Consider the following 224973-nt stretch of genomic DNA (forward strand, 5'->3'; position numbering starts at 1 on the left):
TGAGCGAGACGCTGGGTCTGCCAATCTCCCCCCTGAGGGGGAGATGTCCGGCAGGACAGAGGGGGGCGCGAAGGATCACTCCGGTCAAAATCACTGTGCCGCGGAACTCGCTTCCGGGGGGACGCGCAGCCACAGCGCTTTTTCGCCGAGGCTGCCAACCATGCCTGCGTGTGCTGCGCGCTCGGCATCGGTCAGGCGCGACGGCAAGGCGATCGGCCGCACACCGATCGAAATATCGATGTCGTCGACATTCTGCCTGCCGCCCGCCGGAGTCAGGATGCTGTCGAGGATAAGGCTTGCCTGCTTGCCGCCGATGAGCTCGATATAGACCTCGGCCAGCAATTCCGAATCGAGCAGCGCGCCGTGCTTGGTGCGGCGGCCGTTGTCGATGCCGTAGCGGCGGCAGAGCGCGTCGAGCGAATTGGGGCCCATCGGATGCTTGCGGCGCGCCAGCGCCAGCGTGTCGACGATCCGTCCCGGATCGATGGCCGGATGGCCAAGCCGGCCGAATTCGAGATTGAGGAAGCCGATGTCGAAGCCGGCATTGTGCGCGACCAGTTTGGCGCCGTCGATGAAGGCCAGAAACTCCTCGGCGATCTCCATGAAAGTCGGCTTGCCCTGAAGATCGGCGGCGCTGATGCCGTGCACGGCCTGCGCCTCGTGATGGATCTGGCGGCCTTGCGGGTTGATGTATTTGTGGAAGGTTCGGCCGGTCGGGAAGCGGTTGACCAGCTCGACGCCGCCAAGCTCGATGACGCGGTCCTCGCGCGTGTCGAGGCCGGTGGTTTCCGTATCGAAGATGATCTCACGCATCGAATCAGTCCACTGGTGCCGGCATCATTCTAACCGAATCACACCAGGAACAAAATGGCAACAAATAATGTGGGTCTGCAAGCCTCTTAACCAGGCCTGGCTGCCTTATCCACGACTAGTTCGGCGATGATGGCCTTGACGGCCGCGCGAGTGGCGTCAAAGCCCTGACCGGTGTTGATGACAAAGTCGGCGCGCCGGCGCTTTTCGGTGTCGGGAACCTGCCTGGCCAGGATCGACGCCAGTTTCTCCTCGTTCATGCCCGGCCGCGCCAGCACGCGGGCGCGCTGGACTTCGGGCGGCGCGGTGACGACCACGACCTTGTCGACGCGGTTGCGGCCGCCGGTCTCGAACAGCAGCGGTATATCGAGCACGGCAAGCGGCGCGCCGGCGGCACGATGTTCAGCCAGGAAGGCATCGGCGTCGGCACGGACCAGCGGATGGATGATCGCTTCCAGCCGTTTCAGCGCGGCGGCGTCGCCGAGCACCCGCTCCGCCAGTGCCGCGCGGTCGACCGCACCGGATCGGGTGGTGCCGGGAAAGGCCGCCTCGACCAAGGGCGCGGCCTTGCCGGCATAAAGGCGATGCACAGCCTCGTCGGAATCATGGACCGGCACGCCGGCCTCGGCGAACATCTTGGCCGCGGTCGATTTGCCCATGCCGATCGATCCGGTGAGGCCGAGCACGATCATTTTATCGCGCCGATATCGGCAATAATTATTTGCCGCAGTTCGGCGGTGACTTCTGGCCTGATGCCGAACCACCGCTCGAAGCCGGGCACCGCCTGGTGCAGCAGCATGCCGAGCCCATCGACGGTTCTCAGGCCGCGCGCTTTGGCAGTAGCAAGCAGCGGCGTCTCCAGCGGCACGTAGACGATGTCGGTGACGATGGCGCGGTCCGGCAGTCTGCCTGGATCCGCGGACAGGCCTTCATTGCCATGCATGCCGAGCGCTGTCGTGTTGACCAGCAGGCCGGCATCTTCGAGCAATTCGCCGGTCGCCGCGAGGTTGTGGGCGGAAACGCCAGCACCGAAGCGGTCGCGCAGCTCCTGCGCCCTCGCAAGCGTCCGGTTGACGATGCGGATGTCGCTGACGCCGCGCTGCTTCAGCGCATGGATGACCGCGCGAGCGGCGCCGCCGGCACCGAGCACCACGGCGGGGCCGTTGGCCGCCCAGCCCGGTGCATATTCGTCCAGATTGGCGGCAAAGCCATGGGCATCGGTGTTGCCACCGCACAATTCGCCATTCTCGAACCACAGCGTATTGACCGCACCGATCTGTTCGGCGTCGGCGTCGCGTCGCGCCGCCAGTGCGAAGGCGGCTTCCTTGTGCGGGATGGTGACGTTGCCGCCGCGATAGCCTTGTGCCTGCAGCGCCTGCAGGAATTCGGCAAAGGCCTCCGGTGCAACGTCGATGGCCTCGTAGACGCCGTCGATGCCGTATTTCGCCAGCCAGTGGCCGTGGATCTTCGGAGACCTGGAATGCGCGATCGGGTGGCCGGTGACGAAGGCTTTTTTTGGGGCCTCAGCCATCGATCGCCCTGAACTCACGCAGCTTGGCCAGCACCGGCAAAAGTGGCAAGCCGACAATAGTAAAATAGTCGCCTTCGATTTTTTCGAACAGCTGGATGCCTTCGCCTTCGATCTGGTAAGCGCCGACGCTGGACAACGCCTTGGCGCCGACGCGCGCCAGATGGCGGCCGATGAAGGCCGGATCGAGCTTGCGCATGGTCAGGCTGGCGATGCCGACATGCCGCCACAGAACCTGGCCGTCACGGCCGAGCACGACGGCGCTGTTGAGATGATGCGTCTTGCCCGACAGCGCCAGCAGATGACGGCGCGCTCCTTCCATGTCGGCCGGCTTGTGGAACAGCTCGTCGCCGAGCGACAGCGTCTGGTCGCAGCCGAGCACCAGGGCGCCGGGCTTGCGCTCACTGACGTCGGTGGCCTTGGCTTCGGCGAGCACCAGGGCGACGTCCTCCGGCGACACGCCAGTGTTCTGCAGCGGCGCCTCGAGCGCGCGCTCATCGACAGAAGCCGGAACCGCTTCGACAGTGACGCCGGCATTGACGAGCAGCGCTTTGCGGAACGGGCTGCCCGAGGCAAGGATGATTTTTTCGGCCATTTTTTTCGCCCGTTTGCTGGCGTCACTAGGGTGCGTCGAGATTCAGGTCAGGCCGCGCCGAAAATGGTGGCTTCCGAGAACCGGAGCGGAGCGTACATTTCGTACGTGAGCACCGGAAGCGCAGGAAACCGCCGTTTGCAGGCCGGCATCACCTGAATATCACACGCCCTAGCGCGTCTTGCCGCGCAGGGCAACGATGGCCGCCGCCGTCTCCTCGATCGAACGGCGGCTGACGTCGATCATCGGCCAGCCGTGCCGCGTGCATATCTGGCGGGCATAGGCGAGCTCTTCGGCGATCGCGGCGCGGTCGACATAGTCGGTCGGTTCGTAGGCGCTGGTGCCGAGAATGCGGTTCTGCCGGACCTGCGAGATCCGTTCGGCGGTGGCGACCAGGCCGACGATCAGCGGCCTCGTGGCATTGACCAGGCTTTCGGGCACCGGAACGCCGAGCACGATCGGGATGTTGGCGGTCTTGATGCCGCGATTGGCGAGATAGATGCTGGTCGGCGTCTTCGAGGTGCGGGAGATGCCGACGAGCACGATGTCGGCATCATCCATATTGGCCGGCAGCTGGCCATCGTCATGCTCCATGGTGAAGTTGAGCGCGTCGATGCGGCGGAAATATTCGGCGTCCAGCACATGCTGGGCACCGACGCGGCGGCCGGCCGGCGTGCCGAGATAGGACTGGAACACCGTCAGCACCGGTTCCAGCACCGAGACGCAAGGCAGGCCCATGGCCGCGCAGCGTTCGTCGATGCCGCGGGCAAGCTTCTGGTCGACCACCGTATAGAGGATGATGCCCGGCTCCTCCTCGATATCCTCGAACACCTTCGTCACCTGCTTTTCGGTGCGGATGAGCGGGTAGATATGTTCGATGGCGCGCGCGTCCTTGTATTGCGCGGAAGCCGCGCGGCCGGCGGCCAGCAGCGTTTCGCCGGTGGCGTCGGAAATCAGGTGAAGGTGAAAGAAGCTCTGCGGTTTGTTCACAGGATACATTCCAGGCTGTGGGCCGATGTGGATAAGCCGGGCGGGAAACTCGGCCACCGCAAAGCGACTGTATCAGATGGCGGTTTGTCCACAATTCGATGTGCTGTCGGCTTCTCCGGGCGGTTGGGGACAAGTCCGGGGACGGAGCTTTTTGCCTTCGCTTCATCCACAGGGGCAATTTCCCTGGCCTGGCGGCAACGCATTGACTCCAGTCGTAAATTCCCGACTTTCCACAAAGTCCTGCAATCCCGTTGGAGAAGCGCGCGACAATATGCTGGCTGGTCTTTTCGAGGGCAAAGCGGGACAGGAGACAACCACCACAACCAACAGACTCTTAGAATCATAAGATTCCTAAAAATAGAATATTTAATTATAGGGAAGCCTGGAAAGGCGAGCGCTCAATGCCTCAAGACCGGATCGTGCTGGACGTGTTGAGAGGCAAGGCGGCGTTTCCGCCGCCGCTCTGGATGATGCGCCAGGCCGGCCGCTATCTGCCGGAATACCGGGAGACGAGGAGACGGGCCGGATCCTTCCTCGATCTTTGCTACGACCCGGATCTCGCCGTCGAAGTGACGCTGCAGCCGATCGAACGCTTCGGCTTCGATGCATCGATCCTGTTTTCCGATATTCTTGTCGTGCCGCATGCGCTCGGCCGCGACGTGCGCTTCGAGGAAGGACGCGGCCCGCTGCTGACGCCGATCACGGCTGCGGAAATTGCGGCTCTCGACGGCGAAACGTTTCACGTGAATCTCGAGCCGGTCTACGAGACGGTGCGGCGGTTGCGCGCCAGACTGCCTGATGAAACGACGCTGATCGGCTTCTGCGGTGCGCCGTGGACGGTGGCGACCTACATGATTGCCGGCCACGGTACGCCCGACCAGGCGCCGGCCAGGCTGTTCGCCTATCGCGAGCCGACGGCGTTTCTTAGGCTACTGAAGGTGCTGGCCGATCATTCGGCTGCCTATCTGATCCGCCAGATCGAGGCCGGCGCCGACGTGGTGCAGATCTTCGATTCGTGGTCAGGCGTGCTCGACGAAGCGTCTTTCGAATTGTTCTGCGTCGAGCCGGTGGCCTCGATCGTCCGGCAAGTGAAGGCTGCCCATCCCAATGTTCCGATCATCGGCTTTCCCAAGGGCGCGGGAGATCACTATCGAAGCTATCGCCAGAAGACCGGCGTGACCGGGCTGGGCCTCGACTGGACCGTGCCATTGTCGAGCGCGAAGGAATTGCAGCGTGACGGAGCCGTGCAGGGCAATCTCGATCCGCTGCGGCTTGTAGCCGGCGACAAGGCGCTTGACGACGGCGTGGGGGCGATCCTGAAGGCGCTGGGCGACGGGCCGCTGATCTTCAATCTCGGCCACGGCATCACGCCCGAGACGCCGCTCGCTCATGTCGAGCGGATGGTCAAGCTGGTGCGGAGCGCATCGTGACGATGATGGGCGCGGACAATGCGAACGGCACCAACACCGGTAAGGGCGCGATGCGCCGCGCGGCAATCGCGATCGCCATCTTCCTGGTGCTGGCCGGGCTGCTGTTTTTCTTCGGGCCCGATGATTTCTATCCTTGGGCGAAGGCGATCCATGTGATTGCCGTCATCTCCTGGATGGCTGGCATGCTCTATCTGCCGCGCTTGCTGGTCTATCATGCCGATGCCGAAAAAGGCTCCGTCCAGTCGGAGACTTTCAAGGTGATGGAGCGCCGCCTGCTGCGCGGCATCATCAATCCGGCAATGGTGATCACCTGGGCATTCGGCCTGTGGCTCGCCTGGAAAGGCTTTGGTTTTCAAGGCGGCTGGCTGCATGCCAAGATCGCTGCGGTGGTGGGCCTGTCGGCCGTGCATGGCTATCTCGCCGGCGCCGTCCGCAAATTTGCCGAAGACCGCAATGAAAAATCGGCAAGGCACTGGCGGATCGTCAATGAGATCCCTACATTGCTGATGATCGTCATCGTCGTCCTGGTAATCGTGAAACCGTTCTGACGTCTTCGGTTGCCCGCAAAAGGCGGCTTGCTCTTTCAACCGACCGACGATAAAAGACGGGTCTTCCTTCCCGTCATGCGCCGCCCATTTGTCGCTTCGGCCGCGCCCGGCATTTGTCGCATCCCGCCGATATTTTTCCCAAAGCTTACTCAGAGTCCGTCTAATGATGCAAGAAATGAAGCTCACAGAGTTCAAGAACAAGAAACCGCCAGAGCTGATCGCTTATGCGGAATCGCTCGAAGTCGAGAATGCCAGCGTCATGCGCAAGCAGGAGCTGATGTTCGCGATCCTGAAGAGGCTGGCGACCCAGGATATCGAGATCATCGGCGACGGCGTCGTCGAAGTGCTGCAGGACGGCTTTGGCTTCCTGCGCTCCGCCAATGCCAACTATCTGCCGGGTCCCGACGACATCTATATTTCACCGTCGCAGATCCGGCGGTTCTCGCTGAAGACCGGCGATACGGTCGAAGGGCCGATCCGCAGCCCGAAAGAGGGCGAGCGCTATTTCGCGCTGCTCAAGGTCAACACGATCAATTTCGACGACCCGGAAAAAATCCGCCACAAGATCCATTTCGACAATCTGACGCCGCTTTATCCGACCTCGCGGCTGAAGATGGAGATGGAGGTTCCGACCTCGAAGGACATTTCGGCGCGCGTCATCGACCTGGTGGCGCCGCTCGGCAAGGGCCAGCGCGCCCTGATCGTGGCGCAGCCGCGCACCGGCAAGACGGTGCTGCTGCAGAACATCGCCCATTCGATCACCACCAACCATCCGGAATGCTATTTGATCGTGCTTCTGATCGACGAGCGGCCGGAGGAAGTCACCGACATGCAGCGCTCGGTGAAGGGCGAGGTGGTGTCCTCGACCTTCGACGAGCCGGCGGTGCGCCACGTCCAGGTTGCCGAAATGGTCATCGAGAAGGCCAAGCGCCTGGTCGAGCACGGCCGTGACGTCGTCATCCTGCTGGATTCGATCACCCGCCTCGGCCGCGCCTACAACACCGTCGTGCCGTCATCCGGCAAGGTGCTGACCGGTGGTGTCGACGCCAACGCGCTGCAGCGGCCGAAGCGCTTCTTCGGTGCTGCCCGCAACATCGAGGAAGGCGGCTCGCTGACCATCATCGCCACGGCGTTGATCGATACCGGCAGCCGCATGGACGAGGTCATCTTCGAAGAGTTCAAGGGCACCGGCAATTCGGAAATCGTGCTCGACCGCAAGGTGGCGGACAAGCGCATCTATCCGGCCATGGACATCCTCAAATCCGGCACCCGCAAGGAGGACCTGCTGGTTCCGCGCCAGGACCTGCAGAAGATCTTCGTGCTGCGCCGCATCCTGGCGCCGATGGGAACGACCGACGCCATCGAGTTCCTGATCGACAAGCTCAAGCAGACCAAGACCAACGCGGATTTCTTCGATTCGATGAATACGTAAAGGGGGCAAAGGCGCTGTCCCGCCGGCGTTCCGGTTCTGTGCACCTCGACCTATCGACGGCTTAACTGCCGCTCGAGTTCCTCAGCGTCGGTTATCACCGGCAGGCAGACCTGCCCCGTGCAGAGCCAGGCGCCGGGCTCGGCCGTTGGCGGCAGGACGCCGCCTGGCAAGGCCGGCAGATTTGTCACCGAGCCAACAGGCACGACGATGTCCACCCGGCGCGGGTCTGGATTTCGATTCGCAACCGGAACAAGCCTTGGAGTCTCCGGTCTATCCACGATCACCAGCTTCAGCGGTTCAAGCGCCAAGGCGCAGGCATTGACTATACCCGCCTGGCCATAGCCCTGGTGCTCCGCCCGCCCGCCCGCGTGCTCTGCGACTGTCCAGGCTTTGTCCCAGAGATCGACATCGCCCGAAAGCGACGACAATCGGACCAGAGCCTCGATGATCTGGCCGGTAGCGGAAGGAATGGCTTCGTCGACATCGCCGCGGATGCGGATCGGCACATCCGCGCTGTCGGACGCGGTCAGATAATAGCCGGTCTTGTCGCTGTCCCGGTGCCAAAGATCGAGTTGCTCAATGAAGTTCCCGGCGTGATCGATGTAGCCGGGATTGCCGGTCGCCTCGAACAGTGAGATGGCGGCGTTGGCCATGGCGGCATAGTCGCTCGACAGAGCCGGAAACAGCTTCTTTGCGCCGAGCATCGAATGCGGCAGGCGGCCGTCACGTCCGGCAGCCGCAATCGCGGCAAAGGCCGTTGCCGCCGCTTCGATCCAGTCGGATCGGCCAAGCGACCGTCCGGCCTCGGCAAGGGCTGCGATCATCAAGCCGTTCCAGTCGGTCAGGGCCTTGCCGTCACGCCCGGGCCGCACGCGCTGTTCCCTCGCTGCCAGCAGCCTTTGCTTGAGCGGAACCAGAAGGTCACGATCGATGACGCTCTGCGCCTGTTGAGCATCAGTCTGGCAAATGATCGGCTTGCCTTCCCAACCATGCGGGTCGGCAAGCGTGAAGTATTTGAAAAACAATGCTGAATCGTCGCCAAGGGCTGCTTCTAGCTCATCCCTGCTCCAGGTGTAGAACAACCCCTCCTCGCCCTCGCTATCGGCATCAAGGCTGGCGGCGAAGGCATCGCCCTCGACTCGCATTTCGCGCAACAGCCAGGCAATGGTCTCTTCGATTCGCAGCCGGAACAATTCCTCGCCGGTTGACGCATAGGCCCAATTGCACAAGCGGATGAGCTGGGCATTGTCGTAGAGCATTTTTTCGAAATGCGGGACCAGCCATTCGGCGTCGGTCGAGTAGCGGCTGAGTCCGCCGCCAATATGGTCATAGATGCCGCCGGCCAGCATCTTTTCGAGGCTGAGGAGAACGGCGTCGCGGTGGGATGCGGTGCCGTCGCGCAGCCAGGACAGCCAGAGGCTCTGCATGAACGGCGCGTTGGGGAATTTCGGCGCGCCGCGCAGACCGCCCAAATCGCGGTCGATCATGCCGTCAATGCCATTGGCGAGGTTCGCCAGCATGCCGCGGTCGAGCACGGCCTTGCCATGGCTGCCCGCCAGCCGCGTCTCGACATGCGTGGTCAGGCCGTCGGCACTCTGGTTAACGCTTTCTTTCTTCTCCCGCCAAGCCTTGTCAACCGCCTCCAGCACCTGGACGAAACCCGGCCGGCCGTAGCGGGCTTCGCGCGGAAAGTAAGTGCCGCCCCAGAACGGCTTGCCCTCCGGCGTCAGGAACATGGTCAGCGGCCAGCCGCCCTGCTCGCCCATCGAGGACAGCGCCGCCATGTAGATCTGGTCGATGTCGGGGCGCTCCTCGCGGTCGACCTTGATATTGACGAAGAGACGGTTCATGACGGCGGCGACGTCGTCGTTCTCGAAGCTCTCATGCGCCATGACGTGGCACCAATGGCACGCGGCGTAGCCGACAGAGAGCAGGATCGGACGCTGCAGCACCTTTGCTTCGGCCAGAGCGGCGGGCGACCATGGCCGCCAGTGCACGGGATTGCCGCTGTGCTGCTGCAGATAGGGGCTGGCCTCTTCGGCAAGCAGGTTTTGTGCAGGCAATGTCACGGCACTACTCGATGCGGATTGAACAGGCATAGCTAGGGCGCTTCGGCAGAGCGGGCAAATGATTTCAAAAGACTCCATCGTGGCGCTGTCGAGCGGGCGCCTGCCGGCCGGCATTGCGGTGATCCGGATTTCCGGGCCGCAGAGTCGATTCGCTGTCGAAACGATTGCTGGATCGAAGGTGCCAAACCGCGTTGCCACCTATCGCAAGTTCCGGGCGCCCGACGGATCGGTGCTGGACAGCGGCCTGGTCGTCTTCTTTGCCGGCCCCGACAGTTTTACCGGCGAGGACGTTGCAGAGTTCCATGTGCATGGCGGGCGCGCCGTTGTGGCGAGGATGCTGGAAACGATCGCCTCCTGCGACGGCGTCAGGCATGCCGAGCCTGGCGAATTCACCCGCCGCGCCTTTCTCAACGGCAAGCTCGATCTGGTCGAAACCGAGGCGCTGGCCGATCTCATCAACGCTGAAACCGAGGCGCAGCGGCGCTTTGCCGTTCACAACGCCCAAGGGGTGCAGAGCGAACTCTATCTGGGCTGGCGCCGACGGCTGATCCACGCCCGCGCGATGATCGAGGCCGAGATCGATTTTGCCGACGAGGACGACGTGCCGGGCTCGGTCGCCGACACAGTCTGGTCGGATGTTCAGGCCGTGATCGACGAAATCGAGCGCCATGTCGCCGGCTTCCGGGCTGCCGAGATCATCCGCGACGGGTTCGAAGTCGTCATCCTCGGCGCACCGAATGCCGGCAAATCCAGTCTGTTCAACGCCCTGGCGCGGCGCGAAGCGGCCATCGTCACCGACGAGCCGGGCACGACCCGCGACCTGCTCGAGGTGGTACTGGACCTGCAAGGGGTGCGGGTCAGGGTAACCGACACCGCCGGTCTGCGGGAGGCGCCCGGCAAGATCGAGGCGATCGGCATCGAGAAGGCCAGGACCAAGGCGCACAGCGCTGATCTGCTGTTGCTGCTGGAGGATCTGGCGGAACCAATCGCGATCGGTATGCTGCCGGGCGACATTCAGGCGCTGAGGGTCGGTACAAAAATTGACCTGCTGGGGGGCAAATCGCCCTCGCCTGCGGCGCACTATGATTTCGCTATCTCGACGCGGGACGGCACGGGTCTGACCGAATTGCTGGACGAGATCGGGCGTCGTGCCGCAGTCCAGATCGGCAAGGCCGGCGATGTCCTGCCGTCGCGGCTGCGGCACGTCGAGCTGCTCAACGAGACGAAACGCTTCCTGCTCGCAGCAGTGGTCAGTGGTGATCGCGGGCAGGAGCTACGGGCCGAGGAACTGCGCCTGGCGGCGGATCGGCTTGGACGCATCGTCGGGGCGGTCGATGTCGAGGATATGCTGGACGTTATCTTTTCGCAGTTCTGTATCGGCAAATGACTCACGTGAAACATTGCCAAGTACCGAGATGCGGGCGTGTCGCTAGCTTGCTCGCTTAGTGGGGGAAGCCGGTGATGATTCACGTGAAACACGTAGCGATGAACGCAGACGGAATTGTTTCACGTGAAACGACTAGTGGGTGTCCTTGACAGTGCAGGCTCACGGGCACATGTGTCGGCGGATTTGAATCGGAATATACAAATGACCAATCACTATGATGTGGTGGTGGTGGGCGGCGGCCATGCTGGTTGCGAGGCGGCTAGTGCGGCCGCGCGGGCTGGCGCCAGGACGGCGCTGGTGACGCTGCGTTTCGACACGATCGGCGTGATGTCTTGCAATCCGGCGATCGGCGGTCTCGGCAAGGGCCATCTGGTTCGCGAGATCGACGCCATGGACGGGCTGATGGGGCGCGTCGCCGATGCCGCCGGCATCCAGTTCCGCCTGCTCAACCGCCGCAAGGGGCCAGCGGTGCGTGGTCCGCGAACGCAGGCCGACCGAAAACTGTATCGGCTCGCCATGCAGGCGGCAATCCGCCAGCAGGCTGGCCTCGATGTCATCGAAGGCGAGGTGCTGGATTTCGAAATCAACGACGGGGAAATCGACGACGGACGCATCGCGGCGGTGCTGCTGGCGGATGGAAGCCGGCTCGCCTGCGGCGCCGTGGTGCTGACGACCGGCACTTTTCTGCGCGGGCTGATCCATATCGGCGAGAAGAAGATCGTCGCCGGCCGCATGAACGAGCAGGCGAGCATCGGCCTGTCGGCGACGATGAGCCGCGCCGGCTTCAAGCTCGGGCGGCTGAAGACCGGCACGCCGCCGCGGCTGGACGGCAGGACGATCGATTGGGCGTCACTGGAGAGCCAGGCTGCGGACGAAGATCCCGTGCCGTTCTCGCTGCTGACCGAGCGCATCGAAAATCCGCAGATCCATTGCGGCATCACCCGAACGACCAATGCAACGCACGAGCTGATTCGCGCCAATCTCGGCCGCTCGGCCATGTATTCGGGGTCAATCGAAGGCGTCGGGCCGCGTTATTGCCCGTCGATCGAAGACAAGATCGTCAAGTTCGGCGACCGCGAAGGCCACCAGATCTTTCTGGAGCCCGAAGGGCTGGACGACGACACGGTGTACCCGAACGGCATTTCGACCTCGCTGCCCGAGGACGTGCAGCTCGACATCCTGAAGACCATTCCGGGGCTGGAGCGGGCAGCGATGCTGCAGCCGGGCTATGCCATCGAGTATGATCATGTCGATCCACGCGAGCTCAAGCCGACGCTGGAAACCAAGCGGATCGCCGGCTTGTTCCTCGCCGGACAGATCAACGGCACCACCGGCTACGAGGAGGCCGGCGCGCAAGGGCTGCTTGCCGGCTTGAATGCAGCGCGCAAGGCGTCGGCGAGCGAGGAAATCGTGCTCAGCCGCACCGAAGCCTATATCGGCGTGATGGTCGACGATTTGACCAGCCGCGGCATTGCCGAACCCTACCGCATGTTCACCTCGCGGGCCGAGTTCCGGCTATCGCTGCGAGCCGACAACGCCGATGAGCGGCTGACGCCACTGGCGATAAGGCTGGGGATTGCCTCGCCGGAGCGGATGCAGCGGTTCAACAATAGTATGCAAGACCTTGAGAAGGCGCGACAGCTCGCCCTCGGCACCACCATGACCCCCAATGAGGCAGCGCGCCATGGGCTCGAAATCAACCGGGACGGCGTCCGCCGCTCGGCCTATGAGTTGCTGGCCTATCCCGGCGTCGACATAGCCTGGCTGGGGCGGGTCGAGCCGGCTTTCGCGGCGATCGACAGCAAAACGGCCGAACGTCTTGAAACGGAAGCCAAATATTCTGTCTATCTCGACCGCCAGCAGGCCGATGTTTCGCAGATCAGGCATGAGGAGAGCAGGCTTATTCCCGAGTCGCTCGACTTTGCTTCTGTTCCCGGCCTGTCGAACGAGTTGAAGCAGAAGATGCTGGCACGCCAGCCGCGCTCGATTGCCGATGCGCAACGCATGGAAGGCATGACGCCGGCGGCGCTGGCGATTATTGTCGCCCATGTCCGCAATGCCGAGGCGGCCGCGCGAAAGCAGGTCGCGTGAGCGCTGCGTCCTGGGCAAACCTGCAGGCGGCAGCGGGCCCGGTTTCACGTGAAACATTCGATCGCCTGGTCGAGTTCGAGGCCGTTTTCCGGAAATGGAACCGCCGGATCAATCTGGCCGCGCAATCGACGCAGGACGATGTCTGGCGCCGCCACATCCTCGACAGCGCGCAGCTGGCGCGAATCAAACCAGAGGCGAAGCGCTGGGTCGATCTCGGCTCCGGCGGTGGGTTTCCCGGCCTTGTGCTGGCCTTTTTGCTTGCCGAGCGGGACGGCGCCGGTATCGACCTGGTTGAAAGCAGCCGGAAAAAAGCATCGTTCCTGCAAGCGGTCATCGGACAGTTCAGCCTGCCCGCCAAGGTTATCGCGCGCCGCATCGACGACAGCTATCCCCTTGTTCCTGCACCGCAAATCGTCACAGCCAGGGCACTCGCCTCGCTGCCCGACCTGCTCGACCTGGCGGCACCGTGGCTGACCAAGGGTTCGCGCGGCCTGTTTCACAAAGGCCGGGATTACCGCGCCGAAGTGGCAGAAAGCGCTCAACGATGGTCTTTCGATCTGGTAGAACATGCCAGTGCAACCGACGCACAGGGCGTCATTCTCGAAGTATCCGACTTGCGACAGCACCCTGGCTTGTGACCGGCGACCCAAATGAATTTCTGGCATAGACCCATGATGAAGAACGGCCCCCGAATCATCACCGTCGCCAACCAGAAGGGCGGCGTCGGCAAGACGACGACCGCCATCAATCTGGCCACCGCGCTGGCGGCCATAGGCGAACAGGTGCTGATCGTCGATCTCGACCCGCAGGGCAACGCCAGCACCGGGCTTGGCATCGACCGGCGCGACCGCACCGTCTCGTCCTATGATGTGCTGACCGGCGAGCTGGATCTCGAAGCGGCGGCGATCCCGACGGCGGTGCCTGGCCTGTCGATCGTACCGTCGACGCTCGACCTGCTCGGCATCGAGATGGAAATCGCCTCGGCGCCGGATCGGGTGCTGCGGCTGCGCAACGCGCTGCGGGCTTCGGCTGAGCGCTCGGCCAATTTCGGCTATGTGCTGATCGACTGCCCGCCGTCGCTCAACCTGCTGACACTGAATTCGATGGCTGCGGCCGATTCGGTGCTGGTGCCGCTGCAGTGCGAGTTTTTCGCGCTGGAGGGCCTGAGCCAGCTTTTGGAGACGGTCGAGCAGGTGCGCCGCTCGATCAACCCCGACCTGACGATCCAGGGCATCGTGCTGACCATGTTCGACGGGCGCAACAATCTCGCCAACCAGGTGGTGCAGGATGTGCGGGCGCATATGGGCGACAAGGTCTATGAAACCGTCATCCCGCGCAATGTCCGCGTTTCCGAGGCGCCGTCCTACGGCAAACCGGCGATTCTCTACGACCTCAAATGTTCGGGCAGCCAGGCCTATCTGCAGCTTGCTTCGGAAGTCATCCGCCGCGAGCGCAAATTGCGTGCCGCTTAACCGGTTGTAAATAATAAACCCGATTCGATACCGAAACGATCTGGACGGACGATGAACGAAGACCCTTCGAGGAAAAGACTGGGACGGGGACTGGCGGCCCTGATCGGCGAAATCGATCGCCCAGCGGCACCGGAAAAGCCCGGGTTGGCGGGCGACGGCAAGGTGCCGATCGAGTTCCTCAGCCCCAATCCGAAAAACCCGCGCCGGCATTTTGGCGACGCCGACCTGACCGACCTCGCCCAGTCGATCCGCGAACATGGCGTGGTGCAGCCGGTGGTGGCGCGGCCGTCGAAAACCCAGCCGGGCCGCTACGAGATCATCGCCGGCGAGCGACGCTGGCGCGCGGCGCAACGCGCCGGGCTGACCGAAATCCCGATTATCGTGCGCGACGTCAACGATCGCACGGCGCTCGAACTGGCGATCATCGAAAACGTCCAGCGCACCGACCTCAACCCGGTCGAGGAGGCGCTCGGCTACGAGCAGCTGATCGACGACCATGGCTATACCCAGGCCGATCTCGGCCAGGTGATCGGCAAGAGCCGCAGCCATGTCGCCAACACGCTGAGACTGCTCAAGCTGCCCGACGTCATCCGCGACATGCTGGTCGACGGGGCGCTCTCTGCCGGCCACGCCCGTACCCTGGTGACGGCCAACGACCCGGCCGGGCTTGCCAAGCGGATCATCGATGAGGGGCTTTCGGTGCGCCAGGCCGAGGCCTTGGCGCAGCTGCCGGTCGGCGCGCCGTCGGCAAAACGCCAGCCCGCCGCACCGCCGCAAAAGGATGCCGACACGCTGGCGCTGGAGCGGCTGATGACCAGCACGATCGGCATGATCGTCACGATCGAGCACAACCAGCGCGGCGGCGTGATCAGCGTCGCCTACCGGACGCTGGAGCAGCTTGACGAGCTTTGCCGAAGGCTGAAGCGGGAGTAGGTAGGTTGCTAAAATTAGCCGGCAAATAAGATTTTTGCTGCCGCGCGGTGATTGGCGAAATCGTCGAAGTAGTTAATTTCCCCCCTTGAGGGCAAGGCTATCGCAGATGGAAAGCCGAGACTTTCGCTCTACGACGTACCCCCACCCCTAGCCCCTCCCCACAAGGGGGAGGGAGACTTTCGTTGGCGCTGACCTCGGCAAATTGCCCGCCTTTCGGCGCCAAAAGGGGAAGTAAGGGCGCGCGGCAGCGTTCCCTCCCCCTTGTGGGGAGGGTTAGGGTGGGGGTCCATCTTCGTAAGAATCCAAATGCGATTGCCCTGCCCTTGAGGGGGAGATGGCCGGCAGGCCAGAAGGGGTCGTCAAATTTCAAGCGCCACCTCCTCTGTCGTCGCGGAAGGGGCTGGTGTTCTACGCGCTGTGACCCCCTCTGTCGCCTTTGGCGACATCTCCCCCTCAAGGGGGGAGATCAGGTGCGCTGCGCCAGCCTGGCGCTCTCCACGGCGATGCCGAGCAGGGCCTGGCGTGCCAGCGCGATCGACAGATCCGGCCGCCGGCGTGTCTGCAGCACCGCCGTCTGCAGGCGGTTGAGGGCGCGGCCGAGCGCCTCGCTGCTCCAGCGTTCGAGGGCTTTCTCGACCAGCTTGCGCCGGGAGAAAAACACCGGCGGGCGCGCCGCGGCTACGACCGAAGCGGCATTGCGGCCGCCGGCGTCCATCAGGCCGCGCATCGCCTGAATCGCCTGCAACTGCCGCATCGCCGATGAAAGTACCAGAAAGGGCTGGCCGCCGGACTGGCAATGGCGGGTGAAGGCGGTGTCGAAGTCGGCGATCCTGCCTTCGAGCAGGGCGTCGACCGCCGCGTCGAAGGAGAGGCCCGAGACATCGCCAGACGTCGCCTTGACGTCGTCGAGGCCGATTTCGGCCTGGCCATGCGCGTAAAGCACCAGCTTTTCGATCTCGCCGCGCGAGGCCAGCCGGTCGCCGCCGAGATTGCGGCGCAGCGCCTGCCGCGCCTCCAGTGTCATCGACATGCCGGCCTTGCGCAGTTCGTCTTCGATGACCGTATCGATATCCCTGGCCTCATCGGCATAGCAAGGCAATGCCATGGCATTGTCCGCCGCCTCCACCACGGCGCGCAGGCCGACGCCCTTCTTCAGGTCGCCGGCCTCGATGAGGATGATGGCGTCCCGCGCGGGCTCCGACGTCAGCGCCTTGACGTCATCGGCAAGCGCCTTCTGAGCGCCGGCATTGCGCACCCATAGCAGGCGCCGCTCCGAAAACATCGGCACGGTGCGGGCCTCGTCGAGCAGACGGCCCTCGTCGCGATCGACTTCCGATCCGTCCAGCCTGACTACCGAGAACGGATCGTCGAGCGGCAGGCCGGTCTTGCCGGCAAAGGCCTTTGCCCGCTCGGCAACCAGCCCGCGATCGGGACCGTAAAGCAGCACGATCGAGACGCGCGGATCCGGCTTCGCGAGCCATGCATCGACCTCGTATGCTTTCTTTTGTGCCATGGGCGCTGATTAGCATGACGCGGGCGCGGGGTGAACGGCGGTCGGGGGTATTGTATCGAGACGCTCGAGGGGCAGAGGGGCGCGAAGGAAGACCAGCCTCTCAAGACGTGGGTTCCTCTCCGCCGCAAAGCGGGGGAGAGGTGGCCGCGAAGCGGTCGGAGAGGGGGCTTTCGTAGAGCGCGGCTCCCCCTCTCCGTCTCGGCTTCGCCGAGCCACCTCCCCCCACTTCCGTGGGGGGAGGAACCCGAGCTTGGATGATGCCGCGATCCTCCGGCAGGACAGAGGGGGCGCGAAGGAACTCGACCGAGCGATCTTCCCGCAGGAAGTTCCTGCTCTTGCGCCAGACCAGGCCGGGCATTCGCCAAATTGCGCGCCGGCGCGGAAGATCGACAAGAAATTTCGCCGACATATCTCCATCCTGTCGGCCGCGGGCAGCAGCCAGCGGCAGCGAAGCCTCGCCCGACGAATTGGCACTGGTCTGGCGGTGTGCAAATATCCTGGCCGGGCAACAGTGGAGGACCGAGATCATGGCCGATGCCGGAATGCTGCGCTTCCATGTTCCGGAACCGGAAGTGCGGCCGGGCGGGACGCCGGATTTCTCCAATGTGAGCATTCCAAAGGCTGGCTCGGTGCCGCGCCCGAAGATCGACGTCGACCCGCGCGACATCCGCGATCTGGCCTTCTCGATCATCCGCGTGCTCAACCGCGCCGGCGAGGCGGTCGGGCCGTGGGCAGGGCTGCTTTCGGACGAGGAGTTGCTGGAGGGGCTGCGTCATATGATGACGCTGCGCAGCTTCGATGCGCGCATGCAGATGGCGCAGCGCCAGGGCAAGACCTCTTTCTACATGCAGCATCTCGGCGAAGAGGCAGTGAGCTGCGCCTTCCGCAAGGCGCTGTCGCGCGGCGACATGAATTTTCCGACCTATCGGCAGGCCGGCCTGCTCATCGCCGACGGCTACCCGATGGTCACGATGATGAACCAGATCTATTCGAACGAGGCCGATCCGCTGAAAGGGCGGCAATTGCCGATCATGTATTCATCGAAGGAGCACGGCTTCTTCTCGATCTCCGGCAATCTGGCGACGCAGTACATCCAGGCGGTCGGCTGGGCGATGGCCTCGGCAATCAGCAACGATTCAAAGATCGCCGCCGCCTGGATCGGCGACGGTTCGACCGCCGAGTCCGACTTCCATTCGGCGCTGGTGTTCGCCTCGACCTACAAGGCGCCGGTCGTGCTCAACGTCGTCAACAACCAGTGGGCGATCTCGACCTTCCAGGGCATCGCCCGCGGCGGCTCCGGTACTTTTGCCGCCCGTGGGCTCGGCTTCGGCATTCCGTCACTGCGCGTCGACGGCAACGACTATCTCGCCGTCCATGCGGTGGCCAAATGGGCGGCGGAACGGGCGCGCAGCAATCTCGGGCCGACGCTGGTCGAATACGTCACTTACCGCGTCGGCGCCCATTCGAGCTCCGACGACCCGTCGGCCTACCGGCCGAAGGCCGAGTCCGATGCCTGGCCGCTCGGCGACCCGATCGTCAGGCTGAAGAACCATCTCATCCAGCGCGGCGTCTGGTCGGACGAACGCCACGCCCAGGCCGAGGCGGAAATCCTCGACACGGTGATTTCGGCGCAGCGGGAGGCCGAGCGCCATGGCACGCTGCATGCCGGCGGCAAGCCCTCGACGCGGGATATGTTCGAGGGCGTCTATGCCGAGATGCCGCCGCATCTCAGGCGCCAGCGCCAACAGGCAGGGGTCTGACCATGCCGCGGCGGACCATGATCGAGGCGATCCGCGACGCCATGGACGTGTCGATGGCGCGCGACAGCCAAGTCATCGTGTTCGGCGAGGATGTCGGCTTCTTCGGCGGCGTCTTCCGCTGCACGCAAGGCCTGCAGGCGAAATACGGCAAGGGCCGCTGCTTCGATGCGCCGATCAGCGAATCCGGCATTGTCGGCGCGGCCATCGGCATGGCCGCCTACGGGCTGAAGCCTTGTGTCGAGGTGCAGTTTGCCGACTATGTTTATCCAGCCTACGACCAGATTGTCTCGGAAGCGGCGCGGCTGCGCTACCGGTCGAACGGCGATTTCACCTGCCCGATCGTCGTGAGAATGCCGACCGGCGGCGGCATTTTCGGCGGCCAGACCCACAGCCAGAGCCCGGAGGCGCTGTTCACCCACGTCTCCGGCCTGAAAGTCGTGGTGCCCTCGAACCCGCATGACGCCAAGGGCTTGCTGATCGCGGCGATCGAGGATCCGGACCCGGTGATCTTCCTGGAGCCGAAGCGGCTTTATAACGGCCCGTTCGACGGTCATCATGAGCGGCCGGTAACGCCATGGTCGAAACATGAGCTCGGCGAGGTTGCCGACGGCCATTACACGGTGCCGCTCGGCAAGGCGGTGATCCGACGGCCGGGTGCGGCAGTCACCGTGCTTGCCTATGGCACGATGGTCTATGTCGCCCAGGCGGCAGCCGAGGAGACCGGCATCGATGCCGAGATCATAGATCTGAGGACACTGCTGCCGCTCGATCTCGAGACGATCGTCGCATCGGTCAACAAGACCGGGCGCTGCGTCATCGTGCACGAGGCGACGCTGACATCGGGGTTCGGCGCCGAACTTTCGGCGCTGGTTCAGGAGAGCTGCTTCTACCATCTGGAAGCGCCGGTGGCGCGGGTCACCGGCTGGGACACGCCCTATCCGCATGCGCAGGAGTGGGACTATTTTCCCGGTCCCGCCCGGCTAGGCCGCGCGCTGGTCGAAACGATGGAAGCCTGAAGAGGGAACGATGGGCGAATATGTCATCAAGCTGCCCGATGTCGGCGAAGGCGTTGCCGAGGCCGAGCTCGTCGAATGGCAGGTCAAGGTCGGCGACCTCGTGCGCGAGGACGCCGTGCTTGCCGCTGTCATGACCGACAAGGCGACGGTCGAAATTCCGTCGCCCGTCGATGGCGAGATCGTCTGGTTGGGCGCCGAGATCGGCGACACGGTGGCGATCGGCTCGCCGATTGTCAGGTTGAAGGTGGCGGGCGAGGGCAATGTCAGGGATGCTGCGTCGCAGGCCACTGAGGCGGGCGCCAAAAATACCCCCACCCCTAACCCCTCCCCACAAGGGGGAGGGGGACGTGCCGCAACCTCCAAGGCCGAACCCGAGACCGCTCCACGATCATCTGGAAAAACACCACCGCATAAGGGACTAAGTGCGGCGGGTGGCGAATCCCCCTCCCCCTTGTGGGGAGGGGTTAGGGGTGGGGGTACTGCGCCGGCTTTCGGGGGTATAGCGCCGGTCGGTGCGCCGCGTCCGGAGGGAGAAAAGCCACTGGCCTCGCCGGCCGTCCGCCTCAGGGCGAAAGAGGCCGGCATCGACCTTCGGCAGGTCCCGGGAACCGGCGCGGCCGGGCGCATCCGGCACGAGGATATCGAGGCTTTCCTGGCGCGCGGACCCCGGCTCGCCAAGGCCCCTGGCCTCGCCCGCAACGAGGCGGTCGAGGACATCAAGATAGTCGGGCTCAGGCGAAAGATCGCCGAGAAGATGACGCTGGCCAAGTCGCGCATCCCGCATATCACCTATGTCGAGGAGATCGACGTCACCGCGCTCGAGGATTTGCGCGCCGCGCTCAACAAGGAGAAGCGGCCGGGCGGGGACAGGCCGAAGCTGACGCTGCTGCCGTTCTTGATGCGGGCGATGGTCAAGGCAATCGCCGACCAGCCCAATGTCAACGCACTGTTCGACGACGAAGCCGGCATCGTCCACCAGCATGGCGGCGTCCACATCGGCATCGCCGCGCAGACGGCTTCCGGGCTGATGGTGCCGGTGGTCAAGCACGCCGAGGCGCGCGACATCTGGGACTGTGCAGCCGAGGTTGTCAGGCTGGCCGAGGCGGCAAAATCCGGCACGGCGACGCGCGACGAACTCTCGGGATCGACCATCACCATCACTTCGCTGGGCGCCATGGGCGGCGTGGCGACGACGCCGGTGATCAATCATCCGGAAGTGGCGATCGTCGGCGTCAACAAGATGATGGTGCGGCCGGTATGGGACGGCAGCCAGTTCATCCCGCGCAAGATGATGAACCTGTCCTCCAGCTTCGACCACCGCGTCATCGACGGCTGGGATGCGGCGGTATTTATCCAGCGGATAAAGACGCTGCTGGAGACGCCGGCGCTGATTTTTGTGGACTGAGGAGATGAGAACGGTCGCAAAGGCCCCCTCGCCCGGCAGCATGGGGCGCCGGGACGCTGGCTCCCCCTTCTCCCCTTGTGGGAGAAGGTGTCGCCGAAGGCGACGGATGAGGGGTGCTCCAGCTTGGCACCTACCGCACTCCGTCCAACACCCCTCATCCGTCTCGGCGCTACGCGCCGATCCACCTTCTCCCACAGGGGGAGAAGGAAAGGCGCGCAGCGGCCGGATGGTGGGGCATTTATCCCCGAAAGGACGCAGCTGACATGAAGGAAATCTCCTGCAAGCTGCTGGTCATCGGCGCCGGTCCGGGCGGCTATGTCTGTGCCATCCGCGCCGGGCAGCTGGGCATCGACACAGTGATCGTCGAGGCAGGCAGACCGGGCGGCACTTGCCTCAATGTCGGCTGCATCCCGTCAAAGGCGCTGATCCATGCAGCCGAAGAGTTCGAAAAGCTCTCGCACATGGCCGGCGGCAAAAGCCCACTCGGCATAACGGTCGCGGCACCGTCGCTTGATCTCGCCGCCACCATTGCCTGGAAAGACGGCATCGTTAGCCGGCTGAACAACGGCGTCGCCGGCCTGCTGAAGAAAGCTGGCGTGAAGACGGTGCATGGCTGGGCGACATTTCGCGACGGCAAGACCGTTGCCGTCGAGACCGAGATCGGCATGCAGGTGATCCGCGCCGAAACGGTGGTGATAGCGACCGGCTCGGCGCCGGTCGAGCTGCCATCGCTGCCGTTCGGCGGTCCGGTCATTTCGTCGACCGAGGCGCTGGCGCTGAGCGAAGTTCCGGAGAGGCTGGCGGTGGTCGGCGGCGGCTATATCGGGCTGGAACTCGGCATCGCCTTTGCCAAGCTGGGCGCCAAGGTGACCGTGGTCGAGGCGTTGCCGCGCGTGCTGGCGCAATATGATGCGGAACTGACCCGGCCGGTGGTGAAGCGGCTGGCCGAACTCGGCATCGAGGTGCTCGTGAACGCCAAGGCCAAGGGGCTGTCCACTAAGCGCGACGCGCTGCTGGTCGAGACGAATGGCGGCAAGAACGGCAAGATCGCTGCCGACAAGGTGCTGGTCACGGTCGGTCGCAAGCCGGTAACCGAAGGCTGGGGGTTGGAGCAGATCGACCTCGACATGGCCGGACCCTTCATCCGCATCGACGACCAGTGCCGCAGCTCGATGCGCGGCCTCTTTGCCATTGGCGACGTCACCGGCGAGCCGATGCTGGCGCATCGGGCCATGGCGCAAGGCGAAATGGTCGCCGAGATCGTCGCCGGCCACAAGCGCAGCTGGGACAGACGAGCGATCCCGGCTGTCTGTTTCACCGATCCGGAGCTGGTCACCGCAGGCCTGTCGCCGGAGGAGGCCAAGACCCGTGGCGAGATCAAGGTCGGACTGTTTCCCTTCACCGCCAATGGCCGGGCGATGACGAAGTTGGGCGAGGACGGATTCGTCCGGGTAGTGGCGCGGGCGGACAACCATCTGGTGCTTGGCATCCAGGCCGTCGGCCAGGGCGTGTCGGAACTGTCGACGGCGTTTGGGCTGGCGCTGGAGATGGGCGCGACGCTGGAGGACATCGCCGGGACGATCCATGCCCATCCGACACAGGGCGAGGGTTTTCCGGAGGCGGCGCTGAAGGCGCTGGGGCACGCACTGCATGTCTGATGGCTCGCGCTCTCCCCCCTTGAGGGGGAGATGGCCGGCAGGCCAGAGGGGGTCGGTTCGACTGGATGCGACCTCCCTTGCGACAGATGGAGGTTGGCGCTCTACGCGAGGCGACCCCCTCTGTCGGCGACATCTCCCCCTCGAGGGGGGAGATTACGCAGCTCACCCTGCAAGCCGGCTAACCATTTCGTGCTGCGCATAGGCGCGGCCGAAGCGGTTGGCCAGGAAGGCGTCGAGGGCGATGTCCTCCTGCTTGATGAAGCCCCTGGCCGGCAAGGTGCCGTCGGCGAGCATGTCGAGCACCGCGCAGATGGCGGAGGCGGTGGTGATCTGGATGGCGCTGCGCACCGTTTCGCCGTCGCGCCTGGCGTAGATCTTGTTGGCGTAGGTCTCCTGCAGCAGACGGCCGTTCTTGCGGCCGCTGACGGTGACGAAGACGATAACCACGTCCTGCAGCGTTGCCGGCAGGGCGCTTTCGAAAATGTCCTTCAGCACGTCGCGGCGGTGGCGCAGGCCGAGGTCGTTGAGCAGCGCCTTCATGATCGCGGCATGGCCGGGATAGCGGATGGTGCGATAGTTCAGCGTGCGCACCTTGCCTTTCAGCGTTTCGGCCAGCGTGCCCAGCCCGCCCGAGGTGTTGAACGCCTCGTAGGTGACGCCGTCGAGCGAGAATTCTTCACGCTCCTCCAGCGGCGGCACTTCGATCAGCTCGCCTTCGACGATCGCCTCGCAAGGCTCGCAATATTCGTTGATGACGCCGTCGGTGCTCCAGGTCAGATTGTAGTTCAGCGCATTCGACGGGTACTGCGGTAGCGCGCCGACCCGCATGCGCACGCTTTCCAGCGTGTCGAAGCGGCCGGCGAGATCGTTGGCAACGATCGAGATGAAGCCGGGCGCCAGACCGCATTGCGGGATGAAGGCGCTGTTGCCGGAGCGCGCCAGTTCCTTGACCCGCCTGGTGCTGACGACGTCCTCGGTCAGATCGAGATAGTGCACGCCGGCGCTGGCCGCCGCCTCGGCGATGCGCGTGGTCAGATGGAAGGGCGCGGCGCTGAGCACCGCGAATTTGCCGGCCAGGGCCGCTTCGAGGGTGCCGGCGGCCTCGATGTCGAGTTCCAGCGTCTCGACCGTTTCAGGCAGTTCGGCCGCGCCGAACTGCGCCGCCGAGCGGTCGACGAGCGTGACCTGGTAGTCGCCCGTGGAAGCCAGCATCTCGGCAATGGTCGAGCCGATCTTGCCGGCGCCGACGACGATGATTTCCTTCATGACCGGTCCCTCGCACCAATGCTAAATTCACGGTTAGAATCGCAGCTTGCCTGTCGAAAGGAAGCGTGAGATTGTACGAAACGCAGCCTCTCTTTGGGCAATGTGCCGGTAGGGTTCGTCGAAATGCTCAGCGATGCCGACCAAGCTCTGCTTTCTCTGCTGCGCACCAATGCGCGCGCCTCGACCGCCGAACTGGCGCGGCGGCTCGGCGTCTCACGAACGACGGTGCAAAGCCGGATCGAGCGGCTGGAACAGCGCGGCATCATCGCCGGCTACGGGGTCAGGCTGTCGCCGGATTACGAGCAGGGGCTGGTCAGGGCGCATGTCCTGCTCACCGTCACCCCCAAGCTTGCCGACAAGGTGGTGCGCAGCCTGCAGGCGCTGGCACCGGTTCGCACGCTGCACTCGGTCAGCGGCAATTTCGACATGATCGTCATCGTCGAGGCGCCGTCGATCAGGGATCTCGACACGCTTCTCGACCAGATCGGCGCCATGGACGGAGTCGAGCGCACGTCGTCGTCGATCATCCTGTCGACGCGGATCGACCGCTGAGCGGGCTGGTGTCGCGGGTCCAGACGCTGGCGCGAAGGATCACCGAGCGCAGTGATCGTTCTGGCGCTCTCGCGGCAAAGCGATATAGGCTTCGAAGATGTTGGATGAGACTCGCAGAGGGGCCGCGTCCTCTCGCGCCAAGCTGACAAGTCGCGCGGTCACGCAACGATTTCCAGAGGAGACCTCCTTGCCCAAGCAGTGTTTTGGAAAATCCCATGTGCCGTTGTCGCCGGCAGTCAGGGCCGGCGATTTCGTCTATGTCTCAGGCCAGGTGCCGGTCGGCACAGACGGGCTGGTGGTCAAGGGCGGCATCGCCGAACAGACCGAGCAGGTGCTGTCGAACGTCAAGGCGGCACTGGCGCTGGCCGGCTGTACCCTGGACGACGTAGTCAAGACGACGGTCTGGCTCGAAGACGCCCGCGATTTCGGCATTTTCAACACCGTCTATGCCAGGCATTTCCCGAAAGACCCGCCGGCGCGCACGACAGTGGAGTCGCGGCTGATGATCGACATCAAGATCGAGGTCGAGGCCGTTGCCTACAGGCCGGCCTGACGGGAAAATGGAGACAGGCGCGATGCAATTCGATCTCCTGATAAAAGGCGGCCGCCTCATCGATCCGGCCTCCGGCCTCGACGCGCAGCGCGATCTGGCGATTGCCGACGGCCGTATCGCCGCGATCGACACCGAAATCCCATTCGAACGTGCCGCCCGCGTCATCGATGCCACGGGCTCGATCGTCGCGCCGGGCCTGATCGACCTGCACAGCCATGTCTATTGGGGCGGCACGTCGCTCGGCGTCGATGCCGACCGGCTCGCCGCAAAGAGCGGCACCACCACCTTCATCGATGCCGGAAGCGCCGGCGCCGGCAATTTCCTCGGCTTTCGCCGCCACGTCATCGAGCGCTCGAAAGTCCGCATCCTGGCCTATGTCAACATTTCCTTTGCCGGCATATTCGGCTTCTCGCAGACCGTGGCGGTCGGCGAGTGCAGCGACCTCCGGCTCTGCGAACCGCGCGAGACGGTAGCGGCGGCTCGCGAGCACGCGGACGTGGTTGTCGGCATCAAGGTCCGCTCGGGTCGCCATGCCGGCGGCGCCAGCGGCATCGCGCCGGTCGATCTCGCGCTCGAAGCCGCCGACAAAGCCGGCCTGCCGCTGATGGCGCACATAGACGAGCCGCCGCCGGGCCGCTCGGAAGTGCTGCCGCGGCTGCGCAAGGGCGACATTCTCACCCACTGCTTCCGGCCGTTTCCCAACGCGCCGGTCTTCGCCTCGGGGGCGGTGCGGCCAGATATGCGGCTGGCGCGCGAGCGCGGCGTCATCTTCGATATCGGCCACGGCATGGGCTCGTTCGATTTCGAAGTGGCCAAGGCGATGCTCGGCGAGGGGCTGGCGCCGGACGTGATCAGCAGCGACGTGCATCTCTACTGCGTCGACGGGCCGGCCTTCGACATTCTGGTGTGCATGTCGAAGCTGCTGGCGCTCGGCATGCCGCTGGTCGAGGTGCTGCGCGCCGCGACACAGCGGCCGGCCGAAGCGATCGCCAGGCCCGATCTCGGCAGGCTGGCGGTGGGTGCGGTCGGCGACATCGCGGTGCTGCGGCTGCGTCCCGGCCGCTTCACCTTTGTCGATTCGGTCGGCGCCTCGCTGGTCGCCGAGCAACGGCTGGTCTCGGACGGAATCGTGGTCGGCGGCAGCTGGTGGCCGAACGAGGCGGTGGACGATCTCGGCGAAACCGAGCGCTTCGAAGCGCATGCGCACGACACGCATGTCGAGGTGGCGAGCCGGCATTTCGGGCGTGGGTGATCTCCCCCCTTGAGGGGGAGATGTCGCCGAAGGCGACAGAGGGGGTCGGTTGGACTGGGCTCGCTTCCTGCAACGGACGGAGGTTGGCGCTCGACGCGCCGCGACCCCCTCTGGCCTGCCGGCCATCTCCCCCTCGAGGGGGGAGATCACAGCTTCACCGCCCCGCCGCTCCATAAACCGGCGTCGCAATGCCTTCCATCCTCGCCTTGATCTGCAGCGCGACGTACTTCGAATAGAAGCGCGACAGCGCCAGATTGCCGCCGTGGAACCACAGCGCTTCCTGTGCCGTCGGCTTCCACATGTTGCGCAATTCGCCTTGCCACGGACCCGGGTCGCCTTTCACGCCCGAGCCAATCCCCCAGCACGGGCCGACTTTGTCGGCGACTTCGCGCGAGACGATCGCCGCCACCGTTTCGTTCATCGAGAGATAGCCGGTGCAGGCGATGATTGCGTCGGCCGCCAGTTCGGTGCCGTCGTCGAAGAGGATGCCTGTCGGCGTCAGCGACTTGATCCCGACGCAACTGCGGATGCCGATCTCGCGGTCGATGATCAGGTCGCAAGCGCCGACATCGATGTAGAAGCCCGAGCCGGTGCGGTAGGCCTTCATCAGGAGCCCGGTCTCGTCGTCGCCGAAATCGATGGCGAAGCCGGCGCCGCGCAAGCGATCGTAGAAGGCCGCGTCGCGCGCCTTGATGATGTCGTAAAGCGCCCGCTGGCCTTGCGGCAGCAGCGCGAACGGCGTCGAGGCGACGATCATGTCGGCCTTCTCGGTGGTGATGCCGCGGGCCAGCGCCTTTTCCGAAAAGATCTCGAAACCGATCTCCATCAGCGTGTCCGACTTGACCACCGTCGTCGGCGAGCGCTGGACCATGGTCACCTCGGCGCCGCTCTCCCAAAGATCGACGCTGACGTCATGGCCGGAACTTGCGGCGCCGATGACGGCGACCTTTTTGCCGCGGAATTTCTCGCCGCTGGAATACTGGCTGGAATGCAGGATCTCGCCCTGAAAGACCTCGGCACCCGGCAAGTCGATGCGCCTGGGCGGGCCATAAGCACCGGTTGCAAAGACGATGTGCCTGGGTTTCAGCATGATGCGCTCGCCGGCGCGGTCGAGCTCGACAGTCCAGACCTTTTCGGTCTCGTCATAGGACGCGCTCACGCATGTCGTGGAGGTCCAGTAGTTGAGCTCCATGACGCGCGTATACATCTCCAGCCAGTCGCCCATCTTGTCCTTGGGCGTGAACACGGGCCAGTTCTCGGGAAACGGGATGTAGGGCAGATGGTCGTACCAGACCGGGTCGTGCAGCACGAGCGAGCGGTAGCGATTGCGCCAGGAATCGCCGGCCTGGGCGTTCTTCTCGATGACTATGGCCGGCACGCCCAATTGCCTGAGCCGGGCGCCCAGCATGATGCCGCCCTGGCCGCCGCCGATGACCAGGCAATAAGGCTGCTGGCCGGCGCCGAGTTCACGTGTCTCGCGCGCCCTCGCCTCCAGCCAGGTCTCGCGCTCCGGATCGGCCTTGTGGCGGACGCCCAGCGGCCGCGCCGGGCCCTTGCGCTCCTCAAACCCCTTGAGATCGCTCATCGCGGTAAACAGTGTCCGGCATTTGCCGTCCCTGAGGCGCATGATGCCTTGGCCCCACGCCGATGACGTCTCGAAAGAAAACCAGGCTTCGATCGTGCCTTCGTCCGAAGTCGCTTCGCCGCTGAGCTGCCACCGGGCAGGTTTTGTCGTTGCCAGCGTCGCCGCCAGCATGTCGCGGATCGCGACGCGGCCCTCCATCGTCCTGACGTTCCAGGTGAAGGTCAAGAGGTCGCGCCAGTAGCAGTCCTCGACGAACAAATTGGTTGCCGCCTCGACGTCGCCGGCCTCGAGCGCCCGGGCAAAGGAATCGAGCCAGGTGGCAGCCTGTTTCGTCGGTGCGATGTCGAGCATCTGTCTTGCCTAACTTCCAGTGGCCTTTGCGCTGACCTCATTCTTACCCTTTCCCGGTTCTTTGCGGGAGAGGGTAAGGGCCGTGCAAACAGTCCGGAAGCTAAGGGCGCAGCGTAGGCCGAAGCGACTGCCGCTGCCGTCAGGCCCGCGCGCGGGCCTGATCCGAACCGCTATCCAGCCATGCGAGATCGTCCGGCGAAAGTGAGATGTCGAGCGCCTGGAGGCTGTCTTCCAACTCGTCGAGCGTGCGCGGCCCGATCAGCGGGACGGACGGAAACGGCTGCGCCAGCACATAGGCGAGCGCGACGTGGATCGGGCTTTTGCCCAGCCGTTTGGCGAGCTCGATGGCGCGGTCGCGACGGCCGAAATTCCTCTCCGAATACCAGACCCGGACCAGCTCCTCATTATCGCGCCGGTCGCGCCCGGCGCGGTCGGTGAAGAAGCCGCGGCCCTGGCTCGACCAGGCGAAATTCGGCATCTGCCGGGCGGCGAGCCAGGCCTTCCATTCGTCGCTGGAGGAGGTGACGCAGCCTGCCCAGATCGGCTCCAGCATCTCGGCCAGCGAGAAATTGTTGGAAAGCGCGCCGGGCTTCTGCTTGCCGGTGCGCTCGGCATAGGCAATCGCCTTGTCCATGCGGTCCATCGTCCAGTTCGAGCCGCCGAACGGACCGCGAATGCGGCCGGCCTTGACCTCGCGGTCCATCGCATCGACGAACTCGTCGACCGGCACGTCCGGATTGTCGCGGTGCATGAAATAGACGTCGATATGGTCGGTCTGCAGCCGTTCGAGCGACTGGGTGAGCTGCTTGCCGATGACGTCGGGATAGCAGAGCGGCGAGTGCGCGCCCTTGCCGATGACCACCGACTGCTCGCGCACGCCGCGGTTCTTCAGCCACTGGCCGAGCAGCGTCTCGGTATAGCCGGAGCCGTAGACGAAGGCGGTGTCGAACAGATTGCCGCCGGCCTCGAAATAGGCATCGAGCAGGATGGCGCCCGACGAAAAGGTGCGGAAATCCTCGAAGCCGAGCGCCAGGCACGAGGCCGGCCGCGGCAGGCCCGGAATGCTGCGCTTGGGGATGGCGGTTCCGCCGGAGCGCAGCTTCCGTCCGGGGATCGTGTTGACGCGCTTTGCCGGTTTCTCGATGTCGTATTCGAGCCCGATTGCGGCCCGCCATTTGTCGAGCACGCGCAGATTGCCGAGACTGTCGGCCCAGCCCATGCCGGGCCAGGCGAACTCCTGCTTTCCGCCGAGAATGGCCTCGCCGGCGGCGTCGACCTCAAATGCGTACAGCCAGCCGTCCTCCGTGACCTCGACCACCTCGGTGTCACCCGGACGGATGATGCGGATTTCGCCGGTGCCGCCTTGCTGGCCGCCGGCATACCAGAAATCCGCCACCTCGATGCGGCCTTTGCTGCCGAGAATACGCAAGACATTGTCCTGAGCGAGCGAGATGCTGCAGGACACTTCCGCGACGATGCCGCCCGGAAAATGCAACAGCGCCGACGCCCATTCGTCGACGCCGGATTGGCCGAGATGCGCAGCGCCGACGACTTTGTCCGGCTCGGCGAAGGGCTTTCCCACTGCTGCGCCGGCAATCAGCCGCGCCATCGAGACGGGATAACCGCCGACATCGAGAATGCCGCCGCCGGTGAGATCCTTGGCGTAAAGCCGGTGCTCCGGCATGAAGCCCGGCATGGCGAAGCCGAAGCTGGATTTGATCATCTTGATGTCGCCGATCGCGCCGGTCCTGATCACCTCGACCAGCTTGGCCGTCTGCGGATGCAGCCGGTACATGAAGGCTTCGCCGAGAAAGGTGCCGGCCTTGCGCGCGGCATGGATCATGGCGTCGGCTTCGAATGCGGTCAGGCCAAGCGGCTTTTCGCAAAGCACGTGCTTTCCGGCCTCGGCCGCCTTGATCGCCCATTCGGCATGGCTCGGATGCGGCGTCGAAATATAGATCGCGTCGACATCCGGATCGCCAACCAAAGCCTCGTAGCCGTCCAGGATGCGGGCGCCGGGGAAAGCCTCGGTGAGCCCCGCCTTGCCGGGATTGCGCGCCCCTAAGGCGACCAATGTGCCGGTGCGCGAATGGGCGACGCCCCCGGCAAAAGCCTTGGCGATGTTGCCGGGCCCGAGAATGCCCCAACGAACTTTTTCTGGTTTGGACGTCATGTCAAATCTCCGTGGGGTGGCCGCGAGCAATCGCGATCGGACAAAAGAAAGATGGGTTAGCGAATGCGTGCGCCGGTGGCGTCGAAGAGAAGCGAGCGGTCGGCTTTGATCGACACCACCAGGTCGTCGCCGTTCGCGCGATGCCGCGAGGCCTCGCGCTCGATGATCAGTTCCTCGCGTCCGCCCCCGGTACCGGAATTGGCATAGACATAGCTCACCGATCCCAAGTGCTCGGCGACGTCGGCCTTGAGGGTAAGGTCGCAATCGCCCTGGCCGGCGTCGAAGAAATGCTCCGGCCGCACGCCAAGCACAACATCGCCGCCTGTTGCAGGCAAGGCATCCGAAAGCGGCTTGCGCAGTCGCGCGCCGCGATGATTGACCAGTTCGACGACCGCCGCACCGTTGTCGGCCCCGACCATTTTTGCCGCCAGGAAGTTCATTTTCGGCGAGCCGACGAAGCCGGCAACGAAGCGGTTGGCGGGGTCGTCGTAGAGATCGAGCGGCGCGCCGATCTGCTCGATATTGCCGGCGTTGAGCACGACGATCCTGTCGGCCAGCGTCATTGCCTCGGTCTGGTCGTGCGTCACATAGACCATGGTAACGCCGAGCTCCTTATGAAGGCGCGATATCTCGACGCGCATCTGCACCCGGAGCTCGGCATCGAGATTGCTGAGCGGTTCGTCGAACAGGAACACTTGCGGCTCACGCACGATGGCGCGGCCGATGGCGACGCGCTGGCGCTGGCCGCCCGACAATTGCCGCGGCCGCCGCTTCATCAGCTCGGCGATACGCAGGATTTCGGAAGCCCGCTTCACCCGCCGCTCGGTATCTGCCTTGGGGTTGCCGGTCATTCTCAGGCCGAAGCTCAGATTCTGCTCGACCGTCATGTGCGGATAGAGCGCGTAGGACTGGAACACCATGGCGATGCCGCGATCGGCCGCCTCGACGTCGTTCACCACCTTGCCGCCAATGGCGATCTCGCCGTCGCTGATGTCCTCGAGTCCGGCGATCATCCGAAGCAGCGTGGACTTGCCGCAGCCGGAAGGGCCGACGAAGACGACGAATTCGCCGTCATCGATGTCGATATTGGCACCGTGGACGATCTCGAAGACGCCGAAGCGCTTGATGACGTTTTTGAGTGTGACTGCCGCCATGCTGATCCTTACTTGATGGCGCCGGCGGCGATGCCGGCAACGAAATGGCGCTGCAGAAGCACGAACACGACGAGCATTGGCGCCGTCAGCATCACCGCGCCCGCCATGATGCCGCCCCAGGACACCTTGGTGAGACCGATCAGCGTGCCGAGCGCCACGGGCGCGGTCATCGCGCCCGGCTTGGAATTGATCAGCAGCGGCCAGAGGTAGTTGTTCCAGGAGGCAAGGAAGAGGATGATGGCGAGCGCCGCCAGCATCGGCCGCGCCAGAGGCAGTGCGACGAACAGGAATATCCGCCATTCCTTGACGCCCTCGACCTTGGCGGCGTCGAACAGCTCGTGCGGCATCATCGAAAAACTCTGCCGCATGAAGAGCACGCCCAGCGAATTGAACAGCGGCGGCACGATCAGCGCCACCCAGGTGTTGGCGAGCTTGAAGTCGCGCGCCACCATGATGAATTGCGGGATCAGCACGACCGCATAGGGCAGCGTGATGGTGCCGAAGATGATGGCGACGACCATGCCCTTGCCGAAGAAGTTGTAACGCGCCAGCGCCCAGCCGGCCATCGAGGTCAGCATCACCGACAGGAAGGTATAGGTCACCGCCACCGAGACGGAGATGCCGATGGCGCCGATGAAATTGGTGCCGCGCTGCAGATTGCTGACATTGTCGAGGAAATTGCCATGCGGCAAAAGCTCGATATCGGGGCTGAAGATGCCGTTGTCGGGCATCGTCGAAAAAACCACCATCATCCACAGCGGAAACAGCCAGACCAGTGCCAGCGGCGTCAGGAACAGATGCAGCGCGATGCTGCGTCCCAATCTGGCCTGGGAGCGGCTGACTCTTGAGTGCGAGGTCATTTCGGTTCCCTCGTCAGCCATATCTGCACCAGCGAAATGGCAATCGCCAGCCCGGCCATGGTGTAGGCGACGGCCGAAGCGTAGCCGAAATTGAGCGACCGGAAGCCCTGGCGGTAAAGCAGCAGCCCGAGCGTTTCGGTGCCGCCGCCCGGCCCGCCGCGCTCGGTGATCAGGAAGGGCTCGGTGAACAGCTGCATGGTGCCAATGATCGACAGCACGGCGCAGAACACGATGATCGGCTTGAGCAGCGGCAGCGTGATGTAGAAGAACTGTTTGACCTTGCTGACCCGGTCCAGGGTCGCCGCCTCGTAGACATCCTCGGGAATCGACTGCAGGCCGGCGAGCAGGATGATGGCGTTGTAGCCGGCCCAGCGCCACGTCACCGCCATCATGATCACCGCCATCGCCGGGGTGACATTGGTAAACCAGTCGACACTGGGCAGGCCGATGCTGTTCAGCAATTTGTTGATGATGCCGTAGTCGAGATTGAACATCAGCCGGAAAACCGCCGAATAGGCGACCTCGCCGACCACGACCGGCGCGAAGAAGGCAAAGCGGAACAGGCCACGGGCCTTGAGCAGTGGCGAATTCAAAAGCACCGCCATCACAATCGCCAGCGAAATCATCACCGGCACCTGGATGACAAGGATCAGCAATGTGTTCTTCAAGGCATTGAAGAAGGCCGGATCGCCGATCAGCCGGCCCCAGTTGAAGGTCGGCGCGAAGCGCCACGGCACGGTGCGCGTCGCCTGGAACGAGATCAGGAAGGAATCGATGATTGGCCACAGCCAGAAGATCGAAAAAATCAGCAGATACGGCGCGAGAAAGCGATACGCCGTGGCGTTCTGGTAGCGCATCGTTTTCCTCCTTTCTGCTTTCAAGTTCTTGCCTTCTCCCCTTGTGGGAGAAGGTGGATCGGCGCGTAGCGCAGAGACGGTTGAGGGGTGATGGCCGGAGTGCCGCCGGCGCCAAGCTGGAGCACCCCTCATCCGTCGCCTTCGGCGATACCTTCTCCCACAAGGGGAGAAGGGGAGCCGCGCGCTCGGAGCCGCCTCGTCTAGATCACGACTTGACCGGCAGGCCGGTCGCCGCGGCGATCTGGCTTGCGGCATCGTCGAGCGCTGCCTTGGCGTCGGGATAGCCGCCGGCCAGATATTTGGTCTGCACCGCGCGGATGATGATTTCGGCGTCGCTCTGGAACGGCGTGCCGCGGCTGGGGACGACCTTGGGCAAGGTGCCGAGGATGTCCTTCCACACGGCTTGGCCACCCCAATAGGGCAGGCCTTCGGAGACATAAGGGTCGTTGAGCGCCGAGATCAGCGACGGCACCAGGCCGAAGCCTTTCAGCATGGTGATCTGGCCCTCATTCGTCGCAAGCGTGTATTTCAGATAGGCGTAGGCGGCTTCCTTGTTCTTCGACACCGAGGTGATGGCGAGCGAGGAGCCGCCGAGATTGGCGGCGCGCGGACCGTCGGCGGTCAGGCTCGGCATCAGATAGACGCCCCATTTGCCTGCCCCATCGGGCGATTCGGTGCGCACGGTGCCTTCATACCAGCCGCCATACATCTGCGTGGCGACCTTGCCGGCGGTGTTGTTGGTGATCTTGGTGCTCCAGTCGGCAGAGGAAATGATGCCGGCATCCTTCATCTCCTTGATCTTGGTCATGGCATCGACGCATTTGGGCTGGTTGACCGTGATCGATTGCCCGTCGGCGGAGAAGTAGGCGCAACCCTGCTCGTTGGAGATCATGCGGAAGAATTCGGAATCGCCGTTGAAATCGGCGTTGGTCATCGTGACGCCGGGATTGGCGGCCTGGATTTTCTTGGCGGCGGCGATGAAGTCGTCCCAGGTCTTGATCGAGGACGGATCGACGCCAGCCTTCTCGTAGAAGTCGCGGCGGTAGAACATCGCCACTGGACCGGAATCCCAGGGCATCGCATAGGCCTTGTCGTCAACCTCGAGCTCGGTACGCTTGAAGTCGGGGAATTTTGCCTGGTCTTCCGCGGTGTAGCCGAGCGTATGCAGGTCGACGAAGCAATCCGGGAACTGGCTCCAGTAGTTTTCGGCTTCGCCGTTCTCGATCGTAACGATGTCAGGCAGCCCCTCGCCGCCGGCGGCACAGCCGGCGATTGATTTGTCGTAGGTCGGCTGGTTGCCAAGGTCCTCGACCGTCACCTTGATGTCGGGATACTGCTTGTTGAAGCCCGCTATGGTGGCCTTCAGCGACGAAGCGGCGATATTCCAGCTCCAGATCGTGATTTCACCGGACTGCGCAAAGGCCGGGCTGGAGCCCAAGGCAAGCGCGAGCGCGGCGCAGGTCAATTTTATGCGCATTGAAATCCTCCCATTTCAGTTGCTCTCTGTTTGCGAGCGTGGCTAGACTAGGCCTCGGGAAAGCCTTGTCCGCGACAAAGGGAATAAGAAATGAGCGGAAAGTAAGATGCCGGAAAGGCCGTTTTACCAGCCTGGCGCCAGCAGCGTGGAGGGCCTGCCGCTGCTGCTGCAGATGTTCCACACCCAGCCCCTGGTGATGCTAAAGCCGCATTGGCACGCCCAGGTCGAGGTGAATTTCATCGTGCGCGGCGCCGTGCATTACCGCATGGACGGGCACGGGCTTTCGCTTTCTGCGGGTGACATGTGCCTGTTCTGGGGCGGCCTGCCGCACCAGATGGACGAAGCGTCCGACGATGCCATCTATGCCGGCGCGCATTTGCCGCTGGTGCATTTCTTCCGGCTGCATTTGCCCGTCGATGTCCGCAACAGGCTGATGACCGGCGCGACGCTGGTGACCGACGCCACCGACCGGTCGGACGACCACAATTTCGAGCGCTGGAATCGCTATGCCCGCTCCGGCGACCCGGTCAAGGCCGAGCATGCCGTCAACGAGCTTTTGCTGCGGCTGGAGCGGGTGCGCTTCGAGCCTTACCGGCTGGTGCCCGAAACCCCGGTCGAACAGGAGATAGGCAGTCCCTTCGATCAGCAATCGCTGCGCAATGTCGGGCGCATGTGCGACTTCATCGCCGAGAATTTCCTCTACGAGATCGATTGCGTCGACATCGCCGCGGCGGCCGATATCCATCCCAAATACGCCATGAGCATATTCAAGAAATCGACCGGCATGACGCTCAATGAATATGTGAACTTGCTGCGCCTCAGCTACGCGCAGGCGCTGCTGATGCATCAGGATGCCAATGTGCTGCGCGTCGCCATGGAATCGGGCTTTGGCTCGCTCAGTGCCTTCAACAAGTCGTTCCGCAAGCTTTCCGGCATGTCGCCGTCGGATTTCCGCAGGGGCGTGGCCAGCGCCAGATAACGGCTGGATTCAAGCGATAATATCCAGGCGCCTCGGCAGGCGGTTCATCGGCGACGGCCCGTTGGCGGTGATCAGGAACTGGTCCTCGAGATTGAAGCTGGCGAGACCGTCGATGTAGAGCGGGATTTCGAATGCCAGCACCATGCCGGCCTCGATCACGACATTGCTGTCGGCCGAGATGAACGGCCATTGCTCGGAAAAAACGGAATTGCCGACGCCGTGGCCGAAATGGCCGCGGCGATAGGAACGCAGGCCCTGGCGCGCCAGGCTTTCGCTGGCGGCGCGATGCACGGCGGCTAACGGCTTTCCGGGCATAAGCGCGGCAAGCCCGTCGGCGAAGGCGCGTTCGGCTATCGCATGCAATTCGGCCTGTTCGGGCGACGGCGGCCCGAAGGTGAAATTCCGCGACATATCCGAGGCATAGCCGTTCACGCTGCACACCATGTCGGCCTTCAGCGGATCGCCGGCGGCGGCGACGGCGTCGGCGCCTTTTGGGCGAGCGCCCAGCGTGACGTATTCCGCCGTCGAGATTTGCTGCGACGACCCGGCGGCTGCATCCGCGACGCCTTGCCGGTAAAGCGCGACCAGCTCAGACTGACGCATGCCGGTCGTCGCATGCTGCTGCAGCCGCGACAGGCCGGCTTCCGACAGGGCGATGCCTCGCTGCAGAAGGTCGATCTCGCTCTGCGATTTGATTGCCCGCAGCCTGTCGAGAACCGGCGAGCCGTTGACCAGGGCAGTGCCCGGCAACATTGCCTGCATCGCGGAAAAATCGCTGGCCGAGACGAAATCCAGCTCGATGCCGAGCGTCGCACGCTCCAGCCCGAATTCTGCGAGGATCGTTTTCAGCTCGCGGACGGAGCGGGCAAGCTCGAAGGTCGCCGGACGTGAAAAACCGGGGGCGCGGCCAACCAGGCCGGCCTCGATGCGCTGCGCAACAGGCCGGTCGGCCGTCGCCGGCTCGAGCGACGCCGATTCGATCCAGATCGCATGCGTGCGCAGCACGGCGCCGGCCATCGCCGCCCGGAGCCGGGCAGCCTGGAAATCCGCCACCACGACGCCGAGCGGCAGGTCGCCTCGCTTGGGAATAACGACGAAACCGGCACCGGCCCGCCGGAACAGGCCGGCCGGGCCGATCCAGGCACCGGTGGCATATTGGAACGCCTCGGGCTCGCAAAGCACCAGCGCCTCGATGCCGGCGCGCTGCATCAGGTCAGTTGCGCGCTCGCGGTCGACAAAGCCGGCCATGGGATCTCCTCGAATGCACTCGAATCCGACGCCGATGCGGCGTCGTTTGGCCTTAGCGTAGCTTCAGTGCCGCCGTGGAGCAGCTTTTTTCTGGAAGCGCTGTTCACCTTGAGAGTTCGTCGTCGGGAAACGAAAAAGCCGCGGCGAACCACGGCTTTCAACGCGACAAGTGGTCTGTTTGGAATGCTTACTCGGTTTCGTCAGAGGTGTCGTCGGCAGTGTCTGCCGCGTCTTTCGCGGCCTTCCTGTCCAGCGCTGCCTGCAAGGCCAGCGTAGCCTGCGGTGAGGCCGGTGTCGTGGCAACGACCGCCATTGCATGAGCAACGCCGGTCGTCGACTTGTCCTTGGCCGCGGCGGAAGTGGCGGCTCCGTGTCCCTGCGAGCCGGCCCCGGCCGAGTTTCCGCCGTTACCGTTGCTGCCGCCATTGCCGTTGCCATTGCCATTGCCCCCGGGAGCAGCGAGTACCGGAGATGCGACAAGGGTGAGAGCGGCTACAGTCGCGAATAGACAGGTGCGCGTTTTCATAGTTCCTCCTTCGAGTCGCCCTCCCGCCAGGATGGGTTTCAGATGAAAAACGTCAGGACTTTCGAATCCGAAAGTCGGCTGTTACCTAGCTTTGTTCAAATACAGTATTCTACAAGACGGACCTTGGTCCGAAATCGATACGCAAAAGTCCTGGATTTTATCGACAGCGTACTTCGGACGACCGCAGCGGCGGGATTTTTGCTGCCGGCAGATCCGGCGCCGCTACAGCGCAGTGTGCGTCGGCTGACATCAGGCTAGGGTCGAGGAAACCTAGTTGCTCGACCATCGGTGAGATCATTCAAGGCGATTGAGAAACATTCCACATCTCCTGAAGTTGGGAGCGCAGGTGCGCTTTTGAGGTGCCAAAATGTTTGATGCCGGCGGGCTTTTGGGAGGAAGCCATGATCCGCGTCACGCCTGCATTTCGTGTTTCGCGCCGCCGCGCGTTGCAGTTTGGCCTGGGAGCAACGCTCGCTTCGGCCACCGGCCTTGCCCCGGTTTCCCGGGCCTATGCGCAGGATGAGGTCAAAGACGAAGACATTTTTTTCCGGTTCGCCCTCAATCTCGAATATATGCGGAAGCCGAATATTACCTGCGCGGTACAACCGGAAAAGGGATCGAAGACTCGGATACTGGCCCGAAGGCCGGCGCTGTCGTTGGCGGCAAACAGGTCAGCTTTGACACGCCTGCAATCGGCGAGTTCATGTGCCCATGGCGTCCAAAAAGCTAGTGAGTTCAATTGGCTCGCCCGAAAAGAGTCGAACTCCTGACCCTTAGATTCTGGTCTGAGAAGTCAAGATCTAGGCGGTTCGAACGTGTCCCCTACTCCGTCAACGCTCCGGCTTCCCACCGCCAAGGCACATCATGGTTTAGGAGCTTGGCTTAGACGCTCGAAGTGAAGTACCCAGCCCATACCTTATTCCATTCTGGAGTTTCCACGTTTTTCGCAGCGGTCAAGGCCGCCGAGAATCCGAGATGGTCAATACCAGTGAAATGATGCAGGTTCTTCTGGACCACGTGGCAAGCAGGCCGCTGAGCAGACGTAGCTTCCTGGTTTCAGCATATGGACCCTCTTTGTAATACGAATTGAAAATTGCGCCCTCATGTTTCAGAACAGGTCGGTAGACCCGCGAGGATGATTTCGAATCCTGCGGGTCGCTCACGGTCCTCAAGGCGAGAATTCTAAGAGACGTTCAACAATGACCCAGCACGCAGAAAACGCTCGAATTCTCATGTACAGCCACGACACGTTCGGGCTCGGCCATTTGCAGCGCTGCCGGACTATCGCGCATTCGCTGGTCGAGGATTTCCGCGGACTTCAGGTGCTCATCATTTCGGGTGCGACTATCGCTGGCGCCTTCGATTACCGCGCCCGTGTCGACTTCGTGAAGATCCCCAGCGTCATCAAGCTGCGCAACGGCGAATACACGTCGCTGGAAAAGGACATCGATCTGCATGAGACGCTAAGGATGCGCCAGTCGATCATCCGCCATACAGCTGAGACCTTCCGGCCCGATATCTTCATCGTCGACAAGGAACCGCTCGGCCTGCGCGGTGAGATTGAGGACACGCTGTCCTACCTCAAGACGCGGGGCACCACGCTGGTGCTTGGCCTGCGCGAGGTGATGGATGCGCCGCATCTGCTCGAAGCAGAGTGGGCACGCAGAGACGTGATGCGCAAGATAGGCGTCTTCTATGACAAGGTCTGGGCCTATGGTCCGCCGGATTTCTACGATCCGTTGACGGGCTTGGATGTGCCCCCGGCTGTCAGGGCAAAGATGAGGTTCGTCGGGTTCCTGCAACGGAGCCTGCAGCGGAACGAGTTGCCCGGCCACCGGCCCGAGGGCGACTATATCCTCGTTACTACCGGTGGCGGCGGTGACGGCGCCGATCTGATCCACGACGTCATCGATGCCTATCAGCAGGATCCGCAATTGCAGCATAGAGCCCTGATCGTGCTTGGGCCCTACATGCCGGCGCGCAAGCGCAACAAGCTGCTCAAGAAGGGGTCCAAGATCCCTTACATCAAGATCATCGAGTTCGACAACCGCATGGAAGACCTGATTGCCGGCGCCAAGGCGGTAGTGGCGATGGGCGGCTACAACACCTATTGCGAGATACTGTCTTTCGACAAGCCGGCGCTGATCGTGCCGCGCGTCGAGCCCCGCCGGGAACAACTGATCCGCGCACGGCGCGCAGCCGAACTCGGCCTCATCGAGATGCTTTTGCCGGAAGAAGCCGAGGATTCCCGGCGGTTTGCCGATGCACTGAAGGTGCTGCCGGACCGGCCCCGCCCATCGCAGAGCAATCCGCATCTGACGCTGGAAGGGCTGCCTCATATTTCCGAAATCGTCGCGGAACTGCTCGACCGGCGGGCCGGCCATCACCTTTCGGTCATTGAAGGAATGACCTGAGTTGCAACACCGCAAGATCGTCGTGGTTCTGAAGGGTTATCCGCGGCTGTCCGAAACCTTCATCGCGCAGGAACTGCTCGGTCTTGAGCGTGCGGGGTTCGACCTGATACTCGTCGCGCTCAGGCGGCCGACCGACGAAAAACGCCACCCCGTGCATGACGAGATCAAAGCGCCCATCCATTATCTGCCGGAATATCTGCATGAAGAGCCGCTGCGCGTGCTTCGCTCGCTGTTTGCCTATCTGCTGCGTCCGGGCTTCTGGCGCGCGCTCGGATCGCTGGCTGCCGATATGCCCCGCGACTTTACGCGCAATCGCGCACGGCGCTTCGGGCAAGCGCTCGTGCTGGCGGCCGAATGGCCGGAAAACGCAGGCTGGCTGCATGCACATTTCGCGCACACGCCTGCATCGGTGACGCGCTATGCCAGCCAGCTTCGTGGCCAGCCCTGGACCTGCTCTGCCCATGCCAAGGACATCTGGACTTCGGCGGACTGGGATCTGGCCGGCAAGCTTTCCTCGGCGCGCTGGACGGTCACCTGCACGAAAACCGGCTTCGACCGTCTGAAAAAACTCGCGAACGGCAACTCGTCCGTGCATCTGAGCTATCATGGGCTCGACCTTGATCGCTTCGGCAGTTTCGGCGAGGCGCGAAAGCAGCATGACGGCTCGGCTCCGGACGAACCGGTTGTCGTTCTGAGTGTCGGGCGCGCCGTTGAAAAGAAAGGTTACGATACGTTGCTGGAGGCCCTTGCCCTGCTGCCCGGCGATTTGGCGTGGCGTTTCGAGCATATCGGCGGCGGCGAAGAACTGGAACGGTTCAAGGCGCTGGCGCAAAAGCTCGGCCTGGATGGTCGCGTCTCTTGGAAAGGCGCGCTTGCGCAGGAGGAGGTGCTTGAGCACTACCGCCGCGCCGACATCTTCGCCCTGGCCTGCAGGATCACCGCAAATGGCGACCGCGACGGTCTGCCGAATGTTCTGGTGGAGGCGGCTAGCCAGCGGCTTGCCTGCGTGTCGACCGATATTTCCGGCGTGCCGGAGCTTTTATCGCCGGATGAAACCGGGTTGCTGGTTCCGACGGAAAACCCGCTTGCCCTGGCACGGGCGCTGGAGCGCCTGATCCGAGATCCCGTGCTCCGCGACCGCCTCGGCGACGCCGCAGAGCGGCGCGTGCGCGCCAATTTCGATCACATGGCAAGCATTGGACAGCTCAAGGAACTGTTCGAGCGGGAGTGGCGGGCCGCCGAATGAAGCGGCTGCGCGCTTTCTTCTATGTCCAGCACCTGCTCGGCATCGGCCATCTCGCGCGCGCCAGCCGCATTGCGGCGGCTCTGGTCGATGACGGGTTTGACGTTACCGTCGTGACCGGCGGAGCGCCGATCGCCGGGTTTCCGGGACTGGGTGTACAATCTGTAACCCTGCCACCTGTCACCTCCGGTGATGAAGGATTTTCGGGACTTGTCGACCTGCAAGGCAACCCGATCGACGATGATTTCAAGAAATGGCGTTCAGAGATGCTGCTGCAGGCATTCCGGGATTGCAGGCCTGATATCGTCATTGTCGAGGCGTTTCCATTTGGACGCCGGCAGATGCGTTTCGAACTCTTGCCGCTGATCGAGGCGATCGACGCGACGTCGCCCAGACCGCTGCTGGCGACGTCCGTCCGTGATATCCTCCAGGAGCGCGTCAAGCTGGGCCGAAACCAGGAAACGGTCGATCTCATCAACAGGCATTTCGATCTTGTTATGGTCCACGGCGATCCGGCTTTCGCAACCATCGACAAGACATTTCCACTGGCTGGAGCGATCAGGGCCGAGGTCGCCTACACGGGGCTCGTTGCCGCGCCGCCATCGCCCGCGGCCTCCGAGCGCTTCGACGTTCTGGTGTCGGTTGGCGGCGGGGCTGCCGGAAAGAGCCTTGTCAGATCCACCATCGCAGCGGCGCGGAATGCCAACAACGCTTGGAAATGGTGCTTGATCACCGGCCCAAACCTGCCGAAAGACGAGTTTGACGCGATCGCACGCGATGCCACGCCGGGCCTGTCCATCTTCCGGTTCCGCGAGGATTTCGCCAGCCTGCTGACCGGCGCCCGCCTGTCAGTCTCGCAGGCGGGTTACAACACGGTCTGCGATGTCCTGCGCGCGGGTTGTCGCTCCCTGCTCGTCCCATTTGCAGCCGGCGGGGAAACCGAACAGACGGTTCGCGCCCTGATGCTCGAAGAACTCGGTCTTGCAACGGTGCTGATGGAAGAGGACCTGACGCCTGAAGGTTTGGCGCAAGCGATCGAACAAGCGCTTGTGGAACCGACGCCATCCGCGCATCGTCTCGATCTGGAAGGCGCGCGTCGCTCCGCGCAAATCCTGCGTGAGCGGCATCGAACATGGTCCCTAAATGTGGGGCCCGGTTTCGGAAAAGTTCATGATTGAACAGACGATAGATCCTAGAGCGGTTCATCGTTTCACGCAGAACCGCTCTGTCTCTTTGTTTTGACGCAATTCCGGACGGAATTCGTGCGACGCGCTTCATGTCCTGTTTTTATGCGTGTCGTTGTCCCAAACCGCTACGCGCTTTTGGGCGAAATACATTAAACAGTTCCAATCAGCATGAAGCGCGTATAATTTTTTGTCGGCAGTTCGCCGGAGAACCGCACCTCCCGTAGCGCCGCCATTTCCTCGAAGGCTGCAAGCGAAGCCACGCAGTTGATGTGCGTCGGCTCGCTGAAATAATCGTTCGATTGCAGCAGTACATTCGTGCCCGGCGGAAGCAGAGCAAGCCAGGCGCGCAGATCGGCTATGTGTTCGCAGCTCGTATTGATCATCAGATCGGGCCGCCCGGCCGCATAGTCGAGTGCGTACATATCTGCCGTCAGCGCCCGGAACCGGTCGCCGGCTTCCCGGTTGAGGGTCCGGGCGACCGGCGCGACTTCGGGATCGATGTCGATACTATCGACCGCCGCGATGTCGAAGCGGGCGTCGTTGAAAAGCATTGCCGGCAATACGCCGTACCATCCACCCAGAACCCATATGCGTCCGAAGCGGCCGCCGCCGCTTTCGAACAGCCTGTCGAGCGCCCACATCTTGCAGGCGACCTGCTTGTGGTTGAAGGCGTTGGCGATATCGGCCTTCGGATGCTTGGCGACGACCCGCGCCAGCCCTGCCACGAGAGGGCAGTTGACATAAGCAGCAATTCCCCGCGTGAGGTCTAAGGCTTGCTCGTGCCAGTCCATGGCATTGCGTGGTTGCGTGACATCCATCATAATTCGTCTTGTATGTTGGGATTTTGGGCGACACAACGCAATCTTGCCTCCCGCAAGACTGTTTGATTCCGCGGACGTGATCATGCTGCAAGCCGCTTGGCTATTGCCCGGTGCCGGAGAGAGCCTGTTGCATCTGTCCGGATCATCGGCGTCCATCCGCCAGCACCAGCCGCGCAGCTGCGGCCTCGTGCCGCTCGGCTGTTCGCCAAAGCCCTACGAAAGCCGCGGACCGTTTGGCCAGCCGCTGTCTTCGCCGATCAACAATGCCCATGTCGATGCCATCGACCATGCGTCGGAACTGGATCGCGCCGCCTCGCAGGTTTCTTGCATCGTTGAGCGCAGGACAATGTCCGTGCACAGCAGCTTCGAGCTTGTCGTTGGCGATGAAGAAATTGCCGATACGCCATTCGCCAGCAGGTGCTTTTACATCCTGCATCCTTCCAACTGAAGGGTCCACAGTCGCATATGGAAGCCAGCCTAGCCCGCTATATCTGGACGCACACCAAGAAGCAGCAACTCTGGATATTGATGATCGTCGTGCTTTCGATGATCCCGTATTTCATGTCCTTCGACCTGCCGAAGCTGATCGTCAACGGACCGATCCAAGGTCGCGGCTTCGAGCAACCGGGCGCGACCCAGCCATTCATGAGGCTACACTATAACCTGCCGTTCGTTGGAGAGGTCCAGTTCTTCTCCGGTTTTCAGCTCGACCGCAAGGAGACCCTGTTTGCCCTGAGCCTTGTGTTCCTCTTGCTAGTCGTCATCAACGGCCTGTTCAAATTCTACATCAACACCTACAAGGGCCGCCTCGGCGAACGCATGCTGCGGCGTATCCGCTTCGATCTGGTCGACCGTGTGCTGCGTTTTCCGCCGGTTTATTTCAAGCGGGTGAAATCCGCCGAAGTGGCGACCATGGTGAAGGACGAGGTGGAGCCGCTGGGCGGCTTCATCGGCGACGCCTTCCTGCAGCCGGTACTGCTCGGCGGCCAAGCGCTGACGGCCATGCTGTTCATCATGATCCAGAACGTCTGGCTCGGAATGATAGCGGTCGTGATCGTGGCGATCCAGATCGTGCTCATCCCGCGAATGCGGCGGCGGCTGATCGTGCTCGGGCGCCAACGGCAGTTGACGGCGCGCGCGCTTTCGGGCCGGGTTGGCGAAATCGTCGACGGCATCGGCGCGGTTCACGTCCACGATACATCAAACTACGAGCGCGCCGACATAGCTGCCCGGCTCGGGCTCATCTTCAAGATCCGCTTCGATCTTTACCAATGGAAATTCATGGTGAAGTTCCTCAACAATTTTCTCGCGCAGCTCACGCCCTTTCTGTTCTACATGATCGGCGGGTATCTGGTCCTCGAGGGGCGGCTGGACGTCGGCCAGCTCGTGGCTGTGATCGGCGCCTACAAGGACCTGCCCGGACCGATGAAGGAACTGATCGACTGGGATCAGGATCGGCAGGATGTCCAGGTCAAATATCAACAGGTCGTTGAACAGTTCACCGTCGAGGGTCTCATCGCGCCGAAAATCGGGGCATTGACGATCGACGATCCCGATCCGATGACCAAGCCGCTGTCGGCGATCAATCTGTCCGTAGCAGACGATGGCGGTGCAATGCTCCTCAACCGTATCTCCCTCCAGGTCAAGCCGGGTGAGACGGTGGCACTGGTCAGTACCGCAACAGGTGGAGCGGAGGCGCTTGCAGAAGCCTTCGCGCGGCTGACCTGGCCGGACAGCGGAAGGGTCGCTTCGGGCACCGACGACCTGCTTGAACTCCCCGAAGCAGTAACCGGCCGGCGCATGTCGTATGCCTCGTCGGATGTTTTCCTGTTCCAGGCAAGCCTCCGCGACAACCTGCTCTACGGGTTGAAGCATGCGCCGCTGACATCGGTGCCTTATGACGGTGCTGCGGCAGATCAGCAACGCTGGAACATTCACGAGGCGCGCCGGTCGGGCAATCCGGATCTTGATATCCACAGCGACTGGATCAACTATGCTTCCGCTGGCGCTACCGGCCCGCACGACCTCTTTGAAGCCGTGCGCCGGGTGCTCGACGCGGTTGTTCTGTCGCGTGACATTCTGGATCTCGGCTTGCGCTCTTCGGCCGACCTCACGCGTCACACGGAGCTTGCCAGGCGGATCGTCGAACTGCGTGCGGCGCTGCGGACCCGGCTGGAACAAGAGGGGCTGAGCGGACTGGTGGTTCCTTTCGAACCGGGCGCCTACAACAAGGAAGCAACGATCGGCCAAAACCTGCTCTTCGGCGCTGCCGCCGGCCCTGAACTGGCCGACAGGGCGCTGGCGGCCAATCCCTATTTTGCTTCCGTGCTGAGGCAAGCCGGCCTCGACCGAACGCTCTACGAAATGGGCTTGGAGATCGCCAAACAGGCGATCGAGCTGTTTGCCGACCTGCCGCCCGATCACCAGTTCTTCCAGCAGCTCGCCTTCATGAGCGCGGAGGAGATACCCGCCTACGAAACCTTGCTGCAACGGCTCAAGAACCGTCCCTACGAGGCGGTTTCGGAAAACGATCGCGCCATGATCGTTACCTTGAGCTTTGCCTACATCGAGCCCCGGCACCGCTTCGGCCTGCTGAGCGACGAGCTGATGAGCAAGATCGTCGCTGCACGCAACCGGTTCTATGAAGACCTGCCGCCCGAGCTGCACAATGCGGTCGAACGGTATGATCCTGCCAAATACATTGCCGCGGCCACCGTCATGGATAATGTCCTGTTCGGGCGTGTGGGCAACAATCATCCCGACGCGCCCGACCGCATACGCTCCATCGTCTATGACATTCTTGACGAACTGGGGCTTTATGGCGAACTTCTGGATGTCGGCCTGGACTTCAACGTCGGCTCCGGCGGCAGGCGGCTGACCGGTGGACAGCGACAGAAGCTCGATGTTGCCCGAGCCTTGCTCAAGCGTCCCGATTTTCTCATTCTCAACCGGCCGCTATCGGCGCTCGACCAGCGCATGCAGGATAAGGTGCTGCGAAATGTGCTCGAGGAAGCCAGGCGCGACGGCCATTCGCCGGCAATTGTGTGGGTCGTGACGAGTCCGGCAATGGCGATGATGTTTGATCGCGTTATCGTCTTCGACTCGGGTCAATTGGCGGAAGACGGAACACACGAGACACTTTTGGCAGGGAACGGTATCTTCAAGGAACTGTTGTCATAGAGCAACGGATATTCAGCTGGGATCATTCTGCCGGTGCACGACATCGGGCTCGCCACCTTTCGCGTGGTTTGTCTCGCCATCCCGGAAAGAGAATTGATTCCATCGGGGCGTCCGTTGCTCTAGTCTGGCAAACGCGAATTTTGGAAGGTTTGCGACAATGCTGCTCAAGGATGAAGTTGGAATGCTGCAACGCGTTCCCTTGTTCTCTGCCATCGAGCCGACAAAGCTCAAGCTGCTTGCGTTCACATCCGATCGTGTGAGCTACAGCGCCGGCCAGATCCTTTTCCGACAGGGCGACGAGGGAGACGCCGCCTATGTCATCCTTTCAGGCAGAGCGGATATTCTTGTCGATTCCGACAGCGGACCGATAAAAGTTGCCGAACTGGAGCCAAATTCGATCGTTGGCGAGATCGCCATATTGTGCAACAGCTCCCGCACTGCCACCGTCAGAGCGGCAAGTCCGCTGGAAGCCCTGAGAATCCGCAAGGATCATTTCCTGAGGCTTATGAGGGAGTTCCCGGAAATGACCATCGAGATATTGCGGGTTCTTGCCGATCGCCTAAGCCATACGACCGCGGATCTGATCGACGCACGAAGCGCCAAATAACGACGGACGTGCGCTCGATCCTCGCCGTCGTGACGGCACTGTCCTCTCGCTGAGAAGATCACCCGGAGAAAGCCTGTCTGTCTCGCCTAGCAGCAGTTGTTTGGATATGATGGGCGAAGGGGTAGCATGGACGACAACGTTTTCCTGGTCAGGTTTTGGGGTGTCCGCGGCAGCATTTCGGTATCAGGCCCAGAATTCTCTCGCTATGGCGGCAACTCAATCTGCGTCGAGATGCGATGCGGTAAGCATACGCTTCTGTTCGACGCAGGCTCTGGCCTAAGGCCAGCCGGCGCGGCGCTTCAGGCGTTGGGCGTGACCGATTTCGACCTGCTTTTCACCCATTGCCATTACGATCACATCATCGGGCTGCCGTCTTTTGCGCCGATCTATGACCGGGGCGCCAAGGTTACGCTTTGGTCCGGGCATCTTGCAGGACACATGACGACCCGGCAGATGGTCGATGAGTTCATGCGGCCGCCGTGGTTTCCGGTGAAATTGGAGGCCTGCAAGGCAAGCCTCGACTATCGCGATTTCGTATCCGGAGACGTGCTTCGCCCGCGCGAAGGGGTGGTGGTCCGAACCGGCAGTCTTATGCATCCGGGCGGCTGCATAGGCTACCGGGTCGAATGGGGTGGCGGCGTCGTGGCGGTGATCACAGACACTGAGCACGACCCGGACAAACTCGATCAGACGGTGCTCGGCCTGATCGAAGATGCCGACCTTGTCATCTACGATTGCACCTACACCGAGGAGGAAATGGAACGCCGCCGCGGTTACGGGCACTCGACGTGGCAACAGGGCGTCAAACTCTGTGAGGCGGCAGGTGCGCGGAGGCTTGCGCTGTTTCACCACGATCCGACACGCACCGACAAGGAACTGGACAAGATCCAGAAACTGGCCAAGGACAGGTTTACCGGCGCTTTTGCCGCGCGGGATGGCCAGACGCTCAACATTCCAGTCTCATTGCGCAAAAAGCGCTGAGCTATTTTCCTCTATCTCTTTGTCTTGACGCAATTCCGGACGGAAACCGTTCACACTTTCCTGGAATTGTTCCACCGGCGCTGCGCCCGATCAATGTCCTGATCGGAAGCCATGCGCAGGCTTCAGTCTGTGCGGTGACTGTGAACAGCCGTTCGAGGAAGAGCCAGGCCGATTCATCATGTACGAGATGGTGGGTGAGCAGGCCCACGGGTTCGCCCCCATCGAATGCATGCTGCAATTGCGCGATGATAGCCTGAACCAATAGGCCATGATCGCGGCAGCCGCGCGTGCCATGCCAATCCATGATGTCGACATTGCTGTTGATGACCGCAAGTGAAGCCGGCGTTGGCGGCCCATAGACCGACAATGCCGAAAATCCTATCGATCCAAGGTCGGATACCAAGCCGGCGTCGATCCTGTTCCAGGGTGGTACCAGCATCGGAACAGCACGTGCGCCGTGCAGGCCGGTTACGTGCGCCAGCCCGCGAGCCAGATCATCGAGCACCGCCTCGCGTGGCCGATGCGCGCCGAGCTCCTGCTTCTTCTGGCCCTCGGGCGCATGATTTCGGTGCGCCCAGCCATGGATGGCGACCGTGGCATGCGGCGCCTCGTCAAGCCGAACGACAAGCTTCTCGTCAGTCAGGGCGGGAATGACGGCCAGAGTCACCGGAACCGCGAATTCACCAGTGAGGTCGAGCAACCGATCAAGCGCAGGCGTCGGATCCACGGCGTCATCGTCGCGCAGCCAGAACTCTGCCTTACGGTCCGCCCGTTGCCGGCTCGCCAGTTCCTCCACCAAGGGTTGCCAGATCTGATCGGATGTCATGAGACCGGGATCTTTGCAAGAAGTTCGGCCAGACGCGCCGCCGCAGCACCGAGAGAACGTTCTTCGAGGATGAAACGTCTGGCTTCTGCGGCCATGATGGATCTTTCGTCGTTACGGGCCAGAAGCCTTTCAATGGCAGAAGCGAACGCCGCCACATCGCCCGGCGGGGTGAGAAACCCGGCCTGGCCATCCCGCACGACCTCCGGCACGCCGGCGATGTCCTGAGCCACAACCGGAAGGCCGGCGGCCTGTGCTTCAAGATAGGCAACGCCATAGGCCTCGCCGAAACCCGGCCAGACGTAAATTCCCCCACTGTAGAGGACATCCGGCACGGCGGCTGGCTCAATCGCGCCAAGCCATTCGATACGGTCGGCGGGCAAGCTGGCGAATTGCGCTTTGATCTCCTCGCGGGCAGGTCCGTCCCCGACGACCGACATCGTCCAGGGCAGGTGACCGATCGAACCGAGCGCCTGCGCCAGCATGCCATAGCTTTCGACTTTGTCGCCCGGGCGCATCATGGCGACGGTAACGAGGCGCGTCGGACAACCCCGTGCCGGGGTTTCCTGGAATAGCGATGTGTCGATGAAAGGCGAAAGCATGCCGAAAGCGGCGTCGGGTACCGCATCTGCCAGTCCCTGACGATCCCTTTGCGTGAAGCAGATGTTCAGCGCCGCCTGTTCGACGGCTCGCGCCACCAACGCTTGCGTATCGGCCCACAAACCGGAGTTGCGCCGCCTCGAATAGGAGGCTTCCGCTGTCACATAGGGGACACCAAAGGCCAACGCCAGTTCGGGCCCGATCAGGTCGGGTGCCTTGTAATAGGGATGATAGGTGAACCACAGATCGGGCTTGCCGTCACGATCCCAAAGCCTTGCCAGCCGCGCGGCTTCCTCCCGGGCCTCGATCTTGAGCGCATCGAAACTTTTCGAATCCGGTTCGCGTAGATAGAAGCGCAATTCGGATGCCAATTCGACGCTATGCCTTCCATGCTCCAGTGCCTTGACCAGCATCCGTGCCATCTGGCGGTCGCCGGAGGCAACGGGATGATTGGGCGACTTCAGCGGCGCATAGAAGGCAATTCGCATCGCCGGACCCTATCATCGGAAAGCCTGCGCAAGTCAATTTCGAAGCATGATCGACTTCACCCTCAAGCACTGGAATGTGCTATCTGATGCTCATGGAAACAGCTGCCGCGTCCGATCCGTTTGTTGCTTCTCTGCCGGTCTTCGCAAAGTTCGAAAGCGTTGCCGATATCGATAACTATCGGCCTCTCCCCGATGGCTGGGCGCTGGCCACCGCAGACATCGTCGGCTCGACCAAGGCGATCGAGGCGGGGCGCTATAAAACCGTCAATATGGCCGGTGCCAGCGTCATTTCGGCGCTGCTCAATGCGCTGGGTAGGCAAGATCTTCCCTTTGTCTTCGGCGGCGACGGTGCGCTCGTGGCGTTTCCCGGCTCGGCGCTGGAGATCACCCGCAACGCGCTGGCGGCTGTCCAGAGATGGGTGGCGGACGAACTGGACCTGACCTTGCGTGCCGCAATCGTGCCGATAAAGGATATAAGAACGCAAGGCCTCGACGTTCGCGTGGCGAGATTCCAGGCCTCCGATGCGGTCTTCTATGCCATGTTCGCCGGAGGTGGCGGCAGTTGGGCGGAAGCCGAGATGAAAGCGGGGCGCTACCGCATCGATCCTGCGCCGGCCGGCGCGCGGCCGGACCTGACCGGCCTCTCGTGTCGCTGGAACCCGATCGAAGCCCGGCATGGCGAAATCGTCTCGATCATAGCCATACCGGGGGCGTCGCGCGACTTGCGCGGTTTTCAGTTTCTGGTTTCCGACATCATCGCCCTTGCCGGCAGGCAGGAACGCGATGGCCACCCGGTGCCGGTGAACGGGCCGGACTACAGTTTGCTGCCCGCCGGCCTCGATATCGAGGCGCGGGCCACGGCGCCGGCAGGACGGCGGTGGCTGTCGAAGCTGTGGATAGTGTTCCTGATGACGCTTACGGCTGTTACGGATAGATATGGCTGGACGATCGGCAGATTCGATCCGAAGATCTACAAACGCGAAGTGGCCAGCAATTCGGATTTCCGGAAGTTCGACGATGGCTTGAAGATGACCATCGACGTTGACGCGGATGTGTTGCAACGGATCGAGGACCGGCTGAAACAGGCGGAAGAGGCGGGCATCTGCAACTATGGCCTGCACCGCCAGAAATCGGCCTTGATGACATGCCTCGTCGCATCGCCGCTGCAGCGCGATCACGTTCATTTCATCGATGGCGCCGCCGGCGGCTATGCGATGGCTGCCGCAAGCCTTAAGGCGAAGGTGCCGGTCTGACGCTTGCGGACATCGATTTTCCGCAATATGCCTCGGGGCTCTTGTGAGCGGTGAACCTCACCATGGAAGCGGACGGCCTGTCCGAATTAACAGAAAGCAGATTGTTGGACGCCTCACGATCGATATATGACCGTCTTCTGACCCGGATTTCGACGCGCGCCGCGCAAGTCGGCGTGATCGGACTGGGCTATGTCGGGTTGCCGTTGGCGGTTGCGATCGCACGCGCCGGCTTCCCGGTTTCCGGCTTCGACATCGAAGGCCAGAAGGTCGAGAGCCTGAACAACGGACAATCCTACATCGAGGCGGTGACGTCGACAGCTCTTGCCGGCCAGGTGGCAAGCGGACGGTTCCGCGCCACTGCGGATTTTGCCGAACTGGCCGTCTGCGATGTCATCATCATCTGCGTTCCGACACCACTGACGAAACACCGCGAGCCGGATCTCTCCTTTGTCAGGAACACCGCAGGCACCATCGCGAAGCATCTGCGTCTCGGCCAGCTGATCGTGCTGGAATCGACCACCTATCCCGGCACCACCGACGACGTGATCAAGCCCATCCTGGAAAAAACCGGCTTGCAGTCGAGAATAGATTTCTTCCTCGGCTTCTCGCCCGAACGCGAGGATCCCGGCAACCGCAGCTTTGAAGTCGCGACGATCCCCAAGGTCGTGGCAGGTGACGGCATTGAAGCGGCGACGCTCGTGCAGGCTTTCTACCATGGCGTGGTCAAGACCGTCGTTCCGGTTTCCACCACGGCGACCGCCGAGGCGGTCAAGCTGACGGAAAACATCTTCCGCTCGGTCAACGTAGCCCTCGTCAACGAGTTGAAGATCGTGCTCGGTGCGATGGGAATCGACATCTGGGAGGTGATCGAGGCGGCAAAGACCAAGCCCTTCGGCTACATGCCTTTCTATCCCGGCCCTGGACTTGGCGGGCACTGCGTTCCGATCGATCCCTTCTACCTGACGTGGAAGGCTCGCGAATACGAACTGCCGACCCGCTTCATCGAGCTGGCGGCAGAGATCAACACGGCCATGCCGCGTCATGTGGTCGATGAACTGGCGAAGGCGCTGGACCGGCGCTGCGGCAAGGCGCTCAGCCGCTCGCGCATTCTCATCATCGGGCTCGCCTATAAGAAGAATGTGCCCGACATCCGCGAAAGCCCCTCATTGCGGCTCATTGAACTCATCGAGGAATGGGGCGGCAAGACGGAATTCCACGATCCGCATGTTACCGAAATCCCGGCCACACGGGAGCATATGGCGATCAAGGGGCGTCGCTCGGTCGAATTGACCGAGGCGGCCTTGAAGGATTTCGACGCTGTCGTCGTTGCAACCGACCACGACGCGATCGACTATCAGGCGATCGCGGATCACGCTCTACTGATCGTCGACACACGCAATGTTTTTGGCCGCCTCGGGCTAGCCCGAGAGACGGTGGTGAAGGCCTGACGGCGTCCGAGCCGGCGAATTTGTGGCGGATCAAGGAGATTTCGAGATAGCATGAGCACAGCGCAAGCAGAAATTTCTGCCATTCTCATGGATAAGGTTGCCGATTGGCTGACCCAATCGGCGTTGGCGGGCAACGACCTGGAAACATTGGTAAGGGGCTTTTGTGAACGGCTGGCTGCTGCCGGCCTGCCGTTGAAGCGGGTGCATTTGAGCTTTTCGATGCTTCATCCGCTTTATGACGCGCTCGGCTTCACCTGGCTCCGCGGCCAGGGCCTGGAAGTGGAAGGCTTCCGCAAGGAGAACGGCGTTCATTCCGACAGATTCCTGACCAGCCCATACTACCATCTGCTTAGCCATAAGCTCGACCATCTGCGGCGCCGGCTCGACCCGTCGGTGCCGTCGGAATTTCCTGTTTTCGATGACCTCAAGCTGATGGGCGTCACCGATTACATGGCTTTTGTCCATCCCTTCAGCGGCAACACCAGTCAGGGCATGATCGGGTCTTGGTCCACCGACAGTGCTGCAGGCTTCAGCGACAGCATGATTTCGGCGCTGCTGCGTATCCAGAACCATCTCGCTATCGCAACCAAGATGGCGGTGCTCACCAAGCTTGCCGACAACATGATGACCACTTATCTCGGCGGCGACGCCGGCAGGCGCGTGCTCGAAGGCCAGATCAAGCGCGGCGAGGGTGATACAATCCGGGCGGCACTGGTCATGGGCGACATGCGCGGGTCGTCAAGACTTGCCGAAACCTCCGGCCGCGAAGTCTATATCGATACGCTGAACCAGTTTTTCGACGCCGCTGCTGCACCTTTCAATCGCAAGGGCGGGCAGATCATGAGTTTCATAGGTGATGGCTTCATTGCCGTCTACCCTTGCGCAAGGCACCGTTCACAGTCCGAGATCGCCTGCCAGGCTGCTCTTGCGGCAGCGCACAAGGCCACCGCGCGCATGATGGATCTCAATCTGCGCAGAAAGCAGCAGGGATTGAGCGACATAAACTATGGTATCGGCCTGCATGTCGGCAATGTGATGTTCGGCAATGTCGGGCTTACCGACCGGCTCACATTCTCTGTCTTCGGCTCGGCTGTAAACGAGGTCCAGCGCCTCCAGACCCTGACCAAGAAATATCCGCACAGCGTTCTCGCCAGCAAAGACTTCGCCAGCTATTGCGGCGCCAACAACTGGCTGGCGCTCGGCATGGAGGAACTGGCGGGCATCAGGCAGAAGCTAACGGTGCTTTCACCCGATTTGTCGGGTGCTCTCGCACTCGATGAAGACGGTGCGCTGGAGCCGATTTACGACCGCATATCGGACGCCGAGCAGGTCATGCTGCTTCATCGCAATGCCGCGCGGCCGTCCGCGGGCGACCCGAGGAAGCTCCAGTAACCGCCACGATCTGATCCGAACGCGTTTGGTATGCAGTCCGGTCGCCGGTTCCGCCAGGGAACTGGCGACTGTTCGAATCCAAGTTGCTCTAGGCTGGCAATGCGTTAGTCTCGCCTTCTGGACGTGCCAGAGTGGGGGCTGGTGTGAGAATGAATTTGGGCGTTGATCTGCTGCGGATCGAGGATGTTGGCATCTCTTTTGCCATTATAGGGGGACCGTTGCATGCTGTCAGGCGTGCAAATCTTCGCGTCCTGCCCGGCAAGGTTACCGCGCTTGTGGGCGAGTCCGGTTCCGGAAAATCGGTTCTCAGCCAGGCAGTGATGGGCATTTTGCCGAACACAGCCCATGTTCGCGGCCGTATCCTGTTTTCCGATCCAAAAAAGCCCGGTACGACGCAGGATATCCTGCAGATGCCGCGTGACGGAACCGAAATCCGGGCGTTGAGAGGCAGCCGCATCGGCAAGATATTTCAGGAGCCGATGACATCGCTGTCGCCGCTGCATACGATCGGCAACCAGGTCAGCGAATCCCTGCAGATTCATACGCCCATGGCCCGGGTGGAGCGCAAGGCGCGGACCGAGGAAATGCTCGGCCTTGTCGGCTTTCCCAACCCCAAGCGCGCCTATGACATGTATCCCTTTGAACTTTCGGGAGGATTGCGTCAACGCGCCATGATCGCCATGGCGCTTATCTGCCGGCCCGCCCTGTTGATCGCCGACGAGCCGACGACGGCGTTGGACGTGACCATCCAGGCGCAAATCCTGCAATTGCTGCGCGAGCTTCAGACGAAGCTGAACATGGCGATGCTGCTGATCACGCACGACCTTGGCGTAGTCGCCAATGTCGCCGACGAGGTGGTGGTCATGTACCATGGCGAAATCATGGAAGCGGGACCCGTGGAGGCGATATTCCGCCGGCCGGGCCACCCTTACCTGAAGGGCCTGATGGCAGCCGTTCCGCATTTCGACCTGAAGCCCGGCGAAAGGCTAAAGGCGCTCCGCGAGGTGCCGGTGAATGTCGGGAACCTGCTCGGCAAGCAGACGGCGCCGGCATCGAAGGGGCCGAACGACCTCCTGCTATCGGTCAGCGATCTGACAAAGACCTTCACGATCCGCAAGTCCGGATGGTTCGGCGGAGATCATCAAACCTCTGTTCGCGCCGTGGACGGCGTGAGCTTTGATATCAGGCGGGGTGAGTGCCTGGGTCTTGTCGGCGAAAGCGGCTCCGGCAAAACCACCGTCAGCAAGATCCTCATGCGGGCTGTCACCCCTACCGGCGGCTCTGTGATCTTCAATGGCCGCGATGGTCCGATCGACGTCTTGGAAGCCGAGGGAGACGCCCTGCGCATGCTGCGCGCGAAAATCCAGATGGTATTCCAGGATCCGGTTTCGTCGCTTTCACCCCGCATGACGGTGGAGAACATTTTGAGCGAGCCGCTGGAAATCCATCGACGTGGCAATGCCGCGTCCCGACTCGCCACGGTCAAGAGCCTGATGCAGGCAATCGGGCTCGACCCGCGCTTCATAAAGCGTTTTCCGCATAGTTTCTCCGGCGGGCAGCGTCAGCGTATCGGCATCGCGCGCGCGTTGGCGCTGGGACCTGAACTCCTGATCTGCGACGAGCCGGTTTCGGCACTCGACGTCTCTGTCCAGGCGCAGATCCTGAACCTTCTTAAGGACCTGCAGAAGGAACTGGGCCTGACCTACCTGTTCATTTCCCACAACCTGGCGGTGGTGGACTACATGGCAGACCGCATCGCGGTGATGTGCGGCGGGCGTATCGTCGAGCTCGCGCCGCGCGAAATTCTGCTTAGGAAACCTATCCACCCCTACACGCGCTCACTGGTCGCCGCAGTTCCTTTCCCCGATCTCGACAGGCCGATGGATTTCAAGACGCTGAAGCTCAGCGGCGCTTCCGACACCAGCGCATGGGGACCGCAATTCCGCGACGAGGGCGACGAGGATATGCTGTCGCCGCTCGATCTTGGCGGCGGCCACCTGGTGCTGGCCCGACGTTCGGCCGATGTCAGCGAGCTACGCCATTGATCAGCCGGCGCACCGTCCTTGGACTCATGGCTTCGGCATTTCTGCCGGGCGCGTTGCGCGCCGGCGATCTGGAGCCGGAATTTCTTGAGCCGCAGCTGAAGGCCAGAGCGCTGCCGGCACTCGCCGAACGCCTGCCCAAGCGCCCTCGCGCGTTGAATCTCGCCGCGATGGGCCGGCAGCCCGGCCAATATGGCGGCACGCTGCGCACGATCATCGGCAGCCAGAAAGACATCCGGATGATGACAATCTACGGGTACGCTCGCCTGGTCGGCTATGACGAAAAGCTTAACCTGCAAGCCGACATTCTCGAAAGTTTCGATGTAGCGGATGATCGTGTCTTCACTTTCAAGATACGAGAAGGACATAAATGGTCTGACGGTAGCCTGCTGACGTCGGAGGATTTTCGCTATTGCTGGGAAGATGTCTGGCTTAACGATGAGCTTTCGCAAGGCGGGCTCGCCCCGGCCCTGCTGGCGGACGGCAAGCCGCCACGCTTCGAGATCGTCGATCCGTTGACGGTCCGCTATAGTTGGGATGCGCCCAATCCCGACTTCCTGCCCAAGCTCGCCGCTGCTTCGCCCCTATCGCTTGTTCTGCCGGCCGCCTATCTCAAGCAGTTCCACAAGAAATACCAAGATCCATTCCGGCTCGCCGGCCTAATGAAGGAGAACCGGGCCCAGAAATGGACGCTCTTGCATATCCGCATGTCGCGGCAGTATCGCCCGGAGAACCCGGAACTGCCGACGCTCGATCCCTGGCAGAACCGGACCAAGCCGCCGGCTGAGCAGTTCGTCTTCGAGCGGAACCCGTTCTTTCATCGAATAGACGAGAATGGCCGGCAACTGCCTTATGTCGACCGGATTGTCATGAATGTCAGCTCGTCGGCGATCATTTCCGCCAAGACCGGTGCGGGCGAGAGCGACCTGCAAGGCATGGGAATTGACTTCACCGATTACTCCTTCCTGAAGGATGCGGAGAAGCGCTACCCGGTGAAGATGCATCTCTGGAAACGCACACAAGGTTCGCGGCTGGCGCTGCTGCCCAATCTGAATTGTGCCGACCAGGTGTGGCGTGGCCTTTTTCGTGACGTGCGCGTGCGCCGCGCACTTTCGCTCGCTGTGGACAGGCGCGAGATCAATTTGGCTGTGTTCTACGGATTGGCGCAGGAAAGTGCCGATACGGTCCTGCCGGAGAGCCCGCTCTACCGGCCGGAATTCGCGAAAGCCTGGGTCGCCCATGATCCCGACCAGGCCAATGCCCTGCTCGACGAGGTCGGGCTTCAGGCGCGTGACGATGACGGCCTGCGGATACTCCCCGACGGACGCCCGGCGCAGCTCGTAGTGGAAACGGCCGGCGAAAGCACGCTGGAAACCGACGCGCTCGAGCTCATCACCGATCACTGGCGCAAGATCGGCATCGCCCTGTTCATCCGGACTTCGCAGCGCGACATCTTCCGCAGCCGCGCGCTTGGTGGCCAGATCATGATGTCGATGTGGTCGGGCATCGACAATGGCGTGCCGACCGCCGACATGAACCCCTACCAACTCGCCCCCACCGTCGATGACCAGCTGCAATGGCCGCTCTGGGGTGCTCACTACTTGTCCCGTGGCAAGGTCGGCGAAGCGCCCGATCTTCCGCCCGTGGTCGAGTTGATGGCTTTACTCAAGCGCTGGAACGCATCGACCGAAGCCACGGAGCGCGCCGAGATCTGGAATTCAATGCTGTCGATCTATACCGATCAGGTGTTTTCGATCGGCACGGTAAACGGAACGCATCAGCCGATTCTGGCATCCTCGCGGCTGCGCAATCTGCCTGACAAGGCGCTCTACGGCTACGACCCGACCGCCTATTTCGGTGTCTATATGCCGGATACATTCTGGCTTGGAGAGTCCTGAGCGTGCTTCGATATTTTGTCTGGCGTATCGCCGTCATGGTTCCAACGCTGCTGGTCATATCGGCACTGGTGTTCACGATCATCGAACTTCCCCCAGGCGACTATTTCGACAGCTATGTTGCCGAGCTTCGGGCTCAGGGCGAAGCGGTGGATTCCGATCGCATCGAGATGATGCGCAAGGAATATGGTTTCGACAAGCCACCGGTCATTCGCTACTTCTACTGGGTCGGCGGGATGCTGCACGGCGATTTCGGCTATTCCTTCGAATATGAGCTGCCGGTTCGCGACGTCGTCGGGGACCGAATGTGGCTGACGGTGCTGGTTTCCTTCGTCACGATCATCTTTACCTGGCTCATCGCCTTTCCGATCGGCATGTACTCCGCCACGCATCAATACAGCTGGGGCGACTACGGCCTGACTTTCTTCGGCCTTCTCGGCCTTGCGATTCCGAACTTCATGCTGGCGCTGATCCTGATGTATTTCGCCAACATCTGGTTCGGAACGTCTATCGGCCATCTCATGGACCAGCAATATCTCGGCGAGCCGATGAGCTGGGCCAAGGCGAAATCGATCCTCGCCCATCTCTGGATTCCGGTCTTGATCATCGGCACCGGGGGCACGGCAAGCATGATCCGGCGGCTGCGCGCCAATCTGCTCGATGAGCTACATAAGCAATATGTCGTGACCGCGCACGCCAAAGGCCTTCATCCCTTCAGGGCGCTGGTCAAATATCCGCTGCGCATGGCGCTCAATTTCTTCATTTCGGATATCGGCTCTATCCTGCCGGCCATCATCTCCGGTGCCGAAATCACGGCGATCGTGCTGTCTTTGGAAACGACCGGGCCGATGCTGATCAAGGCGCTGCAAAGCCAGGACATGTATCTCGCAGGGTCGTTCCTGATGTTCCTCGCCTTCCTGACGGTCATCGGCGTCCTGATTTCCGACCTGGCGCTGGCGCTACTTGATCCGCGAATTCGTTTGCAAGGCGGCAGCACCAAATGAACACGCAATCGCCGCTGCCCGCTCCGGGTGCCCCACTGCAACACTACGTTTCCATCGAGCCCTTTGACCTGCAGTCGGTCGAGGCGATGACGCCGGAGCAGGAGAAGGTCTTTCAGGCGTCGCAGTTGCGGCTGATGTGGTGGAAATTCCGTCGGCACCGGCTTGCCCTTGTATCCGGCATATTCCTGGCAGCGCTTTATTTCGGGATACTGATCTGCGAGTTCCTGGCGCCCTACGATCTGCACACGCGCAACATGGACTACATCTATTCGCCGCCGCAGCGGGTGCACCTGTTCCACAACGGCGAGTTCGTCGGGCCGTTCGTCTATGGCCGCCAGATGACGCTGGATATGGACACGCTCAAGCGGAACTACGTCGAGAAACAGGATGATGTTCAGCGGATCCGTTTCTTCTGCAAGGGCGATAAGTACCGGTTCTGGGGCCTGATCGAAGGTGACAGGCATTTTGTCTGCCCCGCCGAAAACGGCCAGCTCTTTCTGGCCGGCACTGACAGGCTGGGGCGCGATGTGCTCTCGCGCATCATCTATGGCGCCCGCATTTCACTGACAATCGGCCTCGTCGGCATCAGTTTCAGCTTCCTGCTCGGCATTGTCATCGGCGGACTGGCCGGCTATCACGGCGGTATCTTCGACCTGATCGTCCAACGGATAATCGAAGTTCTGCAATCGATCCCCAGCATTCCGCTATGGCTGGCTCTGGCGGCGATCATGCCGATAACCTGGAGTCCGATCCTGATCTATTTCGGCATCACCGTCATCCTCGGGCTGCTCGACTGGACCGGACTGGCGCGGGCCGTGCGTTCGAAGCTTCTAGCCTTGCGCGAGGAGGATTACGTTCTGGCCGCGCAATTGATGGGCGCCAGAAGCAGCCGCATCATCGGGCGGCATCTCATTCCTGGCTTCATGTCGCATCTGATCGCGACGGCGACGATCTCCATACCCGGCATGATCCTGGGCGAGACGGCGCTGAGCTTCCTCGGGCTCGGCCTGAGGGCACCGATAACCAGCTGGGGCATCCTGCTCACCGAGGCGCGCAGCGTCAGCGTGATCGCGTTCTATCCATGGCTGCTTTTGCCGATGCTCCCCGTCGTTCTCGTCATCTTGGCGTTCAACTTCCTCGGCGACGGGTTGCGGGACGCCGCGGACCCCTACAAATGACATCGCTGTTCCGCCGCGCGCTGCGCCGCCGATTCCACCCGGTATGATCCTTGTCGGCAGCCTGTTCGCTTGTTGCAGTGTTCATCGTTCGCCTCTACACGCGGCAAGACTCGATCGGGGTTTAGCTCGTCGGCCTGGGTTTCAGCCGCGAAACGCTCTGGTCGGGGGCAGTTGATTTCGTGAACTGGTTCTGGACATACAATCGCACATGAGTCGCCTTGACAGTTTCATCCGGAGGATGACCGCACAGCGCGACATACTCGATCATGTCTGCGCCGAGGTTGCGAAGATGGAGGGGCCCGTGCTCGAGCTCGGCCTCGGCAATGGCCGGACGTTCCACCATCTGCGCGAGCGCCTGCCCGGACGCCGGATCGTAGCGTTCGATCGCGCACTTGCCGCACACGCCAGCTCAATTCCCGAAGCTGAAAACCTCGTGCTCGGCGAAATACGCGAGACGGCGAGCAGGTTCATTGGCATCGACGCCGCTCTTGTTCATGCCGACATCGGCACCGGCTATGACGATCGCGATGCAGTGACCTCTACCTGGCTTCCCGATCTGACCGCGCGCCTGCTTCGCGTCGGCGGCATCGCGGTCAGCGGCACGCCGCTCGATCACCCGCAGTTGCAACGCCTCTCGCCGCCACCTTCGATTGCCGCCGATCGTTATTTTATCTGTAGGCGCGTGTGAGGGGCCGGGACGAGCCAACTCTTCAGGGGCCAAGCCTTCAGGGGATCGTGTATACTGCTATCTCCCGGTCAATGCCGCGCAGCGAGACCTCGTGGGGCACGGGCGTCAGCGCGTTCCTATGTAAGAGATCGGCGGTGAGATTGTCGTCGACCACCGCTCGAGTGGCGAAGATCGCCTGTGCGTTGGCAAGGTTCTGCACCCGCGAAGCAATGTTGACCGTCTGGCCGAAATAGTCCTGTCGCTCATTCATCGACACGGCGATGCAGGGGCCGGCATGGACTCCGATCTTGAGCAGCAGATCCTCGCGGCCGCTCTTGTCGTTGAGCGTACGCATGGCATCGCGCATCCTGAGGGCTGCAGCAATCGCACGATCAGGCGTCGCGAAGGTCGCCATCACCGCATCACCGATCGTCTTCACCACCGCGCCTGCCTCCGCCGTGACGATCTCGTGCAGAACCTGGAAATGCTCGCGCACGAGATCGAAGGCTGAAAGGTCGCCCACCCGCTCGTAAAGCTCGGTCGATCCGCGCAGGTCGGTGAACAGGAACGTCAGGCTGGTGATCTTCAGGCGCTGGTTGATGTCGAGTGTATCCGTGCGATAGAGATCGCGGAACGTCTGGTTGGTGAGCAGGCGCTTGGCGGTCAGGAAGGGCCGGCGTTTTCCCAGGAAATCATGCAATGTCTGGCCGGCGATGAAGACTGTCGGCAGCACGCGGGTGTCGGTCCGGTTTTCCAGCGAAATGCGCAACGGGCCGGGTTGCATCTCCAGCGTCTGGTTCTGGACATGGTCGCGGTCGAAGGCCAAAGAGAGGCTCCGGCGCTCCTTTGTTGGTTCGCCCTTCCCGTCGATGAACTGCGCTGAATGGGTGACCGGCTCGAAGACGATGATGAATTCAGACGGAAGCTGTATGGTCAGAACCGCCTTTTCACCGGGCGCAAGCTCGATATCCTCCAGCGAGAACGCTTCCAGCTTTTTCACGAAATCCTCTTCCGGCAGATCGACGCCGGACGCCCAGTAGATCTGGCGGAAATATTCCGCCACCGGCAGTTCGTGTGGATTGTGTGCGGCAATCCTGCGCACGCGGGGACTGACGGTGAATGTCACCTCGACCATCTCGTCGAGAGTCGGTGAATAGCCCTCGGAGCACAGCGCGCAGGTGTATTCGTCCTTTTGCAGGGTTTTCAGCGTGGCGTTGGTGTCGAGCACACCGCCGCAGCCGGGGCACAGAACATTCCAGGAAATGTCGAAGATGCCCACCCGCGCCGCATGGAGAAAGGCGCCTATTGCACGCTCCTCGTCGAGGCCATGCTTGCTGGCGAAGGCTGGCGCATTGATGCGGCAAAGTTCGCGGTCCTCGCCCTCCGCGATGGTTCGCTTGATCGCGTCGATCGCCTGCGGATCGACATCGGCCGATCGTCGCAGAAGTGAGAATAGATCCTGAGCTTCGTTCATCGTGCAGGCTCCGGAAAATGCACCTCGAGGCGTTTTGACGGACCGATCTTTGGTCCGAGTGTTCCATCTTACTTCGAAACGGACCGTACGGCCATTCGAATGGATAAGCCTGGTGACCGTTCAATTTCCATTCGGCGGATTTTAACCGGCCGCAAGCAGCACTATGATGGTCCATGGAGCATTCATCTTTGGGATTTTCTCCCATGCCGACATCAGACAATCCGCCATTTCCCGCGGTCCTGCGCCTTTTTTCTGCGGGGGTCATCGTCGTCCTGATCGTAGGCGCCGGCCTGTTTTTCATGCCTGCGCTGGTGAAACCGGGCTGGCCTTGGGCCGTCACGCCGTTCAATGCGCGCTTCCTCGGTGGCTTCTACACCGCCGAAATGGTCGTGATGGCGGCACTGCTGGTCTGGAATCGCTGGTCGCCCGGCAGGCTCGTGCTCGTCATGGCCTTCATCTTCACCGTCATCGTGTCGGTGGCTTCGTTCATCAATCTCGGCTATTTCAACTTCGAGCGCAAAGCGCCTTGGCTGTGGTTTTTGGTCTATCTTGCTTCGGCCGCGCTATCCGGGCTGTTCCTGTGGCGGGCCAGGGCCCGTCCTTCCGCAAAAGGCGTGACCTTAAATCTCGCATGGCGCGGCTACATGCCGGCGGAATCCGCGATCCTTGGGCTCTATGGCGTCGGCCTGTTGCTGTTTCCCCTGACATTCAGTGGCATCTGGCCATGGCCGATCGATGCCTTCCACGCTCAGGTCTACAGCGCCATCTTCCTCGCCGGTGCGGGCGGTATATATCTCGTCTGGAGAAGCGCGCCGCGCGAGGAACTGCTGGTGCTCGGGTTGGCGCAGTTTCTGGTTGGCCTGCTTGCCATCCTCGGCGTCGTCATCACCGACGCTGCGGTGCACCGGATCGACTGGACGGCGACCGGGACATTGTGCTGGCTCGCCCTTTTCGGCTGGATAGGCATCAGCGGCGTGTTCAAACTCTACGCTGCCTCCCGGTATTTTTAGCCCGCAATCGGTATCATAGGTCAGAGACGGCTGGATTTTCAGGTGGCGTCCGGTGCATCGTACCGGGCCGATTGCCTTCGCCGGGAACGCCATGACCAGCACGACCTCGCCACCCGCCGAGAAAATCCAGCCGCTGCTGCGGTCCGTCCGGTCAAGCGATGCGGAGGCGCTTTGCGCTATCTTCAACATGCCGGGCTTCCGCTGGGGCACGCTCAGGATGCCTTTCGAGATGGTGGAGCAGGTGGCGCGGCGCATTGCCAAGTCCGGCCCGGAAACCACCTGGATCGTTGCCGAGCTGGACGGCAAGGTCGTCGGCCATGGCAGCCTGGTCGTGCAAGGTTCACCGCGCCGTTCGCACATCGGCGAGATCAATATCGGCCTTGACGATGCCTTTGTCGGCAAAGGTATCGGCTCTGCCATACTTGGCGCGCTGCTTGACGTGGCCGACAACTGGCGCGCCCTGAAGCGAGTCGAATTGACCGTCTATGCCGACAACGAAGCGGCCCTCCGTCTCTATAAGAGCCACGGCTTTGAGATCGAAGGCCGGCATGTGAAGGCCGGCTTTACCGACGGGCAGTACCACGACCTCCTGAGCATGGCCCGGCTGCGGTTCTAAGATCCGCTGTTTGCCTTAGCTGTTTGGCCAATCTGACAATTCGTGCCGAGGCAGCGAACAGGGGATTGCTCAAGGAGAATTGCGTAGGATACGGTCATTTCGTCTCACACCACCTTGATCGAATTGACGATCTATGTGGGCCGGCCGCATCCAGCAAGTCTGGTCTCGCTTGGCGTTTACACCGCAAGCGGCTAGACGGGACCAATGACCGCCGTCTTTGATCCAACCCCTACCCCTCCGCGGGAAATTCTGGCTGTGCTGTCGCTGCTCTGCCCGGAGGTCGTGCGCGACATCGAGCAGAACTGGAATGCACCGGTTTCCGACTACGCCCGCCATCTTTGGCGGCCGGTGGCAAAGCCTGCATCGGGCCCGGCGATCGCTGCCCGCTCGATCCTGCGCGAAGTCCTGCATCAGCGCCTCGGTAGGATCATGCAGCCTGAGAAGATCGGCAAAGCCCTCGACGAGTTCGAGCACAGACCGGTGATTCAGTCCGGCCTGCACTGCCTGCTTCTGATGGACCGGATCACCTTCGATGCTCTTCTGCTTGCCTGGCTCGGCGCGGTCGAAAACGGGCTGTCGGCCTTCGTCGGCTTCATGGGAACGACGATGACCATGGAGACAGTTGGCCGGGAGGGGCCGGGATGGCTCGATGTCGGCGACGACAAGGTCAACCTGTTTGGCATGGGACGCCACAAACTGTGCCGCAAAAGCGCCTGCGTGGCCGGTCCCGTCTCCCTCAACAAGCGCGTGCTCGAAGCGGTGGGCGATGAAACGGATGGCAGCCGCTGGCTGGGCACACTGCTTGCCAGCCGGGACAAGGTGTTTGAAACCGCCGCCGATGCGCTGACTGAACTGAATGAGGATCTGGTCGCCAATTGGGATCGTGCCAGCATGGCCCTGCCGGTTTTCGTCGATGATCGGGTCGCCGCGGCTGCCATGGCGCGGCATCTAGAATATGACGGCAGCCTTCTTTCCAGGCTGCTGATTGAACCCGCAAGACGCCAGCGTCTCGAACATGCCTGGCAAGAGGCCGCATCGAGCCCATTTGGCAGATTCCTGCCCAATGCCACGGACTATTTCTGGGGCATCCGCGAGGAGCGCGTGCGCAAGCTCGTTCTCGAGAACGGGCACCTGATCGAGCCCGACAGGCCGCAAGGTCTTTCCATCCCGTTCGAGCGGCCGTATCTCAGGCAGGCGCTGCTGGACGGCGTGCTGCTGCCGAACTTGTTCCTGACGTTCCTCGTCCTTGCCATATTGCCGCGCGTGCGGGTCGTGGGCGGCCTGAGACAGATTGGCTATGTAGCGCTTTTCCACTCGATCCTCCTGGCCGTGCTGGACGAAAACGTGCCGGAAGAGCGCGATCTGGCCGCGGAACTGCAGGTTCGGGAAAATGCCTGGGGCATGCGGGTCATCGATGAAAAGATATCAGTCCGCGAGCAGCTTGCCGTCCTGCCGGAAGGAGCGCTCTTCCCGGACCTGCTCCGGCAATACCGATTGCGGACATTTGCCGAGACGACCGACGACCTGAAACTGGTTCGCGAAAACGCCAGATGGCGCAAGATCGGCCAGGCAGAGATCAAGCCGACCTGAGCCTAATTCGCAACCGCAAGCGACGGCGATCCATCGGGGAGCCTCTGGCGTCTGACCCCGCCGCACAGGCCTCACCTGTCATTGCACCACACCGCCCTTGCGGAGCCCATCCACCACGTGTTCGAAATCGACCGGTTCTTGTGGCAGACCAAGCGGTATCCAGCGAATAGTGGCGATTGACGCGAAGCACCTCCTGCCATGGCGCGCGGGCCTCGGCGAAGCGGCCCAGATGACCGTAGCTGGCGGCCAGAAACGCGCGCGAGACGTCGGTGACAGCGTTTGCGAGCCAGCCGTTGCATCAGAGGTCATGGGTAGCGGTCTGCCACCGGACCCACACGGATCGCCCGCTGCCGCTTGCCCGCCGACGGCTATCGGTGCATCCTTGTGAATAGCCTGGCCGTGAAGTGCGAGCGAGATCACGCCGTCACGGCCACTAGTGAGGTCTTGTTCGATGGACTGCTCGGGCTGCGGTTTCGAGATTGAGGGCGGTTACGCCTTCTGTCCGAGGTGTGGCAGGCGCCAGCCCGTGCCATGCGCCAGTTGCGGCTACACCTGCGCACCTGATTTCGAGTTCTGTCCGAAATGCGGGGCAAGCGTCGGTGCGCCCGCAAAAGCCGTCGAACGGCCTGCTCCGGCACCAAGCCGGACCATTGTGTCGCCTTCTCGAACTCCGTCGCTGCTTCCGAACATCGAAAGCGAAGAAGGGCTGCATCCCGTCTCTGACGCCGATCGCCGGACGGTAACGGTCCTGTTCGCCGACCTTTGCGGCTTTACGACACTCAGCGAGCAGCTCGACCCCGAGGTCATGCAAGCGCTGCAGAACAAACTGTTCAAGGAATTGACGGCGGCCGTGCGAAACTTTGGTGGGTTCGTCGACAAATTCATCGGCGATGCGCTGCTCGCTTTGTTCGGTGCGCCGGTCGCGCATGAGGACGATCCGGAACGCGCGCTTCGTGCCGCTCTCGACATGATCGCCCGGACGGCGCGGCTCGGCGAAAGCACCCCCCACTCCGGCTCGCCTCTGTTACTCCACATCGGCATAAACACTGGTCCGGTCGTTACTGGCGGATTGGGCATCGGCACCGCCAGATCCTATTCCGTGACCGGCGACACAGTGAATACGGCGCAACGCCTGCAATCGCTGGCCGCACCGGGTGAGGTGCTGGTAGGCGAGCTCACTCACAGGCTGACCCGGCATGCCTTCTCTTATGAGTCGCTGGGTGATGTCGTGTTTCGCGGCAAGGCTGGCAGCGTGCTCGTTCATCGACTGGACGCACCGCTAGCGGTGCCGCGTGCAGCGCGCGGGCTCGAGGCGCTCGGCCTCAGTGCGCCGCTAATAGGTCGTGGTGCGGAGCTCAATAGAATGATGGCGAGCCTTGACCAGGCGTGCGGCGGCTCGGCCCAACTTGTCCGCCTCGTCGGAGAAGCCGGCATCGGGAAATCGCGGCTGGTGAGTGAGTTCGTCGCCCGCGTCGGCGACGACGAGCGTTTTCGCAACGTCGCCGTGCGGCAGGCCACGTGCTCACCGCTGGGTGAACAATCTTTTGGCGCCTTGGGCGCAGTGGTGCGCAGCGCTGCCGGGATGATGCAAAACGACAATGGGGACGAAATGCGGGGGAAGCTCGCAGGCTTGCTTGCCGATCTCGGCCTGCAGGGCGAGGAGGCGAAGCGGCTGATGCCTTTGCTCTACCATGTGCTTGGCCTTGGCGACCCCGATGCCACCTTGCAGCATGTCGAGCCCGAGCAGCTGCGGCGGCAAATTCTCTACGCAGTCCGCACAATCATCGAACGGCGGCTTGCGTTGTCGCCGCTATTGATTGTCGTCGAAGACCTGCACTGGGCCGACGCCGTGTCGCTCGAGGCACTACGTTTCGTGATGGACAGGTTGGAACGCACGCGGTTGATGTTGCTGGTCACGCATCGTCCGGCGCCGGACAACGACCAGCTCGACTCAAGTCGGGTCAGTCACACAGCGCTCAGGCTTCCGCCACTCAACAATGATGACGGACGCAGCCTGCTGGCAGCGCTTTTCGGCGAGAGCTGGGTAAGCTCCGCGGGAGGGCTTCTCGACCAGATCCTCGAGCGCGCGGGCGGCAACCCCCTTTTTGTAGAGGAAATCGTTCGCGGCCTTATCGATCGCGGTGTACTGGTGCGAGAGGGCCAGCGATGGCGGACTGTGGCAGGCGAAGTCGCAACCGGCATCCCCGCCACTATCCAGGCAATGTTGCTTGCCCGCGTCGACCGGCTGCCCCAAGAGGTGCGCCGGTTGGCCCAGGAGGCCGCGGTAATCGGCCCGCGCTTCGATGCCACACTTCTGAAAACCGTGACAGCCGACCCCGGCCGGCTCGAAGCCGGCTGCGAACTGCTTTGCGATGCGGAAATCATCGAGGAAGTTGCCGGATCAGGCTCGGTCTCGTCTCAAAGCTACCGCTTTACGCAAACATTGCTGCAGGACGTGATCTACCAGAATCTGCTCCTGCAACGCCGGACCGAAATCCACGGGCGGATCGGTGCTGCCTTGGAGCAACTGTGCGGCGACGAGCCGGAACGGCTCGAGGATTTGACCGTGCTGGGTCATCATTTTGCACAGAGCGCCGAGCGGGAGAAGGGCGCGCATTACCTGCAGGCGGCAGGCGATCGCGCTCGCATGATATATGCCAACGACGACGCCCTTCGTTTCTACGAGCGAGCACTGACTGCGTTGGGCGCGATCGGGCAAACACCGCTCAAACTGGCAATTGCAGAGCGCATTGCCGATTTGAGCGGCCCGGCAGGCCGCCGTGAGATCGCGCACCACCACTACGAGACGGTGTTGCAGGCATACCGCGAGTCAGCCAATCGCGTCGCCTCGGCGCGAGTTTTGCGTAAGATCGGTCGGCTACTCTGGGATGTCGGCAAGCGGGACAAGGCAGAACCCCGCTATGCCGAGGCGGCAGCGCTCCTCGATGGAGCGGATGCCCCGATCGAGCAGGCGCATCTGTGGCAAGAACGTGGCCGACAGGCGTTCCGTAGCGGAGATCACGCTCTCGCGGCAAAATGGGCAGACGCGGCGCTGGATTGCGTAGGCACACTGACAAGGGAGCATGTCTCCGAGGTAAGGTGTGATGCCACTCTTGTGACCGCCGAGGCACTCAATACCAAGGCTGTCGCGCTGGCTCGCCTTGGGCGAAACCGTGAGGCCGTGCGTCAGGTTGAGCGTAGCATTGAATTGGCCGAAGCCGCCGGTCTGCTGGGCGCGGCCTGCCGCGGCTACACCAATCTCGGCGTGCTTTACACGACCATCGATCCCGCAAAGGCAATGGAGGTCTGTCGGCGCGGTCTTGAAGTGGCGCGCCGTATTGGTGATTTGGGTTTCCAGGCGCGCCTCCTCGCCAATCTGGCGGTCGCTTGTTGTACTTTCACGGATCGCTGTCCAACGGAGGGCGTACCCGCTGCCGAGAAGGCCATTGAGATCGACCGTGCGCTCGACCAGCGCGAGCACCTGCCGGTGCCTTTGATCGTGCTTGGGCAAATCCACCAGTGCAACGGCCGCCCGGACCTGGCGGTTGGGTTGTTCCACGAAGCACTGGACGTAGCTCGCGAAACGGGCGAACCCCAACTGCTGTTTCCGTGTTATGATGGTCTCGCAACGCTTAATCTCGATCTCGACAATCTGGCCGAGGCCGAACGCTACTTTTCCCTGGCGCAGGGTATATGCGCCCAGCACGGGCTCGACCCGGAAGCGCTTGTGGTGCTGCCTTTTCTCGACTAGCCGGGGTTGGAGGTTGGAAATGTCCGCGCGTAGTGACTTGGTGCCGCTTCAACCGGGCGACCGTGCGCCAAACGTGGTACTCGACGCCATTACCCAGGAAGGCAAGATCGCGCTTGACGATTTTCGCGGCCAAAAACCGGTGCTGGTCGGCCTGTTTCGAGGTCTGCATTGCGCGTTTTGCCGGCGCCATATCGCCGCCCAGGCGCGGCTTGATCCGGAGCTGCGCGAAAGGGGCGTGGAGAGCCTGACGGTGGTCAACACGCCGATCGAACGGGCGCGTCTCTATTTCCGCTACCATCCGATGCCGAATCTGCTTGCGGCCTCCGATCCTGAACGCGCTTCACATCGTGCTTTTGGACTGCCCAATCTCGAATTCACCCAAAACGAGACGAACTGGCCGTACAAGGTCTCGATGGCAGCGGCAAAGGATATGCGGGTCGACATACCAGGCGAGTTGCCCGGTCCTATGGATCCTCTTGCGGCCAGTGAAATGCTCAACAAGAGGGACCATTACGAGCTGACCGAAGCCGACGAGCAGATGCTAGCAACGGGACACGGACAATTGGTCGGTCAGTTCCTGCTGGACCGGCAGGGGATCGTCCGCTGGAGCTTCACGGAGGTTCCAGAGGGTGGGCGATACATGTTTGGGGCGCCAAGCCCGCAGGAGCTGATGTCAGCCGTATCGCAAGTCGCCCAATAGACTTGCGAACGAGGTAAGCGGGCGGGACACGGAATAAAAAGCGGAACCAATTTGTTACGAATCTAGACACTGACAAGTTCACGGTTCATGCGAGCACGGCCTCGACAACGGCAACAAAGTCATCGAGCGAACGATCCCCACGAATCTCGATGCGCGGAAGGTCGATGGGATCGCAATCGAGGTCCGCCGGTCCGTGTCTGCCGCCGAAGCCGATTCGATAGCCGCACTCCTTGGCCAGCCTGCCAAGCCGTCGGTCGGTGACAGAGAAGGGTGCCGCGAACGCCGCGGTTGGCCGACCGGTCCACCGTTCGATGAACATACGAGAGCGCAGGAGCTCGGCGGCCAAGTCAGAGCTCGACAGACCATCGATCGCGCGATGCGTCGCCAGATGGCTTCCGAAGAACGCACCTTCGCCGGCGAGGCGTCGCACCGTCCCGGCGTCCATAAGCTGCGTCGGCGGGCCGCTGTAGGCGTCCCACTGTGCACTTTCACCCACCAAGTCCGTCACCAGGAACACTTCCGCGGTCAGGTCGTTCGCGCGCAAGGCCGGCCAGGCATGGTCGGCAAAGTTCTGGAAGCCGTCATCGAAGGTGATGAGCACTGGGCGGCCAACGAAAGGCTGACGGTTGGCGATGAACCATTCCAGCTGCTCGGAGCTGATCGCGTGAAAGCCATTGGCGCGCAGCCATGTCATTTGGCTGGCGAATGCGGCGGGCGCGAGCCGAAAACGGGCGAGCGCGGCCGGACCTTCATCGGAGACACTGTGATACATGAGGACAGGGATACGCTGCCGCCGCTCGCTATGTGCGACGTCGCGGCGCAAGGCCCGCGCCCCGCCCCAGACGATATTTCGTGCGACTCCGATTTCGATGGGGGCGCGGATTGGCACATGATCTATCGTCGGTTCCGTCGCCACGTCGCCTGGTGACAGGCGGCGGAAGCGGTCTATGCGGTAGAGCTCGGTCTGGATCGATTGCTCGAGAACGAGGCCGTGGGTCGCTGCCAGCGTCTCTGAGATCGCTTGTGCACCGAATGTGTTCCAGTCGAAGCCCGTCCTTTCAACATTGTCTCGTAGCACGAATGCGTGTGCGCTGATGAAACTGCCACCAGGCGCCAACGCCTCAACAAGTTTTTTGGCGATGCGCCGCAACTCGGTGAGATCGTCCAGGTAGTAGAGCACTTCCGAACAGACGATCAGATCCATCTCGCCCGGCAGCGTGTCCGCAGAAAAATCCAGTACGCCGAACTCAACGTTCGGCTGATCACTGCATCGCGCGCCCGCCCGCCCGACGGCTACGGCGGAGATGTCAGTTGCGGTCAAATGGCCCACGCGCGGCGCCAGCTGCCGCGTGAAGTGGCCCTCCGCGCAGGCCAGCTCAAGCGCCCGTCCGATGGGACCGGCAGGCAGAATTTCGAGCTGCCGCTCATATTTTTCCTGCTCATAGGGCGAACCGTAGTTCCAGGGATCCTCGATCGCAAAATGGCGATTCCAGAAAGATGTGCGGTCATTGTCGCGCCCATCCGCGGCCCGTGCACGGCGCGGCGCTGCAAAAGGCTCTTTAGTTTCGGCGCTCGACCGAACCAGCGCCTGCGCTTCCGCGGCCAATCCCGCAAGTTTGCCGAAATGGCTGTCCTGATCAGACCGGCGTCCCGCCATGGACAACAATGCCTCGGCTGCAGACATGTTTGACTTGTCGGCACCGGCGCCCTTTTGCGGTGCATCTACAGGCGATCGCCTCGCAAGTCGCGCGGCACTGTGCATAGGCCGCTCAGAGGGCAGGAAATTCAGGATCAATTCAATCCAATGACGCCTCGTCACTCTCCCGAGTACGCCGAACTGCACGAGAGCCTCGATCTGGCCATCCATCATCAGATGGGCATAGATTTGATCGATTCCTTTCGGTACTTCGATCGAGGCCGGATTTCGCACGTCGACACGAATTCCAAGTGTCCGCGCCAGCCTGCGCGGCGCGGCAAGATCGTCGACATCGAGCAGCATTTGCTCAAAGTGATACTGCACGCGGCGAGCCGCGTCCGGATTATTCCAGACCTTGCCGAGTTCGAGGATCAACTCGGTGAGGGAAGCGCCGAACCTGTCCCACCTGGCAGCCAATTGCGCTGGCACCGACAGGCTTCCTACCATAAGGCCATCGACGGCCACCTTGGCGATCTCACGCGCCCACTTACGTCCTGCTGGGAGCGCGCGCAGGGACTGCGGGTTGATCGAGCGCGAGCCGCAGCCGCAATCCGATGCGGCGTTCCACAACGCGAACCACGCGAGTGCTTCTGAAGCGGTGTGGCCGTTCGCGTCGGTCGCTCCATTGGCGTGAGCCGATGCCGGGTGTTTGACCCTGGGATCGGCGGAAAAGCCGCGAGCGATCACGACTTCGCCATCTGCCAGCATCTGCGCCGAATTGCGGCTGAGCGCGTTGGGGCTGGCCCGATAGAAAGCGAGCGGCTCGTCGACCATCACCCAATTTTTGCCTAGACGTGCGAGGCGCTGCCACAGATCCCAGTCCTCGCAGGTGCGCAGCGACACGTCGAAACCGCCCAACTCGACAATTATCTCCCGATCGACCAGCAGCGCGTGAGTGCGGACGGCACACCGGCGGGCGAACGTTTCGAAGGGTTGAATCGCAACCTCCGTTGCGATGCTCGACGCCGTGAGTTCGCCATCGGGCATCACGCGTCGGGAACCGCAATAGGCAGCCACTGCATCGGGAGCGGATTTCAGTGCGGCCAGCATTTTGGCAAGGAAGCTGGCATCCACCCAATCGTCCGCATCCAGAAACATGAGCCAGTGGCCGCGCGCCTTCGAAATCCCGCTATTGCGCGCGCCGGCGGGGCTATGCGCGCAAGAGCTCAACATCCGAAATCGGGCATCGTGCTCTACATAACCGGCGATGATCGCAGGGGTGCGGTCCGTGGAGGCGTCGTCGACGATGATCGCCTCCCAATCCATTATTTCCTGATCAAGAAGGCAATCGAGTGAGCGCGCCAGCGTTACCTCCGCGTTGTGCGCAGGAACCACGATTGAAACCAAGGGATCATGCGCCACGCCGTCTTACCCGCGCCTGGTTCGAGGTAGAACAAGATGTGTTGATCTTTCTCGGCGTAGGCCGTCACAATCGACGCCGATCAGTCCGTCGACCCATCGTCCATCACCACTATATCCAGTATCTGGCAGGTCTGCCGGCGGATGCCGGCACGCATTGTGCCGACGGTTTGCTCGGCATTGAGCATCGGTACCACACCGCCCTGCGGTAGCATCCTGGATCATCGAGCTTTCGTTTTCTTCGGCAAGAGTTGGCAAATGTCAAAACCGGATGACGGCATCGGCTGGCAGCACTGCCCTGTCAAGATAAGGGCGAATTGGAGGCGGGCAAAAAAGACTTGAACACAGGCTGAATGGCAGCGCGCATGCCCGACGGCTTGGAGCTGGGGTCGATGCGCCAGGGCATCTCCGCTCTCGCAGTTCATCTGCATAAAGATGATCGCGGGCGAAGACGCGAGCGCGAGCTGATCCGGATCGAGCCGCATGTCGAAATCTACCCGAATGGGGACGTTCGAACCGACTTAAGCCGCGAAGATTCCGGCTTGCGGGTCGACAATTTTACTGGCAAGTTTACCAGTTGCTAAATTAGCGCTGTGGCAATGTTCAAAAGAAGGGGCATGGGATGGCCAAGGAATCTTCGAGTACCGCTTCTTCGGCAAATAAAGCGGACGCAAATCTGATAAGTAATGCAGACGGAAGCGGGCTGACCTTCATGGCGGGCCAGGCTCGCGAGAGCGGAGCCCCCGGCGACGCTGTAGGTGTCGACAAGATACGTGATCTGCTGTTCGGCAACCAGATGCAGGACTATGACCGCCGCTTTTCCAAGCTTGAAGAACGGGTCTTGCAGCGCTTCAAGGATGTCGAATCCGAGGCCAAGCGCAATCTTGAAATGTACGAGTCAAATGCAAAGAAGCAGGTTGACTCGCTTGCGGCGCAATTGCGGAACGAAAAAGACGCGCGAGCCGACGCCGATAAGGAGATTGATCGGAATCTTCGCGAGCAAAACCAGGCGCTCGAAAAGCAGGTGCGCGCGTTGTCGGATCAGTTGAGCGAGCTTGAGCGGGAAGTTGCGGACCGGATAAATCGAAACGATCATTTGCTGCGTGAGGAAATCAAGCAAAAGAATGAAAGCATTCAGATGCTGATGGAGAAAATGTTTTCCGATCTTGGCAATGTCAAGACCGACCGAAATCTTTTGGCTGGCCTGTTTGTTGAGGTTGCAAAATGTCTAAATCAGGATCCCGTCGGCAGCAAGAACAACTCGGAGCGTACCTGGAAAGTGAGTTGATCGGAACTTGACGTCGACTGTCGACCCAATCAGCCTCCCTCAAAGAGCAGCTTCGAACGATACAGAGATTGATCGCGAGGCGCTGGCTCGCCTTTTGATCGAAATTGCCCGGAACGTTGATCCGGACTATCGTGCGCGTCTCGACGGAATCCCAACCGCCGACCCTCGCATGGAAACGCTGCGCCAGTTGTTGGTCGGCCGCGAAATTTCGGAGCTTTCACGAGTTACGCACCTGCTCGACGAACCCGAGCAGCTTGCGGCTGCAGTGGGGAGCGTTCTCCCCAGTGCAGCCGCAAGTGCGCCTCATGCGCAACTCGGAGAGGCCCTTGCGCCAGCTGTCGAGAGGGCCGTGCAACGGTCCATCCAGAAGAGCCCGCGTACGCTGACGGATATATTGTACCCGGTGTTTCTGCCGGCTATTCGCAAGTCGATCGGCGAAAAGATCGACCAGACCTTTCAATCGTTGAATGAAACTTTAAGACATATATTTACCTGGCATGGGCTCAAGTGGAGACTTGAAGCTTGGAGAACAGGAGCAAGCTTCTCAGAAGTTGTTCTTAAGCATTCTCTTGTTTATCGTGTAGAACACGTCTTTCTAATCAATCGCAATTCCGGGCTTTTGATAGCGCATGTAACTGCCGATAATGCAACTAGCGAAGATCCTCAACTCATTTCTTCTATGCTTAGTGCAATTCAAGATTTTGTAAAAGACTCATTTAACGAGAAAGAACAGAGCGGCCTGGATACCATTCGTTTCGGAGAGCTTCGTCTCTGGTCGGAAGTTGGACCGTTTGCGACGTTGGTTGCGGTGATCCGGGGAAATCCGCCGGAGGAATTACATGAAATAATTCGCGATGTATTGCTTCGCATCCATGATGAATGCTCACAGGCTCTAGAGCAGTTTGACGGCGACAGTTCGCAGTTGGCCGGCGTAGAGACGCAGTTGCAGACCTGCGTTGAACTGAAGCAGGAGGAATCAAACCAGGGATTTCCGTGGCTGGTCGTGGCTGCAGTCCTGCTGGTTTTGATTCCGGCAGGCGGTTGGTTCTTTCTTTCCTGGCAATCCGGGCAGCGCTGGCAGACCTATGTGTCGCGACTGGGGACCCAGCCGGGCATCATCGTTGCCGAGCAAAAGGTGCGTGATGGCCAATTCTATATTGCCGGTCTGAGAGACCCGCTTGCCGCCGACCCGCAGTCGCTGTTGGCCGGAACGCAGGTCGATCCCGCCCGCGTTCATTCACAGTGGCAATTCTATCAGAGTCTTGATCCGGAGTTCGTATTGAAGCGGCTAACGGCGTCGCTGGTTCCGCCGGATTCAGTACGACTTTCGATCGTCAATGGTCGCATCGTTGCCGAGGGTGAGGCTCCCGACACCTGGATGGATCGGGCGCGCGCAGCGGCCCGACAACTTTCGGCAGGCGGACCGGAATTCGATATCTCCAGGGTTCGTGATGTGAGCCCCGAAACACGCGCGGCGGAGCACTGGCAGGCCTATGTGTCGCGACTGGAGGCCCAAGCGGGAATCATCGTCGCCCAACAAAAGGTGCGTGATGGCCAATTCTATATTGCCGGCCTGAGAGACCCGCTTGCCGCCGACCCGCAGGCTCTGCTGTCCGGAACGGAGGTAGATCCCGCCCGCGTTCATTCGCAGTGGCAATTCTATCAGAGCCTTGATCCGAAGTTCGTCCTGAAGCGGCTGATGGTATCGCTGACCCCGCCGGATTCAGTACGGCTTTCGATCGTCAAGGATCGCATCGTTGCCGAGGGTGAGGCTCCCGACATCTGGATAGACCGCGCACGCGCAGCGGCCCGACAGCTCTCGGCAGGCGGACCGGAATTCGACATCTCCAAGGTTCGTGATGTGAGCCCCGAGGCACGCGCGGCGGAGCACTGGCAGACTTATGTGTCGCGACTGGAGGCCCAAGCGGGAATCATCGTCGCCCAACAAACGGCGAGGGGGGGACATTTCTATATTTCCGGCCTGAGAGACCCGCAGGCCGCCGACCCGAAGGCTCTGCTGTCCGGAACAGGGGTTGATCCTGCTCGCGTTCATTCACAGTGGCAATTCTATCAAAGCCTTGATCCGAAGTTCGTGGTGAAGCGGCTGATGGCGTCGCTGACTCCGCCGGATTCAGTACGGCTTTCGATCATCAAGGATCGCATCGTTGCCCAGGGTGAAGCTCCTGCCGCCTGGATAGATCGGGCGCGGGTCGCCGCCCAACAGCTGTCCGCGGACGGACTCTCTCTAGAACTCTCCGAGCTGCGTGAGTTGACCCCTCCGCAACTCACTCATTTGAGGGAGGCTATTCAAGCGGTCAACATTTTCTTCGATTCTGGCAAGGCTGTACCGGGACCAGAGCAACTGCCGGTTCTCGACAAATTGGCGAATCAGTTGAAGGAGTTGGCCGAGGACGCCCGCAAGGCAGGCGTAACAGCACAGTTCATGTTGACCGGCCATTCGGACGAGACGGGCCGTGAAACGGCCAAGTTGTCGATCAGCGCCGCGCGCGCGGAGACAGTTCGTGCGCTTCTCAAGAAGCGCGGCGTCGATCCGGAGTTGCTCTTGGTTCGCGGCGCGGGCACCTTTGAGCCAGCGGAGATTGAAAATAGCCGAACCGGGAACTCCGCCAACCGCAGAGTTTCGGTTACGGTAAACTTCCACTAGGCGGAGCCCAGGATATTGCAAAAGAAGATCTGCATGTTGGGCGGGTTCGCTGTCGGAAAGACGAGTCTGGTTCGCAGGTTTGTGCAAAGCATCTTTTCAGAAACCTACTTGACCACGGTGGGAGTGAAAATCGACAAGAAGAGTGTCGCATTGCCGGACAAAACCGTGGATCTGATTTTGTGGGATTTGGCCGGCGAAGACGATATCGGCTCATTCCGCGTCAGCTATGTGCGAGGTGCGAGTGGGCTCGTGCTTGTCGTTGATGGAACACGCGCTGCTACTCTTGCCGTTGCGCTCACGTTGCGCGAGCGGGCCGAGGCTGAATTCGGCGCTATGCCGTTTGTATTGCTGTTCAACAAATCCGATCTGGCCGATCGGTGGGCAATATCGGATAGTGAAATTGACGAACTGAGGCAACTTGGATGGCAAATCTATCTAACAAGTGCGCTTTCGGGCGAACATGTTGATGATGCGTTTCGTCAACTTGCTTCGATGGTCAGCAAATAAACCATGGATGTCTTGCCAAGAGAAGTTAGAAGCTGGATTTACGATTTCTTCTACAAGGAGCGCTCGGTCGCATATCTGAGAATCGACGCCCAGCTTTGCATAGCTGCGAAGGGCGGTAACGTTAACCATTACGGACTCTCGTCAGTTCGCATAGGTAAGCCTGTTGCCGAGCAGCTTGAATTCATGGAAGGTTTATTGCCCTGCCCGGAGCTTCCATATGATATGGCCATGGTCGAACTGCCCAGCGGGCGTGTCGCGGACCTCCATCTTTTTGCTGACAATGCCTGCGTGTGGCTGCTCTTTCTTGACGCCACTGCCGAACGCGACAATAGGCAGCGGCTTCAACAGAAGGCTTATGAAATGACGCTCCTGCAAGAGAGGGAGCGTCAACTCAACGAGAAACTACAATCGACAAACGAGGCGTTGAGGGCGAGCCAAGAGGGATTGTCGCGTGAATACCAGCGCGCCGAAGCCCTACTCCTCAACATTCTTCCGGCGTCGATCGCGGAGCGGCTAAAAGCGCACGAACAAATTGCAGACAACCATGCGGAGGTGAGTGTGCTTTTTGCCGACATCGTCGGCTTTACGGAAAGAGCGCGGAGCGTCGGAGCCGTGACGACGCTCGCTATTTTAAATTACTTCTTCAAGGCGGCGGATCTGCTCTCGGAGCGATACGGCTGCGAAAAGATCAAGACAATCGGCGATTGTGTGATGGTGGTCGCTGGCCTGCCCACCGCGCGATCCGATCATGCGGAAGCCCTTGCGCACTATGCACTTGAACTGCGGAAGGCGGTTAAGCGCGAACGCTTCGCGGGAGAACCGATAAGACTCAGAATTGGAATTCACTCAGGACCAATCGTGGCGGGCGTCATAGGCAAAAGGCGGTTTGCCTATGACCTATGGGGCGACACCGTTAATCTCGCCGCACGTATCCAAACGTCCGCGGAGCCCGATGAAATCCGTATTTCGGATGCAACTCATCAACTGCTTGGACCAAATTTTGCTTGCGACCCACTCCAGGAAACGGAATTGCGTGGTACAGGTCGTGTGCGAATGTGGCGGCTCCCGGCCTGATTTGCCGCATGGCAGCGCCGACCCGGAAGCGCATTGCATCTCAAGCAACATCATGGTTTCGAATGTCCGCAGCGGTGCGCGAAGCAGTTGACCACCGAGTGACCGCCAAAGGTCTGTCCTGGTCATCTCAGGAAATCAGTTCCTGAGATTTAACGTCGATGCCCAGTTCATAGAACGGCCGGAGGCCTGGGCCGAGGTCGCAATGCCCTGCCCCCGGCGGCTAAATAAACACCGCCACGTACCCGGCACAGCGGTCTGGCTCGGAACGATGACGTCTTGCACCGCAACATCGGTTTCTTCAAGGTAGGGCAACAACGGACATAGATGTCGTTGCTCGCCGATCTGATCGGAAGGTTAACAGCACGATGCCACTCATGACTCGACGATTGGGAGCCAGGAACCTGGCGCGCCCGGCACGGCGTCTCGGAGACCTGACTGCGATGTTTGCCCTGATTGCCAGGCCGCTCGTCTTTGGGATCGCCCTTTTGTTGGCTGGTCAGGCGCAAGCGCAGGCGCCGGCGACCGTCCCGCCTGAAAGGGTCAAACAATTGTTCGAGCTTCTCGACGATCCGTCAGTGAAGGCCTGGGTGGCCGAACAGCGAAATCAGGACGCCGGGTCAACGGGAGCGCCCGCCGAGAGAGGGGCTTCGCCGACCGACGCATCGTCCGGCGCCGTGGCCGCACCAGGCCAGATGAATACGATGGCATCCTCGACGCTCGATGGGATCAGGCATCATATCGAAAGAATCGTGCGAACTTTGCCCTTGCTGCCAGGCCAGTTCGCGCGCGTTCGGGCAGAGACGATGGAGGATATGTCCAGCAGGGGGCCCGCCGGCGTATTTGTGCTGATTGCAATGTTCATCGCTGCCGGCCTGGCACTCACTTGGGCAACGTTCAAGCTCACCCGTCCATTTCGTCTTTGGATTATCGCGCAACCGAAGGATACGCCCGTTGGGCGAGCCAAGAAGATTGGTGGCCGCCTGCTTTATTCCAGCATGCTGATAGTCTCTTTCGCACTGGGCAGCGCCGGCGCGTTCATGTTGTTCGACTGGCCGATGCTTATCCGCGAGATTGTACTGACATTTCTGATGGCGGCAGTCGTTACATGGGGTGTGCGCATGTACGTCATGGCCACGCTCGTCCCTTCCTTCATGAACGTCGAGAACGCCGTCGAGGTTCGTGCTTTGCCGATCACCAACGAAGCGGCTGACCATTGGTCCTATTGGCTACCCCGGATCGTCGGCGTCTTCGCCTTCTTCGGCGCCGCGTTTATCCTCTTGCCAGGTCTCGGCATCGATCAGGACGGAATGACGGTCCTGTCACTGGTCGCCGATTTCGTGCTGCTGCTGCTCCTGCTGCTCGCCATTTGGCGTCGGCCAAGAACGCAGCGAGACGGTGCGCGCCACATCGGTCACACGGAAGCGACATGGCTATTGACTGCTTATTTCGTCGTCCTGTTCCTGCAGCGTATCGCCGGCCTTTATACATACTTCTGGTTCACCTTCGCCGCATTCTTCCTGCCTTTGGCAATCGTGGTGACGCAGCGCGGGGTTAATTTCGTTCTGCGGCCAGGTTCGGAAGACGTCGGCCGGCCCACGATCCCGGCGGTGACGATCGCTGTCATCGATCGCGGAATCCGAATGATTTTCATCCTGGCGGCGGCTTACCTTCTCGCACGTGTCTGGGGTCTGGACATGCAATCCATGCGGGGCAGTGATACGACGACAACATTCATATTGCGCGGCTTGATCAATGTCGTGGTCATTGCCCTTGCCGCCGACTTCGGCTGGTCGATCATCAAAGCTTTGATCGAACGAAAGCTGGGCATCGAAACACCGCACCCTGTGATCAGCGACGAGGACGTCCCGATCCTCGATCCGCAGCAGGCGCGGCTGCATACGCTCTTGCCGATCCTCCAGAATATTCTGCTCGCATCGATCATCGTGATGGCGGTGCTTATGATGCTCGCCTCGCTGGGTATCCAGATCGGCCCATTGATCGCCGGCGCTGGCGTCGTCGGCGTCGCCGTGGGCTTTGGGGCACAAACCATTGTCAAGGACGTCATTTCAGGCGTGTTTTTTCTGCTCGATGATGCGTTCCGTGTTGGCGAATACATTTCATCGGGCAATTACAAGGGTACTGTGGAAAGCTTTTCGCTGCGCTCGGTGAAGCTGCGCCACCATCGTGGTCCGCTGTTCACAATACCTTTCGGTGAACTCGGGGCAGTCCAGAACCAGAGCCGTGACTGGGTTATCGACAAATTCAACATCACCGTTGGTTATGACACCGATATCGACTTCGCTCGCAAGCTGATCAAGCGGATCGGCCTCGAATTGGCGGAAGATCCCGAGTTCAAACACTGGGTGCTCGACCCGATCAAGATGCAGGGCGTACAGGAGTTCGGCGAATACGGCATCGTATTGAGGGTCAAGGCCACAACCAAGCCGGGAGGTGCCTTCGGTATGAAACGCAAATTTTATGTACGCCTCCGCCAGGTCTTCAAGGAACAGGGCATCGAACTCCCATTTCCGACCGTCCAGGTCCAGGGGCTACAGAACCAACATGGGGCAGAGAATGCACCGTTGGAGATCACGCCCGAGTTGAAAATGGCCGTCGCGCAGTCGCACACTATTCGGCGCAGAAAAAAAGCTAGCACAACGGAATAGAAGAGCTGTGACACCTGCTGGTCACAGTGCGGCTTTCCGCGCATCGCTCATGGCAGGGACACTCTTTTCGCCACGTAAGCAAAAGGCGCCCCGAGAGGCGCCTCTTAATCGCTTGGTTCCCCTCAAGGAAACTGGAGCGGGTGAAGCGATTCGAACGCTCGACCCCAACCTTGGCAAGGTTGTGCTCTACCCCTGAGCTACACCCGCTCGCGCGGCTTTTGGGCCGCAAGCCGCGCCTATATGGCTGAAGAGCGCGGCGATTGCAACAGGGAATTCGCAGGCTTTTTGCTTCGTCGGCAATGCGGACAAGCCTCCTGCGAGACGTCGCAAGGCAATCGCCCCCGCGTTGCGCGACGGGCTTGTCTTGGCCGCATCATTGGCCGTAAACGGCGTTAGCCGAACAAGCCGTTGAAAGCGGGCCATCAGAAGAAAGACCCATGCCGAAGACCGAAGCCGAACTTTTCGCCTTTCTCGCCGGACTCGGGATCGAGGTATCGACGCGGCGGCATCCGCCGCTGTTCACGGTCGCCGATTCGCAGGCGCTGCGCGGCGAGATTGCCGGCGGCCATACCAAGAACCTGTTCCTCAAGGACAAGAAGGACAATTTCTTCCTGGTCAGCGTCGGCGAGGAGGCGGTGGTCGATCTCAAGCATATACACCATCTGATCGGCGCTGGCGGGCGCGTGTCCTTCGGCCGGCCGGAGATGCTGATGGAGCTTCTCGGCGTCGTCCCGGGCGCGGTCACGGTGTTCGGGCTGATCAACGACACCGAGCGAAGGATCAAGGTCGTGTTGGACGAGGAGCTGATGAGCCATGCGGTGGTCAATGCCCACCCGCTGACCAACGAAGCGACGACTTCCATCGCTGCCGCGGACCTGGTCAAATTCGTCGAGGCAACCGGACATGATGCTGTTATCTTGAAAGTCTCGGCATGATCGCCACATGGGTGACTGAAACCGGGTTCTAAAGAAGGATGTTGCGCCCGTCCCTTGGCCGGCGGCGCGACCGAAAGGCGACGAGATGAGTGATAGCAACCCCTTTGGCGGCCCATTTGGCAGCAATGGCGGCCGGTATGCCACCACCGTGCAATATGGCGGCACCGATGCCGCGCGTGAGAAGGTCGCGCTTGCGGAGGCGCCGGCCGACGTCATCAAGGACACAACGACCGCTGGATTTGCCGCCGACGTGATCCAGGAATCGCGTCACCAGCCGGTGCTGGTCGATTTCTGGGCGCCGTGGTGCGGCCCTTGCAAACAATTGACGCCGCTGCTGGAGAAGGCGGTGAAAGCCGCCGGTGGCAAGGTCAAGCTGGTCAAGATGAATATCGACGACCATCCATCGATCGCCGGCCAGCTTGGCATCCAGTCGATACCGGCGGTCATTGCCTTCAAGGACGGCCAGCCGGTCGACGGCTTCATGGGCGCCATTCCCGAGAGCCAGATCACGCAATTCATTCAGAAGGTCGGCGGCAAGAACAGCGGTGCGCCGCAAGTTGCCGAGGCGCTGGCCGCGGCCGCCGAAGCGCGCGACGCCGGGGACGTGCAGACGGCGGCCGACATTTACGATGCCATCCTGGAACAGGCGCCGGAGACGATCGAGGCGATCGCTGGCTTGGGCGATCTGCTGTTCGAGGGCGACGATGCCGAAGGTGCCGAGGCGGTGCTGGCGCGGGCGCCGGAAGCAAAGAAGGATGCGCCCCAGCTCGCCGCGCTGCGGGCCAAGATGGCGCTCGCCGCGCAAGCAGCAGTGCTCGGCAATCCGGCGGAACTGGAACGGCGGCTGGCCGAAAATCCCGGGGATCACCAGGCACGGTTCGAGCTTGCCATGATCCAGAACGCCAAGGGTGATCGCATGGCGGCGGCCGACAATCTGCTGGCGATCATCAAGGCCGACCGCTCGTGGAACGACGACGGCGCCAGAACCCAGTTGCTGCAGCTCTTCGAGGCATGGGGCATGACCGACGAAGCAACGCTGTCGGCACGGCGCAAACTGTCGTCGCTGCTGTTTTCCTGAGCCGGCGCAGACTGTTTTGTCGCGCGGGCTTGCGGTGGGCCGCGGCTGCGCCAGATTAGGTTTTCGGACGGCGTTCGATTTCAGGTTTCCGGTGTTGCGCCTTGTGCCGGCCGGGAGGAGACGGATTTGGTGCGCTTCCTGACAAAGCGATCGGAGGATTGAGGTGCAGGCGGGAAACGCGCATTACCGGCTCGCTGCGGACTTACCGTCGACCATGCCGATCTTTCCGCTTGAGGGCGCATTGCTGCTGCCGGGAGGCCGCATGCCACTCAACATCTTCGAGCCGCGCTATCTGCAGATGGTCGACGAGGCGATCGCCGGGCCGCGGCTGATCGGCATGATCCAGCCCAGCCTTGACGGTGCGCTGCGTCCCAACGGCGAGCCGGAGCTCTGCAATGTCGGCTGCGCCGGGCGCATCATTGCGCTGTCCGAGAGCGGCGACGGCCGTTACCTGATTTCGCTGCAGGGCGTGTGCCGGTTCCGTATTGTCCAGGAGCTCTCGGTCAAAACACCGTTCCGGCAGTGCCGGTTGGCACCCTTTCTCGCCGATCTCGACGAGGAGCAGGCAGACGCCGAGATCGACCGGCCGGCGCTGCTCAAAGCGTTTCGCGCTTATCTGCAGGCTAACGATCTGGAGGCCGACTGGGAAAGCGTCAGCCGCGCCGAAAACGCCATGCTGGTCAACGCACTGTCGATGATGGCGCCCTACGGGCCGGCCGAGAAACAGGCGCTGCTCGAAGCGGCCGATCTGAAGACACGCGCCGAGACCCTGATCGCCATCACCGAAATGGCGCTGGCGCGCGACAATGAGGATTTCGGTTCGAGTTTGCAGTAGGTTCTTGCCTTCTCCCCTTGTGGGAGAAGGTGGATTGGCGCGCAGCGCCAAGACGGTTGAGGGGTGCTGGACGGAGTGTCGTCGGTGCCAAGCTGGAACACCCCTCATCCGACCGAGCTTCGGCCGGCCACCTTCTCCCACAAGGGGAGAAGGAAGTTCGCGCTCGAAACCTTAACCCGATTGCCCTGTGGAAGGACAACCAAATGGCGGATGGACGTGACGGGAACAGGACTGTCGACCCCAAGCTGCTGGAACTCTTGGCCTGCCCGCTGACCAAGGGGCCGCTTGCCTGGGATCCGGAGCGCGGCGAGCTTATCTCGCGGGTGGCAAAGCTTGCCTATCCGGTGCGGGACGGCATTCCGATCATGCTGCCATCGGAAGCGCGTGTCATCACCATAGATGATGCCATGCCACCGCCGCCGCGCCTGGGTGGAACACCCTGAGTGCTGCGGTTCAGAGCCGCTCCGTCGCGATCTTTCGCGCCTCTATTGAAAATTGCGCCCTTTGGGCATGACCTTCTCTGCCTTTCCCAATAGTTCCGTTTGCGCGATGCTGCCAGGCTGAGCCTCGTCTGCACTGTCCGCAGGCCTTGCCTGCTCAAGCAGCACCGACAGCCACGGCGTCAGATCCTCGACCTTCTCGGCGACGATATGGATGACGTCCGATTCCGATTGCAGCTTGCCGGTGACGCGGATGAGACGCGCGCCCATGACGATGGGGCGGAAGCGGTCAAAAGTCCTTTCCCAGAAAATGATGTTGGCGACCGCATTCTCGTCTTCCAGCGTCAGGAAAATCGCCTTGCCATTGCCCGGCCGCTGTCGCACCAGCACGAGGCCGGCGACCGAAACGCGCCGGCCGTCCCGCACCTGGCCGAGCCGCACATTGGGCGTGACGCCGGAACGATCCAGCCTTTGACGCAGGAAGGCGACCGGGTGCGCCTTCAGCGACAGGCCAAGCGAGCGGTAGTCGTGGATGACGTGCTCGCCGAGCGGCATTGTCGGGAGCCTGGTTGCAGGCTCCAGATCGCGCAAGCGGATCGCCGGCTGGTCGAACAGCGGCAGCTTTTCGGCGGCACTCTTGCCGTCGAGCGCGCGGACCACCCATAGAGCGTCGCGACGGTTCAATCCAAGCGACCGGAAAGCGTCGGCCTGCGCCAGTTTTTCGATCTCGTCGACGTTGAGGCCCGAGCGCAGCCAGACGTCGCGTACGGATGCATAGCCGGCGCCGCGCCTCGACACAAACGCTTCCATGCGCTCCTTCGACAGGCCCTTGACCTGGCGAAAGCCGAGCCGGACGGCATGGCTGGTCCGGATGACGCCGCGCATCTGGGCATGGCGGTCAAGGATACGATCCGGATCGAAAGGCGATTTCTCCAAGGCGCAATCCCAGCCGGAAAAATTGACGTCGACCTCGCGGATCTCGACGCCGTGGTCATGCGCGTCGCGGACAAGCTGGGCCGGCTGGTAAAACCCCATCGGCTGGGAATTCAGGATCGCGGCGCAGAACACGTCGGGATAGAAGGTCTTGAACCAGCAGGAGGCATAGACCAGCAGGGCGAAGGAGGCGGCGTGGCTCTCGGGAAAGCCGTATTCGCCAAAACCCTCGATCTGCTTGAAGCAACGCTCTGCGAAGTCTTTTTCGTAGCCCTTGGCGACCATGCCGTCGACCATTCTCTTGCGGTAATTGCCGATCGTGCCGGTGCGCTTGAATGTCGCCATGGCGCGGCGCAGTTCATCGGCCTCGCCCGGCCTGAAGCCGCCAGCAACGATGGCGATCTTCATCGCCTGCTCCTGGAACAGCGGCACGCCCAGCGTCCTGCCGAGTATTTTTTCCAGTTCCGGCTTGGGATATTCGGGTTTTTCCTTGCCTTGCCGGCGGCGCAGATAAGGGTGGACCATGTCGCCCTGGATCGGGCCGGGCCGCACGATCGCCACCTCGATGACGAGGTCGTAAAAGCTTTTCGGCCGCAGCCGCGGCAGCATCGACATCTGCGCGCGCGATTCGATCTGGAAGACGCCGATCGTGTCGGCACGGCAGATCATGTCGTAGACATACTTGTCCTCGGCAGGCAGAGTGGCCAGCACATAGGGCAGGCCGTACTCGTCCCGCGCCTGCGGATAATGATCCTGGAGCAGGGTGAAAGCGCGCTGCAGGCAGGTCAGCATGCCGAGCGCCAGCACGTCCACTTTAAGGATTTTCACCGCGTCGAGATCGTCCTTGTCCCACTCGACCATCTTGCGCTCGTCCATCGCCGTCTTGACGATGGGCACGATCTCGTCGAGCCGGTCCCGGGTGATGACGAAACCGCCGACATGCTGCGACAAATGACGGGGAAAGCCCATGATCTCGTTGGCGCATTCGATCACATGCCTTGTCGATGGATCGGTCTGATCGAGGCCGCCGGCCTTTGTCTCCTTTTCGCCGAGCTCCGAGGTCGACCAGCCCCAGATCGAACTGGACAGCGCGCCCCGGACGTCGTCCGACAGGCCCATCGCCTTGGCCACTTCGCGCATCGCCGAGCGGCCCCGGTAGCTGACGACGGCGGCGGCCAGCGCGGTGCGCTTGGTGCTGTATTTGGAATAGATGTACTGGATGACCTCCTCGCGCTTTTCATGCTCGAAATCGACGTCGATGTCGGGCGGCTCGTTTCTTTCCTCGGAAATGAAGCGCTCGAAAAGCGTTTCGATCTTGTCCGGGCCGACTTCGGTGATGCCAATGCAGAAGCAGACGATCGAGTTGGCGGCAGAGCCGCGCCCCTGGCAGAGAATGTTCTGGCTGCGGGCGAATTTGACGATGTCGTGGACAGTCAGGAAATAGCGCGCGTAGTTCAGGCGCTCGATCAGAGCGAGCTCCTCCTCGATGCGCTGCGTCACAAAAGCGGGCACGCCCGAGGGGTAGCGGATGGCGGCTCCCTCCTTGGCCAGCCTTTCCAGTTCGGCCTGAGGCCCAAGACCCGATTCCGTCGGCTCGTCGGGATAGTTGTATTGCAGGTCACTGAGCGAGAAGGTCAACTCGCCGGCAAAACGCAGCGTTTCCGCCAGCGCTTGCGGATGCCTGCGGAAAAGCCGTGCCATCTCCAGCGGCGGCTTTAAGTGACGCTCGGCATTGGCCGCCAGCTCCAGCCCCACCTCAGCGACGGGCACATTGAGGCGGATCGCCGTCAGCACGTCCTGCAGCGGGCGCCGTTCCGACGTATGGTAGAGAACATCGTTGGTCGCCATCAACGGGATGCCGGCCAGATCCGCCATCGCCGCCGCCTGCTCGATACGGAAGCGGTCGTTGCCGCGGTAGTCCGGCGAAACCGCAAGCCGCAGGTTTTCACCGAAACGATCCTTGAGCCGGCTAAGGAGTGCGAGGCTGGTTTCCGCGTCCGCCGACAGATCCGGCAGTATGGCGAGCGACAGGAGATCGCCCCATTCGAGAAGATCGCTCTGTTTGAGGAGCGTCGCCCCTTTTTCGTTCTCGTCACGCAGATTGGCCTGTGTCAGCATGCGGCAGAGATGCCCCCAGCCCTTGCGGTCCTGCGGGTAGGCGAGGATGTCCGGCGTGCCGTCGCAAAAAACCAGGCGGCAGCCGGGATGATAGGAAACACCCTCCACCTTGGCCTGCTGCCAGGCGCGCACCACGCCCGCCACCGTGTTGCGGTCGGCGAGACCGATCGCCGAAAACCCCAGGAATTTTGCCGCGACCACCAACTCCTCCGGTTTCGAGGCACCGCGCAGAAACGAGAAGTTCGACTGGATGCCGAATTCGGCATAGGGGTTGGCCGTCAGCGCATTCATGCGAAGATCCCATGCATGAACCAGCGCGGCGAGGGCTGCGAGGCGCCGTAAAGGCCCTGGCGATAGAGCCAGTAACGGCGGCCGTCGGCATCCTCGATGCGGAAATAATCCCGGGTCGGGGCATCTTCTCGTCCCGCCGCCCCTCGCCACCATTCCGGCGCGATGCGCTCCGGCCCTTCGGCGCGCGCGACCCGGTAGAGCGCGCGCCGCCAGCGGAAGTTCAAAGGCGGGCCTTCCGGCATTTCGGTGGCCGGCACCTCGATCGGCTCGGGCGCACGGAAAAGCCGGATCGGCCGTTCCGGCTGGAAGACGGTCGTGGGAGCGTCCTTCGCCTTGTCCGGCTGCTTCGGCGGCGAGCTTCTCTGCGGCGCCTCCGTGAAGGGAAGGGTGACGACGGCGCGCTCCGGCAAATGGCTCTCGACGGCGACCGGCTTCAAGACCGCGCCTTCGCCGAGCCGGGCGCGAATGCGGTCGGCAAAAAGCGCGATATCGGCACCGTCGTCGCTCGTCTCGCCGGCAAGGTCGGCCTGCTGCATGTCGAAGGTGGCGGCGGTCAGCACCGAAAGGCGAACGAGATCGAAGCCATAGCCGGCGTCGATATCCTGTTCGAGCGCGGCAAGCCTTTCGTGGAACAATTTCTGGATCAGCCGCGGCTCGCGCAGAGGCCGCGAGGTGCCGACGGCGATGCGGCTGACGCCGCCATCGACGCGGAAAAGCAGCAGCGCCAGCCGCCTTGCGCCTTCGCCGCGACGCTCGAGGTCGCTCTTCAAGGTGGTCGCCAGCATGCCGGTCAGCCGCTCGATGTCCTCGGTCAGCATGATCGGCTCGGCAAGGTGACGCTCGACCGAAAGCGGTGCCACCGGCAGGCGCGGCGACACGGCCTCCTCGAGGCGGCCAAGCGCCTGGTCGAGGCGCAAGAGCAGCGATGCGCCGAAGCGGCGGGCCAGCGGCGCGCGCGGTGCCGCCATGACGGCGCCCGCCGTGCGCAGGCCGACGCTTTCGAGGCTGGCGCGTACCTCCGGGTCGATGCGCAGCGCCGCCAGCGGCAAGGGCGCGAGAAGCGCTTCCTCCTCACCATCGGGCACGATGCGGTCGCCAGCAAACCGCGCCGCCGCCCAGGCAGCACCAGGCGTGGCGGCAAGCCCGGCGCGGACATCGAAGCCCTGATGGAAAAAACGCGACAGGATATCGTCCAGCATCGAGCGTTCGCCGCCGAAAAGATGGGTGCAGCCGGTGACGTCGAGATAGAGGCCGTCGGTCCCGTCAAGCGCCACCAGCGGGGTATAGCGGTCGCACCAGTCGGCGAGGCCTTCGAGCAGGCGCCGGTCGGCCTCCGGATCGGCCTCCACGATGTCGATCGAGGGATGCATGGCGCGTGCGTCGGCTATGCCCATGCCGCGCTTCAGATTAAGCGCCTCGGCCCGCTCGTCGAGGGCGGCGATGCGCTGGGCGTTCCGGTCGCGGTGACTGATCACCAGCGGCAGGTGATCCGACGGCCGGGAACGCCAGGACCGCCCCAGACGCTGCCGCAGGATCCTCTCGGCGGCGAGATGCGGAAACCACAGGGATAGGATTCTTTGGCCGTTCTGGGGCCCATTCCTGAGACCTTCCTTGCTCGCCCCGTCTTTCTTCGAATATGCGTTCATCGGGGTTCCACTCCAGTGTGAATTTTCCGGACAAGGCCGTGCGGCTCTTGCCGATGGCGACGGTGAAGGCGGGCCGGCCGATCGAGCCGGCGAGCGGCCCGGCAAGCGTCTTACGCGTTGCCGCCGGTGCCGCCGACAGGATGAGGCGGACGGGCGCTGCCGTCGGTTCGGGCTCGCCGGCCTGGCGCAGCAGGAACAGCGGCCGGCCTGCACTCTGCGCGCGGGCGTGCAGCCGCCGCGTCGCGGTGAGGTCAAGCCGCTGCGGGCTGCCGCGGATTTCGAGGATGACGGCGGCCAGCGCCGTCATCCGGGCAGCCTCCTCGGCGATCCACAGCGCATCGAGCAGCCTTGGCGCCTCGGAAAACAGCAATTGCTCCGGCTCGATGCCGAAGAAGGCGTGAAGCCCCCTGGCATAGGGAAAGCCGGCCTCGCGGAAAACCTCGGATGTGCCGATCCAAAGCACCGGCAATCGCGGCCCCTGGCTGAGGATCAGGCTGACGAGCGACAAGGCAAAACCGGCAACGGCCCCGGCATCGCGGGTCGCGGCGCCATGAAACTCGCTCACCGCCGCCTTCGGCAGGCCGCCGCTCAGCGCGGCATCGAGGCGCTCGGCGCCGGTGCGCAAAAACGCATCGGGCGGCGCCACGGCAAGGCCGCGCCGGACAATGGTCAGATTCCGAGCGGGTGTCGGATGCCGAGAGGGTGTCAGACTCTGACGAGGGACATCCGCGTCAAACGACGAACTGGCCGGCGCCTCCAGGCGCTCGGGCAAGGTCCCTTCGATCTTCGCGATCTGGCGGCGCAGGGCAAAAACAGTCTCCCGCGCCACGGCGCTTGTCGCCATGACGGTCAGCTTCCACTCACACTTGTTCCTGTTATGTTCTCTAGGATTCCAGAGGTCGCCCGAAGAGTCAAGCGGAGTCATGGGGAATTTATTCCTGTAGTGGGGGCATGGCACGGGCACTCCAGCCCGACCATTTGCCGAGTCCGGCCTGAAAGCCTATATGCCGGGATCAAAGGACAAAGCATGGCTCGCATCTACCAAACACGCATCTGGCACGACCAGCTTTCGCCAACGATGGAGGAAATCGAGCTCCTGGCGCTGGAGGCCTATGCCCATCTGCCGGAGGACTTTCGCAAGTTGACCGGCGAGATCGTCATTCAGATCGCCGAATTCCCGACCGACGAGATCATGGACGACCTTTCGCTGGAAACGCCCTTCGACCTGCTCGGCCTGTTCGAGGGGCGCGGCATCGCCGAGCGCTGGAATCCGCAGACCGGCGAGGGGCCGAACCGCATCACCCTCTATCGTCGCGCCATCCTCGACTACTGGGCCGAGAACGAGGAAACGCTGGGCGACATCGTCACCCACGTGCTGATCCACGAGATCGGCCACCATTTCGGCCTGTCGGACGACGACATGGAGAAGATCGAGGAAGCAGCAGAGTGAGCGACCCCGCTCCTCGTCATCCTGGGGCGGAGCAAGGAGCGAAGCGACGCGGCGCAGACCCCAGGATCCATGCCGTGATAGTGATGCAGTGCGCCGGCGGCGCAGAACCGACCGCTCATCATCCCGTTCTGGGTAACGGGCTATCCCGATCGGTGGTAGCTCACACTAATCCTGATCCGCCGTGCCCTTCGGCAGAGGTAACGGCATGGGTCCTAGGGTACTCCGCGACGTCGCTTCGCGACTGCTACGCCCTAGGATGACGAAGGACGAGCGCTTCAGCGAACCTCCCTACCAGTCGCTGAGCTTGGTGTCGGGGCCGTATTCCTGGCCCTCGATGTCCTTCACCACGGCCTGGCCGCAGCGCATGGTCTTGGCTTCCTGGTCATAGGCATAGGTCGGCGAGCCGAACAGGTGCCAGCCCTTGTTCAACGCCGCCGTCACCTTGTGGCAGAAGCTGGCATCGTCCGGGCCGGACAGAAAGCGGTAGAGTTTCATTCTTCAATCCCGTCGTCAGTTACGTTAGTCATGCGCGAACAGCGGCGGCCTTCGCCAGCAGTTTTTCGGCCTGCGCCAGATGCAGTCGCTCGACCATCTTGCCGTTCAGCGCAACTACCGCCCTACCGGTATTTTCGGCGAGCGCGAAGGCATCCTTGACCGCGCGCGCCTCGGCCATTGCTTCGGGCGACGGTGCAAAGGCGCGGTTCGCGGCTTCGATCTGAGCCGGATGGATCAGCGACTTGCCGTCAAAACCCATGGCGGCCGCTTCCGTGCACTCGCGCGCAAACCCGTCCATATCGCGAAAATCATTGAAGACGCCATCGAGCAGGTCGAGGCCGCCGGCACGCGCCGCGAGCACCATTTGCATCAGCCATGGAACGAGATAGCGCCGGTCGGGCGTGGCGAGAATTCCGGTGTCCTTGACCAGGTCATTCGTTCCGGCAGCGAAACAAGCCAGTCGAGAGGCCGGATCGCGGCCGAGCTCGGCAATCGGCCCAATGTTGAGCAGCGCCTTGGGCGTCTCGATCATCGCCCATAGCTTGACTTCGTCGGCGATAAAATTGTCGTCGAGCACGTCGCCGGCCTCGAGAATGTCGCGCGGCGTGTCGACCTTGGGCAGCAGGATGGCGTCGGGCGTGCATTTTGCCGCGGCCAGCAGGTCGGCGCCGCCCCATTCGCTCGACAGCGCATTGATGCGCACCACCATCTCGCAGCGCCGGTTGGAACGGCCGGCGAAAATCGCCGCCAGCTTTTCGCGCGCGGAAGGCTTGTCGGCCGGGGCGACGGCGTCCTCGAGATCGATGACGACGGTATCGCAGGCCAGCGATTGGATCTTGGCCAGCGCCTTGTCGTTCGAAGCCGGGATGTAAAGCACCGAGCGGCGCGGGCGGTAGCTTTCGGTGGTCATCTCCGATCTATGCCGTCTGCAGCCGGCCGAGGCAAGCCGTGCATAAAAACTGCACGCAATTTCGGAAAATCTCCTCGTCTCCGCCCCGCTTGCCACCCGACCGGATGCGACAAGCGCGGCATGCAAGAGCAAACGAACTCCCGTTGGTCCCTGCCGTACCGGCTTCGCCGCGAAAGCTGGTGGCTCGTCGATCCGCCCCGGACTTCGGTAAACCTCCTTCCTTTCGTCCGGAAATCCCCGTCCACCGGCCGCATCAAAGCCGCCGAGAAAGCCCGATCATGATAGTATTCCTCCCGGCGGCGCCGAGCTATTGCAACCGCTTCGGCGTTGCCGTCCTGCTCGTCGCGCTGGCCGATTTTTTCTTCTATGGCCAACCGGCGGGCATCACGCTTTTCCTGTTCGGCGTTGCGATTGCCGCGGCGAGCATGGCTCTCCATCCTCTCGGCTCCTTCAACGATGGCAAATTCTGGTTCAAGCCGGTTGCGCTGCTCATGGCGCTGCTGCCGCTTGTGGAAAATGTCAGCGCACTGTCCGTCTCGATCGCGCTGGCGGGGCTGGCCATCTTCGCGCTTTCACTGGCCGGACGGTTGCGGCGCGGCCTTGCCCGTATTGCCGGCCAACTCTCGCTGTTCCTGGTTGCAACGCCATTTCGGCTCGTTCTTGATTTCTTCCGCTGGCGCACGGCGGCGCGGCGGCTTGGCCGGCGGCGCGTGCGCCTTGCGGCGATCGCCGTCTGGGTCATGCCGCTGGGCCTCGGCGCAGTGTTCCTCGCGCTGTTCGGCGCCGCCAATCCGGTCATCGAATACTGGTTTTCGCTGATTGATCTCTTCGCCCTGCTCAACCTCATGCAGTTGCCGCGTCTTGCCTTCTGGCTATTCGCGCTCGCCGGCGTATGGGCCTTTCTGCGGCCGCGCCTGCCGCGGCTTCTCCGGCATATTCCCCGGTTGGGAACGCCTGCCAGCACACCGACGAGGCCAGCCATAAGTCCCACGATCGAAGACATCGTCTTCGGCAAGGCCGCTATCCTCCGCGCGCTCGTCGTCTTCAACATCCTGTTCGCGGTGCAGAGCGCACTCGACGCCACCTATCTGTGGGGCGGCATCGCGCTTCCCGACGGGCTGACCTATGCCGCCTACGCGCATCGCGGCGCCTATCCGCTGATCGTCACGGCGCTGCTGGCCGCCGGCTTCGTGCTGGCGGCGCTGCGGCCGGGAAGCGCGACCTCCGGCGATCCGCTCATCCGCCGGCTGGTTTATGCCTGGGTGGCGCAGAACATCCTCCTGGTGATCTCGTCGATCCTGCGGCTCGATCTCTATATCGGTATCTATGCGCTGACCTATTGGCGTGTCGCTGCGTTCGTCTGGATGGGGCTGGTGGCGGCGGGCCTTGTCCTGATCATGGCCCGCATCGCGCGCGAAAAGTCCAACGAATGGCTGCTTGCCGCCAATCTTCTGACGCTATCGGCGACGCTCTATGCTTGCTCGTTCATCAACTTTGCCGCGCTGATCGCCAACTACAATGTCGACCATTGCTTCGAAATGACCGGCCAAGGCACCCAGCTCGACGTCTGGTACTTGCGCTCGCTCGGGCCCGGCGCCTTGCCGGCGCTCGATCGCTTCGTCCAGCACCAGAGCAGGACGGTTTCCGCGGAGGATGCCTCCATCCGCGAACTCGCCGGCTGGTATGCACAGGACGAAGCACGCTTCCGCGCCGGCCAGGAGAACTGGCGGGGCTGGAGCTTTCGTGACTGGCGGCTCAACCGCGCCCTCGACAGGCGTGGCCCGTTCGTGGTTCCTCCGATGTCCGAACCCTTCATGCCGGGCCGCTGATTTGATGCCGCACCACATACTGGTCGCCGACGACGACCCGCACATTCGCGAAATCATCTGCTTCGCGCTGGAAAAGGCCGGCATGAAAACGCTGGCGGTGCCGGACGGCGCGGCTGCCTTGCAGGCGATAGAGCGCCATGCGCCCGATCTCGTCGTGCTCGACATCGGCATGCCGGAAATGGACGGGCTGGAAGTGTGCCGGCGGCTGCGCCACACATCCGACCTGCCGGTGCTGTTCCTGTCCGCGCGGGATGAAGAGATCGACCGCGTGCTCGGGCTGGAGATGGGCGGCGATGATTATGTCATCAAGCCGTTCAGCCCGCGCGAGCTGGTCGCCCGCGTCAACGTCATTCTGCGCCGCGCGCGGCCCACGCCGGAACCAGCCGACGACCGGCAATTCTCGCATGGCAGACTGTTGCTGGTTCCGGCAAGCCATACAGCCAGCTTCGACGGCAAGCCGCTGGCGCTGACGTCGATCGAATTCGCGATCCTGAAAGGCTTTTTGGCGCGGCCGGCGCATGTGCTTGGCCGCGACATGGTGATGGCCAACGCCTATGCGGCCAATATCCATGTCGCAGACCGCACCGTCGACAGCCACATCCGCAATATCCGCGCCAAGCTGGCGGCCGTCGGCTGCGTCGATGCGATCGAGACCGTGCACGGCGTCGGTTTTCGGCTGGGCGGATGCGGCGCGTGAGCGCCCAAGAACTGATTGGCAGCAAATGGCGGCCTCGCCTCGCCACGGTCGTCATCGCCATCCTGATCATGGTGATGGCGCTGCCGCTGGCCGGCCTGTTTTTCTTCCGGCTCTACGAGAACCAGCTGATCCGGCAAACCGAGGCCGAGCTGATCGCCCAAGGCGCCGCCCTTGGCGCGATCTATGCGCAAGAGGTTCGCGAGGCCGGCATTGCCCCGGAAAAGCTAGGCGCACCCGTGCCTTCACCCAACACCAGCGATCGGGCCTCTCCCTACCAGCCGATCGAACCGGGCCTCGATCTTGCGTCCGACGGGATCCTGCCGACCCGGCCCGCGGCCACCGCGGCCAGCGCCGATCCCGCGTTCGCTTCAATCGGCGCACGCCTGTCGGGCATTCTTGCCGAGACGCAGAAGACCACGCTCGCCGGCTTCCGGCTGCTCGATCCCAGAGGCGTGGTCATCGCCGGCCGTGAGGAGGCCGGCCTGTCGCTCGCGGCTGTCGAAGAGATTCGCGCAGCGCTTGCCGGCCGCTACGCCAGCGCGCTCAGGCTGCGGGTTCCCGACCAGCCGTCGCCGCCGCTCTATTCGGTCAGCCGCGGCACCAAGGTTCGCGTCTTTGTCGCCATGCCGGTTGCGGTCTCCGGCAAGATCGCCGGCGTCGTCTATCTGTCGCGGACGCCGAACAACATCGTCAAGCATCTCTATGGCGAGCGCGGCAAGGTGGCGCTGGCGGCAATCGCCATCCTCGGCGGCGCGCTGCTGATCGGGCTGGTCTTCCTGCGCGCCGTCAGCCGTCCGATCTATGCGCTGATGGAACGCACGAAACGCATCGCCGCCGGCGACCGCGCGGCGATCAGGCCGCTCGATCACCACGGCACGCGCGAAATGGGTGAACTCTCTGCTGCTTTCCTCGACATGGCCGAAAAGCTGCACGCACGCTCCGACGGCATCCAGACCTTTGCCACCCACGTCTCGCACGAGCTCAAATCGCCGCTGACGGCGATCCAGGGGGCCGCCGAACTGCTGCGCGATTCGGGCAGCGCGATGGACGAGGCCGAGCGGCGGCGTTTTTCGGACAATATCGTCACCGATGCCGGCCGGCTCAACCTTCTGGTGCGCCGCCTGCTCGACCTGGCGCGCGCCGAAAATCTCGAACCGAGCGGCGAAAACACGTCGCTCACTGCTGCACTGGCGCTGCTGCCGGCCGACCACAGGCTGGCGCTGCGCCTCGAGGCGGGCGCCCAGATCGGTCTGCGCATATCGGCCGAAAACGCGGCGATCGTGCTGGCCAATCTCATCGACAATTCGGCGCGGCACGGCGCAACGCTGGTTTCGATCACGGCCGCAAGCGCGGACGGCAAGGCCACCATTGTGGTGGACGACGACGGCGCCGGCATTTCGCCCAGCAACCGAGGCCGCATCTTCGAGCCGTTCTTCACCACGCGCCGCGATTCCGGCGGCACCGGCATGGGCCTCGGCATCGTGCTGGCCCTCCTGAAAGCGCATGATGGCACGATCCGGCTGGTTGACTCGGCGAGCGGCACGCGCTTCGAGATCATCCTGCCGGCGGCGTGACGCGGCGGTTCAGATCGGAAGGGCCAAAAGGTGCATTACGACATCGTCATCATCGGCGGAGCCATCGTCGGCTCCTCGGTCGCCTATTATCTGCGCGAGGAAGGGTTTTCGGGCTCGATCGCGCTTGTCGAGCGCGACCCGCAATTTTCCCGCGCCGCGACCACGCTGTCCTGCGCCTCAATCCGCCAGCAGTTCTCGATCCCGGAAAACATCCGGCTGTCGCAATTCACGCTGAAACTGTTCCGGCGGCTCAGGGAAGAGTTTGGCGCGGACGCCGATATCGGCTTTCGCGAAGGCGGTTATCTCATCCTTGCCGGCGAGAACGGGCTGCCGATCCTGCGGGCCAACCACGAAGCGCAGATGGCCGAGGGCGCCGACATCGTGCTCGAGGATGCCGAGGCGCTCGTCCGCCGCTTTCCGTGGCTGTCGGTCGAGGGCATTTCCGCCGGCGCCTATGGCCGCAGCGGCGAAGGCTGGTTCGACGCGCACGCGATGCTGATGCTGTTCCGCAAGGCACTGCGAAGCAAGAACATTGATTTCATCACAGCGTCGGTGACCGGTATCGAGCGGCAGGGGAAGCGCGTCGCCGGTGTGACCCTCGACAATGGCGAGCGGCTCGAGGCCGGCACCGTCGTTAACGCCGCCGGGCCGAATGCCGGCAAGGTGGCAGCAATGGCCGGGCTGGCGCTGCCGGTGGAGCCGCGCAAGCGCAATGTCTTCGTCTTCGAGGCGCGCGAAAAATATGACGACATGCCGCTGCTGGTCGACCCGAGCGGCATCTATGTCCGGCCGGAGGGCTCGGTCTACATCACCGGCGGCGCCGAGCCGGAAGAGGGCGAAGGACCGGCCGACCCCGCCGACTTCGACCCCGACTGGCCGCTGTTCGAAGAGGTGATCTGGCCAGTGCTGGCGACCCGCATTCCGGCCTTCGAGGCGATCAAGCCGACGCGCGCCTGGGTCGGCCATTACGACTACAATACGCTCGACCAGAACGCGGTGATCGGCCCGCACCCGGAGGTCGGCAATTTCCTCTTCGCCAACGGGTTTTCCGGTCACGGCTTGCAGCAAGCTCCGGCGGTCGGCAAGGCGCTGGCCGAACTGATAGTACATGGCGGCTATCGCACGGTGGATTGCTCGGCGTTCGGGTACAGCCGGATTGCCGACGGGCGGCCGTTTCGGGAATTGAATGTAATTTAACGCTGGCGCGAAGGGATGCTACCGTTGCTTGGTGGATTAAGCCGCCGCCAAGCCGCCCGTACCAAGATACGCCTGAAGCCAGCCCAGCACCCGGGCCCAGCCTTCGGCATGCTTCGTTGCGGCAGCAGCGATGCCGGCGAAGCCGCCATGGCAGATGGTGACGCGTGTGCCGCCGGCGATCGGCTCCAGCAGCCAGGCGACTTTGGTTTCGCGGCGGCCAAGCGTCGGATGGTCCCAGTCGTATCTCCGCGTCTGCACGATCCGGCGCGGCTCTTCGATCTCCAGGAATTCGCCGCTGGCGGGCAGGTGTCTGCCGGCCGCCGTCTCGACGGTGACGCTCCAGCGGCCGCCGACGCGGAGGTCGGCCGCCCATCCGGTCATCCTGTAGGTCCTGGCGGACCCCCACCAGCGCTCGACCTCGCGTGTAACGAGGGCGTCAAAGATCCGCTCGGGCGGCGCGCGAACATCGGCGCTCGCCATAACGGTCTCGCCATTGGTCATGCTGTGCACCGCGGAACTGTACATCGCCCTGCCTCCAGAAAACGTTTCGCTATCGAAACAACCTCAAGCCTTCGACGCTGGGCGCGACAGGCCTTTGCCGGTTTCGAGCAGGCTCTTCAGGCTGGACAGGATGAGCGGCCAGCCGTTCGCCACATGGCCAAGCAGCTTGTGCGGTCCATCGGCTTCGTGTGTGATGGCGAGCTTCATCATCTCGCCCTCCTGCTCGAGGGCGAAGGTGCAGCGTGTGTAGCCGTCCGCCTTGACCTCGGGCATGAACTCGTTGCGCCATTTGAGCACGATGCGCTTGGGTGGATCGATCTCGAGGACCTCGCCGCTGTCGGTGACGCGGCCGTCGGTGTAAACCATCTTCCACGCCGAACCTTGTTTCCAGTCGCTTAGCATCTGAGCGCCGAGGAAATATTGCCGCTGGAACTCCGGCTCGGTCAGTGCTTGCCAGAGTTTTTCGGGCGAAGTGCGGATGTAGGTGACATAAACGAAAATGTTGCTCATCAGTCTTCCCTTTCGAGGCGTTTCTTCAAATCGCCGAGGGCGCCCAGTCGCCCCCGCTCGAATTTGCCGATCCAGCGTTCGGCGATCTCGTTGATGGGAATGGGATTCAGATAATGTTGCTTCTCGCGTCCCTTGCGGATGGTGGCGACGAGGTTCGCTTCTTCCAGGATCGCCAGATGCTTGGTCACCGCCTGGCGCGTCATGTCCATCTCACCGCACAGCGCGTTCAGCGTCTGCCCGTTCCTGGCATGAAGGCTGTCCAGCAATCGCCGGCGTGTCGGGTCGGCCAAGGCGCGAAAGACGGCATCCATGCTCATGACTCTAATATGCAACCATTTGGTTGCATGTCAAGAGGCAGAACCGTAGCCAAGAATGCGCGGGTTGAGGTCGCTGGGAGTGGATTTCAGCGCTTGCGGCCGAACCAGAATGCGTTGGGCATGCGCTCCATGCCGATACGCTCATAGAAGCCGACGGCGTCGGGTATGGAGATCAGGCTGATGGCAACGGAAGGTCCGAGTTGCCGGCGTGCCTCATCCATCAGACCCTTGCCGATACCCAGCCCTTGCGCCGATGCAGAAACAGCGAGCTCGGAGATATAGCAGACCCAGGAAAAGTCGGTGATGCCGCGAGCGACACCAACCAGCGGCTTGCCCGGTGCATCGATGCGCGCGGTGAGCACCAGGTCGGCACTCGTGAGCATCGCCTTCAAACGGGCATGATCATCGACGGGCCGTGTCTCGCCGAGGCCGGATTCCACCAGAACGCGGCGGAACTCGGCGATGCCGAGGCCCGGTTCGCTGGCGTAAAGGATCGTGGATCGCGTTGTCATGTCGACAAAAGTGCACCATGGGCCGGTGGTTTTGAAGCTGTTTTGTACCGATTTTGTGTTTCGATCGACGACGGAAGTCCAAAAACAGCCGTCTTTTATTTGCCCGCGGCATTGTGTAAACCGAGCGCCAGCAATTCCCCGCAACGAGAAGAAGACGGGCAAGAACCATGGAAAAATTCACCAAGCTCACCGGTGTCGCCGCGCCGATGCCGATCGTCAATGTCGACACCGACATGATCATCCCCAAGGATTATCTCAAGACGATCAAGCGCACCGGGCTCGGCACCGGCCTGTTCGCCGAAATGCGTTACAAGGACGACGGCTCGGAAAACCCGGACTTCGTGCTCAACAAGCGGGCCTACCGCAAGGCGCAGATCCTGGTCGCCGGCGACAATTTCGGCTGCGGCTCGAGCCGGGAACATGCGCCGTGGGCGCTGCTCGATTTCGGCATCCGCTGCGTCATCTCGACCTCGTTCGCCGACATTTTCTACAATAACTGCTTCAAGAACGGCATCTTGCCGATCACCGTCAGCCCGGAAAACCTGGAGAAGCTGATGGACGATGCCTCGCGCGGTTCCAACGCGACGCTGTCGGTCGATCTCGAAGCCAAGGAAATCCGCGGGCCGGACGGCGGCGTGGTCAAGTTCGACCTCGACGAATTCAAGCGCCACTGCCTCTTGAACGGCCTCGACGATATCGGCCTGACCATGGAGAAGGCCGGCGCCATCGCTTCGTTCGAGAAGAAGAACGCCGAGCTGCGGCCCTGGGCATAGGCTCTAAAGCCGCGCCGACGGTCAGCCTCTACGCCAAGTGTCCGGGGAGGGATGTGATGACACGCTTGCTTGTTGCCGCTGCCTGCGGACTGCCGCTGATGCTGCTGCCCCCGGCGAGCGTCTATGCCCAGACGCAGACGCCCGCCACGGAAGCGCCAGCGGCAGATCAAGGCGCCAGCGACACAGCCGCCGCCGACGATGACAAGCAGGCGCCGATCCCGTTCGAGGGCGGCCAGCTGACCATCACCCAGGAGGAAGAATACGGGGAACGGGTACTCGCCTTCGACGGCAAGGAACTGGCGCGCAATTACGACGTCTTCTTCGACAAGATCGTCGAGGTCGGCGGCGTCAAGGTGGCGCTGGTCGATGTCGGCGACGGCGGTAACCAGTGCGGCCCGGCCAAGGTGATCGTGTGGAAGCTGGAGGGCGGTGCGATCCAGACGACCACGGTCGAGCAGGATGAATGCGGCGCGCCGCCGGCCGCGATCTCCGACAGCGCCGTCTATTTCGTACCCTATCTGCTGCCGGGCGATTCCAAGCCGGCGCTGCAATGGTCGCCGACGGACGGACTGACGACGTCCGGCAATCTGACCTACATGCCGGAGCCGGGCACCGACTGGAAAGACATCGATCCGTCGAAATACGACAACATCATTGATGCCTTTCACAACGAGGCCGTCTACAGGCTAGCCGAGACGCTGCTCGGCAAGGACATGCCCGACATGGCGACCAGCCTGCTGGTCGGCGGCGGCACGGAAAAAACCGCGTCGGGTGCCTTCTTTGCCAGCGGCTGCGTGCCGCATGATTGCGGTGGCAATGACGGCTTCATGGCGGTCGACCCGGTCAAGCACAAGCTGTATTTCGCCCGCCGCGGCGACAAGCCCGAGCCGGACGCGTGGCCGGCGGTGAGTACATGGCCGGCCGACGTCAAGGAAGCGCTGGACAAGGCGCTGGGGTCGCCGAATTAGAAATCGTTCTGCCGCGATCCTTCGCGCGCCCCTCTGTCCTGCCGGACATCTCCCCCACTTGGGGGGAGATCGGCCGTCACCGCCGCTTTCGCCAAACCGCCTACGCTGCAAAAAAGGAGGACACCATGCGAAAACTGATCTCCACCGGTTCGCCCTTCGAGAAGACCGCCGGCTATTCGCGCGCCGTGGTGCAGGGCGACTGGTGTTTCGTGTCCGGAACGACCGGCTACGATTATGCGACCATGTCGATGCCGGAGACCGTGGAGGCACAAACGCGCAATTGCCTGACGACGATCGCCAAGGCGCTCGGGGACGGCGGCTTCGAGACGGCCGATGTGGTGCGGGCGCATTACTATATCACCGATGCGGCTTTCGTGGATGTGGTGTTCCCGATCCTCGGCGAGGCCTTTGGCGAGATCAGGCCGGCGGCAACGATGATCGTGTGCCAGGTCAACAAGCCGGAGATGAAGATCGAGATCGAGGTGACGGCGCTGCGGCGCACAGCCTGATGCCTGTCACGGTTGCGACAACGACACGGTTAGCACGAGGATCGGCCCATGGTGAAGGTCAGGCGCATCGTTGCAAACATAGACACGCAGGATATCGCGGCGGCAAAACCCTTCTATCAGGATGTGCTCGGCCTCGATCTCAAGATGGATATGGGCTGGATCGCTACCTACGGCTCGCAAGAGACGATGTCCGTGCAGGTCAGTTTCATGGCCGAAGGGGGATCAGGAACGCCGGTGCCGGACATCTCTATCGAAGTCGACGACGTCGATGCCGCGCTTGAAAGCATGAGGACGGCCGGCTTTGCCATCGAATACGGTCCGGCGGACGAACCCTGGGGCGTGCGGCGCTTCTTCGTACGCGACCCGTTCGGCAGGCTGGTCAATATCCTTTCGCATCTCTAGGCATTTTGTCTTGAGCATCGGATTTTCCCAAAACCGGTTTCCACTTTTGGGTCCGATGCTCTGAACCGCAGGCTTGCGCGCCGGCCGCTTGGCGTTTAGCAAGGCCGCGGCTCACGACACAATCAGGACGGTTCCCCATGGCTTCGAAAAATCTTCTCCTGCTTGCCGGCGACGGCATCGGCCCCGAGGCGATGGCCGAGGTGAAGAAGCTGATTTCCGCCATGAACGACAGGCTCGGCAGCGATTTCGTCACCGATGAGGGCCTTGTCGGCGGCTGCGCCTACGACGCGCATGGCGCGGCGATTTCCGATGCCGACATGGCCAAGGCAATGGCGTCGGACGCGGTGCTGTTCGGCGCCGTCGGCGGACCGAAATGGGATGCGGTGCCTTACGAGGTGCGCCCGGAGGCGGGTCTGCTGCGGCTGCGCAAGGACATGGAGCTGTTTGCCAATCTCAGGCCGGCAATCTGCTATCCGGCGCTGGCGGCGTCCTCCTCGCTGAAGCAGGAGGTGGTCGAGGGGCTCGATATCCTGATCGTGCGCGAGCTCACCGGCGGCGTCTATTTCGGCGAGCCTAAGCAGATCATCGACCTCGGCAACGGCCAGAAGCGCGGCATCGACACCCAAATATACGATACGTTCGAGATCGAGCGCATTTCGGGCGTTGCCTTCGAATTGGCGCGCACGCGCAAGAATCACGTCACCTCGATGGAAAAGCGCAATGTGATGAAGTCGGGCGTGCTGTGGAACGAGGTCGTCACCCAGACGCACAAGGCCAAGTATGCCGACGTCAAGCTCGATCACATGTTGGCCGATGCTGGCGGCATGCAGCTGGTGCGCTGGCCGAAGCAGTTCGACGTCATCGTCACCGACAATCTGTTCGGCGACATGCTGTCCGACATCGCCGCCATGCTGACCGGCTCGATCGGCATGCTGCCGTCGGCCTCGCTCGGCGCGCCGGATGCGAAGACAAAAAAGCGCAAGGCGCTCTACGAGCCGGTGCACGGCTCGGCGCCCGACATCGCTGGCAAGGGCATCGCCAATCCGATCGCCATGATCGCCTCCTTCGCCATGTGCATGCGCTATTCCTTCGGCATGGTTGAAGAGGCCGACCGGCTGGAAGGCGCGATCGCCGCCGTGCTCGATCAGGGCTTGCGCACCAGGGATATTCATTCACCGGGGATGACCGAGGTCGGCACCGCTGAGATGGGCGACGCGATCATCGCCAAATTTTTGGGGTGACAGGTGTATGGGTGAGGTGCAGCGCGCCATTGAAAGAGATCTTCTCGGCGAGCACCAACGCCAGGCTGAGTTTCGCGGCGATCAACACCTCGCGCCATTGCTGCAGTTCATCTGCGACCGATATCAGGTCGAAAAGAGCGATTTCTACCTGCTAGAAGTCATTCCCGATCAAATACGAGTTGTGTCTCTTGATCTGGCTTTGGCCGGATAGGGTGGTCGACTGCGAAATCGCCTATGAAGGGTCCACATTCGAGGTTGTCGGGACGGAAACGATCCAGACCCACAAGAAGACCCTTCGTGGTCATTCCGCGAAGGACTTCAAGATCATCGAACGCATCGCCTTGAGCGAACACAAGCAGCTTTAGCAGAACCAACTCAGGTGAGGTTATGCGGTCTTGATCCCCTCCGGCACCGGACCCCACTGGTTTTCGCGCGGCTGCGTCGGGATCAGCGCAAAGATCAGGATGATCACGGTGCCGAAGGTCGGGATCAGGAAAAGCAGGAAGAGCCAGCCGGTCAGGCCGGTATCGTGCAGGCGACGCACGTTGAGCCCGAACCACGGCAGGGCTGTCGCCAGCAGGAAGAGACCGGAAAGGCCGACCGTCACTGCCGGCAATTCACTGTTGTCGAGATTGCCCATGGCGTCGTCGATAAAGACGCCGAGTCCTATGATCACGATCAGCGCGATCGTCCAGAACAGACAATAGCCCCAATACTCCTTGCGGCGGGCACGGCCGGCGAAGTTGAAGTAATTCTCGGTCAGACCCCACCAGAAGTAGCTCCACAGGCCAGCCGATTCGGCCGGACTTTGTTCAGCGGAACGGCCGAAATGTTGCGGCTGACGTGCCGCGGGCGCATTGCCGGCCTGAGTTGGGGCGGCGGTTGCAGTGGAGGCGTCGGCGGGCGCACTGGCAGGTTGGGCGCGGATCGAAAAAACATCGCGTGCCCGTCCGCCAGCCGGCTGGAATTCGACGGTCGTACCTCCGGCAACCGATGCTTCGCGGCGCAAATCTTCGCGCGCCAAAGTGTAGCGGTTGCCGTCGGCTCCGGTGATGAAGCCGAAACCCTGGTCTTCGTCGTAATGAAGAACTTCGCCGCGCATGTCCTGCCCACCCCCATTTCCCCGCCCCAGACTGTGCAAAGTTCCGGCAGACCGCAAGGGGCGTGCGGAAATGGAGAGTGCTGGCTATTTACCCCGGCCGTTTCTTCGATTTCTTGTGTTTCGCAGGTCCGCCTTCGAACTTCGCCTTGGCCGGTTTCCCGGCCCAGGGCTTCGCCTCGAATGCCGGGCGCTGGTCGGCCGGTGCGCGCTTCTCGAATTTGGGCGTGTTCTGATCGAAGGTGCGCTTGCCGCGGTGCGGCTTCTTGTCGGGTCGTGGTTCCTGGTAGCCGGCCCGCGACAAATCCGGCGTGCCATCCAGCCGCTTGACCGCAATGTTGCCCTGCAGCTTGCGGTCGGGGCCGATCGCAGCGAGGAAACGCTCGGCCCAGTCCGCCGCGATCTGCACGAAGGTTTCCTCCGGCTGCATCTTGATGGCGCCGATCTCGCGCTTAGAAATGCCGCCTGTCCGGCACAGCATCGGGATCAGCCAGCGTGGCTCGGCATTCTGCCGGCGTCCGACCGACAGCGAGAACCAGACGCTGTCGCCGAAATCGTCGCGGCGGCTCGGTGCCTCATCCCGGCGCGCAAATTTTTCGCCCGACGGCGTGAACGGTGCCACGTCGAGAAGATCTTCCGGCGCCGAGTGGCTGGAGCGGCACATCCGCACGAAGGCGGCGGCAACCCGTTCGGGCCCGTGCTGATCGAGAAGCGCCTCGACGAAGCCGCGCTCCTCATCCTTCATAGGCTCGCTGAAGACCGGATCAGCGAGAATGCGCTCATCGTCGCGCCGTATCACGTCGTCGGCCGACGGCGGGCTCGCCCAGGTTGCCGCAAGGCCGGCACTTTGCAGCAGCCGCTCGGTGCGCCTGCGGGCACTATTGGGCACGATCAGCGCGCTGACGCCCTTGCGTCCCGCACGACCCGTGCGTCCGCTTCGGTGCAGGAGCGTTTCCGGGTTGGTCGGCAGGTCGGCATGGATCACCAGCTCGAGATTGGGCAGGTCGATGCCGCGTGCCGCGACGTCGGTGGCGATGCAGACCTTGGCGCGGCCGTCGCGCATCGCCTGCAGCGCGTGGCTGCGCTCGTTCTGGCTAAGCTCGCCGGACAGCGCCACGACGGAAAAGTTGCGGTTGTTGAAGCGTGCCGTCAGATGGTTGACGGCGGCGCGCGTGTTGCAGAACACCAGCGCGTTCTTGGCCTCGTAATAGCGCAGCACGTTGATGATGGCGTTTTCGCGGTCCGCCTGGGCGACGCTCAGCGCCCGGTATTCGATGTCGAGATGCTGCTTTTCCTCGCCGGAGGCCGAGATGCGCACAGCATCGCGCTGGTAGCCCTTGGCCAGCGTGGCGATGGAGCGCGGCACGGTCGCGGAAAACATCAGCGTGCGGCGGTCGGCGGGCGCGGCATCGAGGATGAATTCCAGATCCTCGCGAAAGCCGAGATCGAGCATCTCGTCGGCCTCGTCGAGCACCACTGCCTTGAGCGCCGACATGTCGAGCGAATTGCGGGTGATGTGATCGCGCAGGCGGCCGGGCGTGCCCACGACGATATGGGCGCCGCGCTCCAGTGCGCGCCGTTCGGTGCGCATGTCCATGCCGCCGACGCAGGACGCCACCGTGGCGCCGGTCAGTTCGTAGAGCCATTCCAGCTCGCGCGTTACCTGCAGGGCCAACTCCCGCGTCGGCGCCACGGCCAGCGCCAGGGGTGCCGCCGCGTGGGAAAAGCGCTCCGCGCCATCGAGAAGGGTCGGCGCCAAAGCCAGACCAAAGGCGACGGTCTTGCCGGAGCCGGTCTGGGCCGAAACCAGCGCATCGGCCTGGCCAAGCTCGAGAACGGCGTTCTGCACCGGCGTCAGCTCGACATAGCCGCGTTTTTCCAGCGCCTTTGCCAGCGCGGGAACAATAGCTTCGAAGTTGGACATCTTGCTCTTTCGAAATTCGGATTCTGAATACCCGGCGACGGGTCAAATGTCGGCAAGCGCCCACAGACGGGCGCCACGAGCCAGACGATGCTCGTTCGTACTTGGTGCCGCCGTCATTGTACAGGGCGGGCGGGTCGGCCTGCTTGCGATTGACTCTAGACGTAAACCGCGTAAAAGCCGGCACCGAACGGGATAGTTTTCGATGCGCGGCCTTTTGATGGCGCTTTCTGCCTTCGACATCCCCGGCCCCAATGCGAACCATTGGGCCGGGCGCGTCGCTGCGTCTCCTCGTTCCAGCAAAATCACGTTCTTGCTCAAAAAAACCGGCAAAACGACCACCAAAACGGTCTGATTCCCTTGGCCTAACCACCCTCTCCCGGGTCCGGCCCGGGGGTTGAAACCCGCATCGGCCGGCGGGTTTTCTCCAGAAACCGAGCGGAGAGGGACAGGAGATTTCGATGAGTTTCAAGGTTGCGATCGTCGGCGCCACGGGCAATGTGGGCCGGGAAATGCTCAACATACTGGAGGAACGCGGCTTTCCGGTGAGCGAGGTGGTGGCGCTGGCCTCGCGGCGCAGCCAGGGCACGGAAGTGTCGTTCGGCGACCGCACGCTGAAGGTCAGGGCGCTCGACCAATATGATTTTTCCGACACCGACATCTGCATCATGTCGGCCGGCGGCAACGTCTCCAAGGAATGGTCGCCGAAGATCGGCAAGCAGGGCTGCGTCGTCATCGACAATTCGTCGGCCTTCCGCTACGACCAGGACGTGCCGCTGATCGTTCCGGAAGTGAACCCGGATGCGATCTCGCTGTTCACGCGCAAGAACATCATTGCCAACCCGAACTGCTCGACGGCGCAGCTGGTCGTGGCGCTGAAGCCGCTGCATGACGCGGCCACCATCAAGCGCGTCGTCGTCGCCACCTACCAGTCGGTCTCCGGCGCCGGCAAGGAAGGCATGGACGAATTGTTCACGCAGACGCGCGCGGTGTTCGTCGCCGACCAGGTCGACATCAAGAAGTTCACCAAGCGTATCGCCTTCAACGTCATCCCGCATATCGACGTCTTCCTCGACGACGGCTTCACCAAGGAAGAGTGGAAGATGGTGGCCGAGACCAAGAAGATGCTCGACCCGAAGATCAAGCTGACGGCGACCTGCGTGCGCGTGCCGGTGTTCATCGGCCATTCGGAAGCGGTCAACATCGAGTTCGAGAAGCCGATCACCGCCGATGAGGCGCGCGAGATCCTGCGCGAGGCGCCGGGCTGCCAGGTCATCGACAAGCGCGAGGACGGCGGCTACATCACGCCGCTGGAATCGGCCGGCGAGGACGCCACCTTCATCTCGCGTATCCGCGAGGACTCGACCATCGACAACGGCCTGTCGATGTGGATCGTCTCCGACAATCTGCGCAAGGGCGCGGCACTCAATGCGGTGCAGATCGCCGAACTGCTGGTCGAGCGCGGGCTGATCCAGCCGAAGAAGAAGGCGGCATAGTTCGCTCACGGCCGTATCGCCGCTAGCGCGGCTGGCCTCCGCGGGGGCGCCGGAAGGCCGGCGGCCCGCAGTCGCGGGCTCGGCCTTCGGCCGTTTGCGCCCTTCTCGCCGTTCACGGGGAGAAGGTTCCGGCAGGCGTATGAGGGGCAGCGCAGGCGTCTCAAATAGGCAGCAAGGCGCCGGTGTCACAGCCGGTTCTCCTCCGCTAGGTCCAACAGCAACTCCAGCGCCTCCTCCGCCCGGTCGGCGGGCACGAACAGGTGATCGTGGTAGAAGGCCGAGACCGGATTGACGCCGATGCCGGCGGTGGCCAGCCGCGCGGTGATGGCGGCGAGGAAGCCGACCGCTTCCAGCGACGAATGGATGTTCAGCGTCAGCATCCGGCAGCGGAACACGGTTTTCAGTCCAGCGGCCTTGGCATGGTCTTCAAGCACGATCAGCGTCGTGCCCTCGCGCTCGCGAAATAGCATCACCGGGTGGAGCCTGTCGGGAACGGGCGCATGGGGTGGCAACGTGGTGAAGACATGAACGCCGGCAAGCAATTCCGGCGTCATTGCCGCCAGCAACTGTTTCAGGTCGGTCTCTCCGGCCATCGGTTGCTTTCGCTGTGCGATCAGGCTGCTGCTGCCGTCGCGCGCTCGGAAGACACCTCTACGGATTTTCAATAACGCCCTCCACCTCACCCCGCAAGGTGGACTTGGCCAGGTTCGTTGCTGACTGAACGTAAACACCCAAGGTTCGCCCCTGGAGTGAAAAGAATTGGAGGCATGTCGGATCGCCGTCATGGGCCGCGTCCTTGGTTCGAGCTGGCGGAGAGCCAGTGCTCACAACGACCGGAGGGAACATCAATGACCATGTCTCAGGCAGCACCCGTCTCATCGCGTGCCTTGTGGGCCGGCCGCGTGCTCAGCGCCGTAGTCGTGCTGTTCATGATCTTCGACGGCGTCATCAAGCTACCGCCGCTCGAAATCGTCACCCAGACCATGGTGCAGCTCGGCTGGCCGGCCGATGCCAATGTCTCGCGCATGCTCGGCATCATTGGACTGGTCTCGACAGCGCTTTACGCGCTGCCGCGCACCTCGGTGCTCGGCGCCATCCTGCTCACCGCTTATCTCGGCGGCGCCGTCGCCACGCATGTGCGTATCGGCAGCCCTTTGTTCTCGCACATACTGTTCGGCGTCTATCTCGGCGCCGTCCTCTGGGGTGGCCTGTATCTGCGCGATCCAAGGGTGCGCGCGTTATTCCCGTTCAGCCAGTAGCGCGACATCGAAAGCCGCTCGATGGTGGCCAGGCCGCCAGAGCGGGCGCGGTCTGCCGCCGCCTTTCTACTCTTTGGATCAAATTGAGCGCCGCCGGGCGGCAGCCGATCTTCTTCTTTGGATCAAATCGCCTGGTTGCGAGTTAGGGGGTGCAGCGGCGAGGACGGCACCCTGTTGGAGAGGAACGACAATGAAAAAGGTGATGATCTTGATGGCCCTGCTGGTGCCGCTCGGTGCCTGCTCCCGTACTGAGCAAGGCGCGGCAGTTGGTGGCCTGGGCGGTGCGGCGGTCGGCGCTGCTGTGGCCGGCAACCCGACCAAGGGCGCGGTGATCGGCGGTGCGGCCGGCGCTTTGGCCGGTGCGCTGATCGGCCGTGCCAGCGAAAGCGGCCAATGCCGTTATCGCGATCGTAACGGTCGTGTCTACGTTGCGAGTTGCCCGGAAGGCTATTGATCGGGCCGCATCATATGGATGTAATAGCAAAACGGCGGGCAGGGCCCGCCGTTTCGTGGTTGTGGAGATGATTTATTCGGCACTGGCGGCTTCCGCCTCGGCCGGCGCGGCTGCAGCGGCGACAACGGCCGCGGCGGCATCTTCCTGCGCCTTCTTCAGCAAGGCTGCGCGCTCCTGCGCCTTCTTGCCGGGCTCGGCCTTCTTCGGGTTGGAGCGGGCTTCGCGCTTGGCGATGCCGGCTTCATCGAGGAAGCGCAGCACGCGGTCGGTCGGCTGGGCGCCATGCGACAGCCAATGCTTGACGCGCTCGGCGTCGACCTTGACGCGTTCGCCGTCCTTGGGCAGCAGCGGATTCCACGAGCCGAGCGACTCGATGAAACGGCCGTCGCGCGGCGAACGCGCGTCGGCGACGACGACATGGTAATAGGGACGCTTCTTCGAGCCCGCACGGGCCAATCGGATTTTCAGTGGCATTTCTTTTCTCCTAAAAGCTCTGATCTGGTTGATCGGTTGGTGGCTGGTCCTCAGCCGGTTTTCGTCACGCCGTTGGATGCGGCGATCTGCTCGTGATGGCGGATCACTTCGCGGACGACGAAGTTCAGGAATTTCTCCGCGAAATCCGGGTCGAGATGGGCGTCCTTCGCCAGTTGGCGAAGACGGGCGATCTGCTCCTGCTCGCGCGCCGGGTCGGCAGGCGGCAGGCCATGTTCCGCCTTCAGCACGCCGACTGCCTTGGTGCAGCGGAAGCGCTCGGCCAGCATGTGGATCAGCGCCGCGTCAATATTGTCGATCGAGGCGCGATAATTGGCCAGCGCCGCACGCGCGTCCGCCATGTCCTTCTCTTCGTTCATGGCGCCCTCACTTCTTCTTGCCGAGGCCATTCTTGCCAAGCATTGGCAGCCCGCCACCGCCCGGCAGGCCGGGAAGTTTCATGCCGCCGGGCAGCCCAGGCAGGCCACCGCCACCGGGAAGACCACCGGGCAGGCCCTTCATGCCGCCGAGCCCGGCGGCCTGCGCCTGCTTCTGCAAGGCTTCGAGCTGCTTGGGGTCCATCTTGGAGAGGTCCGGCATGCCGCCGCCCATTATGCCGCCTCCGGGACCGCCTGGGCCGCCAGGCATCATGCCGCCGAGCCCCATCTTGGAAGCGAGGCCGCCCATCATGCCGCGCATCAGGCCGCCGCCTTTGCCCTTGCCGCCCATCGCCTTCATCATGTCGGCCATGCCGCGATGCATCTTTAACAGTTTGTTGATTTCGGCCGCGTCGGTACCCGAGCCGGCGGCGATGCGCTTCTTGCGCGAGTGCTTCAGAATATCGGGGTTGGCGCGCTCGGTCTTGGTCATCGACGAGATGATGGCGAGCTGGCGGCCGAACATCTTGTCGTCGAGACCGGCGGCGGCCATCTGGTCCTTCATCTTGCCCATGCCGGGCATCATGCCCATGATGCCGCCCATGCCACCCATTTTCGACATTTGCTGAAGCTGGCCGGCGAGGTCGTTCAGGTCGAACTTGCCCGACTGCATCTTCCTGGCCATCGCCGCCGCCTGCTCGGCGTCGATGTTCTCGGCCGCCTTTTCGACGAGGCTGACGATGTCGCCCATGCCGAGGATGCGGTCGGCGATGCGCTTGGGGTGGAATTCCTCCAGCGCGTCCATTTTTTCGCCGGTGCCGATCAGCTTGATCGGCTTGCCGGTGACGGCGCGCATCGAGAGCGCCGCACCACCGCGGCCGTCGCCGTCCATGCGGGTCAGCACGAGGCCGGTGATGCCGACGCGCTCGTCGAAGCTTTTTGCCAGATTGACGGCGTCCTGGCCGGTCAGCGAATCGGCGACCAGCAGGATCTCGTGCGGCGACGACATCTTCTTGATGTCGGCCATCTCGACCATCAACGGCTCGTCGATATGGGTGCGGCCGGCGGTATCGAGGATGACGACGTCATGGCCGCCGAGCTTGGCCGCCTGCACGGCGCGGCGGGCGATATCGACCGGCGTCTGGCCGGCGACGATCGGCAATGTGGCGACCTTGACCTGCTCGCCGAGCTGGCGGAGCTGCTCTTGCGCGGCGGGACGCCGCGTGTCGAGCGAGGCCATCAAGACTTTCTTGTTTTGACGGTCGGCGAGGCGCCTGGCGATCTTGGCCGAGGTCGTCGTCTTGCCGGAACCCTGCAAGCCGACCATCATGATGACGACCGGAGCCGGTGCATTGAGGTCGATGGCGACGCCCTCGGCGCCGAGCATCTCGACCAGCTCGTCATGGACGATCTTGACGACCATCTGGCCGGGCTTGATCGACTTGACCACGGCGGCGCCGACGGCCTTCTCGCGCACCTTGTCGGTGAAGGAACGCACAACTTCCAGCGCCACGTCGGCCTCGAGCAACGCACGGCGCACCTCGCGCAACGCCGCCGAGACATCAGCCTCCGACAAGGCGCCGCGGCCGGTGAGGCCGTTCAGGATCGAACCAAGGCGCTCTTGCAGGGACTCAAACATTGGTCAACCCGCCGCGCGACAGCGCCTTGGATTCATTTTGACCCCTGTCGGGCCGAAGGCCCTCCACGCCTCTTGTGCGTTCCTGTAGCGATTCAAACATTCTTCTTCCTTTTCCCTGGCACCCGGATGATGCCCGAGAGGTAATGCGTTCGCGCCAACTGTCCAAGCAAAAGCCGGTCCGGGCAAAGCCCAAAGCCAAAAAGCACCCGGGGGCGCACAGCGCTGCCGGGTGTTGGCCTCCGGGATCGATTTACAGCACTTCACCTCAAGGAGGTTTCGGCGTCCCGGTCGGTTTGCTCGGAGGAATACTCGTCGCGGAATTCGCGGCGTGTAGACAGGAAATCGGCCGCAGAGTCAAGCTTTGGTCAAGCTTTGCGTCAAATAGCTCAGGACGACCAGGCAATGCACATCAGCGCACGCTGCCGGCGCGCGCCATATCCGGCTCGACCTTCAGCGGTGAGCGCGGATGTAAAAGCAGCAGAACGGTCAACAGGCTGCTGACGATGCCGATCGAAGCGATGAGGACGGCGTCTGAAGTCGTCCAGCCCGCGGCTTCGAGCGGCTTGGCGTTGAACAGGGCGAAGGAATTATAGCTTTGCTGGTGCGAAATCAGCAGGAAGCCGGTCAGATTGTTGCCGAGATGGGCGCCAAAGCCGGCACCGAGATTGCCGGTTGCATAGACCAGAAGCGTCAGCAGCAGCGCAAAGGCGGCGATCGAGGCCAGCACGCAGGCATTGATGGCAGCGCTCGAACCTGGACTCCAGTGCAGGGAGGTGAACAGCAATCCCGGCAGCAGCGCCCAGATGAAAGGGTTCCGGAACCGGCTCGCCAGGCCCCTGAGCAGATAACCGCGAAACAGCATCTCCTCCGACGAGGTCTGCAGAAAGGTCAGGGCGGCGATCGGGATCAGGAACGAAAGCCACGCGGACAGGCCGATCGCGCCGCGCGCGATGTCGGGCTGCAAACCATAAAGCAGGATCTCGGAAAGCAGCGAGGTGATCAGCACCGCGGTCAGTCCTCTCAGGAACCCCGACCAAGAAATGCGCCGGCTGACGCCAATCAGGGCTGTCAGCTTCTCGCGATGGATCCAGCGCATGGCAGCCCAAAGGCCGAGCCAGATTCCGGCAAATGAAGCCAGCGCCGCGAGGATGCCCGCAGGAGAGGCCATGAAATCCTGCACCGCTCCTCCACCTGGCGGGGCGGTGCCAGACGATGCCTGCCAAACGGCAAAGGCATAGGTGCCGCCGAACAGCACGGCGGCAGTGGTTCCGAGCCAGAACAGGATGACGACCACCGCTCCAAGCAGAAGCCGCGGCAAAGTGGTCTTGTTGTTGGCGGTGTGCCGGTACTGTTGGAAGGCGGTTGGGTCGATCGTCACGCGGGCTCGCTGGCTGGTGCTTCGGCTCGCAAGGTCTAGAACATCGGCCCCAATGTGGAAACCGGTATTGCAGCGGCAATGCCGGCTTGTGGCAATGTCGGGAGTGCGAGCGGCCGCCATTACAGGGCGACCGCCCTGTTTGTATCGTCAGCGCACGACGTACACGATACGCCGGCTGCCCGGATCGACCAGTGCCGGCTGGCCGTTCACATAGACGTAGCGGTAATCATAGTCCGGAATCTCGCGCAGCTCGACGGTGTCAGGCAACGTCGCGCCCGTCACCACCTCGCCCTCGAGATAGACCGGATCGAGCCGATGCGTACGTACATAGGTACGGATCTCGGCCGGCGGTCTCCGGATAGGCTCGATCGCCTCGCCGGCGACGATTGCTCCGGTATAGCTGTCGGAATACTCGACGCTATCGGCGGGCGGCGTCACGACGGCAATGTCGGCGCTGGCCGGACGCTGTGTCAGGACCACACGGCTGCCGCCGAAATCGGCCGTCACATAGTCGGAATAGACCCAGCCCTGGCCGTTGGCCTCGGCGATGGTGCACCATTTGCTGTTGGCGATGCAGCCGTCGAGCGTCGCCGACTGGCCGGCCGCAAGCACGCCGATCACCGGATATTGCGGGCCGGGGCCGGCGCGTACATTGAGATCAGTGATGGCCGAGACGGCGGTGTCGGCCAAGGCAGAGCCCGACATCGCCATGAGCGCTCCGGCCACCGCCGGAAACAATATGCGTTTCATGGTCTTCTCTCCGTTTCACAGTCCCTTGGCACGGAAAACGAAGCAAAGCCGCATGCGTTCCGGCTAAAAGGCTTCGGCCGGCTCACGATTTGTTCCAGTCGTTTTCGGCAGGTCGGTCAAAAGCTCGTGAACAAAAGCAAGTTTTTGCGCCGCCACGTCCGAGATGACGAAGGGATAGAGATCGGGCAGGCCCATGCAGCGGTTGATCGAGTTGGACGCCTCCGACAGCACCAGCCAGCGGTCGAGAATCCTTTCGAAAGGCTCTGGCCTGGAGGCGGGTTCCGATGGTGCCGGCTGCAGCTTGCCGCCGGTATCGGCGCGCGGCAGCTCGTTGGCTTCAACGGTTTCCAGCCGGCCGAGCGGGAAATTCAGGGCATGCACCATCTCCAGCGTGTCGGTGATGTGCATGTGATGCGCCCATGTCTCGGCCCAGTCCTCCCATGGGTGCGACGTCGCATAGGCCGAGATATGGCGCTGCTGCCAGTCGGGCGGCGCGCCATCGGCATAATAGGTCTTCAGCGCCTGTTCGTAGCCGGCGCGCTCGTCGCCGAACAAAGCGCGAAAACCGGCAAGCTTTTGCGAATCGTCGCGGATCAGGCGGTCCCAGTAATAATGGCCGAACTCATGGCGGAAATGGCCGAGCAGCGTGCGGTAGTTCTCGCCCATCTCGACGCGACGCCGTTCGCGCTCTGCCGAATCCGCCTCGGCGACGTTGAGCGTGATCCGGCCGTTGTCATGACCCGTCAGGATACGTTCGCCGCCCGGACCGCCGCCGATCGGATCGGCAAGAAAATCGAAAGCGAGACCGATCTCGTCGCCAACGTCCTGCTTGGGTGCGACCGGCAGGCCGAAGGCGAGCAGCGAATAGACGGCACGCTTCTTTGCCGCCTCGACACGGATCCAGCGGCGGCGATTGCCGTCGACCGACAGATCCGGGATCAGCTGGTTCAGCGCACAGGCGCGGCAGAAGGCGTGGCCGGGCTCCGCCATCCAGTTGCAGGCGCATTCGTCGGCATTGGTGCAATGGAAGACCTCGGCCCCGGACAGCGCGAAGCGCGCATGCTCGGGATCGTAGAGCACGAGGCTGGCGCAGTTCAGGCATTGCGCGTTCTCGAAATAGAGACGGTGGCCGCACTGCGGGCAGTCGAAAAGCTTCATTGGCGTCTCAAATCATTCGAAATGCGGAGGACGATACGAGCAGGAGAACGCCAAACGCCTGTCAGCTGCCGACGTTCCTGCCGGCAGATGCTATTTTGCCGCAAGCTGGGCGACGACCTCCTTGGCCACTGCCTCGCCCGACAATCTGGCGCCGCCGCAGGTCTGCATCAGCGGACAGGCCAAATGCTCGCCGGCGAAGAAGATCTTTTCCGCCACGGGCTGCATCAGCGTGGCGCGCTTGCGAGTGGCCGGGCCGCGCCGCCGCATAGCATACAAACCGCTCAGCGCCCCGCCGATGATCACGACATCAACGTCTTCCATGCTTATTCTGTCCCGCCACAATAATTACTTGATCGTAGGCAAATTCCCGGGCGTCCGCCAGTGTGGTGGATTTGAGGTTCCTGCTGTATTGAGTGCATCGGCGTGGCGCCGGGGCAGTGACAAGCAGGTGTTTCGCAGGCAAGTTCGCAATTGGGAACGTGATTCAGGCAACCAGGAGAGCAGCATGGCATTTCTTGCCAAGGGGAAGATGTTTGTAGTGGCCACGGTGGTGGCGGTGCTTGCGCTGGCGACGGGCGCGCAGGCGGCGGCCAGCTGTGGCAAGAGCGGCGCCGGCTTCGAGGCATGGAAACCGGAGTTCGCCGCGGAGGCGAAGGCCGACGGTGTCGGCTCGAAGGGTCTGGCCGCTCTGGCTCGCGCAACCTACGCGACAAAGACGATCTCCGTCGACCGCGCCATCCATAAGGCTTTCAGCGGCTCGGTGGAAGCTTTCATGAAGCGCCGTGGCGCGTCCGCGATCATTGCCAGGGGCCGTGCGCTGAAGAAGGCCAATGCTGCGCTGTTCGACAAGATCGAACGGAATTACGGCGTGTCGCCGGGCGTGTTGCTCGCCATCTGGGGTATGGAGACCGGCTTCGGTTCCGCCATGGGCAACCAGAATACGGTCTCCGCCATTTTAACGCTGGCCTATGACTGCCGCCGTCCGGAGTTCTTCTACCCGCATGCCATTGCGGCCCTGAAGCTGGTTGATCGCGGAGCGTTGAGCGCCTCGTCGGTCGGTGCCGCGCATGGCGAGATTGGCCACACGCAGTTCCTGCCCGGAAATGTTTTGACGTATGGTGTCGGAAACAAAAACCTGCGCGACAAGAGCACTGCGTTGGCTTCTACCGCCAACTTCCTCAAGAGTCATGGTTGGCGGGCCGGCGCGAGCGCGCAGGCGAATATGGGCGCAATTGCTGGCTGGAATTCGGCGAGCGTCTATCAACAGGCCATCGCCCGTATGGCCACGGCGATCGATGCCGACTGATAGAAAATCTCTATTCGACAGAAAGCCCGGCCATGCGCCGGGCTTTTTTGCGGGTGGTCTATCCAGAGCATTTCACGGCCGGATTGAATCCCGCCGGGGCCCCTGCCGCGAGGGTAACGGCATGGATACTCGGGTCTTCGCAACGTCGCTCCGCTCCTGCTCCGCTCTGGGATGACGAAGCGAGGGAGGCTTCGGCCAATCTCAAGGTTGCCGTTTGCCGGCAAAATTACGCTGCAACAGTACTAGTTCCTCTGCACAGAGGTTTGGTTCTTTGACAGAGCCTGAAAGGGCTGTGGATGGGAGCCTGCCGATCGGGCTGCCAATCGCCAAGGTTTGCGATTAGCGATAAGCCACCACATCTTCGTCATCCTCGGGCGGAGCAGGAGCGAAGCGACGTTGCGGAGACCCGAGGATCCATGCCGTTACGTCAGCCGAAGAAGGCAGCGGTTCAGAACGGCGCTTGCGTCTGCACCAGCGCCGGCTACCCTTCAACCGTCACCGGCCATGCCACCATGACCGCGAGCCAGAAGCGCGGTACGAGCTGATCGAGAAGACCAACCCGGAGTGGTTCGAGCTTTTTCGCGGAACGGGGTGGTAGACTCCGGTCCGCAGGAGCACTGCCGCTAGGGAACGGCATGGATCCCAAGGTCTGCGCCGCGTCGCTTCGCTCCTTGCTCCGGCCTGGGATGACGAAGTCGAGGGGTGTCTCAGCAAATCTCCGAGGTTGCGATTTGCAGCTGAAATTGGCCGCTGACGGAACTATCGACGGTTGCTGCCGCTTCCAACCCGTCAAAATCACTGTGCAGAGAAACTGGCTATTTTCTACGGTTACGCGCCGCCAGTGTCCTCAGCCTGAGCGCGTTGAGGCGGATGAAACCTTCTGCGTCCTTCTGATCATAGGCGCCGCGGTCGTCCTCGAAGGTGACCAGCGCGTCGGAATAGAGCGTCTTCCTCGACTTGCGGCCGGTGACAATCACGTTGCCCTTGTAGAGCTTCAGCCGCACCGTGCCTTCGACGTCTTCCTGGCTCTTGTCGATCATTGCCTGCAGCATCAGCCGCTCGGGCGCGAACCAGAAGCCGTTGTAGATCAGCTCGGCATAGCGCGGCATGAACTCGTCCTTGAGGTGGGCCGCACCACGGTCGAGCGTAATCGATTCGATCGCCCGATGGGCGGCGATCAGGATGGTGCCGCCGGGGGTCTCGTAGACACCGCGTGATTTCATGCCGACGAAACGGTTCTCGACCAGGTCGAGCCGGCCGATGCCATTGTCACGGCCGAGATCGTTCAGCGCCGCCAGCATCGTCGCCGGCGAGAGTTTCTTGCCGTCGAGCGCGATCGGATCGCCCTTGAGGAATTCGATCTCGATCTCGGTGACCTCATCCGGCGCATCCATCGGCGAGATGGTGCGCTGGTGGACGAATTCCGGCGGCTCGCTCCACGGGTCCTCCAGCACCTTGCCCTCGGAGGAGGAGTGCAGCAGGTTAGCGTCGACGGAAAACGGCGCATCGCCCTTCTTGTCCTTCGGCACCGGGATCTGGTGCTGCTCGGCGAAGTTGATGAGATCGGTGCGCGACTTGAACGACCAGTCGCGCCACGGCGCGATAACCTTGATGTCGGGATTGAGCGCATAGGCTGAGAGCTCGAAACGAACCTGGTCGTTACCCTTGCCGGTGGCACCATGGGCGATGGCATCGGCGCCGGTCTCTTTTGCGATCTCGACAAGATGTTTCGAAATCAGCGGCCGGGCGATCGAGGTGCCGAGCAGATAGGTGCCTTCATAGACGGCGTTGGCGCGGAACATCGGAACGACGAAATCGGATACGAACTCCTCGCGGACATCGACGATGCGGATGTCCTTGATGCCCATCATCTCGGCCTTGCGTCTGGCCGGCTCCAGCTCGCCACCCTGGCCTAGATCGGCGGTGAAGGTCACGACCTCGGCGCCGAGCTCGGTCTGCAGCCATTTCAGGATGATCGAGGTGTCAAGGCCGCCGGAATAGGCGAGCACGACTTTCTTGACGGCTTTTGCTTTCGACATGGTGGGCGGTTCCGCGACAGGGGTTCTTCGCGGGCGAGGTATCACGCCATTTTAGGCCAGCGCAAGGGACGAACGATGCCTGGACCAGATGCTGTATCGCCCAGAGGCTGGCGAGGACACGGCTCTTGCGCTATGGCTGCGCCGTCTTTTTGCCGCTACGAGACGAACCATGTCCTTCATCCCCGACAGTACGACGCTTATCCAGTTCTCCATCGCCACCTTCATCCTGGCGATCACGCCTGGGCCTGATATGACGCTGTTCGTGTCGCGCACGCTGAGCCAGGGCCGCGCCACCGGCTTTGCCTCGATGGCCGGCGCCTTGTGCGGCACGCTGATTCACACCACGCTGGTGGTGGTCGGCGTCTCGGCGCTGATCGTCGCCTCGCCGATGGCGTTCTTCGTGCTGAAGATTTTTGGCGCCGGCTATCTGGTCTTCCTGGCATGGCAGGCGATCACAAAAGGGTCGGCGTTTTCACCGGAGAAGAAGAGCGGGCCGCAGATCTCGCTGTTCCGCAGCTGGGCGGCGGGGCTCGGGGTCAATCTGCTCAACCCGAAGATCATCCTGTTCTTCATGACCTTCCTGCCGCAATTCGTCTCCGCGCATGATCCCAACGCGCCGGGAAAGCTGTTCTTCCTCGGCGCGATGTTCGTCGTGCTGGCGATCCCGGTGACGGCGCCGATGGTGCTGGCGGCCGAAAAATTCTCGGCCGCGATGAAATCCAGCCCGCGTGTGACCCGCGTCGTCGACTATCTGTTTGCCGGAGTTTTTTCGGCCTTCGCGCTCAAGATCCTGACGGCCCAGGCGAAATAGGGCGTCCGATCTGACGCCAGCTTCCGGCCGAGCGCCCGGCGCTCAGCCAGTAGAAAATACCGCCGACCATGCCGCAGCCGATCACCGCCAGCATGACGCTGGTATTGGTAACCTCGAAATTGGCATCGGCCGTCTGGTGGACGAAGCCAAGGAAGACCGCCGAGACCACAGCACCCGCCAGCGCATAGAACAGCCAGTCACGCCGGCCAAGGATCTCGGAGACGAGGATGGCGATGGCGGCCGGCATGAAGGCGAAATAGGCGACGAACAGCGCGACGAAGGGGATTGAAAACCACAGCGACGCCTGCGCCGCCGGTTGCGTCTCGTCCGTCATCAGCCCCAGAGACGCCAGGAACATGATGTTGAGGAAGGCGCTGGCAGCCAGCGATGCAACGCCGTAGCCGACAAGGATGACGGCGAAGCGGATCAGATAGGCGACGAGGCGGTTCACGCCTCGCCATGCCCCGCGATCATCATCGCTTCCAGCGCCAGCCGGTCGACCTTGCGCATGCGCTCGGAGTCCGACTTGAGCTGGCCGCAGGCGGCGAGGATATCGCGGCCGCGCGGCGTGCGGATCGGCGAGGCATAGCCGGCATTGTTGATGTAATCGGCGAATTTCTCGATCGTTTCCCAGTCCGAGCACTGGTAGTTGGTGCCCGGCCACGGGTTGAACGGGATCAGATTGATCTTGGCCGGAATGCCCTTGAGCAGCTTGATCAGCGCCTTGGCGTCGTCGATGGAATCGTTGACGTCCTTCAGCATGACATATTCGAAGGTGATCCGCTTGGCGTTCGACAGGCCTGGATAGGCGCGGCAGGCAGCGATCAGTTCGTTCAGCGGATACTTCTTGTTGATCGGCACCAAAAGGTCGCGCAGATCGTCATTGGTGGCGTGCAGCGAGATCGCCAGCATGACGCCGATCTCTTCGCCGGTGCGGAAGATCTCGGGCACGACGCCCGAGGTCGACAGCGTGATGCGCCTCTTCGACAGGGAAAGCCCGTCGCCGTCGGATGCGATAAGCAGGGCCTTCTTCACCGCCTCGAAATTGTAGAGCGGCTCGCCCATGCCCATCATGACGACGTTGGACACTTTCCGCCCCTCGGCCGGCACGATGGCGCCGTCGGGCGTGTCGCGGTCGGGGAAATCGCCAAGCCGGCCCCGGGCGGTCAAGAGCTGGGCGAGGATTTCCTCGGCGGTCAGGTTGCGCACCAGTTTCTGCGTGCCGGTGTGGCAGAAGGAGCAGGTCAGGGTGCAGCCGACTTGCGAAGAGATGCAGAGCGTGCCGCGGCCTTCTTCGGGAATGTAGACGGTCTCGATCTCGACCGGCCGGCCGGCGCCGCGCGGCGGAAAGCGGAACAGCCATTTGCGGGTTCCGTCGGAGGAAATCTGCTCCTCGACGATCTCGGGCCTGGCGACGGTGAAATGCCTGTCGAGCGCGGCGCGCAGATCCTTGGAGATGTTGAACATGCCGGCGAAGTCGGAAACGCCGCGCACATAGATCCAATGCCAGAGCTGTTGGGCGCGCATTTTCGCCTGGCGCTCCGGCACGATGCCGGCGGCGACGAGGGCGGCCCCGAGTTCGGCGCGCGTCAAGCCGATCAGCGACGGTTTTTCAGGCGTCGTGCGGGTGCGCAACGCGTCACGCGCGCCTTCGGCGGTAAGATCGAATGAAAGGGTCATTGTTGCGCCAATATAAGCGATTTGCGGCCGAATACAGCATCGTGCCCGAAATGAAGCGCGGCGCATAGCACAGGTTAGCGGCGGAGTCATGCCGGGGGTCTTCCTTCTCCCCTTGTGGGAGAAGGTGGCCGAGCGAAGCTCGGTCGGATGAGGGGTGTTCCAGCTTGGCGCCGACGGCGTTCCGTCCAACACCCCTCTTCCGTCTCGGCGCTGCGCGCCGATCCACCTTCTCCCACAAGGGGAGAAGGGAAGACCGCGCCTAACCGCCTACTTGCACTTGGCGATCGAGGCCAGCGCCGCCGAGATGCCCTTCAGCGAGAAGACGTAGGTGGTGGTGTTGCCGCGGCCGGACTTGGCCGACACCTTCATGTCGGTGCCGGTCTTCATCGCGGCGATCAGCACCGGCTCCTCGGCAGCGTTCTCGACCCAGGCCGACTTGCCGCGCGTGAACATCGAGAAAGACTTCTTGTCGATGGTGACGGTGGCCTTGGAACCCTCCTGGAAGGTATAGCCGGCAATGAATTGCGGCTCGTAGGACACTTGCTGCCCCGGCCGCTGGCTGACGAAGAAGAACATGTCGCCGTGATCGAGCGTCGGCGGCTGCTTGTCGGTTGGCACCGTCAGGACATAGCAGACCTTGCCGCCGCCCGACGCCTGATAACTGTAGGTGCCCCAGGCATTATGCTGGCCGATCTTGGTTGCCGACTGCGCCAGCGCGGGCGCCGTCAAGGCCACCAGGGCCAGGCTGGAAACTATAGCAATCAATCCGCGCATCGCTTTTCCCGTATTCCACTGGTGCGGCGGCAGGCCGGCTCGGCGTCCTGCCCGTCGCTTCATTTTGATTTAATCTGGGTTACCAAACGGTGAATTTCCCCTTAGAAAAGGATGTTCACGCCAGGAAACCGCCGCCGTCTTCGCGCTGCCGCTCGAAAAAGCGGCTGGCGCAATGTCCCTGCCGCGACTTGGAGGCCACGAAAACGGCAAGAGTTTGACTTTTCAAGCAGCTAGGTCTCGCGGCGATTCTCGCTTTTTGAGGTGCGTGACGAATTTCCCTGCAGGCGGTACCATGTCTGCGTTCGCCGCCACGGCGCTCGGCCAGGGTGCCCTCCCCGGCGGCTTACGGGAGATTTGGCCATGGCCATTTCCGAGACAGTTCTGATCCTGGCGGGCGGCACAGTCGTCCTGGCGATCGTGTTCGGCGTTCGTGTCGCCGTCCGCGTGGCGGCCGGTGGCGCGGTGCCCCGGTCGGATGGCGGGGAGGCGGCGGGCGGATCGGGCGCCCCCGACGTGGCCGGGGTCATTGCGCTGCCACCTTTGATCTTCCTCGGCTTCCTGGTGGCGGCAACCGTGCTCGAGGTGCTCGTGCCGCTCCCGGTCATGGCCGGGCAGGCGCTCGCCCGCTATCTGACCGGCGCCGTGCTCGCGGTGTGCGGCTTCGTGTTCATCTTTATGGCAGCGGGCCGCTTTCAGGCCGCTGGAACCAACATACCACCGACCTTGCCAACGACGGCGCTGGTCGTCGACGGTATCTATCGGCGGACCAGGAACCCGTTCTATCTGGGAGCGACCCTCATCTATTTGGGCCTCGGCGTCGCGGCCGGAAGTCTTTGGGCTATCGCGCTCGTCGTCCCCCTGCTGTGGGTGATCAATACCGGCGTCATCGCGCCGGAAGAGCGCTACCTCGAGCGGAAGTTCGGAGATGTCTATCGCGCCTACAAGGCGCGGGTGCGGCGGTGGGTTTGACGGCCGGAAAGTCGGTTCTCACGCGATTTTTTGCGCCGCACCGGCTCAGCTCTTGTCGGCGATGGCCTGCCTGGCGGCGAGCCGGTGCGCCGGCGTGATGTGGGCGCTGACGGCGGTAATCGCGGCGGTCAGCACGGCGATGTCGTCGGTGAAGCCTAGCCCAAGGATGAAATCGGGGATGACGTCCGTCGGCAGCACGAAATAGCCGAGCGCAGCAAGCAAGGTGCCCTTGGCGCGAAGCGGCGTCTTCTTGTCCATGGCACAGTAATAGGCGGCGACCACCTCTTCCATAAACGGGATATGCCGGGCGGCCTTCTTCGCCGTACGCCAGAACTTTTCGCGCACTTCGCTCTCGTTGCCCGGCTTGCTGCCGAGGCCGAAGAAATCAAAACCGGATTTTTGCGCCATCAACCTCTCCTTGCGGCCGTCGCGTGACTTCACGCGTGACCGCGAGGCAAAATGTGGTGAAAGCCGAACCTCGCTGCAAGGTGCAGATAGGCTCAGCCGCCGAAATAGCGGTTCATTTTCCTGGCCAGATCGAAATCCAGCGCGGTCAGGCCGCCGGCGTCGTGCGTGTTGAGCGTCACGTTTACCGTCTTATAGACGTTCGACCAGTCGGGATGGTGGTCCATCTTCTCCGCGGCCAGGGCAACGCGGGTCATGAAGGCAAAGGCTTCGGAGAAATTCTTGAAGGTGAAGCTGCGGGTGATCGAGCCACCATCCTTGGCCAGCGACCAGCCGTCGAGGCCGGCAAGTTCGGCGCGGATCGCCTCTTTTGCTAGTTTCTCCCTGGCCATGTCCGTCTACCGCATGATCCGCGAAGCGTCGGCGGCGCCGACCAAACGGCTGGCGACCCGGCTGTCGGCACCTGAAAGCGGCCAGGCCTCCTCGACGACGTAAGGGCCGCCGCCGACCGAATCGCGCGACGACATCAGCACGAAGCGGCCGACCCGGAACGGCAGCGTCGAAAAATTGCCGCGCGCCGACAGGTACTGGGCAACGTCGAGCGGGCTCGAGTTGCGCAGGCGGGCCAGCGTCACATGCGGCATGAACTTGCGCGGGTCGGCCGGGATGCCGAGCCGCTGGCAGATGCGCTCGATCTCGGCCTGCAATGCGGAAAGATCGGGCGAAGCCGCGACCCCGGCCCACACCGCATGCGGCTTCTTCTGGCCGAAGGCGCCGACGCCGGACAACGTCAGCGGGAAGGAGGCGCGGTGAACACGGTCGAGCGCGTTGGCGATTTCGTCGGCGACATGGCCCTCGACATCGCCGATGAAGCGCAGCGTCAGATGATAGTTTTCGACGTCGATCCAGCGGGCTCCGGGCAGGCCGCCCCTGAGCAGGGACAGCGAAAGAGCGGCATCACGCGGTATTTCGAGGGCGGTAAAAAGACGCGGCATGGGAAGCCTCCTGTCCTCGAATCGAACTCTTGTCCCTAGCGAATCATCGATATTCGAACGGGGCAAGCGGTTTGTTGGTCGCAGGCCTGCCTAAACGCTTCCCCTGCGGAATGTGGTGCGGCGGCGAACCCTCGCCTTCAGGAATTATCCCGCACCGTTACAATGGCCTTCTCCACGCTGGGCAGGATACCCGCGACGATACGGTCGACGCCTCGGGCACTTGGATGAAGGCCGTCCTCGAGTTGCAGGACGGATTGGCCGGCAACGCCCTCGAGAAAGAAAGGATAGAGCGGCACGCCGTATTTTTCAGCCAATCGCGGAAAGATTGCGTCGAAGGCGTTCTGGTAGTCGGCGCCGAGATTGGGCGCCGCGCGCATTCCGGCCAGCAAGACGGCGATCTTGCGCTGCTTCAGCTTTGCCAGCATGGCGTCCAGGTTCTTTTCCGCTATGGCGGGCGAAACGCCGCGCAGCATGTCGTTGGCGCCGAGCTCCAGGATGACGAGTTGCGTGCCGTCCGGCACCGACCAGTCGAGCCGCGACAGGCCGCCGCTCGTCGTATCGCCGGAGACGCCGGCGTTGGCGACGGTGACATCGTAGCCCTTGGCGCGCAGCGCCGCATGCAGCTTCTCGGTGAAGCCCTGACCTGGCCCGAGGCCATAACCCGCCATCAAGCTGTCGCCGAAACCGACAATGGTGAACGGTTCGGCGCGCACCGACGAGATGGCGCCGCAAATGGCGAGGAAAAGGGCGAAGGCTGCGGCAAAGGTGTGTTTGAAAGCCATGCGGCAGGCCCCATATGACCAGGAACATCTGTTGGCGAAGGCAGGTTTTCGTCTTTGTCGAGCATCGGATGCTCTAGCCTTCATCCCCCATATAGGACGATTTGATTTTGGAAGAAGCCGTCATTTCGCTGAAAGACGTATCGCTGACGCTCGGCGAAGGTGCATCCTCGGTCCATGTGCTGAAGGGCGTCAGCCTCGATGTGGCGGGCGGCGAAGCGACAGGCATCGTTGGACCTTCAGGTTCGGGAAAGTCGACATTGCTGATGGTTTTGGCCGGGCTTGAAAGGGTCGATTCGGGCACGGTCCGAATTGCTGGCGAGCTGCTCAACGGCAAAAGCGAAGATCAGATCGCATCGTTTCGGGGACGAAACATCGGCATTGTGTTCCAGTCTTTCCATCTCATCCCCAATATGACGGCGCTGGAAAACGTAGCCGTCCCGCTGGAGCTTGCCGGCCATGTCGATCCATTCGGCGTGGCGGCACGCGAGCTGGCGGCGGTGGGCTTGAGCGATCGCGTCACCCATTACCCCGGCGAATTGTCTGGCGGCGAGCAGCAGCGCGTGGCGATCGCCCGGGCGCTGGCGCCGTCGCCGCGCATCCTGATCGCCGACGAGCCGACCGGCAATCTCGACCAGGCAACGGGGCGGCACGTCGCCGACCTGCTGTTTGCCAAGGCGGCCGAACGCGGCATGACGCTGGTGCTGGTCACGCATGACCCGGTACTCGCGGCGCGCTGCTCGCGCCAGGTGTCGATGCGGTCGGGGCTGATCGAAGACGCGCCTAAGCCGGCCACCAGGGCTGGCAGGGTGACCGCATGATGCCGCTGGCGCGCACGCTGAGGCTCGCCTTTCGGTTTTCGCTGCGAGAAATGCGTGGCGGGCTGTCCGGCTTCCTGATCTTCCTTGCCTGCATCGCGCTCGGCGTCGCTGCGATCGGCGGCGTCAATTCGGTGGCGCAAGCGATTTCCGCCGGTGTTGCCGACCAGGGCCAGACGCTGCTCGGCGGCGATCTCCGCTTCCAGCTCAACCAGCGCGATCCGACCAGATCGGAACGCAGCTTCCTCGACCAGCTTGGCACGGTTTCGCACAGTGCCAATATGCGCTCGATGGCGAGGCTCGAGGACGGCTCCGACCAGGCGCTGGTCGAGGCCAAGGCGGTCGACGGCGCCTATCCGCTCTACGGCGCGCTGGAGACCGAGCCGGTGCTGTCGCGAGAAGATCTGTTCGGCGAAAAATCCGGGGTCTTCGGCGCCGCCGCGCCGGACCTCTTGTTCGAGCGGCTGAACCTTGGCATCGGTGACCGGCTGAAGCTCGGCAGCGCGACGTTCGAGCTGCGTGCCAGGCTGGTCAACGAGCCGGATGCAGTGTCGGATGGCTTCGGTTTTGCGCCGCGGCTGATGGTGTCGACCGACGGGCTTGCCGCTTCCGGCCTGATCCAGCCGGGCAGTCTGGTCGAGAATGCCTATAAGGTCCGCCTGCCCGGCGGCACCACTGAGGCACAGATCAAGGCAATCCAGGAGCAGGCGACAAAACAGTTCCCGCAGGCCGGCTGGTCGATCCGCACCCGCAGCAACGCGGCGCCGGCGCTGTCCTCGAATATCGAGCGGTTTTCGCAATTCCTGACGCTGGTTGGGTTGACGGCGCTGGTGGTCGGCGGTGTCGGCGTGGCCAATGCCGTGCGTGCCTATCTCGACGGCAAGCGCGGCGTCATCGCCACCTTCAAGAGCCTGGGGGCTTCGGGCGGCTTCGTCTTTGCCGTCTATCTGGTGCAGATCCTGATGATCGCCGCCCTCGGCATCACGCTAGGCCTTGTGCTTGGCGCGCTGATGCCGTTCGCGGCCAGCGCGGCACTCCAATCGGTCATTCCAGTGCCGGCGGAAGGTGGGTTCTATCCCGGCGCCCTCGGCATGGCAGCGCTGTTCGGGCTGCTGGTGACGCTGGCTTTCGCCTTGCTGCCGCTCGGCCGCGCCCGCGATGTGCCGGCAACGGCGCTGTTTCGCGAAATGGGTTTCGAGGGCCGCGGTTTTCCCCGCCCGCTCTATATCGCCGCGGCATTGGGCATCGCGCTGCTGCTCGCAGTACTGGCGATCCTGTTTTCCGGCGACCGCCGTATTGCCTCGATCTTCGTTGGCGCCACGATCTTTTCGTTCCTGGTGCTGCGTGTGGTCGGCTCGCTGGTGCAGTGGGCGGCGAAGAAAAGCCCGCGCGTGCGCTCGACCGCGCTCAGACTCGCCATCGGCAACATCCATCGGCCTGGCGCCTTGACGCCGTCCGTGGTGCTGTCGTTGGGACTCGGGCTGACGCTGCTGGTGACGCTGGCGCTGATCGACGGCAATCTCAGGCGGCAGATCTCGGGCAGCCTGCCGGAAAGGGCACCGAACTTCTTCTTCGTCGATATCCAGAGCAGTGACGTCGATGCCTTCTCCGCGCTGGTCGGCAAAGAGGCACCGCAAGGCAGGCTGATCAAGGTGCCGATGCTGCGCGGCCGGGTGATGGCGCTCAACGGCGTCGATGTCGACAAGGTCAAGGTTCCGGCCGAAGGCGCCTGGGTACTGCGCGGCGACCGTGGCCTGACCTATGACGCAAAGCTGCCGGAGAATGCGACGCTGACCGAGGGCAGCTGGTGGCCGGAGAACTATGCCGGCGAGCCGCTGGTCTCGTTTTCCGCCGAGGAAGGCAAAGAGATCGGGCTGAAGCTCGGCGACACCATCACCGTCAACGTGCTCGGCCGCAACATCACGGCCAAGATCGCCAATTTCCGCCAGGTCGAATGGGAAACCATAGGCATCAATTTCGTCATGGTGTTCTCGCCCAACACGTTCGCCGGTGCGCCGCATGGCTGGTTGGCGACGCTGACCGAGACGAATGCGTCGGCAGCCGACGATGCGCATCTTCTCAACGCCGTCACGCGTGCCTTTCCCGCGGTGACGACGGTCAGGGTCAAGGACGCGCTCGAAATCGTCAACCGGCTGGTGGCGCAGCTCGGCACAGCAATCAGGGCAGCAGCGGGGGTGGCGTTGATCGCCTCGGTGCTGGTGCTGGCCGGGGCGCTCGCCGCCGGCAACCGGGCTCGCATTCACGACGCGGTGGTGCTGAAGACCCTGGGTGCGACCAGAAAAACGCTGATCGCCGCGTCTTCGCTGGAATACATGCTGATCGGCCTTGCTACCGCGATCTTCGCGCTGGCGGCGGGCGCTGTGGCGGCATGGTTCGTCGTCGCGCGCATCATGACGCTGCCATCGCACTTCATGCCCGAGGTGGCGGTGGCGACCATCGGCTTTTCGCTGGTGGTCACGGTCGGCATCGGCCTTGCCGGCACGTGGCGGGTGCTGGGCCACAAGGCGGCGCCGGTGCTGCGGAATCTTTGAGCCAGAGCCGGTTTCGATTAAATCTCGGTAATGTTCCGGGCGGGAAGGCCAATAAAACCGTATCTCCGGCACTTCACGGAGCATTACGCTTGGTTACGGTCTTGTCCTTTACGCCAAGAACCATCATATTTCGGCGCAGGCATGCTGGAGCCCCGCCAGCGGCGCCTGGGTTCAAAAGGACCTGACACCGGACGGGGCAGAAGCAATATGAGGATTTCCATGGCTGATCCCGTTCGCAATTATCAGACGCGCGCCGTGCCCGGCGCCGGCGTCGATGCTGCCATCGACCAGGGCCTGCGGGCCTACATGATCAAGGTCTACAATCTGATGGGGCTTGGCCTCCTCATCACCGGTCTTGCCGCGGTCGGCACAATCATGCTGGCCACTACCAGCGATCCCGCCTCGGCGGTCGCGACGTTGCCAAGCGGCGAGATGCTGACCTCGTTCGGCTACGCGATCTTCGGCTCGCCACTGAAATGGCTGGTGATCTTCGCCCCGCTGGCAGCGGTGATGTTCCTGTCGTTCCGCGTCCAGTCGATGAGCGTTTCGGCCGCGCAGACGACATTCTGGGTCTACGCCGGCCTCGTCGGCCTGTCGCTGTCGTCGATCTTCCTGGTCTACACCACCGCCAGCATCTCGCAGACCTTCTTCGCCACCGCCGCCGCCTTTGGCGGGCTGTCGCTCTACGGCTACACGACCAAGCGCGATCTCTCGGCGTTCGGGTCGTTCCTGGTCATGGGCCTGGTCGGCCTGATCATCGCGATGGTGATCAACATCTTCCTGCAGTCGTCGGCGCTTTCCTTCGCCGTTTCGGCGATCGGCGTGCTGATCTTCGCGGGCCTCACCGCCTACGACACGCAGAACATCAAGGAGATGTACTTCGAGGGCGACGAGACTGATGTCGCCGGCCGCAAGGCGATTATGGGCGCATTGAGGCTCTATCTCGACTTCATCAACCTGTTTATGTTTCTGCTGCAGTTCATGGGCGACCGTCGCTAAATACGGTTTTCCTGGACCAGCGAGTTCGAAAAGGGCGGCCCAATGGCCGCCCTTTTCTTTTGTACCGGCTTTGCTGTGATATAGGGCAGATGAGCGACGTGCCTAAATTATGAGCTGCATCACCTTGCGGGCCGCGACGTCGGCCGATCTCGACCGGATCACGGAAATCTATGCCGACGCGGTGACGAATGGCACGGCGAGCTATGAACTCGAACCGCCGAGCCGCGCCGAGATGGGCACGCGCTTCGACACTCTGATGGCGGGCGGCTTTCCCTATCTCGTTGCGGAAAAGGCCGGCGGCGTGCTCGGCTATGCCTATGCCGGGGCGTTCCGGCCGCGCCCGGCCTACCGCTTCGTCGTCGAGGATTCCGTCTATGTCGCGCCCGAGGCCAAAGGGCAAGGCGTCGGGATGCTCTTGATGCAAGGGCTGATCGAAGCGGCCAAGGCGGCGGGTTTTCGCCAGATCATCGCGGTGATCGGCGACGGCCGGCCCGACAGCGCCTCGGTAAGGTTGCACGAGAAGCTCGGCTTTCGTCATTCCGGCCGCCTGGAAGGCTCAGGCTATAAGCACGGACGCTGGCTGGACACGGTTTTCATGCAGCTGCCGATCAACGGCGGGGCGTCCATCCCGCCTGATCCGCAATCGCTGCCCGAGCGCAAGTTCCGCCTGCAAAAATAAAGGGTTACGCCTCGACCAGCTTCAGTGTTCGGTCGAACACGCCAAGCACCCGGCCGAGTTCCTGGCCGCGCTTGAGGATGCGCCCGCCGGCGGCGATGACGGCGAACGCGCCTTGCCGGCGCGCCAGCTTCGGATCCTTGACGATCTGGAAAAGCGGCACTTCGCTGGTGCGGCGGAAGACGGAAAAAACGGCGCGGTCGGCGAGATGGTCGATGGCATAGTCGCGCCACTCATTGGCGGCAACCATACGGCCGTAGAGCCTGAGGATCTGGTCCAGTTCGCGCCGGTCGAACCGCACCGGCTGGTCGAGGCGTTCGCGTCTTGCCTCATGCAGCGGGATCAATATTGCGGATGCGTCCCCATCCTCCGTCCCGCTGCTGCGATCAGTCATGCCTGGATCCTCGCAATGAATCGTACGCCGACCAAAGTTGGCGCTTTCGTTGCCGAATTGCAAGGCCCGGCCGGGCAACGGCAGCACCGCGCGGTTTCTCCAGCGTCCAGTCACGTTTGCGAAACGCCTGTTGAAATTGGTGATGCTTTGCCACAATCCTGCCTTTTTTTATCCGTGCTCATGCCCCAATGTCCGACGAATTTACCGGCGTTGCCTGAGACGGTTCGGTCCGGCACCGGCTCGTAAACCCCAAGCCCCCCGCCCACGGGCCTGCGTCGGATCGAACCAACCTCGGTTTTTCCTTGGAAAGATCGGGTGCGACGATCCCAAAACCTAAATGACCGGCGTCAGAAGCAAGCTGACGCCGGTTTTTTATTAGCCGTGGCGATGCGATCCATCCAGATAGGCTGTCGTCGGAGGCTTGAGCGCGGTTATCCCTTCTCCCACAACAAGGGGAGAACGGGGGGCGCCCTATCTAAGGCTTGCGGATAAAGGCTGCGCCCAGGATCGGCCCGGGCATGCCGTCCTTGCCGACCGACTGCAGCAGCACGGCGCAGCCGCCCTTCTTGGCGATCTCGCTCATCGGCAGTTCGTAGCGCTGCGCCTTGCCGTGCCACATGCCGGCGGTCTGGATGCTGGAGACGGCGTTCCAGTAGGTCATGCTGCGGCCGCTGTTTTCGCCCTTGCCGATCTTTATCGTCTGCGGCGGATTGAAATAGACGATGACGACATGCGCGTCGGTTGGGCCGGTCACAGCGTCGCCGGCATCGATCATGACGCGATCGCTGGTCCGGCTGACCTTGATGCCGACGCGCATGCCTTCGCCGACCCTCTCCATGCGGGCCAGCGCGCCGTCGACTTCCTTGCGGCTGGCGCCGTTGACATGGCTGCGGCCGTTTATGACGGCTTGCGGGGTGTAGACGGAACGACTGCCGAAGGCGCGCATATACTCGTATTGCCGCTCGGTATTTTCCTTGCGGCTCAGCGTGTCCTGCCAGCCGAGGTAATCCCAATAATCGACATGATAGGCGAGCGCGACGATGTCCTCTTTGGCGGCGAGCTCGGCGAAGAATTCATCTGCCGGCGGACAGGAGTTGCATCCCTGGCTGGTGAAGAGCTCGACGACGCCTAATGGCTTGTCGGTTGGCTCGGCAAGGGCCCTGCCGGCAAACGCCGAGAGGGCCAGCGCAAGGGCCGCAAGCCGCAATGGTCTTCGAGATGGCATAGCCGTTCCGATCCCGCCGGTGACGCCGGCTTTGTTCTGGTTGTCGAAATATGTGGCAGAAGCGGCAGTCAACGGGAAGTCACGTTGCGGTGAAATTTTGCCGTTGCAACCGCTGGCAAGGGCGCAATAGGTGGACTTGCACTTTACGATGGAAGCGATTCGGGCGGCAATCAGCATGTGGCAATCTCTCCTGGCGCCGGTCGACCTCTATTGCGAACGGACGGGGCCGGAATTCTGGGCCGAACCGCTAAATGCGCTGAGCAATCTGGCTTTTTTTGCCGCCGGGCTATGGGGTGTCTGGCAGGTGCGCAAGCGCGGCACCGGCACCTTCGCCGAAGTGCTGGCCTGGTGGGTGGTGGCGATCGGCGTCGGCTCGTCGCTGTTCCACACCTTTGCCAACCGTGGCACGGTCTGGGCCGACGTGCTGCCGATCGCCGGGTTCACGCTGGCCTACACGCTGTTCAACCTGCGGCGTTTTCTCGGCATGAAATGGGGCAAGGCGATCGCCATTTTCGTCGCCTTCTATGCCGTCGCCGGGCTGGTGACCTTTGCCGTGCCCGACTGGCTGCGCCAGGCGTCGAACGGGACGACCGGCTATCTGCCGCCCTTCCTGGCGCTCGCCTTCTTCGGCGCCATGGTGGCGGCCAGCGGCAACCGTGCCGGCTGGTACAATCTGGCGGGCTCGGCGATCTTCGTCGTGTCGGTCATCTGCCGGATGATCGATCCGCTGGTCTGCGGCGGCTTTCCGCTCGGCACGCATTTCCTGTGGCACATATTCAACGGGCTGATGCTCGGCGTGCTGCTGGCGGCGACAGCGCGGTTTGGAAAGCCGGGAATTAGGGCAGTAGGGCAGTAGGGGAATAAGTCGCTTCTCCTTGCTTCACCCTACTGCCCTACTCCCTTATTGCCCTACTCCCTTAAGCGGCCAGATCGCGCAGCACGTATTGCAGGATGCCGCCATTCTTGAAGTAGTCGAGCTCGTCCAGCGTATCGATGCGGCAGATGATCGGAACCTCTTTGACGCTGCCGTCGCCGTAGGTGATCCTGGCGATCATCTTCTGCCGCGGCTTGATGTTGCCCAGTCCGTCGATCTCGACCAGTTCGTCGCCCTTGAGGTTGAGCGAGGCCCATGAGGTGCCTTCCTCGAAGACGAAGGGGATCACGCCCATGCCGACCAAATTGGAGCGGTGGATGCGCTCGAAGGACTGGGCGATGACCGCGCGGACGCCCAGCAAATTGGTGCCCTTGGCCGCCCAGTCGCGCGACGAGCCGTTGCCATATTCGACGCCGGCGAAGATGACCAGCGGCACGCCTTCCTTCTTGTACCGCATGGCGGCGTCGTAGATCGATTCCTCTTCTTTCGACGGGTAATGGATGGTGTAGCCGCCCTCGCGGCCGTTCTCGCCCAGCATATGGTTGCGGATGCGGATATTGGCGAAGGTGCCGCGCATCATTACCTCATGATTGCCGCGGCGTGTGCCGTACTGGTTGAAATCGGCGACGCCGACGCCGTGGTCGGTGAGATACTTGCCGGCCGGCGAGGCCGCCTTGATCGAACCGGCCGGCGAAATGTGGTCGGTGGTGATCTTGTCGCCGAACAGACCGAGCACACGCGCGCCCTTGATATCGCCGATCTTGCCGAAGCCCGACGTCATGCCGGCGAAATAGGGCGGGTTCTGCACATAGGTGGAATTGTCGTCCCAGGCATAGGTCTGGCCTTCCGGCGCCTTGACGTTCTGCCAGTACTCGTCGCCCTTGAAGACGTCGGCATACTTGCGGGCGAACAATTCGCGCGTGACGTTCTTCTCGATGAATTCCTGGATCTCGACCGAACTCGGCCAGATATCCTTGAGATAGACCGGATTGCCGTTGCGATCCTCGCCGAGCGGCTCGGTGGTCAGATCCTTGGTCACTGTCCCGGCCAGCGCGTGGGCGACGACCAGTGGCGGCGAGGCGAGATAGTTCGCTTGCACGTCGGGCGAGACGCGGCCTTCGAAATTGCGATTGCCGGACAAGACTGCCGCAGCAATCAAGCCCTTATCGTTGATGGTCTTGGAGATCGGCGCCGGCAATGGGCCGGAATTGCCGATGCAGGTGGTGCAGCCGAAGCCGACCAGGTTGAAGCCGATCTGGTCGAGCTCCTTCTGCAGGCCGGATTTCTCGAGATATTCGGCGACGACCTGGCTGCCCGGCGCCAATGAGGTCTTGACCCACGGCTTCTGCTTGAGGCCGAGCCGGTTGGCATTGCGCGCCAACAGCCCGGCGCCGATCAGCACGCTCGGGTTCGAGGTGTTGGTGCAGGAGGTGATGGCGGCGATGACCACATCGCCATGGCCAAGATCGTAGCTCGTGCCCTCGACGGCATAGCGCTTGTCGATTTCGGCGGCCTTCCTGTATTCGGACTCCATGGCCTTGGCGAAGCCAGCCGGAATGTCTTCAAGTGCGACCCGGCCTTCCGGCCGCTTCGGGCCGGCCATCGACGGGACGACACTGCCGAGATCGAGCTCCAGCAGGTCGGTGAAGACCGGATCGGCCGAGCCGGCATCGCGCCACAAGCCTTGCGCCTTCGAATAAGCCTCGACCAGGGCGATGCGGCTTTCGTCGCGACCGGACATTGTCAGATAGCGGATGGTTTCGCTGTCGACCGGGAAGAAGCCGCAGGTGGCGCCATATTCCGGCGCCATGTTGCCGATGGTGGCGCGGTCGGCCAGCGTCATGTTGGACAGGCCCGGCCCGAAGAATTCGACGAACTTGCCGACGACGCCCTTCTTGCGCAGCATCTGGGTGACGGTGAGCACCAGGTCGGTGGCGGTGACGCCTTCCCTCAGCCTGCCGGTGAGCCGGAAGCCGATGACTTCAGGCAGCAGCATGGAGACCGGCTGGCCAAGCATCGCGGCCTCCGCCTCGATGCCGCCGACACCCCAGCCGAGCACGCCGAGGCCGTTGATCATCGTGGTATGTGAATCGGTGCCGACGCAGGTGTCGGGATAGGCGGTGGTCTCGCCGTCTTCGCTGTTGGTCCACACGACCTGACCGAGATATTCGAGATTGACCTGATGGCAGATGCCGGTGCCGGGCGGCACGACGCGGAAATTGCGGAACGCCTGCTGGCCCCATTTCAGGAACTTGTAGCGTTCCTCGTTGCGCTCATATTCAAGCTCGACATTGCGGGCGAAAGCCAGTGGCGTGCCGAATTCGTCGACGATGACCGAGTGGTCGATGACCAGATCGACCGGCACCAGCGGATTGATGCTTTGCGGATCGCCGCCGAGCGAGGCCATGGCGTCGCGCATAGCGGCAAGGTCGACCACGGCTGGAACGCCGGTGAAATCCTGCATCAGCACGCGAGCCGGGCGATAGGCGATCTCGACGCCGGCGGTGCCCCGGTCAGTCAGCCAGCCGGCGACCGCCTGGATGCTCTCCTTGGTAACGGAACGGCCGTCCTCGTTGCGCAGCAGATTCTCCAGCAGCACCTTCATCGAATAGGGCAATTGGGCAATACCGGTGAGGCCGTTCTTTTCGGCCTCGACAAGGTCATAGTAGATGTACTCGGTGCCGCTGGCGGTCAGCGTGCGGCGGCAATTGAAGCTGTCGAGTGATTTGGACACGTGCGATCCCTAACTGTCGGTTGCCGGAAGGGAACGGACGCCAGTGGGCATGCAAATCACGCGCAAAGGTGCGGGTACGGCCATTTCCGCTATCCGTTCCCAAGCGTCCGGGCCGTTCAAGGCGGCACGCGCGCTGGTTCGGCGCAAATTCGGTTCCCGTGCCGACCGCTGGCACGGATGATGCGGATATAGAGAATTTTCTGGAATAGTTCTAGACACGGAATCGCCATTTTTGGTGCGGCGCACCGAAGCCGCGCCTGAACTTTCGGCGAAGGGGGACGGATGCGGCTGATCGCCGAAAATCTGGGCGGCGAACGCGGCGGCGAGACGGTATTTTCCGGCATCGAATTCGCGCTGGGGGATGGCCAGGCGCTGGTCGTCACCGGGCCGAACGGCGCCGGCAAATCGACGCTGCTCAGGATCGTCGCCGGACTATTGCCAGTGGCGGCAGGCCGTGTGCGGTTCGAAGGTGGTGGCGAGGACTTTCCGTCGGCCGCCTCGGCCTGTCACTATCTCGGCCACCTCAACGCGATGAAGACGGCGCTGAGCGTTACGGAAAACCTGTGCTTCTGGCGCGATTTTTCGGGCGCCGGTTCCGCGGCTGTTGAAGAGGCGCTGGAAACCGTCGGGCTGGGCGGCATCGGCCATCTGCCGTTCGGCTATCTCTCGACCGGGCAACGCCGCCGCGCGGCGATTGCAAAACTGCTGGTAAGCCACCGGCCATTGTGGCTGCTCGATGAGCCGACGGCAGGACTGGACAAGGCTTCCGAGGAGAGATTCGGCGAATTGATGGGGAAGCACCTCGAGAGGGGCGGGATCGTGGTTGCGGCGACGCATTTGCCGCTGGGGATCGAGGGGGCACAAGGGCTGGTGATGGGCGAGGCCGTTTGATGTTGGTGCTCTACGGCGCCCCCCTCTGTCCTGCCGGACATCTCCCCCACGAGGGGGGAGATTGGCAGCTTCGTCGCTGCGCTCAACTCTCAACGATCGAGATTGGCGAAGGCAGTCGTGACAGCCAATCTCCGCCCTTGAGGGGGAGATGTCCGGCAGGACAGAGGGGGGTGCCCAGGCGAAAGCATCTCACATCATGCTAGCCCTCTTCCTGCGCGACATCCGCCTGAGTATCCGCGCCGGCGGCGGGGCGCTTACCGGCGTGATTTTCTTTCTCGCCGTTATCGCGACCATCCCCTTCGGCGTCGGTCCCGAGCTGAAGCTGCTGGCCCGCATCGGCCCGGCGATCCTGTGGATCGCCGCATTGCTGGCCTGCCTGCTCGGCCTCGACCGGCTGTTCCAGGCCGACCGCGAGGACGGCTCGCTCGATCTTCTGGTGCTTGGCAACGACCGGCACATGCTGGCCTTGACCGTTCTGACGAAATGCCTGGCGCATTGGGCGGGAAGCGTGCTGCCGCTGGTCATCGCCGCTCCCTTGCTCGGCCTGTTCATGAACATGGAGCCCATCGGCATCGGTGCGACGGCGCTGACGCTTCTGGTCGGTACGCCGGCGATCACCTTCATCGGTGCCGCCGGTGCCGCGGTGGCGGTGGCGCTGCCGCGCGGGGGCCTGCTGATCTCGGTGCTGGTGCTGCCGCTAACCATTCCCGTGCTGATCTTCGGCGTATCAGCAAGCTATGGCGCGGTGGCGAACCCCGATCCTTTTCTGCAGCCCTTCCTCATTCTCGCCGCGCTGACCCTGTTCCTTGCCGTGCTCGGGCCGGTGGCGGCGGCGCTGGCGCTTCGGCACGGAACGGATTGATGTGGCCGCTGCGCATAGAGAACCCGATCTTTCTCCAGACAATCTACGGCAACTATCCGGACCTGTCTTCCGTCGAGGTAACCAAGGCCGAAATCAATCGTGACGGGCCTAGCATGTACCTTTCCTTCATCTCGACCGTCCTCCCCTACCGGCCCCCCGCCAAATGGGCGGCGTTCAATGCCGTGTCTTTCGGGCTTGAGTTCATCGCGGTCGAATCGATTAGCCTTCGCAAGTTCCGGAGCCATGGCTGGAGTGCAATCAGGATGTGGGATGACGCCGGTAGAATCCTGCTTACCTGCGAAGGGGCTGTCAGGCTGTCTCTGACGTGCCAATACATGCGTATCAAAAACATATCAGGTGTTTTGCGTTCGCAGTGACCTTCGGCTTGCGATAACCGCAAATCTGCCGCAGACCCGTTCATTGCGACAAACAGCCGGTGAGGCTATGAATTCCGCCGTGAGAAGCCTTGGATCGGGAAAATGAGCGTTCACGCCCTTTATGTCACCGCCGCCTATGCGATCACGGCCGTGGTGCTGGGTGGGCTGATCGGCTGGATTCTGCTCGACCAGCGCGGCCGCAAGCGAGAGCTTGCCGAGCTGGAGGCATCCGGCGTGCGCCGGCGCTCCGACAAGGCAGTAAAATCATGAGCACGGAAACCCAAACACCGGCGCGCCTCCGCCTGATCGTGCTGCTGCCGCTGGTGGTCTTTCTCGGGCTGGCGGGATTGTTCCTGGCGCAGCTTTTGTCCGGGCGCGACGTGTCGGAAGTGCCGTCAGCGCTGATCGGCCTGCCGGCGCCGCAGACCAACCTGCCGGCGCTCGAAGGCACCAATTTGCCGGGCCTCGATTCAAAACAGTTCGCCGGCAAGGTGACGCTGGTCAACGTCTTCGCGTCCTGGTGCGCGCCGTGCCGCGAAGAGCATCCGGTGCTGCTGGCGCTGTCGCAGGACAGACGCTTCGTCATGGCGGCGCTGAACTACAAGGACCAGCCGGAAAACGCCCGTCGGTTCCTTGGCGATCTCGGCAATCCATTCCAGGCGATCGGCGTCGACCAAGCCGGACGCACGGCGATCGACTGGGGTGTCTACGGCGTGCCGGAAACCTTCGTCATCGGCAAGGATGGCAAGATCGCCTATAAGCATGTCGGGCCGCTGACGCCGGACTCGGCGCGGACGCTGCTGTTACCCGAAATCGAGAAGGCGCTCGCGGCTCCGGGCTGAGACACCTGAAACGCGATGGACGAACGAGACATCCGCGATCATTTTCTGGCACAGGCGAAAGCCTGCGATGGACTTGGCTCGCCTTTCACCGCGAATTTATGCCGTGCGCTCGCTAAGGTTCTCGACGCAAACACCAGGACCGGGCAGGCGGTGCTCGGTTGGCCGGGCGACGCGCGCGCCGACGCCCTCGCATTGCGGCTTTGCGGCGCGCTGCATGGGTTGGTCCTGACGAGTGCCAATGAGCGACTGGCACTGATCTATCCGCCCAACCAGACAAGCGAATCCGAGATCGCGGCGGTGCTGCCGGAGGCAATTGCGCGATCCGACGAGCGGATCGTCGCCGGCCTCGCCGGTGCGCCGCAGACCAATGAAATCGCCCGGTCGGCGATGCTGCTGCCTGGATTTCTGACGGTCGCGCGGGAAACTGGCCTGCCGCTGGACTTGTGCGAGATTGGCGCCAGCGCTGGGCTCAATCTCCTGTTCGACAGCTTTCACTACCGCTACGGCGATGCCGAGTGGGGCGACCGGACCTCCCCCGTTCGGTTGGCGCCGGAGGTGCGCGGACTCGCTGTTCCGCTTGGTGGAGCGATCGACGTCCGCCACCGCGCCGGCTGTGACATCGCGCCGGTGGATGTCGCCGACGCAGCCACACGGTTACGGCTTCGGTCTTACGTCTGGGCCGATCAGGCTACGCGGCTGGCCCGGCTCGACGCTGCGCTGTCACTTGCCGAAAAGTTTCGACCGCCACTTGTCAAAGCGGACGCGGCGGATTTTGTCGGGAAGGCGCTGGCCGCGCGGCAGGAGGGTGGCGCTTTTGTGCTCTATCATTCGATCATGTGGCAATACCTGCCGCGGGCGACCAAGGATGCGATCATCGTCGCCCTGGAGCAGGCGGGCAGACAGGCCACGGCCGCTGCGCCTATCGCAAGGCTGAGGATGGAGCCGCGCGATCCCACAAACAATTGGGCGGTACTCAGCCTGACTTTATGGCCGGGCGGCGAGACGCGCCGCCTGGCCCACTGCGATTACCACGGTCGCTGGATCGAATGGGTGGGCTAAGCCCGATCCCATTCACTCAGCCGTAGATCTGCTTGTGGACCTGGTAGAGCATTTCTGAGCGGTCGGCGCGCATATCGGCGAGGTCGCGGCTGCTGAAGCTGTCGATTTCGGCGACGAGGCGGTTGTAATGCCGGCGCTTGGCGATGCTGGCGCGAGCGCGGCTCACGAGGCTGTCGATGATCATAGCGAGTTTCCTTTTGCGCCGCATTTCGCGGCCAGTTGTTCCTCCCTTGATCGATACGGAGCATGACATAGTTATGGTGCGTTGCAAAAATAAGATGTTGCAATGCACCATTGCGCTGGGCGCATAGCCGGTTAACGGGATGTGACCTGCCGTCCGGGCCAGCATTCGCTTCCATAATGCTTCAGACGCATCATCGATCTTGCCATATCGATCGCAGGCTGGCTTGATCGCGCCCTTGCCAAGCGACTGCTACCGGGAGGAACCATGGCCAGCGAATTCTACGAAGTTCTCGATCCGCGCTTTTCGCGGCTTTTCAACGGCAATGCACAGGTGGACAGGCTGTTTACCGGCTGCCGATGGGCGGAAGGACCGGCCTGGTTTGCAGCCGGGCGCTATGTGGTTTGGTCCGACATCCCGAACAATCGCATGCTGCGTTACGACGAGACCGACGGCAGCGTCAGCGTGTTCCGTCAGCCGTCCGGCAATTCCAACGGCGACACCGTCGACCGGCAAGGCCGGCTGGTTACTTGCGAGCATTCCGGCCGCCGCGTCAGCCGCACCGAGCATGACGGCTCGGTCATCACCATCACCGACAAATGGCGCGGCAAGCGGCTGAACTCGCCCAATGACGCGGTGGTCAAGTCCGATGGCTCGATCTGGTTCACCGATCCGAGCTACGGCATCGATACCGATTACGAGGGCGACAAGGCCGAAAGCGAAATCGGCGCCTGCCATGTCTACCGGGTCGATCCCGGCACCGGCGAGACCGAGGCGGTGATCACCGACATGGTCAGGCCCAACGGGCTCGCCTTCTCGCTCGACGAGCGCCAACTCTATGTCGCGGATACCGGCCGCACGCATGGTGCGCAAAATCCGGCACACATCCGGGTGTTCAATGTCGGCCAGGGCGGCAAGACGGTCTCAGGCGAAAAGGTCTTTGCCGACTGCACCGCCGGCCTGTTCGACGGTTTCAGGCTGGATGCGGACGGCCGCATCTGGACCAGTGCCGCCGACGGGGTCCATTGCTACGATCCAGACGGGACGCTGATCGGCAAGGTCAAGGTACCGGAAGTCGTTGCTAATTGCGTGTTCGGCGGCAACAAGCTGAACTGCCTCTACATCGCCGGCACGACCTCGCTCTACATGGTCCGGCTCATGGTCAACGGCGCCAAAACCTACTGAGCGGCCGCCAAGCATATGCAAGGGAGGGAACCATGCCATTCGTGAATATCCGCCTGGTCAAGGAGGTGATTGCCGACGACCCGGCCGGCAAAAAGGCCGCGATCGCCGCCCAGGTGACGGCGGCCATCACCGGCGTCACCGGCCTGACCAACAACGATGTCTGGGTGGTTTTCGAGGAGGTCGCTGCACGCGACTGGTTCGTCGGCGGGACCGACGTCGAGACGCGGAGGAGCAAGGGATAGTTCCCGGCACAGATTGGCCGCAGCTCCTAGCGTCGTCATCCCGGGGGCGGAGCAGGAGCGAAACTCCGTCGCGGAGACCCTGGGATGGCGAAAGCACGGTCCGGCGTTCACCGCGAGCGGATGAACTCCGCGAAGGCGGATAGGGCATCGCGCATCGTCAGCCGGTTTTCCGGCTGCGACAAGATATCCTCCACCTCCGGCGGCTTCTTGCCGAGCAGCGCTATTTCGAGCGCTGCTTCCTCATGGAGCGCAAAAGACATTGTCCGCATGATCTCGACCAGTGCGGCGCGGGCAAACAGCGAGCGCGGCGAGGCATGCACCAGCATGGCTGGCTTGCCAACGGCGGCATCGCGCGACACCAGCCAGTCAAGCGCGTTCTTCAGGCCGCCTGGCACACCGTGGGCATATTCCGGGCAGGAGACGATGACGCCGTCAGCGGCGGTGACCGCATCGATCAGCACTGCTGCTTGCGGCGGCGTCCGCTCGCCTTCGTCGTCGGGGTTGAAGATCGGCAGCCGGCCAAGTCCATCGTAGACGAAGACGTGACAGTCCGGCGGCGCGTTTTGCGCGAGTGCCGCGACCAGGGCCGAATTGGTCGAGGCGGCGCGCAGGCTGCCGGAGATGGCGAGGATGTTCAGCAAAGGAATGGAGACCGGCTTGGGCGATTCGTTGCCGGGCACGCTACCACATGGTCTCCCTGTATTCCTCATCCAGCCAGCGGTCGGTCGCCTCGGCCGAATCGGCGAGCGCCAGCTGGTCGCGCAGGATCTGGCCGAGCGTCGGCAGCGTCGCGCGGTCGTACCAGCTCTCCGGCTTCCACAGTTCGGAGCGCATGAAGGCCTTGGCGCAATGCATATAGGCGGCCTTGACCGTCACCACGACGACGCTTTGCGGCGCCTTGCCGTCGACCGCCAGCCGCTCGCGTAACGCCGCATCGACGGTGATGCGGGCATCGCCGTTGACACGCAGCGTCTCGTTCATGCCGGGAATGAGGAAGAGCAGCCCGACCGAGCGATTGAGAAGGATGTTCTCCAGCGTGTCGAGCCGGTTGTTGCCCGGCCGGTCGGGGATGGCGATGGTCTTCTCGTCGAGCACTGCCACAAAACCCGGCCTGTCGCCCTTGGGCGTCACATCGGCATTGCCGGCGCCGTCGGACGAGCCGATCAGCACGAACGGGCTCTTGCCGATGAATGAACGGCAGTGGCCGTCCAATGTCTTCAATTCCTTGCGGATCGAGCCGTCGGTCAGCCGAGGCGTCTTGTAGATCGTCCTCAACTCGTCGCGAGTGGTGATGAATTCCATGCCCTCTCCCCTTATTCTGATGCAATTCCCTAGGGAAAACGCTACGCGCTTTCCCGGGAAAACCGCTACACACTTTCCTGGAATTGCTCTATTTGCCGGCCTTCTCTTCCTTGCCGGCCTTGTCCTCGAGCGAATGGCGCAGGATCAACGGCATTTGGCTTAACGTGAAGACAAGGGTAATGGGAATCGTGCCCCAGACCTTGAAATAAAGCCAGGCTTCCTCAGAAAAGTTGCGCCACACGATCTCGTTCAGCGCAGCCAGAAAAAGGAAGAAGAGTCCCCATCGGAAAGTGAGCTTGCGCCAGCCTTCGGCGTCGAGATTGAAGGCGGAATCAAAGACATAGCCCAACAGCGATCTGCCAAACGCCAACCCGCCAAGCAACGTGATGCCGAACAGGCTGTTGATGATTGTCGGCTTCATGAAAGCGAAGGTCTTGTCCTGCAGCCACAGCGCCAGCGCGCCAAACACAAACACCACGATGGCCGAGACCAACGGCATGATCGGCCAGCTGCGCGTCAAAATCCACGAAACGCTGAGCGATAGCGCCGTCGCCACCATAAAGAACGCTGTGGCAATCAGGATAGGCTCGCCGATATGGCCGAGGATCGGAAACTTCCCGACAAGCCACGCGCCGCGGATGGTGGTGAAAAAGAACACCAGGCCAGGCCCGAGTTCGAGCAGGAATTTCAGGCCGGGGTTCAACGCCCTGCGTCGCGGATCGGACGGGTCGCCTTCGAGGATGGGTGGGTTCATAGCGTCCTTCTTACGCATGATCCAATCCAAAGAGCCTGCAACTTTTCGGAATCATGCTCGTCAAGCCACTCCAGCGATCGCCCTGGCGAATTCGCTTGCGGAAAAGGGTTCGAGGTCGTCGACCTGTTCGCCGACGCCGATGAAATAGACCGGCAATTTGTGCTTTGCCGCGATCGCCACCAGAATACCGCCGCGCGCCGTGCCGTCCAGCTTGGTCATTACCAGGCCGTTGACGCCGGCGACATTGCGGAAGATCTCGACCTGGTTGAGCGCATTCTGGCCGGTGGTGGCATCGACCGTCTGCAGCACGGTGTGCGGCGCTTCCGGATCGAGCTTGCCCAGCACCCGGACGATCTTTTCCAGTTCCGCCATCAGTTCGGTCTTGTTCTGCAGCCGCCCGGCGGTGTCGATGATCAGCACGTCGGAGCCGGCCTCCTTCGCGCGCTCGAATGCATCGTAGGCGAGGCCGGCGGCATCGGCGCCGAGCTTCGAGGCAATGACCGGCGAGTTGGTACGCTCGCCCCAGATCTTCAGCTGCTCGATCGCGGCGGCGCGAAAAGTGTCGCCGGCGGCGAGCATCACCGAGAGGCCGCCATCGGTCAGCTTTGCCGCCAGCTTGCCGATGGTTGTGGTCTTGCCGGTGCCGTTGACACCGACGACCAGGATGACATGCGGCTTGTGGCTGAGATCGAGTTCTAGCGGCATGGCGACATGGGTCAGTACCTTCTCCACCTCGGCCGCCATGATGGCGCGGACTTCGGTGTCGGAGACGTCCTTGCCGTAGCGGCTGGCGGAGAGCGCGTCGGTAACGCGCAAAGCCGTCTCCATGCCGAGATCGGCGCGGATCAGCACGTCCTCCAGGTCCTGCAGCGTGTCCTCGTCAAGCTTCCGCTTGGTGAAGACGCCGGCGATGTTGCCCGACAGCTCCCGGGACGAGCGGGCAAGCCCGTCTCGCATGCGCTGGAACCAGGAACGCCTCGGCGCCGGTTCGGGCGCCTTCTGCGGCTCGGCTTTCTGCTCGACCTTCTTGGTTACGGTGACTTTGCCGGGGGCGGGCTTTGGCTCCGGCGCTGGTTGCGGAACGGCTTCCGGCTCGGGCTTTACCTCCCCCTCGATGGGAGGGTGGGGCGCCGGCACGACCTCCGGTTCGGGCGCGATCTCGGTCAAGATCGGTTTCGTCTCGGCCGGCGCTGGCTGGCGGATCGGGGGCGGTATTTCGGCGGGCGGGACTTCGCGCTCTGGCGCTGCAGAGGGAGCCTCGGTGGGCACTAACGGCACTTCGACGGCTGCAGGTTCCGGCTGGGAGGGGACGATTTCTGGCTGCTGCGGCTCGGCCCGGATCTCCTCCGGTTCCTCAGCAGGCGTTTCCGGCTCGGGTGGAATGGTCGGCGGCGGCTCAGGCTTCTGCTCTTCCGGCGCCGGTTGCGGTGCCGGAGGCAACTCTGGTTCGACTAGCGGTGGAGGTACGGCTTCGACTTCGGGCCGCGATTCTTCGCGTTTCAAAAACTCCGGGACGGCCTGCTCGGCGGCCGGTTTCAGCGCCTCCAGTTCGTCCCATTTGATCGGCGGCAGCGGCGCGGCCTCGTCGGGCCGCTCCTCGACGACTTCCTTCTTGCCGAACGAAAATATCTTCTTGAAAAACCCAGCCATGTCTTGCGCTCTCAGGCGGCACGGGCGGCAAGCGGCGCGGCGATCAGTCGGATACCGTCATGGCCGGCGATATCAGCCTCGACAATGTCGCCCGGAGCGCCGGCAGAGACCGCGGCCAGCGTAAACCCTTCGGTGCGGCCAAGGCCGTCACGCTCGACCAGGATCGACTGATGCGTTCCAGCGAGCGAGGCAAGATGGCGGCGATAGGCGGCCTCGCCGGCGGCGCGCAGGCGTGCCGCGCGTTGCTTGACGACGTCGCGGCGGAGCTGCGGCATGCGCGCGGCGGGCGTGCCATGGCGCGGCGAAAACGGGAAGACGTGGAGATGCGTCAGGCCGCATTCCTCGACGATCTCCAGCGAGTTTTCGAACATGGCGTCCGTCTCGGTCGGGAAGCCGGCGATGATGTCGGCGCCGAAAACAATGCCGGGGCGCAGTTTGCGCACATCCTCGCAAAAGCGGATCGACTGGTCGCGGCTGTGCCGGCGCTTCATCCGCTTCAGAATCATGTCGTCACCCGATTGCAGCGACAGATGCAGATGCGGCATCAGCCTCGGCTCGGTGGCGATGGCGTCCAGCAGATCGTCGTCGGCTTCGATCGAGTCGATCGAGGAAAGCCGCAGGCGTTTCACGTCTGGCACCTGCTTCAGGATGGTCTTGACCAATTTGCCGAGCTTCGGTGCGCCCGGCAGATCGGCGCCAAAACTGGTCATGTCGACGCCCGTCAGCACGATCTCGGCATAACCATTGCCGACGAGTCGCTTGATCTGCTCGACCACGGCGCCCATCGGCACCGAGCGCGAATTGCCGCGACCGTACGGAATGATGCAGAAGGTGCAGCGGTGGTCGCAGCCGTTCTGCACCTGGACAAAAGCGCGCGCCCGGCCCTCGATGGCGTCGACCATGTGGGCGGCCGTCTCGCGCACCGAAAAGATATCGTTGACGCGCGCCTTCTCAGTGTCGTTGACGCCGAAATCCGGCAGCGCGCGATAGGAATGCGCCTTCAGCTTTTCCTCATTGCCGAGGACGAGATCGACCTCGTCCATGGCGACGAAATCCTGCGGGCCGGTCTGCGCGGCACAGCCGGTGACGATGATGCGGGCGGCCGGGTTCTCACGGCGGGCTTTTCTGATCGACTGCTTGGCCTGGCGTACAGCCTCGCCGGTGACGGCGCAGGTGTTGAAGATGATGGCGCCGCCTTCGAGGCCGCCGAGGCCCGCAATTTCGGCTTCACGCCGCATCACCTCGGATTCATAGGTGTTCAGCCGGCAGCCGAAGGTGACGACCTCGATACCCTTGTTGCCAAGAGGAGCCATCAGGCGGCGCTTTCGGTGTCGCGCGCCCACGCCCCGGTCGACGGATCGAAGCTGCCGGAAAATTCCCATTCGGCGGCACCGGTGAGGATGACGTGGTCGTCGTCGCGCCACAAAACATGCAGCGAGCCGCCGCCGGGCGTCATCAGCGTGACGCCGCGGCCGGTACGCCGGGTGCGGGACGCGGCGACTACAGCGGCGCAAGCAGCCGTGCCGCAGGCCTTGGTCAGGCCGGCGCCGCGCTCCCAGGTGCGGATGGCCATGGTCTCCGGCGAGGTCACCTGCGCGATGGTGATGTTGGCGCGCTCGGGGAAGATCGGGTGGTTTTCGAGCAGCGGGCCGAAGCGCTCGAGCTCGTACGACCAGACGTCGCGGTCGACCCAGAAGATGGCGTGCGGATTGCCCATCGAGACGACCGACGGCGAATGCAGCACCGGAGCATCGATCGGGCCGATCTGCAGCTCGATCATGCGGGTGTCGCGGAATTCCTCGGCCAGCGGGATGTCCTGCCAGCCAAAGCGCGGCCTGCCCATGTCGACCGAGATCATTCCGTCGGCATGTTCCTCGGCATTGAGGATGCCGGCGACTGTTTCAAAGGCAAATGTCTTCTGGCCGGTCTCGGCGGCGAGCGCCTGGACGACACAACGCATGCCGTTGCCGCAGGCTTGCGCCCTGGTTCCGTCGGAATTCAAGATGTCGATGAAAAAGGCGGTGCCCGGCGTCCTGGGGTCGTGGATCGCCATGATCTGGTCGAACCTGGTCGCCGCATCGGCATTAAGCGCGACGGCTGCCGCAGGCGTCACGCGATCGGCACGGCCACGCATATCGGCAACGATGATTTCGTTGCCAATGCCGTTCATCTTGGCGAAAGGGGCCGCGCTTGCCATCGATCGAAAGGTCTCTTGCCGTTTGGCGCCTATATGGCGGATAGCGGCAGAAATTACCAGCGCGGCGTGATTTTCAAGTCACCGCGAAGACGCCAAGCACGATCAACAGGAAGATGATCAGCACGATGCCGATGAGGATGCGCGCGCCGGTGGCGGCGGCTCCGGCCAGTGCCGGCATGCCGAGCAGGCTCGCCGCGGCCGCGATAATCAAAAGAATGATGATCCACCTGATCATGAGAGACACCTCGCAGGCGACAAGTTTGAACACCTACAAACGTCTATGTGATGCCTTAGGTTCCGCCGCGCTAGACCGCCGGCACGTCCCAGACTTCGCCCGGCCGCAAGGCGCGAAAACGTTGCCGCGGCAGGCCGGCAGCATCGAGCGCTTCGCCGAGCTTTCTGGGCGGCTCGTCGATCGGCTCGTTGGTGAGCCGGAACGTGCCCCAGTGACAGCCGGCTGCATAGGCGGCGTTGCACAAAAGCATGCCTTGCACCGCCTCCTCCGGATCCTGGTGATGTGGCGCCATGAACCAGCGCGGCTCGTAGGCGCCGATCGGCAGGATGGCGAGGCGGAAGCCGCCGTGCTTTTGCGCCATCAGCCGGTAATTGATGCCACCGTGGAAGCCGGTATCGCCGGCGAAATAGATCTTTGCGTCGGGTGTCTCGACGACGAAACCCGCCCACAGCGCCATGCGCCGGTCGCGAGTACCGCGGGCCGACCAGTGGTGCACCGGCTCGACATGGACGGCGACGCCATCGCCGATATCGACCCGGTCGCCCCAGTCATGCGCGGAAAGCCTCATACGGGGCACGGCAGCGCCGATGATCGTGTCGTTGCCGAGCGGCGTCAGCAGCAGCGGGTCGTGTCTTGTCTTCAGGCGCTTCAGCGTGGCGAGGTCGAGATGGTCGTAATGGTTGTGACTGACCAGCACGAGGTCGATCGGCGGCAAATGCGAAAACGCGATGCCCGGCGGATTGACGCGTTTCGGCCCGGCGAAGGAGAGCGGCGAGACGCGTCGCGACCAGACCGGGTCGGTCAGGATGTTCAGGCCGGCTGTCTGGACGAGCAGCGAGGAATGACCGACCATGGTGAGGCGCAGCGCAGAACCATCGATGCGCTCGACCGGTCTTGCCGGTGGAAACGGGCTCGGATCCGCCGCCGGCCATTTCGAGCGCTCGCGGCTCAATTGCCATTTCAACAGATCGGCAAAGCGACCGGGCGGCCGTCCGTCGGGATTGAAGAACAAGGTGCCGTCGAAATGATCGCTGGGCGGCCCGCTGTAATAGCGGTTGGCGGCTCTCTTTCTCGCGGCCAAGAAATCGGCTCCCTGCAGTTTGCTGATCGCCAAGAGATAATGCCGGCGCCGGCCCGCACAAGCATTTGAGGTGAACGCCAGGGATTTGGCGCCAGCGCGCCGTATCGAAATCAACCGGAGGTGTCGGCCAAACGGCCAAGGCGTAACGCAATTTCAGGCAATGTGCATTTTGCGACAAATTTGCAACATTACCGGCGCAAACCGTATTTTAACCATATCGGGTTGAAATTTCGCCACCTTCTCCATCTTGGTGAGGGGGACATTGCGCGGACGGCACCCCCAGCCCGATCCGACGGAGGTTGAAGAATGAAATTTTCGAAAACCGGCCTGCTGGCCGTATCGCTGGCCGCGCTCGTTGCGAGCGGCTGTTCAACCTCACGGTTCACATCGATGGACGAGCAGCAGCCGGCGCCGCTGGAAGCTGCGCCCGCCGGCAAGGTGACCGCAAACCAGCTGCCGCCGCCGGCGACACCCGGCCCGGCCGATCCGTCGAAATTTCCGACCGCGCCGCAGAACACCCAGGTCGCCTCGCTGCCGCCGGACGGGACGGCGCCGGCCGGTGCGGCCGACCTTACCGCGTCCAGCGTCGCCGGCGTGTGGAAGGCAAGCGTGTCCGGCCAGAGCTGTCAGGTGGCGACGCCGCAAACCAAATTCGGTTCGGGCTACCGCGCCGGACCGCTGCATTGCCCGGCGCCGCTCGATGGCATCAAATCCTGGAACGTCGCCGGCAAGCAACTGACGCTCTACGACGAGAATGGCGGCACGCTGGCACGGCTTTATTCCTCAGGCGGCGAGAAATTCGACGGCCAGACTTCCAACGGCCTGCCGATCTCGCTTACAAGGTAAGAGAACGGCCCCCCATTGTTACGCAATTCCGGACAGAAAACCGCTGCACACTTTTCTTGGAATTGCTCTCTTTTGTTTTTTACGCAATTCCGGACAGAAAACCGCTGCACACTTTTCTTGGAATTGCTCCGGAACGACGTGACCAATGCATCTGCGTGACGGCCTCCAGACTCATGCGACCGTCAAGCAGCGCTATGATCATCTGGTCGAGACGGGCGCCATCGGGCGCGATCCGGCGCAGGAGCGGATCGCCGCTGCGCTCGACCGGCTGATCGAAGAGATATCGGCAAAGCGGCTGGCGCAGAAATCAAGCGCGCTGGGGTGGTTGTTCGCCCGCAAGCGCGAGGTGCACGAGGCGGTCAAGGGCCTTTATATCCATGGCGGCGTCGGCCGCGGCAAGACCATGCTGATGGACATGTTTTTCGAGCTGCTGCCGGTGCGGCGCAAGCGCCGGGTGCATTTCAACGACTTCATGGCCGACGTGCAGGACCGCATCCAGAAGCACCGACAGGCTCGCAAGAACGGCACGGCCAAGGAGGACGATCCGATCCCGCCGGTGGCGCGCGCGCTGGCCGAGGAAGCCTGGGTGCTATGCTTCGACGAGTTCTCCGTCACCGACATCGCCGATGCGATGATCCTGTCAAGGTTGTTTTCGGCGTTGTTTGCCAATGGCGTGGTGCTGGTTGCCACTTCCAATGTTGCGCCGCAGGATCTCTACCGCGACGGCCTGAACCGTCAGTTGTTTTTGCCGTTTGTCGCTATCCTGGAGCGCCACGCGCAGGTGCTGGCGCTTGACGCCGACAAGGATTACCGCCTCGACAAGCTCAGCCGCATGCCGGTCTACATCACCCCGGCCGATGCCGCCGCCGACCATGCGCTCGACGACGCGTGGGCGGTGATGACACATGGCAGGCCGACGGCCGAGACGATGCTGACGGTGAAGGGCCGGCACGTCATGGTGCCGCGGGCTGCAGGGGAGGCTGCGCGGTTTTCCTTCGCCGATCTCTGCGAGAGGCCGCTCGGCGCCCGCGACTATCTTGCCATTGCCAGCCGCTTCTCGACCATCTTCATCGACCGTGTGCCGGTGCTCGGCGAAGGCAAGCGCAACGAAGCCAAGCGCTTCATCCTGCTGGTCGATACGCTCTACGATCATCATGTACGGCTGGTGCTGAGCGCCGCGGCACCGCCGGCGCAGCTCTATACGGCCAAGCGCGGCAACGAAGTCTTCGAGTTCGAGCGCACCGCATCGCGGCTGATCGAGATGCAGAGCCACGACTGGCTGGAGGACTGGGCGAAGAGGCAGAGGGCGCAGGGATCATCGACGGAGGCACGGCAGGCACAGGCGTGAGGGATAGTACCGAAGGGGGCGCTGCCGCCGGCGCCTATAATCGATAAACATACATGACGAACCCCTCCGCCGGCCCATGCGGCTCTTTTCGCGACTCGTAAAGTGCGCGAGCAGCAACATTGTCCGGCTCGGTGCCGACCCACGCCTCCTCACAATGCTCGCGACCGAGTGCGAACATGGCGCCGAGCATCCTCGTCGCAATGCCCTGGCGTTGAAAGGCCGGCGCCACGCCGACCTCGTCTACGTAGAGTTCGCTCACCTTGTCCGGGTGGCGGTGGATGACGGCTGCGCATTGGCCAACGACGATGCCGTCGGCGAGGGCCACGACCATGAAATGACCGGGCTCCGCGAGATAGGCGGAGAGCCGATCCGGCCCGACCGGCTCGTCGAAGACTTCGTCGGCAACCCGCATCACAAGGGCGTCATCGCCAGGAAACAGCCTTCTGATTTCCAGTGCCATTGTGTAGAATTCCTCTAGTCGGCTTCAGAATTTTGACGTTTACGTAAGTCCCATTGTTTCTAACCGATTGAAATTACTCACTCCAAAATAATCGTTTGAATTTTTGTGCGGCCGGGGCTATTGCGTGCGGCGAATTTCGCGGTTCCGCAGCATTCCGGCCTCTTCCTCCGACGCCGTCATCAAATCGTCAAGGATTTGGGTCGCCGTCATAGTCAAAGGGAAAACATCCTGACATGGCACGCAACAAGATAGCGCTCATCGGCTCGGGCATGATCGGCGGCACCCTCGCCCACATGGTCGGCCTCAAGGATCTCGGCGACGTCGTGCTGTTCGATATCGCCGAAGGCATCCCCCAAGGCAAGGGACTGGACATCGCGCAGTCGTCGCCGGTCGATGGGTTCGACTCGAGGCTGACCGGCGTCAACGACTATGCCGGCATCGAGGGCGCCGATGTCTGCATCGTCACCGCCGGCGTGCCGCGTAAGCCCGGCATGAGCCGCGACGATCTTCTAGGCATCAATCTGAAGGTGATGGAGCAGGTCGGCGCCGGCCTCAAGAAATACGCGCCGAAAGCCTTCGTCATCTGCATCACCAATCCGCTCGACGCCATGGTCTGGGCGCTGCAGAAGTTTTCCGGCCTGCCCAAGAGCCATGTCGTCGGCATGGCCGGCGTGCTCGACAGTTCGCGCTTTCGTTATTTCCTGGCCGAGGAATTCAAGGTCTCGGTCGAGGACGTCACCGCCTTCGTGCTCGGCGGCCATGGCGATTCCATGGTGCCGATGATCCGCTATTCGACGGTTGCCGGCATCCCGCTGCCCGACCTCATCAAGATGGGCTGGACCTCGAAAGAGCGGCTCGACCAGATCGTGCAGCGCACCCGCGACGGCGGCGCCGAGATCGTCGGCCTGCTCAAGACCGGCTCTGCCTTTTATGCGCCGGCCGCCTCGGCCATCGCCATGGCCGAAGCCTATCTCAAGGACAAGAAGCGGGTGCTGCCCTGTGCGGCGTACCTCTCCGGCCAATATGGCGTCAAGAACACCTATGTCGGCGTTCCCGTGGTAATCGGCGCCGGCGGCGTCGAGCGGATCATCGAGATCGAGCTCGCGAAGAGCGAGCAGAAGATGTTCGACAATTCGGTCGCGGCGGTGCAGGGCCTGTGCGACGCCTGCGTCAAGATCGCTCCGCATCTCGCGGCCAAGTAAGCCGGTAACCAAGCCCGCCAAGCAAGCTGGAGACATAGCGCATGAACATCCATGAGTATCAGGGCAAGGCGCTGCTGAAAGGCTTTGGCGCACCCGTGGCCGAGGGCGTGCCGGTGTTCAAGGCGAGCGAGGCGGAAGCTGCCGCCAAGGCGCTGCCCGGCCCACTCTATGTGGTCAAGAGCCAGATCCATGCCGGCGGCCGCGGCAAGGGCAAGTTCAGGGAGCTCGGGCCCGATGCCAAGGGCGGCGTCAGGCTGGCGAAGTCGGAGGCCGAGGTCGTCGCCAACGCCGAGGAGATGCTCGGCCATACGCTGGTCACCAAGCAGACCGGCCCGGCCGGCAAGCAGGTCAACCGGCTCTATATCGAGGACGGCGCCGACATCGAGCGCGAGCTCTATCTGTCGATCCTGGTCGACCGCTCGGTCGGGCGCGTCGCCTTCGTCGTCTCGACCGAGGGCGGCATGGACATCGAGGCGGTCGCCCACGACACGCCGGAAAAGATCATCACCGTCGCCATCGACCCGGAAAAGGGCGTGACTGCGGACGATGTGAGGAAGCTCAACGCGGCGCTGAAGCTCGACGGCGACGCCGCCAAGGATGGCGCCACGCTGTTCCCCATCCTCTACAAGGCCTTTGTCGAGAAGGACATGAGCCTGCTCGAGGTCAACCCTTTGATCGTCATGAGGAGCGGCCGGCTGCGCGTTCTCGACGCCAAAGTGTCGTTCGACAACAATGCGCTGTTTCGCCACCCGGACGTGCTCGAATTGCGCGACACCACCGAAGAGGACGAGAAGGAGATCGAGGCGTCGAAATACGACCTCGCCTATGTCGCGCTCGACGGCAATATCGGCTGCATGGTCAACGGCGCCGGCCTCGCCATGGCAACGATGGACATCATCAAGCTCTATGGCGCCGAGCCGGCCAACTTCCTCGATGTCGGCGGCGGCGCGTCGAAAGAAAAGGTGACGGCGGCGTTCAAGATCATCACCAAGGATCCGGCGGTCAAAGGCATTCTGATCAACATCTTCGGCGGCATCATGAAGTGCGACATCATCGCCGAGGGCGTCATCGCCGCGGTCAAGGAAGTCGGCCTGCAAGTGCCGCTGGTGGTGCGGCTGGAAGGCACCAATGCCGAGCTCGGCAAGAAGATCATCAACGACAGCGGGCTGAACGTGGTGTCGGCCGATGACCTCGATGACGCAGCCAAGAAGATTGTCGCGGCGGTGAAGGGCGACTGATGCATCGGTTGCTGGCCATAGCGCTCTGCGGCATGGCTTTTTGGGCCAGCGCTGCTGCGGCCGCGGATAGTTCGAAGTCGCCCGCCTGGATCGGCAAGAGGGTCAATCTCTTCATGAACTTATGTCCGGCAACGGCGCCCAGCTTCGGCCGGTTCAACGCGGTTGCCCGGCAAAGCGGGTTCAAGGCCGGATCCGACGGGCTACAAGTCTACAAGGCTACGGAAATCGTTGCCTCAATCAAGAGTTCGAACGGTCGCTGCGACTGCCTGGTCTCCTTCGGCACCAACGATCCGAAGCTGGCCGCCAACATGATCCTGAAAAGGCTTCTGACCAAATATGGCAGCAGTTTCCAAGCCGATGATGACCCCAAGTCCCTTGGTGAATTGAGAACGTCTGGCGGCAATTTATCGGTGCAGATCGTGACGATCCGGCGCGCCGGGGGCCGATGGATCGGTGCTGTCGTTCACGGAAACCAAAAATGTCCAGCTTGAAAACAGAACTTCAGGGTCAAGGTTGATAGGCGATGCCTCCGCACAAGATAAACCTCGTCGAGGCGGCGGATCAGAAGATCAAGAAGGTCTTCGATCCGCATATCGCCGGCGACGTGAACGACAGCCAGGTCAAGATCGCCAAATTCGGCGACGTCTTCGACTGGCACGCGCATGACAATGAAGACGAAGCATTCTTGGTGCTGCGCGGCCGCATCGCCATCGATTTCCGCGACGGCACGGTTGAGCTTGGCAGCGGCGAGTTCATCGTTGTGCCGCGCGCCGTCGAGCACCGGCCGCGCTCGCTCAGCGAACAGCCGGTGGTGCTGATGTTCGAGCCGGCGACGACGCTCAACACCGGCAATGCTAAGAGCGACCTCACCGTCGCCGATCTCAAGCGGCTCTGACCATGAACGCTGCGCCCTTCTCCTCACTCTCGGCCGATCACCAGCGCCTGCGGGCGCTGGTCGGAGCGTGGCGCGGCGAGGAAGAGGTGTCGGCCACGAAATGGGCCGACGGCGGAACAGCGAGTTCGGAAATACTGGCAGAGGCACAGTTCGGCGGCCTGTTCGTAGTGCAGCGCTATCGCCAGCGCCGCGACGGCACGGTTTCGTTCGGCGCGTACAGCGTGTTCGGCTTCGACCAGCAAAACAAAATCGTCACCATGCACCAGTTCGATTCGATGGGTTTCGTGCCGATGTCGCCGGCCAAAGGCAGCTGGAACGGCACGGAGCTGGTTCTGGAGCGGTCGTCGCAGCGCGGCTCCGCGCGTGTGACTTATATTTTCGACAATGCCGATGCCTTCCGCATGCGACTGCATTTCAAACCTGCCGGCGGCGATGGCTGGCAAGACATGGTGAGCGGCGTCTACCGGCGCGTCTCGCCTTCCTCGATCAACGGTTTTTAGAAAAGGGCTCCGATGTCCATTCTCGTCGACAAGAACACCAAGGTGCTGGTGCAGGGCCTGACCGGCAAGACCGGCACGTTTCACACTGAACAGGCGCTCGCCTATCACGGCACAAAGATGGTCGGCGGCATCCACCCCAAGAAGGGCGGCGAAACCTGGACCGGCGCCAAGGGCGAGGCGCTTCCGATCTTCGCCACCGTAGCCGAAGGCAAGGCCAGGACCGGCGCCAACGCTTCGGTCGTCTACGTGCCGCCGGCGGGTGCTGCCGAAGCGATCCTGGAAGCGATCGAGGCCGAGATCCCGCTGATCGTCTGCATCACCGAGGGCATACCGGTGATGGACATGATCAAGGTCAAGGCGAGGCTCGACCGTTCGACGTCGCGGCTGATCGGGCCGAACTGCCCCGGCGTGCTGACCCCCGACGAATGCAAGATAGGCATCATGCCCGGCAACATCTTCCGCAAGGGCTCGGTCGGCGTTGTTTCCCGCTCGGGAACGCTTACCTATGAGGCGGTGTTCCAGACCACCAATGTCGGCCTCGGCCAGACCACCGCCGTCGGCATCGGCGGCGACCCGGTCAAAGGCACGGAGTTCATCGACGTGCTGGAGATGTTCCTCGCCGACGACGAGACCAAGTCGATCATCATGATCGGTGAAATCGGCGGTTCGGCCGAGGAAGACGCCGCGCAATTCCTCAAGGACGAGGCAAAGCGCGGCCGCAGCAAGCCGATGGCCGGCTTCATCGCCGGGCGCACCGCACCGGCGGGCCGCACCATGGGCCATGCGGGCGCGGTCATCTCCGGCGGCAAGGGCGGCGCGGAAGACAAGATCGCGGCGATGGAATCGGCCGGCATCAAGGTTTCGCCGTCGCCGGCCCGGCTCGGCACGACGCTGGCCGAGGCGATCAAGGGTTAGGGGAGTAAGGGAGTACGGGAATAGGGGAGTAGGGAACAAGACGAGGGCATTTGCCCTACTCCCTTACTCCCCGATTCCCTTACTCCCCTCCAACAAAGGAGACGAAGCAAAGGCTTCGACAGTGACATGGCAAGACAAGATCAGGCCAACGACCAATTTTCGCTTACCTCTTTCCTCTATGGCGGCAATGCCGATTATATCGACGCGCTCTATGCCGCCTATGAGGACGATCCCGCTTCGGTCGATCCCGAATGGCAGGACTTCTTCGCGGCGCTGAAGGATGACGCCGGCGACGTGCGCAGGAACGCCAAGGGCGCCTCTTGGGCCAAGCCCACCTGGCCGATGCAGGCCAATGGCGAGCTGGTCTCGGCGCTGGACGGCAATTGGGGTTTGATCGAAAAGCACATCGAAAAAAAGGTCAAGGACAGGGCGGCCGGCAACGGCGCAGCGCTTTCCGACGCCGACGTGCATCAGGCGACGCGCGATTCCGTCCGCGCCATCATGATGATCCGCGCCTTCCGCATGCGCGGCCATTTGCACGCCAATCTCGATCCGCTGGGCATTGCCAAGCCGCTCGAGGATTATAACGAGCTGTCGCCGGAGAATTACGGCTTCACCGAAGCCGATTACGACCGGCCGATCTTCCTCGACAATGTGCTCGGGCTGGAATTCGGCACCATCCGGCAGATGCTCGATATCCTGACCCGGACCTATTGCTCGACGCTCGGCGTCGAATTCATGCATATTTCCGATCCCGAGGAGAAGGCCTGGATCCAGGCGCGCATCGAGGGCACCGACAAGGAGATCTCCTTCACCGCCGCCGGCAAGAAGGCGATCCTGCAGAAGCTTGTCGAGGCGGAAGGCTTCGAGCAATTCATCGATGTCAAGTACAAGGGCACCAAGCGCTTCGGCCTCGATGGCGGCGAGTCGCTGATCCCGGCGCTGGAGCAGATCATCAAGCGCGGCGGCCAGCTCGGCATGAAGGAGATCGTGCTCGGCATGGCGCATCGCGGCCGGCTGAACGTGCTGTCGCAGGTGATGGCCAAGCCGCACCGCGCCATTTTCCATGAGTTCAAGGGCGGCTCCGCCGCGCCCGACGAGGTCGAGGGCTCGGGCGACGTGAAGTACCATCTCGGTGCCTCGTCGGATCGCGAGTTCGACGGCAACAAGGTGCATCTGTCGCTGACCGCCAATCCCTCGCATCTGGAAATCGTCGACCCGGTGGTGATGGGCAAGGCGCGCGCCAAACAGGACTATCTGTTCGGCCGCAGCCGCGAGGAGATCGTGCCGCTGGAAGAGCGTGCTAAGGTGCTGCCCTTGCTGCTGCATGGCGACGCCGCCTTTGCCGGCCAGGGCGTGATTGCCGAAATCCTCGGCCTGTCGGGCCTGCGCGGCCACCGCGTCGCCGGCACGCTGCATTTCATCATCAACAACCAGATCGGCTTCACCACCAACCCGCGCTTCTCGCGCTCGTCGCCCTATCCGTCCGACGTGGCCAAGATGATCGAGGCGCCGATCTTCCACGTCAATGGCGACGATCCGGAAGCCGTGGTCCATGCGACCAAGGTGGCGATCGAATTCCGCATGAAGTTCCACAAGCCTGTCGTGGTGGACATGTTCTGCTACCGCCGCTTCGGCCACAATGAGGGCGACGAGCCCGCCTTCACCCAACCGATCATGTATCGCAAGATCCGCAACCAGAAGACGACGGTGCAGATCTATGCCGACCGGCTGATTTCCGAAGGCCACATCACCCAGGCCGAGTTCGAAAAGATGAAGGCCGATTGGCGGGCGCATCTCGAGCAGGAATTCGAGGTGGGCCAGCATTACAAGCCGAACAAGGCGGACTGGCTGGACGGCGCGTGGTCCGGCCTGCGCTCGGCCGACAACCAGGACGAACAGCGGCGCGGCAAGACCGCCGTGCCGGTCAAGATGCTGAAGGAGATCGGCAAGAAACTGACCGAGGTGCCGAAGGATTTCGAGGCGCACAGGACGATCATCCGCTTCCTCGACAACCGCCGCCAGGCGATCGAGTCCGGCGAAGGCATCGACTGGTCGACGGCCGAGGCGCTGGCCTTCGGCGCCATCCTGCTCGACGGCAATCCGATCCGGCTGTCCGGACAGGATTCGGAGCGCGGCACCTTCTCGCAGCGCCATTCCGTGCTCTACGACCAGCGCGACGAGACACGCTACATTCCGCTCAACAATCTGTCGGCGGCGCAGGCCGGCTTCGAGGTCATCAACTCGATGCTGTCGGAAGAGGCCGTGCTCGGCTTCGAATATGGCTACTCGCTGGCCGAGCCGAAGGCGCTGACGCTGTGGGAAGCGCAGTTCGGCGACTTCGCCAACGGCGCCCAGGTGGTGTTCGACCAGTTCATCTCGTCGGGCGAGCGCAAATGGCTCAGAATGTCGGGCCTCGTCTGCCTGCTGCCGCATGGCTATGAAGGCCAGGGGCCGGAGCATTCGTCGGCCCGGCTCGAGCGCTTCCTGCAGCTTTGTGCCGAAGACAACATGCAGGTCGCCAACGTCACGACGCCGGCCAATTACTTCCACATCTTGCGCCGGCAATTGAAGCGGGACTTCCGTAAGCCGCTGATCCTGATGACGCCGAAGTCGCTGCTGCGCCACAAGCGGGCGGTATCGACGCTGCCGGAAATGTCGGGCGAAAGCGCCTTTCACCGGCTGTTGTGGGACGACGCGCAGCTGCTGTCAGGCCAGGCCATCAAGCTCACCAAGGATTCGAAAATCCGCCGTGTCGTGCTCTGTTCGGGCAAGGTCTATTACGACCTCTACGAAGAGCGCGAGAAGCGCGGCATCAACGACATCTATTTGCTGCGCGTCGAGCAGCTCTATCCGTTCCCGGCCAAGGCGCTGATCACCGAACTGTCGCGCTTTCGCAATGCCGAGATGGTGTGGTGCCAGGAGGAGCCCAAGAACATGGGCGCCTGGTCGTTCATCGATCCGTATCTCGAATGGGTGCTGGCGCATATCGACGCCAAGCATCAGCGGGTGCGCTATACCGGCCGGCCGGCCGCCGCCTCGCCGGCGACCGGATTGATGTCGAAGCATCTCGCCCAGCTTGCCGCCTTGCTCGACGACGCGCTTGGTGAATAGAACAGAACCGAAAGAAACGGACAGGCACAATGGCAACCGAAATCCGCGTCCCGACACTTGGTGAATCCGTCACCGAGGCGACCATCGGCAAATGGTTCAAGAAGGTCGGCGACGCGATCGCCGCCGATGAGCCGCTGGTCGAGCTCGAAACCGACAAGGTGACGGTGGAAGTGCCGGCCGCCGCCGCGGGCACGCTCGCCGAGATCGCCGTCAAGGAAGGCGAGACGGTCGGCGTCGGCGCACTGCTCGGCACGATTTCGGCAGGCGCCGGCGCGGCAGCCAATGCCGCCGCTCCGGCGGAGAAAGCCGCCGCTCCGGCGGAGAAACAGGATGCGGTGTCGCAGGCTTCGGCTCCCACCGCAGCCTCGAGCGTCAAGCAGGCCGCTGCCGAGACGGCCAAGATCGCCGGCGACGCCGGCGCAATCGAGACGCGCACGATGCCGCCGGCACCGTCGGCGGCAAAGCTGCTGGCCGAGCACAATCTCGCAGTCGACCAGGTGTCGGGCTCGGGCAAGCGCGGCCAGGTGCTGAAAGGCGACGTGCTCGACCTGATCGCCAGGGGCGCGCCGTCGCAGCCGGCCGAAATGCCGAAGGCCGCGCCTGTACCGGCACCCGTTGCCGCGCGCGCGCCATCCTCGGCCGACGATGCCTCGCGCGAGGAGCGCGTGCGCATGACCAAGCTGCGCCAGACCATCGCGCGCCGCCTCAAGGAAGCGCAATCGACCGCCGCCATGCTGACCACCTTCAACGAGGTCGACATGAGCGCGGTGATGGCGCTCCGAACCAAATACAAGGACGTGTTCGAGAAGAAGCACGGCGTGAAGCTCGGCTTCATGGGCTTCTTCACCAAGGCCGTCACCCATGCGCTGAAGGAGATCCCGTCGGTCAATGCCGAGATCGACGGCACCGATATCATCTTCAAGAACTACGCTCATATCGGCGTTGCCGTCGGTACCGAGAAAGGCCTTGTCGTGCCGGTTGTGCGCAACGCCGACCAGATGTCCATCGCCGAAATCGAGAAGGACATCGGCAGGCTGGGGCTTGCGGCGCGCGACGGCAAGCTCTCCGTCGCCGATATGCAAGGCGGCACGTTCACGATTTCCAACGGTGGCGTTTACGGGTCGCTGATGTCGACGCCGATCCTCAATGCGCCGCAGTCGGGCATTTTGGGCATGCACAAGATCCAGGAGCGGCCGGTGGTGGTCGGCGGCCAGATCGTCATCCGGCCGATGATGTATCTGGCGCTGTCCTACGACCACCGCATCGTCGACGGCAAGGAAGCGGTGACCTTCCTGGTGCGGGTCAAGGAAAGCCTGGAGGATCCTGAGCGGCTGGTGCTCGACCTCTAGGGGCGGCCGACGTGAGCCGGAGCATGGATCTGCGCCGCCGGATGAGTTCGTCTCGTTTCCGGTCCGGTTTGTTTGTCACAATCTGCGCACTCGGCGTGCAGACGGTCTCCGCGGCCCTCGCCGCCTGCCCGCTCGAGCTCGCCGTCCATGGCGATCCTGAGAACGCCGCCGAGATCGATTTCAGGCCGACCGGCGAGTCGGCCGCCGTCACCAACAGCTTCAAGATGGTGCTCGACAAGGGCGTCGTGCTCGACGGCATCGTCATGTGGACCGAGAGCGCGGCGCGGCCGCATGGCTCGCTGATGTACAAATGCCCGGCCGGCGACGTCACCGGCGACGAGCTCGCCGCCTGCACCGTGTGGGAGGGCGTCATCTACACTGCCGACGACCATGGCAATATCGCGTTGCTGCCGGGCGAAGGAAAGGATGCGCCGAAGAAGCTGATCCTGCCCGATCTGGGAGCGTCGTTGCAGATGTCGGCGGCCTACGGCGCCAACGGCTTTTCCAAGGTGCCCTGGGACGTCTTTGCCCTGAAAGGATGTCAGGAATGAGCGCGAGCGGAAAGATCCTGCTGATGACCGGCGGCAGCCGCGGCATCGGCGCCGCTACATGCAGGCTTGCCGCCAGGGCCGGCTATCGTATTGCGGTCAATTACATGTCGAATGCAAAAGCCGCCGAAACGGTGGTCGCCGACATCGAGGCTGCTGGCGGAGAAGCCTTTGCGGTCAAGGGCGATGTCGGCAGCGAGACGGACGTGTTGGCCATGTTCGAGGCTGTCGATGCCCGTTTCGGTCGGCTCGACGCGCTCGTCAACAATGCCGGCGTGGTCGACCAGAGCGCGCGCGTCGACGAGCTGAGCGCTGCGAGGCTGGAGCGCATGATGCGCATCAATGTGATCGCGCCGATGCTTTGCGCCCGCGAGGCGGTGAAGCGGATGTCGACCAGGCATGGCGGCAAGGGCGGTGCCATCGCCAATGTTTCTTCGATCGCGGCAAGGCTTGGCGGGCCGGGTCAATATGTCGACTACGCCGCCTCCAAGGGCGCGGTCGATTCCTTCACCGTCGGGCTTGCCCGCGAAGTGGCCGGCGAAGGCATTCGTGTCAACGCGGTCAGCCCGGGCATCATCGACACCGAAATTCATGCCTCCGGCGGTCAGCCGGATCGGGCCGAGAGAATGCGCAAGGTGGTGCCTATGCAGCGCGTCGGCACCGCCGAGGAAGTCGCAGCCGCAATTCTCTGGCTGCTGTCGGACGAGGCGTCCTACACAACCGGCGCCAATCTGGAAATCGGCGGCGGCCGCTAAAGCAAAAGGGACAGTATCATGGCCTATGACGTCGTTATCATCGGATCGGGACCAGGCGGCTATGTCTGCGCCATCAAGGCGGCGCAGCTCGGTCTGAAGACGGCGGTGGTCGAAAAGAACCCGACCTTCGGCGGTACCTGCCTCAACATCGGCTGCATCCCGTCAAAGGCGCTGCTGCATGCGTCCGAGATGTTTGCCGAGGCCGGCCATTCCTTCGAGGCGCTCGGCGTCGAGATCGGCGCGCCCAAGCTCAACCTTGGGAAGATGATGGCACACAAGGATGCGACGGTGACGGCCAACGTCAATGGCGTCGCCTTCCTGTTCAAGAAGAACAAGATCGACAGTTTTCGTGGCACCGGCAAGGTGGTTGCGGCCGGCAAGGTGTCGGTGACCTCCGATGACGGCAAGGTCGAGGAGATCGAGACCAAGAACATCGTCATCGCCACCGGCTCCGACGTCGCCGGCATTCCCGGCGTCAAGGTCGATTTCGATGAGAAGGTGATCGTCTCGTCGACCGGCGCGCTGTCGCTGGACAAGGTGCCGGGCCATCTGGTGGTGGTCGGCGGTGGTGTCATCGGTCTGGAGCTCGGCTCGGTATGGGCGCGGCTCGGCGCCAAGGTCACCGTGGTCGAGTTCCTCGACACCATCCTGGGCGGCATGGATGGCGAGGTCTCCAAGCAGTTCCAGCGCCTGCTGTCGAAGCAGGGCTTTGAGTTCAGGCTGGGCGCCAAGGTGACCGGCGTCGCCAAGGCCAAGAAGGGGGCGACGGTTACCTTTGAGCCGGTCAAGGGCGGAGCAGCCGAGACGATCGAGGCGGACGCGGTGCTGATTGCGACGGGACGACGGGCCTATTCGGACGCTCTCGGGCTGAAGGAGACCGGCGTCGACGTCGATGAGCGCGGCCGGGTCAAGACCGACGGCCATCTCCGGACCAACGTGCCTGGCATCTATGCCATCGGCGATGTCATCGCCGGGCCGATGCTTGCCCACAAGGCTGAGGACGAGGGCGTGGCGGTGGCCGAAACCATCGCCGGCCAGGCCGGTCATGTGAACTATGACGTGATTCCGAGCGTCGTCTACACCACGCCGGAAATCGCCTCGATCGGCAAGACCGAAGAAGAATTGAAAAAGGCCGGCGTCGACTACAAGGCCGGAAAATTCCCGTTCAGCGCCAATGGCCGCGCGCGCGCCATGCTGCACACCGACGGCTTTGTGAAAATCCTGGCCGACAAGGCCAGCGACCGTGTACTCGGCGTCCACATCGTCGGCTTCGGCGCCGGCGAGATGATCCACGAGGCGGCCGTGCTGATGGAATTTGGCGGCTCGTCGGAAGACCTAGCCCGCACCTGTCACGCCCATCCGACAATGTCGGAAGCGGTAAAGGAGGCGGCATTGGCGACGTTCTTCAAGCCGATCCATATCTGAGCGGTTGAATCGCAGGCGACGGTGGCGATTGGCGAAATAGCCAATCTCCCCCAAGTGGCCCCAAGTGGGGAGATGTCCGGCAGGACAGAGAGGGGCGCGAAGGATCACCACAGACGGCTTCCATTCTCAACCGCAGATGGATTCCAGGGTCTCCGCGATGTCGCTTCGCTCCTGCTCCGCGCTGGATGACGAAGATGAAGTTGGCCCATGGCTAATCGCAGCTCAGAGCATCGACGGCTGCTCCCCAAAAAAACGGCCCGCCTTTCAGCGGACCGTTCATATATTAAATCAGCAGTCTGATTACTGAGCCGGTGCCGGCGCTGGTGCTGGTGCCGGGGCCGGGGCCGGCGCCGGAGCCGGAGCCGGAGCGGGCGTTGCCGGAGCTGGCGCAGGAGCCGGTTCGGCTGGTTTCATCGGCTCGGCCGGCGCTGGGGCGGGAGCTGGTGTGCTGGCTGCGGGCGGTTCGGCAGGCGCAGGTGCCTCGCTACGTCTTCCAAAAACATAATAGGCGACAATTGCCAGGATAACGACGACCAGGGCAATCAGCCAGCCGCTGCCGCCGCCGCTTGGCCGTGCGGAGCCCGGCGAGGTGAATGGGTCGTTCGGATTGGGTGTGTTCGCCATAAAAGTGTCCTCCGTGGATGAAAAACATCAAGTAATAGCCATCAACGTACAATCGTTGAATCGGTTTCACATTAGGCGTTGAAAACGCCGAAAACAGGGCAATTCTGATCCGGAATCGCTCGCAGGCATGCATTTCCACCGCAAAATGGGTTCGATCGAGCCAAACCGAACCTTTTTCGGTTTCTTGGCACGAAGCGCGGCTGATCCGCCGGCGCGCCACGCGTAAGGGCTGATCCCGCCTCGGCAATGATTCGGTGTGCAACTCCGCCGTGTCGTTCAGTTGACGGCGGTCACCGTATAGCCGGTCTTGCGGAAACCCTCGACCAAGCCTTGCGCTCCGGGAAGGTGCATGGCGCCGACCGCCATGAAGACATTGCCGTGGGCGAGGATCGGCGCTGCACGATCGACCATCACCTTGTTGCGGCTGGTGATCATGGTCTGCTCGAATTCGGCGTAACCCGATTGGTCGTCGACCTGTTCGGGGACGACAGCCCGAAACAGCGGTACATACATGCCAGTGTCGCCACGCCGGTAAAGCACGATCATGGTTTCGTTGACGTCGTTCACCTTGTCGCCAAGCTTCAGCGTATCGACCAGCCCCTTCAGGTGAAAGGCGATCGGCAGCGAAGCCATGGCGCGCAGCTGGTCGGCGATTGTCTCCAGCCCCTCGACCGATTTGCCCGAAGCCTCGGCGTCCTTGGCAAGCTTGACGTCGAGCACCGGCGCACCGCCAGCCTGGCGGGCTACTTCGCATGCAGGTAGCGCCACCATCGCCGACAGCAACCAGGGTTTCATCTTGGCGACGGTCGCTGGCGGGATGCCACGCGCATCGAGCGCCTTGTTGACCACCGCCGCATCCTCCGGCGACAGCAGCGACGAAAGCGTCGTCTTGTCGGTGAACATCATCAGATCCGGCTCTTTCAGCATTGCTGCCATCATCTTCTGCTTGTCGAGCACTTCGGTGGTCTCGATGATGACGGTGCCAGCCGCATCGAATGCCTTCTGCGCGGCGGGTGGCAGCGTGGTGACGCGCGGGTCGGTAACGTGCATGGTGCCGAACAGGAAGGACGGTTTTTCGCCCGATTTTTCGAGCTTCCACAGCAGGCCCTTGCCGTTCGGCGTCGCTGCCGCCTCCGCCTCGATCTTGCGGTAGGCAGCCGGGTCGTCCTTTTGCAGCGCGCTCAGCATATCGCTACCGGTGCAGGCCGAAGTCTCGGCGCGTGCCTTGCCCGCCGCGAGCAGCGCGACGATGAGGAAAGAGAGGAAAAACAGGGCGTTCAGCGCGACGAGCAGCTTCAGCGACACATGGGTCGCGCGGTCGGCGATGGCGATGAGGCGTTTCATGCTGCGGTTCTAGGCGCAAAAAGCGGCAAAACGGTTAACCGGCGCATCAAAATTGTTGCGAGATGGCCACCGACACATGCATCGATCACGCACGAGGATGAGCTGCTTCGTAAATCTCGAGCAGCCTGGCGGTGTCGACGCCGGTGTATATCTGGGTTGTCGACAGGCTGGCGTGGCCGAGCAACTCCTGGATGGTGCGCAGGTCGCCGCCGCGCCCTAGCAGATGCGTGGCGAAGGAATGGCGCAGCGCATGCGGCGTCGCCGTGTCGGGCAGGTTGAGCGCCGAGCGCAGCTTGGCCATGTCGCGCTGGACGATTGCCGGGTTGAGTGGGCCGCCGCGGGCACCGCGAAACAGCAGGCCCTTGGGATCGAGATGCCAGGGACACAAGCGGCGGTATTCGGCAATCGCCCGCAGCGCCACCGGCAGCACCGGCACCAGCCGGGTCTTGCCACCCTTGCCGGTGACGCGCAGCACGGTATCACCAGGTGAGGAAAGATCGGCGCCCGACAGGCCGAGCGCCTCGGAAATCCGCAAACCGGACCCATAGAGCAGGGTCAGCACGGCGGCGTTGCGCGCGGCAATCCACGGCTCCTCCGCCAGTTGGCCTTCCACCGAGACGACGTGTTTTGCATCGCTTGCGGTCAGCGGCTTGGGCAGCGATTTCGGCTGCCGCGGCGCGCGCAAGGCTGTCGCACCTGCCGCATTGGCGAGGCCGCGCCTTTCCAGGAAACGCAACAGCGAGCGGATGCCGGCCAGCCCGCGCCCGAGCGTACGGGCGCCGGCGCCCTCGGCACGGCGGGCAGCGAGAAAGCCGCGCAAATCGGCGGGGCGCAGATCGGCGATGTCGGAAATGCCGGGCGAGCCGCCGCAATGGCCGGTCAGGAAATGCAGGAACTGACGTGTGTCGCGCTCATAAGCCTCGACGGTTTCGGGCGACAGCCGGCGTTCGCGCGCCAGCATCTTCAGCCAGGCCTCGCGCGCCGCCTGCAGGTCGGGTTTTGCCGATATGAGGAATTCCTGCATTGCACTCTTCCAGTTCCCCGCCATCTTCCGGCACGCGGGTTAGGAAGCGGTGAAGAGCGGCGTCATTGAAATGACGACGGGCTGGGGTTAGAGCAAAGCAAAGGATTTTCCGCAGATGAGCAAGCCGCAAAACCCCGTCCAGATGGCCGTGATCGGTGCCGCGCACGGCATCAAGGGCGAATTGCGCGTCAAGAGCTTTACCGGCGACCCGCTGGCGCTGGCCGATTACGGTCCCCTCTACGCCAAGGACGGCCGCGCCTTCCAGATCGTTGACATCAGGCCCGCCAACACCGTGGTGGTGGTGCGCTTCAAAGGCGTCAACGACCGCAATGCCGCCGAGGCGCTGGCCGGCACCGAATTGTTCGTCGATCGTTCGGTGTTGCCCGATGAGGGCGAAGAGGATGAATTCTACCATGCCGACCTCGTCGGACTGGAGGTCAAGGACGACACCGGTGCGGTCGTCGGCAAGGTCGTCGCCGTGCACAATTTCGGCGGCGGCGACATTCTCGACGTGACGCTGGCGGGGCGCAAGGGCGTGCTCATCCCGTTCACGCAGGCCGCCGTTCCGGAAGTGTCGATCGCCGGCGGCTTTGTCCGCGTTGATCCAGCCGCCGCAGGTTTGGTCGAGGATGAGGACGGCGAGCCTCCCGCTGACGACGGTTTCGACCCCAGGGGCAGGCCGCGCGGGCCGAGGGACGCCGGAGGCAACCGGTGAGTTTTTCGGCTTCGGTGCTGACGCTCTATCCCGAGATGTTTCCCGGCGCGCTTGGCCTGTCGCTGGCCGGCCGCGCCCTCGAGACCGGCATTTGGTCGCTCGAAACGATCCAGATCCGCGACTTTGCCAGCGATCGTCACCGTACCGTCGATGACACGCCGGCCGGCGGCGGCGCCGGCATGGTGATGCGGGCAGACGTGCTGGCCAGCGCCATTGACCATGCCTCGCCGGCAGCCGATCCACGTCCGCGCCTGCTGATGAGCCCGCGCGGCAAGCCGCTGAACCAGGCACGCGTGCGCGAACTCGCCGCTGGGCCGGGTGCGGTGATCGTCTGCGGCCGCTTCGAAGGCGTCGACCAGCGGGTCATCGAGGCGCGCGGCCTCGAAGAAGTTTCGATCGGCGACTTCATCCTGTCCGGCGGCGAGCCGGCGGCACTGGTGCTGCTCGACGCCGTGGTGCGCCTGCTGCCCGGCGTCATGGGCAATGCGGAATCGGGCGAGGAAGAGAGCTTTGAAAACGGCCTGCTCGAACATCCGCATTACACACGGCCGCAGGAATTCGAGGGGCGGCCGATCCCCGAAGTGCTGATTTCGGGCAATCACAGGAAGATCGCGGCGTGGCGGCGGGCCGAAGCGGAGAGGCTGACGAAGGAGCGACGCCCGGATCTGTCAGCCGCTCAGCCCTTATCGAAATAGTAGAAAGCCAGGAACAGGCCGACGGCGATGACGAAGCCGCGCACCGCGTTCTGCGGCACGCGCCTGGCGATCCAGACGCCGGCATAGCCACCCAGCGCGCCACCCGGGATCATGATGATCGCCTGCAGCCAGGCAATGACGCCGCCCGAGACGAAGACGAGGATGGCAACCGCAGCAATGACCACGGCCAGCATGTTCTTCAATGCGTTCAGCCGGTGATAGTCGCCGGACTGGGTGAGACCGAGCGTCGCCAGCATCATGACGCCCATGCCGGCGCCGAAGAAGCCGCCATAGACGGCGGTGGCGAACTGCGCCAGCGACCCGACCAGCGAACCTACCGCGGCCTCATGCTCCGGCTTGGGCGCCGGCTTCAGCCATGGCCCGGCAGCGAACAATGCGGTTGCCGCCAGCAGCAGCCACGGCACCAAGGCGCGGAACGACGGGTTGTCGAGCCCTAGAAGGATGAGCGCGCCAGACAGCGCACCGAGAGCCGAAATGAGGCTGAGCAGCAGTGCGCCACGCCAGAAATGCTCGATGTCGTGCCAATAGGCGAGCGTCGAGGTGATGTAGCCAGGAAATTGCGTCACCGACGATGTCGCATTGGCGACGATCGGCGGCAGGCCGGCCAGGGTCATGGCGCCAAAGGTTATGAACGTGCCGCCGCCGGCAACGGCATTGACCGCGCCTGATAGAAAGCCGGCGAGAAAGAGCAGGACCGCGTCCAAGATTGGCATGAGGGTGTCGTCGCTGGAGGAAAATGCTTATCTTCCGGCTTAGGAAGCTTGACGCGCGGGCGCAACCCCCTGGACCACAAGCGATCACGGGATTGCCACAGCGGCCTCAGCCAAAAAGAAACAGCGCCAAAAAAGAAACAGCGAAGGCGTGACAAAGCGCCGAAATAGCTGTATGTGCGCGCCGAACCGGAAGAAAATATGCCAAGAGGGATCTTCTGGCCCGTCAACAATGACGGTGTAGTCGCCCCTGCCCGATGTTCTCGAACAGAAGTTCTCGAACGAAGGGCATAGCCGAGCGGTCGATGCGACTGCAAGGCGAGTGTCGGACGCTCTGACTGTCGGAAGAACAAGAAGTGGATTATTGAGATGGACATCCTCCGTCAGCTCGAGGCCGAGCAGGCCGCCAAGATCGAAGCCAAGCGCAAGCTCCCCGAATTCCAGCCCGGCGATACCGTGCGCGTCCAGGTCCGTGTGACCGAAGGCACCCGCACCCGCGTCCAGGCCTATGAGGGCGTCGTCATCGCCCGCGCCGGCGCCGGCTTCCAGGAAAACTTCACCGTCCGCAAGATCTCCTACGGCGAAGGCGTGGAGCGGGTGTTCCCGGTCTATTCACCGATGGTCGAAGGCGTCGAGATCGTGCGCCGCGGCAAGGTGCGTCGCGCCAAGCTGTACTATTTGCGTGACCGTCGCGGCAAATCGGCCCGCATTTCGGAAAACACCGGCGTGCGCGCCCGCAAGCTGAACGACGAAGAGCGCGATGCGCTGAACGCCGAGAAGGCGCGCATCGAGGCCGAGAAAGTGGCCGCCGCCCAGGCGCTGGCCGCCGAGAAGGCCGCGCAGGACGCCGCCGAGAAGAAGGCCGCCGACGAGGCCGCCAAGGCCGCGGAAGCAGCTGCCGCCGAATAAGGCTCTTCAAGAACGTATTTTCGGAAAGGCGGCTTCGGCCGCCTTTTTGTTTCGCGAGGCGGATTCTATTTTGCCGGGCTGCATCGGCCGCAATCGATACGGATCGTTCCGTAATGCCGCCGTTGAAAGCATTGAAATCCATTTTCGTGCCGAACGCCGCATCGGAGCGGCTTGCAAGGCGCCGGCGGAAAGCTAAAGTCGGCGCCGGATTTCCTGCATGCCTCGGCCGATCGAGGCGGTTCAGTTCCTGGGGAGCATCGTCATGATCAATTCGAAACTGCTGCTGGCCGGCCTGCTGGCTTGCCTTCTCGTGCCTGTCGCGGCTCTGGCGCAGGCGCTGCCCGACCTCGGCGGCAAGAAAGTGGTGGTGGTGACCGAAAACGCCTATCCGCCGCTGCAGTTCATCGATGCCAAGACCGGCAAGCAGATCGGTTGGGAATATGACGCGATGAACGAGATCGCCAAACGGCTGAATTTCAAGGTCGAGTACCAGAATACCTCCTGGGACGCGATGATCCAGGCGGTTTCCGACAATCAGTACAACATCGGCATGACCGGCATCACCATCAAGGACGACCGCAAGCAGAAGGTCGATTTCTCCGATCCGTATATGCGCTCGGAACAGTTCATGCTGGTGCGCGGCGACGAGAAGCGCTTCACCGATGCAAAGACGTTCGCCGCCTTCAAGGACGGGCTGATCGGCGCGCAGGCCGGCACCACGCCCTTCTACACCGCCGTCTACAGCGTGCTCGACGGCAACGAGCAGAACCCGCGCATCAAGCTGTTCGAGACATTCGGCGCGACGGTGCAGGCGCTGAAGGCCGGCGACGTCGACGTCGTGCTCACCGACGGCACTGCCGGCAAGGGCTATGTCGATGCGTCCAATGGCGGCCTTAAGCTGATCGGCGGCCCACTCGGCACCGAGGATTTCGGCTTCATCTTCCCCAAGGGCTCCGACCTGGTGAAGCCGGTCAACGCGGCAATCGCCGCGCTCAAGGCAGACGGTACGCTCGACGCGCTCAACAAGAAGTGGTTCCTTGATTACAAGATGGGGCAGTAGGCCCGCTTGTTGCGCGCATTTCATGACGATTGTGCGCGGGAACTCGCGCTGACTCTGCGCTCGTACACCCCCCTCTGTCCTGCCGGACATCTCCCCCTCAAGGGGGGAGATCGGATTTCGCATCGGCTTTCGCCAATTTTCAGTGTTGCAGAACGGGCCGCGAGGTCAAAGCTGCCGATCTCCCCCCTTGAGGGGGAGATGGCCGGCAGGCCAGAGGGAGGTGTGACAGAACGCTGCCTTCGTGACTCTGTTATCGGTACCGCTTGATGCCGTCGGCGCCTCTCGCCTCAGCCAAATCCGACTTCCCGTGGTGGCTTGCCGTGGCCGTGGCGATCGCCTTGGCCGCCGCCATCTTCATCGCTGCCAGCGACGTCTATGCCCAGGTCTTCGCAACCGTCGCCAAGGGCATCGGCGTCACCATCTTCGTCACGGTGGTCGCCTTCGCGCTGGCTTGCGCGATCGGCCTCGGCGTCGCGCTGATGGGCCTGTCGGGCTCACGCTGGCTCAGCCAGATCGCCCGCTTGTACGTCGAGATCATCCGCGGCGTGCCGATGCTGGTGCTGTTGTTCTGGATCGCCTTTGCCGGCGCGCCGGCCTTCGTCGCGGCATGGAACGCGCTGATGGCGCCGCTGCAAAGCGCCGGCCTCTTCGGTGAGCTGCTGGTACGCGACGTGTCGTTGCTTTGGCGCGCCGTCATGGCGCTGACCATCGGCTATTCGGCCTTCATCTCGGAGGTGTTCCGCGCCGGTATCCAGGCGGTCGAGAAGGGGCAGATCGAAGCGGCCAAGGCGCTCGGGCTGACGCGCACCCAGCGCTTCCGGCTGGTCATCTTTCCGCAGGCGATCCGCACTATCCTGCCGCCGCTCGGCAATGATTTCGTCGCCATGGTCAAGGATTCCTCGCTGGTCTCGGTGCTCGGCGTCGCCGACATCACCCAGATGGGCAAGATCTACGCCGCCGGCTCGTTCCGCTTCTTCGAAACCTATTCGATCGTCGCCTATATCTATCTCATCCTGACCGTCGGCCTGTCGTTGGCCTTGCGGGCGCTGGAGAAGCGGCTGCGCCACCAGCATGGGGAATAGAAGGCAGGCGAAAACGGCGCTACCATCGAGCGGACGCGACCGGGGAGGACCCATGATCATCGACAAGGCCAATGCGGCGCTGGAAGCGGTCTATACGGCCGACACGCCCGAGACGCTCGCCAAGGCCTATGCGCAATGGGCCGCGACCTATGACGGCGAAACCGCGGCGCTCGGCTATCTCCTGCCGTTCCTGATCACCGCCTGGGTGGCGCGCCATGTGCCGCCGGGCGAAGGGCCGCTGCTCGACGCCGGTTGCGGCACCGGCCTGTCGGGGCCGTCGCTCAAGGCACTCGGCTACCACGATATTGCCGGGCTCGACCTGTCGCAGGACATGCTGAAAATCGCCGGCAGCCGGCAGGCCTACAGCGAGCTGAAACAGGCGATGCTCGGCGGGCCATTGCCTTGGGCGGACGGGTATTTCCGCGCCTTTTTCTCGACCGGCGTGTTCACCATCAGCCACGCACCGGCGTCGGGCCTGCATGAACTGATACGCATCACCAGGACGGGCGGCCACGCCATCTTCACGGTCCGCGACCAGGTGTTTGAAAGCGGCGGGTTCAAGGCCGTGTTTGGCGAACTGGAGCAGGCGAAAAAATGGCGGCCGGTCGAGGAGAGCCCGTGGTTCCGCTGCTATGCAATCGCCGAGCCCGACGCGCTGGTGAAGACCTTCGTGTTCAAGGTGCTGTGAAGCGCCTGCGAAGGCAGACGCGATTGCTGAAAAGCCAAAACATTGATATGAGCAGCGCCATGGAAGAGCTTTTTGGCGATCCGGCCTATAAAGGTTTCGTGCTGCAGGACAGGAAACGCCTGCCGTCGCGATTTTCCGCGCGCGTTTCCGGCGCTCTGACCAGCCGACTTCGCTAGGGCAGACTCGCCAGGCTGCTTCGCCGGGCCGACCGGCGTCCTTTTCCCTTTTTAAATCGACGGATTTACGCACATGAGCGCACCGCGCACCCTCTACGACAAGATTTTCGACGACCATGTCGTCGACCGCCAGGACGACGGCACCTGCCTGCTCTATGTCGACCGCCATCTGGTCCACGAAGTCACCAGCCCGCAGGCTTTCGAAGGCCTGCGCATGACCGGCCGCAAGGTTCGGCATCCGGAAAAGACGCTGGCCGTGGTCGACCACAATGTGTCGACCTCGCCCGAGCGCAAGTTCGGCATCAAGAACGAGGAAAGCCGCATCCAGGTCGAGGCGCTGGCCAAGAACGCCAAGGATTTCGGTATCGAATATTATTCCGAGAAGGATATCCGCCAGGGCATCGTCCACATCATCGGTCCCGAGCAAGGCTTTACGCTGCCCGGCATGACCATCGTCTGCGGCGACAGCCACACCTCGACGCATGGCGCGTTCGGGGCGCTGGCGCATGGCATCGGCACCTCGGAAGTCGAGCATGTGCTGGCGACGCAGACGCTGATTCAGCGCAAGGCCAAGAACATGCTGGTGCGCGTCGACGGCGCACTGCCGGAAGGCGTCACCGCCAAGGACATCATCCTTGCCATCATCGGCGAGATCGGCACGGCCGGCGGCACCGGCTATGTCATCGAATATGCCGGCGAGGCAATCCGTGCGCTGTCGATGGAAGGCCGCATGACGATCTGCAACATGTCGATCGAAGCCGGCGCGCGCGCCGGCCTGATCGCGCCCGACGAGACCACCTTCGCCTATGTCAAGGACAAGCCGCGCGCCCCCAAGGGCGAAGCCTGGGACGCCGCGCTCGCCTACTGGAAGACGCTGCAGTCCGACGAAGGCGCGCATTTCAACAAGGTGGTCGTGCTCGACGCGGCAAAGCTGCCGCCGATCGTCTCCTGGGGCTCCTCGCCCGAGGACGTGGTCTCGGTGCAAGGCATCGTGCCGAACCCGGACGACATCACTGATGAGAACAAGCGCACCTCCAAGCAGCGCGCACTCGACTATATGGGCCTGAAGCCGGGCACCAAGATCACCGATATCGAACTCGATCGCGTCTTCATCGGCTCCTGCACCAATGGCCGCATCGAGGATCTGCGCGCCGCCGCCAAGGTGATCGAGGGCAGACAAGTCAATCCGCGGGTCAGTGCGATGATCGTGCCGGGCTCCGGCCTGGTCAAGGAACAGGCAGAGGCCGAAGGCCTCGACAAGATCTTTGTCGCCGCCGGCTTTGACTGGCGTGAGCCGGGCTGCTCGATGTGCCTTGCCATGAACGACGACCGGCTGAAGCCGCATGAGCGCTGCGCCTCGACCTCGAACCGCAATTTCGAAGGGCGCCAAGGCTTCAAGGGCCGGACCCATCTGGTGTCGCCGGCAATGGCCGCGGCGGCGGCGATCGCCGGCCATTTCGTCGACATCCGCGAGTGGAAATAGGGCAGGCGCGCGCAGTCGGATATGAGGAGCCCGAGGCGCAATGCGGTTCGGGCATTCTTCAGTCGGGCCGCCTGACGAATTCGTGGAATCCCTCACGGCGGCCGGGTTGGTCCTTTGCGACGACCAGCGCCAGTTGGCGCTCGTCGAAGAGTTTGAACCATTCATCCCATTCGACCAGTTCGTAGCCGCCGGCATTGACCGGACGTTCGGCCTCATCCTGGTCCTGATAGGCATGCTGGCCGAAGACCAGCCTCAGCATGGGCTGCGTTCCGGCTTCGGGCGACACGTCGACGATCGCCGGAAAGCCGGCGCGTGCCGCGGCCCATGAGCGAATTGCATCGTGATCGGTCAGCATGATCGTGTCGGCCATCGGAGCGTCTCCTGGTTGCCGTCGTGAAACGCCGCTCGCCGTTCGCGGTTCCGCCCAGCGGCTTTGTCGACGCACCTGTCGTATATTCGCTTTCGCTTAACCGCTTGTTTGGGCTTCCGCTCTAAGGTCCTCCAAGGGGAAGCGAGGGGAAATTACAGCGCTTGGACACCGGCCTGCTCATAGCGCTGCTCAATCCAGGCATCGCCCTCACACTCGGCGCGGCATTTCTCGTGCTGTGGTTCTATCAGCGCCACCGTCCCTATCTGGCTGTGCTGGCGGCGGGCTACTCGGCCTCGGCCGCAGGCTTCCTGCTCCAGTATTTCACGCTGCCGGTCGGCATGGCGCCGACCAAGCTCATCTCGATCCTGTGCTTCACCTTCGCCACCTGCTGTCTCGCCGGCGCGGTCATTGCGCGCTATGGGCGGCGCGTGCCTTACCCGGCGGTCGGCATTCTGGCCTGCGGCGGCCTGGCCGCGTTCTCGTGGTTTCTTTTTGCCCGGCCGGATCTCACCTGGCGCATCCTTGCCATCAATTTCAGCTTCGGCGGCATCAGCCTGGTTGTCGCCGCCGAGTTGCGCGTGGTGCGCAACAACGGCCCGACAGAAATGATCCTGTTCGTGCTGTCGCTGCTTTCCGGCCTGAACTTCCTGGGGCGGACGCTTGCCGTCGTCATCGCGCATGGGCCGTTCACCAGCTATGAAGGGCTTTACTCCTCGTCCTACTGGACGACGGCTCTGCTGTCGCATGCATTGCTGTCGCTGCTTATTGCGCTTTGCCTGTTCGGCGCCGCCGCGCTCGATGTGATGAAGGCCCTGAAGACCGAAACCCTGACAGACCCGCTGTCGGGCCTGCTCAACCGCCGCGGCTTCGAGGAGCGCGCCATGCTTGTCCTGCAGCACTGTGCCACGGCGCAATTGCCGGTTGCTCTGGTGCTTGCCGATCTCGATCATTTCAAGGCGCTCAACGATCAACATGGCCACGCGGCCGGCGATCGCGTCATCGCCGACTTCGCTGCCAAGCTTCTGTCGGCTGCAGGTACGCGCGGCGTTGCCGGCCGCATCGGCGGCGAAGAGTTCGCCGTGCTTTTGCCGCTCAGCGACCTTGGCGCGGCAAGACTGTTTGCCGAAACCATTCGCACGCTCTATTCGGCGGACAGAATCGACGGGCTTCCGCCCGAGACAAGAGTGACCGCGAGCTTCGGCGTGGCCGCCCGCGCCAGCGACGAAGGGCTGGACCCGCTGATGCGCCGCGCCGACGAAGCGCTCTACAGAGCCAAAAGGAGTGGCCGCGACAGCGTATGCCTGTCCTATCAGCGGCCTGAGACGGTCGTCCTTCCCAATAGGACCAGTGCTGGCTGAGCGTCAGCGACGGCTTCGAATTAACGTCTTTTTCGCGCGTTGGTGATTTGCTGTTCGGGGGAGTGCCAAAACGCCATGGGCAGCGCTAATTTCATCCTGCTGATCAACCTGTTCGTTGCCGGGCTGCTGGCGGCGGCCTTCATGACGATCGCGGTCTATGACGCCGGCCGGGTGTCGGCACGCTGGCTGGCGTTCGGCTATGTGCTCGGCACGGCTTATTTCGCGATCGAGTTCAGCATTCCTGCCTTCGACAATGCGCGCCCCGTGGTTGTCGCCGCCTTTGCCGCCTTCCTTGGCGCTACCGTCGCCTTCAATGGCGGGCTTGCCCATAAATACCGCGTTTCGCCGCCTTGGCCGCCGATGCTGTTCTTCCTGGTCTTCGCCACCCTCGCGGTCTACTTCGTGCAGGACCTGCCACGCCAATCGTTCGTGCGAATGGCGGCCTACCAGCTTCCCTATGCGGCCATGCAGTTCACCGGGCTGGCGATCGTCTTGTCGTCCAGGCAAAGACGCGAGCGGCTCGACTATATGCTGATGGCTGTCCTTGCGGCCAGCACCTTGCAGTTCGCCAGCAAACCCTTCATCGCCCATGCGCTTGGTGGCTGGGGCGCCAACCCGCAATCTTATGCGCAGACCAGCTATGCGTTGGTGTCGCAGTCGGTCGGCACCGTGTTCGGCCTGGCGCTTGCGCTGGTGACATTGGCTATCCTGGTCCGCGACGTGCTCGCCGAGGCGACGTCGAAATCGGAAACCGACACGCTTTCGCGGCTGCTCAACCGTGGGGGCTTCGAGCGCCATGCCGAGATCGCACTGCGTGACGCCATGCGGCGCGCCGTTCCAGCGGCACTGGTCATTGCCGATCTCGACCATTTCAAGCGCATCAACGATACTTACGGCCACGCGTCGGGCGATCGGGTCATCGAGACCTTTGCCGGTTTTCTCCGCGATGCCGCGGCCGACCATCATGTCGCCGGCCGCATCGGCGGCGAGGAATTCGCGATTTTCCTGCCGGGGACCAATCTAGCCGCCGCCCGGCTCTTTGCCGAGGGCACGCGGAGCGCCTTCGGTGCCACGCCGATCGACTGCCTGCCCGCGGATCACCGCTGCAGCGCCAGCTTCGGCGTTGCCGAGCTTGGTCCGGGCGAAAGCTTTTCCGACCTGTTGCGGCGCGCCGACAAAGCGCTCTATCAGGCGAAGGGCAGCGGTCGCGATTGCGTGCGTGTCTCGGTGGGGCCGGCTGTTGCCCTGCCGGCGCCGTCAACCAAGGGCGGCGTGGCCGTCAGCGGCAGGGGCTGAGCTCCGGCATTTCGCCGTCGGAGAGGCCGTACATATAGCTGCGGCCCTTGACGAAAACCGGCGGCCTATAGCAGTCGCCGCCGCGGACATCGTCCGATTCGTTTTCGTAGATCACGTCGGGCTGGCCGGCGCTGGTGTAGTCGGACAATTCCTTGGCCAGCTTGCCCTCGCCAACGAGGATACGCTTGTAGCCGGCGGCGCTGTCGATGACGAGATTGCCGAAGGAATCGGCATAGACGCGGTCATGATGGCGCGTCCCGGCGAATGCCGGTGCGACGACGCCGACGGCGAGCGCCGCCAATAGGAACCAGGGAAGGCGCGATCCTGCTGAATTCGAATGCATGGCGTGCTGCTCCAGTTGCTGAGAGGCAAGCCTCCTCGAATCAGAAATTAACCTTTTATTAACCTTTGTTAAGAGGGCAACCGCAGCACGGGCGAGGTCTCGGAAAATATGGTTAATACCCGATCGCCCACCGGCCATCATTCGGCCACGCCTTGTTCCCACCATTCCCAGCATCGGGCGCGACTCAAAAAGCATGAAATCCGGTGGCTTGCCGGAGCATCGCGGCGGGCTCGATACGCGGTGGGGAAGGCAGCAAATGAGATTACGCCGCACGTTTCGGATGGCGCTGGCCATTCCGCCGCTGCTGGCTGCAGCCGCCTGCGCGCCGCAGACCAGCGCGCCCAAGCTCGGCAACACGGCCGCCGCTTCCGTGTCGCTTGCTCCGGCTGCTAGCGAACCGACGGCACCGCAGCCGCGCACAGCTACTTACAACTGCGCCGACGGCAGCGTGATGACCATCGAGAATCTCGGCACGTCGGTGCGCGTCCTCGGCCAGAACGGCGCCAGCGCCGAGCTGCCGGCCTCACCGGCCAATCAGACCAGCCGTTACGGCGAGGCGCATGACGCAATCGTGATCGATGGGCGTGAGGCGCTGGTGATGAAGGGCGGTGCATCACCGCTGGCCTGCAAGCGCTGATCCGCCCCTTGCGCCAGCCATATTTTGCAGTGCGACGACATTGTGCCGGCGCAAGGCGACAGCCCTAATCGATTGAAGCTGAAAGCCTCGCTTTCATCAGACTAAATTACGTTTTCGAAACGGTTTTCCGGCTTTGACGCGGTGCAAAAAGAGCATTAGAAACCGGCTGTCCGAAGTCGCAACCGGAAGCGGTAATGCCGCATTCCCACCTGAGGCTCCAGAGACGCCGAACTGGGGGAGCCATGAGCAAATCACCAGCCACCCGCGAATTTGCCAGGCGTGAACGGCCGCTTTCGCCGCATCTGACCGTCTATCGGCCGCCGATCACCATGACGATGTCGATCGTCCACCGCATCACCGGCGGGGCGCTCTATTTCGGCACGCTGCTGGTCGCGCTGTGGCTGATGGCGGCGGCGAGCTCGGAGGCGACCTTCAACGCCGTAAACTGGGCCTTCGGCTCGTGGCTGGGACGGCTGGTGCTGTTCGGCTACAGCTGGGCGCTGATGCACCACATGCTGGGCGGTGTGCGCCATCTTATCTGGGACACTGGGGCAGGGCTGGAAAAGCATACGGCATCGAGGATCGCCTGGGCGACGCTTGCCGGCTCGGTCACGCTGACGCTGCTGATCTGGATCGCCGGCTACATGGCGCGGGGAGCCTGACATGAACGGCAAGAACACCGACATGCGCACGCCGCTGGCCAAGGTCCGCGGCCTCGGTTCCGCCCGCGAGGGCACCGGCCATTTCTGGCGCCAGCGGCTGACGGCGATCTCCAACATCCCGCTGGTCCTGTTCTTCGTCGGCTTCCTGATCGCACTCAACGGCGCCAGCTATCTCGAGGTGCGCGCCGCACTTGCCAATCCGTTCGTTGCACTGGTGCTGGCGCTGGTGCTGTTGTCGGTGCTCTACCACATGCGGCTCGGCATGCAGGCGATCATCGAAGACTATGTGCATGGCGAAGGCACCAGGCTGGCGCTGCTCGCCCTCAACACATTCTTTCCCGTAGTCGTCGGCGTCGCTTCGGTCTTCGCCCTGCTTAAACTGGCATTTGGAGGCTGATTTTTTGGCCAAGGACGCGAAGAACGCCAACACGGCTTCCGCCTATAGCTATGTCGATCACAAATTCGACGTCGTGGTCGTCGGCGCCGGCGGCGCCGGCCTGCGCGCCGCGCTCGGCATGGCCGAACAGGGCCTGCGCACCGCCTGCATCACCAAAGTGTTCCCGACGCGCTCGCATACGGTTGCGGCGCAGGGCGGCATCGCCGCCTCGCTCGCCAATATGGGTCCCGACAACTGGCAGTGGCATCTCTTCGACACCGTCAAAGGCTCAGATTGGCTGGGCGACACCGACGCTCAAGAATACATGGTGCGCGAAGCGCCGGCGGCGGTCTACGAGCTCGAGCACTACGGCGTTCCCTTCAGCCGCACCGAGGACGGGAAAATCTACCAGCGGCCGTTCGGCGGCATGATGATGAATTTCGGCGAGGGGCCGCCGGTGCAGCGCACCTGTGCGGCCGCCGACCGCACCGGCCACGCCATGCTGCACACGCTCTACGGCCAGTCGCTGAAGCACAATGCGCAGTTCTTCATCGAGTATTTCGCGCTCGACCTGATCATGGAGCCGGACGGCACCTGCACCGGCGTGGTCGCCTGGAACCTCGACGACGGCACCATCCACCGCTTTTCGGCCAAGATGGTGGTGCTGGCGACCGGCGGCTATGGCCGCGCCTATTTCTCGGCCACCTCGGCGCATACCTGCACCGGCGATGGCGGCGGCATGGCCGCACGCGCAGGCCTGGCGCTGCAGGACATGGAGTTCGTGCAGTTCCACCCGACCGGCATCTACGGCGCCGGCTGCCTGATCACCGAGGGCGCGCGCGGCGAGGGCGGCTATCTCGTCAATTCCGAGGGCGAGCGCTTCATGGAACGCTACGCGCCGTCGGCCAAGGATCTGGCTTCGCGCGACGTGGTCTCGCGCTGCATGACGCTGGAAATCCGCGAGGGCCGCGGCGTCGGCCCGAAGAAGGATCACATTTTCCTGCATCTCGACCATCTCGACCCGGCCGTTCTGCACGAGAGGCTTCCGGGTATTTCGGAATCGGCAAAGATCTTTGCCGGCGTGGACCTGACCAAGGAGCCGATCCCGGTGCTGCCGACGGTCCACTACAATATGGGCGGCGTGCCGACCAATTACTGGGGCGAGGTGCTGAACCCGACGGCGTCGAATCCGGACCAGGTGTCGCCCGGGCTGATGGCGGTCGGCGAAGCCGGCTGCGCCTCGGTGCACGGCGCCAACCGGCTTGGTTCGAACTCGCTGATCGACCTGGTGGTGTTCGGCCGCGCGGCGGCAATCCGGGCCGGCCAGGTGATCGACCGCACATCGGCGATCCCTTCGCCCAACGAGACCGCCGTCGAAAAGATAATGGACCGCTTCGACCGGCTGCGTCACGCCAACGGCTCGACGCCGACAGCGGTTTTGCGCGAAAAGATGCAGAAGGCGATGCAGGAGGACGCGGCGGTGTTCCGCACCCAGGAATCGCTGGAAAGCGGCTGCAGGCGCATTTCGCAGATCTGGGGTGAACTCGGCGACGTCAAGGTGTTCGACCGCTCGATGATCTGGAACTCCGACCTGGTCGAGACGCTGGAGCTGGAAAACCTGATGGCCAACGCCATCACCACCGTCTACGGCGCCGAGGCGCGCAAGGAAAGCCGCGGCGCGCACGCGCGGGAGGACTTTTCGGCCCGCGACGACGCCAACTGGCGCAAGCATACGCTGGCCCGGCTCAACGAGGCCGGCGAGGTGGCGCTCACCTACCGGCCGGTGCACACCGAAACGCTGCTCAAGGAAGCAGACGGCGGCATCAACCCGGCCAAGATCGCGCCGAAGGCCAGGGTGTATTGAGATGAGGCTGCTGGCGGTTGCGGGATATTCCGGCACGCCCCTTCCGGCCAAGCTCGGCCTGAAGGACGGGATGATTGCCGCTTTCGTCGCCTTGCCGGCCGAACTCGAGGATTTGGCCGAAGCCGTGGATTTTGCCGAGCTCGATCGGCTGGCCAACTGGTCGGCGATTTCGGGCGTTCATGAGAAATACGATGCCGTACATGCTTTCACCCGGCAGCGTGTCGAGATCGAGGACCGTCTTGGCGACGTCGAAGCGGCAATCAAGCGGGACGGCATGGTCTGGGTGTCATGGCCGAAGAAGGCATCGAAAGTGCCGACCGACGTCACCGAGGACGTTATCCGCACAGAGGCGCTGAAGCTCGACCTTGTCGACGTCAAGGTCGCCGCCGTGAACGAGATCTGGTCCGGGCTGAAGCTCGTCATCCGAAAGGACCTGAGGTAATGGTCGAACTCACGCTTCCGAAAAACTCGAAGATCATGGCCGGAAAAACCTGGCCGAAGCCGGAGGGCGCGACCAACCTGCGCGAATATCGCATCTACCGCTGGTCGCCGGACGATGACGAGAACCCGCGCATGGATACGTATTTCGTCGACATGGACGATTGCGGGCCGATGGTGCTCGACGCGCTGCTCTGGATCAAGAACAAGATCGACCCGACGCTGACGCTGCGCCGCTCCTGCCGCGAGGGCATCTGCGGCTCGTGCGCCATGAACATCGACGGGTCGAACACGCTGGCCTGCACCAAGGGCTGCGACGACATTTCCGGCGCGATCAAGGTCTATCCGCTGCCGCACATGCAAGTGGTCAAGGACCTGGTGCCCGACCTCACCACTTTCTACGCCCAGCACGCCTCGATCGAGCCGTGGCTGAAGACGGTGTCGCCCGAGCCGGCCAAGGAATGGCTGCAGAGTCATGAGGACCGCGAAAAGCTCGACGGGCTCTATGAGTGCATCTTGTGCGCCTGCTGCTCGACCTCCTGCCCGAGCTACTGGTGGAACGGCGAGCGCTATCTCGGCCCGGCGACGCTGCTGCAGGCCTATCGCTGGCTGATCGATTCCAGGGACGAGGCGACGGGCGAGCGGCTCGACAATCTCGAAGACCCGTTCCGGCTCTATCGCTGCCACACCATCATGAACTGCGCCCAGACTTGCCCCAAGGGGCTCAACCCGGCGAAGGCGATCGCCGAGATCAAGAAGATGATGGTGGAGCGACGGGTTTAAGCGGCGGGCGGGTTGCAGCCGAGATCGTCTCGTCCGCAGCGATCCTTCGCGCCCCCCTCTGTCCTGCCGGACATCTCCCCCTCAAGGGGGGGAGATTAGCAGCTTGGAGGACAGCGCCCTTTCTGCAGCCTTGAAAGGTGGCGAAGCGGTGATGACAGCCAATCTCCCCACTAGAGGGGGAGATGTCCGGCAGGACAGAGGGGGGCGCCGTCCCGTCGAGTTCGAAAGGATAGCAAACTTATGACCGATTCCGACCTTCCCATCCTCTCTCCCGTCGAAGCCCGCGTGCTCGGCTGCCTGATCGAGAAGAAGGAGCTGACGCCGGACGTCTATCCGCTGACGCTCAATGCGGCACATGCGGCGGCCAACCAGAAGACGGCGCGCGAGCCGGTAATGTCGGTCGAGCTCGCTGAGGTCAGGCGGGCGCTTGGCCAGCTGGAGCAGAAGGGCCTCGTCAGGCAAGTGTTCGCGTCGCGCGTCGAGCGCTACGAGCATGTCGTGGCGCAGCGCTTTTCCCTGACCTCGGCGCAGATCGCGCTACTCGGCCTGTTGCTGCTGCGCGGCCCGCAGACGGCCTATGAATTGCTGGCGCGAAGCGAGCGCATGGCGCGGCTGCCGTCGATCGACGAGCTTCGCGGCAATCTCGATCTGCTGATCGGCCGCCGGCCACCGCTGGTGCAGCAGATCGATCGCGGCCCAGGCCAGCGCGAAGACCGTTATGTCCATCTGCTCAGCGGGCCGCCGCAGCTGTCGGCTGCCGCAGCGCCCCTGCAGTCGTCCTCGCCGGCGTCGGATCTGGAGACGCGCGTGCAGGCCCTCGAGGAAGAGGTCGCGGCATTGCGCGCCCGTCTCGACGCACTGTCCGGCGATGGGCGATAAGGATTTTCGAGACGTCGGTGACGGCCCCTCAGGTAACGTGTTCGTTGCCTACTTTCGATTGGCTGGCGCTGCCCCGCCTGCCGGCGACCTCTCCCCGTATAGGGACGAGGAGAGGGACGCTCTTTCGACGGTTTCGTCAATCATCAACGTTGCAAGAAGGGTGCCGCAGCTGCGGCCAGCTTCTTTCTCCCCGTCACTTACGGGGAGAAATGCCCGGCAGGGCAATGAGGGGCGGCGCCGACTTCAACAATTGATGGACTCCAACACCAGTTGGAATCTATCAGGCATAAAAGCTCCCTCACCCGAGCCTGGCGTCGAGCGATACTTTGATGGCGCCGAGCGCTTTCGAGACCGGGCATTCGGCCTTGGCCTTCTCGGCCAATTCCTTGAACTTGGCGGCATCGATGCCCGGTACCTTGCCGACCAGCGTGATCGCGCTGCCGGTGATGCCGGTGCCGGGGACCAGCGTTACTACGGCCTTGGCGTCGAGCTCGGCAGCCGGAGTGCCGTTCTCGGCGAGAAAATGCGAAAGCTGCATGGCGTAGCAGCCGGCATGGGCGGCGGCGATCAGCTCTTCCGGGTTTGTGCCGGATTTGCCGCTTTCATCCTCGAAACGCGTCTTGGCCGAATAGGGTGTGCCCTTCAGCACCCCGCTCTGGGTTTCGAGCGTGCCCTTGCCTTCCTTGAAACTGCCTTTCCAAACGGCGTTGGCGGTGCGGTCCATCAATTCCTCCTTGATTGTCGTGGCTGAGCCCGTGATCGGCATCCAGTCGACTATAGCGCGCGCGGGAGCGAAGGCCACCCGCGCTTTCGTATCGGCCGCAGCGTGACACATCGTGGTCAGGCAAAAAATCGCTCGGGAAAAAAATCGCGAAAAAAAATATGCGTGCAAAAATGTCGACTTCCATCTGTCCCGGCCGTCCTGCGGGCGGCCATGGAATTGGTGGCCGGATGGAGGACCACATGAACAATCTGTTTTCTGCTCACTGGACAAGCACCGGCCACAGGGCCGGTGAACAGCAAGCCGACTGGTCGCGCCTGCAGCCTTCCGGCTTTGGCCGGCTGCTTGCGGCGATTGCCATCATTGGGATTGCGGTATCTCTTCTCGACTATGCTGCGGCCGGTCTCGATTCTGCGGCAGGCAAGGGCTCCGCGGAGATTTCCGTAGCCTCGTCTTCGGCTTCAAGCCAGGAATGGAGATAGAAATGAAGTATGTTTGCCTGGTCTATGGTGAAGAAAAAGATCTCTACGCAATGACCCCCGAGAGGCTGGCCAAGCTCGACGCCGATTCGATGGCCCATGACCGGTCATTGGACCAACGCGGGATGCTGATCATCGCGCAGGCGCTGCAATCGGTGAAAACGTCGAAAACCGTTCGCAGGCGCAAGGGCAAGCGGCTGGTCACCGACGGCCCCTTCGCCGAAACCAAGGAGCAGTTGCTCGGTTTCGTCATGATCGAGGCCGAGAGCCTCGACGAGGCGCTGGGGATCGCGGGCGAGATTCCGCTCGCCGAAATCGGCACGATCGAGGTGCGGGCGATCTACAAGGTGCCCGGGTCATAGAGATGTCTCGATAAGTTCCTCCGCGGAGCGGTGGCGACCAACGACTGGCGCAGGCTGTCGTTTTCTTCAATCGGCGCAACTTTTGCGTGTTGAAGCGAAGCAATACTTCTCCTATCGTCGCCCGAGATTGGGGGATCTTGGGCATGCATATATTGATTGCTGCAATCGGCCTGCTGGGGGCGGCGGCGTTCTGGTGGTACCGGCTGAAGACCATGAACGACGCGGCGCGTGAGGTTGCCGACGTGGTTGGCCGCGTCCAGGGCAACGTCCGCCGCAAGAAACTACGCAAGCAGGCGGCGCTCTCGCCGCTGACGGCGATCGACGATCCGGTCGTCGCCGCCGCGACGCTGATCACCGCCATCGTTTCCGAACATGGTCCTGTGCTGCCGCAACGCGAAGCTGCCATTCGATCGGTGATCTCGGAGATTGCCGACAAAAAACAGACCGATGAAGCGGTGATCTACGCCAAATGGGCGGCATCGCAAATCGACGACGCCACGGTCGTAATCGACAAGCTGGCACCGTTCCTGCGCGAACGGCTCGACGCGGCCGAAAGGAGCGATCTGCTGCGGATGGTCAGCCGTGCGGCGGAAGCCGGCGGACAAAACCTGCCGATTCCCGACCAGCGCATGCTGCGGCTGCGCCAGAAGCTGGGCTTCGAGGTCAACTAAGTCCCCTGATACGAAATTCGGCAGACCGCATGGCGATTAAGCCGAGACGCCTGATCGCTTCGTCATCCTGGGTCTTCTCTCCGCTTCGCGTCGCTACGCCCAGGGATGACGAAGTTGGGGAAGCTTCAGGGCCTGTTTAGATCGCCTCGCCCTTCAACAATTTCGGCGTGTCGCCGGACAGACCCGACGCCTGGCGGATGAAAAACCCCTTCAGCCGGGGCATGCGCTCGACGAGGCCGAGGCCGATGTCGCGCAAAGTGCGCAGCGGGCCGAAATCGTTGGAAAACATCCGGTTCAGCACATCGGTGGTGATGCCCATCTGCACCGTGTCGAAACGCCGCCATTGCTGGTAGCGCTCGAGCACGTCGAGCGCGCCGATGTCCTGGCCGAGCCGGTCGGCCTCGACCACCACTTCGGCCAGCGCCGCCACGTCCTTGAAGCCGAGATTGAGACCCTGGCCGGCGATCGGGTGGATGCCGTGGGCGGCGTCGCCGGCCAAGGCGATGCGCGGCGCGACGAAGGCGCGCGCAATGATCAGCCCGAGCGGCCAGGCACGCGGCTTGTCGGCGAGATGGATTTCGCCGAGTTTCAGGCCAAAGCGCTGCTCGAGCTCATATTCCAGGACCAGCGTGTCGCCACTGACCAGTTTCTCGGCATCCTGCGACCGTTCGACCCAGACGATCGACGAGCGGTTGGTGCCGTCCTTGCCCGGCTTGAGCGGCAGCGTGGCAAACGGGCCTGCGGGGAGGAAATGCTCTTCGGCGCGGCCGTTGTGCGGCCGCTCGTGCGCCACCGTGCAGACGATGCCGGACTGGCCATACTCCCATTTCACCGTCTTGATGCCGGCCATGTCGCGCAGCTTCGAATTGACGCCGTCGGCGGCAACCAGCAGCCGCGCCTTCAGCGTCGCGCCGTCGGCAAGATGCACGGTGATGCCGGCGCCGTTGATGTCGAAGGCGCTGACGGCGACGCCTTCGATGATGCCGATGCCGAGTTGTTCGGCGCGCCGGCGCAAGGCGCCGTTCAAATCCTTGTTGGCGACCATATGCGCAAAGGGTTCGCCGGGCGCGACCTCGCCGTCGAAGGTGAGGAACACCGGGCGGACCGGATCGGATGTGCGCGAATCGGTGACGATCATTTCGGTGATCGCCTGCGCCCCCGGCGCGATCTCGTTCCAGACGCCGAGCTGGTCGAGCATGCGGCACGCGGCGGCGGCAATCGCCGAGGCGCGGCCGTCCTTCTGCCAGACCCTGGCGGGTGCCGCATCGACGACCGCGACGGCGAGGCTCGGCCGCGCCTGCTTCAGCGACACGGCGGCGGCCAGGCCGACATAACCGGCGCCGGCGACCAGAACGTCGAGCGAATTCTTGCTGTCGAGCATGGCAATTCCTTTCGCAGCCTGACTGTCGCCGGGCATTCCGCCCTTGACTGCCCGCTGTTCCTGTCGGAAACCGCCATGGTAATTTTGCGGCGAGGTCAAGATGACGGCAGCCATGGACGAGCTTCTCGGCATTCTCGACCTCGAGCAGCTGGAACACAACCTGTATCGTGGTCGCAGCCCCAAGCTCGATTGGCAGCGCATCTTCGGCGGCCAGACCATCGCCCAGGCGCTGGTCGCCGCGCAGCGAACGGTCGAGCCCGAGCGCCACGTGCATTCGCTGCATGGCTATTTCATGCGGCCGGGCGACACCAAGGTGCCTATCATCTACGAGGTCGACCGCATCCGTGACGGCGGCTCCTTCACCACGCGCCGCGTCGTGGCGATCCAGCACGGCCAGGCGATCTTTTCGCTGGAAGCCTCGTTCCAGCAGGATGAGGTCGGCCTGGAACATCAGGTGCCGATGCCGCAGGACGTGCCGGCGCCCGACACGTTGCTGTCGCAGCGCCAATTGCTGGGCAAGTTCGGCGAAGCCGTGCCCGACGGCATCAAGCGCTATTGGGAGCGCGACCGGCCGATCGAGATGAAGCCGGTGATGCTGAAGCATTATACCAGCCGGGAAAAACTCGAGCCGAAGCAGAACATCTGGATCCGCACCACCGGCCCGGTGCCGGCCGACCGCGCCACGCAGGCGGCCGTGCTCGCTTACCTCTCGGATATGACGCTGCTCGACACCTCGACCTTTGCTCATGGCCGCGCCATTTTCGATCGTGATATCCAGGCAGCCAGCCTCGACCACGCCATGTGGTTCCACCGCAGCCATCCGCTCGACGACTGGATGCTGTACACGCAAGACAGTCCGTCGACGCAAGGATCGCGTGGCTTTACCCGCGGCTCGCTGTTTGCCCGCGACGGCACCTTGATCGCCTCGGTTGCCCAAGAAGGACTCATCCGGCTGAAGCGGCCGCCTGCGGAGTAGGCATTTTTCGAAATTTGCCTATTTTTTAAGCATATGCACTGCCGCGCCTGTGAACAGGCAGCTGCCAGACCTTCTCGATTTCGTTGTTTAACAACAGCTTAACACCCTGCTTCGGCAATTGGCACGGAGCTTGAATCCTAGCGGGCACTCTCCGGCTCTCATGGGGATCGGCGAAGTCGTGCAAACGCGGGGACCCGCAACAGCAAAGGGTGAAACCTTATGAAGATCGTGATGGCAATCATAAAGCCGTTCAAGCTCGACGAGGTGCGCGAGGCGCTCACCGCAGTCGGCATCCAGGGCCTGACCGTCACCGAAGTAAAAGGCTACGGACGTCAGAAGGGTCACACGGAAATCTATCGCGGGGCGGAATACGCGGTCAGCTTCCTGCCGAAGATCAAGATCGAAGTCGCGGTCGCTGTCGACATGGTCGACAAGACCGTCGAAGCCATCACCGCGGCGGCCAAGACCGGCCAGATCGGCGACGGCAAGATCTTCGTTTTCGGCATCGACCAGGCGGTGCGCATTCGCACCGGCGAAACAGACACCGACGCGCTTTGAGCTGCGGATACGTATTCCAATGGAGAGTTCAATGAATATTCCTTCCACCTTGAAGATAACGGGACGCGCGGCCGTTTTAGGTTCGCTCGCTCTCGCTGCACTGGGCACGGTTGCTGCGTTCGCGCAGGAAGCGGCACCGGCGGCACCGGCTGCCCCTGCGCCCGCACTCGACACCGGCAACACAGCCTGGATGCTGACCTCGACGGCGCTGGTGCTGATGATGACCGTACCGGGCCTGGCGCTGTTTTATGGCGGCATGGTGCGCAAAAAGAACGTGCTCGCCACCATCATGCAGAGCTTTGCCATCACCTGCCTGGTGACGGTGCTGTGGTTCATGTTCGGCTACTCGCTGGCCTTCTCGGATGGCGGCGGCATGAATGCCTATCTCGGCGGCTTCTCGAAGTTCTTCCACAACGGCATCACCACCTCCTCGCTGTGGCTGCCGGGCGTGGCGAACATTCCTGAGTTCGTCTTCTCGATGTTCCAGATGACCTTCGCCATCATCACGCCGGCGCTGATTGCCGGCGCCTTCGCCGAACGCATGAAGTTCTCGGCGCTGCTCATCTTCATGGGCGCGTGGCTGCTGGTGGTCTACGCCCCGATCGCGCACTGGGTGTGGGGCGGCGGCTTCCTCGGCACAGCCGGCGTTCTCGATTTCGCCGGCGGCACGGTCGTTCACATCAATGCCGGTGTTGCCGGCCTGGTCTGCGCGCTGGTTCTCGGCAAACGTGAAGGCTACGGCACCACCAACATGGCGCCGCACAACCTCGTCTACTCCGTCATCGGCGCTTCGCTGCTGTGGGTCGGCTGGTTCGGCTTCAACGCCGGCTCGGAACTGGCCGCCGACGGCCTTGCCGGTGCCGCGATGCTGAACACCCAGGTTGCCGCTGCCGCCGCGGCGCTCGCCTGGATGTTCGCCGAATGGATCGTCGCCAAGAAGCCGAGCGTGCTTGGCATCATCTCGGGCGCCGTCGCCGGCCTGGTCGCGGTGACGCCGGCTTCCGGTTTCGTCAATCCGACCGGCGCCTTCATCGTCGGCATCGTCGCCGGCGTGCTCTGCTACGTCTCGGCCGTCAAGCTCAAGCACGCGTTCGGCTATGACGACTCGCTCGATGCATTCGGCGTGCACGGCATCGGCGGCATCATCGGTGCATTGCTGACCGGCGTGCTCGCCGATCCGGCGATCAACAGCCTTGGTTCGGGTGCCTCTGTCGGCAAGCAGCTCTACGGTATCGTCTTCACCATCCTGTGGACGGCGATCGCGAGCTTCGTGATCCTCTATATCGTCAAGGCGCTGGTCGGCCTGCGTCCTTCGACCCAGGAAGAGGTCGAAGGCCTCGACATCAGCCAGCACGGCGAAGTGGTGCCGTGAGGTTTATTGGCTGGCACCGGCGTTTTGCCGGTGCCGGGAAGATCCCGTCGTGATGCTCCCGAAAGGGCTCACGCCTTGAGGCCCGGAAACCTTCCGGGCCTCTTTTTTGTGTGCAGGCGGCCGTTATGGCTCGATCATACAATCGCTTGATCAAGGTGGCTCGATCCGCCGGCGGCGTGAAACAGCGGCCGCAACGCTCCGAACTGTGGTGGCGGTCGCCCGTTCCGGTGACGCAGAATGCCCATGGTTAATGCGCCCTTAACCTTCCCGCCGCTAGTCTGACAGCCGAATCTGCCGTGTTGCGCGTCCGCGCCCGGCCGGGCAACGACAGACGAGGAAAAGCATGCGTTCAGGGGCTTCAGCACCGCTTGCGCTGGCCGATACGGAGCACGGCATCCGGTCGTTCGCGAGGCGCCAGGTCGGGCGGCTGGTCGGTGCCGGGCTGTTTGCTCTGGTTGGTTTCGGCGTCGCCGCCCTTGCCACCTGGAACGTCGCCGATCCGAGCTTTTCGCACGCCACCGACAATATCGTCACCAATGCAATGGGTTATGCCGGCGCCGTCTTTTCCGACATTGCCATGCAGTTCTTCGGACTTGCCGCCGTTGCGGCGCTGGTGCCGGCGGTGATCTGGGGATTTCTGCTGTTTACCGCGCGCGGCGTCGACCGGCTGCCGAAACGGGCACTGGCCTGGTTCGGGTTTTCGCTGCTTGGCGCGGCAATTGCCGGCTGCGTGGTGCCGCCCAAGACCTGGCCGCTGCCGACCGGCCTCGGCGGCGTCTTCGGCGACATGGTGCTCAATATCCCGGGCCTGGTCATCGGCGGCTATCCGACCGGCCTCGTCGCCAGCGTGCTCGCCGTGCTCCTGGCAGCCCCGGCGCTGTGGGTATTCTTGTATGGCTCGGCGCTGATTTCGCGCAAGAACGGCTTTGCCGTCCTCGAACAGCCCGCAGTGCCCGATCCGCAGGACGACCTGCTTTTCGACAATGAAGAGGACGAGGGCGACGAAGGTATATTGGCGCTTGGCGCCATCACCCACTGGTGGCTGTCGCTGCGGGCCTATCTGCGCCGCCGCGCCGCGCGCCGGCGCGAGCGCGACGATTTCGAGCCGGAGATGGAACCGCGCCCCAGCGCCTGGCGGCGGGCGGCCGAACGGGTCGAATCGGCCGAGTTCGCCGAGGCGCGGATGAGCCCGGGCGGGCGCGCCCGCGTCGAGCCGGAATTCTTCGCCGCCATGGTCAACGACCGCAGTGCCTCGATCGACCCTGACGATGCCGACGTCTTCGATAACGACGACAATGACGACGACATGGATTTCGCGCCCGAGCCGGCCGGCCAGCGCCGCGCCGCGCCGACGGCCAGGGTGCAGAACTTCCGTTCCGACGCGGCGACACGCGTCGAGGCGCCGGCGCCGCGGCCGGCCCCCGGCGCCCGCGTCCAGCGCGAGGCGCAGACTTCGCTGATCGGCTCGGAGAAATTCGAGATGCCGTCGCTGCACTTCCTGTCGGAACCAAAGAACGTGGTGCGCGACGCCAGCCTGTCCAAGGACGCGCTGGAGCAGAACGCCCGCCTGCTTGAGGGCGTGCTGGAGGATTTCGGCGTCAAGGGCGAAATCATCCATGTGCGTCCGGGTCCGGTCGTCACGCTCTACGAGCTGGAACCGGCGCCCGGCATCAAATCGTCGCGGGTCATCGGCCTGTCCGACGACATCGCCCGCTCGATGAGCGCCATCGCCTGCCGTGTCGCCGTGGTGCCCGGCCGCAACGCGATCGGCATCGAGTTGCCGAACGCCAGGCGCGAGACGGTCTATTTGCGCGAGATCATGGCCAGCCGCGATTTCGAAACCACCAAGGCCAAGCTGGCGCTGGCGCTGGGCAAGACCATCAATGGCGAGGCGGTGATCGTCGACATCGCCAAGATGCCGCACGTGTTGGTCGCCGGCACCACCGGCTCGGGCAAGTCCGTCGCCATCAACACCATGATCCTGTCGCTGCTCTACCGGCTCACGCCGCAGGACTGCCGGCTGATCATGATCGATCCAAAGATGCTGGAGCTCTCGGTCTATGACGGCATTCCGCATCTTCTGACGCCGGTCGTCACCGATCCGAAGAAGGCGGTGGTGGCGCTGAAATGGACCGTGCGCGAGATGGAGGACCGCTACCGCAAGATGTCCAAGGTCGGCGTCCGCAACATCGACGGCTTCAACGCGCGCGTGCAGCAGGCCGAGAAAAAGGGCGAAAGGATCTCGCGCACCGTGCAGACCGGCTTCGACCGCCAAACCGGCGAGGCGATCTACGAGACGGAGAACCTCGACCTCGAGCCGATGCCCTACATCGTCGTCATCATCGACGAGATGGCCGATTTGATGATGGTCGCCGGCAAGGACATCGAAGGCGCGGTGCAGCGCCTGGCGCAGATGGCGCGCGCCGCTGGCATCCATGTCATCATGGCGACGCAGCGGCCGTCGGTCGATGTCATCACCGGCACCATCAAGGCGAATTTCCCGACCCGCATCTCCTTCCAGGTGACATCGAAGATCGACAGCCGCACCATCCTCGGCGAGCAGGGCGCCGAACAGCTGCTCGGCATGGGCGACATGCTCTACATGGCCGGCGGCGGCCGCATCCAGCGCGTGCACGGTCCCTTCGTCTCCGACGACGAGGTGGAGAAGATTGTCGCGCATCTGAAATTGCAGGGCGTGCCGGAATATCTCGACGCCATCACCGAGGACGACGACAAGGATGACGATGAGCCGACGGGCAAAGGCAGTGGCGGCGGCGACGGCGGTAATTTCGAGGATTCCGACGATCCCTACGACCAGGCGGTCGCGGTGGTGCTGCGCGACGGCAAGGCCTCGACCAGCTACATCCAGCGCCGGCTCGGCATCGGCTACAACCGCGCCGCCTCGATCATCGAGAAGATGGAGAAGGAAGGCATTGTCGGCCCGGCCAACCATGCCGGAAAACGCGAAATCCTGGTGCCGACGGAGGACGACAAGTTCTAGAGCGCGTCCGCGCCGGCAACTTTGAACCTTTTGGCGCGTTGCAACGACGGGCGCCGTGCGGCCGCCAAACTTAAGCCCAACTGGGGGGCCAGACCAATATAACGAGCAAGCAATCAGATGATGGTGACCGGCATGAAAAACGCAACTCTCGCCCCAAGCAGGGATTTCGCCCCAACCCGCCGGCAGGTGCTCGGCCTCGGCCTGGTCCTGGCCGGTGCGGCGGCCGCCAATGTCGTGCCCGGCTTCCAGTTGCTGGCGTCGGCGCAAGCAGCGGTTCCGGCGACGGCGCAGAAGATCGCCGATCATTTCTCCTCGGTCAAATCGATGAGCGGCGAGTTCGTGCAGTTCGGACCCAAGGGCGAGCAGACCGGCGGCAAGTTCTTTCTGGAACGGCCGGGCAAGATCCGCTTCAATTACGACGGCGCCTCGAATTTCAGGGTGATTTCCGACGGCAAGTCGGTGGTCATCCTCAACAAGAAGCTGCGGACCTCCGACCTCTATCCGCTGTCGAAGACGCCGCTGAAGCTGCTGCTCGACGACAAGATCGATCTGTCGGGCGGGCGCGTCAGAAGCGTCAAGGAAGAGGACGATCTCACCACCATCCAGCTTGCCGACAAATCGGTGTTCGGCAATTCGAAGATCACCATGATGTTCGATCCGAAATCTTATGAATTGCGGCAGTGGACCATCACCGATGCGCAAGGCAAGGACACGACGGTGATGATCTTCAACACCAAGGAGGGCGTCAGCTTCGCCCCCGACACCTTCGCCATCGACTATACGGCGAACCGCGAGCTGAACACCAAGACGCGGTAACTTCCTACTGCTGCGGGATGGTTTTTCCGCGTTGGTGCGGGCGGCTTGTTTTTGCGGTGCGCGGCTGGCAGTAGTTTCCGCGATTGACTTCCGTCGGAGCCATCCGGCGGATCTTGCGTTGTCCGGAACCCCACATGCCGTTTTCCGTCGCTACCTGGAACATCAACTCCGTCCGGCTGCGCATGCCGATCGTCGAGCGCCAGCTGGTCGAGCAGGCGCCGGACGTGCTCTGCCTGCAGGAAACCAAGGTTCCGGACGAATTGTTTCCGGAGAAGGCGTTCCGCAAGCTCGGCTACGAGCACATCGCCTTCCATGGCCAGAAGGGCTATCACGGCGTTGCCACCATAGCGCGGCGGCCGATCGAGGTGGTCGAAAAGCGCCGCTTCTGCGAGATCGACGACAGCCGGCATCTGTCGGTCACCGTCAACGCCGGCGGCAAAACGATCCTGCTGCACAATTTCTACGTTCCGGCCGGCGGCGACGAGCCCGACCCGGCCGTCAACCGCAAGTTCAAGCACAAGCTCGATTTCGTTGCCGAGATGAACGCCGTGCGGGCCGAGCATGACGAGCACTCCGGCTCGATCCTGGTCGGCGACCTCAACATCGCGCCGCTCGAGCACGATGTCTGGTCGCACAAGCAGCTCCTCAATGTCGTCAGCCATACGCCGGTCGAGACGGAAAACTTCGAGGCAATGCGGCTCGCCGGCGACTGGATCGACCTGATGCGGCTCAATGTGCCTTACGAGGAGAAACTCTACACCTGGTGGAGCTATCGCGCCCAGGATTGGCAGGCCTCAAATCGCGGCCGCCGCCTCGACCATGTCTGGTCGTCGCCAAACCTGGTGCCGCATTTTGCCGGCTATGAAATCCTGCGGCCGGCGCGCGGCTGGGAACGGCCCTCGGACCATGTGCCGGTGATCGGGCGTTTCAACCTGGATTAGCTTTGTCTCGCCTCAGCGAAACCTGAAGCTATCCGCGATGTAGTCGGGACGGGCGTTCAGCGTGGCGAAAACGTCCTCCAGGTCAGGCGCCCCCGCCAATATGCCCGACAGGACCAGCGTCGTCGCGACACCGACGCCGTTGCCGCCGGCGATGTCGTGCTCGACGCTGTCGCCGACGCAGACCACGCTGTCGCGCTCCGGGTGGCCCGCCAGTGCCAGCGCTGCCTCGAATATCTGCGGATTGGGCTTGCCAATGCGCGACACGCTGCCGCCGAGGCTCTCATAGAGATCGGCGAGCCGGCCGGCGCCGAAGCGAGGGCCGACGGCAGTCAGCATGATCTTGTCGGGATTGGTGCAGAAGCATGGCACCCGCCGCGCCGCCGCCGGACCAAGAAGCCGGCGATAATGGTCGAGGTCGTAGCGATCGCCCTCGCTGGCGGAAATCAGCACCAGTTCGGCATCGTAGCCGTCCTTGGCCAGGACGAAGGGCAGGCCGTCGACAGCCGAACGGTCATTGTCGCGGCGGATCAGCAGGCATTTTGTCTGCGGGCGCAGGGCTCCGGATGCTGCCATTTGGTGGAAAGAGCGCCATGCCACCTCGCCGGAGGAGACAAAGTGGTCCCAGCTTCCCGGTTCAAAGCCGAGCTTCAGCAGGCGGTGCTCATTGGGTTGCGCCCGCTTGCCGGAATTCGAGATCAGTACGATGGTCTTGCCGGCGCGCTTGAGTGCCGACAACGCTTGGACAGCACCTGGATAGGCGCTGGTGCCGTCGTGCAGCACACCAAATTGGTCGAGCAGGAACACCTGATAGCGGTCGGTCAGCGCGGCGATGCCATCGAGGTGTTGAATTGCCTTGGCCGTCATAAAAGCCCCGCTGCGCTTGCGCCCATCAGCGCCAGCCGCGCCGTGCCGGCAGCGGCCTCCTCCGAAAGAGCCGGCAAGAGAGCGACGCCAAGCTTGCGCTGCCGGATCGCTGTCCAGGCCGGATTGGCCGCACCGCCGCCGACGCTCCTGACCGATGTCAGCCGGGGGGCGCCGAGTTCGGCAAGCCGGCGATAGCCGAGCGCTTCGATCGCCGCAATACCCTCGAACATCGCTTTCAGATAGTCGGCATCGTCGGCGGGCCGCGGCTCGAGGCGCGGCGGCAGCGCCGGATCGGCTATGGGGAAGCGTTCGCCTGGCGCCGACAGCGGGTAATAATCGAGGCCGGTCTTCGTCGCCGGGTCGATTTTTTTGCTGAGTTCGACAATGCGGGCGACGGGGAAATGCTGGGCCAGCACCTTGCCGCCGGAGTTCGAGGCGCCGCCCGCCAGGTAGGTGTCACCCAGCCGATGGCTGTAGATGCCGAATTGCGGCGCCGAGATCGGCCGGTCGCTGAGCATCTTGATGGTCAGCGACGAGCCGAGCGCGGTAACGCCGTCGCCCGCGGCACTCGCACCGGTCGCCAGGAATGAGGCGCAGCCATCCGTCGTGCCGGCAACGACAACCACGTCGCGCGGCAGGCCGAACATTTTCGCAGCGCTGGCGGTGAGCGTGTCCGTGACATCGCCCGGCCGCACGACGCGGGGCAGGAATTCCATGCGCACGCAGGTCGCCGCGATCCAGTCCGGCCAGCGCCTGGCCCCGACGTCGTAGCCGGTCTTCAGGGCATTGTTCTCGTCGCTGACATCGAACCGGCCGGAAAACTGTCCGGCGATCCAGTCTGCCTGGTGCAGCACAGTGGCGACGCCGGGCAGGTGCTGGAAAGACAGCGCCTTGGCGAGACCGGAGGTCGCCCCGAGTGCAGCGCTCGTTGCCGGTGCCGCGTCGGCTATTGCTGTCAGGATAGTGTCGTCAGCGACCTTGTCGTTGTACATCAGCGGTTCGGCCAGCGGCCGCCCGGCGCCGTCGACCGGCAGCAGCGTGCCCGACGTACCGTCGACGGCGATCGAGCGCACTGCCGCGCGATCGATACATTTGAGCAGTTCCGCCAACGTCGCGCCGACCGCCTCCCACCATATTGCGGGGTCACGGCCGTTCGGCCCAAATCGCTCGAGGGCAATAGCGGAATGCGCGGCAATGGAAAAATCCGGACGCATGGCGACGGCGCGCGCGCCGGATGTGCCGATGTCGATGCCGATGGCAAGCGGACCAGACGAACGCGGCATGTCAGCTGCCTCCGGCATTGAGCTTCTGGCGATATTTTTCGGCGTCCCAGTTGATCAGTTCGTCATTCTCCGCCGCTGTCAGATAATTCAGCTTCGCCGCGACATCGATCCGCGCCGTCACGTCGGAAAGGCAGCGCTGCATGGCGTCGGCACCGGCGCCGGCGTCGCCGCGCATCAGCACGCCGAGTCCAGGAAACAGGATCGCCACGGGTGCGGCGCCGCAGCGCTCGATGACGCGCTTCACACCCTCGTCCGGTCTCGCCACGACCGAGCCTTCGCCGAGAAAGATGACGTGGTCGGGGTAGAGGCTGCCACCCGAAGCCATGCGGCAGCTTTCAGGGTCGATCGCCACCGCATGCGCCTCAACGTCCGCCGGCAATCTGTAGTCGCTGTCGCCGGCGCGCGCCGTCAATGCCGCGATGTCCGGTTCCGCCACCTGGCGCGGCGGCCGCGCCAACAGTCGTGTCACGCGCCGCAGCAGCATGTCGGCCGCGGCGACGGTCTCGGCTGCAACGACCAGGCCGTGATTGCCGAGGATCAGGATATCCACGCCTGGCCGAAGGCGCTCGGCGATACCCTGCGCGAGCGGCAGTCCCGGCCGGCGATAGGGAATATACGCCCATTGATGGCCGTTGAGCCGCCTGGCGGCCTCGGCCTCGCAGTCGGCCTGCACGGCCAGCGAAATGGTCTCGACGCAGTGAACATGCAGAACGATGCGCTGCGGCATCAGCGCATGCACGGTGGTCTCGATCGACGGGCGCAAGCCGCGCGCGTTGAGGGCGTCGACAGTGAAGGCCTGCGGCTGTTCGGCGGCCGGGTCGTGCCGTTCGATGGCGTCGAGCAATGGCGGGATGCCGACCGGCACCATGATGTCGGCGATGAGCGCGTCCTTCAGCCAGGTGCCGGAGGCCTTGATCCAGAGCGTGTCGCCGGCTTTCAGCGAGGTGTTGCCGCCGGCGGCCTGGGTCAGATGCGGGTCGCTGCCGATCGCGGCCGAAAGCGACCGCAGCGCTGCCAGTTCCTGCGCATCCGCACTGATCGTCATCGAAATTCCTCTACAATCCGGCCGCGTGGCCACGGCTTTGGACGTCCCGGTGCCGGGACGAAGACCCATGCTGGTATCGCAGATGCGAGTAAGTTACGTCAACAGTGATGTTATCGCGTCAAATCAGGCTTGCAATCCGAGGGCCGTTGAGTAAGTTGCACCAATTGCCATGCAAAACGGCAATGCCGTGCAAAATGCTTGGGAGGCAAGCGCATTGGGAGGTAAGGGTTGAGCGACTCCGGCCGCCAGCGCCAGATTGTCGAGCTTTTGCGGGACCGGCCTTTCGCATCGGTGCGCGAGCTGCAGGAGCGGCTTGGCGTATCGGCGGCGACGGTGCGGCGCGACATCGACAAGATCGACGAGGCCGGCGAAGCGCGCAAGGTCTATGGCGGCATCTCGGCGCTCGATGGCGCTTCGCAAGCCGGCGTCGCCTATGCCAGGCCCTATGACGAGAACCGCGACCTCGCCGTCGAGGCCAAGCGGCAGATCGCCGCTCTCGCCGCCACCATGGTGCGCGACGGCGACGCGGTCATCGTGCATGGCGGTTCGACCTGCTTCCATCTCGGCGTCAAGCTCGCCGACCGCAACATCCGGCTCTACACCAACTCGATGCCGCTCGCGGCCTATCTCAGCGACCACGGCCATTGCAGCCTCACCGTCGCCGGCGGCGAACTGCACCGCGAGCCGGGCATCATCCATTCGCTGACGCAGACGGTGCCGTTCTACGCCTCGAAGTTCTTTCTCGGCGCGCAAGGCATCGGCCAGGAAGGCCTTCTGGAATCGCACCCGCTGCTGGTCCGCTCGATCGTCGAGCTCAGCCTCTGCGCCGACCAGATCGTCGTGCTGGCCGACAGCCGAAAACTGTCGATCCACGCGCGCAATGTGGCACTGCCGCTGTCGCGGATCGGCACGCTGGTCACCGATGACGGCCTGTCCGAGACAGATGCCCATATGCTCGAAGATGCCGGCGTCATGGTGCGGATCGCGGCTTCCTCGGGAGGCGCCCAGTGAACATCGCCGTCCTCGATTTCGGCAAGACCAATTCGAAGCTGTTCGTCTTCGGCCAGGACGGACAGATCCTCGACGAGCGCCGCACCCAGCCGAGCTGGATCCGCAAAGGCGGCTTCAGCGTGCTCGACGAGCCAGCGCTGCACGAGTGGGCGGCTCGCGCCATCGATGATGCAGTCGACACGCATGGCGTGGAAGGGCTGATGGTATCCGGCCATGGCTGCACCTTCGCGTTGGTCGACGAAGCCGCGCTGACGCATCCGATCCTCGATTACGAGCAGGAACCGCCAGCTGAAATCGCCGCGCAGATCGACCGCCGCATTCCGGATTTTGCCGAGACCTTTTCGCCGCGCCTGCCGCTTGGCTTCAACTACGGCCGCCACATGTTGTGGCTAAAGAAGGTGGAGCCCGGTGCCTTCGCCACAGCGAAATCGATCCTCGGCTACCCCCAATATTGGAGCTGGCGGTTTGGCGGCCGGCCGGTATCGGAAGTGTCGTATCTTGGCTGCCACTCGCATTTATGGGCGCCGCGCAAACGCGATTTCAGCTCGCTGGTCGATGCCGAGGGCTGGCGCGGCCAGATGCCCCCCTTCGAACGTGCCGGCGCGGTGATCGGCGAGCAGCGCTTCGGCCAGGCCGCGAAGCCAGTCGCCATCCATAATGGCGTCCACGACAGCAATGCCGCGCTGCATGCCTACCGCCGGCAGCAACTCGGGCCGGTGACCGTGGTCTCGACCGGCACCTGGGTGGTCTTGCTCAATCCCGACTGCCCGCTCGACGCACTCGACGGCGAGCGCGACATGCTGGTCAATGTCGATGTCGATGGCGGCCCGGTGCCAACCGTCCGCTTCATGGGCGGGCGCGAATTCGCCACGATCAGCGCCGGCTGGCAGGGCGCAATCGCGCCGTCATCGACACAACGGGTGATCGACGCCGGCATCATGGCGCTGCCGAGCTTTGCACCCGGCGGCCCGATGCCGCACCGCCGCGGCGAACTGGTCGGGCGTACGCCCAGTGCCGAGGAACGCGCGGCCATGGCGCTGCTCTATGTCGCGCTGATGGTCGATCTGTGCCTCGAGCTGATCCATTCGGACAACACAGTGATCGTCGACGGCGGCCTGAACAATGGCGGGCTGCTTGCCGCGTTGCTGGCGCAGTTGCGGCCCGGGCAGGCTTTCCTGCAGGGCGCAACGCTGGAGGGCAGCGCCACCGGTGCTGCCGCACTTGCCTTCGAAAGCGTCGGACGCGAGTTTGCCACCGAAGCGCCGGAGGCGGTGCATGCGGCAAGTTTCAGCGGCCTTGCCGGCTATCGCAACGACTGGCGCGGCCTTGCCGCCGACCGGGCTGTGGCCAGCGCAGCTGCAGGAGGTGCGCGATGAGCGCCGCCGCCCGGATCGAGACGGTGCGCCAGCCGGTGCTGGAGATGCGCCACATCTCCAAGACGTTCGCTGCGATCCGCGCCTTGCACGATGTGTCGCTGACCGTTCACGCCGGCGAGCTGCACGCGCTGATGGGCGAAAACGGTGCCGGCAAGTCGACGCTGATGAAGGTGCTGTCCGGCGCCTACCGGCCGGACCCCGGCGGCGAAATCCTGATCGACGGCGTGCCGGCCGCGACTGGCGACCCGATCAAGGCGCGCGCTGCCGGCATTGCGGTCATCTATCAGGAGCTGTCGCTGGCGCCTAATCTGTCGGTAGCGCAGAACATTTTTCTCGGCAACGAGCCGCGACGGTTCGGCGTTGTCGACCGCGAGCAGTGCAATCGGCGCGCCAGCGAGATCATCGCGCGGCTCGGCGTGACCTTCTCGGCGCGCACTCCGGTCGCAAGCCTGTCGCTCGGCGAGCGACAGCTGGTGGAAATCGCCCGCGCGCTGTCGACCAATGCGCGCATCATCGTCATGGACGAGCCGACCACGTCGCTGACCTCGCGCGAGACCGACGGGCTGTTCGAGGTGATCGCGACGCTGAAGTCGCAAGGCATCGCCATCATCTACATCAGCCACCGCATGGAAGAGGTCTACCAGCTCGCCGACCGCGTCAGCGTGCTACGCGACAGCGGCTATGTCGGCACGCTCGACCGCGCCGACCTGAACGCCTCGCGCCTGGTATCGATGATGGTCGGGCGCGATCTGTCGACGTTCTACAAGAAGGATCACCGTCCGCCGGACAGCAAGCGCGCCATCGCGCTGTCGGTGCGCGGCATGTCGGACGGCAATCTCATAAAGAATTGTTCCTTCGACCTCCACAAGGGCGAGGTGCTGGCACTGGCCGGCCTGGTCGGCTCGGGCCGCACCGAACTGGCACGACTGATCTTCGGCGCCGACAGGCACACATCAGGCACGCTGGAGCTCGGCGGCAAACCGATATCCATCGGTTCGCCGAGCGAGGCGCTCGATGCCGGCATCGCCTACCTGACCGAGGACCGCAAGCAACTTGGCCTGTTTCTCGACATGTCGATCTCCGACAATATCAGCATGGGCGTGCTGGCAAAGGACGCGAAGGCCGGCGGTTTGCGCGACTTCACGGCTGCCGAAAAGCGCGCCGCCAAGGCGGTGTCAGACCTCTCCATCCGCACCAGCTCGGTGCAGGCCAATGCCGGCTCGCTGTCGGGCGGCAACCAGCAGAAGGTGCTGCTCGCCCGCCTGCTGGAAACCGAGCCGCAGGTCGTCATCCTCGATGAGCCGACCCGCGGCGTCGATGTCGGGGCGAAGTCGGAAATCTATCGGCTGATCGACAACCTGGCCAAGAAAGGCATCGCCATCCTGATGATCTCCAGCGAACTGCCGGAGGTGATCGGCATCGCCGACCGCGTGCTGGTGATGCGCGACGGCACCATTGCCGGCGAGGTGACGGCGTCGGAGGGCGAGCCGCTGCGGCAGGAAGCGATCATGGAACTTGCAACGGGAGCGGCTCAGCGATGACCGACAAGGTGGCCGACACGATGAAAGCGGACGACCGGGCGGTCGGCAGGAGCACGAGGTGGCGTACCGCCATTGCCGCACTCGGCATGCTGCCGATCCTGATCCTGCTGGCGGTCGGCTTCCAGTTCATCAATCCGCGCTTTTTCACCCAGACCAATCTGCTGATCGTCATGCAGCAATCGTCGATCAACATCGTGCTGGCCGCCGGCATGACCTTCGTCATCCTGACCGGCGGCATCGACCTGTCCGTCGGCTCGATCCTTGCCGCCTCGGCGATGGTGGCGGTGATGGTGTCGCTGGTGCCCGATTGGGGACTGCTGGGCGTGCCAGCGGCCATTCTCGTCGGGCTCGGTTTCGGCGTCATCAACGGTCTGCTGATCGCCTATATCAAGCTGCCGCCCTTCATCGTCACGCTGGGATCGCTGACCGCCGTGCGCGGCGTCGCCCGCCTGCTCGGCCAGGACACGACGGTGTTCAACGCGGACCTGCCGTTCGACTTCATCGGCAACGGTTCGCTGTTCGGCATTCCGTGGCTGGTAATCATCGCGCTGGCGGTCGTCGTCCTGTCCTGGCTGGTGCTCAAGCGCACCGTGCTCGGCACCTGGATCTACGCCGTCGGCGGCAACGCCGAGGCCGCCAGGCTGGCCGGCATCAAGGTGCCGCTGGTGCTGCTCTTCGTCTACGGCGTTTCCGGCCTTCTGGCCGGCCTTGGCGGCACCATGTCGGCGGCCCGGCTCTATGCCGCCAACGGGCTTCAGCTCGGCCAGTCCTACGAACTCGACGCCATTGCCGCAGTCATCCTCGGCGGCACCAGTTTCGTCGGCGGTGTCGGCTCGATCTGGGGCACGCTGATCGGCGGCCTGATCATCGCCGTGCTGTCCAACGGGCTCATCCTCGCCGGTGTTTCGGACATCTGGCAGTACATCATCAAGGGATTGGTCATCATCGTGGCGGTCGCCCTCGACCGTTACCGGCTCCAGGCAGGAGCAAGAACGTGATGGCCCTTAGTCGCCGGCATCCAACGAGCCGGTTTCATGTGTAACGCACCGTGAGAGGCGCGGGGCATCAGGAGGAAAACAAAACAATGAAGACCATCGCTAAACTGCTCTGCGGCGTCGCCCTTGCGGCCGCCGTCATCGCGCCGGCATCGGCAAAGGATCTGAACAAGGTCGGCATCTCGGTCGGACTGCTCGGCAACCCGTTCTTCGTCGCCACCATCAAGGGCATCGAGGACGCGGCCAAGAAGATCAACCCGAATGTGCAGGTGACCTCGGTATCGGCCGACTACGATCTCAACAAGCAGGTATCGCAGGTCGATTCCTTCATCGCTGCCGGTGTCGACGTCATCATGCTCAACGCAGTCGATGCCAAGGCGATCGCGCCGGCGGTGAAGAAGGCGCAGGCGGCCGGCATCGTCGTTGCCGCTTTCGACGTTTCGGCGCCGGGCGCCGACGTCACCGTGATGACCAACAACGTCAAGGCCGGCGAAGAGGCGTGCCAGTATCTGGTCGATAATACCGGCGGCAAGGGCGACTATGTCATCCTCAATGGCCCGGCCTCGTCGTCGATCCTGGAGCGGGTCAAGGGCTGCAAGGACGTGCTGGCAAAGCACCCCGACATCAAGATCCTTTCCGACGACCAGAACGCCGAAGGCTCGCGTGACGGCGGCCTGAAAGTGTTCCAGTCGCTGCTGACGCGTTTCGACAAGATCGACGCGGTCTTCGCCATCAACGATCCGACGGCGATCGGCGCCCAGCTTGCGGCCAAGCAGCTCAACCGCTCGGAGTTCATCTTCACCGCGGTCGACGGTGCACCCGATATCGAGAAGGAACTCGCCTCCGGCACGTCGATGATGAAGGCCTCGGCCTCGCAGGATCCCTATGTGATGGCCGGCCAGTCGCTGACGATGGCGGCTGACCTGCTTGCCGGCAAGAAGCCGGCCGAGCCGACGGTGCTGCTCGACCCGAAGCTGATCACGGCCGACAATTTGAAGGATTACAAGGGCTGGACCGCGGCTCGCTAAGCCTCCCACGCCGGGTGCGGCGGGTATGCCCGCCCGCACCTTTTTGTCCGAGCATCGGATTGCCAAAACCGCTTTGGACTTGGGTCAGCTGGAAATAACCGGAGACGATCATGTCGCGCATCGGAATCCACTCATTCGTCTGGTCGGCGAGCTCGGCGCAGGGCGACCTCGAGCGGACGCTGGCCAACACCAGGGAAGCCGGCTTCGACCTGATCGAATTCTCCTATCTCGACCCCGCCAACGTCGACATTGACGGCTTGGCCAAGCGGATCGCCGATCTCGGCCTCGGCGTTGCGATCAGCATTGGACTGCCGGCCGACGGCGATATTTCGAGCGCCGACAAAACGATTGCGGCGCACGGCGTCGAAATCCTGGAACGTACGATCGCGCTGACCCGCGATCTCGGCGGCCAGAAGGTTGCCGGCATCCTCAGCACCAGCCACGGCTTGCAGAGCGAGGCGCCGACGCGTGACCAGTGGAACCGCAGCGCCGGCACGCTGGCCGAGGTGGCGGACACGGCAAAATCAGCCGGCGTCACCCTCAACCTCGAAATCGTCAACCGCTTCGAAAGCAATCTGCTCAACACCGCCGCGCAAGGCATGGCCTTCATCGCGGACAGCGGCTCCGACAATATCTTCCTGCATCTCGACAGCTTCCACATGAACATCGAGGAGGCCGATGTCGGCTTGGCCATTCGCAATGCGGTCGGGAAGATCGGCTATGTCCATATCGGCGAGAGCCATCGCGGTTTCCTCGGCACCGGCAATATCGATTTTGCCGCGATATTCGATGCGCTGACCGCCATCGGCTACAGCGACGACCTCAGCTTCGAATCCTTCTCCTCGGAAATCGTCGACGAGAACCTGTCGCGGAAAACCGCGATCTGGCGCAATCTGTGGACCGACAATATGGAACTGGCCAAGCATGCGCGCCGTTTCATCGCGCTGGGACTGGAGACGGCAAGACGCAAGGCCGAGCTTGTTTCCGCAACGCACCGGCCCTGAGCCCTCGCAGTTCCGAAGTCGATCTGGTTAGGCCAGAGGCGCTATATTAGCCGGCAAAACGCGGCCCAAGTTCCTCGATGCGGCGAATCATCGCCTGGAAATCCTCCGAGATGCGCTGGTGCAAGTGAACCGCCAGTTCCGGGTATTCCTCGAGGATGCGGCGGAACATCTTGCGGCTGAGCCGCAGCACTTCCGAATCGATTTCGGCGGAGGCGCTGGTCAGCCGGTTGGTGTCGGCGATCAGCGCCAGTTCGCTGAGTATGGTGCCGGGGCCGGCGGTGCCGATCGGGATGCGCTCGCCGTCGTGCTCGCGGTAGAGCACGATGCGGCCGCTGACGACGATGTAGGCTGAATCAGCCTCGTCGTCCTCGCGGTAAAGCTTGTGGTCGGCTTTCAACCTAGTGGTTTCGGCGCCGAAGGCGAGCAGACGCAGCTGTTCCTGCGTAAAGCCCTCGAAGAGCCTCACGGTGGACAGGATGCGGATGTCGTCATCCAGCGCCATCTAGCTATGTCCCCGAACCGTCAGTCCGACTCCTCCCCTACGAGGCCGATCCAAAACCACCTCCAGCCTCAGGACCGTACCCGAAAAGCGCCCCGCCCGGATCGCTTATTTGAATAATGAAATGTTTAAGGAACCAGCTTGTAGCCGCCGCTTTCTGTCACGAGAATTTCCGCGTTGGAAGGATCGCGCTCGATCTTCTGGCGCAGCCGGTAGACGTGAGTTTCGAGCGTATGCGTGGTGACGCCGGAATTGTAGCCCCAGACTTCCTCCAGCAGCACGTCGCGGGTCACCACCTTCTGGTCGGCACGGTAGAGATATTTGATGATCGAGGCTTCCTTTTCGGTCAATCGCACCTTGGCGCCGCGCGGGTCGATCAGAAGCTTCTGGCTGGGCTTGAACGTGTAGGGGCCGACCGAGAAAGTGGCGTCCTCGCTCTGTTCGTGCTGGCGCAACTGCGCGCGGATGCGGGCCAGCAGCACGGCAAAACGGAACGGCTTCGTCACATAGTCGTTGGCGCCGGCCTCGAGGCCAAGGATGGTGTCGGAATCGGTATCATGGCCGGTCAGCATGATGATCGGCGCCTTGTAGCCGCCCTTGCGCAATATCTTTACCGCCTCGCGGCCATCCATGTCGGGCAGGCCGACATCCATGATGAGCAGGTCGATGAGCCCGCCACGCGCCGTGGCGACGCCTTTGGCGGCGGTCGCTTCCTGCAGGACATCGAATTCCTCATAAAGCGACAATTGCTCGACAAGGGTGCCGCGCAGGTCGTCATCGTCGTCGACGATCAGAATGGTGCGTGAAGTCATGGATCAATCCGTTGTTTTGAAAAGAGATTTCAGTTGACCGCTGCCTGTTTATGCGGAAGCTGACCGGCACAACAGCCGTTCACAGTGATTTGTTCCGTGGCACGATCATACAAGAAAAAACACGATCGCAATGCAGTCGGTGCAATTTTGCCGAAAGGGCTCACCGTGCTCACCGTGCGCGCGCGCCCCGGCCAACCCAGCCAGGGGTTTCTGCAGGCCGGCAAACTGGTGTTTCCATGTGCGCTCGGGCATGGCGGCATCTCGACCGGCAAGCGCGAGGGCGACGGCGCCACGCCGCTTGCCTCGATGCGGATATTGTCGGGGTATTTTCGCGGCGACCGTTTTGCCGGCGGCCGCCGGACGCGGCTGGTGATGACGCCGATCGGCCGCGACCTCGGCTGGTGCGAAGTGCCCGGGGACCGCAACTACAACCGCCCGGTCAAAATCCCCTATGGCGCCAGCCATGAGCGGATGCTGCGCACCGACGATCTCTATGACGCCTGCCTGGTGCTGGACTGGAACATTGTGCCGCGCCGGCGCGGGCGCGGCAGCGCCATCTTCTTCCACCTGGCGCGCCCCGGCTTCACGCCGACGCAAGGCTGCGTCGCGGTAACCGCCCGCACCATGGCGCGGCTGCTGCCGCTGCTGTCAGAGCGGACGGTGGTAAGGGTGGTAAGGTAAGGGAGTAGGGGAATAGGGGGTAGGGAATAGGGGCAGTAAGGGTAAGGCAGGCGCGGGCGCGCCGCTTAGCTTCCTACTCCCCTACTCCCCTACTCCTTTGCCACCCTATGTCGAGAAGGCCGAGCCGGCCGCGTTCGCGGTCCATGGCGCGTGCGATGTCCTTGCGTTCGCCGCCGATGTCGCGAAGCTGGCGATCGGAGAGATCCTCGACATTTTCGTAGGGAAGACTGACCGCGATTTTTGCGTGCCGAAGCCAGTCAAGCACGGCGCGCAGCCAGGCCGGGCGGAGGGTTACCGAGCGCAAGGCGATGTCAGACATGGTGCAATCCGCTTCTCCGGACATCAAATCCGGTTTGATGTTTCTTCGATGCTCAGATCATGGCGGATTGAAATTCAAACGGGAAACGAGTAGTTTTTTCTGCATCTTCAAGTTCTGTTTGATGATTGGAATGCTCGACCGAACCCTCAACCGAACCCTCCTCGTCTGGCACTGATGGCGCGCCTGCTGCCTGGAACCCGTGCGCTGCGGACGCTGGAGGCAGCGGCGCGGCACCTCAATTTCACCCGCGCCGCCGACGAGCTCGGCCTGACGCCGGCAGCGGTCAGCCATCAGATCAAGGAAATCGAGGATCAGCTCGGCATCGTGCTGTTCATACGCACCAGCCGCACGATCCGGCTGACCGAGGCGGGCGCGGTGCTGTTCGAAGCTTCGACCGATGCGCTCGACCTGCTTGGCCGGGCCGTCTCACGGGCGCAGAAGGCGGCGCGCGGATCGGCGCTGCTGAAGGTCACCCTCGATGCGCAATTCGCGACGAAGTGGCTGATGCGGCGCGTCGACGATTTTCGCAAGCAGCATCCGGCAATCGAGCTGCGTTTCGACATCAGTTACGAGGTGCGCGACTTCGATCGCGACGACGTCGATCTCGGCATCCGTTTCGGCACCGGCAAATATCCGGGGCTTCGCTCGCACCGGCTGTTCGAAAACGTCATCATCCCCGTCTGCAGCCCGGCCTTGCTGCGGTCAGGGCCGCCGCTCAAGGAGCCGCGCGACCTGTTCCATCATACGCTGGCGCATATCGAGTGGTCGCGCCAGGGCGTCACCTGGCCGAATTGGAGCATGTGGATGGCGGCGGCGGGCGTCGACGATTTCGACGACAGCCGGACCATCGTGTTCGGCAATTCGACGGATGCCGTCCAGGCCGCGCTCGACGGCAACGCGGTCGCGCTCGCCGATTTCGCCATGGCGGCAAACGACCTTTCGGAAGGTAGGCTGATCCGGCCGTTCGAACTCGGCATCAAGGTCGCGCCCGAATTCGCCTATTTCCTGGTCTATCCGGAGACCGCGGCGAATGATCCGCGCATCGTCGCCTTTCGCGATTGGCTTCTCGAGGAAATCGCAAGGACCCCGACCTGACGGTCAGCCCGCCGCCGCGCCGAACCAGCCGATCACCGCGCCGATGAGAAGCAGCACGCCGAGCCAGTGACCAACATCGATCAGCGTCAGATCCCAGCCGAAACCTTCGTAACGATGGTTGACCGAAAACGTGGTGGCGACGAACCCCAGCCAGAGAACGAAGCCGAAGATCACCCCGGCAAGCAGGCTCGGCTCGCCGCCGGTTACGGCGCCGATGATCAGCGACATGACCAGCGCCATGACGAGCTCCGCGATGAAGGAGACGACGAAGGGCAGCATCGATTTGCTCATCGTCGCCGGATCAAGCTTGGCGGCCTTCAGCCACGGCTTGCTCAAGCCCATGTACCAGGCCGCGCCGAACAACCACGCCACGACGGCGGCGACGATTACCGCCAGCCAATTGATTGCTGAAAAATCCATGGTTCCCTCCGGTCGATTGCGCGATGGAACGCCTGTTCGGCGATGCCGTCAAGCAAGGCGCCAGACGGTGGTGCGCTTGACCTCGGCGTCCTCCAGCGCCCGGGTCACCGCCACTTCATAGACGGCAAGCGGTTCCAGTCCCGCGCTCGGCAGATAGGAACGGCCGGGATCGCCGACGAGGATGTCGCCGCCGCGCGCCTTCAGCGCGACGAACCACGGCATCAGCCTGTCGGCGAAAGTTTTGTCGTAGAAGACGTCGCCGGCCAGCACGACGTCCCAGCCGGCATCGCTGCCGATGCAGTCACCGATGAGGAATTTTATCTCGGTCCCATTTGCCTCGGCATTGAGGCGGATCGCGGTCGCGCAGAATGGGTCGATATCGGCGGCGATCACCTCGGCAGCTCCGGCCTTCACCGCGGCAATGGCGACAAGGCCGGAGCCGGAGGCGAAGTCCAGCACGCGCTTGCCGCGCACCGCCGCCGGATTGTCGAGGATGTAGCGGGCAAGGCCTTGGCCGCCGGCCCAGGCAAAAGCCCAGAAGGGCGGCGGCAGGCCGATTTCGGTCAGCTCGTCCTCGGTCCGCTGCCACAGTTCGTGCGCCTCGTCGGCCAGGTGCAGGCGGATCTCCGGCACATGCGGCGGCGCCATCAGCGCCGTGTTGTCGAGGATGAATTTCCTGGCGCTGTCCGGCGTCAGCGCCGTCATGGCGCCGGCGTCAGTTCGCCCATGCGGCAAACCTCTTGCCATTCGGCCGGCGTCACCGGCTGCACGGACAGCCGCCCGAGCCGCACCAGCGCCATGTCGGCCAGCTTTGGATTGGCCTTGGCCTGCTCCAGCGTCACCGGCTTCGGCATGGCCTTGAAGGCGCGGATGTCGACGCACTCCCAGCGGGGATCGTCGGTGGTGCTGTCCTGATGGGCCAGAGCGCAGACTTCGGCGATGCCGACGATGTCGAGCCCGTCATTGGAATGGTAGAAGAAGCCGAGATCGCCGATCTGCATCGCCTTCATGTTGTTGCGCGCCGCATAATTGCGCACGCCGTCCCATTGCGTGCCGGCCTTGCCCTTGGCCTTGAGGTCCTCGAAGGAGAAGACCGAAGGTTCGGATTTGAACAGCCAGTGGTTCATCTCAGTTATCCCGTTGCCGTTGTCGGTTTGTCGCTATCCAGCGTTGGCGCTGCCCCTCACCCTTACCCGCTCCCCGTAAGGACGGGGAGAGGGGTCGCCAGCGCTGGAGCTTCTCCCTTCTCCCCGTTCTTCACGGGGAGAAGGTGCCGGCAGGCAGGTGAGGGGCAGCGCGAACGAACGATCATTCACTCACAGGTTTGTTGAAGCTCCAGTTCCACTGCCGGATTTCGACGCTTTCGAACAGCCCTGCCTTGGTATAGGGATCGGCCGCCGACAGGGCTTTTGCCGCCGCCAGATCGGGCGCCTCGACAACGACGAGGCTGCCGTCCGGCTTGCCGTCGGCGTCGAGGAAAGGGCCGGCGAAACCCAGTTTCTTGTCGCCGTTCAGCCCTTCCAGAAAGGCAATGTGATCGGACCGCGTGTCGAGCCGCACCTGCAGGCTTCCTGGCTTGTCCTTGCAAATCAACGCAAACAGCATCTTTCCATCTCCGCAATCGTTCGCGATTACATGTCGGTTTCGGTCTTGAGTGGCCTTGTCATCAACGCCGACACAGCCTGGTCTATGGTTATGGTGCCGTCCAGTATGGCGGCGACGGCGGCGATGATCGGCGCGTCGATCCGGCGCTCGCCGGCGATGCGGGCGGCGATTGCCGCCGTCGGCACGCCTTCGGCCAAAGGCAAGCCGGCAAGCGGCTTGCCTTGCCCCAGCGCCAGCCCATAGGCGAAATTGCGCGACTGCGCGGACGAGCAGGTGAGCAGCAGGTCGCCGAGGCCGGAAAGCCCCATCAGCGTCTCCGGCCTGGCGCCAAAGGCGGCGCCGATGCGGCGCAATTCGACGAAGCCGCGCGTCACCATCGCCGCCTGGGCGCTGGCACCGAGCCCGGCGCCGGTGACGGCACCCGCGGCAATGGCAAAGACGTTCTTCAGCGCGCCGCCGATCTCGACGCCGATCAGGTCGTCGCTCGAATAACAGCGCAGATTTTCCGCCGAAAAGCGGGCGGCAAGGTCGGTGGCCAGAGCCTCGTCGCGGGCGGCGACCACGACGGCCGTCGGCAGGCCCCTGGCGACGTCGGTGGCAAAGCTTGGGCCGGACAAAGCGGCGACCGGATTTGCCGGCAGTATTTCCTCGGTGATGGACGATAGCAGCGCGCCGGTGTCGCGCTCGATGCCCTTGGCGCAGAGGACCAGCGGGACGCCTTCCGGCATATGGCTGGACGCGGCCGTCAGCATAATCCGTAACGATTGCGCCGGCGCTACCGCCAGAACGCAGTCGGCACCGTCGAGCGCCGCCTCGATGTCGCTCGTCGCCACGATGCCGGGATCAAGCGCGATGCCCGGCAGATAGCGCGGATTTTCGCCACGGTCGATTGCCGCGACGGTCTCCGGGTCGCGCGCATAGAGGCGGACGAAATGACCGGCGCGCAGCGTGGCCAGCGCCAGCGCCGTGCCCCAGGCGCCGCCGCCGAGCACGGCGACGCGCCAGCCGCTTGGCGCCTTGTGCTCGCTGCCGGTCATGCCTTGGCCCCACGCCGGCCCGAGCCGACCATCGGGGCCGAGACGCTGTCCAGCGGCCAGCGCGAGCGCGGCACGAAATCGGCGGCGTTTTCACCTGATATGCCGGCGCGCAAGCGCTCGATGCCGGCCCAGGCGATCATCGCCGCATTGTCGGTGCAGAGGTTAAGCGGCGGCGCGACGAAGCTGAACCCGGCCTGCTCGCACAGGCCCTGCAATGTCGCCTTGATGGTCCGATTGGCGGCGACGCCGCCGGCGACAACCAATGCAGGCTCGGCCTTGTCCGGGAATTGCTGACGGAACCGGGTCAGCGCCCGCGCAACACGGTCGCCCAGCGCATCCGCGACCGCCGCCTGGAACGAGGCGCAGATATCGGCGACATCCTGGTCGCTCAGCGGGGCAATCGCGGTTGCCGCCTGGCGCACCGCGGTCTTGAGGCCGGAGAAGGAAAAATCGGGCTGCACGGAGCCCTTCATCGGGCGCGGAAAGGCGAAACGCGTCGCGTCACCGGTTGCCGCCGCCTTCTCGACATTCGGTCCGCCCGGATAGGGCAGGCCGAGCATCTTGGCCGTCTTGTCGAAGGCTTCGCCAAGCGCGTCGTCGATCGTCGTCGCCCAGCGCTGGTAGTCGCCGACGCCGCGCACGGCGACGATCTGGGTATGGCCGCCGGAGACCAGCAGCAAGAGGTAGGGAAAGTCGAGCCCGTCGGTCAGCCTGGCCGTCAGCGCGTGGCCTTCGAGATGGTTGATGGCGATCAGCGGTTTTTTTGCTGCCGCGGCGATTGCTTTGGCCGTCATCAGGCCGACGATCAGCCCGCCGACAAGACCGGGGCCGGCGGTGGCGGCAATCGCATCGATGTCGGCGAGCTCGACGCCGGAATCGGCCAGCGCTGCCTCGATGATGCCGTCGAGCGCCTCGACATGGGCGCGCGCGGCGATCTCCGGCACGACGCCGCCGAAAGCAGCATGCTCCTCGATCTGGCTGAGCACGATGTTCGACAGGATTTGCGGCGTGCTGCGACCGTCCAGCGCCACCACGCTGGCGGCGGTCTCGTCGCAACTCGTCTCGATGCCCAGAACGCGGATCAATTCGTCGCTGTCCTCGATGATTGTGCAACCGGCCTTTCCCCGATAGGAGAAAGCCCGAAAACCTGCCGGGGGTTATCACGGACGACGCGTCATGCAAACAACCTTGAGAATCGGAACACGCGGCAGCCCGCTGGCGCTGGCGCAGGCGCATGAAACGCAGGCGCGGCTGATGGCGGCGCACGGCATGCCGGCGGAAGCTTTCGAGGTGGTTGTCATCTCGACCACCGGCGACCGCATCCAGGACCGGCCGCTGTCGGAAGCCGGCGGCAAGGGCCTGTTCACCAAGGAGATCGAGGAGGCGCTGCTGGCGCGCCGCATCGACATCGCCGTGCATTCGTCGAAGGACATGCCGACGCTGTTGCCCGAGGGGCTGGAACTGTCCGCGTTCCTGCCGCGCGAGGACGCGCGCGATGCCTTCATCGGCAAGGCGGCGCGAACGATTGCCGGCCTGCCGCAAGGCGCCAGGGTCGGTTCGTCGTCGCTGCGGCGCCAGGCGCTGATCCGGCGGATGCGGCCGGACGTCGAAGTGGTGATGTTTCGCGGCAATGTGCAGACGCGGCTGCGCAAGCTCGACGACGGCATCGCCGACGGCACCATCCTCGCCTATGCCGGGCTGAAGCGGCTCGGGCTCGAAGACGTCGTCACCGACCTGATGCCGCTCGAGGTCTTTCCGCCGGCGCCGGGGCAAGGCGCGATCTGCATCGAAAGCCGCATCGGAGACCGCGACGTGGAACAGATGCTGGCAGCGATCCACGACGGGCCGACCGGCGAGGCGCTGGCCTGCGAGCGCGCCTTCCTGGCGGCGCTCGACGGGTCCTGCCGCACGCCGATCGCCGGACATGCGACGATATCGGGCGGAACGGTTTCCTTTGCCGGGCTGATCATCTCGCCCGATGGCACGCAGTCGCATGAAGTCAGGCTGCAAGGGCCGGCGCAGGAGGCGGCGCGCATTGGCGCGGAAGCCGCGGCGACCGTTCGGGCCAAGGCCGGCGAAACATTCTTCGATGGCTGGACCTGACATGCTCCGCGTCCTGGTGACGAGGCCCGAACCGGGCGCGTCGCGCACGGGGCGCCGGCTTGCGGATGCCGGCTTTCAGCCGATCCTGCTGCCATTGACCGGAACCGTGACGCTGCCGGTCGATGCCGGCGCGCTCGCTGACGCCGCGGCGGTCGCGGTCACCAGCGCCAATGCCGTTCGCCATGCGCCGAAAGAGGTCATCGCGGCGCTCGCCGGCTTGCCGTGCCACGCCGTCGGCAGGAAGACGGCGGAAGCCGCCCGCGCTGCCGGGTTTCTGTCGGTCAGCGAAGGCCCGGGCAATGCCGAGGCGCTGGCCGATGCGCTTGCTGGCGGTTACGCGGGGCAGACGATCGTCTATCTCTGCGGGCGGGTAAGATTTCCCGGCTTCGAGGAAGGGCTGTTGGCGTCGGGCGTTCAGATCCGCGCCGTCGAGACCTACGACACCGTTGTCCTGGATTACTCCGACGAGGCCGTTCTTGCGCGCCTGTCCGCCCGGCCGGTCGAGGCGGTGCTGCTCTACTCGGCCAAGGCGGCCACCGCTATGCAGGCCCTGGCTAGCCGGCCGGTGCTGCGCGGTGTTTTTGAAAAAACGCGCTTTTTCGGATTATCGGGGCGCATCGCCGCGGCCTTGGGCGATGTAGCCGAGATCCGGATTGCGCCTGAGCCCAGCGAGGACGCGCTGCTGGGACTTTTGCAGGCGCCGCGCTGATGGCATTAGCGGCGGCTCTGTGCCGTCCTCGAGGGGCGGCGCCAAACTCAGGCGATTGCTCTCGGGCACATTTTGTTCTTGCTTTGTGCCGGCAGCTATGCTACTAATTTGGCTATGGTGCCAATTGGCTCCAACGACCCGCCCGCCGAGGCGGGTTTTTTGTGTGCCGAGCATGGGCCTTGGCTTGAAACGTGGATTCGGCCCTGCGGCGTTTTGCCAAAACTGAACTCCAAGCCGTGGCGTCATCACGCCGCCCCTTTTCACCGCTTGGTGATGTGCTAGACCCTTTCAACCATCCCGAAGCGAATTTTGCGGAGCCCGAGCATGGTCAAGACGCCGAAGATGCGGCATTCCAAGAGCCGCCGTGAGCCGGTGACCATCGAGCTTGAGCCTGGCGCCGTCTCGCGAGTCGCCGACAAACAGGATGCCGTGACCTCGCAGACCGACGAGGCGCGGGCCGAGGAAGCGGCGAACGCCTCGCAGCCCGAGCCACCTGAAGAGCCGGTGCATGCGGACCAGACCGATCTCGAGCCATGGGAACATGCCGACGCAGCCGCGCCGGCCGGCACGCAAGAGCCGGCGGACGCCGGCGACGATTCTGCCAGGGAAGCGGAAACCCCTTATCCCGCCGGTTCGGATGCGCCGGCCGGGCGCTCCGCGGTTTCCGATTACAGCTTCGAAGATGCATCCAGCGGAACCGGGGCCAACGAACCGAGGATCCCAGGTTCCGGCGAGAAGACAGCTGAGACGAGGGACGACCATATGGCAGCGCAGCCGAAGCGAAGCGGCATCAACGGCATCGCCGCCGGTATTATCGGCGGCGTCATCGCCCTCGCCGCGGCCGGCGGGCTGCAATTTGCCGGCCTGCTCGGTGCGCCGGGGACGGGCGGCGTGTCGCTCGACGCGATCAATGGTGAGATCGTTTCGCTGAAACGCGAGGTCGCGGACCTCAGACAGGCCGGCGCCAACAATGACGCATCGGCCAAGGTGGACGGGCTGTCGTCGGCGCTGGATCAGGTCAGGGCGGACGTCGCGGCGTTGAAGTCGGCGGTCGAGCAAGGCGGTGCCGGCGACAATGCCGGCCTGGCAGCACTTGGCGACAAGGTAAGGCAGATCGAGACGGCGGTTGCGGCCCTCGGCAAAGCCGGCGGTACGGCGCCGGTCGATCTCGGCCCGCTCAACGACAGGCTGGCCGCGCTCGATGCGCTGGTGAAATCGGCCGGCGAGACGACAAAGGCGCAGGACAGCCGGCTTGCGGCCCTGGAACAGTCGGTTTCACAGATCTCGAGCAAGGTCGATGCACAGGCTTCGCAGCCGAAGATCGCACTGGCCATTGCCGCTTCGGCGCTCAAGGCAGCGCTCGACCGTGGTGCACCGTTCGCCGCCGAGCTCGAAACCTTTGCCGCGATCTCACCCGATGCACCCGAGATCGCGACGTTGCGCACCTATGCCGAAAAGGGCGTCCCGATGCGCTCCGAGATCGCCGCCGAAGCGGACGCCGCCGCCAACGCGATGGTCGCTGCCGCGACGCCCATCGACCAGAATGCCGGCATCCTGCAGAAGCTGCTGTCCAGCGCCGAATCGCTGGTCAAGGTCAGGCCGATCGGCGCCGTCGAAGGCACCGGCGTCCCGGAAACCGTCGCGCGCATGGAGGTCGCGGTCAACCGGGGCGACTACGCCAAGGCGCTCAGCGAATACGAAACCCTGCCTGAGGCGGCCAAGGCCGCCGGCGCCGACTTTGCCGGCAAGCTGAAAGCGCGGATGGAGGTCGAGACGCAGATCGATTCGCTCATCGCCGGCGCGATGAAGGCGTGAGGAACCCGATGATCCGCATCCTCGCCTTCCTTGCCGTCGTCTTTGCGCTCGGGCTCGGCTTCGCCTGGCTGGCCGACCGGCCGGGCGAAATGCTCGTCACCTTCAACGGCTATCAATACCAGGTCAGCCTGATGGTCGCGGCGGTGGCGGTCGTTGCCGTGGTTGCCGCGGTGATGATCGTCTGGTGGCTGGTCAAGGCGCTGTGGAACAGCCCCTATACGATCTCGCGCTATTTCCGCGTGCGTCGCCGCGACCGCGGCTACCAGGCGCTGTCGACCGGGATGATCGCCGCCGGCGCCGGTGACGGCGCGCTCGCCCGCAAGAAGACCAAGGAAGCGGCAAAGCTGATCCGCTCCGATCAGGAGCCACTGATCCAGCTGCTCGATGCGCAGGCCTCGCTGCTCGAAGGCGACCATGAAGGCGCCCGCGAAAAGTTCGAGACCATGCTCGATGATCCCGAAATGCGGCTGCTCGGCCTGCGCGGGCTTTATCTCGAGGCCGAGCGGCTCGGCGACCGCAACGCAGCCCGCCACTATGCCGGCCGTGCCGCAGCGGTGGCGCCGCAACTGGCCTGGGCGGCCGAATCGACGCTGGAAGACCTGACCGGACGCGGCGACTGGGATGGCGCGCTGAAACTGGTCGATGCCCAGAAGTCGACCCGGCAGATCGAGCGTGACGCCGCCAACCGGCGCCGCGCCGTGCTGCTGACCGCCAAGGCGCAGGCGCTGATCGACAGCGATGCCAATGCCGCAAGGGCGGCGGCGCTCGAAGCCAACCGGCTGCGGCCGGATTTTGCACCGGCGGCGGTCGTCGCGGCGAAATTGCTGTTTAGGCAGAACGACGTGCGCAAAGGCTCGAAAATCCTCGAGGCGGCGTGGAAGGCCGAGCCCCATCCGGAGATCGCCGAGCTCTACACCCATGCCAGGCCGGGCGATGCCGTGCTCGACCGGCTGAACCGGGCAAAGAAGCTGCAGGAGCTGAAGAAGAACCATGCCGAGTCCTCGCTTGCCGTGGCGCGCGCCGCGCTGGATGCGCAGGATTTTTCAACCGCCCGCCGCGAGGCGGAAGCCGCCATCCGCATGGATCGCCGCGAAGGCGCCTATCTGCTGCTGGCCGATATCGAGGAGGCCGAGACCGGCGACCAGGGCAAGGTGCGGCAGTTGCTGTCGAAGGCGGTGAGAGCGCCGCGCGACCCGGCCTGGGTTGCCGATGGTGTCGTCTCCGACCGCTGGGCTCCGGTATCGCCGATCACCGGCAGGCTCGATGCATTCGAATGGCGGGCGCCGATGGAGCGGCTCGGGCAGTTGATCGACGGTCATGAGGATACGCCGGAGGTGCAGGTGCCGGCCATCGCGGCGGCTCCAGCCAGGCCGGTACAGGAAAGAGCCGGGACGATCGAGCACACGGCGGAGACACCGGGCACAGCGACCGAGGAGAAGACGGACGACCGTGCCGGCGAGGACCATGTGACACCAATCACCGCGGCGGCGTTTGCCCAAGTGCCGGAAGATGCCGAGGCCGTCGAGCCGGCGCAGGAGCTGACGCGGCTGCCCGACGACCCCGGCGTCGATCCAGACGACGCGGCGGATAAATCGACGCGCCGGTTTCGTTTGTTCTGATCAGGGTCGAGTGGACCCCGGCTTATTGGGAATGATTTGATGTTCGAACGCGTTTTGTCGTTTCTAAGGGATCTGCCGTCCGGTGGTGGCGCCAGCCCCAGCGCCGACGATCCGCGCATTGCCGCGTCCGCCCTGCTTTTCCACGTGATGAACGCCGACGGGGTGCGCCAGGATAGCGAATGGGAACGGTTCAAGAAGGTGCTGGCGGAAAGCTACTCGATCAGCGGTGACGAACTCGACGCGTTGGCGGCTGCCGGCGAGCGGGCCGACAATGAGGCGATCGACCTCTACGCCTTCACCAGCGTGCTCAAGCGCCATCTCGACGCCGAGGCGCGAAAGGCCTTCATCGGCCTGATGTGGGAGATCGTCTATGCCGATGGCGAGCTGCACGAGCTCGAGGACAATACCGTGTGGCGGGTCGCCGAGCTGATCGGCGTCGAACGTCGCGACCGTGTCGAGGCGCGCCTCAAGGCGGCCGCCGCGGCTCCTGGTGCTGCCGGAACCTCAAGCGACGAATAGACAGGATCCCGCCTTCCAATGCCGCCCAAGCCAAGTCCGAGACCAAAGATCCTGATCGTGCTGCATCAGGAGCATTCGAGCCCCGGACGGGTCGGCCATATGCTTATCGAGGAAGGCTTCGACCTCGACATCCGCCGACCGCCGCTCGGCGAGGCCTTGCCGCAGACGCTGGATGGCCATGCCGGCGCCGTGGTGTTCGGCGGGCCGATGAGCGCCAATGACGGCGACGAGTTCGTCCGCCGCGAGACCGACTGGCTCAAAATTCCGCTCAACGAGAACCGACCGCTGCTTGGCATCTGCCTCGGCGCGCAAATGCTGGTCAAGCATCTTGGCGGCAGGGTCGAGGGCCATGGCGAGGGCCTCGTCGAAATCGGCTGGTATCCGCTGAAGGCGACCGAAGCGGGCAGCAGGCTGATGCATTGGCCGGAGATGGTCTATCAATTCCATCGCGAGGGCTTTTCGCTGCCGAAGGACGCGACGCTTTTGGCGACGGCCGAAACCTATCCCAACCAGGCCTTCCGCTATGGCGACAATGCCTGGGGCATCCAGTTCCATGGCGAATTGACCCGGGCGATGATGCAGCGCTGGGTGGTGCGCGGCGCGCACCGCTTCGAACTGCCCGGCGCGCAGCCCGGCCGCGACCATCTCGGCGGCCGGCTGATCTGGGACATGCACCTCAAGCGCTGGCTCGGCGAGTTCCTGCCGATGATTTTCGGCAAGCCGGCGCTGCCGTAATCAGTTTCGCCCTCTGAGATGACGCACCTTGCGCAGCTGCGGGAACAGCACCGCCCATAGGCCGGCAACAGCGATCGCCCCGACACCCCCGACCACCACGGCCGGAACCGTGCCGATCAACGCCGCCATGGTACCGGCACGGAATTCGCCGAGCTCATTGGAAGCGCCGACAAACACCTGGTTGACAGCGTTGACGCGGCCGCGAACGTCGTCCGGCGTCCACAGCTGGATCAGCGTCTCGCGGATATAGACGCTGAACATGTCGGTGGCGCCGAGCAGCGCAAGGGCCGCAATCGACAGCCAGGTGATGGTCGAGAGGCCGAACACAACCGTGAACGCGCCGAACAGCGCGACGAAGCCGAGCATCACAAGGCCGGCATGGTTGCGGATCGGGTGTCCGGCCAGCCAGATGGCGACGCAGATGGCGCCGACGCCGGGCGCCGAGCGCAACAGGCCGAGCCCCCATGGGCCGAGTTCGAGGATATCGCGCGCGTAGACCGGCAGCAGCGCCGAGGCGCCGGACAGGAGCACCGCAAACAGATCGAGCGAAATCGCGCCGAGCACGATCTTTTCGCTCCAGATGTAGCCGAAGCCGGCGAACAGGGTCTGTACCGTCGGCCTGTCGGTCCGGCTGCGCTGGGCAGGCTTCGGGATGGTGAAGATCAGCACGGCGGCAACCAGCATCAGCACGGCGGCGGTGGTGTAGGCGGCTTCGGCGGAAAGCCCGTAGAGCAGGCCGCCGGCGACCGGCCCGACGATGGTTGCCGTCTGCCAGGCGGACGAGTTCCAGGCGATGGCGTTGGCGAAATCCTCGGGCGGCACCAGATTGGCGAACAGCGATGAGGAGGCCGGCCCGAAGAAGGCGCGCGCGATGCCGAACATGGCGAGCACGATGAAGACCGGCATCGGCCCGGAGAGGCCGCGTAGCGTCAGCAGCAGCAGGGCCAAGGCGCAGCCCGCCTCGACCAGCACCGCCAGCGCCATGATCAGACGGCGCCCGAAACGATCGGCAACGTCGCCGGTGACCAGCACCAGCAGCAGCGAAGGCAGGAACTGGACGATGCCGACAAGGCCGAGGTCGAACGGGTCGCGGGTCAGATCGTAGATCTGCCAGCCGACGGCGACCGACACGATCTGGGTGGAGAATGTCGAAAGGAAGCGCGCCGCCCAGTAGCTCAGGAACGGCCGATGGCGAAAGGCGGCATAGCGCTGGTCGGATGGTACTTGGGATTCTGTGGTCATGGAATAAGGCCCCGTGGCGGCTATGTCGGCCGGCGGGGCACTTCCTCGATGGGCGCTGGTCCGGCCAAAAAAGCCTTTAGCGCAGTTCGGCGCAGGGCGCGCGCAAAAATCCGGCGTGGCTCCAGCTTTTTTCAGGCTGCCATACCAATTGCAGGCGGCAACCACGCTCGGCGGAGATGGAGAGGGTTATTTGGCGCGCAGGTCGAGTTCCTTCGCCCCCCCTCTGTCCTGCCGGACATCTCCCCCTCAAGGGGGGAGATTGGACGTCGCGACGTCCTTCGCCAGTCTCCGGCTTCGAAGGCAATTTGTACGTTCAAAGATTTGTACGTTTAAAGCGTAGCGCCATCGGCGAGGCAGCTGATCTCCCCCCTTGAGGGGGAGATGTCCGGCAGGACAGAGGGGGGCGCTGTCCCGCCAATCTTCGAGGCTTGCGTTTGCAGGGCTTCGAACGATGCTTTAGGCCGTCGCCTTGGCCTTCCTGCCCCTACCCTTGACGGGCGTGGGCGCGGGCGGGGCTTTGCGGCCGAGGCCGATCGCCTTGGCCAGTTGCGAACGCGAGGCCGCGTAGTTGGGGGCGACCATCGGGTAGTCCGACGGCAGGCCCCATTTGGCGCGATAGGCGTCGGGCGTCAGCCCGAAATGAACGCCGATATGGCGCTTCAAGGATTTGAACTTCTTGCCGTCCTCGAGACAGATGATGTAGTCCGGCGTCACCGATTTCTTGGGATTGACGGCAGGCGTCAGCGGCGCGGCGACCGGCACTGCCGGTTGCCCGAGCCCGCCTATGGAAGCGCTGACGCTGGCGATGAGATCGCCGAGGCCGGAAGCCGGCAAGCGGTTCTTCTCGACATAGGCGGACACGATATGGGCGGTCAGCTCGAGCAGGTCGATATTTTTGCGAGCGTTGTTGTTGTCGTCGGTCAATCTATCTCTCCGTCCATGGGGGTCGCAGAAATTCCTAGTCGGCAAATCTGCGCAATGCAATGACGCCGCACCACGTCACACATTATTTTGAATAATAATACTAACGGCAGCGCGGGATTAACAACCCTGAGCCGGTGCTCGATAATATCAGACAATCAGCAATATCAAATAATCAGGGATTTGTCGCGCCATAGTCGAAATCCGCCCTCGAAGGCGCGTGTGTTGTCGCCGCGTCTGCAATCGGCGGGCAAGTCGGTGAGTTCGTCGACATTGCCGCCGCCGATGACCACGTAGTCCGGCTGCATGGCGGCGCGAAGCCGGTCGACCACGTCGAAGACGTGTTTGCGCCATTTCTTCTTGCCGCGCTTTTGCAGGCCGCGTTCGCCGACATAGTCTTCGAAACTGCCGCGCTTCTTGTAGGGAAGATGGGCAAGCTCCATCGGCTGGGCAACGTTATCGACGATCATCGCGGCCCCAAGGCCGGTGCCGAGGCCAAGGAACAGCATGCGGCCGCCCTCATAACTGCCGATGGCCTGCATGAGCGCATCGTTAACGACCTTGACCGGTTTGCCGAACTCGGCGGCGAAATCGCAGCCGACCCAGCCCTTGCCGAGATTGGCGGGTTCGGTCAGCGGCCGGTTGTGGTGCACCGGGCCCGGATAGCCCATCGAGACGACATCGTAGCGCAGCCCTTCGGCGAGCGTCTTCACCGCCGCGACCATCTGCTGCGGCGTAAGCTCCGGTCCGGAAGCGGTCTTGCGCTCGTCGCCGCCGGCACTGGTGCGGATCTTGACGTGCGAGCCGCCGATATCGATCGCAAGCACGATCTTTTCTTCCTCCGATGCCGGTTGCTTCACCGCCTTGGCCATCGCTTTCACCTTCCAGAAATCATTTCGCTGGATTGATCCAGCCGTTCGGCGGCCCGAATCCAGCCATGGCTTCGGCCGGCCCCCACGTCTTTGGCGCGTAGACAGGGGGCGGCGTGGTGTCGCCGAGCACCGGGCCGACGATGCGCCAGGCGAGCTCGCTGGCGTCCTGGCGGGTGAAAAGCTGGCCGTTGCCGTTCATGGCGTCGCCGATCAACCGCTCGTACGGCGGCATGTCGCCCTTCGAATCGTCCAGCGCGGTGAGCTCGACCTGCTCACCGACCATGTCATCGCCGGGCGCCTTGCGACGGGCGCCGATCGAGATCGCCACCTGGGGATCGATGCGGAAGCGCACGTGATTGCAGTCGCCGGTCTTGATCGGATCGAAGACGTCGAGCGGCGGCCGCTTCAGCCGCACGATGACCTCGGTGGCGTGCACCGGCAGGGATTTGCCGGCGCGAATGAAGAACGGCACATCCTGCCAGCGCCAGGTATCGACGAAAAAGCGCACCGCCGCGAAGGTCTCGACCGGCGAGTTCGGCGCCACGCCCGGCTCGTTGAGATAGCCGTCGAACTGGCCGCGCACCACATCGTCCCTGGTCAGCGTCCGGATCGCCCGCAGGACCTGCACCTTCTCGTCGATGAGATCGTCGGCCGAGCGGCCGACCGGCGGTTCCATGGCGAGCAGCAAGAGGATGTTGAGCAGATGGTTTTCGACGACGTCGCGAATGCAGCCGACCTCGTCATAGAAGCGGCCGCGGCCCTCGACGCCGAAATCCTCGGCCATGGTGATCTGCACGCTCTCGACGTAATTGCGGTTCCAGATCGGCTCGAGGAAGGAATTGGCGAAGCGGAAATAGAGCAGGTTCTGGATCGCCTCCTTGCCGAGATAATGGTCGATGCGGAAGATCGACTTTTCGTCGAAGACCAGATGCAGCACCCGGTTCAGCCAGCGCGCCGATTGCAGATCGTGGCCGAATGGCTTTTCCACCATCAGGCGCGCGCCCTGGGCGGCGCCCGACTGCTCCAGCCCCTGGACGACCACCTCGAACATCGCCGGCGGCACCGCCAGATAGTGCAGCGGCCGCTCAGCGCTGCCGAGCGCGGTCTTCAGCTTCTCGAAGGTCGCAGGCGCCCGATAGTCGCCGCTGACATAGCGCAGCAGCGATGCAAGCCTGGCAAAGATCTTGTCGTCGATGCTGCCCAAGGCGTTGACGATGCCGTCGCGGGCGCGCGCCTGCAGCTTGGCGAGGTCCCAGGGATCGAAGGCGACGCCGATCACCGGCTCGTTCAGCGTCCCTTTGGCCACCATGGCGTAAAGGGCGGGGAAGATCTTCTTGTGGGCGAGATCGCCGGTGGCGCCGAAAAGCACCAGCGTGTCCGATCGTTCCTGGCTCATGGGCGTGCCTCCCTGTCGCCCGTCACGAACCGGCCTTGGGTTTTTCGACATGGCCGCCAAAGGCATAGCGCATGGCGGACAGAAGCTTGTCGGCGAATTCGGATTCGCCTTGCGAGGAGAACCTGTCGAACAGCGCCGAGGACAGCACCGGCGCCGGCACGCCGGTGTCGATCGCCGCCTTCAGCGTCCAGCGGCCTTCGCCGGAATCCGAGACCCGCCCGCCGAACTGCGTCAACGACGAATCGGCCTTCAGTACGCCGGCCGTCAGGTCGAGCAGCCACGAGCCGATGACGCTGCCGTGCCGCCAGACCTCGGCCACTTCAGCGATGTCGATGTCGAACTGGTAATATTGCGGGTTTTCCAGCGGGCTGGTTTCCGCATCGGCGGTGCGCTGCCGTTTGCCGGCATTCGCCGATTTCAGGATGTTCATGCCTTCGGCATAGGCGGCCATGACGCCATATTCGATGCCGTTATGGATCATCTTGACGAAATGGCCGGCGCCGCTTGGTCCGCAGTGGAGATAGCCGAAGGGCGAGGTTCCGGCATCCTTGGCAGGGGCGGGCGAAGCGGCGTCGGCGCCTGGCGCCAGCGTTGCGAAGACCGGATCGAGATGCTGGACCGCGCTGTCGGGGCCGCCGATCATCAGGCAGTAGCCGCGCTCGAGGCCCCAGACGCCGCCGCTGGTGCCGACATCGACATAGCTCAAGCCTTTCAAGGCGAGGCGCGCGGCGTGGTCGACGGCCTCGTGATAATAGGAATTGCCGCCGTCTATGATGATGTCGCCCGGCTCCATCAGGGCAGCCACCTGGTCGACGATCTTGCCGGTGATCGCCGCAGGCAGCATCAGCCAGGCGCTGCGCGGCTTCGCCAGCTTGCCGACGAACTCCTCCATCGAGGCGGCTCCGACCGCGCCGGCGCTCACAAGCGCGGCGACGCTCGCCGGGTTAATATCGTAGACGACGCATTCGTGGCCATCGCGCAGCAGGCGCCGAACCATGTTGGCGCCCATCCGGCCCAGTCCCATCATTCCTATCTGCATGGTCTCGTCCTGCCTTACTTGAGGGATCGATGATCTAGTGGCGCTGTGATTGAAGCATGATCTTTTCCAAAAACCGGTCTCCACTCTGCGGGATCATGTTCTATCCGGTATCGCCGATGCCGACAGAAAAGTCAGCATTCTCCCAATGGCCGCTGTCGGGCCAGAAGAAAGTGAAGACAATGCTATTGCCCGGGCTATTGCCCGGAGCAATCTCGGCAACCTGCAATTCCGCAAGATGGATGCCGAAAGCATTCGCGGTGGTCTCGGTGTCATGGACGGTTGCCCAATTGTCGCTGCTCCAATGAACCACCGCCCGGGCCAGAAGTTCGATGCGCAGCGCCTTGCCTGCCGGGATGGTACGGATCTTGTGGTTGAAACGCCATGCCCTGAAGCGCGACACCGTCCTGCCCTCGATATAGCGCTTGACCCCTTGCGGCGGCATGTCGAACACCGTGCCGTCGCGCAGCGACCGCAGCAGCTTGATGTGCTCGGAATGCGCCCAGACCAGCGGCTTGGCGCTGCCGGAGGGCCCGCCATGCCGCAATTCGCGCTCCGGCATGTCGGGACCGTCCCAGACCTGCTCCGGTAGCAGGCCGCCCGGTCCGGCAGAGTTCTCGAACGTCCTGAGCAGGCTTGCCGCACTATCCCTGCGGCCTGCCGCCAACTCGTAATGAGCGCGCTCGCCGACCAGCAGCGGCCAGGGCCGGCCCCGGCCGGTTCCATCGAAGGGCGCGCCGTCGGCATGCTCGCCATAGCCGTCGCCATTGTAGCGGTACCAGAGCGGGCCCTGCGGCAGCTCGCAGCGCAATTGCGCGTCGATGACCTTGACCGTGTCGAGGATGCGCGGATCGTCGGCCGCCCTGAGGCCGAAGCGGACCAGCGCCAGCGCATCCGGGCTGACGATCGCCTTGGCCGGCCGGTCCGTATCGGCCGGCGGGCGGTTCTTGATCGGGACGTAGCCGTCTTTCGGCGATGCCGCGCCGGCTTTGTCGGGCGGCGCGATGCGGACATAGTAGCCTTCGACGCTGGCTTGCTCGCATGCGGCGGTGCCGGCGACGTAGGTCCAGCGCTCGATCTGATCGTTCCAGACATCGGCGGTTTCGCGCAGATAGTTTGCCGGCTCTGTTTTGCCGGCGGTATCGAAGATGTCGGCAGCCGCCAGCAATGCGGCGATCTCGACGGCAAGCGTGAACGGGCTGTAGCCGGCGTCTTCTTCCCAGCGGTCCTCGCCGGTGACCGGGCCGTTGCGCACGACATAGGCGGCAGCGCGCTCGATCATCGGCATGAAGGAGGAGAGTGCGGCAGGCGGCAAATGGCCGGCGCGGCGCAGTGCGTCGGCAAGCAGCAGCGGGAAGGCGCATTCGTCCATCTGGATGCCCGGCCAATAGGCCGATCCGTCGAGCCAGGCGTTCTGCGGCCAATGGCCGTCCGGCTGCTGGATCGAGCGCAGATAGCCAAGGATGCGCAAGGCTTCCGCCGGGTCGCCGGCAGCGAGGAAGCCGCCGGCGGTTTCGACCAGATCGCGCGGCCAGACCAGGTGATAGCCGCCGAGATCGTCGTCGCCCTTGTTGAAGCCCCACGGGATCGACAGGCTGGCAACGGCTGCTCCGGCGGACGACCGGTGTGTCGCCAGCACCGCCGTGCTGAGGCGGTAGCTGTTGAGGCCGGACGCCGCATGCCGGTCCAGCGGCAGCAAACCGGCCTGCCATTGGCGCCATTTGTCGACGTAGGATCCGGCTGCGGGCTCAAAACCTTGCCTCAGGCTGGCGAAAGCGGTTTCCGCCGCCTGTTGCGGCGTCGTGCCGAAGCCGAGCGCCAGCAATATTTTTGGGTTTGCGGCC

218 protein-coding genes, 1 tRNA gene and 2 pseudogenes (1 of these 221 cut by a window edge) are annotated in these 224973 nt (G+C 63.2%); 132 read left to right on the forward strand and 89 right to left on the reverse strand.

What is annotated here, in order from left to right; genetic code table 11:
- Window positions 1–90: 90 nt before the first annotated feature.
- From dnaQ to NKH99_RS09060, 5 genes are all read right to left on the reverse strand, one after another.
- On the reverse strand, window positions 91–813 hold the full coding sequence (dnaQ, locus tag NKH99_RS09040; RefSeq protein WP_352473994.1) for a DNA polymerase III subunit epsilon: 723 nt from the start codon (window positions 811–813) through the stop codon (window positions 91–93).
- 86 nt (window positions 814–899) lie between these two features.
- Entirely contained in the window at window positions 900–1502 is a 603-nt protein-coding gene (gene coaE / locus NKH99_RS09045) for a dephospho-CoA kinase (protein WP_353013687.1), read from the reverse strand.
- On the reverse strand, window positions 1499–2341 hold the full coding sequence (locus NKH99_RS09050; RefSeq protein ID WP_352818042.1) for a shikimate dehydrogenase: 843 nt from the start codon (window positions 2339–2341) through the stop codon (window positions 1499–1501). Before NKH99_RS09050 ends, coaE begins: the two co-directional genes overlap by 4 nt.
- Window positions 2334–2933, reverse strand: coding sequence for a Maf-like protein (locus tag NKH99_RS09055; RefSeq protein WP_353013689.1), 600 nt, complete (start codon window positions 2931–2933; stop codon window positions 2334–2336). The genes NKH99_RS09050 and NKH99_RS09055 overlap by 8 nt, the downstream gene beginning before the upstream one ends.
- 168 nt (window positions 2934–3101) lie before the next feature.
- Complete coding sequence (locus NKH99_RS09060; RefSeq protein WP_254817949.1) at window positions 3102–3920, reverse strand: pyruvate, water dikinase regulatory protein; 819 nt, start codon at window positions 3918–3920, stop codon at window positions 3102–3104.
- Between the two features lie 401 nt (window positions 3921–4321).
- Between NKH99_RS09060 and hemE the strand changes: the two genes are divergently transcribed.
- From hemE to rho, 3 genes are all read left to right on the forward strand, one after another.
- Window positions 4322–5350 carry a uroporphyrinogen decarboxylase gene (gene hemE / locus NKH99_RS09065; protein ID WP_352684364.1) on the forward strand — a complete coding sequence of 343 codons (1029 nt, stop codon included), beginning with the start codon at window positions 4322–4324 and terminating at the stop codon, window positions 5348–5350.
- 2 nt (window positions 5351–5352) lie between these two features.
- Entirely contained in the window at window positions 5353–5898 is a 546-nt protein-coding gene (hemJ, locus tag NKH99_RS09070) for a protoporphyrinogen oxidase HemJ (protein ID WP_502898648.1), read from the forward strand.
- 166 nt (window positions 5899–6064) lie between these two features.
- Complete coding sequence (gene rho, locus NKH99_RS09075) at window positions 6065–7330, forward strand: transcription termination factor Rho (protein ID WP_023675925.1); 1266 nt, start codon at window positions 6065–6067, stop codon at window positions 7328–7330.
- 50 nt (window positions 7331–7380) lie between these two features.
- Here rho and NKH99_RS09080 read toward each other — a convergent pair whose 3' ends face one another.
- Window positions 7381–9399 (reverse strand): thioredoxin domain-containing protein, encoded by a 2019-nt coding sequence (locus NKH99_RS09080; protein ID WP_353013692.1) that lies wholly within the window; start codon window positions 9397–9399, stop codon window positions 7381–7383.
- A 58-nt stretch (window positions 9400–9457) separates the two neighbouring features.
- Between NKH99_RS09080 and mnmE the strand changes: the two genes are divergently transcribed.
- The 5 genes from mnmE to NKH99_RS09105 all read left to right on the forward strand — a co-directional run bounded on the left by mnmE (window position 9458) and on the right by NKH99_RS09105 (window position 15282).
- A complete protein-coding gene (gene mnmE / locus NKH99_RS09085; RefSeq protein WP_352770443.1) occupies window positions 9458–10786 on the forward strand; it encodes a tRNA uridine-5-carboxymethylaminomethyl(34) synthesis GTPase MnmE in 1329 nt (442 codons plus the stop codon).
- A 201-nt stretch (window positions 10787–10987) separates the two neighbouring features.
- On the forward strand, window positions 10988–12877 hold the full coding sequence (mnmG, locus tag NKH99_RS09090; protein ID WP_353013694.1) for a tRNA uridine-5-carboxymethylaminomethyl(34) synthesis enzyme MnmG: 1890 nt from the start codon (window positions 10988–10990) through the stop codon (window positions 12875–12877).
- A complete protein-coding gene (gene rsmG, locus NKH99_RS09095; protein WP_352995958.1) occupies window positions 12874–13515 on the forward strand; it encodes a 16S rRNA (guanine(527)-N(7))-methyltransferase RsmG in 642 nt (213 codons plus the stop codon). Before mnmG ends, rsmG begins: the two co-directional genes overlap by 4 nt.
- A 33-nt stretch (window positions 13516–13548) precedes the next feature.
- Window positions 13549–14349, forward strand: coding sequence for a ParA family protein (locus NKH99_RS09100; RefSeq protein ID WP_084642633.1), 801 nt, complete (start codon window positions 13549–13551; stop codon window positions 14347–14349).
- A gap of 51 nt (window positions 14350–14400) precedes the next feature.
- Window positions 14401–15282: a ParB/RepB/Spo0J family partition protein gene (locus NKH99_RS09105; RefSeq protein WP_353013697.1), complete on the forward strand. Its 882-nt coding sequence runs from the start codon at window positions 14401–14403 to the stop codon at window positions 15280–15282.
- Between the two features lie 466 nt (window positions 15283–15748).
- On the opposite strand, the gene holA is transcribed toward NKH99_RS09105, so the two are convergent.
- Window positions 15749–16795 carry a DNA polymerase III subunit delta gene (gene holA / locus NKH99_RS09110; protein ID WP_353013699.1) on the reverse strand — a complete coding sequence of 349 codons (1047 nt, stop codon included), beginning with the start codon at window positions 16793–16795 and terminating at the stop codon, window positions 15749–15751.
- Window positions 16796–17322: 527 nt separating this feature from the next.
- On the opposite strand from holA, the gene NKH99_RS09115 reads away from it, so the two are divergent.
- The 4 genes from NKH99_RS09115 to lpdA (NKH99_RS09130) all read left to right on the forward strand — a co-directional run bounded on the left by NKH99_RS09115 (window position 17323) and on the right by lpdA (NKH99_RS09130) (window position 22634).
- On the forward strand, window positions 17323–18555 hold the full coding sequence (locus NKH99_RS09115; protein ID WP_353013701.1) for a 3-methyl-2-oxobutanoate dehydrogenase (2-methylpropanoyl-transferring) subunit alpha: 1233 nt from the start codon (window positions 17323–17325) through the stop codon (window positions 18553–18555).
- A gap of 2 nt (window positions 18556–18557) precedes the next feature.
- Window positions 18558–19571 (forward strand): alpha-ketoacid dehydrogenase subunit beta, encoded by a 1014-nt coding sequence (locus NKH99_RS09120; protein ID WP_352770114.1) that lies wholly within the window; start codon window positions 18558–18560, stop codon window positions 19569–19571.
- Window positions 19572–19581: 10 nt separating this feature from the next.
- Window positions 19582–20976 (forward strand): dihydrolipoamide acetyltransferase family protein, encoded by a 1395-nt coding sequence (locus NKH99_RS09125; protein ID WP_353013703.1) that lies wholly within the window; start codon window positions 19582–19584, stop codon window positions 20974–20976.
- A gap of 263 nt (window positions 20977–21239) precedes the next feature.
- Complete coding sequence (gene lpdA / locus NKH99_RS09130) at window positions 21240–22634, forward strand: dihydrolipoyl dehydrogenase (RefSeq protein WP_353013705.1); 1395 nt, start codon at window positions 21240–21242, stop codon at window positions 22632–22634.
- Between the two features lie 162 nt (window positions 22635–22796).
- On the opposite strand, the gene NKH99_RS09135 is transcribed toward lpdA (NKH99_RS09130), so the two are convergent.
- Window positions 22797–23900 carry a saccharopine dehydrogenase family protein gene (locus NKH99_RS09135; protein ID WP_353013707.1) on the reverse strand — a complete coding sequence of 368 codons (1104 nt, stop codon included), beginning with the start codon at window positions 23898–23900 and terminating at the stop codon, window positions 22797–22799.
- Between the two features lie 123 nt (window positions 23901–24023).
- Here NKH99_RS09135 and NKH99_RS09140 point away from each other — a divergent pair, with 123 nt between their 5' ends.
- From NKH99_RS09140 to NKH99_RS09150, 3 genes are all read left to right on the forward strand, one after another.
- Window positions 24024–24452, forward strand: a complete 429-nt coding sequence (locus tag NKH99_RS09140; protein WP_352474012.1) for an Lrp/AsnC family transcriptional regulator — start codon at window positions 24024–24026, stop codon at window positions 24450–24452.
- Between the two features lie 187 nt (window positions 24453–24639).
- The gene (locus tag NKH99_RS09145; protein ID WP_023675940.1) at window positions 24640–25005 is read left to right on the forward strand and encodes a RidA family protein; all 366 of its coding nucleotides are present in this window, start codon (window positions 24640–24642) and stop codon (window positions 25003–25005) included.
- A gap of 22 nt (window positions 25006–25027) precedes the next feature.
- Window positions 25028–26257 carry an amidohydrolase/deacetylase family metallohydrolase gene (locus tag NKH99_RS09150; protein WP_352770415.1) on the forward strand — a complete coding sequence of 410 codons (1230 nt, stop codon included), beginning with the start codon at window positions 25028–25030 and terminating at the stop codon, window positions 26255–26257.
- A gap of 154 nt (window positions 26258–26411) precedes the next feature.
- On the opposite strand, the gene NKH99_RS09155 is transcribed toward NKH99_RS09150, so the two are convergent.
- From NKH99_RS09155 to NKH99_RS09180, 6 genes are all read right to left on the reverse strand, one after another.
- On the reverse strand, window positions 26412–28193 hold the full coding sequence (locus tag NKH99_RS09155) for an NAD(P)-binding domain-containing protein (RefSeq protein ID WP_353013708.1): 1782 nt from the start codon (window positions 28191–28193) through the stop codon (window positions 26412–26414).
- A gap of 139 nt (window positions 28194–28332) precedes the next feature.
- On the reverse strand, window positions 28333–30366 hold the full coding sequence (locus NKH99_RS09160) for an aldo/keto reductase (protein ID WP_353013710.1): 2034 nt from the start codon (window positions 30364–30366) through the stop codon (window positions 28333–28335).
- A gap of 56 nt (window positions 30367–30422) precedes the next feature.
- Entirely contained in the window at window positions 30423–31520 is a 1098-nt protein-coding gene (locus NKH99_RS09165) for an ABC transporter ATP-binding protein (RefSeq protein ID WP_023675944.1), read from the reverse strand.
- Between the two features lie 8 nt (window positions 31521–31528).
- Entirely contained in the window at window positions 31529–32380 is an 852-nt protein-coding gene (locus NKH99_RS09170) for a carbohydrate ABC transporter permease (RefSeq protein WP_023675945.1), read from the reverse strand.
- Window positions 32377–33237 carry a carbohydrate ABC transporter permease gene (locus NKH99_RS09175; RefSeq protein ID WP_254817930.1) on the reverse strand — a complete coding sequence of 287 codons (861 nt, stop codon included), beginning with the start codon at window positions 33235–33237 and terminating at the stop codon, window positions 32377–32379. The genes NKH99_RS09170 and NKH99_RS09175 overlap by 4 nt, the downstream gene beginning before the upstream one ends.
- A gap of 205 nt (window positions 33238–33442) precedes the next feature.
- Window positions 33443–34714, reverse strand: coding sequence for an extracellular solute-binding protein (locus tag NKH99_RS09180; protein ID WP_023675947.1), 1272 nt, complete (start codon window positions 34712–34714; stop codon window positions 33443–33445).
- A gap of 106 nt (window positions 34715–34820) precedes the next feature.
- On the opposite strand from NKH99_RS09180, the gene NKH99_RS09185 reads away from it, so the two are divergent.
- Complete coding sequence (locus NKH99_RS09185; protein ID WP_352491733.1) at window positions 34821–35693, forward strand: helix-turn-helix domain-containing protein; 873 nt, start codon at window positions 34821–34823, stop codon at window positions 35691–35693.
- 9 nt (window positions 35694–35702) lie between these two features.
- Here the strand turns inward: NKH99_RS09185 and NKH99_RS09190 are convergent, their stop codons facing one another.
- Window positions 35703–36941, reverse strand: a complete 1239-nt coding sequence (locus NKH99_RS09190) for a M24 family metallopeptidase (protein ID WP_353013712.1) — start codon at window positions 36939–36941, stop codon at window positions 35703–35705.
- A 187-nt stretch (window positions 36942–37128) separates the two neighbouring features.
- Window positions 37129–37467 (reverse strand): hypothetical protein, encoded by a 339-nt coding sequence (locus NKH99_RS09195; protein ID WP_023675950.1) that lies wholly within the window; start codon window positions 37465–37467, stop codon window positions 37129–37131.
- Between the two features lie 401 nt (window positions 37468–37868).
- Between NKH99_RS09195 and NKH99_RS09200 the strand changes: the two are divergent.
- The 4 genes and pseudogenes from NKH99_RS09200 to NKH99_RS09215 form a co-directional block, all read left to right on the forward strand.
- Window positions 37869–38173, forward strand: a pseudogene (locus NKH99_RS09200) (ferritin-like domain-containing protein); the annotation flags it as partial.
- 493 nt (window positions 38174–38666) lie between these two features.
- Window positions 38667–39881, forward strand: a complete 1215-nt coding sequence (locus NKH99_RS09205) for a glycosyltransferase family protein (protein ID WP_352450264.1) — start codon at window positions 38667–38669, stop codon at window positions 39879–39881.
- Window position 39882: 1 nt separating this feature from the next.
- Entirely contained in the window at window positions 39883–41127 is a 1245-nt protein-coding gene (locus tag NKH99_RS09210; RefSeq protein ID WP_353013714.1) for a glycosyltransferase, read from the forward strand.
- Window positions 41124–42302, forward strand: a complete 1179-nt coding sequence (locus NKH99_RS09215; RefSeq protein ID WP_353013716.1) for a glycosyltransferase family protein — start codon at window positions 41124–41126, stop codon at window positions 42300–42302. Before NKH99_RS09210 ends, NKH99_RS09215 begins: the two co-directional genes overlap by 4 nt.
- Before the next feature lie 158 nt (window positions 42303–42460).
- Here NKH99_RS09215 and NKH99_RS09220 read toward each other — a convergent pair whose 3' ends face one another.
- Window positions 42461–43129: a class I SAM-dependent methyltransferase gene (locus NKH99_RS09220; RefSeq protein ID WP_352470917.1), complete on the reverse strand. Its 669-nt coding sequence runs from the start codon at window positions 43127–43129 to the stop codon at window positions 42461–42463.
- 85 nt (window positions 43130–43214) lie between these two features.
- On the opposite strand from NKH99_RS09220, the gene NKH99_RS09225 reads away from it, so the two are divergent.
- The 4 genes from NKH99_RS09225 to NKH99_RS09240 all read left to right on the forward strand — a co-directional run bounded on the left by NKH99_RS09225 (window position 43215) and on the right by NKH99_RS09240 (window position 47900).
- Complete coding sequence (locus NKH99_RS09225; RefSeq protein ID WP_352470896.1) at window positions 43215–43580, forward strand: hypothetical protein; 366 nt, start codon at window positions 43215–43217, stop codon at window positions 43578–43580.
- Window positions 43581–43597: 17 nt separating this feature from the next.
- Window positions 43598–46312 carry an ABC transporter transmembrane domain-containing protein gene (locus NKH99_RS09230; protein ID WP_352500819.1) on the forward strand — a complete coding sequence of 905 codons (2715 nt, stop codon included), beginning with the start codon at window positions 43598–43600 and terminating at the stop codon, window positions 46310–46312.
- A gap of 157 nt (window positions 46313–46469) precedes the next feature.
- Window positions 46470–46919 (forward strand): cyclic nucleotide-binding domain-containing protein, encoded by a 450-nt coding sequence (locus tag NKH99_RS09235; protein WP_023675957.1) that lies wholly within the window; start codon window positions 46470–46472, stop codon window positions 46917–46919.
- Window positions 46920–47045: 126 nt separating this feature from the next.
- Entirely contained in the window at window positions 47046–47900 is an 855-nt protein-coding gene (locus NKH99_RS09240; RefSeq protein ID WP_352470894.1) for an MBL fold metallo-hydrolase, read from the forward strand.
- 1 nt (window position 47901) lies between these two features.
- On the opposite strand, the gene NKH99_RS09245 is transcribed toward NKH99_RS09240, so the two are convergent.
- Both NKH99_RS09245 and NKH99_RS09250 read right to left on the reverse strand, forming a co-directional pair.
- Complete coding sequence (locus NKH99_RS09245; protein ID WP_353013718.1) at window positions 47902–48726, reverse strand: polysaccharide deacetylase family protein; 825 nt, start codon at window positions 48724–48726, stop codon at window positions 47902–47904.
- Window positions 48723–49811: a glycosyltransferase family 4 protein gene (locus NKH99_RS09250; protein ID WP_353013720.1), complete on the reverse strand. Its 1089-nt coding sequence runs from the start codon at window positions 49809–49811 to the stop codon at window positions 48723–48725. The genes NKH99_RS09245 and NKH99_RS09250 overlap by 4 nt, the downstream gene beginning before the upstream one ends.
- A gap of 74 nt (window positions 49812–49885) precedes the next feature.
- On the opposite strand from NKH99_RS09250, the gene NKH99_RS09255 reads away from it, so the two are divergent.
- The 8 genes from NKH99_RS09255 (at window position 49886) to NKH99_RS09290 (ending at window position 60711) form a co-directional block, all read left to right on the forward strand.
- On the forward strand, window positions 49886–51064 hold the full coding sequence (locus NKH99_RS09255; RefSeq protein ID WP_353013722.1) for a DUF3095 domain-containing protein: 1179 nt from the start codon (window positions 49886–49888) through the stop codon (window positions 51062–51064).
- Window positions 51065–51168: 104 nt separating this feature from the next.
- Window positions 51169–52512: a nucleotide sugar dehydrogenase gene (locus NKH99_RS09260; protein ID WP_352684407.1), complete on the forward strand. Its 1344-nt coding sequence runs from the start codon at window positions 51169–51171 to the stop codon at window positions 52510–52512.
- Between the two features lie 51 nt (window positions 52513–52563).
- Window positions 52564–53904, forward strand: coding sequence for an adenylate/guanylate cyclase domain-containing protein (locus NKH99_RS09265; protein ID WP_352684409.1), 1341 nt, complete (start codon window positions 52564–52566; stop codon window positions 53902–53904).
- Between the two features lie 149 nt (window positions 53905–54053).
- Window positions 54054–55949 (forward strand): ABC transporter ATP-binding protein, encoded by a 1896-nt coding sequence (locus tag NKH99_RS09270; protein ID WP_353013724.1) that lies wholly within the window; start codon window positions 54054–54056, stop codon window positions 55947–55949.
- On the forward strand, window positions 55946–57844 hold the full coding sequence (locus NKH99_RS09275) for an ABC transporter substrate-binding protein (RefSeq protein ID WP_352684413.1): 1899 nt from the start codon (window positions 55946–55948) through the stop codon (window positions 57842–57844). Before NKH99_RS09270 ends, NKH99_RS09275 begins: the two co-directional genes overlap by 4 nt.
- A gap of 2 nt (window positions 57845–57846) precedes the next feature.
- Window positions 57847–58845: an ABC transporter permease gene (locus tag NKH99_RS09280; RefSeq protein WP_023675966.1), complete on the forward strand. Its 999-nt coding sequence runs from the start codon at window positions 57847–57849 to the stop codon at window positions 58843–58845.
- A complete protein-coding gene (locus tag NKH99_RS09285; protein ID WP_353013727.1) occupies window positions 58842–60023 on the forward strand; it encodes an ABC transporter permease in 1182 nt (393 codons plus the stop codon). Before NKH99_RS09280 ends, NKH99_RS09285 begins: the two co-directional genes overlap by 4 nt.
- Before the next feature lie 208 nt (window positions 60024–60231).
- Window positions 60232–60711, forward strand: coding sequence for a class I SAM-dependent methyltransferase (locus NKH99_RS09290; protein WP_353013729.1), 480 nt, complete (start codon window positions 60232–60234; stop codon window positions 60709–60711).
- Between the two features lie 37 nt (window positions 60712–60748).
- Here the strand turns inward: NKH99_RS09290 and NKH99_RS09295 are convergent, their stop codons facing one another.
- Window positions 60749–62164 carry an adenylate/guanylate cyclase domain-containing protein gene (locus tag NKH99_RS09295; RefSeq protein ID WP_352684416.1) on the reverse strand — a complete coding sequence of 472 codons (1416 nt, stop codon included), beginning with the start codon at window positions 62162–62164 and terminating at the stop codon, window positions 60749–60751.
- 203 nt (window positions 62165–62367) lie between these two features.
- Between NKH99_RS09295 and NKH99_RS09300 the strand changes: the two genes are divergently transcribed.
- From NKH99_RS09300 to NKH99_RS09310, 3 genes are all read left to right on the forward strand, one after another.
- Window positions 62368–63174: a hypothetical protein gene (locus tag NKH99_RS09300; RefSeq protein ID WP_352614637.1), complete on the forward strand. Its 807-nt coding sequence runs from the start codon at window positions 62368–62370 to the stop codon at window positions 63172–63174.
- A 91-nt stretch (window positions 63175–63265) separates the two neighbouring features.
- Complete coding sequence (locus NKH99_RS09305) at window positions 63266–63790, forward strand: GNAT family N-acetyltransferase (RefSeq protein ID WP_352470882.1); 525 nt, start codon at window positions 63266–63268, stop codon at window positions 63788–63790.
- Window positions 63791–63994: 204 nt separating this feature from the next.
- Window positions 63995–65380, forward strand: a complete 1386-nt coding sequence (locus NKH99_RS09310; RefSeq protein ID WP_352817976.1) for a hypothetical protein — start codon at window positions 63995–63997, stop codon at window positions 65378–65380.
- A gap of 78 nt (window positions 65381–65458) precedes the next feature.
- On the opposite strand, the pseudogene NKH99_RS09315 reads toward NKH99_RS09310, so the two are convergent.
- Window positions 65459–65660, reverse strand: a pseudogene (locus NKH99_RS09315) (adenylate/guanylate cyclase domain-containing protein); the annotation flags it as partial.
- Between the two features lie 171 nt (window positions 65661–65831).
- On the opposite strand from NKH99_RS09315, the gene NKH99_RS09320 reads away from it, so the two are divergent.
- Window positions 65832–69131, forward strand: a complete 3300-nt coding sequence (locus NKH99_RS09320; RefSeq protein ID WP_353013732.1) for an adenylate/guanylate cyclase domain-containing protein — start codon at window positions 65832–65834, stop codon at window positions 69129–69131.
- 19 nt (window positions 69132–69150) lie between these two features.
- Window positions 69151–69831 (forward strand): peroxiredoxin-like family protein, encoded by a 681-nt coding sequence (locus tag NKH99_RS09325; RefSeq protein WP_352470916.1) that lies wholly within the window; start codon window positions 69151–69153, stop codon window positions 69829–69831.
- Between the two features lie 85 nt (window positions 69832–69916).
- Here the strand turns inward: NKH99_RS09325 and NKH99_RS09330 are convergent, their stop codons facing one another.
- Together NKH99_RS09330 and NKH99_RS09335 are read right to left on the reverse strand one after the other, a co-directional pair.
- On the reverse strand, window positions 69917–72889 hold the full coding sequence (locus tag NKH99_RS09330) for a trifunctional glycosyltransferase/class I SAM-dependent methyltransferase/polysaccharide deacetylase (RefSeq protein WP_352770068.1): 2973 nt from the start codon (window positions 72887–72889) through the stop codon (window positions 69917–69919).
- Between the two features lie 80 nt (window positions 72890–72969).
- Window positions 72970–73101 carry a glycosyltransferase gene (locus NKH99_RS09335; RefSeq protein WP_352470878.1) on the reverse strand — a complete coding sequence of 44 codons (132 nt, stop codon included), beginning with the start codon at window positions 73099–73101 and terminating at the stop codon, window positions 72970–72972.
- Between the two features lie 138 nt (window positions 73102–73239).
- Here NKH99_RS09335 and NKH99_RS09340 point away from each other — a divergent pair, with 138 nt between their 5' ends.
- The 6 genes from NKH99_RS09340 to NKH99_RS09365 all read left to right on the forward strand — a co-directional run bounded on the left by NKH99_RS09340 (window position 73240) and on the right by NKH99_RS09365 (window position 81086).
- Window positions 73240–73470, forward strand: coding sequence for a hypothetical protein (locus tag NKH99_RS09340; protein ID WP_353013734.1), 231 nt, complete (start codon window positions 73240–73242; stop codon window positions 73468–73470).
- Between the two features lie 38 nt (window positions 73471–73508).
- A complete protein-coding gene (locus NKH99_RS09345; protein ID WP_352470876.1) occupies window positions 73509–74174 on the forward strand; it encodes a DUF3450 domain-containing protein in 666 nt (221 codons plus the stop codon).
- A gap of 169 nt (window positions 74175–74343) precedes the next feature.
- On the forward strand, window positions 74344–76839 hold the full coding sequence (locus tag NKH99_RS09350) for an OmpA family protein (RefSeq protein WP_353013736.1): 2496 nt from the start codon (window positions 74344–74346) through the stop codon (window positions 76837–76839).
- A 33-nt stretch (window positions 76840–76872) separates the two neighbouring features.
- Window positions 76873–77346 carry a Rab family GTPase gene (locus tag NKH99_RS09355; RefSeq protein ID WP_353013933.1) on the forward strand — a complete coding sequence of 158 codons (474 nt, stop codon included), beginning with the start codon at window positions 76873–76875 and terminating at the stop codon, window positions 77344–77346.
- A 3-nt stretch (window positions 77347–77349) separates the two neighbouring features.
- A complete protein-coding gene (locus NKH99_RS09360) occupies window positions 77350–78420 on the forward strand; it encodes an adenylate/guanylate cyclase domain-containing protein (RefSeq protein ID WP_353013737.1) in 1071 nt (356 codons plus the stop codon).
- 440 nt (window positions 78421–78860) lie between these two features.
- Window positions 78861–81086 carry a mechanosensitive ion channel family protein gene (locus NKH99_RS09365; protein ID WP_352834861.1) on the forward strand — a complete coding sequence of 742 codons (2226 nt, stop codon included), beginning with the start codon at window positions 78861–78863 and terminating at the stop codon, window positions 81084–81086.
- 132 nt (window positions 81087–81218) lie between these two features.
- Here NKH99_RS09365 and NKH99_RS09370 read toward each other — a convergent pair.
- Window positions 81219–81293 (reverse strand) — tRNA-Gly (locus tag NKH99_RS09370).
- Window positions 81294–81523: 230 nt separating this feature from the next.
- Here NKH99_RS09370 and NKH99_RS09375 point away from each other — a divergent pair.
- The 4 genes from NKH99_RS09375 (at window position 81524) to NKH99_RS09390 (ending at window position 84377) form a co-directional block, all read left to right on the forward strand.
- The gene (locus NKH99_RS09375; protein WP_352921575.1) at window positions 81524–82021 is read left to right on the forward strand and encodes a prolyl-tRNA synthetase associated domain-containing protein; all 498 of its coding nucleotides are present in this window, start codon (window positions 81524–81526) and stop codon (window positions 82019–82021) included.
- Between the two features lie 85 nt (window positions 82022–82106).
- Window positions 82107–83099: a thioredoxin gene (gene trxA, locus NKH99_RS09380; protein WP_353013740.1), complete on the forward strand. Its 993-nt coding sequence runs from the start codon at window positions 82107–82109 to the stop codon at window positions 83097–83099.
- A 163-nt stretch (window positions 83100–83262) separates the two neighbouring features.
- Window positions 83263–83934 (forward strand): LON peptidase substrate-binding domain-containing protein, encoded by a 672-nt coding sequence (locus tag NKH99_RS09385; protein ID WP_353013742.1) that lies wholly within the window; start codon window positions 83263–83265, stop codon window positions 83932–83934.
- Between the two features lie 203 nt (window positions 83935–84137).
- Window positions 84138–84377: a Trm112 family protein gene (locus tag NKH99_RS09390; RefSeq protein WP_023675986.1), complete on the forward strand. Its 240-nt coding sequence runs from the start codon at window positions 84138–84140 to the stop codon at window positions 84375–84377.
- A gap of 42 nt (window positions 84378–84419) precedes the next feature.
- Here NKH99_RS09390 and NKH99_RS09395 read toward each other — a convergent pair whose 3' ends face one another.
- Genes NKH99_RS09395 through NKH99_RS09405 form a run of 3 tightly spaced genes read right to left on the reverse strand, consistent with a single transcriptional unit; the run spans window position 84420 to window position 90206 of the window.
- The gene (locus tag NKH99_RS09395) at window positions 84420–87716 is read right to left on the reverse strand and encodes an error-prone DNA polymerase (protein ID WP_353013744.1); all 3297 of its coding nucleotides are present in this window, start codon (window positions 87714–87716) and stop codon (window positions 84420–84422) included.
- The gene (locus tag NKH99_RS09400; protein ID WP_353013746.1) at window positions 87713–89191 is read right to left on the reverse strand and encodes a DUF6504 family protein; all 1479 of its coding nucleotides are present in this window, start codon (window positions 89189–89191) and stop codon (window positions 87713–87715) included. The genes NKH99_RS09395 and NKH99_RS09400 overlap by 4 nt, the downstream gene beginning before the upstream one ends.
- Complete coding sequence (locus NKH99_RS09405; RefSeq protein WP_353013748.1) at window positions 89124–90206, reverse strand: ImuA family protein; 1083 nt, start codon at window positions 90204–90206, stop codon at window positions 89124–89126. The genes NKH99_RS09400 and NKH99_RS09405 overlap by 68 nt, the downstream gene beginning before the upstream one ends.
- 183 nt (window positions 90207–90389) lie before the next feature.
- Between NKH99_RS09405 and NKH99_RS09410 the strand changes: the two genes are divergently transcribed.
- The gene (locus tag NKH99_RS09410) at window positions 90390–90812 is read left to right on the forward strand and encodes a metallopeptidase family protein (RefSeq protein WP_023680515.1); all 423 of its coding nucleotides are present in this window, start codon (window positions 90390–90392) and stop codon (window positions 90810–90812) included.
- 288 nt (window positions 90813–91100) lie between these two features.
- Here NKH99_RS09410 and NKH99_RS09415 read toward each other — a convergent pair whose 3' ends face one another.
- Both NKH99_RS09415 and NKH99_RS09420 read right to left on the reverse strand, forming a co-directional pair.
- Window positions 91101–91307, reverse strand: coding sequence for a DUF1737 domain-containing protein (locus NKH99_RS09415; protein ID WP_023680516.1), 207 nt, complete (start codon window positions 91305–91307; stop codon window positions 91101–91103).
- Between the two features lie 28 nt (window positions 91308–91335).
- A complete protein-coding gene (locus NKH99_RS09420) occupies window positions 91336–92217 on the reverse strand; it encodes an HpcH/HpaI aldolase/citrate lyase family protein (RefSeq protein ID WP_353013750.1) in 882 nt (293 codons plus the stop codon).
- Between the two features lie 278 nt (window positions 92218–92495).
- Between NKH99_RS09420 and NKH99_RS09425 the strand changes: the two genes are divergently transcribed.
- From NKH99_RS09425 to NKH99_RS09440, 4 genes are read left to right on the forward strand one after another with little or no spacing between them, the layout of a single operon-like run.
- The gene (locus NKH99_RS09425; protein ID WP_352770347.1) at window positions 92496–94046 is read left to right on the forward strand and encodes a DUF4153 domain-containing protein; all 1551 of its coding nucleotides are present in this window, start codon (window positions 92496–92498) and stop codon (window positions 94044–94046) included.
- Window positions 94047–94050: 4 nt separating this feature from the next.
- Window positions 94051–94743: a response regulator gene (locus tag NKH99_RS09430; protein ID WP_352837375.1), complete on the forward strand. Its 693-nt coding sequence runs from the start codon at window positions 94051–94053 to the stop codon at window positions 94741–94743.
- Complete coding sequence (locus NKH99_RS09435) at window positions 94731–96317, forward strand: ATP-binding protein (RefSeq protein ID WP_353013752.1); 1587 nt, start codon at window positions 94731–94733, stop codon at window positions 96315–96317. Before NKH99_RS09430 ends, NKH99_RS09435 begins: the two co-directional genes overlap by 13 nt.
- A 30-nt stretch (window positions 96318–96347) precedes the next feature.
- Window positions 96348–97514 carry an NAD(P)/FAD-dependent oxidoreductase gene (locus tag NKH99_RS09440; protein ID WP_352450228.1) on the forward strand — a complete coding sequence of 389 codons (1167 nt, stop codon included), beginning with the start codon at window positions 96348–96350 and terminating at the stop codon, window positions 97512–97514.
- 36 nt (window positions 97515–97550) lie between these two features.
- Here NKH99_RS09440 and NKH99_RS09445 read toward each other — a convergent pair whose 3' ends face one another.
- The 4 genes from NKH99_RS09445 to NKH99_RS09460 form a co-directional block, all read right to left on the reverse strand.
- Complete coding sequence (locus NKH99_RS09445; protein ID WP_353013754.1) at window positions 97551–98039, reverse strand: SRPBCC family protein; 489 nt, start codon at window positions 98037–98039, stop codon at window positions 97551–97553.
- A gap of 39 nt (window positions 98040–98078) precedes the next feature.
- A complete protein-coding gene (locus NKH99_RS09450; RefSeq protein ID WP_352541961.1) occupies window positions 98079–98525 on the reverse strand; it encodes an SRPBCC family protein in 447 nt (148 codons plus the stop codon).
- Window positions 98525–98836 (reverse strand): ArsR/SmtB family transcription factor, encoded by a 312-nt coding sequence (locus tag NKH99_RS09455; protein ID WP_352684452.1) that lies wholly within the window; start codon window positions 98834–98836, stop codon window positions 98525–98527. Before NKH99_RS09455 ends, NKH99_RS09450 begins: the two co-directional genes overlap by 1 nt.
- Before the next feature lie 92 nt (window positions 98837–98928).
- On the reverse strand, window positions 98929–99354 hold the full coding sequence (locus tag NKH99_RS09460) for a GNAT family N-acetyltransferase (RefSeq protein WP_352450225.1): 426 nt from the start codon (window positions 99352–99354) through the stop codon (window positions 98929–98931).
- A 167-nt stretch (window positions 99355–99521) separates the two neighbouring features.
- On the opposite strand from NKH99_RS09460, the gene leuD reads away from it, so the two are divergent.
- The 7 genes from leuD to NKH99_RS09495 all read left to right on the forward strand — a co-directional run bounded on the left by leuD (window position 99522) and on the right by NKH99_RS09495 (window position 103612).
- Window positions 99522–100127, forward strand: a complete 606-nt coding sequence (gene leuD / locus NKH99_RS09465; protein WP_353013756.1) for a 3-isopropylmalate dehydratase small subunit — start codon at window positions 99522–99524, stop codon at window positions 100125–100127.
- A gap of 56 nt (window positions 100128–100183) precedes the next feature.
- Entirely contained in the window at window positions 100184–101095 is a 912-nt protein-coding gene (locus tag NKH99_RS09470) for an Ivy family c-type lysozyme inhibitor (RefSeq protein ID WP_353013758.1), read from the forward strand.
- Between the two features lie 125 nt (window positions 101096–101220).
- Window positions 101221–101604 (forward strand): RidA family protein, encoded by a 384-nt coding sequence (locus NKH99_RS09475; RefSeq protein WP_353013760.1) that lies wholly within the window; start codon window positions 101221–101223, stop codon window positions 101602–101604.
- Window positions 101605–101655: 51 nt separating this feature from the next.
- Window positions 101656–102006 (forward strand): VOC family protein, encoded by a 351-nt coding sequence (locus NKH99_RS09480; protein ID WP_352570210.1) that lies wholly within the window; start codon window positions 101656–101658, stop codon window positions 102004–102006.
- Between the two features lie 137 nt (window positions 102007–102143).
- A complete protein-coding gene (gene leuB, locus NKH99_RS09485; protein ID WP_352577299.1) occupies window positions 102144–103247 on the forward strand; it encodes a 3-isopropylmalate dehydrogenase in 1104 nt (367 codons plus the stop codon).
- Between the two features lie 7 nt (window positions 103248–103254).
- On the forward strand, window positions 103255–103458 hold the full coding sequence (locus NKH99_RS09490; protein ID WP_353013762.1) for a hypothetical protein: 204 nt from the start codon (window positions 103255–103257) through the stop codon (window positions 103456–103458).
- On the forward strand, window positions 103436–103612 hold the full coding sequence (locus tag NKH99_RS09495) for a hypothetical protein (RefSeq protein WP_353013764.1): 177 nt from the start codon (window positions 103436–103438) through the stop codon (window positions 103610–103612). Before NKH99_RS09490 ends, NKH99_RS09495 begins: the two co-directional genes overlap by 23 nt.
- A 20-nt stretch (window positions 103613–103632) precedes the next feature.
- On the opposite strand, the gene NKH99_RS09500 is transcribed toward NKH99_RS09495, so the two are convergent.
- Window positions 103633–104349: a DUF805 domain-containing protein gene (locus NKH99_RS09500; protein WP_353013766.1), complete on the reverse strand. Its 717-nt coding sequence runs from the start codon at window positions 104347–104349 to the stop codon at window positions 103633–103635.
- A gap of 88 nt (window positions 104350–104437) precedes the next feature.
- A complete protein-coding gene (locus tag NKH99_RS09505) occupies window positions 104438–106270 on the reverse strand; it encodes a DEAD/DEAH box helicase (RefSeq protein WP_352615514.1) in 1833 nt (610 codons plus the stop codon).
- A gap of 202 nt (window positions 106271–106472) precedes the next feature.
- Between NKH99_RS09505 and NKH99_RS09510 the strand changes: the two genes are divergently transcribed.
- On the forward strand, window positions 106473–106622 hold the full coding sequence (locus NKH99_RS09510) for a hypothetical protein (RefSeq protein WP_352450216.1): 150 nt from the start codon (window positions 106473–106475) through the stop codon (window positions 106620–106622).
- Window positions 106623–106728: 106 nt separating this feature from the next.
- The gene (locus NKH99_RS09515) at window positions 106729–107763 is read left to right on the forward strand and encodes an aspartate-semialdehyde dehydrogenase (protein ID WP_352470847.1); all 1035 of its coding nucleotides are present in this window, start codon (window positions 106729–106731) and stop codon (window positions 107761–107763) included.
- A gap of 185 nt (window positions 107764–107948) precedes the next feature.
- On the opposite strand, the gene NKH99_RS09520 is transcribed toward NKH99_RS09515, so the two are convergent.
- A complete protein-coding gene (locus NKH99_RS09520) occupies window positions 107949–108356 on the reverse strand; it encodes an ACT domain-containing protein (protein ID WP_352470915.1) in 408 nt (135 codons plus the stop codon).
- 255 nt (window positions 108357–108611) lie between these two features.
- Here NKH99_RS09520 and NKH99_RS09525 point away from each other — a divergent pair, with 255 nt between their 5' ends.
- Window positions 108612–109022 (forward strand): DoxX family protein, encoded by a 411-nt coding sequence (locus NKH99_RS09525; RefSeq protein ID WP_353013768.1) that lies wholly within the window; start codon window positions 108612–108614, stop codon window positions 109020–109022.
- Window positions 109023–109212: 190 nt separating this feature from the next.
- Window positions 109213–109476, forward strand: coding sequence for a YMGG-like glycine zipper-containing protein (locus NKH99_RS09530; RefSeq protein ID WP_023680734.1), 264 nt, complete (start codon window positions 109213–109215; stop codon window positions 109474–109476).
- A gap of 72 nt (window positions 109477–109548) precedes the next feature.
- Here the strand turns inward: NKH99_RS09530 and rpsP are convergent, their stop codons facing one another.
- The 7 genes from rpsP to NKH99_RS09565 form a co-directional block, all read right to left on the reverse strand.
- Window positions 109549–109950 (reverse strand): 30S ribosomal protein S16, encoded by a 402-nt coding sequence (rpsP, locus tag NKH99_RS09535; RefSeq protein ID WP_352470845.1) that lies wholly within the window; start codon window positions 109948–109950, stop codon window positions 109549–109551.
- A gap of 50 nt (window positions 109951–110000) precedes the next feature.
- Window positions 110001–110327, reverse strand: coding sequence for a chorismate mutase (locus tag NKH99_RS09540; RefSeq protein ID WP_254817890.1), 327 nt, complete (start codon window positions 110325–110327; stop codon window positions 110001–110003).
- A 7-nt stretch (window positions 110328–110334) separates the two neighbouring features.
- Entirely contained in the window at window positions 110335–111963 is a 1629-nt protein-coding gene (gene ffh, locus NKH99_RS09545; protein WP_353013771.1) for a signal recognition particle protein, read from the reverse strand.
- A 409-nt stretch (window positions 111964–112372) separates the two neighbouring features.
- Entirely contained in the window at window positions 112373–113341 is a 969-nt protein-coding gene (locus tag NKH99_RS09550) for a CPBP family intramembrane glutamic endopeptidase (protein WP_353013773.1), read from the reverse strand.
- Window positions 113342–113488: 147 nt separating this feature from the next.
- Window positions 113489–114091, reverse strand: coding sequence for a DUF1236 domain-containing protein (locus NKH99_RS09555; RefSeq protein WP_352470842.1), 603 nt, complete (start codon window positions 114089–114091; stop codon window positions 113489–113491).
- 63 nt (window positions 114092–114154) lie between these two features.
- Window positions 114155–115249 carry a zinc-binding metallopeptidase family protein gene (locus NKH99_RS09560; protein ID WP_353013775.1) on the reverse strand — a complete coding sequence of 365 codons (1095 nt, stop codon included), beginning with the start codon at window positions 115247–115249 and terminating at the stop codon, window positions 114155–114157.
- 90 nt (window positions 115250–115339) lie between these two features.
- A complete protein-coding gene (locus tag NKH99_RS09565) occupies window positions 115340–115570 on the reverse strand; it encodes a hypothetical protein (RefSeq protein ID WP_353013777.1) in 231 nt (76 codons plus the stop codon).
- A gap of 184 nt (window positions 115571–115754) precedes the next feature.
- On the opposite strand from NKH99_RS09565, the gene NKH99_RS09570 reads away from it, so the two are divergent.
- Both NKH99_RS09570 and NKH99_RS09575 read left to right on the forward strand, forming a co-directional pair.
- Window positions 115755–116555 (forward strand): lytic murein transglycosylase, encoded by an 801-nt coding sequence (locus tag NKH99_RS09570; protein WP_352470839.1) that lies wholly within the window; start codon window positions 115755–115757, stop codon window positions 116553–116555.
- Window positions 116556–116971: 416 nt separating this feature from the next.
- Entirely contained in the window at window positions 116972–117100 is a 129-nt protein-coding gene (locus NKH99_RS09575; protein ID WP_352541978.1) for a hypothetical protein, read from the forward strand.
- A gap of 270 nt (window positions 117101–117370) precedes the next feature.
- On the opposite strand, the gene NKH99_RS09580 is transcribed toward NKH99_RS09575, so the two are convergent.
- Entirely contained in the window at window positions 117371–118594 is a 1224-nt protein-coding gene (locus NKH99_RS09580; RefSeq protein WP_353013779.1) for an argininosuccinate synthase, read from the reverse strand.
- A 169-nt stretch (window positions 118595–118763) separates the two neighbouring features.
- On the opposite strand from NKH99_RS09580, the gene NKH99_RS09585 reads away from it, so the two are divergent.
- Window positions 118764–119405, forward strand: coding sequence for a LysE family translocator (locus tag NKH99_RS09585; protein ID WP_352479689.1), 642 nt, complete (start codon window positions 118764–118766; stop codon window positions 119403–119405).
- Here the strand turns inward: NKH99_RS09585 and NKH99_RS09590 are convergent.
- The 3 genes from NKH99_RS09590 to NKH99_RS09600 form a co-directional block, all read right to left on the reverse strand.
- The gene (locus tag NKH99_RS09590) at window positions 119377–119856 is read right to left on the reverse strand and encodes a hypothetical protein (protein WP_352719384.1); all 480 of its coding nucleotides are present in this window, start codon (window positions 119854–119856) and stop codon (window positions 119377–119379) included. The genes NKH99_RS09585 and NKH99_RS09590 overlap by 29 nt on opposite strands.
- On the reverse strand, window positions 119853–121085 hold the full coding sequence (rlmN, locus tag NKH99_RS09595; protein ID WP_353013782.1) for a dual-specificity RNA methyltransferase RlmN: 1233 nt from the start codon (window positions 121083–121085) through the stop codon (window positions 119853–119855). Before rlmN ends, NKH99_RS09590 begins: the two co-directional genes overlap by 4 nt.
- Window positions 121086–121352: 267 nt before the next feature.
- The gene (locus NKH99_RS09600) at window positions 121353–121859 is read right to left on the reverse strand and encodes an invasion associated locus B family protein (protein ID WP_023721899.1); all 507 of its coding nucleotides are present in this window, start codon (window positions 121857–121859) and stop codon (window positions 121353–121355) included.
- A 360-nt stretch (window positions 121860–122219) separates the two neighbouring features.
- Here NKH99_RS09600 and NKH99_RS09605 point away from each other — a divergent pair, with 360 nt between their 5' ends.
- Window positions 122220–122828, forward strand: a complete 609-nt coding sequence (locus tag NKH99_RS09605; protein WP_352819221.1) for a methyltransferase family protein — start codon at window positions 122220–122222, stop codon at window positions 122826–122828.
- A 45-nt stretch (window positions 122829–122873) separates the two neighbouring features.
- Here NKH99_RS09605 and NKH99_RS09610 read toward each other — a convergent pair whose 3' ends face one another.
- The 4 genes from NKH99_RS09610 to NKH99_RS09625 all read right to left on the reverse strand — a co-directional run bounded on the left by NKH99_RS09610 (window position 122874) and on the right by NKH99_RS09625 (window position 125010).
- Complete coding sequence (locus tag NKH99_RS09610; RefSeq protein ID WP_352819219.1) at window positions 122874–123236, reverse strand: YkvA family protein; 363 nt, start codon at window positions 123234–123236, stop codon at window positions 122874–122876.
- Window positions 123237–123328: 92 nt separating this feature from the next.
- Window positions 123329–123625, reverse strand: a complete 297-nt coding sequence (locus NKH99_RS09615; RefSeq protein WP_023679826.1) for a 4a-hydroxytetrahydrobiopterin dehydratase — start codon at window positions 123623–123625, stop codon at window positions 123329–123331.
- Window positions 123626–123631: 6 nt separating this feature from the next.
- Window positions 123632–124228, reverse strand: a complete 597-nt coding sequence (thpR, locus tag NKH99_RS09620; protein ID WP_353013785.1) for an RNA 2',3'-cyclic phosphodiesterase — start codon at window positions 124226–124228, stop codon at window positions 123632–123634.
- 137 nt (window positions 124229–124365) lie between these two features.
- Entirely contained in the window at window positions 124366–125010 is a 645-nt protein-coding gene (locus tag NKH99_RS09625; protein ID WP_353013787.1) for an arylesterase, read from the reverse strand.
- A gap of 107 nt (window positions 125011–125117) precedes the next feature.
- Between NKH99_RS09625 and NKH99_RS09630 the strand changes: the two genes are divergently transcribed.
- The 4 genes from NKH99_RS09630 (at window position 125118) to NKH99_RS09645 (ending at window position 130055) form a co-directional block, all read left to right on the forward strand.
- Window positions 125118–125828 carry an ABC transporter ATP-binding protein gene (locus NKH99_RS09630; protein ID WP_352920405.1) on the forward strand — a complete coding sequence of 237 codons (711 nt, stop codon included), beginning with the start codon at window positions 125118–125120 and terminating at the stop codon, window positions 125826–125828.
- Window positions 125828–128377, forward strand: coding sequence for an ABC transporter permease (locus NKH99_RS09635; protein ID WP_353013935.1), 2550 nt, complete (start codon window positions 125828–125830; stop codon window positions 128375–128377). Before NKH99_RS09630 ends, NKH99_RS09635 begins: the two co-directional genes overlap by 1 nt.
- Before the next feature lie 219 nt (window positions 128378–128596).
- A complete protein-coding gene (locus NKH99_RS09640) occupies window positions 128597–129376 on the forward strand; it encodes a Bax inhibitor-1/YccA family protein (protein ID WP_254817871.1) in 780 nt (259 codons plus the stop codon).
- A gap of 109 nt (window positions 129377–129485) precedes the next feature.
- Window positions 129486–130055, forward strand: coding sequence for a GNAT family N-acetyltransferase (locus NKH99_RS09645; protein ID WP_353013789.1), 570 nt, complete (start codon window positions 129486–129488; stop codon window positions 130053–130055).
- A gap of 4 nt (window positions 130056–130059) precedes the next feature.
- Here NKH99_RS09645 and NKH99_RS09650 read toward each other — a convergent pair whose 3' ends face one another.
- Both NKH99_RS09650 and NKH99_RS09655 read right to left on the reverse strand, forming a co-directional pair.
- Complete coding sequence (locus NKH99_RS09650; RefSeq protein WP_031212724.1) at window positions 130060–130446, reverse strand: DUF2794 domain-containing protein; 387 nt, start codon at window positions 130444–130446, stop codon at window positions 130060–130062.
- Between the two features lie 475 nt (window positions 130447–130921).
- Window positions 130922–131671, reverse strand: a complete 750-nt coding sequence (locus NKH99_RS09655) for a DUF1223 domain-containing protein (protein WP_352470828.1) — start codon at window positions 131669–131671, stop codon at window positions 130922–130924.
- Window positions 131672–131846: 175 nt separating this feature from the next.
- On the opposite strand from NKH99_RS09655, the gene NKH99_RS09660 reads away from it, so the two are divergent.
- Entirely contained in the window at window positions 131847–132527 is a 681-nt protein-coding gene (locus NKH99_RS09660) for a ceramidase domain-containing protein (RefSeq protein ID WP_352470827.1), read from the forward strand.
- A gap of 61 nt (window positions 132528–132588) precedes the next feature.
- Here NKH99_RS09660 and acnA read toward each other — a convergent pair whose 3' ends face one another.
- Window positions 132589–135279, reverse strand: a complete 2691-nt coding sequence (gene acnA, locus NKH99_RS09665) for an aconitate hydratase AcnA (RefSeq protein ID WP_352832352.1) — start codon at window positions 135277–135279, stop codon at window positions 132589–132591.
- Window positions 135280–135561: 282 nt separating this feature from the next.
- On the opposite strand from acnA, the gene ccmA reads away from it, so the two are divergent.
- The 6 genes from ccmA to NKH99_RS09695 all read left to right on the forward strand — a co-directional run bounded on the left by ccmA (window position 135562) and on the right by NKH99_RS09695 (window position 139310).
- Window positions 135562–136170, forward strand: coding sequence for a heme ABC exporter ATP-binding protein CcmA (ccmA, locus tag NKH99_RS09670; RefSeq protein ID WP_352832355.1), 609 nt, complete (start codon window positions 135562–135564; stop codon window positions 136168–136170).
- 196 nt (window positions 136171–136366) lie between these two features.
- Window positions 136367–137032: a heme exporter protein CcmB gene (gene ccmB, locus NKH99_RS09675; protein WP_352470824.1), complete on the forward strand. Its 666-nt coding sequence runs from the start codon at window positions 136367–136369 to the stop codon at window positions 137030–137032.
- Complete coding sequence (locus NKH99_RS09680) at window positions 137032–137409, forward strand: Imm50 family immunity protein (RefSeq protein ID WP_352593773.1); 378 nt, start codon at window positions 137032–137034, stop codon at window positions 137407–137409. Before ccmB ends, NKH99_RS09680 begins: the two co-directional genes overlap by 1 nt.
- A 102-nt stretch (window positions 137410–137511) precedes the next feature.
- Window positions 137512–137679: a heme exporter protein CcmD gene (gene ccmD, locus NKH99_RS09685; RefSeq protein WP_352456348.1), complete on the forward strand. Its 168-nt coding sequence runs from the start codon at window positions 137512–137514 to the stop codon at window positions 137677–137679.
- The gene (locus NKH99_RS09690; protein WP_353013793.1) at window positions 137676–138251 is read left to right on the forward strand and encodes a DsbE family thiol:disulfide interchange protein; all 576 of its coding nucleotides are present in this window, start codon (window positions 137676–137678) and stop codon (window positions 138249–138251) included. Before ccmD ends, NKH99_RS09690 begins: the two co-directional genes overlap by 4 nt.
- A 15-nt stretch (window positions 138252–138266) precedes the next feature.
- On the forward strand, window positions 138267–139310 hold the full coding sequence (locus tag NKH99_RS09695) for a DUF2332 domain-containing protein (RefSeq protein WP_353013795.1): 1044 nt from the start codon (window positions 138267–138269) through the stop codon (window positions 139308–139310).
- 16 nt (window positions 139311–139326) lie between these two features.
- Here the strand turns inward: NKH99_RS09695 and NKH99_RS09700 are convergent, their stop codons facing one another.
- Window positions 139327–139494 carry a hypothetical protein gene (locus NKH99_RS09700; protein ID WP_353013797.1) on the reverse strand — a complete coding sequence of 56 codons (168 nt, stop codon included), beginning with the start codon at window positions 139492–139494 and terminating at the stop codon, window positions 139327–139329.
- A gap of 264 nt (window positions 139495–139758) precedes the next feature.
- Here NKH99_RS09700 and NKH99_RS09705 point away from each other — a divergent pair, with 264 nt between their 5' ends.
- Entirely contained in the window at window positions 139759–140676 is a 918-nt protein-coding gene (locus tag NKH99_RS09705; RefSeq protein ID WP_353013799.1) for an SMP-30/gluconolactonase/LRE family protein, read from the forward strand.
- Window positions 140677–140708: 32 nt separating this feature from the next.
- On the forward strand, window positions 140709–140918 hold the full coding sequence (locus NKH99_RS09710; protein WP_352540817.1) for a tautomerase family protein: 210 nt from the start codon (window positions 140709–140711) through the stop codon (window positions 140916–140918).
- Window positions 140919–141025: 107 nt separating this feature from the next.
- On the opposite strand, the gene NKH99_RS09715 is transcribed toward NKH99_RS09710, so the two are convergent.
- The 8 genes from NKH99_RS09715 to NKH99_RS09750 form a co-directional block, all read right to left on the reverse strand.
- Window positions 141026–141559, reverse strand: a complete 534-nt coding sequence (locus NKH99_RS09715; protein ID WP_352767671.1) for an NADPH-dependent FMN reductase — start codon at window positions 141557–141559, stop codon at window positions 141026–141028.
- A gap of 40 nt (window positions 141560–141599) precedes the next feature.
- Entirely contained in the window at window positions 141600–142220 is a 621-nt protein-coding gene (locus NKH99_RS09720) for a pyridoxamine 5'-phosphate oxidase family protein (protein WP_352685342.1), read from the reverse strand.
- An 88-nt stretch (window positions 142221–142308) separates the two neighbouring features.
- Entirely contained in the window at window positions 142309–142974 is a 666-nt protein-coding gene (locus tag NKH99_RS09725) for a septation protein A (protein ID WP_352493215.1), read from the reverse strand.
- A 60-nt stretch (window positions 142975–143034) separates the two neighbouring features.
- Window positions 143035–144624: a signal recognition particle-docking protein FtsY gene (ftsY, locus tag NKH99_RS09730; RefSeq protein ID WP_353013801.1), complete on the reverse strand. Its 1590-nt coding sequence runs from the start codon at window positions 144622–144624 to the stop codon at window positions 143035–143037.
- Window positions 144625–144635: 11 nt separating this feature from the next.
- A complete protein-coding gene (gene mtaB / locus NKH99_RS09735; RefSeq protein ID WP_352493195.1) occupies window positions 144636–145937 on the reverse strand; it encodes a tRNA (N(6)-L-threonylcarbamoyladenosine(37)-C(2))-methylthiotransferase MtaB in 1302 nt (433 codons plus the stop codon).
- A complete protein-coding gene (dapF, locus tag NKH99_RS09740; RefSeq protein WP_352470815.1) occupies window positions 145937–146821 on the reverse strand; it encodes a diaminopimelate epimerase in 885 nt (294 codons plus the stop codon). The genes mtaB and dapF overlap by 1 nt, the downstream gene beginning before the upstream one ends.
- A 73-nt stretch (window positions 146822–146894) precedes the next feature.
- Window positions 146895–147056: a DUF1328 family protein gene (locus tag NKH99_RS09745; protein WP_031195454.1), complete on the reverse strand. Its 162-nt coding sequence runs from the start codon at window positions 147054–147056 to the stop codon at window positions 146895–146897.
- A gap of 70 nt (window positions 147057–147126) precedes the next feature.
- Window positions 147127–148137, reverse strand: a complete 1011-nt coding sequence (locus NKH99_RS09750; protein ID WP_352540819.1) for an MBL fold metallo-hydrolase — start codon at window positions 148135–148137, stop codon at window positions 147127–147129.
- 306 nt (window positions 148138–148443) lie between these two features.
- Here NKH99_RS09750 and NKH99_RS09755 point away from each other — a divergent pair, with 306 nt between their 5' ends.
- The gene (locus tag NKH99_RS09755) at window positions 148444–148983 is read left to right on the forward strand and encodes a protease inhibitor Inh/omp19 family protein (RefSeq protein ID WP_352493197.1); all 540 of its coding nucleotides are present in this window, start codon (window positions 148444–148446) and stop codon (window positions 148981–148983) included.
- Between the two features lie 145 nt (window positions 148984–149128).
- Window positions 149129–150331 carry a cell division protein ZapE gene (gene zapE, locus NKH99_RS09760; protein WP_353013804.1) on the forward strand — a complete coding sequence of 401 codons (1203 nt, stop codon included), beginning with the start codon at window positions 149129–149131 and terminating at the stop codon, window positions 150329–150331.
- 34 nt (window positions 150332–150365) lie between these two features.
- On the opposite strand, the gene NKH99_RS09765 is transcribed toward zapE, so the two are convergent.
- On the reverse strand, window positions 150366–150791 hold the full coding sequence (locus NKH99_RS09765; protein ID WP_353013806.1) for a GNAT family N-acetyltransferase: 426 nt from the start codon (window positions 150789–150791) through the stop codon (window positions 150366–150368).
- Between the two features lie 233 nt (window positions 150792–151024).
- On the opposite strand from NKH99_RS09765, the gene mdh reads away from it, so the two are divergent.
- The 11 genes from mdh (at window position 151025) to lpdA (NKH99_RS09820) (ending at window position 162732) form a co-directional block, all read left to right on the forward strand.
- Complete coding sequence (mdh, locus tag NKH99_RS09770) at window positions 151025–151993, forward strand: malate dehydrogenase (protein WP_352456335.1); 969 nt, start codon at window positions 151025–151027, stop codon at window positions 151991–151993.
- A gap of 41 nt (window positions 151994–152034) precedes the next feature.
- Window positions 152035–153231, forward strand: a complete 1197-nt coding sequence (sucC, locus tag NKH99_RS09775) for an ADP-forming succinate--CoA ligase subunit beta (protein ID WP_353013808.1) — start codon at window positions 152035–152037, stop codon at window positions 153229–153231.
- Complete coding sequence (locus NKH99_RS09780) at window positions 153231–153722, forward strand: hypothetical protein (RefSeq protein WP_352540825.1); 492 nt, start codon at window positions 153231–153233, stop codon at window positions 153720–153722. The genes sucC and NKH99_RS09780 overlap by 1 nt, the downstream gene beginning before the upstream one ends.
- A gap of 32 nt (window positions 153723–153754) precedes the next feature.
- A complete protein-coding gene (locus NKH99_RS09785) occupies window positions 153755–154126 on the forward strand; it encodes a cupin domain-containing protein (RefSeq protein ID WP_352615464.1) in 372 nt (123 codons plus the stop codon).
- 2 nt (window positions 154127–154128) lie between these two features.
- Complete coding sequence (locus tag NKH99_RS09790; protein ID WP_352767366.1) at window positions 154129–154626, forward strand: DUF1579 family protein; 498 nt, start codon at window positions 154129–154131, stop codon at window positions 154624–154626.
- A 12-nt stretch (window positions 154627–154638) separates the two neighbouring features.
- Entirely contained in the window at window positions 154639–155541 is a 903-nt protein-coding gene (gene sucD / locus NKH99_RS09795; RefSeq protein WP_352920437.1) for a succinate--CoA ligase subunit alpha, read from the forward strand.
- 126 nt (window positions 155542–155667) lie between these two features.
- Window positions 155668–158655, forward strand: a complete 2988-nt coding sequence (locus tag NKH99_RS09800; RefSeq protein ID WP_352920440.1) for a 2-oxoglutarate dehydrogenase E1 component — start codon at window positions 155668–155670, stop codon at window positions 158653–158655.
- A 29-nt stretch (window positions 158656–158684) separates the two neighbouring features.
- Window positions 158685–160004 carry a 2-oxoglutarate dehydrogenase complex dihydrolipoyllysine-residue succinyltransferase gene (gene odhB, locus NKH99_RS09805; RefSeq protein WP_353013811.1) on the forward strand — a complete coding sequence of 440 codons (1320 nt, stop codon included), beginning with the start codon at window positions 158685–158687 and terminating at the stop codon, window positions 160002–160004.
- Between the two features lie 95 nt (window positions 160005–160099).
- Window positions 160100–160555, forward strand: a complete 456-nt coding sequence (locus NKH99_RS09810; protein ID WP_502900017.1) for a hypothetical protein — start codon at window positions 160100–160102, stop codon at window positions 160553–160555.
- Window positions 160552–161307: an SDR family oxidoreductase gene (locus NKH99_RS09815; RefSeq protein WP_353013813.1), complete on the forward strand. Its 756-nt coding sequence runs from the start codon at window positions 160552–160554 to the stop codon at window positions 161305–161307. Before NKH99_RS09810 ends, NKH99_RS09815 begins: the two co-directional genes overlap by 4 nt.
- 18 nt (window positions 161308–161325) lie before the next feature.
- On the forward strand, window positions 161326–162732 hold the full coding sequence (gene lpdA, locus NKH99_RS09820) for a dihydrolipoyl dehydrogenase (RefSeq protein ID WP_353013815.1): 1407 nt from the start codon (window positions 161326–161328) through the stop codon (window positions 162730–162732).
- A 900-nt stretch (window positions 162733–163632) separates the two neighbouring features.
- Here lpdA (NKH99_RS09820) and NKH99_RS09825 read toward each other — a convergent pair.
- Together NKH99_RS09825 and NKH99_RS09830 are read right to left on the reverse strand one after the other, a co-directional pair.
- The gene (locus tag NKH99_RS09825) at window positions 163633–164700 is read right to left on the reverse strand and encodes a TraB/GumN family protein (RefSeq protein WP_352767378.1); all 1068 of its coding nucleotides are present in this window, start codon (window positions 164698–164700) and stop codon (window positions 163633–163635) included.
- An 85-nt stretch (window positions 164701–164785) separates the two neighbouring features.
- The gene (locus tag NKH99_RS09830; RefSeq protein WP_352685329.1) at window positions 164786–165724 is read right to left on the reverse strand and encodes a tyrosine recombinase XerC; all 939 of its coding nucleotides are present in this window, start codon (window positions 165722–165724) and stop codon (window positions 164786–164788) included.
- 115 nt (window positions 165725–165839) lie between these two features.
- On the opposite strand from NKH99_RS09830, the gene rimM reads away from it, so the two are divergent.
- Complete coding sequence (gene rimM / locus NKH99_RS09835) at window positions 165840–166439, forward strand: ribosome maturation factor RimM (RefSeq protein WP_352819189.1); 600 nt, start codon at window positions 165840–165842, stop codon at window positions 166437–166439.
- Window positions 166436–167134, forward strand: coding sequence for a tRNA (guanosine(37)-N1)-methyltransferase TrmD (gene trmD / locus NKH99_RS09840; RefSeq protein WP_352685327.1), 699 nt, complete (start codon window positions 166436–166438; stop codon window positions 167132–167134). The genes rimM and trmD overlap by 4 nt, the downstream gene beginning before the upstream one ends.
- On the opposite strand, the gene NKH99_RS09845 is transcribed toward trmD, so the two are convergent.
- Entirely contained in the window at window positions 167116–167868 is a 753-nt protein-coding gene (locus tag NKH99_RS09845; protein WP_353013819.1) for a sulfite exporter TauE/SafE family protein, read from the reverse strand. The two genes, trmD and NKH99_RS09845, sit on opposite strands and share 19 nt — an antisense overlap.
- A gap of 366 nt (window positions 167869–168234) precedes the next feature.
- Here NKH99_RS09845 and rplS point away from each other — a divergent pair, with 366 nt between their 5' ends.
- From rplS to leuC, 5 genes are all read left to right on the forward strand, one after another.
- The gene (rplS, locus tag NKH99_RS09850) at window positions 168235–168774 is read left to right on the forward strand and encodes a 50S ribosomal protein L19 (protein WP_254817835.1); all 540 of its coding nucleotides are present in this window, start codon (window positions 168235–168237) and stop codon (window positions 168772–168774) included.
- Between the two features lie 262 nt (window positions 168775–169036).
- On the forward strand, window positions 169037–169834 hold the full coding sequence (locus NKH99_RS09855; protein ID WP_031212709.1) for a transporter substrate-binding domain-containing protein: 798 nt from the start codon (window positions 169037–169039) through the stop codon (window positions 169832–169834).
- A 266-nt stretch (window positions 169835–170100) separates the two neighbouring features.
- Window positions 170101–170916: an amino acid ABC transporter permease gene (locus NKH99_RS09860; RefSeq protein WP_352470797.1), complete on the forward strand. Its 816-nt coding sequence runs from the start codon at window positions 170101–170103 to the stop codon at window positions 170914–170916.
- A gap of 52 nt (window positions 170917–170968) precedes the next feature.
- Window positions 170969–171604 (forward strand): class I SAM-dependent DNA methyltransferase, encoded by a 636-nt coding sequence (locus tag NKH99_RS09865; protein WP_352615448.1) that lies wholly within the window; start codon window positions 170969–170971, stop codon window positions 171602–171604.
- A gap of 249 nt (window positions 171605–171853) precedes the next feature.
- Window positions 171854–173263, forward strand: a complete 1410-nt coding sequence (leuC, locus tag NKH99_RS09870; RefSeq protein ID WP_352615446.1) for a 3-isopropylmalate dehydratase large subunit — start codon at window positions 171854–171856, stop codon at window positions 173261–173263.
- Window positions 173264–173321: 58 nt separating this feature from the next.
- On the opposite strand, the gene NKH99_RS09875 is transcribed toward leuC, so the two are convergent.
- Window positions 173322–173633: a hypothetical protein gene (locus NKH99_RS09875; protein WP_023679773.1), complete on the reverse strand. Its 312-nt coding sequence runs from the start codon at window positions 173631–173633 to the stop codon at window positions 173322–173324.
- Window positions 173634–173794: 161 nt separating this feature from the next.
- Here NKH99_RS09875 and NKH99_RS09880 point away from each other — a divergent pair, with 161 nt between their 5' ends.
- Both NKH99_RS09880 and NKH99_RS09885 read left to right on the forward strand, forming a co-directional pair.
- Window positions 173795–174991: a GGDEF domain-containing protein gene (locus NKH99_RS09880; RefSeq protein ID WP_352615444.1), complete on the forward strand. Its 1197-nt coding sequence runs from the start codon at window positions 173795–173797 to the stop codon at window positions 174989–174991.
- A 75-nt stretch (window positions 174992–175066) separates the two neighbouring features.
- A complete protein-coding gene (locus NKH99_RS09885; RefSeq protein ID WP_352470793.1) occupies window positions 175067–176287 on the forward strand; it encodes a GGDEF domain-containing protein in 1221 nt (406 codons plus the stop codon).
- Here NKH99_RS09885 and NKH99_RS09890 read toward each other — a convergent pair.
- Window positions 176271–176630, reverse strand: a complete 360-nt coding sequence (locus NKH99_RS09890; protein WP_352450158.1) for a hypothetical protein — start codon at window positions 176628–176630, stop codon at window positions 176271–176273. The two genes, NKH99_RS09885 and NKH99_RS09890, sit on opposite strands and share 17 nt — an antisense overlap.
- A gap of 256 nt (window positions 176631–176886) precedes the next feature.
- Between NKH99_RS09890 and NKH99_RS09895 the strand changes: the two genes are divergently transcribed.
- The 7 genes from NKH99_RS09895 to NKH99_RS09925 all read left to right on the forward strand — a co-directional run bounded on the left by NKH99_RS09895 (window position 176887) and on the right by NKH99_RS09925 (window position 182269).
- A complete protein-coding gene (locus NKH99_RS09895) occupies window positions 176887–177267 on the forward strand; it encodes a hypothetical protein (protein ID WP_352450157.1) in 381 nt (126 codons plus the stop codon).
- A gap of 242 nt (window positions 177268–177509) precedes the next feature.
- Window positions 177510–177929 carry a succinate dehydrogenase, cytochrome b556 subunit gene (sdhC, locus tag NKH99_RS09900; protein ID WP_292663224.1) on the forward strand — a complete coding sequence of 140 codons (420 nt, stop codon included), beginning with the start codon at window positions 177510–177512 and terminating at the stop codon, window positions 177927–177929.
- Between the two features lies 1 nt (window position 177930).
- Window positions 177931–178326: a succinate dehydrogenase, hydrophobic membrane anchor protein gene (gene sdhD, locus NKH99_RS09905; RefSeq protein ID WP_292663226.1), complete on the forward strand. Its 396-nt coding sequence runs from the start codon at window positions 177931–177933 to the stop codon at window positions 178324–178326.
- Between the two features lie 4 nt (window positions 178327–178330).
- Window positions 178331–180169 carry a succinate dehydrogenase flavoprotein subunit gene (gene sdhA, locus NKH99_RS09910; RefSeq protein WP_352470791.1) on the forward strand — a complete coding sequence of 613 codons (1839 nt, stop codon included), beginning with the start codon at window positions 178331–178333 and terminating at the stop codon, window positions 180167–180169.
- A gap of 1 nt (window position 180170) precedes the next feature.
- The gene (locus tag NKH99_RS09915) at window positions 180171–180611 is read left to right on the forward strand and encodes a DUF3052 family protein (protein ID WP_352470790.1); all 441 of its coding nucleotides are present in this window, start codon (window positions 180171–180173) and stop codon (window positions 180609–180611) included.
- Window positions 180611–181390, forward strand: coding sequence for a succinate dehydrogenase iron-sulfur subunit (locus NKH99_RS09920; protein ID WP_352817311.1), 780 nt, complete (start codon window positions 180611–180613; stop codon window positions 181388–181390). The genes NKH99_RS09915 and NKH99_RS09920 overlap by 1 nt, the downstream gene beginning before the upstream one ends.
- Before the next feature lie 240 nt (window positions 181391–181630).
- A complete protein-coding gene (locus NKH99_RS09925; RefSeq protein WP_353013823.1) occupies window positions 181631–182269 on the forward strand; it encodes a YceH family protein in 639 nt (212 codons plus the stop codon).
- Window positions 182270–182567: 298 nt separating this feature from the next.
- On the opposite strand, the gene NKH99_RS09930 is transcribed toward NKH99_RS09925, so the two are convergent.
- Complete coding sequence (locus NKH99_RS09930; RefSeq protein WP_352470788.1) at window positions 182568–182993, reverse strand: OsmC family protein; 426 nt, start codon at window positions 182991–182993, stop codon at window positions 182568–182570.
- A gap of 239 nt (window positions 182994–183232) precedes the next feature.
- Between NKH99_RS09930 and NKH99_RS09935 the strand changes: the two genes are divergently transcribed.
- From NKH99_RS09935 to NKH99_RS09945, 3 genes are all read left to right on the forward strand, one after another.
- Window positions 183233–183472 carry a hypothetical protein gene (locus NKH99_RS09935; RefSeq protein WP_352450153.1) on the forward strand — a complete coding sequence of 80 codons (240 nt, stop codon included), beginning with the start codon at window positions 183233–183235 and terminating at the stop codon, window positions 183470–183472.
- Window positions 183473–183474: 2 nt separating this feature from the next.
- Window positions 183475–183831 carry a YciI family protein gene (locus NKH99_RS09940; RefSeq protein WP_352470787.1) on the forward strand — a complete coding sequence of 119 codons (357 nt, stop codon included), beginning with the start codon at window positions 183475–183477 and terminating at the stop codon, window positions 183829–183831.
- A gap of 143 nt (window positions 183832–183974) precedes the next feature.
- Window positions 183975–184502, forward strand: a complete 528-nt coding sequence (locus NKH99_RS09945; protein WP_353013826.1) for a hypothetical protein — start codon at window positions 183975–183977, stop codon at window positions 184500–184502.
- 136 nt (window positions 184503–184638) lie between these two features.
- Here NKH99_RS09945 and NKH99_RS09950 read toward each other — a convergent pair whose 3' ends face one another.
- Window positions 184639–185883 carry a ubiquinone biosynthesis hydroxylase gene (locus NKH99_RS09950; protein ID WP_352818429.1) on the reverse strand — a complete coding sequence of 415 codons (1245 nt, stop codon included), beginning with the start codon at window positions 185881–185883 and terminating at the stop codon, window positions 184639–184641.
- A 100-nt stretch (window positions 185884–185983) separates the two neighbouring features.
- Here NKH99_RS09950 and tesB point away from each other — a divergent pair, with 100 nt between their 5' ends.
- The 6 genes from tesB to NKH99_RS09980 all read left to right on the forward strand — a co-directional run bounded on the left by tesB (window position 185984) and on the right by NKH99_RS09980 (window position 193547).
- On the forward strand, window positions 185984–186859 hold the full coding sequence (gene tesB, locus NKH99_RS09955) for an acyl-CoA thioesterase II (protein ID WP_353013828.1): 876 nt from the start codon (window positions 185984–185986) through the stop codon (window positions 186857–186859).
- 219 nt (window positions 186860–187078) lie between these two features.
- Window positions 187079–187417, forward strand: coding sequence for a P-II family nitrogen regulator (locus tag NKH99_RS09960; protein WP_353013830.1), 339 nt, complete (start codon window positions 187079–187081; stop codon window positions 187415–187417).
- Between the two features lie 49 nt (window positions 187418–187466).
- Window positions 187467–188789: an ammonium transporter gene (locus tag NKH99_RS09965; RefSeq protein WP_352540949.1), complete on the forward strand. Its 1323-nt coding sequence runs from the start codon at window positions 187467–187469 to the stop codon at window positions 188787–188789.
- Between the two features lie 343 nt (window positions 188790–189132).
- Window positions 189133–191790 (forward strand): FtsK/SpoIIIE family DNA translocase, encoded by a 2658-nt coding sequence (locus NKH99_RS09970; protein ID WP_352540844.1) that lies wholly within the window; start codon window positions 189133–189135, stop codon window positions 191788–191790.
- 132 nt (window positions 191791–191922) lie between these two features.
- Entirely contained in the window at window positions 191923–192606 is a 684-nt protein-coding gene (locus NKH99_RS09975) for an outer membrane lipoprotein carrier protein LolA (protein ID WP_352818395.1), read from the forward strand.
- Window positions 192607–192740: 134 nt separating this feature from the next.
- Complete coding sequence (locus NKH99_RS09980; protein ID WP_353013833.1) at window positions 192741–193547, forward strand: exodeoxyribonuclease III; 807 nt, start codon at window positions 192741–192743, stop codon at window positions 193545–193547.
- A gap of 12 nt (window positions 193548–193559) precedes the next feature.
- Here NKH99_RS09980 and NKH99_RS09985 read toward each other — a convergent pair whose 3' ends face one another.
- Genes NKH99_RS09985 through NKH99_RS09995 form a run of 3 tightly spaced genes read right to left on the reverse strand, consistent with a single transcriptional unit; the run spans window position 193560 to window position 196739 of the window.
- A complete protein-coding gene (locus tag NKH99_RS09985) occupies window positions 193560–194411 on the reverse strand; it encodes a TIGR01459 family HAD-type hydrolase (protein ID WP_353013835.1) in 852 nt (283 codons plus the stop codon).
- The gene (locus tag NKH99_RS09990) at window positions 194408–195694 is read right to left on the reverse strand and encodes an FGGY-family carbohydrate kinase (protein WP_353013837.1); all 1287 of its coding nucleotides are present in this window, start codon (window positions 195692–195694) and stop codon (window positions 194408–194410) included. The genes NKH99_RS09985 and NKH99_RS09990 overlap by 4 nt, the downstream gene beginning before the upstream one ends.
- Window position 195695: 1 nt before the next feature.
- Window positions 195696–196739: a class II aldolase/adducin family protein gene (locus tag NKH99_RS09995; RefSeq protein WP_353013839.1), complete on the reverse strand. Its 1044-nt coding sequence runs from the start codon at window positions 196737–196739 to the stop codon at window positions 195696–195698.
- A gap of 228 nt (window positions 196740–196967) precedes the next feature.
- Here NKH99_RS09995 and NKH99_RS10000 point away from each other — a divergent pair, with 228 nt between their 5' ends.
- From NKH99_RS10000 to NKH99_RS10025, 6 genes are all read left to right on the forward strand, one after another.
- Entirely contained in the window at window positions 196968–197750 is a 783-nt protein-coding gene (locus NKH99_RS10000) for a DeoR/GlpR family DNA-binding transcription regulator (protein ID WP_352757313.1), read from the forward strand.
- Window positions 197747–199126 (forward strand): FGGY-family carbohydrate kinase, encoded by a 1380-nt coding sequence (locus NKH99_RS10005; RefSeq protein WP_353013841.1) that lies wholly within the window; start codon window positions 197747–197749, stop codon window positions 199124–199126. The genes NKH99_RS10000 and NKH99_RS10005 overlap by 4 nt, the downstream gene beginning before the upstream one ends.
- A complete protein-coding gene (locus NKH99_RS10010) occupies window positions 199123–200667 on the forward strand; it encodes a sugar ABC transporter ATP-binding protein (protein WP_353013843.1) in 1545 nt (514 codons plus the stop codon). The genes NKH99_RS10005 and NKH99_RS10010 overlap by 4 nt, the downstream gene beginning before the upstream one ends.
- Window positions 200668–200687: 20 nt before the next feature.
- Window positions 200688–201665, forward strand: a complete 978-nt coding sequence (locus NKH99_RS10015; RefSeq protein WP_502900023.1) for an ABC transporter permease subunit — start codon at window positions 200688–200690, stop codon at window positions 201663–201665.
- 86 nt (window positions 201666–201751) lie between these two features.
- Complete coding sequence (locus NKH99_RS10020; protein WP_353013847.1) at window positions 201752–202690, forward strand: ABC transporter substrate-binding protein; 939 nt, start codon at window positions 201752–201754, stop codon at window positions 202688–202690.
- Between the two features lie 110 nt (window positions 202691–202800).
- Window positions 202801–203694 (forward strand): sugar phosphate isomerase/epimerase family protein, encoded by an 894-nt coding sequence (locus NKH99_RS10025; protein ID WP_352594143.1) that lies wholly within the window; start codon window positions 202801–202803, stop codon window positions 203692–203694.
- A 46-nt stretch (window positions 203695–203740) separates the two neighbouring features.
- Here NKH99_RS10025 and NKH99_RS10030 read toward each other — a convergent pair whose 3' ends face one another.
- Complete coding sequence (locus NKH99_RS10030) at window positions 203741–204196, reverse strand: cyclic nucleotide-binding domain-containing protein (RefSeq protein ID WP_353013849.1); 456 nt, start codon at window positions 204194–204196, stop codon at window positions 203741–203743.
- A 125-nt stretch (window positions 204197–204321) separates the two neighbouring features.
- A complete protein-coding gene (locus NKH99_RS10035) occupies window positions 204322–205005 on the reverse strand; it encodes a response regulator transcription factor (protein WP_023680479.1) in 684 nt (227 codons plus the stop codon).
- A 165-nt stretch (window positions 205006–205170) separates the two neighbouring features.
- Here NKH99_RS10035 and NKH99_RS10040 point away from each other — a divergent pair, with 165 nt between their 5' ends.
- Window positions 205171–205686 carry a L,D-transpeptidase family protein gene (locus NKH99_RS10040; protein WP_353013851.1) on the forward strand — a complete coding sequence of 172 codons (516 nt, stop codon included), beginning with the start codon at window positions 205171–205173 and terminating at the stop codon, window positions 205684–205686.
- A 73-nt stretch (window positions 205687–205759) separates the two neighbouring features.
- On the opposite strand, the gene NKH99_RS10045 is transcribed toward NKH99_RS10040, so the two are convergent.
- On the reverse strand, window positions 205760–206005 hold the full coding sequence (locus NKH99_RS10045; RefSeq protein ID WP_352619032.1) for a hypothetical protein: 246 nt from the start codon (window positions 206003–206005) through the stop codon (window positions 205760–205762).
- A 174-nt stretch (window positions 206006–206179) separates the two neighbouring features.
- Between NKH99_RS10045 and gcvA the strand changes: the two genes are divergently transcribed.
- Complete coding sequence (gene gcvA, locus NKH99_RS10050; protein ID WP_353013854.1) at window positions 206180–207100, forward strand: transcriptional regulator GcvA; 921 nt, start codon at window positions 206180–206182, stop codon at window positions 207098–207100.
- Between the two features lie 3 nt (window positions 207101–207103).
- Here the strand turns inward: gcvA and NKH99_RS10055 are convergent, their stop codons facing one another.
- The 6 genes from NKH99_RS10055 to tsaD form a co-directional block, all read right to left on the reverse strand.
- Window positions 207104–207520 carry a DUF1761 domain-containing protein gene (locus tag NKH99_RS10055; RefSeq protein WP_353013856.1) on the reverse strand — a complete coding sequence of 139 codons (417 nt, stop codon included), beginning with the start codon at window positions 207518–207520 and terminating at the stop codon, window positions 207104–207106.
- A 48-nt stretch (window positions 207521–207568) separates the two neighbouring features.
- Window positions 207569–208225, reverse strand: coding sequence for a class I SAM-dependent methyltransferase (locus tag NKH99_RS10060; RefSeq protein ID WP_353013858.1), 657 nt, complete (start codon window positions 208223–208225; stop codon window positions 207569–207571).
- On the reverse strand, window positions 208222–208647 hold the full coding sequence (locus tag NKH99_RS10065; protein ID WP_353013860.1) for an EVE domain-containing protein: 426 nt from the start codon (window positions 208645–208647) through the stop codon (window positions 208222–208224). The genes NKH99_RS10060 and NKH99_RS10065 overlap by 4 nt, the downstream gene beginning before the upstream one ends.
- A gap of 181 nt (window positions 208648–208828) precedes the next feature.
- Window positions 208829–209125, reverse strand: coding sequence for a YciI-like protein (locus NKH99_RS10070; protein WP_352613159.1), 297 nt, complete (start codon window positions 209123–209125; stop codon window positions 208829–208831).
- A gap of 26 nt (window positions 209126–209151) precedes the next feature.
- Window positions 209152–210162 (reverse strand): NAD(P)H-dependent glycerol-3-phosphate dehydrogenase, encoded by a 1011-nt coding sequence (locus tag NKH99_RS10075; RefSeq protein ID WP_352451317.1) that lies wholly within the window; start codon window positions 210160–210162, stop codon window positions 209152–209154.
- Window positions 210159–211244, reverse strand: a complete 1086-nt coding sequence (gene tsaD / locus NKH99_RS10080) for a tRNA (adenosine(37)-N6)-threonylcarbamoyltransferase complex transferase subunit TsaD (protein WP_352540951.1) — start codon at window positions 211242–211244, stop codon at window positions 210159–210161. Before tsaD ends, NKH99_RS10075 begins: the two co-directional genes overlap by 4 nt.
- Before the next feature lie 94 nt (window positions 211245–211338).
- Between tsaD and hemC the strand changes: the two genes are divergently transcribed.
- From hemC to NKH99_RS10110, 6 genes are all read left to right on the forward strand, one after another.
- On the forward strand, window positions 211339–212265 hold the full coding sequence (hemC, locus tag NKH99_RS10085; protein WP_352817356.1) for a hydroxymethylbilane synthase: 927 nt from the start codon (window positions 211339–211341) through the stop codon (window positions 212263–212265).
- A 1-nt stretch (window position 212266) separates the two neighbouring features.
- Window positions 212267–212974 (forward strand): uroporphyrinogen-III synthase, encoded by a 708-nt coding sequence (locus NKH99_RS10090; RefSeq protein ID WP_352767423.1) that lies wholly within the window; start codon window positions 212267–212269, stop codon window positions 212972–212974.
- A 324-nt stretch (window positions 212975–213298) separates the two neighbouring features.
- Window positions 213299–214789: a COG4223 family protein gene (locus NKH99_RS10095; RefSeq protein ID WP_353013863.1), complete on the forward strand. Its 1491-nt coding sequence runs from the start codon at window positions 213299–213301 to the stop codon at window positions 214787–214789.
- An 8-nt stretch (window positions 214790–214797) separates the two neighbouring features.
- Window positions 214798–216408 carry a heme biosynthesis protein HemY gene (locus NKH99_RS10100; RefSeq protein ID WP_353013865.1) on the forward strand — a complete coding sequence of 537 codons (1611 nt, stop codon included), beginning with the start codon at window positions 214798–214800 and terminating at the stop codon, window positions 216406–216408.
- A gap of 39 nt (window positions 216409–216447) precedes the next feature.
- Window positions 216448–216927, forward strand: coding sequence for a tellurite resistance TerB family protein (locus NKH99_RS10105; RefSeq protein WP_352470762.1), 480 nt, complete (start codon window positions 216448–216450; stop codon window positions 216925–216927).
- A gap of 18 nt (window positions 216928–216945) precedes the next feature.
- A complete protein-coding gene (locus tag NKH99_RS10110) occupies window positions 216946–217662 on the forward strand; it encodes a glutamine amidotransferase (protein ID WP_352470761.1) in 717 nt (238 codons plus the stop codon).
- On the opposite strand, the gene NKH99_RS10115 is transcribed toward NKH99_RS10110, so the two are convergent.
- From NKH99_RS10115 to NKH99_RS10140, 6 genes are all read right to left on the reverse strand, one after another.
- Complete coding sequence (locus NKH99_RS10115; RefSeq protein WP_353013867.1) at window positions 217663–218904, reverse strand: MFS transporter; 1242 nt, start codon at window positions 218902–218904, stop codon at window positions 217663–217665. It abuts the gene before it with no gap.
- A gap of 456 nt (window positions 218905–219360) precedes the next feature.
- Window positions 219361–219828: a Ros/MucR family transcriptional regulator gene (locus NKH99_RS10120; RefSeq protein WP_352613172.1), complete on the reverse strand. Its 468-nt coding sequence runs from the start codon at window positions 219826–219828 to the stop codon at window positions 219361–219363.
- Between the two features lie 164 nt (window positions 219829–219992).
- Window positions 219993–220697 (reverse strand): ROK family protein, encoded by a 705-nt coding sequence (locus NKH99_RS10125; protein ID WP_352481009.1) that lies wholly within the window; start codon window positions 220695–220697, stop codon window positions 219993–219995.
- Window positions 220698–220716: 19 nt separating this feature from the next.
- Window positions 220717–222093 carry a glucose-6-phosphate dehydrogenase gene (zwf, locus tag NKH99_RS10130; RefSeq protein WP_353013869.1) on the reverse strand — a complete coding sequence of 459 codons (1377 nt, stop codon included), beginning with the start codon at window positions 222091–222093 and terminating at the stop codon, window positions 220717–220719.
- Between the two features lie 22 nt (window positions 222094–222115).
- The gene (gnd, locus tag NKH99_RS10135) at window positions 222116–223132 is read right to left on the reverse strand and encodes a phosphogluconate dehydrogenase (NAD(+)-dependent, decarboxylating) (protein ID WP_353013871.1); all 1017 of its coding nucleotides are present in this window, start codon (window positions 223130–223132) and stop codon (window positions 222116–222118) included.
- A 100-nt stretch (window positions 223133–223232) separates the two neighbouring features.
- Window positions 223233–224973, reverse strand: partial view of a glucan 1,4-alpha-glucosidase gene (locus NKH99_RS10140; RefSeq protein ID WP_353013873.1) — the 3' portion only. The gene runs 671 nt beyond the window's last position; only the last 1741 of its 2412 coding nucleotides appear in the window; its start codon lies off the right edge, out of view; its stop codon occupies window positions 223233–223235.

Origin of the sequence: Mesorhizobium sp. M0854, assembly GCF_040319815.1 — a bacterium.
Taxonomy (GTDB): domain Bacteria; phylum Pseudomonadota; class Alphaproteobacteria; order Rhizobiales; family Rhizobiaceae; genus Mesorhizobium.

What these genes read in the sequence shown, in the direction of transcription:
- dnaQ (WP_352473994.1), bottom strand. Translation starts at nt 813, where the DNA reads ATGCGTGAGATCATCTTCGATACGGAAACCACCGGCCTCGACACGCGC.
- coaE (WP_353013687.1), bottom strand. Translation starts at nt 1,502, where the DNA reads ATGATCGTGCTCGGCCTCACCGGATCGATCGGCATGGGCAAATCGACC.
- NKH99_RS09050 (WP_352818042.1), bottom strand. Translation starts at nt 2,341, where the DNA reads ATGGCTGAGGCCCCAAAAAAAGCCTTCGTCACCGGCCACCCGATCGCG.
- NKH99_RS09055 (WP_353013689.1), bottom strand. Translation starts at nt 2,933, where the DNA reads ATGGCCGAAAAAATCATCCTTGCCTCGGGCAGCCCGTTCCGCAAAGCG.
- hemE (WP_352684364.1), top strand. Translation starts at nt 4,322, where the DNA reads ATGCCTCAAGACCGGATCGTGCTGGACGTGTTGAGAGGCAAGGCGGCG.
- hemJ (WP_502898648.1), top strand. Translation starts at nt 5,353, where the DNA reads ATGATGGGCGCGGACAATGCGAACGGCACCAACACCGGTAAGGGCGCG.
- rho (WP_023675925.1), top strand. Translation starts at nt 6,065, where the DNA reads ATGCAAGAAATGAAGCTCACAGAGTTCAAGAACAAGAAACCGCCAGAG.
- mnmE (WP_352770443.1), top strand. Translation starts at nt 9,458, where the DNA reads ATGATTTCAAAAGACTCCATCGTGGCGCTGTCGAGCGGGCGCCTGCCG.
- mnmG (WP_353013694.1), top strand. Translation starts at nt 10,988, where the DNA reads ATGACCAATCACTATGATGTGGTGGTGGTGGGCGGCGGCCATGCTGGT.
- NKH99_RS09100 (WP_084642633.1), top strand. Translation starts at nt 13,549, where the DNA reads ATGATGAAGAACGGCCCCCGAATCATCACCGTCGCCAACCAGAAGGGC.
- NKH99_RS09105 (WP_353013697.1), top strand. Translation starts at nt 14,401, where the DNA reads ATGAACGAAGACCCTTCGAGGAAAAGACTGGGACGGGGACTGGCGGCC.
- holA (WP_353013699.1), bottom strand. Translation starts at nt 16,795, where the DNA reads ATGGCACAAAAGAAAGCATACGAGGTCGATGCATGGCTCGCGAAGCCG.
- NKH99_RS09115 (WP_353013701.1), top strand. Translation starts at nt 17,323, where the DNA reads ATGGCCGATGCCGGAATGCTGCGCTTCCATGTTCCGGAACCGGAAGTG.
- NKH99_RS09120 (WP_352770114.1), top strand. Translation starts at nt 18,558, where the DNA reads ATGCCGCGGCGGACCATGATCGAGGCGATCCGCGACGCCATGGACGTG.
- NKH99_RS09125 (WP_353013703.1), top strand. Translation starts at nt 19,582, where the DNA reads ATGGGCGAATATGTCATCAAGCTGCCCGATGTCGGCGAAGGCGTTGCC.
- lpdA (WP_353013705.1), top strand. Translation starts at nt 21,240, where the DNA reads ATGAAGGAAATCTCCTGCAAGCTGCTGGTCATCGGCGCCGGTCCGGGC.
- NKH99_RS09135 (WP_353013707.1), bottom strand. Translation starts at nt 23,900, where the DNA reads ATGAAGGAAATCATCGTCGTCGGCGCCGGCAAGATCGGCTCGACCATT.
- NKH99_RS09140 (WP_352474012.1), top strand. Translation starts at nt 24,024, where the DNA reads ATGCTCAGCGATGCCGACCAAGCTCTGCTTTCTCTGCTGCGCACCAAT.
- NKH99_RS09150 (WP_352770415.1), top strand. Translation starts at nt 25,028, where the DNA reads ATGCAATTCGATCTCCTGATAAAAGGCGGCCGCCTCATCGATCCGGCC.
- NKH99_RS09155 (WP_353013708.1), bottom strand. Translation starts at nt 28,193, where the DNA reads ATGCTCGACATCGCACCGACGAAACAGGCTGCCACCTGGCTCGATTCC.
- NKH99_RS09160 (WP_353013710.1), bottom strand. Translation starts at nt 30,366, where the DNA reads ATGACGTCCAAACCAGAAAAAGTTCGTTGGGGCATTCTCGGGCCCGGC.
- NKH99_RS09165 (WP_023675944.1), bottom strand. Translation starts at nt 31,520, where the DNA reads ATGGCGGCAGTCACACTCAAAAACGTCATCAAGCGCTTCGGCGTCTTC.
- NKH99_RS09170 (WP_023675945.1), bottom strand. Translation starts at nt 32,380, where the DNA reads ATGACCTCGCACTCAAGAGTCAGCCGCTCCCAGGCCAGATTGGGACGC.
- NKH99_RS09175 (WP_254817930.1), bottom strand. Translation starts at nt 33,237, where the DNA reads ATGCGCTACCAGAACGCCACGGCGTATCGCTTTCTCGCGCCGTATCTG.
- NKH99_RS09180 (WP_023675947.1), bottom strand. Translation starts at nt 34,714, where the DNA reads ATGCGCATAAAATTGACCTGCGCCGCGCTCGCGCTTGCCTTGGGCTCC.
- NKH99_RS09185 (WP_352491733.1), top strand. Translation starts at nt 34,821, where the DNA reads ATGCCGGAAAGGCCGTTTTACCAGCCTGGCGCCAGCAGCGTGGAGGGC.
- NKH99_RS09190 (WP_353013712.1), bottom strand. Translation starts at nt 36,941, where the DNA reads ATGGCCGGCTTTGTCGACCGCGAGCGCGCAACTGACCTGATGCAGCGC.
- NKH99_RS09195 (WP_023675950.1), bottom strand. Translation starts at nt 37,467, where the DNA reads ATGAAAACGCGCACCTGTCTATTCGCGACTGTAGCCGCTCTCACCCTT.
- NKH99_RS09205 (WP_352450264.1), top strand. Translation starts at nt 38,667, where the DNA reads ATGACCCAGCACGCAGAAAACGCTCGAATTCTCATGTACAGCCACGAC.
- NKH99_RS09215 (WP_353013716.1), top strand. Translation starts at nt 41,124, where the DNA reads ATGAAGCGGCTGCGCGCTTTCTTCTATGTCCAGCACCTGCTCGGCATC.
- NKH99_RS09220 (WP_352470917.1), bottom strand. Translation starts at nt 43,129, where the DNA reads ATGGATGTCACGCAACCACGCAATGCCATGGACTGGCACGAGCAAGCC.
- NKH99_RS09225 (WP_352470896.1), top strand. Translation starts at nt 43,215, where the DNA reads ATGCTGCAAGCCGCTTGGCTATTGCCCGGTGCCGGAGAGAGCCTGTTG.
- NKH99_RS09230 (WP_352500819.1), top strand. Translation starts at nt 43,598, where the DNA reads ATGGAAGCCAGCCTAGCCCGCTATATCTGGACGCACACCAAGAAGCAG.
- NKH99_RS09235 (WP_023675957.1), top strand. Translation starts at nt 46,470, where the DNA reads ATGCTGCTCAAGGATGAAGTTGGAATGCTGCAACGCGTTCCCTTGTTC.
- NKH99_RS09240 (WP_352470894.1), top strand. Translation starts at nt 47,046, where the DNA reads ATGGACGACAACGTTTTCCTGGTCAGGTTTTGGGGTGTCCGCGGCAGC.
- NKH99_RS09245 (WP_353013718.1), bottom strand. Translation starts at nt 48,726, where the DNA reads ATGACATCCGATCAGATCTGGCAACCCTTGGTGGAGGAACTGGCGAGC.
- NKH99_RS09250 (WP_353013720.1), bottom strand. Translation starts at nt 49,811, where the DNA reads ATGCGAATTGCCTTCTATGCGCCGCTGAAGTCGCCCAATCATCCCGTT.
- NKH99_RS09255 (WP_353013722.1), top strand. Translation starts at nt 49,886, where the DNA reads ATGTGCTATCTGATGCTCATGGAAACAGCTGCCGCGTCCGATCCGTTT.
- NKH99_RS09265 (WP_352684409.1), top strand. Translation starts at nt 52,564, where the DNA reads ATGAGCACAGCGCAAGCAGAAATTTCTGCCATTCTCATGGATAAGGTT.
- NKH99_RS09270 (WP_353013724.1), top strand. Translation starts at nt 54,054, where the DNA reads ATGAATTTGGGCGTTGATCTGCTGCGGATCGAGGATGTTGGCATCTCT.
- NKH99_RS09285 (WP_353013727.1), top strand. Translation starts at nt 58,842, where the DNA reads ATGAACACGCAATCGCCGCTGCCCGCTCCGGGTGCCCCACTGCAACAC.
- NKH99_RS09290 (WP_353013729.1), top strand. Translation starts at nt 60,232, where the DNA reads ATGAGTCGCCTTGACAGTTTCATCCGGAGGATGACCGCACAGCGCGAC.
- NKH99_RS09295 (WP_352684416.1), bottom strand. Translation starts at nt 62,164, where the DNA reads ATGAACGAAGCTCAGGATCTATTCTCACTTCTGCGACGATCGGCCGAT.
- NKH99_RS09300 (WP_352614637.1), top strand. Translation starts at nt 62,368, where the DNA reads ATGCCGACATCAGACAATCCGCCATTTCCCGCGGTCCTGCGCCTTTTT.
- NKH99_RS09305 (WP_352470882.1), top strand. Translation starts at nt 63,266, where the DNA reads ATGACCAGCACGACCTCGCCACCCGCCGAGAAAATCCAGCCGCTGCTG.
- NKH99_RS09310 (WP_352817976.1), top strand. Translation starts at nt 63,995, where the DNA reads ATGACCGCCGTCTTTGATCCAACCCCTACCCCTCCGCGGGAAATTCTG.
- NKH99_RS09320 (WP_353013732.1), top strand. Translation starts at nt 65,832, where the DNA reads ATGGACTGCTCGGGCTGCGGTTTCGAGATTGAGGGCGGTTACGCCTTC.
- NKH99_RS09325 (WP_352470916.1), top strand. Translation starts at nt 69,151, where the DNA reads ATGTCCGCGCGTAGTGACTTGGTGCCGCTTCAACCGGGCGACCGTGCG.
- NKH99_RS09335 (WP_352470878.1), bottom strand. Translation starts at nt 73,101, where the DNA reads ATGCTACCGCAGGGCGGTGTGGTACCGATGCTCAATGCCGAGCAAACC.
- NKH99_RS09340 (WP_353013734.1), top strand. Translation starts at nt 73,240, where the DNA reads ATGGCAGCGCGCATGCCCGACGGCTTGGAGCTGGGGTCGATGCGCCAG.
- NKH99_RS09345 (WP_352470876.1), top strand. Translation starts at nt 73,509, where the DNA reads ATGGCCAAGGAATCTTCGAGTACCGCTTCTTCGGCAAATAAAGCGGAC.
- NKH99_RS09350 (WP_353013736.1), top strand. Translation starts at nt 74,344, where the DNA reads ATGGAAACGCTGCGCCAGTTGTTGGTCGGCCGCGAAATTTCGGAGCTT.
- NKH99_RS09355 (WP_353013933.1), top strand. Translation starts at nt 76,873, where the DNA reads ATGTTGGGCGGGTTCGCTGTCGGAAAGACGAGTCTGGTTCGCAGGTTT.
- NKH99_RS09360 (WP_353013737.1), top strand. Translation starts at nt 77,350, where the DNA reads ATGGATGTCTTGCCAAGAGAAGTTAGAAGCTGGATTTACGATTTCTTC.
- NKH99_RS09365 (WP_352834861.1), top strand. Translation starts at nt 78,861, where the DNA reads ATGTTTGCCCTGATTGCCAGGCCGCTCGTCTTTGGGATCGCCCTTTTG.
- NKH99_RS09375 (WP_352921575.1), top strand. Translation starts at nt 81,524, where the DNA reads ATGCCGAAGACCGAAGCCGAACTTTTCGCCTTTCTCGCCGGACTCGGG.
- trxA (WP_353013740.1), top strand. Translation starts at nt 82,107, where the DNA reads ATGAGTGATAGCAACCCCTTTGGCGGCCCATTTGGCAGCAATGGCGGC.
- NKH99_RS09390 (WP_023675986.1), top strand. Translation starts at nt 84,138, where the DNA reads ATGGCGGATGGACGTGACGGGAACAGGACTGTCGACCCCAAGCTGCTG.
- NKH99_RS09395 (WP_353013744.1), bottom strand. Translation starts at nt 87,716, where the DNA reads ATGAATGCGCTGACGGCCAACCCCTATGCCGAATTCGGCATCCAGTCG.
- NKH99_RS09405 (WP_353013748.1), bottom strand. Translation starts at nt 90,206, where the DNA reads ATGGCGACAAGCGCCGTGGCGCGGGAGACTGTTTTTGCCCTGCGCCGC.
- NKH99_RS09410 (WP_023680515.1), top strand. Translation starts at nt 90,390, where the DNA reads ATGGCTCGCATCTACCAAACACGCATCTGGCACGACCAGCTTTCGCCA.
- NKH99_RS09415 (WP_023680516.1), bottom strand. Translation starts at nt 91,307, where the DNA reads ATGAAACTCTACCGCTTTCTGTCCGGCCCGGACGATGCCAGCTTCTGC.
- NKH99_RS09420 (WP_353013750.1), bottom strand. Translation starts at nt 92,217, where the DNA reads ATGACCACCGAAAGCTACCGCCCGCGCCGCTCGGTGCTTTACATCCCG.
- NKH99_RS09425 (WP_352770347.1), top strand. Translation starts at nt 92,496, where the DNA reads ATGATAGTATTCCTCCCGGCGGCGCCGAGCTATTGCAACCGCTTCGGC.
- NKH99_RS09430 (WP_352837375.1), top strand. Translation starts at nt 94,051, where the DNA reads ATGCCGCACCACATACTGGTCGCCGACGACGACCCGCACATTCGCGAA.
- NKH99_RS09435 (WP_353013752.1), top strand. Translation starts at nt 94,731, where the DNA reads ATGCGGCGCGTGAGCGCCCAAGAACTGATTGGCAGCAAATGGCGGCCT.
- NKH99_RS09445 (WP_353013754.1), bottom strand. Translation starts at nt 98,039, where the DNA reads ATGTACAGTTCCGCGGTGCACAGCATGACCAATGGCGAGACCGTTATG.
- NKH99_RS09450 (WP_352541961.1), bottom strand. Translation starts at nt 98,525, where the DNA reads ATGAGCAACATTTTCGTTTATGTCACCTACATCCGCACTTCGCCCGAA.
- NKH99_RS09455 (WP_352684452.1), bottom strand. Translation starts at nt 98,836, where the DNA reads ATGGATGCCGTCTTTCGCGCCTTGGCCGACCCGACACGCCGGCGATTG.
- NKH99_RS09460 (WP_352450225.1), bottom strand. Translation starts at nt 99,354, where the DNA reads ATGACAACGCGATCCACGATCCTTTACGCCAGCGAACCGGGCCTCGGC.
- leuD (WP_353013756.1), top strand. Translation starts at nt 99,522, where the DNA reads ATGGAAAAATTCACCAAGCTCACCGGTGTCGCCGCGCCGATGCCGATC.
- NKH99_RS09470 (WP_353013758.1), top strand. Translation starts at nt 100,184, where the DNA reads ATGACACGCTTGCTTGTTGCCGCTGCCTGCGGACTGCCGCTGATGCTG.
- NKH99_RS09475 (WP_353013760.1), top strand. Translation starts at nt 101,221, where the DNA reads ATGCGAAAACTGATCTCCACCGGTTCGCCCTTCGAGAAGACCGCCGGC.
- leuB (WP_352577299.1), top strand. Translation starts at nt 102,144, where the DNA reads ATGGCTTCGAAAAATCTTCTCCTGCTTGCCGGCGACGGCATCGGCCCC.
- NKH99_RS09490 (WP_353013762.1), top strand. Translation starts at nt 103,255, where the DNA reads ATGGGTGAGGTGCAGCGCGCCATTGAAAGAGATCTTCTCGGCGAGCAC.
- NKH99_RS09500 (WP_353013766.1), bottom strand. Translation starts at nt 104,349, where the DNA reads ATGCGCGGCGAAGTTCTTCATTACGACGAAGACCAGGGTTTCGGCTTC.
- NKH99_RS09505 (WP_352615514.1), bottom strand. Translation starts at nt 106,270, where the DNA reads ATGTCCAACTTCGAAGCTATTGTTCCCGCGCTGGCAAAGGCGCTGGAA.
- NKH99_RS09510 (WP_352450216.1), top strand. Translation starts at nt 106,473, where the DNA reads ATGCGCGGCCTTTTGATGGCGCTTTCTGCCTTCGACATCCCCGGCCCC.
- NKH99_RS09515 (WP_352470847.1), top strand. Translation starts at nt 106,729, where the DNA reads ATGAGTTTCAAGGTTGCGATCGTCGGCGCCACGGGCAATGTGGGCCGG.
- NKH99_RS09520 (WP_352470915.1), bottom strand. Translation starts at nt 108,356, where the DNA reads ATGGCCGGAGAGACCGACCTGAAACAGTTGCTGGCGGCAATGACGCCG.
- NKH99_RS09525 (WP_353013768.1), top strand. Translation starts at nt 108,612, where the DNA reads ATGACCATGTCTCAGGCAGCACCCGTCTCATCGCGTGCCTTGTGGGCC.
- NKH99_RS09530 (WP_023680734.1), top strand. Translation starts at nt 109,213, where the DNA reads ATGAAAAAGGTGATGATCTTGATGGCCCTGCTGGTGCCGCTCGGTGCC.
- rpsP (WP_352470845.1), bottom strand. Translation starts at nt 109,950, where the DNA reads ATGCCACTGAAAATCCGATTGGCCCGTGCGGGCTCGAAGAAGCGTCCC.
- NKH99_RS09540 (WP_254817890.1), bottom strand. Translation starts at nt 110,327, where the DNA reads ATGAACGAAGAGAAGGACATGGCGGACGCGCGTGCGGCGCTGGCCAAT.
- ffh (WP_353013771.1), bottom strand. Translation starts at nt 111,963, where the DNA reads ATGTTTGAGTCCCTGCAAGAGCGCCTTGGTTCGATCCTGAACGGCCTC.
- NKH99_RS09555 (WP_352470842.1), bottom strand. Translation starts at nt 114,091, where the DNA reads ATGAAACGCATATTGTTTCCGGCGGTGGCCGGAGCGCTCATGGCGATG.
- NKH99_RS09560 (WP_353013775.1), bottom strand. Translation starts at nt 115,249, where the DNA reads ATGAAGCTTTTCGACTGCCCGCAGTGCGGCCACCGTCTCTATTTCGAG.
- NKH99_RS09565 (WP_353013777.1), bottom strand. Translation starts at nt 115,570, where the DNA reads ATGGAAGACGTTGATGTCGTGATCATCGGCGGGGCGCTGAGCGGTTTG.
- NKH99_RS09570 (WP_352470839.1), top strand. Translation starts at nt 115,755, where the DNA reads ATGGCATTTCTTGCCAAGGGGAAGATGTTTGTAGTGGCCACGGTGGTG.
- NKH99_RS09575 (WP_352541978.1), top strand. Translation starts at nt 116,972, where the DNA reads ATGCCGTTACGTCAGCCGAAGAAGGCAGCGGTTCAGAACGGCGCTTGC.
- NKH99_RS09580 (WP_353013779.1), bottom strand. Translation starts at nt 118,594, where the DNA reads ATGTCGAAAGCAAAAGCCGTCAAGAAAGTCGTGCTCGCCTATTCCGGC.
- NKH99_RS09585 (WP_352479689.1), top strand. Translation starts at nt 118,764, where the DNA reads ATGTCCTTCATCCCCGACAGTACGACGCTTATCCAGTTCTCCATCGCC.
- rlmN (WP_353013782.1), bottom strand. Translation starts at nt 121,085, where the DNA reads ATGACCCTTTCATTCGATCTTACCGCCGAAGGCGCGCGTGACGCGTTG.
- NKH99_RS09600 (WP_023721899.1), bottom strand. Translation starts at nt 121,859, where the DNA reads ATGCGCGGATTGATTGCTATAGTTTCCAGCCTGGCCCTGGTGGCCTTG.
- NKH99_RS09605 (WP_352819221.1), top strand. Translation starts at nt 122,220, where the DNA reads ATGGCCATTTCCGAGACAGTTCTGATCCTGGCGGGCGGCACAGTCGTC.
- NKH99_RS09610 (WP_352819219.1), bottom strand. Translation starts at nt 123,236, where the DNA reads ATGGCGCAAAAATCCGGTTTTGATTTCTTCGGCCTCGGCAGCAAGCCG.
- NKH99_RS09615 (WP_023679826.1), bottom strand. Translation starts at nt 123,625, where the DNA reads ATGGCCAGGGAGAAACTAGCAAAAGAGGCGATCCGCGCCGAACTTGCC.
- thpR (WP_353013785.1), bottom strand. Translation starts at nt 124,228, where the DNA reads ATGCCGCGTCTTTTTACCGCCCTCGAAATACCGCGTGATGCCGCTCTT.
- NKH99_RS09625 (WP_353013787.1), bottom strand. Translation starts at nt 125,010, where the DNA reads ATGGCTTTCAAACACACCTTTGCCGCAGCCTTCGCCCTTTTCCTCGCC.
- NKH99_RS09635 (WP_353013935.1), top strand. Translation starts at nt 125,828, where the DNA reads ATGCCGCTGGCGCGCACGCTGAGGCTCGCCTTTCGGTTTTCGCTGCGA.
- NKH99_RS09640 (WP_254817871.1), top strand. Translation starts at nt 128,597, where the DNA reads ATGGCTGATCCCGTTCGCAATTATCAGACGCGCGCCGTGCCCGGCGCC.
- NKH99_RS09645 (WP_353013789.1), top strand. Translation starts at nt 129,486, where the DNA reads ATGAGCTGCATCACCTTGCGGGCCGCGACGTCGGCCGATCTCGACCGG.
- NKH99_RS09650 (WP_031212724.1), bottom strand. Translation starts at nt 130,446, where the DNA reads ATGACTGATCGCAGCAGCGGGACGGAGGATGGGGACGCATCCGCAATA.
- NKH99_RS09655 (WP_352470828.1), bottom strand. Translation starts at nt 131,671, where the DNA reads ATGCCATCTCGAAGACCATTGCGGCTTGCGGCCCTTGCGCTGGCCCTC.
- NKH99_RS09660 (WP_352470827.1), top strand. Translation starts at nt 131,847, where the DNA reads ATGTGGCAATCTCTCCTGGCGCCGGTCGACCTCTATTGCGAACGGACG.
- ccmA (WP_352832355.1), top strand. Translation starts at nt 135,562, where the DNA reads ATGCGGCTGATCGCCGAAAATCTGGGCGGCGAACGCGGCGGCGAGACG.
- ccmB (WP_352470824.1), top strand. Translation starts at nt 136,367, where the DNA reads ATGCTAGCCCTCTTCCTGCGCGACATCCGCCTGAGTATCCGCGCCGGC.
- NKH99_RS09680 (WP_352593773.1), top strand. Translation starts at nt 137,032, where the DNA reads ATGTGGCCGCTGCGCATAGAGAACCCGATCTTTCTCCAGACAATCTAC.
- ccmD (WP_352456348.1), top strand. Translation starts at nt 137,512, where the DNA reads ATGAGCGTTCACGCCCTTTATGTCACCGCCGCCTATGCGATCACGGCC.
- NKH99_RS09690 (WP_353013793.1), top strand. Translation starts at nt 137,676, where the DNA reads ATGAGCACGGAAACCCAAACACCGGCGCGCCTCCGCCTGATCGTGCTG.
- NKH99_RS09695 (WP_353013795.1), top strand. Translation starts at nt 138,267, where the DNA reads ATGGACGAACGAGACATCCGCGATCATTTTCTGGCACAGGCGAAAGCC.
- NKH99_RS09700 (WP_353013797.1), bottom strand. Translation starts at nt 139,494, where the DNA reads ATGATCATCGACAGCCTCGTGAGCCGCGCTCGCGCCAGCATCGCCAAG.
- NKH99_RS09705 (WP_353013799.1), top strand. Translation starts at nt 139,759, where the DNA reads ATGGCCAGCGAATTCTACGAAGTTCTCGATCCGCGCTTTTCGCGGCTT.
- NKH99_RS09710 (WP_352540817.1), top strand. Translation starts at nt 140,709, where the DNA reads ATGCCATTCGTGAATATCCGCCTGGTCAAGGAGGTGATTGCCGACGAC.
- NKH99_RS09720 (WP_352685342.1), bottom strand. Translation starts at nt 142,220, where the DNA reads ATGGAATTCATCACCACTCGCGACGAGTTGAGGACGATCTACAAGACG.
- NKH99_RS09725 (WP_352493215.1), bottom strand. Translation starts at nt 142,974, where the DNA reads ATGAACCCACCCATCCTCGAAGGCGACCCGTCCGATCCGCGACGCAGG.
- ftsY (WP_353013801.1), bottom strand. Translation starts at nt 144,624, where the DNA reads ATGGCTGGGTTTTTCAAGAAGATATTTTCGTTCGGCAAGAAGGAAGTC.
- mtaB (WP_352493195.1), bottom strand. Translation starts at nt 145,937, where the DNA reads ATGGCTCCTCTTGGCAACAAGGGTATCGAGGTCGTCACCTTCGGCTGC.
- dapF (WP_352470815.1), bottom strand. Translation starts at nt 146,821, where the DNA reads ATGGCAAGCGCGGCCCCTTTCGCCAAGATGAACGGCATTGGCAACGAA.
- NKH99_RS09745 (WP_031195454.1), bottom strand. Translation starts at nt 147,056, where the DNA reads ATGATCAGGTGGATCATCATTCTTTTGATTATCGCGGCCGCGGCGAGC.
- NKH99_RS09755 (WP_352493197.1), top strand. Translation starts at nt 148,444, where the DNA reads ATGAAATTTTCGAAAACCGGCCTGCTGGCCGTATCGCTGGCCGCGCTC.
- zapE (WP_353013804.1), top strand. Translation starts at nt 149,129, where the DNA reads ATGCATCTGCGTGACGGCCTCCAGACTCATGCGACCGTCAAGCAGCGC.
- NKH99_RS09765 (WP_353013806.1), bottom strand. Translation starts at nt 150,791, where the DNA reads ATGGCACTGGAAATCAGAAGGCTGTTTCCTGGCGATGACGCCCTTGTG.
- mdh (WP_352456335.1), top strand. Translation starts at nt 151,025, where the DNA reads ATGGCACGCAACAAGATAGCGCTCATCGGCTCGGGCATGATCGGCGGC.
- sucC (WP_353013808.1), top strand. Translation starts at nt 152,035, where the DNA reads ATGAACATCCATGAGTATCAGGGCAAGGCGCTGCTGAAAGGCTTTGGC.
- NKH99_RS09780 (WP_352540825.1), top strand. Translation starts at nt 153,231, where the DNA reads ATGCATCGGTTGCTGGCCATAGCGCTCTGCGGCATGGCTTTTTGGGCC.
- NKH99_RS09785 (WP_352615464.1), top strand. Translation starts at nt 153,755, where the DNA reads ATGCCTCCGCACAAGATAAACCTCGTCGAGGCGGCGGATCAGAAGATC.
- NKH99_RS09790 (WP_352767366.1), top strand. Translation starts at nt 154,129, where the DNA reads ATGAACGCTGCGCCCTTCTCCTCACTCTCGGCCGATCACCAGCGCCTG.
- sucD (WP_352920437.1), top strand. Translation starts at nt 154,639, where the DNA reads ATGTCCATTCTCGTCGACAAGAACACCAAGGTGCTGGTGCAGGGCCTG.
- NKH99_RS09800 (WP_352920440.1), top strand. Translation starts at nt 155,668, where the DNA reads ATGGCAAGACAAGATCAGGCCAACGACCAATTTTCGCTTACCTCTTTC.
- odhB (WP_353013811.1), top strand. Translation starts at nt 158,685, where the DNA reads ATGGCAACCGAAATCCGCGTCCCGACACTTGGTGAATCCGTCACCGAG.
- NKH99_RS09815 (WP_353013813.1), top strand. Translation starts at nt 160,552, where the DNA reads ATGAGCGCGAGCGGAAAGATCCTGCTGATGACCGGCGGCAGCCGCGGC.
- lpdA (WP_353013815.1), top strand. Translation starts at nt 161,326, where the DNA reads ATGGCCTATGACGTCGTTATCATCGGATCGGGACCAGGCGGCTATGTC.
- NKH99_RS09825 (WP_352767378.1), bottom strand. Translation starts at nt 164,700, where the DNA reads ATGAAACGCCTCATCGCCATCGCCGACCGCGCGACCCATGTGTCGCTG.
- NKH99_RS09830 (WP_352685329.1), bottom strand. Translation starts at nt 165,724, where the DNA reads ATGCAGGAATTCCTCATATCGGCAAAACCCGACCTGCAGGCGGCGCGC.
- rimM (WP_352819189.1), top strand. Translation starts at nt 165,840, where the DNA reads ATGAGCAAGCCGCAAAACCCCGTCCAGATGGCCGTGATCGGTGCCGCG.
- NKH99_RS09845 (WP_353013819.1), bottom strand. Translation starts at nt 167,868, where the DNA reads ATGCCAATCTTGGACGCGGTCCTGCTCTTTCTCGCCGGCTTTCTATCA.
- rplS (WP_254817835.1), top strand. Translation starts at nt 168,235, where the DNA reads ATGGACATCCTCCGTCAGCTCGAGGCCGAGCAGGCCGCCAAGATCGAA.
- NKH99_RS09855 (WP_031212709.1), top strand. Translation starts at nt 169,037, where the DNA reads ATGATCAATTCGAAACTGCTGCTGGCCGGCCTGCTGGCTTGCCTTCTC.
- NKH99_RS09860 (WP_352470797.1), top strand. Translation starts at nt 170,101, where the DNA reads ATGCCGTCGGCGCCTCTCGCCTCAGCCAAATCCGACTTCCCGTGGTGG.
- NKH99_RS09865 (WP_352615448.1), top strand. Translation starts at nt 170,969, where the DNA reads ATGATCATCGACAAGGCCAATGCGGCGCTGGAAGCGGTCTATACGGCC.
- leuC (WP_352615446.1), top strand. Translation starts at nt 171,854, where the DNA reads ATGAGCGCACCGCGCACCCTCTACGACAAGATTTTCGACGACCATGTC.
- NKH99_RS09875 (WP_023679773.1), bottom strand. Translation starts at nt 173,633, where the DNA reads ATGGCCGACACGATCATGCTGACCGATCACGATGCAATTCGCTCATGG.
- NKH99_RS09885 (WP_352470793.1), top strand. Translation starts at nt 175,067, where the DNA reads ATGGGCAGCGCTAATTTCATCCTGCTGATCAACCTGTTCGTTGCCGGG.
- NKH99_RS09890 (WP_352450158.1), bottom strand. Translation starts at nt 176,630, where the DNA reads ATGCATTCGAATTCAGCAGGATCGCGCCTTCCCTGGTTCCTATTGGCG.
- NKH99_RS09895 (WP_352450157.1), top strand. Translation starts at nt 176,887, where the DNA reads ATGAGATTACGCCGCACGTTTCGGATGGCGCTGGCCATTCCGCCGCTG.
- sdhC (WP_292663224.1), top strand. Translation starts at nt 177,510, where the DNA reads ATGAGCAAATCACCAGCCACCCGCGAATTTGCCAGGCGTGAACGGCCG.
- sdhD (WP_292663226.1), top strand. Translation starts at nt 177,931, where the DNA reads ATGAACGGCAAGAACACCGACATGCGCACGCCGCTGGCCAAGGTCCGC.
- NKH99_RS09915 (WP_352470790.1), top strand. Translation starts at nt 180,171, where the DNA reads ATGAGGCTGCTGGCGGTTGCGGGATATTCCGGCACGCCCCTTCCGGCC.
- NKH99_RS09920 (WP_352817311.1), top strand. Translation starts at nt 180,611, where the DNA reads ATGGTCGAACTCACGCTTCCGAAAAACTCGAAGATCATGGCCGGAAAA.
- NKH99_RS09925 (WP_353013823.1), top strand. Translation starts at nt 181,631, where the DNA reads ATGACCGATTCCGACCTTCCCATCCTCTCTCCCGTCGAAGCCCGCGTG.
- NKH99_RS09930 (WP_352470788.1), bottom strand. Translation starts at nt 182,993, where the DNA reads ATGGACCGCACCGCCAACGCCGTTTGGAAAGGCAGTTTCAAGGAAGGC.
- NKH99_RS09935 (WP_352450153.1), top strand. Translation starts at nt 183,233, where the DNA reads ATGAACAATCTGTTTTCTGCTCACTGGACAAGCACCGGCCACAGGGCC.
- NKH99_RS09940 (WP_352470787.1), top strand. Translation starts at nt 183,475, where the DNA reads ATGAAGTATGTTTGCCTGGTCTATGGTGAAGAAAAAGATCTCTACGCA.
- NKH99_RS09945 (WP_353013826.1), top strand. Translation starts at nt 183,975, where the DNA reads ATGCATATATTGATTGCTGCAATCGGCCTGCTGGGGGCGGCGGCGTTC.
- NKH99_RS09950 (WP_352818429.1), bottom strand. Translation starts at nt 185,883, where the DNA reads ATGCTCGACAGCAAGAATTCGCTCGACGTTCTGGTCGCCGGCGCCGGT.
- tesB (WP_353013828.1), top strand. Translation starts at nt 185,984, where the DNA reads ATGACGGCAGCCATGGACGAGCTTCTCGGCATTCTCGACCTCGAGCAG.
- NKH99_RS09960 (WP_353013830.1), top strand. Translation starts at nt 187,079, where the DNA reads ATGAAGATCGTGATGGCAATCATAAAGCCGTTCAAGCTCGACGAGGTG.
- NKH99_RS09970 (WP_352540844.1), top strand. Translation starts at nt 189,133, where the DNA reads ATGCGTTCAGGGGCTTCAGCACCGCTTGCGCTGGCCGATACGGAGCAC.
- NKH99_RS09975 (WP_352818395.1), top strand. Translation starts at nt 191,923, where the DNA reads ATGAAAAACGCAACTCTCGCCCCAAGCAGGGATTTCGCCCCAACCCGC.
- NKH99_RS09980 (WP_353013833.1), top strand. Translation starts at nt 192,741, where the DNA reads ATGCCGTTTTCCGTCGCTACCTGGAACATCAACTCCGTCCGGCTGCGC.
- NKH99_RS09985 (WP_353013835.1), bottom strand. Translation starts at nt 194,411, where the DNA reads ATGACGGCCAAGGCAATTCAACACCTCGATGGCATCGCCGCGCTGACC.
- NKH99_RS09990 (WP_353013837.1), bottom strand. Translation starts at nt 195,694, where the DNA reads ATGCCGCGTTCGTCTGGTCCGCTTGCCATCGGCATCGACATCGGCACA.
- NKH99_RS09995 (WP_353013839.1), bottom strand. Translation starts at nt 196,739, where the DNA reads ATGACGATCAGTGCGGATGCGCAGGAACTGGCAGCGCTGCGGTCGCTT.
- NKH99_RS10010 (WP_353013843.1), top strand. Translation starts at nt 199,123, where the DNA reads ATGAGCGCCGCCGCCCGGATCGAGACGGTGCGCCAGCCGGTGCTGGAG.
- NKH99_RS10015 (WP_502900023.1), top strand. Translation starts at nt 200,688, where the DNA reads ATGAAAGCGGACGACCGGGCGGTCGGCAGGAGCACGAGGTGGCGTACC.
- NKH99_RS10020 (WP_353013847.1), top strand. Translation starts at nt 201,752, where the DNA reads ATGAAGACCATCGCTAAACTGCTCTGCGGCGTCGCCCTTGCGGCCGCC.
- NKH99_RS10025 (WP_352594143.1), top strand. Translation starts at nt 202,801, where the DNA reads ATGTCGCGCATCGGAATCCACTCATTCGTCTGGTCGGCGAGCTCGGCG.
- NKH99_RS10030 (WP_353013849.1), bottom strand. Translation starts at nt 204,196, where the DNA reads ATGGCGCTGGATGACGACATCCGCATCCTGTCCACCGTGAGGCTCTTC.
- NKH99_RS10035 (WP_023680479.1), bottom strand. Translation starts at nt 205,005, where the DNA reads ATGACTTCACGCACCATTCTGATCGTCGACGACGATGACGACCTGCGC.
- NKH99_RS10045 (WP_352619032.1), bottom strand. Translation starts at nt 206,005, where the DNA reads ATGTCTGACATCGCCTTGCGCTCGGTAACCCTCCGCCCGGCCTGGCTG.
- gcvA (WP_353013854.1), top strand. Translation starts at nt 206,180, where the DNA reads ATGGCGCGCCTGCTGCCTGGAACCCGTGCGCTGCGGACGCTGGAGGCA.
- NKH99_RS10055 (WP_353013856.1), bottom strand. Translation starts at nt 207,520, where the DNA reads ATGGATTTTTCAGCAATCAATTGGCTGGCGGTAATCGTCGCCGCCGTC.
- NKH99_RS10060 (WP_353013858.1), bottom strand. Translation starts at nt 208,225, where the DNA reads ATGACGGCGCTGACGCCGGACAGCGCCAGGAAATTCATCCTCGACAAC.
- NKH99_RS10065 (WP_353013860.1), bottom strand. Translation starts at nt 208,647, where the DNA reads ATGAACCACTGGCTGTTCAAATCCGAACCTTCGGTCTTCTCCTTCGAG.
- NKH99_RS10070 (WP_352613159.1), bottom strand. Translation starts at nt 209,125, where the DNA reads ATGCTGTTTGCGTTGATTTGCAAGGACAAGCCAGGAAGCCTGCAGGTG.
- NKH99_RS10075 (WP_352451317.1), bottom strand. Translation starts at nt 210,162, where the DNA reads ATGACCGGCAGCGAGCACAAGGCGCCAAGCGGCTGGCGCGTCGCCGTG.
- hemC (WP_352817356.1), top strand. Translation starts at nt 211,339, where the DNA reads ATGCAAACAACCTTGAGAATCGGAACACGCGGCAGCCCGCTGGCGCTG.
- NKH99_RS10090 (WP_352767423.1), top strand. Translation starts at nt 212,267, where the DNA reads ATGCTCCGCGTCCTGGTGACGAGGCCCGAACCGGGCGCGTCGCGCACG.
- NKH99_RS10095 (WP_353013863.1), top strand. Translation starts at nt 213,299, where the DNA reads ATGGTCAAGACGCCGAAGATGCGGCATTCCAAGAGCCGCCGTGAGCCG.
- NKH99_RS10100 (WP_353013865.1), top strand. Translation starts at nt 214,798, where the DNA reads ATGATCCGCATCCTCGCCTTCCTTGCCGTCGTCTTTGCGCTCGGGCTC.
- NKH99_RS10105 (WP_352470762.1), top strand. Translation starts at nt 216,448, where the DNA reads ATGTTCGAACGCGTTTTGTCGTTTCTAAGGGATCTGCCGTCCGGTGGT.
- NKH99_RS10110 (WP_352470761.1), top strand. Translation starts at nt 216,946, where the DNA reads ATGCCGCCCAAGCCAAGTCCGAGACCAAAGATCCTGATCGTGCTGCAT.
- NKH99_RS10115 (WP_353013867.1), bottom strand. Translation starts at nt 218,904, where the DNA reads ATGACCACAGAATCCCAAGTACCATCCGACCAGCGCTATGCCGCCTTT.
- NKH99_RS10125 (WP_352481009.1), bottom strand. Translation starts at nt 220,697, where the DNA reads ATGGCCAAGGCGGTGAAGCAACCGGCATCGGAGGAAGAAAAGATCGTG.
- zwf (WP_353013869.1), bottom strand. Translation starts at nt 222,093, where the DNA reads ATGAGCCAGGAACGATCGGACACGCTGGTGCTTTTCGGCGCCACCGGC.
- gnd (WP_353013871.1), bottom strand. Translation starts at nt 223,132, where the DNA reads ATGCAGATAGGAATGATGGGACTGGGCCGGATGGGCGCCAACATGGTT.